We start from the raw sequence: 230,686 nt of genomic DNA on the forward strand, positions 1-230,686 counted from the left end.
GCTGGAATTTTATTTGCATTCGATTTAGTTAATGTCTGAATGGTGAAATCATGAGTGAAATAACCTGTACTAGTAGCTTTTGCTAAGTATTCTTCCTTAGCCTTCGTTAAATAATCTTCTGACTTGATTTTATTATTTAAGTAAAGAACATCATCCATATAAACAACGGAGTCATTTCCTAGACCAATGACACGTCCGACATGCTCTTTTCCCTTCACCTCGTACAACACAAAATCATCTCTTTTGATTTCTTCATTTTTATTGGCAACAACAACATCTTTATCTTGTAAAAAATGATTCGCATCTTTTACAGTAATCCTGTATGGTGTAAAAATAAAAATTCGCAAACAAGCAATGATTACCACAACAATAGATAAAAAAATAACATTCCTAATTAAATCTCTTTTAACCATAGTCTCTCCTCTTCTTCTACTCATTATATCATGTTTTCAGAAAATAAACAAAGGTAGGAAAGTCAACTGTTATCTCTGCTCCCATTTGCAACTAAAAAGCCTATCAATCAGATAATCGTTGGATTGATAGACTAGTTTTTTCTGAATGAGATAGATTACCGTACTGTACGGATACGCATTGTGTTTGTTCCACCAGTTCCGACTGGCACACCAGCTACAATCACAATATTGTCGCCAGATTCTACAAGACCACTTTCAAGAGCAACTTTTTCAGCAACTTCAAACATATCATCAGTAGATGCAGGTTTTTCAGTTACTACTGGAATAACACCCCAGTTCAACATCAATGAACGTTGTGTCAATTCATCGAATGTAATTGCCAAGATATCAGCATCTGGACGATATTTAGAAATCAAACGAGCTGTATTTCCTGATTCAGTCATTGTTACAACCAATTTGATATCCATTGAGTTTGTAGCATCTTTAACAGCTGAAGCCACAACTTCTGTCTTAGAACTACGTGCGTAGTCAACTGATGACAAGCGTCCATACTCGTTCAATAGAGTTTGAGCGTTTTTATCAATTGTAGCCATTGTTGTTACAGATTCAAGTGGGTATTTACCATTTGCAGATTCACCTGAAAGCATTGTCGCATCTGTTCCATCAATAACAGCGTTAAATACGTCTGATACTTCTGAACGAGTCGCACGTGGTTTTTCAGTCATTGTTTCAAGCATGTTTGTTGCTGTGATCGCAATTTTACCAGCTGCATTGACTTTTGTGATAATCATTTTTTGGTAAACTGGAACCATTTCAAATGGTACTTCAATACCCATATCACCACGAGCAATCATGATACCGTCCGCTACTTCAAGGATTTCATCCAAGTTTTCGATACCTTGTTGGTTTTCGATTTTAGCGAACAATTTCACATGTCCATTACCAGTTTCTTCACAGATTGCGCGAACTTCGTTGACGTCTTTTGCAGTACGTACGAATGAAATAGCGATAAAGTTGATTCCTTGTTCAAGACCAAAACGAATATCGTCGTTGTCACGTTCAGCAAGTGCTGGGAAAGGAATCTTTGTATTTGGAATATTAACACCTTTTTGTTTAGCGATAATACCGTCGTTTTCAACTTCTACTTCAAATTCACGTGTAGCAGGATCTTTTGCAATAACGCGAAGACCAAGTTTACCGTCATCAACAAGAACTTGTTTTCCAACTTCAACATCGTCATAGATATCAAGTGCACCAGCAACATTCAATGCGATAACTTCACGAGTTGATTTGATACCTTGTTTAGTTGCAACACGGATTTTTTCACCTGTTTTGTAAGAATATTCTTTAGCATCGCCTTCAAATAATTCTGTACGAATTTCAGGACCTTTAGTGTCAAGAAGGTAACCAACTTTTTGACCAGCAATTTCTTCAGCACGATGAACAGTAGCCATACGGTCACCTTGCTCTGCGTGGTCACCATGTGAGAAGTTGAAACGGAAAGTGTTAGCTCCAGCTTCGATCAATTTAGCGATATTTTGCGCTGAAGCTTCAACGTCAAGTTTTTCGCCCCAATATCCGTCTTCACCGAATCTTTTACCACCACGGATTTCTACCGCAGGACCTAAAGTTGCAACGATTTTTACACGTTTATTCATGATATATGAAAACTCCTTTTTATTTAATGGTCTTTATGACCAGGATAACAAATTAAAATTACATTGAAATGCTACGGTTTAATTTAGCAAGATCAAGATCAGCTTTGTGTGGATTATTAACAATAATCTTGCCGTCTTCAGTTAAACTAAACAAAGCACCTTCTTCTGCTGTACCGAGGATTGGATTTTCAACCATTTGTTCGTTGCGAATACCAACTGCAACACCACCAATGCCCTTTTTAAGAAGGCTGACAGCATGAGCACCCATACGTGAAGCAAGAACACGGTCACGTGCAGTTGGTGAACCACCACGTTGAATATGTCCAAGTTCGGTCACACGAAGATCGCTCACATCACCAGCTTCTTTCAACTTCTTACCAAATTCATCGGCCGACATAACACCTTCTGCCAGAACGATAATGTTATGTTTCTTTCCTTCTTCATAGCCACGTTTGATACTAGCTACGATATCTTCAATCTTGAAGCCTTCTTCGGGAACGATGATTTCATCAGCACCTGTAGCAATACCAGCCCAGAGAGCGATGTCTCCAGCATTGCGTCCCATTACTTCAACAACAAAAGTACGACGGTGACTAGATGATGTGTCACGAATCTTATCAATGGCGTCCATTGCAGTTGTTACAGCAGTATCAAAGCCGATTGTGAAGTCTGTACCAACGATATCATTGTCAATCGTGCCAGGAAGTCCGACAGCTGGGAAGCCATGTTCTGTCAATCGCATAGCACCATGGTAAGAACCGTCACCACCGATAACTACGACTCCTTCAATACCATGTTTTTTAAGTTGCTCAATCCCTTTTAATTGTCCTTCTAATTGGGCAAATTCTGGATAACGAGCTGAGTGAAGGAAAGTACCACCACGTGAAATAATATCTCCAACTGATGCAGCGTCAAGTGGATAGATCTCACCAGCAACCATACCGGCATAACCGTCATAGATACCGTAAACTTCCATTCCTTCTGAAATTGCTTTACGAACAACTGCACGGATAGCAGCATTCATACCAGGGGCATCACCACCACTAGTCAAAACAGCAATACGTTTCATTCATTTGTGCTCCTTTTTCTTTTTACATTCACCCTTGATTATACCACAATCAAAACCAAAATTCTTCTTTTTTCCTAATTTTTTATTGATAAATCGTTTTCATGGTTATTTTTTTCAATTCTTCTTGTAATTTCTCTGATTTTTGAACACGATATTGAGTAATTGCTACTGTTTTTCTTTCATTTTCATATCGAAGAACAACCGGAATATCTCCTCGAAATTGTCGTAAAATAGCGGATATTGCTGCATCGCTTTTATGATCTTCTACTTGTATCCAAAAACGTTCTGTAACAGCTTCCTGCAAATCATTTAAAATCAGCTGCAAACGCTCCTCGCGTTTTTGAACCCGACCGGTCAGATAATAAAAGCCTTTTTCATGCAAACCTTTGCTGAACTGTTTAAAAGCATCTGGAAAGACTGTTACCTCCATTTTTCTTTTAGCATCACTCACTTGTAAGAAGGCCATATTTTCACCCGTTTTGGTACGGATAACACGAATGGACAAAATCTCTACTAAAATCGTTGCATGATTGTTTTCAACCAAGTCTTGAATAGAGGTAAAGGCTTGAGTAGCAGATTTTGCAAGTTTTACCAAGGGATGCTCGCTCAAACCGATACCGATAATTTCTTTTTCTAACTCAAATTTTTCTGCTTCTGTATAATCCTCTGCTTCTGTCCAGCTATAATTTGTATCTGCAAAAAGACTGCCCAGCTCATCTGCAAAGACAAATAAGTTCGGAAGATTTTGTAGGATTTTTTGGCGATTCTTTTCAAATACATCAAATAAACCAACTTGCACTAAAGGAGTTAGTAACTGAACCTTATGATATTGCGTTGGCAACTTCAAAACGAAGTCTTCTACATTTGAAAAAGGACGATTTTCAATAATCCAATAAGCAACATCACGTGGTAAACCTTTGATATTTTTCAGCCCTAAATAAATCTGCTTATCTTGAAACTTATCTCTATAAGGAATGTTATTGATATTTAAAGAAGCAACTTGGAAGTCGAATTCTAGCGCATCTGTGATGTAATCACTGCTTGAATAATTCAGCATAATATCAAAGAAAATATCAGGATAATGTGCCTTAAAATAAGCCAACTGAAAAGCAAGTGCAGAATAGGCATAAGCGTGACTACGGTTGAAGCCATAACCTGCAAACTTTTCCATAACTGCAAATACTTCTTTTGCTTTAGTTTCAGAATGCCCAAGTTCGAGAGCTCCTGTGACAAACTCTGCTTCCATTTTATGCATTTCAACAACATTTTTCTTACCCATAGCACGACGTAAAATGTCAGCTTTTCCGAGTGAAAAGCCCCCAAACCGTTGCGCTACTTGCATTACTTGCTCTTGATAGAGCATAATGCCGTAAGTTGGCGCCAAGATGTCTTCCAAACTTGAGTCCAGCATTTCTATTTTTTCTTGTCCATGCTTTCTTCTGACAAAATTATCTATATAGTCACTAGCTCCTGGACGATTGAGTGAGGTTGTTGCAACCACTTCTTCAAATCGAGCTGGCTGCACTCGCTTCAAAAGGTTAATGGCACCTGCTTGCTCAAATTGAAAAACTCCTTTGGTTCTGCCAGCAGAAAAGAGCTGCAAGGTTGCTGTGTCTTCTAAGTCAATCTTTGCAATATCAATAGCGACACCGTATTTCTCCAAAGCTGCTTCTTTCATTCGTTGGACAAAGGTTAGATTGCGCAAACCAAGGAAGTCCATCTTGAGCAGGCCGTTACTCTCAACACCATGCGCATCGTATTGCGTGATATACATATCTTCCCCATATTTAAGTGGAATGTAATCTGTCAAATCATTGTCACTCATCACGACACCTGCTGCATGGATAGAAGTTTGACGAGGATTTCCTTCGATTTTTTTCGCAATTTCAAAAGCTTTTTGATATTCCAGCTTACTATTGATAATCTGGCGGAAAGACATATTTTTTTCATAAGCAGATGTCAGATTATCACGGAAACTGATTTTACGGGTAATATTGGTCAATTCATACTCTGGAACACCGTAGCGTTTAAAAACATCACGAATCGCTTGCTTAGCTCCAAAGGTCGAATAGGTCACGATTTGAGCTGCATGCATGGTTCCATAGCGATCGCGGACATAGCGGATAAATTCTGGACGATAGACATCAGGAATGTCAATATCAATATCGGGCATAGTATAACGTTCCACATTTAAAAAACGCTCAAAAAGGAGGTTCTTTTCGATAGGATCAATCCCTGTAATCTCTAGCGCATAGGCAACTAGGCTTCCAACGGCAGAACCACGTCCCATGCCCATATAATATCCCTGACTGCGACCAAAGCGTAATAAATCCCAGACAATCAAAAAGTAGTCGTCAAAACCCATTTGGTGGATGACAGACAGCTCTTGCTGCAATCGTTCTTTATAAATCGAACCATTCAGCCCTTTTTTCTCCAAGCCTGCTTCTGCCCGTTCTCGTAGTTCCTTTACCGCTGGTCGTTCTGGATTAAAACGTGGTAATTTCAACTCTGTATTGATTTCGTAATGAATACCTGCAACTAGCTGCTTTAAATTATCCAGACTTTCTGGATAATTTTCTTGAAAGGATTGTGTGAATTGCTCAGGTGATAAGAGATAGTCGTGATTTGGCAAATTTCCAACTTCCCGCAAGCTACTATTTTCACGAATGGCACATAGCATTTGCAAGGTTTCTAAATCCCCTGTATCAAAATAGCGAACTGTCTGCAAAGGCAAGGTTGCATGAGGAAACGTCTGCCTAGGAGTGTCAGGAAATACGCCAATATAAAACTCTCGTCCCAAGTCTAAGGCTTCAATGCCCTCAAACACAGGCACAATAACCGCTATTCCTTCCAATAAATGCTGAAATTCTTCCCACTTGCTTTTTCCTATCATCTTTAAAGTAGAAAGTTTCATTAAATTGCGATAACCTTGACTGTCAAGAGCTAGAAAGCGAAGATTAAGAGGAAGTCCAGCGTAATCCAAGGTCATTTCCACGCCTAAAAGCGGCTGAATTCCTTGCTCGGTCGCCGTTTCCATGAAATGATAAACTCCATAGAGATTGTCAATGTCCATTATCCCTAGAGTTTGATAGCCTAAATTTTTAGCTGTTTCTACATATTTTTTTATAGAAATCAAACTATCCATAAATGTATAAACAGTTTTGGTATCTAATTGAGCAACCACGGCATTCTCCTTTATTTCTTCTCTTTTCTATTATACTAAATTTCTATTTTGCTTGCTGAAGAAAAAATACAGAATTTTTTTCTAAAAACTTGCTATTTTTTTAAAAACATTGTATTATTTAATTAGTACAAAGATACAAAAGAAAGGAGAAATCATGAGTTGGACTTTTGATAATAATCTGCCCATTTATTTACAAATCATGGACAGGATAAAATTACAAATCATCTCCAATCAACTGCAAGCTGGCGAAAGGCTACCTGCCGTCAGAGAATTGGCTGCTGAAGCGGGGGTCAATCCCAATACAATCCAGCGTGCTTTATCTGACTTGGAAAAAGAAGGATTTGTCTATTCTCAACGAACATCAGGACGTTTCGTCACAGATAATCGCGACTTGATTTTAAAAACTCGACAAAAACTTTCTAAGGAGGAAGTGGAGAAATTTGTAAATGGTATGATTCATTTTGGTTATCAGAAAGAAGAATTACCAACAATTGTTGAAGATTATATAAAAGGAGTTTAGGAAATGGTATTACTTGCATTTGAAAATGTCTCAAAATCATACGGCAGCACACCTGCTTTAGAACACATCAATTTTGAAATTGAAGCTGGAAAAATTATCGGCTTACTTGGTCCAAATGGCTCTGGAAAAACAACCATGATAAAACTAATCAATGGACTGCTTCAACCCAATGACGGAAAAATCCTCATCAATGGACTTCAACCGTCTTCAGAAACCAAGAAAATCGTATCTTATTTACCAGATACGACTTACCTAAATGAAAATATGAAAGTCAAAGATGCTTTGCAGTATTTTCAATCTTTCTATGCAGACTTTGAAATAGAGCGTGCACAAGCACTCTTGCAAGATCTTCATATTGACGAAAATCTGGCATTCAAAAAATTATCCAAAGGAAACAAGGAAAAAGTTCAGTTGATTTTGGTCATGAGCCGCCAAGCCAAACTGTATGTTCTGGATGAACCTATTGGAGGGGTTGACCCAGCAGCGCGAGACTACATTCTAAAGACGATTATCAACAATTACTCACCTAGCGCTTCTGTTCTCATTTCAACACATTTGATTTCAGATATTGAACCAATCCTAGATGAAATCATCTTTATTGATAATGGCAAGATTGTTCGACAAGGGAATGTAGATGATATTCGCTATGAGTCTGGTGAATCTATTGACCAGCTCTTCCGCCAAGAATTTAAGGCTTAGAACAAAGGAGATTGACTATGTTTTGGAATTTATTAAAATACGAATTTAAAAATGTGAACAAGTGGTATTTAGGTTTATACGGAATCGTACTGTTTTTATCCGCTAGCATCGGACTTTGTCTTAGACAGTTGGCAAATGGAAGGAACTTTTTCGACCGTTTGCAGTCTTCTACTAATGAAGCAGGGAGTATGACAAGTACTTTCTTCGGTTTTACAATGCTGATTTTCTCAGGTCTCCTTGTGGCACTTGCCATTTCAACACTTTTTCTGATTATTCGTCGCTTTAAAAATAGTGTTTATGAAAGAGAAGGATACTTAACGCTCACTTTACCAGTTAATGAGCATCAAATTATTCTCTCAAAATTGCTCGGTGCTGTTATATGGACGATTCTTAGCACACTTGCATTATTTCTTAGTTTTTTCATCATTGCCCTTATTGTGGGAACTGCTTTTCATACACAATTTGAAATGGGAACATTTGTGCAATTACTCGACAAGCATTTTTGGGAATTTGCTAGTGAACTATTGAAATCATTTGGATACTATCTTGTAGTTCTCATTCCAAATATCCTATTGATTTATCTTTCTATCTCTATCGGTCAACTTTTCCAAGACCACCGCGCTGCTATAGCCTTTCTAGCCTATTTTGGAATTCAATTTGCTCTGATTATTGCTGCTAATCTATATGTTTCAGCCTTCCCATCACTTTCAACTTCTTTAGGTAGTTTGAGCGGAGTCATAACCTCTCTTCTTTTGGGACTTATCTACTATGCCGGAACGTATTACATCCTCAAAAATAAAGTGAATTTGCAGTAGATAACACAAGCTGTAGCAATACTTAGATAAACAATAAAGTCATGAGATTCATCTTACTCATGACTTTTTTATTATGTGACTTTCAGTCCGTCTCGCGGCCTTCGGTGCGAGACAAATAAATAGTTCATCTAAAATTTAGTTTGAAGATTCATCTTTTTCTATCAGATAATCATAAATTTCCTGCACCGTTCCTAGAGCCATAAGCTCCTGCTCCTTGACTGTTTTCTTCAGTTCTTGATAAATATGGCTGTTTTCAATAGCCTTTTTTTCTGCTTTTTTGTTTACTTGCATCACTCCATCTTGAATTGTCACAAAGTCCAGCTCTTCAAATATCTGAATCATCTTGATGAGTAGAATTGGGTCAATCTTGAGATAAGCAGCTAGTTCTTTGAGCTTATAACGAATGTCAAACTCTGGAAATTGATAAATTGTTTTATAGAGTTTTGCAAACTGGTCTCTCGTTCCGAAACCTGTCAGATAATAGGGCTGAGCAATCTCATTTTTAAAGTAAATTGCTTCAAAATGTCCTTGCTGAATGATTACTTTGAGCTGATTTAGGCGTTCAGGCAAGTCATACACCACAACTGCTCTGCTCTTTTCCAAATTAGGAATTTCTTCTGAAAAACGCAGGACGGGCACATTTTCAGGCAAAGGAGCATTTTTACCTCGGATATTAAAGAGCTGAATCCCATTGACCCTAGCATCCACCAGCATAAGCTGGAGACTAGTTTGACCATTCCATTTATTGACCGACAGAGTAACCGCCAGCTCTAAGTTTTTAGTTTGGGAAAATTCTGTTGCAAGATTACCTAGACTAAAAGCTACGACTTCAAAAGCTACATTAGCCTGGGAAATTTTCAGCTTAAGGTGAGTATTTCCCGCCCCCATGGTGCGGGAATTTTCAACCTTAAAATCTTTTAAATAGAAAATAGGCTTTTTATTGTCCATTCCAAAAGGAGCTAACTTTTCAAAGTTTTTGAGAGTCTCTAGTGTCAAATCTGGCAAGGATAATTCCTCATCCAAAAAGAGCTCATTCTTAGTGGACAAATCCACTTGATTATCTTCAATATATGCTACCAAAACCTGACTGAGTGCTTCTAACTTGCTGGCCTCTAGAGTCATCCCAGCTGCCCCTGCATGCCCACCAAAAGCCACAAATAAATCTCGATGAGGGTCTAACGCTTCAAAAATATCAACTGCTTCAATGCTGCGGGCGCTGCCTTTTGCCAAATCATTTTCAATATTCAAGACGATGACCGGCTGGTGTAATTCTTCCAAAAGCCGACCTGCCACAATTCCCAAAACACCTGGATTCCAACCTTCACTAGCTAGAACTTGAACAGGATTATCGGGATCAACCATGGTCTTGGCTTCATCATAAATCTTCTGAACAATCTCTTTGCGCTCTTCATTTTTCTGGTTAATCATAAGGGCAATATCACGTGCTTCTTCCTCATCAAAACCCGTCAAAAGTTCAATAGCAGGATTTGGATCATCAAGTCGACCTAGAGCATTGAGCCTAGGGGCTATCTGAAAACCAACTGTTTCTTCATCCACTTCATTTTCCTGAATACCTGCAATCTTAAAAAGCTCCTGCAAGCCGATTCGTTGAGTGTTTTTGAGGACACTTAGCCCATATTTGACCAGAATACGATTTTCATCCGTTAGGCTGACCATATCTGCGATAGTTCCGATAGCGACTAAATCTAGCAACTCTACTTGCACTTCTTCTAAAAGCGCGGTTGCTAGCTTAAAAGCTACACCGCAGCCAGCTAAATGCTTAAAAGGATATTCAGCTTCCGGATGTTCTGGGTGGACAATTGCATAAGCATCAGGAAGTCCCTCTGGTATAGAATGGTGATCCGTCACAATGACATCCACTCCCATAGACTGAGCTAGTTCGATTGCTTCATGTCCTGCAACTCCATTATCCACTGTAACGATGAGTGAAATTCCCTGATTTTCAATAAAATACTTGTAAACACTCGCGTTAGGACCATAACCGTCTGTAAATCGATTGGGCAAATAGACCTGACACTCTGCTCCAAGTTGTTCTAGTGCTTCTTTAACAATAGAAGCCGAAGTCATGCCATCCGCATCATAATCGCCATAAATCAAGATCTGCTCATAATTTTCAATCGCTTGACGAATGCGCGTCACTGCCTTATCCATATCATGCAGTTCATAAGGATTATGCAGCTGGTCCAAACTAGGCTCTAGAAAATCTCGCAGTGCTTCTTCTGTCTGAATTCCTCTCTGGTAGACCAGATTAGCTACCGAAGCCTCCAAGCCAAGTTTTTTAGCTTTTTTAATAAAACCCTTATCTGAAAAATTTGTGGCAATCTGCCAATCATATTTTGATGTAATCATGCTTTTATCTTTCTGTTACAATATAAAGTCTATTATAACACGAAAAGACTAGCTTTCACTAGCCCAAACCTCCAATTTTATACACAAGCATTTATCTAATAGCTTTTACCTATATAAATTAAACCCGTGCAATTCAAATCCGACAGTTCCCGAAATCCTAAAGAGCGATAAAAGGCTAAATTTTTGTCTGACTGCTCTGTTACTAGCTGAATCTGATAAACATCTGCAAATGTCTCCAGCGTTTGTCGAACCAATTCTCGACCGATACCTTGGCGCTGATAAGACGGGAAAACTAACAAATCCTGAATGAAAACACTAGAAAATCCATCTCCGACTGCTCGAAGGAGACCAACTAACTGTTCCCCATCATAGGCTGATACAGTAAATAGTGAGTGCTGAAATGCTTGTTCTAACATATCTGACCGTTCTGTATAGTTGGTTCAGCTAACAGATTGATAAAGTGGAAGTAAGTCTTCAATTGTAATTTGTCTATTGGCAAAATAACGAATCATTCTTGTCTCCTTTTTGCAGCCAAATGTGCTGAAAAGCCGCAATGTCCCGATAAGGAGACTGTTGACAAACTGCAAGCTCTATCTCCAACATCTTTTCCCGCCAGTCATTAGCAGTCTTCACTGCATTATCTTGCAAGCCATAGAAAATTCGGATTCCTTGATAGTCCTGAACAGTCAGTTCAATGTCAGCTTTTTGTAATAAGTCTGCTATTTCATAATAGGTTGCTTGCCCCATTGTATGTGATTGATAGGACTTACCTGATAATAAATCCAATGCTAAATTTGTATCATTTGCAAACACAACCGTCTGCATAATCCGCCCCACTTCATTATGATTGATGAGAGAAATCTGTCCGCCTTTCTTCAGCAATCTTCTAAATTCAGCTAGGTAAAGAGCTGGTTCATCCACATACTCCAGAACATTGTGACAAATGATAAGGTCAAAACGAGCACTTGGAATTTCCTTCAACAATTCCAGACTGCCTTGTAGTTGATGATAATGAAAATTCTGCTTCCGCTCTGCAACCATCTCGTCATTTGGTTCTATGGCTGTTACCTGATTGTTTTGTGCTAAAAAGTCTGCCACCAAGCCAAAACCACTACCGAAATCCAGCACTTTCTTATTTTTTATATGGGCTAGCTGAGCAAAGAGAATATCATAATAAAGCTTGCCCCAAGGTTGGTTTACAAATTCCTTGTAAGCTATCACATCCATAAATTTCTCCTACTTATAATTAAATATTTTACTAGCTAGTTTGTCACCAATATTTGGAAAAAGTGTGTAAAGTTTGTGGGCTGCTTTCAGCGCAAAAGGCATCGTCAGCTCCCGCTTCTTTTTCCCAAAATTGTCCACAATTTGCTTAGCGACAACATCTGCTTCTAAAATATACTTATCAATTGCCTTAACATAACTACCGTCAGGGTCAGCTTTGTCAAAGAAAGCCGTCTTAATTGGTCCCGGATTAACGGTGGTCACATAGACATTGTATGGCATGAGCTCTAAGCGCAAAGCATTAGAAAAGCCAATTCCAGCAAACTTGGTAGCTGAGTAAAGACTGGATTTGGCACTGGCAATCAGCCCAGCTGTACTAACAAGATTGACAATATGCCCATGACCCGCTTGCTTCATCCGCTCTCCGAAAAGACGAGACAAGTTCATGAGAGCAAATGTATTGACCTCAAACATGGCATGAATATCCTCGTTGCTAATCTTGTCAAATTCCTCAAAAATCCCATAACCAGCATTGTTGACTAGAACATCCACCTGAGCATACTTCTGGTAAATTTCTTCAGTAAAAGCTTCTAAAGCTTTGTAATCCGTAATATCCAACTCAACGAATTCGCAATGCGCATGATTTGAATAAAGTTTTGTTAATTTTTCTTGACTGCGTCCCACTAAAATCAGCTGGTCATTTGGCAACAACTTCACCATTTCCTGAGCCACACCGCTACTAGCTCCTGTAATAACGATTGTTCGCATGTGTTCTCCTTATTTTTCTTCTAAAAAATCCGTTTGATTTTCAACCTCAAAAACAAGCGTTTTTGTATTCAATAGACTAATGCTGCAATGTTTAACGTGGAATAGATTGCTTTTATTCGTCCATTCTATCTGGTTCACTAAATGATAGATAATGTTGATCACTCCACCGTGTGTGACCACAATTTGTGTCTCATCTGAATCGTCATTTTCCTGCAAGAAGCGTTGAAACCAAGTTTTTATCCGTTGATAAAATTCTCTCGGACTTTCTCCATTTGGATAATGCTCGTCCATCGCAAGACTTCTAAAATAAAGACGAGGAAATTTTTGATCAGCTTCACTATTTAACATTCCTGCTAAATCACCATTATTCGTTTCTCGTAAGCTGCTTTCTTTCTCCAACGACAGTTGAAGCGCCTCCACTAAAATTGTTGCAGTTGTCTCAGCTCTTTTTAAATCACTCGTAATAATTTTCGTAAAACGATAGTCTTCTTTGTGTTGGACTAAGTAATCTGCTAACGTTTTTGCTTCTCTTTTCCCATCAGGAAGCAAATCCAGCTGACTCCAGCCACCTCTGTGTTGATCAGAATCTTTCCCATGTCTGACAAATAATATGTTCATGATTTCCTATTTCCTTTAAATTTTAAGAATTATCCTTGCCAAAATTTCATAGTTCTACTTCTTCTAAATCCTTGACCAAGTGAACGTTTTTAAAAATGGAACTGGCATCTTTGCGCATTTGACCAATATCTTTCGACAGAAAGCGTGCGCTAATATGATTGAGAAGGAGGCGCTTGGCACCAGCATCTCTAGCAACTTCTGCTGCCTGCATATTAGTAGAATGCCCGTGATTTTTAGCAATTTTTTCGTCCCCTTTACCATAAGTAGACTCGTGCACCAAAACATCTGCATTAACAGCAAGCCGCACACTGGCATGCGTTTTACGTGTATCTCCCAGAATAGTAATGATCTTGCCAGGTCGCGGAGCTGAAATGTAATCCGCTGCTATAATCTTTGTTCCGTCTTCTAGCACTACATCCTCTCCATTTTTTACCTTACCAAAGAGAGGCCCAAAAGGAAGCCCCGCAGCTTTTAACTTCTCTGCATCCAAGGTTCCCTCTAAGTCTTTCTGCATAATGCGATAACCCACACAAAAAATACTGTGGTCTAGCTTCTCGGCATAAACTGTAAATTTGTCAGTTTCCAAAATTTTCCCTAAACTTTTTTCGTCAAACTCATGAAAATGAATCCGATAAGGCAGGCGAGACCCCGACACACGCAGACTTGTCATGACAAAACTTTTGATGCCAACTGGTCCATAAATCTCCAGATCTGTCTGTTCTTCATTAGCTTGAAATGCTCGACTGGAGAGAAAGCCTGGCAGACCAAAAATATGATCCCCATGCAAATGAGTGATAAAAATTTTTCTAATCTTTCTGGGACGAATCGTTGTCTCTAAAATACGATTCTGAGTTCCTTCGCCACAATCAAACATCCAGATTTCGTTGATTTCATCCAATAATTTCAAAACCAGACTGGATACATTGCGAGCCTTAGACGGCTGACCTGCTCCTGTACCTAAAAATTGTAGTTGCATATTATTCTCTCTATTTTTCCTTAATATAAATCATAGCAGAGCGATTCTGCGAGCGATAGTAAAGCTGACCAGAATAGTCTTGAGCCAACTGGATTAGCTCTTCCTGATTGTACCCTTCCAGTTTCAGGCGACCATCTGCTAGCTTATAAAGATCTGTCAGAGCAGAGAGCGGCTGCTTTTGCACTACTTCTTCAGAAATAGCTGGCATCATCCGAATGACATTTTCTTCTTCATAAACCAGATAGTGAGGAAAAATCTGAGCAATTTCAAAAAGCAGATCAGACTGAATTACCTCTGGACATTCTGGAAAAATCAAACCAATCCCATCTTCGTTTTCAAAGCAGAAACCATAAGACTTACCTGAAAGATTCAGGCGGATAAAAGGTTTTTCCTCATCAAAACTAGGGTGGTCATTAAAAAGGGCTAATTCTTTACTTAATTCTAAAAAATAATCCATTGCAGCTTCCGGACTCTTTTTTTGATAGAGTTCCGAAAAATACGCGTTGATAACACTTGGTGGCGGTGTGATAAAAGTCAACTTTTGCGAATTGGACAGCTTATCTAAAACTTTTTCTAGATAAATACGATCTAAACTCGTAAAGCCACCGTATTTAAGCGCTAAATTGATATAATCAGTCATAAAATTCTTCTAGTCTCCATTTATTTTTTTCTGCTATGTAGCCAGAAATTGTTTCACTTTCTTCCAGATATTCTCGCTTATCAATGATTGCCAGACTTTCCAATTCATGTAACTTATAAGCCTTGCTAGGGCTAACCTTGATCCAAAAAGGGTCAAAAAGCTCTCTCATCTTATTCAACAGAGCCTCCTGCAAAATTGCTCTGCTATCTTCCTCCTTTGCCGAAATCAGGACATAAGGGGTTATCGTTGGAGTAAAGTTCTCTGCCTTATCGGCTTTATTATAGAGGGTCAAACGCGGAATGTCTAGCATATCCAAGTCCTTCATAATCGCCAAGACTGTTTTTTCATGTTCTTCGTGATTAGAGTCACTGGCGTCAATCACATGAACCAAAAGATCCACATTTTTGCTCTCTTCTAGAGTAGAATTGAAGCTAGATACCAATTCCGTCGGCAAATCCTGAATAAAACCAACTGTATCTGTCAATGTCACATTCAGCCTACCAGTCAAATTGACACTTTTAGTTGTCGCATCTAGAGTGGCAAAAAGCTCGTCCGCTTCATATTGACTCTTGTTGGTCAAGGCATTCATAATCGTAGACTTTCCAGCATTAGTGTAACCAATCAGACCGATTTTAAAAACACTAGAATCCAGACGTTTCTCTCGCACAGTTGCGCGGTTTTTCTCTACAATTTTGAGTTGGCGCTCAATATCATGAATCTGATTGCGAACACTACGACGATTGAGTTCCAACTGACTTTCACCAGGACCGCGGGAACCAATTCCCCCAGCCTGACGGCTAAGCATAATCCCCTGCCCGACCAAGCGAGGCAAGAGATATTTGAGTTGAGCCAAGTGAACTTGAAGTTTTCCTTCATGACTTCTAGCTCGCATAGCAAAAATATCCAAAATTAATTGCATGCGATCAATAACCTTGACCCCTAAAATTTCTTCCAAATTGATATTCTGGCGAGGTGTCAGACGATTATTGACAATGACAGTTGAAATCTCATCTGCTTCTACCATATGTTTGATTTCTTCTAATTTTCCAGCACCAACAAAAGTCTTGCTGTCATACTTCTCTCGTTTCTGAGTGTAAGAGGAAACCACCTGAGCGCCAGCAGTCTTGGCTAAACTGGCTAATTCTTCCATAGACATAGAGAAGTTTTCTATTCCCTGCAATTCTACTCCGATGAGGATCACTCGTTCCTGCTGTTTTTCTGTTTCAATCATTCAAAAATTCCTCTATATCCTGCATAATCCGCTCTTTGACATTCGGCTCTGAAACCTGATAAAAAGTAGCATTCATGCGATTTCTGAACCAAGTTAGCTGACGTTTAGCAAAGCGGCGAGTATTTTGTTTAAGTTTATTGATAGCTTCCTCTAAGGTCAACTCCCCAGCAAAGTAGGGGAAAAGTTCCTTGTAGCCAATTCCTTTGCTGGCTTGGACATGTGGATAGTTGTCATAAAGCCACTTCGCCTCTTCTAAAAGTCCAGCCTTTAGCATTAGATCCACTCGCTGATTGATACGCTCATAGAGAACTTCTCGGTCATCGTCCAGACAAATCAGCAGGGCTTCATAGTCAGGCTGTTTGTTTTCAAGTTCATTCCCCAAATGAGCAATTTCCAGCGCTCGCATAGCCCGCCTGCGGTTAATCTGGGGAATTTCCAATCCCAGCTCTGCTATTTTGCCAAATAATTCCTCATCAGCCAAGGTATCTAGTTCAGCTCGATAAGCTAAAATCTCCTCATGAGAAGCTGAACCGCCCAGATGATAGCCCTCCAGCAAGCTTTGAATGTAAAGCCCCGTTCCGCCTGCAATAATCGGCAGTTTCCCTTTTGCTACAATCGTTTTAATAGCAGTTTCTGCCTCCTTTACAAAATCAAAAGCTGAATAAGCTTCACTCACTTCTCGCACATCTATCAAATAATGAGGAATCCCCTCCTGCTCATCTGGAGTGACTTTAGCCGTTCCGATGTTCAGTTTTCTATACACTTGCTGACTATCACCGCTAATAATCTCACCATTTAAACGTTTTGCGAGGTTTATACTGAGAGCCGTTTTTCCGACAGCAGTTGGTCCTACAATTACAATTATCTTGGTTTTCATCTTTTCCCTTGAAAAAAATTTAATTTTTCGTTACTATATATTATAACATAAATAAAGTTCAGAAAAGGAGAAATCTCATGGCTAAAGGATTTGTTAAAGGTGTTGTAACTGGCGTAGCTGGTACTGTTGCTGCTGTTGCAGGTGCAGTTTATACATTCAAGAAAAAAGTGATTGAACCTGAAGAAAAGAAAGCAGCTTTCATCGAAGAAAACCGTAAAAAAGCAGCTCGCAAACGTGTATCACACTAAAAACCATTCATTTCATATAAAAACTCCAATAGATAACTCACTAGAAAAATGAGTATCTGTTGGAGTTTTTTTACACGTTTTTTCTCATACTGCAACGGTCAGTTTTTTATTCATAACGCAAGGATTCGATTGGATCCAATTTAGAAGCCTTATTAGCTGGCAAAATACCGAAAACAATCCCGATAGTTGCAGAAAAGAGCACACTTCCGACAGCAGATACCGTCGTAATGGTTGGAGGAGCTCCGAAAAATGCATCCAAACTATGACCGATAGATGCCACGATAAGAGCTGCTAAAGCAAGCCCAATCAAACCGCCAATCGCTGTCAACACCATTGACTCAATGACAAATTGCATCAAGATATTGCCACGGGTTGCTCCAAGGGCTTTTCGAAGACCGATTTCACGGGTTCGTTCTGTCACTGATACAAGCATAATATTCATAACACCAATACCACCAACGAGAAGTGCTATCCCGGCAATCGCTCCAAAAACCACTTGCACAATGGCAACCTGACTTTGGATAGCAGCCAATTGACTGGCTTGATCAAACATCTGGTACTCGCCTTCTCTCACACCAGACAATTTTGTCATCAAGCGCGCAGCTGCACTTCCGTCTTTCAACACATCATCTAATTTTTTAACATGTACCACGACATTCATAATCTCAGCAACATTGTATTCAGCTGCTAACTGAGTGTTAGCCATTAATAAATTTCCGTTGTTCATATTGGCTAAGCGATTTCGCGTTTCATTCGGATCTTTATAAACCCCAATCACACGGTAATTATTAGATCCCAGCTGGACAATCTGATTGAGCGCCTTATCTGCACCTCCAAAAAGAATATCAGCTAGTTTCGTATCCAGTAATACAACTCTTGCAAATGTTTGATAATCATTTGATTTCAATGTCCGTCCTGCAACGATTTGGTATTTCTTTACCGTAAAGTAAGTGGAATTGATACCCGTTATAGGAATATTATCCGCCTTCTTCTTACCATAATTTACTGTAGCGATTGTGTTATTTGTAACATAATAATTGTCAATTCCGTTAATATCATTAACCGCTTGCTTGACCCAAACTTCTTGGATTTGAGGCTCTTCTTCTGTCGAAACTGTCTCATCACCATTTCCACTTTCAGCATCATCACGCATCTCTTGATACGTCATAACACCGTCACCGTTTTTACTTCTCTTGTGTGAGTAAAATAAGGAAACATCTTGCTGGGCACCACCTAGAACATCTGTGAAAGCATTTGACATACCACTTCCTAGAGCCACAATAACCACAACAGACATAACACCAATGATAATGCCCAACATCGTTAAGAAAGAGCGCATTTTATGCCCCATAATGGAGTTGATTGCAAATTTCCAATTCTGCATCATGCTTCTCCTTTCTTACTGTCTGACGAGATGACACCGTCTCGAATAACGATTTGTCGTTTTGCAAAGGCTGCAATCTCAGGCTCATGAGTGACCATGATAATGGTTTTTCCTTCACGATTTAACTCCGTCAGCAATTCCATAATTTGCTCACCCGTCTTGGTATCCAAGGCTCCCGTCGGCTCATCTGCTAAGATAATGGAGGGATGATTGACCAAGGCACGCGCAATAGCCACTCGTTGCTTTTGACCACCAGAAAGTTCTGACGGCAAATGGTACATCCGCTTTTCCAACTCAACTTTTTTAAGATATTGCTCTGCTAAAGCTTTCCGTTTGGATTGAGAAACCCCTGCATAAATCAAAGGAAGTTCTACATTTTGAAGAGCATTTAATTTTGACAAGAGGAAGAATTGTTGGAAAACGAAGCCAATCTGCTGATTACGCACTTTGGCTAGCTTTTTCTCACTGAGCTTGGCAACTTCTTCACCTTCCAAGTAATATTCGCCACTCGTTGGGCGATCCAACATACCAATAATATTCATCAAGGTTGACTTTCCTGAGCCAGAAGGTCCCATAATCGCAACAAACTCACCTTCTTCAACTTCTAAATGAACATTTTTCAAAACTTGAAGCTCTTGATCTCCGTTGCGGTAACTTTTGCTAACATTTTTTAAATCAATGAGTTTCTTCATACGATTTCACCTCTTGACCGTCTTTCAAGCTATCTGTTGGATTGGTGATAACTTTACTATCTTTTGTCAAACCAGATGAGATTTCTTGATTTTTAGCATCTGCATTTCCCAGTGTTACTTGCACTTTTTTTGCAGTTCCTTTTTCTAATGTCCAAACATAGTTTTTATTATTTTCAGAAACAACACTGCTGACCGGCACTAAAATCCCTCTTGTATTGTTTTTTACTTCAACATTGACGGAAAATCCTTGCTTCAAATCACCAATTTCGCTTGTAATATCTACTGTATAGGGGTATTTTGCTCCTGAATTTGCAGTGCCTGCACCAGCTGCCGCTGCATTTTGACTGTCTTTTGGATAATTTGAGATATAGCTGATTTTCCCAGTCCATTTCTTATCTGGATAGACCTTGGACGTAATCGTCACTTCTTGCCCGACTGAAAGATTTGCCAGATTATACTCTGATAGCTCTCCCTTTACTTGAAGGTTGCCGTTATTGACAATATGAACGAGTGTTTGATTAGTACCTGTCGTAGACTTAGAAACATCACGATTGACTTCTACTACAGTCCCATTATTTGTACTGGTGACAGTCGTTGCATCTAGTAATGCCTGTGCTTTATTGACATTGTCCACAGCATCTGCGCGACTGTCCTGCAAATCGTTTAATTGAGAATCCACCGAACGTTGTGCAGACGCAGTTGTTTTATTATCTGCCGCTTCATCACCCGTCACATCAACAGCTGTTCCATACGTTTTCAAATCATAAATTTGGCGATCAATCTTGTTTAAAGCACGAACAGCAGTATCATATGTAGCTTGTGCTTCAACACTCTTGTATTGAACTAAGGCTTGTCCGGCTGTAACTTGATCTCCAACATTTACAAGAACATTATCCAAATCGCCCTTTGTCCCGTCATAGTAGACATATTGCTCATTGTTAGCCGCAACATTTCCTGACAGCAAAGCAGATGAAGCAACTGACCCTTCTTTTGCTTTCTGCACTTGAATCGTTTCTTCTTTATCTTTATCAGCAGTACTATTACCATTAAACAATAACATCGTACCTATCGCTCCTAAAACGACAACCACAGTTACACCAATCAAGCTGTACAACTGCCACTTTTTCAATTTTTTCATCTCTTTCTCCTCCTGATGAAAACGGTCTATTTTTTATATTATAACACATACGATTAAAAATAAGATAGCATCTATAAGAAATCCTTTACTCTTTTAACATTCATCTACCTTCTTTCTAGTTATTTCATATTGTATTAAATATATAATACAATAATACAATTGAATAATCAAGCCTTTTATCAATTTTTGTAGCAGATTTTTGCAATCATTTTCCAAAAACGTTACAATGATTTCATACTATAGATAAAAGGAGACTCGTATGAGAACATTTGACATCATTGCTATTGGGGGCGGTAGCGGAGGAATTGCAACCATGAATCGTGCTGGAGAACACGGTGCAAAAGCTGCCGTTATTGAAGAAAAGAAATTAGGAGGCACCTGTGTCAACGTCGGCTGTGTTCCTAAAAAAATCATGTGGTATGGTGCCCAAATCGCTGAAGCCATTCAAGATTACGGACCAGACTATGGTTTTACTTCGGATAATCAGCAGTTTGACTTTAAGATGCTTCGGAAAAATCGCGAAGCCTATATTGATCGTGCCCGCAATTCTTACAATAATAGTTTCAATCGAAATGGCGTCGAGCTGATTGAAGGTCGCGCTAAATTCATAGACCGTCATACGGTTGAAGTCAACGGCGAGCTTATCCAAGCCAAGCACATTGTCATCGCAACTGGTGCTCACCCTCATATTCCAGCAGTATCTGGAGCAGAATTCGGCGAAACCTCTGACGATGTTTTTGCATGGGAAGAACTCCCTCAATCCGTTGCCATTCTCGGTGCCGGCTATATCGCAGTTGAACTAGCTGGACTTCTTCATGCTCTGGGTGTAAAAACAGACCTTTTCGTTCGTCGAGATCGTCCTCTCCGCAGCTTTGATTCTTATATCATTGATGGTCTTGTGGAAGAAATGAAGAAATCAGGTCCTACTCTACATACTCACAAAATACCAGAAAAGCTTGAAAAACTTGAAAACGGAGCGATTCGCATTACCTTTGAGGACGGAACGAGCCACACCGCTCAACACGTCATCTGGGCAATTGGGCGAACTGCAAACACCAAAGGGTTGAATTTAGAGGCGGCTGGTATTACCCTAAATTCTCCTGGCTTTATAGCAGTTGACGAATTTCAAAATACAGCAACACCGGGGATTTATGCTCTAGGAGATGTTACAGGCGAAAAAGAATTAACCCCTGTTGCTATCAAAGCAGGTCGTACCTTAGCCGAGCGCTTATTTAATGGAAAAACTGAAGCTAAAATGGATTATTCTAACATTCCAACTGTTGTCTTCTCTCATCCAGCGATTGGAACCGTTGGCTTGACTGAAGAACAGGCAATCCAACAATATGGAGCAGAAAATCTTCATATTTATACCTCTAGTTTCACCTCCATGTATTCAGCTGTCACCCAACACCGACAACAAGCTAAGTTCAAGCTCATTACAACTGGACCAGATGAGAAAGTCATCGGTCTCCACGCTATTGGCTATGGTGTTGATGAAATGATTCAAGGTTTTGCCGTTGCTATTAAAATGGGAGCTACCAAAGCAGATTTTGATGCGACTGTCGCCATTCACCCAACCGGTTCAGAAGAGTTTGTCACCATGCGCTGAGTGTCATAAATGTCTTACTTCCCGAATTTTTCCAACTTTATCTCAATAGTCAGAATTGCAACCATCGCTTCTGACTATTTTAGTTTACACGATAACTTCTTCTCATTCCATAACTTATTCTTTCATTTTATCCGCTAAGAGGCTGGGACAAAAGTCCAACCTCAAATATAAAAAGCGAACAAAACTAGTTTTCTGGTAATCAGAATTCTGCTTTATTCGCTTTTCGCATTTAATTATAGATTTGAAGGGCTTAATAATTAAGATTTTTAAAAATTGAAATCTTTTTGTCCCAAACTCTCCTTTTTCCTGTGATTTTTAGTTGATAAAGAGGTGAATTTTGTTATGATAATCTCAAAGCTATTTTACGAGGAGGTGCTTTTATGCAAAAAACTAAAACAATTCTTGTAACTGTCCTACTTATTTTCTTAAATGTCTTTGGACTAATTGCATTTTTGATATTATTCCTTCGCAGTAAAAATAAAAGAAAAGCAATATCGCGGAAAAAGTAACCACTTTGACAAAAAGGTAAATTCAGTCTTTCACCTTTTTATTTAACCCTTGACATTTTTCTTATTTATTTTATAATAGTTACCATATTACAAAATAAAGGGTTACAATTATGAAAAAATCATTTACACTTATTTTGCCAGCAATTGGCGCAGCTTTGATAGCCGTTTTTGCTCAAATTACCATTCCTATCGGTCCGGTACCTTTTGCTCTGCAAAATATGGCAATTGGCTTAGTGGCTACTATTTTTCATCGAAAAGAAGCTCTATTAGCAGTCGCTCTTTATCTTCTCTTAGGCGCTATCGGTCTGCCTGTCTTTGCAGGAGGAAACGGTGGATTTCAAGCACTTGTTGGTCCAAATGCAGGTTATCTCTGGTTTTATTTGTTCTACGCCCTAGTAACAGCTAGTCTAACTTCCAAAAATAGTAGCTTTTTGACGATATTCTTATCAAATCTACTCGGAGATGCTTTTGTTTTTGTCGGCGGTGTTCTTGGTTTAATGTTATTAGCAAGATTTAGCTTAGATAAAGCTATCACTGTTGGAATTATTCCTTTTATCCTACCAGATTTCATAAAACTCATCGTAATTAGTCTTGTTACTATTCCTATTTTTAAAAATTTAAAAAACCATCCTTACTTTAAGCTAATAAAATAAATATTGTACAAACAGTCTTAAAACTCGCTCATAGCATTATTTTTATATGACTCAAAAACTTTTTGCATTTTGTTCTTAACAAAAATGACTGATAGTCATATAATATTTTATAAAAATGCCCAGCGGTCACAAAAGGAGTTCACTATGCCTATTAGAAAAGCAATCCCAAGCGATATTCCAGTACTCAATCATCTTTTAGAGCAAGTCTTGCTTGTTCATCATAAAGTCCGACCAGATATTTTCAAAGAGAGTGGTCGCAAATTCAACGATGAAGAGTTGAAAACACTGATGTCTCAGGAAAATACACCAATCTTTGTCTTTGAAAATGAAGAAGGAAAAATCTTAGGTCATCTCTTTTGCATCATTAAAGAACCACAAAGTCTCGCACAAACACCTATCAAAACGCTTTTTATTGAAGACCTTTGCGTTGATGAAAATGCTCGTGGTCAAAAAATTGGTGAGCAGCTCTGCCATTTTGCAGAAGAATTTGCCCAAGAAATTGGCTGTTACAACTTAACCCTCGATGTATGGAATGATAATGTCGCTGCCTTGCGCTTTTATGAACGTTTAGATCTAAAGCCCCAACAAACAATCATGGAAAAAATTTTAAAGAAATAGGAAAAGTGCATGAGTAAGAGAGAAAACAACTGCAATACGAAAAACGTGACTAGCCACAACCAAACAATAAGACTGCCCAAAATATTTTTGACTCTTTCTGCAGAAGAAACTACTAAAGGAGCTTTTTATAATGATTTCAAGAAAAATCTACTAAATACAAAAAACGGTTTAAGCCGTTTTTTTATACTCAATTCCAGCCGATTTTATGATAAAATTCCCTCTAAATTTACAATTATTTCTCTTAATTCTTTTTCAAGAATTTCAGGACTAGCAGTGATGCTCATTAGTAGAGTATTTAAAGATTGCTCAAATTGATTAGGAAGAAGGCTTGCATGAGCTTTTGCATACGACATCATTCTCTTTTCGCCGGGGTGGGTCAATTCATTAACTGCAAAAATAATGTCAAAATAGGATTCTAAAAAAGCTGTAACACGGTGATTAACGCTAACAAAGTCTTTTCGTTTTGCTGCTTTTAAAATCTGCGTATCGTAGGACGGCAAATGTCCGGTTAACAAATTAAAATTTCGTGAAATGATGTTGTCTTTTAATTTTTGAGGAAAAGGAACGTCAAACCGTTTTTTCAATTTTCCTAACTCTCCATTGGAATCATAAAGAACCTTGCAGGTTTTTAAATTGTGCCAGAAGCAGGTGGTGTAGCCATTTCCTGCTCGGCACTTTTCGACGACATTTTCAATATCTATCGCAAAATCACGAATGTTCCGATAAAGAATATCAATATCAATGCCATTATTTAAGGTACAGTCGTCTTCCAATTCCCAAAATTGATTGCTTATTTCCATATAAGAACAATATTGGGTCAAAATCAACTTCCGACTGTCTTCATCTGGAATGCTCGTGCAGTAAATATATAAATCATAGTCCGAAGTCTCATCATAAGTTTCTCCGCTACGAGATCCGCCTAAAGCAATCGCTGTCACTTCTGGTAAATTGGAAAATGCTTTCCAAAGTTGTGTAAAAACTGTCATTTTCTCCTCCGATATAAAACTTTTCCTTATTATACATTATATTGCTACAAGAAAAAACTCCTAAACTTCAATTTAGGAGCTTTTCATGTCTTACCGCACTTCTGCACCAATCGTTACTTCAAGAGACTTTTGGATTTTTTCCATATAACGAGCTACTTCCTCATCTTCCAGAGTATCCTCTGGATTTTGGAAAGTTAAGGTGTAAGCCATTGATTTCATGCCGAGTCCCAGTTTTTCACCTGAGAAGACGTCAAATAATTTGATATCTGTCAAGCGTTTCACACCAGCAGCCTCAATAGCTTCAACGACTTCTTTGTGACTGATTTCTGCTTTCAGAAGCAGTGCTATATCACGTGTTACAGCTGGGAATTTGGTAATTTCTACAAATGGTTTTGCTGGTTGAATTACTTGTTCAATCGCTGTCAAGTTGATTTCTGCTACATACGTTTCTGGGATATTATAATCCTTAGCAGTTACTGGATGAACTTGACCAACAAAGCCAATGACTTGTCCGTCCAGCAAAATGGCTGCTGTACGTCCCGGATGCATGCTGGCTAATGCTTGCGTCACTGTGTATTCTACTTTCAGTCCTAGGCGGTCAAACAGTGCTTCCAGAACTCCTTTTGCATAAAAGAAATCAACTGGTACAGCTGGAGTTTGAAAATCCTTTTCAGTAACCAAACCTGTCAAAGCAAAGGCAAAGCTGTTGATTTCAGTTGGCAATTCTTCCTGTGGATTCCCCTTTTGCTCGAAGACTTTTCCGATTTCATATAGAGCTAAGTCCTTATTTTTACGTGCCACATTATAGGCAACGGTATCCAAAATGCCAGCTACCATATTTTGACGAAGGACACTACGATCTACTGTCATAGGCCACATTAACTCTGTCAAGTTACTTGGGTTGGTGCTGAATTGCACAGCTTTTTCAGGAGTGGTCAAAGCATAGGTGATAACTTCTGTCAGACCAGCACCTTCTGCTACTGTGCGAACCTTGCGGCGGAGTTTTTGGGTTTCTGTCAATTCACCAGCTGTTCCGTCATCTTTAGGCAAGGTTGCTGGTAATTTATCATAACCATAGATACGCGCAATCTCCTCATAAAGGTCTGCTTCAATATGAATGTCCCAACGACGGCGTGGTACGCTGACTGTGAATTCCTCTGCATTGCCAGTAAAACCAAAACCAAGACGGCGGAAAACATCTTCAATATCTGTATAAGTTAATTCCGTTCCAAGTACACGATTGACATCTGCCAATGTTGAAACAACTTCAACATCTGATGTGTCCACTTGACCCGCTGAGACGATACCGGCTTGTACCGTTGCACCTGCAAGATCTGCAATCATACTAGCCGCAGCATCTAGAGCTTCTGTTACTGTCGCTAGGTTAATTCCTTTTTCAAAACGAGAAGATGATTCTGAACGAAGATTGAGACGCCCGCTAGTTTTACGAATGGAGGTTCCGTCAAAAACTGCTGCTTCAAGCACTACACGGCTTGATTGAGGAGAAATTTCCGTTGCAGCTCCACCCATGACACCAGCAAGAGCGACTGGCTTATCTGCTACCGCAATCACAAGATCGCTCGTTTCTAATTCGCGCTCTTCATCATCAAGAGTTACTAATTTTTCACCCGCATGCGCTTCGCGCACCACAATTTGATTGCCCTTAAAAGTATCTAAATCAAAGGCGTGCATTGGTTGACCAAAGTAAAGCAAAATATAATTTGTCACATCTACTACATTGTTGATAGGACGAATTCCTGCATTCATCAGCAAATTTTGAAGCCATTGCGGACTTGGAGCAATGGTTACATTTTCCAAAATACGCGCTGCATAAAAAGACGCCTTATCCGTTTCAATCGCAACAGAGAGTTGTTCTGCAGCTTGCTCTTGTGCTTCTAACAACGGAAAATCTTTAAAATGAACTGACTTGTCGTAGATAGCTGCTACCTCATACGCTACTCCACGCATTGAAAGCGCATCTGCACGGTTCGGTGTGATAGAAAGCTCAATAATTTCATCATCTAAGTCAAGGTAAGGAAAAACGGAATCCCCCGGCACAGCTTCTTCTGGCAGGATTTGAATGCCATCGGAAAATTCTTTTGGAACAACCGAGTCCGAAATGCCTAATTCTCCAAGAGAACAAATCATTCCAAGGGATTCTAAACCACGGATTTTTCCTTTTTTAATCTTATAATTATCTGCAATACGAGCTCCTGGAAGAGCTACCATAACCTTGATTCCTGCTCGTATATTTGGAGCACCGCAAACGATTTGTCGAAGCGCTTCTTCTCCAACATTCACTTGACAGACATGGAGATGTGTTTCAGCTACATCTTCACAGCTAATCACTTCACCAACTACAATTTTTGACAATCCCTCAGCAGGAGAGCTGACCCCTTCTACTTCAATCCCTGTCGTTGACATTTTTTCAGCTAATTCTTCACTTAGCACATCAACATCAACTAGTTCTTTTAACCATTTATAACTTACTAGCATAATTCATCTATATGAGTGCATAGAAATCTTTGAGAACTATTGTTTCTGCTCAAAAATTTTGCCTCATATTACTTCCTTTCTTTTTGAGGCTGGGACAAGTGCCCAAGCCAAGTGCTTTTTCGCTTAATTTAATTCTTTCCGAATGAGCCAGTCAATATCAACCGTTTCACCAGTCGCATACTCATGCTCACTAAAACGCTCAAAACCATATTTAAAGTAAAAGTTTTGCGCTTTGAAATTCTTTTCCCAAACACCTAACCAAATCCACGAAAACTTTCGTTTAGTAGCTTCTTGCATGGCAAAATTAAACATTTCCTTGCCAAAGCCCTGTCCTTGATAAGGTTTCAAAACATAAATCCGATGAACCTCAAAAGCATTCTCCATTGAGTGTTTTGATTCTACTGGCTCAGTCTGTGCTTGTCCCCAGTTAAATTTAAGAAAGCCAACAATCTTTTCTTTCTCATCTAGTGCAAAATAGGTCTCCGACTCTACTTGCGCCAAATCCTTCTGAATCTGCTCAAGGGAGAGTTCATGAGTAAAATAATCTTGCATATCTTCCACTTTGATATAAGGGCCGAAAGTTTCTTGATAAGTTTGCACTTCCAGTTCTCGTAGAACTTCAACCTGTCCTTCTTTTACTTTTACTAACATAGCATTTATTTAAATTGTTCTGAAAAACGAACATCACCTTGATAGAAGCCACGAATATCATTGATACCGTAGCGCAGCATAGCCACCCGTTCTTGACCCAGTCCAAAAGCAAAGCCAGAATAAATATCAGCATCAATGCCACTCATTTCAAGGACACGAGGGTGCACCATTCCAGCTCCCATAATTTCAATCCAGCCAGTCTTTTTGCAGACATTGCAGCCTTGCCCACCACATTTAAAGCAAGAAACATCCACCTCAACAGACGGCTCTGTAAATGGGAAATAGGACGGACGCAAACGAATGCTGCGGTCTTCCCCAAACATCTTTTGCACAATGAGCTGCAATGTCCCTTGAAGGTCTGCCATAGAAATATTTTTTCCGACAACCAAACCTTCAATTTGATGAAATTGATGAGAATGCGTCGCATCGTCCGTATCCCGTCGGAACACACGCCCTGGCGAGATCATTTTCAGAGGTCCTTTAGAAAAATCATGTGCATCCATCGCTCGAGCTTGAACTGGGCTGGTATGAGTACGCAGCAAAATTTCTTCTGTAATGTAGAAAGTATCCTGCATATCACGTGCTGGGTGGTCTTTTGGTAAATTCATTCGTTCAAAGTTGTAATAGTCTGTTTCAACTTCAAAACCATCTACGACTTGATAGCCCATCCCGATGAAAATATCTTCAATTTCTTCACTTGTTTGGCTAAGAACATGACGATTCCCAGCAGAAATTTTCCGACCAGGAAGGGTGACGTCTACAGACTCACTCGCCAACTGATTGGCAACTTTTTGTTCTTCCAATAATTTTGCAGATTCTTCAAAAGCAGCAGTCAACACATCTCGCGCTTCATTGACATGTTTCCCGATAATCGGACGCATATCAGCAGAGACGTCTTTCATGCCTTTTAAAATCTCTGTTAAAGAGCCTTTTTTCCCAAGAACAGAAACTCGTAGATTTTGCATTTCTTTTTCATTTTCAGTCGAGATTTTTTTCAACGACGCCAGAGTTTCTTCTCTAAGCTTATTTAATTGTTCTTCAATGGTTGACATAATTCCTCCAAATATAAAAAACCGCTTGTCAGACTCCATAAGCGGAGCGTTGACACGCGGTACCATCCGTTTTCATCTGGTTTTCCAGACCTTAATTCTAAATCCTATTGCAAGTGAATTTACCTAGTTTTCATCTAAAGAACTCTCAGTCTCTGGTTCTTCTCCCTGTCAAACTTCCCCTAAGCTACTAGTCTTGCGGATTCTTATTCAATTAATTGGTATTATACCAAATTTTATAGGACTTGTAAATAGACCTTGTTTAAAAATGCAATCACACTTAACATACATTACAGGCAGCAGTCAATTCTATACTAGCTCGCTCAAGTATTCGTAGCGCTCATATTTCTCCAAAAGTAAATCGTTTTTACCATCCAGCTCTTTTTGAAGTTCAGCGAGTCGACCGAAGTCCGAAGCATATTCCTGCATTTCCCGCTCAATAGCTACAATTTCCTCCTCAAGCTTCTCTATATCTCCCTCAATAGACTCCCACTCCTGTTTTTCAAAGTAGCTTAAGCGCTTCTTTTCCTCTCGCACTTTAGCTACTTTTTCCTTTTCAGGTTGTTGGGAAATGGCAGATCTCTCTAGCTCAAACGCCTTTTCATCCAGATAATCAGTATAATTGCCGAAATATTCTCTGATAATTCCCTCTTCAAAGGCTAAAATCTTATCTGCTACTTTATCAAGGAAATACCGATCGTGACTAACAGTCATAACTGGGCCGGCAAAGCTTTGCAAAAAATTTTCCAGCACCGTTAACGTTGCAATATCTAAGTCATTAGTCGGCTCATCCAACAGCAAAACATTCGGCTTTTCCAACAATAACTTGAGAAGGTAAAGCCGTTTTTTCTCTCCTCCAGACAATTTTTCAATCAAAGTTCCATGAGTGGAGCGAGGAAAGAGAAATTGTTCTAGCAGTTCAGCAATAGATGTCGTCCCCACAGATGTCTTAACTTCTTCTGCGACTTCCTGCAAGAAATTAATAACGCGCTTGGATTCGTCCAACCCTTCAATTTGCTGTGAAAAATAAGCCACACGAACTGTCTCGCCAATCATAAGTTGACCAGATTGAGGTGCTAATTTCCCAGCAATTAGATTGAGCAAGGTAGATTTTCCAACACCATTATCCCCCACAATCCCAATCCGATCTTTATTTTGAACTAACAAATTGAAATGAGAAAGAATCTTCTTATCACCATAAGCAAAGTCCACATCTTTAAATTCAATCACTTTCTTCCCAATCCGACTGGTCTCGAAATTCATTTCTAAGTCTGTCTGAATCGCTTGATCAGATAAATCTTTTTTCAAATCTTGAAAACGATTGATTCGAGCTTGCTGCTTGGTTGCTCTGGCCTGTGGCTGACGGCGCATCCAGGATAATTCCTGCTTATAAAGTTGCTGCTTTTTATGGAGAAGGGCAGCATCTCGCTCGTCTTGTTCTGCCTTCAAACGAACATAATCTTGATAATTTCCTTGATATTCAAGCAAATCTCCGCTGTCCAATTCAAAAATCCGCGTCGAAACATGATCTAGAAAATAGCGGTCATGGGTAATGAAAAGAACCGTTTTTTTGGAATTCTTCAAAAAATTCGTCAGCCATTCGATACTATCAATATCCAAATGATTTGTCGGCTCATCAAGGAGCAATAAGTCATCGTCTCCTAACAAGACTTGCGCCAATTGCACGCGCCGTCGTAAACCACCCGACAGGTCGCCTACCTTAGCAGATAAGTCGTTCAAACCTAGCTTCGACAAAACAGTCTTAACTTGACTTTCAATTTCCCAAGCTTGAAGAGCATCCATTTCAGCCATAATTTTCTCTAAACGAGATTGATTGCTTTCATCATAGTTAGACAGCAATAGCTCATACTCACGAATGAGCTGCATTTCTCGCAGATTGCTAGATAAAACCGTATCTAGTACCGTTTTGTCGTCATCAAAGTGCGGTTCTTGGGTTAAGTAACCAATCTTATAGCCCGATTTAGCAGAAAAAGGATTGACATCCCCGTCAAATCCAGATTTTCCAGACAGGACATTCAAAAGAGTCGTTTTTCCAGTTCCATTGACCCCAATCAAGCCAACCCGATCCAAATCATGAATAATAAAGGAAATATTTTTAAAAACAGTCTTATCTCCCACCGTTTTAGTCAACTTTTCAACAATAAAGTCACTCATCTTCTCTCCTCTACAAAAGCTAAAATAGCCTCCAGACGGTTATCCAAGACACCATTCACAATAGCCGTCTCAATCTCAGTCAAGAGCTGTCCTAAAGCAGGCCCCGGCTTAAAACCAAACTCTTTGATTAACAGGCCACCATTGACGACAATTTCATGTTTATCATGAATCGTTAGTGAATCATAAGTAGAATGAATTTTTTCAAAATCAACCGCTAATCCCTGTGCTTGACGAATTTCTTCTGCTTGTATCATCAGGTCCAGTTCAAAACGATAGCATTCTTCCTTATCCAGAAAATGCCTTTGGCGGATAGTATAAATCGTGACAATTTGCTCTACGCGCTTTTGAAATTCATTTGAAGTTTTCCAATGTTTGAGGAATTTTTTAACATTATTTACTTGAAGAGCCATTAAAAGAGTAGCCCAGGCTTGCTCTGAACTCGTAAATTGAAAATCTACTTTAATATCAAACATTGTTTTCAATTGTGATTGGCTGCTGCGCATGTCAGGTAAATAGTCCGTTGCACCACTGGCAAGCAGACTTTTCAATCCTTTACGCCAATAAGACGCTGTCAGTAGTTTGTCAAATTCAATGAAAGTCCGCTCCACAGAAATTTTTTCTAATAGCGGCGAATACAGTTTCATAGCCTGAAATGTGTCTGTGTCCAAGTCAAAACCTAAAGCTGCCTGAAAACGAAATCCTCGCATAATGCGCAGAGCGTCTTCGTTGAAACGTTCCGAAGGTGTTCCTACAGCACGTAAAATCTGATTTTCTAAATCAGCTAACCCTGCAAATAAATCAATCACATTCCCTGCTTCATCCAAAGCCAAAGCATTGATCGTAAAATCGCGCCGTTTTAAATCTTCTTCGAGAGAACGAACAAATGTGACATGGCTAGGTCTGCGATAGTCTACATAGATATCCTCTGTCCGAAAAGTCGTCACTTCGTATTCATGATTGTCTTCTAAGACTAAAACTGTCCCATGCTCAATTCCGACATCAATCGTTCGCTCAAAAATACGTTTGGTTTCTTCTGGATAACTGGAACTTGCAATATCCACATCATGAATCGGTCGATTCAATAAAGCATCGCGGACCGAACCACCGACAAAATACGCCTCAAAACCGGCATTCTTAATCTTCTTTAATACTGGTAAAGCCTCCTGAAATTCAGAAGGCAGATTTTCTAATCTCATAATAAATATTCCAATCCGTAGACAAGCTCTTTTTTCTTGACCACTTCCTTAATACCTAAATTCACCCCCGTCATGAAAGACTTACGATCGTACGAATCATGACGAAGTGTCAGTCCTTCACCTTGTCCGCCAAAGATGACTTCTTGATGAGCCACCAATCCTGGTAAACGAACCGAATGAATACGCATGCCGTCCATTTCTGCACCACGCGCTCCTTGTAATAACTCTTTTTCGTCCATTGCACCCTGATGTTTTTGGTGGCGCACCTTGCTGATCAATTCAGCTGTTTTAATCGCTGTGCCGCTCGGCGCATCCTTTTTCTGATCATGATGTAATTCAATGATTTCCACATCTGGAAAATATTTAGCTGCTTGCGCTGCAAATTGCATCAAGAGAACCGCTCCCACAGCAAAATTAGGAGCAATCAAGCCTCCCAGATCTTTTTGCCGAGAAAGCTCAACTAACTCTTTGATTTCATCTGATGTAAATCCAGTCGTTCCAACCACAGGAGCAAAGCCATGTTCTAATGCAAAACGAGTATTTTCATACGCTACTTTAGGAGTTGTAAAATCAACCCATACATCCGCTTCTACGCCACTCAAATCTTCTTTCTGATTAAAAACGGGAACACCAGCTACTTCTCTTTCTGGAGTGAACGGATCAAGCAGTCCAACGAGCTCTAAAGCAGGATCTTCTGTCACCATGTTATAAGCAGCTTGTCCCATTTTTCCTTTGAAACCAGCAATAATGACCTTTATACTCATGGAATTCTCCTTAAATAATCGGAATATAAGCTAAGGCAATACTTCCAGCACCCAGGTGAGTTCCAATCACACTACCAAATGTCGCAATTGGAATCTCTCCGGAAACACCATCTTCTAACAACAATTGATGTAAATGTTCTGCTTTTTCCAAAGCATTTCCATGAATAATCACCACTTGGTAATTTCCTTGTGCGGTCTGCTCTTTAACAATCTCAATTAGGCGTTTCGTAGCTTTTTTCTCGGTACGAATCTTTTCATAAACCTCAATGACACCCTCGTCATTAAAGTAAAGAATCGGCTTAATACTGAGCAAATTCCCCAGAATTGCAGCGCCGTTCGACAAACGACCGCCCTTTACCAAATGATTTAAGTCATCTACCATGATAAAAGCGCCAATTCCCTTGATTTGAACGTCAAGATTGCTCAGAATTTGCTCAAACGCTAACCCTTGTTCAGCCCAGTTCAAAATATGCTCCACCATCATTCCAAGCGGCGCACTTGTGATTTTTGAATCTGGAAAAGCAATTTCTAAACTTGGAAATTCATCTTTCAAATACTGAATATTTTGATAAAAGCCAGAAATGCCACTCGATAAAAACAGTCCAATGACATGAGTATAACCTTGCCCTTCTACTAAAGACAGGTTGTTCACTAAGCTAGCGATACTCGGTTGGCTAGTTTTTGGCAATTCACTAGAGGCTGCCATTTTTTGATAAAATTCGCTAGCAGAAAGATTCTTTCCTTCGATGTACTCAACCCCGTCAATACTAACGGGAATATCTAAGACAAATAAATGCTCATTTTCGATGACTTTGCTATCCAAATATGCTGACGAATCAGTAATTACGGCTAATTTCATGCATTAAAACTCCAAATTGATACCTGGTAAATCCAAGGCGATTTCTGTTACTTCATAGGTCAAACGATTTAAGACGGACAAACTTGGACGAGCAAGTTGTTCCACTTCGTCCTGCTCAAATTCACTTGGCTCATTGACAATTTGTCCCATGATATGGTTGACTTGTGAGATTGTTCCACTAATTACAAAAGCATCAAAGACAATCATAAAGCTCACAATTACAACGATAGAAGTTACTTGTCCTTCTTGATCTTGATTTAACAATTGAAAATTGACATCCACTTTTGTTTCTGGGGTTCCGTTTTCTTTTTCCCACTCTAAATTACGTGCGTCATAGTGATATTGACTGACAAATTCTTTTTCGCGTTGTAATTCCATTTCATTTCTCCTCAAAATATGCGTTATTAAAATTATAACATATTTTCCAGCGCCTGACTATTTTAATCAGTATGAAAATCATCTCCTTTCAATCTTTCTTTCAGATTAAAAAAAGGAGCTGGAGAAATTTTTTTCCAACTCCTAGAACGATGAAACTCATCATTACTTATTCAATGGTTTGCGAAGCGCTCCGAATAACACACCACTTACAATTGCGCCAATCAAGATGAAGATGATATAGAGAAGGGCATTTGAAGTAAGTGCAATAACGAAGATACCTCCGTGCGGTGCCATGAGTTTAATACCAGCCATGCCGACAAGTGCGCCTGCTAAAGCTGAACCAACCATAAAGCTTGGAATGGCACGGGCAGGGTCAGCAGCACCAAATGGAATAGCACCTTCCGTGATGAATGAGAGACCCATAACAATGTTTGTTAAACCTGAATTGCGTTCTTCTTCGGTGAATTTATCTTTGAATAGAAGGGTTGCGACAAAGACTGCAAGAGGTGGAACCATACCACCAGCCATAACTGCTGCCATTACAACTGAACCACCTGTTGAAACAGTTGCAGCAAGAGTTCCTGTACCAAAGATATAAGCCGCTTTGTTGAAAGGACCACCCATATCAATAGCCATCATACCACCTACAACGAGTCCAAGGAGGACAGCTGAACTACCAGATAAGCCTTCTAGGAAACTATTCAAGCCAGTATTGATAGCGGCCATTGGAATATTTACCAACAGCATCAAGAAACCAGTTAGCAATGTACCTAAAAGTGGATAAAGTAGAATGGACTTGATACCCTCAAGTGATTTTGGAAGACCACTCAAGGTTTTTTTAAGGAAGTTTACAACGTAACCTGCAAGGAAACCACCCACTAGAGCTCCAAGGAAACCAGAAGGTACACCAGCAAGTGCAAGAGTTGCTTTCCCACCTTCAGCAAATGGAATTTTACCAAAAGCAAGACCTGCTGAAGCCATACTACCTGCTACAAAACCTGGTGCTAAACCTGGCTTTTCAGCGATAGAATAAGCGATATAACCAGCCAGTACAGGAAGCATAAAGCCAAAGGCCAAACCACCAATATTCTTAAACATTGCTGCCAACTCATGATAAGTACCGAGATTTGCTAATTGATCTTTTGGCACTCCCATTGCTTGGTCAATCAAGAATGCCACCGCAATCATGATACCACCACCGATAACGAATGGAAGCATTTGGCTAACACCACTCATCAAGTGTTTGTAGAATCCACCTGCTGCATTTGTTGAAGAGGAGGCAGCTTTTTTATTGGCTGCATGATACACTTCTGCTTTTCCTGATAGTGCTAAGTTAATCAACTCTTCTGTCTTACGAATACCGTCAGCAACTGGGCGGTTAATCAATGGTTTACCGTCAAATCGATCCATTTCTACAGCTTTATCAGCCGCAATAATAACCGCTTTTGCTTTTTGGATATCTTCTGCGGTCAGTTTGTTTCCGATACCACTAGCACCGTTGGTTTCAACCTTGATACCAACTCCCATTTCAGCAGCTACCTTTTGAAGAGCTTCTTGCGCCATATAAGTATGTGCAATTCCTGTTGTACATGCTGTTACCGCAACAAGGAAATCACCATCTTTGGTTGCTGGTGCTACCGTTGCGGGCTCTGCTGCTTTATCAGACGCTTGGTCAAATAACACAATCACTTCGTCTGGTGAAGTCACTTGACGAAGTTTATCTGCAAATCCATCTTTCATCAGATATTGGGACAATTCTGCAAGTGCAGCCAAGTGAGTATCATTCGCTCCTTCTGGTGCAGCAATCATGAAGAACAAATCTGTCGGTTGCCCGTCTAAACTTTCATAATCCACACCCTTGTTTGATTTTGCAAAAAGAACGGTTGCTTCTTTTACTGCGGCATTTTTGCTGTGTGGCATGGCAATTCCGTCCCCTAAGCCTGTTGAGGTTAAAGCTTCACGAGCCAAGATTCCTTCTTTGAATGTTTCAAAATCCGTCACATAACCACGGTCAACTAAACGATGAATCATTTCATCAATAGCAGCTGTTTTTTCAGTTGCTTGTAAATCAAGCAACATCACATCTTTTCTCAGTAAATCCTGAATTTTCATATTTTTTCTACCTCTACTTTTTCATACGTTTCGTTAATAAAAGCGGCTGTCGCTAAGTCATCAGAGAAAGTCGTTGCCGTTCCGCAAGCTACTCCCCATTTGAAGGCTTCAACAGCATTTCCTGAACGAACAAATTCGCCAGTAAAGCCTGCAACCATTGAGTCACCAGCTCCAACAGAATTTTTTACAATTCCCTTGATTGGTTTTGCAAAATAAGCTCCGTCCTTTGTTACCAAAAGCGCTCCATCACCTGCCATAGAAATAATGACATGTTGCGCACCTTTAGCTAGAATTTCACGAGCGTATTTCTCAATCTCATCCAAATTTTCCAGCTTCACTCCGAAAATATCGCCCAGTTCATGATTATTTGGTTTTACCAATAATGGTTGAAACTCTAGTGAATCAATAAGTGTTTGTCCCTCGAAATCACAAACGACTTGTGCTCCAGTTTGTCTCGTCAGGCTAATCAGCTCTTTGTAGACAACATTGCCTAAATTTTTATTGCTTGACCCTGCAAAGACAACTGTATCTTTCTCTGACAGCCCTAAAAGAATATCTTTTAATGCTGTCAATTGCTCTGGTGAGACAGTCGGACCCGTTCCATTGATTTCTGTCTCAGCGTCTGCTTTTATCTTAACGTTGATACGCGTATCCTCTGACACTTGGACAAATTGGGTCGCAATCGCTTCATTTTCCAAGGTGTCAGTAATAAATTTTCCAGTAAAGCCACCAATAAAGCCAGTCGCTGTATTGTCAATTCCCAAACGTTTGAGCACACGACTGACGTTGATGCCTTTGCCACCGGCAAATTTATCATCGCTCTCCATACGATTCACGCTTCCAACATTGACCTTATCCAAACGGACAATATAGTCAATAGAAGGATTAAGCGTAACAGTATAAATCATACTTCAATAACCTCCGTTTTTTCTTTTATCTTTTCCAATTGCTCACTGGCACAAGCACTGGTAATAATACTTGCACGTTTGATAGGTGCGACTTTCACGAAAGAGGTCTGACCGATTTTTGAGGCGTCAGCTAAGATATAAGTCTGTTTGGCGTTTTCAAGAATCGCTCGCTTGACTGCTCCTTCTTCCATATCAGGCGTTGTATAGAAATTTTCATCAATCCCATTCATACCAATAAAAGCTTTATTGAAATTCAACTGACCGATTTGGTTCAAAGCAACACCACCAATACTAGCATCTGTCGAGCTTTTAACCACCCCTCCGATAATAACCGTTGGAATATTTTTCTCAACTAATTTTGTAGCATGGTGAATGGAGTTGGTCACAACCGTCATATGTTTGCTTGAAAGCTCATTGATTAACAATTCATTTGTCGTTCCAGCATCAATAAAAATGACATCCTGTTCTTGTATCAATTCCGCTGCTTTTTGAGCAATTCGTAATTTATCTTGAACGTTTTTGATAGATTTTTCTTGATTGCTTTCTTCCTCTTGAAGAAAATGAATGCTTTCTGCTCCACCGTGAATCCGACGCAGTTTTCTTTCATCTTCCAATTCATCTAAATCTCTGCGCACTGTTGATTCAGACGTATTTAACAAACGAACTAAGCTATCCAGAGAAACAACTTGATGACGATTGATTGCTTCTAAAATCACCTGCTTGCGCTCTGATTTTAAGATATACCTCACCTCTTCCTGCAATCGTTTACAGATTTATTATACACCATTCTATTTCAAAGTCAAGCATTTTCTTTCAAAAACTATCACTTTTTTAATAAAATAGCAAAATGCAATAAGAAAAGGCTGACATTATCATTCAACCTTTTCTCTTTTATACTGTCATACTGCTGCTTTGATTGCTGCTTCAACAGCTGCTTTTTCTTTGTCAATCAAATCAATACGAGCGGAAATTTCTTTGATTCCCATGCTGATGTTACGGCTGATAGCCAAGTCAGACAATTGTGGTTCAAAGAAGGCTTTGTATTCTGCCAAACGTTCATGCGTCTTGAAAGCATTTGCTGGATAAATGACAAATTTATCAAAGCTCATATCTCCACCGAGAGCTGCCTTGATCCAATCCCAGTTTTCACGCGCCCAAGTCCAAATCGTTCCCTGAGTAAAATCATGTTGTAAGAAAGTAAAATACCAACTCATGGCCAAGTCTTGTGGCTTCACAACATCTTTATTTTTCCATTCTTTTAAAAGACGTGTCAATGTTGCTTCACTCTTCGTATAAGACAGAGCCGAAGCCAATTGACGTTGGAAGTTACCATCAACCGTTGCAATGTAGGTTGCTAGATAGTTATCAGTCAATTCTGCTGTCTCATGGTGTTTGATTTGGTTAATCAAAATTTGCAAACGAGTGGCTGCTGGAAGTTTTTCCAAGTTTTCTTGATGTGCTTCAAAAATTTGGCTAGCTTTTTGACTCGCTTTTTCATCATCAGCCGCAATCATATTCGCTACAACAATTTGACGAACCAATTCATCTTCGTCTGTTTCACCGTCTTTCGCTTCAAATCCAAGTCGGTCAAAGTTAGCTTGATTCAGCTTAACGAGTAATTTCTTGAAAGCAACCTCTGTTTCTGTTCCTTCGTCCACAAAAGTCCGCAAGCTATTTAGTACAGCCTTCACAGCAGATACTACAAGATAAGACTTTTCATTGGTCAATTTTTCGATAACTGGGATTAAGTCTGCAAATGAAACAGAACCAGCTTCAGCCAACAGACGACGTTCTTGTACTACTTGTAACTTACTTGTATTATCCAAGTCCGTAATAGTTGCCAAAATATTGTCTAGCAATTCGCCTTGATAATCAGTAATGTAATGCGCTGTATTTTCCGTATTAAGACGAAGTGCTCCTTCATTTTGAGCTGCAAGAGCTGTATAATTTGGAATTTCAAGCGTTTCTGTTTCTAGGGTATCTGGGATACCAGTCCAATTACTATTCAACGGTACAACCCATAGACGACCTTTTTCTTCTTTTTCTCCAATAAAGAATTGTTTTTGAGAAATTTTGAGAGTGTCATTTTCCACAATCGCTGTCAAAACAGGATAGCCTGGTTGTTCTAGCCACGAATCCATGAAAGCTGCCACATCACGCCCTGAAGCTGCACCGAGAGCATTCCATAAATCACGACCAATTGTATTACCATATTGATGTTTGGCAAAATAAGCATTCAAGCCTTTTGCAAAATCTTCATCTCCTAGCCAACGACGAAGCATGTGCATAAGACGACTTCCTTTGGCATAAACAATCGCTGGGTCAAACAAGGTATTGATTTCATCTGGGTGTTTGACTTCCACATGGACAGATTGAACACCGTCAGTTGCATCCCGTTTTAGAGCCAGTGGAACACCTCCTGTTTGGAAGTCCTCAAAAATGTTCCAAGTTGGTTCAATGGCATTCACACAGACATATTCCATCATATTGGCAAAACTTTCATTGAGCCAAAGGTCATCCCACCACTTCATTGTAACCAAGTTACCAAACCATTGGTGAGCCAATTCGTGAGCAATCACAAGAGCTACTTGCTGACGGCTTGTAACAGTTGAGTTTTCATCTACTAAAAGATAAACTTCACGATAAGTGACCAAGCCCCAATTTTCCATAGCTCCTGCAGAAAAGTCTGGCAAAGCTACATGCAGAGATTGAGGAATTGGATACTTCACCCCATAATATTCTTCATAAAAGTCAATAGAGCGAACTGCAATATCTAAGGCAAATTCCAAATTTGAAGCAGGGTGAGCTTTGGTAGAGTACACGCCGACCAAGGTACCATTCTTCGTTTTTGCTGTAACGCCCTGCAAATCACCAGCCGCGAACGCCAAAAGATAAGACGACATGCGAGGAGTTGTTGCAAACTTCCAGATGCCAGTTGCTTTTCGATTTTCTACATCAACTTCTGGCATATTTGAAAGTGCGATTTCTCCTGCTTCTTGGTCAAATTTCAAAGAAAGATCAAACGTAGCTTTTGCTTCTGGCTCATCTACACTTGGAAAGGCTTCACGTGCAAAATGACTTTCAAATTGAGTAGAAAGAACTTCTTTTTTGACTCCATTGACAGTATAGTAAGAAGGATAAATCCCTGTCATATTGTCTGTAATTTTACCCGTATAAGTCAGCGTTACTTCAACAACTCCTGCTTGACCAAGCTCAACGTAAACTGCTTCATTTTCATTATCTACAGAGAAAGGACGAGCTTCGCCAGCTACCTCAACGGATTGGATTGTCAAATCCTTTTGATGAAGAGAGATTTTTTCTCCCTTTGCTTCCCCGCTAATGCTGACCTTACCTGTGAATGTTTTTTGCTCCCGATTCAAATCTAAAAAAATATCATAATGTTCTGGAACAAATGTTTCAATAAAATGTGCAACTGCTTGCATGTATGTCTCCTTAATAATATAATCTGTAACTATTGTAACATAATTCACGTGTCCTAACACAATTTCTCTATCGTTTTCCTCATTTTGTGATAAAATAGAAATACGTTACTATTTTAAGGAGAAATCATGTCTGAAATTTTTGATATTACGATTGTTGGTGGGGGACCTGTGGGTCTTTTTGCTGCTTTTTATGCTCATATGCGTCAAGCAAAAGTAAATTTGATTGATTCGCTGCCTCAGCTCGGTGGACAGCCAGCCATTCTCTATCCTGAAAAGAAAATTCTGGATGTTCCTGGTTTTATCAATCTAACAGGTGAAGAATTGATTGAGCGTTTGATTGATCAAGTAAAAACATTTGAAACAAGCATACATCTCAATGAGACTGTATTAGATATTGAAAAAAACGATGAATTATTTACCTTAACAACTAGCAAAGGAAAACACATCTCAAAAGCCATTTTGATTGCTATGGGAGGTGGTGCTTTTAAACCACGTCCGCTGGAGCTAGAAAATGTAGACCAATTTGAAAACATTCACTATCACGTGTCAAATATCAATCAATACGCTGGGCAAAATATTGTTGTTCTAGGCGGTGGTGACTCTGCTGTTGATTGGGCATTGGCTTTTGATAAGATTGCACCGACCAGCATCATTCACCGCAGGGATAATTTCCGTGCTTTAGAACACAGTGTCAATGAGCTAAAAGCTTCTACTGTCACGATTAAAACACCATTTGTCCCAAGTCAACTTATAGGCGATGGAAACAAACTCACTCATCTTGAGATTACTAAAGTGAAAAGCAATGAAACAGAGCTCTTGCCGCTTGATCAGCTTTTTGTCAATTATGGCTTCAAATCATCTGTTGGAAACTTGAAAAAATGGGGACTAGAACTCAATCGCCACAAGATTATCGTCAATAGCAAACAAGAAACTTCTGTCGCAGGTATCTATGCTGCTGGAGATTGCTGTAGTTACGACGGAAAGATTGATTTGATAGCCACAGGACTAGGCGAAGCTCCTACAGCTATCAACAATGCTATGAACTATATCTATCCCGACCAAAAAATACAGCCAAAACATTCGACCAGTCTTTAAAAAGCAAAAAACTTGAAGTTCTCAAAAGAGCGCTTCAAGTTTTTTATATGTGCTTATTTCACGCTATCCATTTTTTCTCGGCAAGCCCTTTCAATGAGATCGAGTTTTTCAACACTTTCCTTTTCGTCTTTACCAATTGAATAGATGTATAGTTTGATTTTAGGTTCAGTCCCTGACGGTCTGAGTGCATACCATGAACCATCTTTAAAGTAATATTTCAAGCAGTTTTGTTTTGGAAAATCAAGATAGCCATCTTTAAAGTCAATCACTTTTTCAAGTTCCATTGCTCCAACTGTTGTCAACGGATGTTCTCTAAATTCTTCCATCATGCGACCAATTCGCTCTTGACCTTCTACACCTTCTAGCTCAAGCGAAACCTGTCTTTCATTATAAAATCCAAATTCTGTATAGATATCATTTAAAACATCTAACAAAGTCTTACCTTGTTTTTTAAAGTAAGCAGCCATTTCCACAATCATCATAGAAGCACTGACAGCATCTTTGTCTCTGACAAAAGTTCCATAACAGAAGCCAATACTTTCTTCATAACCGAACACATAAGTTTTTTCTTTGGTGCGTTCATATTCATTGGCTTTTCCACAGATATTTTTAAATCCAGTTAAAGTCTCAACTGTTTCAATGCCATATTTCTTTGCTATTGCTCTAGATAAATCACCTGTAACGATAGATTTCACCATGACAGGGTTTTCCGGCAAATTGTTGAGGGCATAACGTTGAGAGAAGATGTAATAAGCAAGCAAAGCACCGATCTTATTTCCGTTTAAAAAGATATAATCGCCATTCGCATCTCTTACTTCGAGAGCAACACGGTCACAATCTGGGTCATTGGCAATCAAAATGTCACAATTATTTTCTTTTCCAAGCTTTTCAGAGTAAGCAAATGCTTTTGGAAATTCTGGATTTGGATAACCAACTGTTGTAAAATCTGGATCAGGAAATTCTTGTTCTTTTACGACGAAAATATTTTCAAATCCTCTTCTCCTCAGAATTTCTCTGACAGGAATATTTCCTGTACCATTCAAAGGCGTATAGCCAACTTTGATAGATTTATCAACATCTTCGTTGATCGTTAAATTGAGAACTTCTTGGTAGTAATCTTCTTCAACAGATGGATCAATATAATTTGCAAGACCGCTTTCCAAGGCTTCTTCAAAAGGAATGGACTTGATGTCTTCAAAATTCACAATTTCATCCATATGACCTGCAATTTGTCCTGCAATGTCATCTAAAATCTGTGAACCTTCTTCCCAATACGCTTTATAGCCATTGTATTCTTGTGGATTATGACTAGCCGTTACCATGACTCCTGCTTTACAGTGCAATTTTCTAATTGCATACGAGCACATTGGTGTAGGATGAATGCCATTGTAAATATAGGTTTTAATTCCATGAGCAGCCATGATAGAGCAAGTCAATTCAGCAAATTCTTTTGATTTATATCTGACATCATAACTGATTGCAACGCCTCTTTTAATCGCTTCTTCACCATGGTCTTTCAAGGTTTCAGCTAATGCTTGGGCTGCTTTTCCTACCATGTATTTATTCATGCGGTTGGTACCAGCACCCAATTTCCCACGAAGACCAGCTGTCCCAAACTCAAGACCCTTGTAGAATCGATCTTCGATCTCAGCTTCATCATCCTGAATAGACAGCAAATCAGCTTTTGTTTCTTCATCGAAAAAATCATTGTTTAGCCATTGTTCATAAACTTCTTTGTAGTTCATATAACGACTCCTTTTAATATATTATTTCTCAATAATTCCATTCTATACTACCTTTTCGTTTTTATCAATCCTTTTTCCGATTTTTCTTTAAAACGCTTGCAGTTTTTTATTTAAAACAGTTACTTATATGTAAACTTCATAGATTTTATCTCTCAGTGGATGATTGTTGATTAGGTAGATTTTAATCAATAAATTGAATATCATTCTCATCTAATACAAGAATATCCTGATAAGCAACATCTAGCTTAGATAATAGATCAACAGACTTAACGTAATGCGCATGTAAAAACAAGACTGCAGAATAAACTTTCTCAAACTCATAGTCTGGTGCCAGCTAAAGCTTGATGTCATGGTAGCAATATTACAGGAGACATATTGGAAACTACTTAGCTTGTGCTAATTTGTCTTGATAATTTTCTTCAATAGCTTTTGCAATAAAATCTTTTTTTATTTTTGTAATAAATCTAATATCGGTAAACAAATGAAAAACTGTTGATATATACCCTCCAATATCTAATTTTTTAATTGCATCTTTCGCCAACTTTTCATTCTCTGTATATACAGCAAACAATTCAATACTACCAATTACGATTGCATTTACCGAAGACGCTATGCTTTCAGAAATCATAATAACCTTTCTTGTTCTCACTTCATGTAAAGTTACATTTTTCTTTAGTGATTGAAGTAACTGATCTTTAGTTATCGTTTCGTTATTCTTTTTATTTTCTTCGCAAATAATCGTAATTCTATGAGCAACAGAAATTATGTAATTAATCATCTCTGCTAATACTGTCTGAACTCCGACTGACCCCAAAAAATTCAATTTCGCATAGTCTATTCCTGATTCACATAATTCCTTGATAATACCCGAATCTACCAACAACTGCAAAAATGGTAAGCTTAATCCTTCTTTCGAATACTCGTCAGATTTAATATGGTAGGCTTGCTTAATAAATGCTAGACCTATTGTTGCCTTTGATTCTTTATATCTTTTTACCGTATATTCAAACATCTTTATCAGATTTGCCTCAGCTATAGCAGCTGGCTTATCCGATGTATCCTTTCCTACATGTAATGTACGAAATGCATTGTCTTTTCCAAGTGACATAGTGTTTGTTAAAATATTACAAGTTCCAAATAAATAACCCAACCAAGGATCATGTCCTAATGTCTTGGCTCTATGATTCGTTCCGCTCAGCTTCACATTAAATTTTTTTGTACCACTCACCACATCGTATGGAACATGATTTATATCTGCTATTTCTTGAACTGAGGCATGATAATATCTTGAGCCCTTTGTTTTGTCGCTCTCCGCCTTATTCTTCATAGTACTTGCTTTGTCTTTATCATATACAGATTTCTTAGCCTCATTAGCTGTGGTATTGTGTGACGGTCTATCCTTCTTATTTTTGAACGCATCAAAATTAACAGAGGGTTGTAAGAATTGACGAATCATTTGTAATACTACTGCAATAAGAATAAAAAGAGCATCAGTTTTATTCAAACCTGTTTGACTTTTGAACTCACTTTCAATATCATCGTATTCTTTCTCAAGTTGAGCCAGCTCCTCCTCAGATAACAAATCTTCCATTCTTAAAATCGTATCATACCCTTGGCTGTTAACATACTCTACTAAAGAGGCATAATTCGATATCTCAGGAAGTATATTAATTGATTCGACAACCGCTTCGCTACCAGTCATCTTCTTATGAGTATCCATAAACTGTTCTGCAAAATCACTAGAATGATCAGCCATAAATTTCATGACCATTATCATCTCTTTTTCTCTATACGAAATCATATTTATGTCTCCTCATTCAAGGCCTTATTGATTACAGATGCTGGACAATTTATAGCATTCAAGAGTTTAACTAAACAATTTATCTGCCTTTCTAACTCTTGTTTTTCAGCATACATTTTATTATATGCATCAAACAAAAAATCTACTTTTTCTTTCATTGTAATACTTATGTTCGAGATACTTCTCGAAGCTGCTAAATTTTTGCAATCTTCCTTCCTCCTCTTATTTTGATTTATCGCTCTGTTCTGCAAACTCCACATACTCGTCTTGAATACTTCTTGGAGCAAGCGGAATATATGTTTTTTCTAAATAGTCATTCAATCTGATATTATGAATGCCTGTTGTTTTGCCTTCATGGATCTTTGTACCTCCCATCCAATAATTTACAAACATAAGCTTAAATACATAGAATGGATTCAAATCAAATATTCCATTTAGGTGTAATTTTGCAGTAAAGTTATTATTCAGATAAGTGTTGTCATCACTCTCAAAATAAACCACTCTACCAACAGGTTTATCGCTTGATCCACCAGATTTTTCAATAAGAATGTCCCCTTTTGATAAAGACTTTTTCTCAACTTTATCAAGAGGAATAATCCTCGTTGCTACATCCGTGAAATCAATAATTCCCTCATCCGTAAAATTAGTTGTCCTTAAGACAGGAACACCAGTATTATCAGGATCATCTTTTCCCCATTCTCCTCCTTGCGGCTTATCAAATACAGAAGCAAGTGGTACAACCTTGTATACTGATTGGTCAGTTAACATATCACCGAACATCTCGATAAATTGCGATTTACCCGTAAAATTTTGATTTATCGCTCTGCTCAGCGAGTTCAACAAATTGGTTTTGAAGTTCAATGTTCGCTAACGGAATTGGTAATTTATGAACTTGGTCTTTGTTAATTGCTTTGAAGGTTGACCCCACACCCATATTTGCTATGGTATCTTCAATAACCCTCATTGCATAGATAATAAACATAGTTGTGGTTTTTTCTTCTATGGGTCTGATTGCCGCCAAACCTCGTCCAATACAGCATTCCTCAGTTGCTATATTTGTACTACCAACAGGGGCTCTTACAGACATCAGTACATCATTCGCTATTGCAATTCTTGAAGGGGCGGTAGTCCATGTAGTAGCTTCACGAATATATAAATCCCCAAACTCCGTTTTGCCCTGATAAAATGCCATTCCATCACCAGTATCATTATACGTTTTCCCATCAGGTGACTGCCCCATGATGATGGTAGCCATATCACTTAGTATGCCTTTTTTGACATCTGTGAACATCTCGATAAATTGCGATTAGTTTACCCTATAAATTTCCTATGTGACTGCTTCACGTTATTTTGGTTAACCATTGCATACTGCAATGTCGTATCAATACTCTGATGCCCTAAAAGCTGTTGCACTTGTTCTATTGGCATTCCTTTATCAATAGCAGTAGTTGCCAATGTTCTACGGAATTTATGTGGATGCACCTTATGCAAGTTCAGTTTTTCTCCTAGATTTCGAAGTCTGATCTCAACACCACTAATAAGCAAACGATTGTAAGGTTTCTGTAGTGATACGAATAACGCTTCATTAGAATCCTCTCTGCTATTCAAATACTTTTGTAGATGTAACTTGGTTCTTGCATCGAAGTATACTCTTCTCTGCTTATTACCTTTTCCTAGAACAACACATTCCCTATTTTCAAAGTCAATATCATCACAGTTAAGCTTCACAAGCTCTCCAACTCTCATTCCAGTAGATGCAAGAAGATCAATCATAGCTAGATCTCGCAATCCATCACATTCGTCTCTCATTATTTCTAAAGCTTCGTCTGTATAAGTCTCCTTTACAGTTTTACAGGTCTTAACCTTATGAATCCTTCTAACCGGGCTCTTGACGATATAATCCTCATCTTCAAGCCAAGCAAAGAAACTGGACAGAATTCTTCGTATATTATCAACTGTAACTTTACTGATATTGTTTTCTTCCTGATATCCATCTAGAAACATTCTCAAATCATCAGTTGTTATTTTCACTACATCTTTATCTATCTTTTCCACAGCATTTCTAATAGTTGATTCATAATAATGTACTGTTTTGTTAGAGCATCCTTCCACTCTTTTTGCTGCAAGAAATAGCTGTATCAAATCAACAGTCTTACTTTCAGATTTTTCTTCAGAAGAAGAAAGACAGTCACATAAAACCTCATGCAACTGTCTCATCTGCTCTTCTCCCAAATACGCTTGCATTTTTTGTTTTATCTTGTTTATTAGTTCATTTGTCATATCGGTAATCTCCTCGTTACCGACATCACTACCCCACTAATATTAAATGCGGATATTAATAGTACTGTTCAATATAGCTGTACGCTTTGTCAAACACGTCCTTATCCTTTATTTTGTATTTAATCCAAACAACACTTCTTAGGGCCTTCTTAACTTCATTCTTTCCAGTTGTTGTTTTCTGCCATCCATCGAATCTAACGATTTTTACGATATCATCGATGTCTGAAACTATTCTTTCTACAATGACAGGTGTCTTATCGTTACGAAGTCCGTTAAATAATTCTGTAAGAGCAGCTTTTCCTCTGTCGATTTCTTCTTCAGGGACAACTTCTTTTTCTGCACGTACTGCTTCTTTAGCAAGCTCTAACAGCAATTTTAGGAACTCAATGCTAGTAACCAATCCTTGCTCATGCTTTTCTCTAAGCTCTTCCAATTTTTCACCAAGCTTCTGGAACTTAGGATTTCGGCTATGCTTTTGAATTTTTGCAACAAGATCGATTTCAACCTTCATTGTAGTTTTCTTGATATCCTTTTGCTTCTCGATAAACTCATCGATTAACGCAGCATCCAATGTAAGAATATCAACATCATCATGAACCTCTCCGACTTCAATATGCTGATAAACAAGTTCAAGTGTTTTCGCTCCAAGGGCCGCCCATACAAGCTGTCCTCTGTTATCAGTCGGTTTCACTGATTCGTATACCTTACTAAGCCATACATAATCGTATTTAAATGGTTCAAGGAACGGATCAGGTGATAGTGCGTTCCATGCACGATTTAAAACTCTATAATCTGCTGCAAACTCATCTTTGATTTTGTTATTTGGCAGGCATTCCTGTGCGGCCAACAATCCTTCCCAGCCTTCTACAGTTCTGTCTACTCCCATAAAATAGCTGAGACATTTTCTCATAATTGCAGGAACTTGCTTCTTAACTTCTTCAATGTTTGTAACAACCTTTTTCATGCCTGCTTCATCGAAGTTCAATGCTTTGGCGACATTATCAAAGATACCTATATAATCAACGATCAAACCGTTAGTTTTACCTTCATCATAAGTACGATTTACTCTGCAGATTGCCTGAAGTAAGTTATGGTCCTTCATAGGCTTATCTAAATACATGACCTGTAAAATTGGAGCATCAAATCCAGTCAAAAGCTTGTTAGTTACAATTACAAACTTTAATGGATTGCTTGGTCCTCTAAACTGATCAAGTACCTTCGCTTCTTCATCACGGCTTCTCTTATATTGTTTGTAACGGCCAGCTTTATCATCACCTGTAGTCATGACAATTGTGGATGCTTCTGGAGGAACCAACTTATTCAATTCTTCCTTATACATCAAACAGCATTCACGATCATAAACAACAATCTGAGCTTTATATCCGTTTGGCTCAATCTTTGTCTTATAATGGTTAACAATATGTTCTACAACCTTTTTGATACGCTTACGGTCATACATGATGGCTTTCATCGTAACATTTTTAGAAAGTTCGCCTTTATCCTCGTCAGATAAACCATCCGTCATTTCATCAAATGCCTGATCAAGCTTTTCTTTATCAACATGTAAATCAATCGGAACTGGTTCAAAGTTAAGTGGTAGTGTGGCATTATCTCTGATGGAATCTGAGAATGAATACTTACTCATGTAACCACTCTTATCTTCAATAGCACCGAATGTTTTAAATGTATTCTTATCGAGTCTATTAATTGGAGTACCAGTTAAACCAAAGAAGAATGCATTAGGTAAAGCTAGACGCATCTTTTCACCGTAGTCACCTTCTTGTGTTCTATGTGCCTCATCGACCATAAGAATGATGTTATCTCTCATGTTAAGAGCTTTTTCAACATCACCAAATCGATAAATTGTAGTAATCGCAATCTTACGCATATCCTGTTCAAAGAAGTTCATCAAATCTTCTTTCGTTGATAAAGACTGTAGGTTTGGAATATCTGCTGCGTTAAAATCGCCCGTAATCTGCGTTTCCAAATCAATACGGTCATCAACAATAACAACTGTAGGATTTTGAAGTTCGGGCATCATTCTAAGTTTCTGAGCAGCAAACACCATAAGTAATGACTTACCAGAGCCCTGAAAATGCCAAATCAATCCCTGCTTTGGATATCCTACTTTGACACGATCAATAATTAAATTTGCTGCTTCATACTGCTGATATCTACAAATAACTTTAATCTTACGATGTTTCTTATCCGTAGAAAATACTGTGAAGAATTGCATGATATCCATCACTTTCTCAGGAGTAATCATATCTGCAACACTAATTTTTACATCAGCAAGACTACCTTCTACTTTATGATCCGGAGTATGCCAAGGTCCCCACTTAGTAAGCGGCATATTTATCGAACCATATCTATAGCATTTTCCTTCTGACGCAAAGTTGAACACATTAGGTACAAACATTTCTGGCACCGATTTTTCATAGTCAGAAATATCCTGAGCACCATCAAGCCATGAAATTGCATTTCTTACTGGTGTTTTAAGTTCACCGATCGCAACGGGCAATCCATTGATAAGAAGCACTATATCAAAGCGTTTGCCATTCTCAATAGTAGGATATACCCACTGGTTAGTAACAACGTACTCGTTTTTATCAAGTTCCGCTTTTGTAAGAGTTCCAAAAAGCTTTATTGGTGTCGGTTTTCCATCCTTACCAAAAGAATATGAATTTTCTTCAAAAACCTTTTTCTTAAAACCTTCATTTTGAGCAACCAAATTATCTGCCGGAAAAGGCTGCAACATAGCACGAAGTTTATAAATAACTTCATCAGCTCTGGATGGTTCCTCTTCAATTTCAGGATTTAATCTTATTAAAGCATTCTTTACCATGGACTCTACCATCACATCAGAAGGTTCTCTATCAAGCTGTTCTGCCGGGATATATTTCCAACCATTCTTCTTGAGAGTCTCTATAAAAAGTTGCTCAACAGTATTATCTTCATTAAACTGTGACATAGTTTACTCCTTCCCAGCTGGAATTAAATTCTCAGCTATAATTTTCTTACTTAAGGCATCCAGATCCTTAATTGCTTCTTGTAGTGCAAATTTTGATTTATCGCTCTGTTCTGCAAATGCAGAAAATCTTATCTGAGCATCCATATTAGGCACTGGAACAATAATGTGTTCTAAATCTTTCGCGTAAACATGCGGTTGTCCAGACCCTCTTTGCATTAAAAATATTTCTTCCTGCATCGTCCTAAGTCTATGATACAAAAATACTTCATCTAGCTTATTTGTATCTTTTGTAAGAACAGTATTGCAATCCGATGCAAAAATAGGCATATTCCAATAATTCACATACCCAGCATTAGCCCCCGAAGCACTTACTGTAATTATTCCTGCCATTCTATTTGATTCGTTATGATAACAACTCGGTTCAATCCCAGCTGCAACAACAGGTACATCTCCTTCCACCACATTATCACGTGTAATTATTTTACCTTTTTCAATGAATGCGCATTCGCCTAATTCAGCGGTATTTTTTTCATTGCCAAACCACTCGATAAATTGCGACTTAACGAGCTCATCAGTGGCTAAAATAAGCTTTTTATACTTATCCTTCATGTCGTAAATAGCCCATAAGACCTCCGCCAATTTACGCTGTTCTTCCAAAGATGGTAACTCAAATTTCAGTTCTTTTAGATCTCTCCAATTTATGGTTGGAGATAAAGATCCAACAGAAATCTTAATCGCTGCATCTAAGAAATAATCTGATTTTATAAACATTGGGAAGAAATCTTTGTCGATTACATCTTCCTTTGGTCTTAGCACCATACCATGTGCAGAGAATATTCCATCAAACGGAGCTATTGCAACTTTCTTCTGATATGCTCTTCTTTTTCCAAAAAGCACATCTCCCTTTTTCATGATTAGCTTGTCACCCTTAGGTGCAACATCAGCTCCGTACCTTGTGATGTAAATACTGTCTGAATCCAAATGTTCTAAACCTAGATATGTGTGCTTATCCTCATCAACAGGCTTCTTCTTTTCAGTACTATTAAATGCGATTCCATCGAACTTAAAAGTTCCCATTATGCACACCTCCTCACATCGAAAATGCGCATATTTTCAGTGCTTCTATGCCCGATAAATTGCGATTCCACTAATTCATCAGTCTTGTTTATTAAATCTTCATACGCATTCTTAGTTTCATTGATTGACCATAATGTTTCAGCTAATTTGCTTTGTTCTGGCATTGATGGAAGCTCTATAGCAAATTCTTTTAAATGTGTCCATTTTACACGAGGTGATAAAGACCCAGCTGATTTTCCTACAGCAAAATCAAAAAGGAAATCATTCTGAATGATAAATGGCAAAAGATCAGGATCAACCTTGTCCTCTATTGCTCTTATAACAGTAATATCTCCTGAGCAAATTCCATCAAATGGTGCTACTGCTGCCTTCTTCAAATAAGCACGTCTTCTACCAAATAAAACATCGCCCTTTGAAAACTCCTTCGTAAACGAATTCTCTGTGTCGTCACTCCAGGATGATAACGTAACATTTGATGGAGTAAGATGCTCTAGTCCAACTATTCTTATTCCGGTTTTATCACCTTTATTTGATGATTTAGCCTCAATTGCAATATCTCCAAGCTTAACTGTCGCCATTACCATCACCTCCGATCATTTTATTTATTGATTCAAAATGTCTTGATGCCATTTCAGCTGCTTCTTTCCAGTCTGAATAACATTCTTGGACAGTTCTATCATCTTCTTGTTCCTCGCTACTTGTCTGAATATACAAAGGAATACTAAGAGAGTAATCATTCTTTGCTATATCCTTTATAGTAACCACTTTAGCGATATCACCATCCGACTCATATTTGTCGTATGCTTTAGCAATCTTTTCAATATGCTTATCTTCAAGGTAACTCTGAGCATTCTTTCGTGTAACTTCATTTAGTGCATTAATAAATAATACTTGTCCTTCACGATTTACAGCTTTTCTAGTCCTGCAAATGATAATACATGCCTCCATTGGAGAGTTGTAGAAAAGATTAGGCCCTAAACCAATTACACATTCTACAAGATCAGACTTAACCAGCTTCTCTCTCATGTCTTTTTCTTCATTTCTGAATAAAACACCGTGAGGAAACAGTATCGCACATCGTCCCGTCTTTTCATCAAGGCTCTTTAATATATGCTGGAAAAATGCATAATCAGCACGCCCCTGCGGTGGTGTTCCTAAAAAGTTACGTCCGTACTTATCTGACTCAAAAGCTGTTCTATCCCACTGGCTTATAGAGTAAGGAGGATTTGCTAAAATCAAATCAAACTGTTGTAATTTTGCATGATCAGTAAACGCCGGTGTTTTTAATGTATCCGCATTTACAATATTGAAGTCCTGTACACCATGAAGAAGAAGATTCATTCTTGCAATCGCTGATGTAAGAGTTACAATTTCTTGTCCGTAGATAGAAAGATTTCTCCATTCAAGTCCTTGTTGTTTCAAATACGCAACCGCAGAAATTAACATACCTGCGCTTCCACATGTAGGATCATAAATTGACTCACTCGGCTTTGGTTTAAGCATTTCTGTCATTAAATTAACTACAGTTCTGTTTGTATAAAATTCCTGTGCTGTATGACCGCTATCATCTGCAAACTGTTTGATAAGATATTCATATCCCTGACCTAATTCGTCAGCAGGACAATTTGCTATAGATAATGTTTTAGTGCTGAAATGTTCCAACATGTCTTTCAAAAGTCTGTCTGGCAAGCGGTTCTTATTAGTCCAGGATGAGTCACCAAAAATACCATGAAGCTTCTCAGGATTTGCCGCTTCAATCTTATGGAAAGCTTCAATAATTGCCTTACCAACATCCTGCGATACATTTCTTACATCATTCCAATGTGCTCCGTCTGGAATTTGGAACTGATGGTTTTCTTCCCAATCAAGTGCCTCTTCTCCAAACTCAGCTCTTACCTTCTCACATTCCTCGTCATAAACATCACTAAGACGTTTGAAAAATAAAAGAGGGAAAATGTATTGTTTGTACGCTCCAGCATCAACATGTGTACGAAGAAGTACTGCTGAACCCCAGAGGTATTTTTCTAATTCATCAATTGTAATCTTACTGCTCATCGACATAACCTCCTTCAATCAACAATGCTTTCATCTTTACTTCTGCTTTCTTAACATTTTCCAATGCTTCGAAATATTGTGCTCTCACTATTTCAGGAGCAACAACCTCTTGTTTTTTCTTTTCAATATAAGTATTTACTGCAAGCGTATTTCCTGCTGCATCTAAATCAGCAATAGATACAATCTTACATTTTTCAATGACATCTTTATACTCCTGATAAAGCTTGAATACTTCATTGATATCATTCTCTTCCATTAAGTTTTGTGCGCGTTTTGGAGTATAGATATTTGTCGCATCAATCAGGCAAACCTTACCTTTATGTTCTGGTCTCTTATGATTATTCAAGAACAGAATACAAGCAGATACGCCAGTTCCATAGAACACACCACCTGCAAGAGCCACTACTGCTTCTATCAAATCACTCTTGATAAGCTGTTCACGGATATCTCCTTCTTTGCCGTTGTGGAATAAAACTCCCTGTGGAAGAACAACTGCAACTTTACCGTCCATCGGTTTCATGGATTTAATCATGTGCTGAAGCCATGCAAAATCTGCATTAGAATCTGAAGGACAGCCCCACATATTACGGCCATACTTATCTGATTCAAAGCTATCAGCTCCCCACTTCTCCTGACCAAATGGCGGATTTGCAAGAACACAATTAAATTTCTGAAGCTGTCCATGTTCAATAAACTTTGGTGTTCTCAAAGTATCACCCTGTGCAACCTTAAAGTCGCTAGCACCATGTAAGAACAAGTTCATTCTTGCAATTGCTGATGTAGACAGATTATTCTCCTGACCATAGATTCTTCCGTAAGTCATTTGCTTATCGCCAATGTGACGAATTGCCTCAATCAGCATACCGCCAGTACCACAAGCCGGATCGTATACAGTGTCTCCTGGCTTAGGATCCATCAGCATAACCATCAATTTTACAATCGTTCTTGGTGTGTAATATTCACCAGCATTTTTCTTAGATAGGTCAGCAAACTTCTTGATGAGGTATTCATATGCATCACCCATTACATCTGCGCTATAGTTTTTATTTCCGACCTTCAGACTAGACATGTGTTCGATCAAATCTTTTAATCTTTCATCTGTAAGCTTTGTTTTGTCGGTCCAAGTAACATCATCAAAACTTGAGAACACTCCGCTAAGAGTTCCTGGATTAGCTCGTTCAATACCATTCATAGCTTTGACGATAATCTTACCCACATCCTGACTTGCATTTCTTAAATCTTTCCAGTGACAGCCTTCTGGAATTACAAAGCTGTGATTTTCATCAAATGCAGCAAATTCCTCGTCGCCACCTGAAAGTTCTAATGCTTCCTGAGTTTCTTCATCATAAACATCGCTTATTCTTTTAAAGAACAAGATCGGTGTTACATAGTCCTTAAACTCATCTTGGTTAATTGGACCTCTCAAAATATTACAAGCTTCATACAGATGAGCAAATAGCTTCTGACTTGTTGTCTCTTCGTTTTCAGGGATAGAATCTTTCAATTCTTGATCCGCTGTCTCTGTCGCTGATTGAATCATAGATTCTCGACCTCCAGTCTTAACTTTTTTATCTTCAGAACGTTTTATTCTAACGCTCATATCATCGTGCATTTTCTCCATCACCGGAGGATATTTGTTTTCAAATAGTATCAATAGCTGCATAAGCTTCTGATCTAAGAATGTCAATGCATGCTTTCTTATATCTGTCGGAATGCCATAATATGCTTCTGCAACTCCACCACAGATGGCTGCAACCGTATCACTGTCTCCACCAATAGATATTGCATTTCTAATTGCATCTTCAAATCCAGTAGACTCGAAGAAGGCCTGTAAAGCTAGTGGTACTGTTTCCTGACAGGTTTCATTAAACTGATATGTATCGCGAATTTCATCCAAAGTGAAGTTCATTGGATAATAATTCTTATCAATGTAATCTCTTATTTCAAAGATATTGCTTCCCGTCTTGGCCATAAAAATCGCAACAGCGGTCGCTTCAGCACCTTTAATTCCTTCTGGATGATTATGACTAACTTCTGTCACTAATCTTGACAGTTTCTTAGCTTCCTCAATACTATTAGCAGCAAAACCAGCTGCACTTACTCGCATTGCAGCTCCATTTCCATAGCTGTTATATGGCTTAGGATCATCAGAAAAAATCCATCCATAAAAGCTTCCACCATATCCGCAGTCGGGATAATTTCTACCAATGTTCTGCATACATTCAACCGCATTTTTCGATAAATCACTATGGTCTTTTTTACTTACCAATATCGCCTGCGCAATTGCTAGACTCATGATACTGTCATCGGTAAGAAAACACTTATAAGTTAAAAACTCAAAATCTTTACTTCTGTGATTATTCCATTCAAAACGAGACCCGACGATATCTCCGATAATCGCTCCTAACATCTAACGACCTCCTTAAATTCTTGCTTGAAGTCTTGATAACGTTGAACTCCATCTATTTTCTGCCTCTTGGATGGCTTTCTTATATGCTTCAAGTTCTTTTGTATATTCCTCGGCTATTGATTTTTGTTCTTCAATAGAAGGAAGTGGAATTTCTATATTATTTAATTCCTTATAGCTGATATTCATTACTGCAGTACCCTGCTGTCTAGTAACTAACATCTTTCTTCCTAGCGGACTATCAAAGAATAGCTTTAAATAAATTGTGGATAAGCTTTCGTCTGTAGCTCTAATAACTATTACATTCGATGAAGCAATACATGGATATGTCTGCTCCTCAAATATAGCTATTCTTATAGCTGTTCCTCTTGCAGGTATTAAAAGGTCACCTGTCTGGAGAATATAGTTTGTAATCTTTCGATCCTCTTCATCTAAATGATCCAAAGAGGAATAATCAATTTCATACTCACCAATATTAGAAATATTAACAACACCAATACTTCCGTTAGGATCTTTTCGATTGATTGCTTTTCCTCTAAAAATAGAAGCAACCGTTCCAAGCTCCTGTTTTTTCACATTTGACTCCTGGAATTTTATCCAATCTTCGTCTTGAGCTTCAAATATTCTATCAACGTTCCAATCTCCCATATCTGTCAGCTCATCTTCGAGTACAAAAGTGTCATCTTGAACTACAAGTTTTTTATTACCTGTTTTACGTGCATTTTCATCCTCAAAAACAAATCTCTTGATGGTAACTTCATCTGTTCTTCCAGTTGTAATAATAAGAAGGAATGTCTTTACTCCTGTATTATCGAAAATCCCTGATGGCAAATCAGATATCTCTTTTAGGCAATACATTGATTGCAAGAACTCTCTTAACTCTTTTACTGTTCCTCCAGCAAATGTAATTTTAGCCGGTAACACAATTGACAAGATACCCTCGCTTTTTAAATGAAGAGCTAAGTTCTCGGCAGCAATCATGTCATACTCTCTGCAAATAAACTCAGAACTTTCATCAGCTTTATCTCTGACACCAAACACCGGAACAGATAAAATCAAATCAAATTTTTCAGATGTAAATTCATACTGATATATATTTATCTGCTTGATATCAACCATGTCATTGTCGTCAAACATCTCATTTAAGACTTTGTAATAAAACGCATCCATTGTTGTCAAAGTAAAATGAGAATCATAATGTGTTTCAACAAGCCTTTCTAAAAATGGTGAAAACTTCTCCGCTTCTGCAATGAGAACTTCTTGAAAACCATCGATGAAATTCTTTTCCATTTCATCAACAACTGACTCAGGAACTCTAAACTTTGATCTGTCATCCCCATATTCTAAAATGTCAGTCCAACTAAGTTCATCGAATCCCTGTAAAGTTCTATAGATATCAACAAATCTTTCTTTCTCTGGAAATGGATTAGGAATCTCAAAATCAGTAGCAACACTTTCCATTAATTGATACAATTCGTCATAATCCATTTCGTTTTGAGCACAGTCCTGAAGGACCATTACTTTTTTCAATACAGCTAAAACACTTTGATATTCATTCGGCGTATTATTCCCTCTTATAGCATTAAAGAAGGAATACACTCTATCGATTCTTTTATCATTCTTTTTCATGAGCAGCTCCTCCTGCTGTTAGATATTCTAAACCTTCTAACGATACTATATCACCATGCAAGTTTGTTGTCAATGTATTTTGGTATTTGTATACCAAAGTTTTCAAATCATTGATTTTTATCTTTATCACCTTATATACAATCGTTATAGGGTGAACTCCAGGGTTCATTTTTTTCTTGCTATCTATCTCCTAATGTCAACCTTGTCTTATGGACCAGTTCCCACACAGCCATTTCCGAGCATAAAAAGAAAGGCTTTCCAGCAGCCAATCGTACTCTTTAACGATAGTTCTCTGAAAAGCCTTTTATTTACTACATTATTTTTACTTCTTAGGGTTCACCTTTGACATCAAGACTACCGTCTCAACTTGTTCATCATTGTCCAAACTTATATTTAGATCCTCATCAATGATAGGTAGCTTAAAAGTAATGGATTTTAGCCATTGCCCATTCGCCTGTTTCTCTTCATAAATTTGAATTTCTGAAATGAGTGCTTCTATTAACTGTCTGCGTTCAACATCATTCATGACTTTATAAAGTTTGTCAAAATAAATCAAAACCTTATATATATTATCGCCAGTAAGTTTCTCAGCTTCTATTGTTTCTTTTTTTGCTTTAGCTTCTATTAACTGACCTTCTAATTCCTCAATTTTATCGTACATACGATAAAGTCTATCATCTAAATCGTTCTTCCTTCTCTTATAGTGTTTATCCTCAACATCTAAATTATCTATTTCTTCAATGAGCTTAAACTTTGTAGAATGACTTTTTCTTAGCTCTTTTTGGTAATTATCTATCTCATTTTCAATCGCTGATGTATCAACTTTCATGTTGATTTTTTCCTGCATCATAGATGCAAATTTAGGATTGCTAACTAACTTGATTATTACTTCAGCAACAGCATCATCTAACAATTCTTCTCTAATTTGTTTGTTATAGGTGCATTTATGTCCTCTATTCATAAGTCTATGCTTACAACCATAGTAATAGAAGTCTTTATACTTCGTCCCATCTTTTTTATATTTTATAGATTTGTTCCCAAACATTCCAGCTCCACATATTGGACACTTTACTATTCCTGATAATAAGTGTGTCCTCATGTTCTTGCCCTTATTCACATGTTCATACTTTTTAGCTTGTGCTTTCAGTTTAACTTGTGCAGCCTGCCACACTTCATCCGGAATTATTGCTTCATGAATACCTTCTGCTATTAAATAATCGTCCTGCTCTACTTGTCTGTATTCATTTCTCGTTCCATGTACTTTTTCTAACGTTCTTCTTCCAAATGCAATTTTCCCATTATATACAGGATTTTTAAGAATCTTCCTTATCAATCCCGCATCGAATAATGGATTTTTCCCGTTTTGCCTTGGAATTTTTCTTATTCCATGATTTTCTAAATATTTTGATAGCCCATTTGCACCAATGGTTGTATTCACATATTGATCAAAAATAGTCCTTATTGCGACTGCTTCTTCCTCATTGATTAACAACTTACCATCGACGAGTTTATATCCATATGGAGCAAAGCCTCCATTCCATTTCCCTTCTCTTGCCTTCTGAATACGACCTTCCATTGTTTGAACACGAATGTTTTCTCTTTCTATTTCAGCAACAGCAGACAAAACAGAAATCATCAATTTCCCTGCATCTTTAGATGAATCAATCCCATCTTCAACACAAATGAGATTAACTCCAAAATCTTGCATTGTTTGTAGAGTTGATAGGACATCAGCAGCATTCCTTGCAAATCTTGATAATTTAAATACCAAAACAAAAGATACTCCATCCTTTCCGGATTTTATATCTTCCATCATACGAGTAAACTGAACTCTACCTTCTATAGATTTTCCAGACTTGCCTGCATCTTCGTATTCGCCAACAATCTCATAATCGTTATAAAGAGCAAAAGCTTTCATTCTTGATTTTTGTGCCTCTAAAGAATAACCATCTATTTGTATTGATGTAGATACTCTTGTGTAGAGGTATACTTTAATTTTTTCTTTTGACATAGCATTAACCTCAATATATTTCTCTATATCTTTATATTTCCAAAAAAGTTTGGACTTATATATCAAGTATATTATATCACTTTTATTTATTTTTATCAATCTGTGTTTTTGCCATATCAAAAATATTTTTATTTTCAATGTTATTATCTACTGGCATTGGATCTGGCAGATTATCCAAATCTAAAACACCAGCATACTTTGTAATTAGATTCGCAAACAAATCAGCCAGTCCATTCCAGTCATTATCCACATGCATCCCCCCTTTTCTTCAAACTCTTATATAATCAATCTATAACTTTCTCATCTAACTAAGTTTCATGACATTGACGGGTGCTTAGGATCAGCAACATTGGAATCTCACCACCGCCCCTGTTAAGATGAGCCGGCTTTCACTAAAGAAGTATCATTATCATTACTTAGGTCATGGCTCACAAAGTTATCCTTGTCCTTTATTTTTTAAAAAATTATTTGTCGCTCGTTTCCTTATATCCTTGTTTTTGACAGTATTCATTTAAACCGAATTTCTTCAGCAGGAAAGTTATGGCGTAAATTTTCTTTCGCTCACTAAGTAATTAAAAGTCCCGTCTTGGTCTATTCAGTTGTCAAAGTACAAATACCAGAAAGGGATCATTCTTTTTATCTTCCAATTTGCTTTAACCGACATTCTTTTCTTCGAGAAAGTAAAAGAGGTCAAACTCCCCTTCACTTTATATAAGGAAAATTTGACCCCTTTGGTTACCGAAATTCTAAATTTCTTCGATAAATTTCTTCAGCTTCGCCAAGATTTTGTTTCTTTTCTTAATCAAAGCCGGGTGTGTTATACTTTTTAGCCTTGCTACCGAGCGTACGGTTTCATCCTGAAAGTATAAACGCTCTATGATGTCCCTTTCTTCTGCATTGAGCCTTTATATAGCATTTCTGACGGTTTCAATCATTATCTGTGTTTCCACAATCTTTTCGACATCAACACTTTCATCAATGATATTATCTGAAAAATGTCCATCCTGATCCAAGGACGAAAAAAAGAGCAAGTGGTTTTTTCTGTCCACCTGCTCTAAATACTTTTCATGTTCTCTTTCCCGCCAGTAGACTTTGTATATATCCTCACTGACTTTGACTTTTTGTCCGCCTACATATAGATAATATTCTTTTTTCATTTCGAAGTCCTCCGTTTCTTTTGACTGACTGTTTTTCAGGCAAAAAAAGGAGGACTTCTACACTTAGGCATACGAAGTCCTCTAAAACAGAAGAATAAGAATACTTCTTTAACTACTCTTGCGTGTTTCAGCTTGCATCTGAAACAATAATCTACTATAGAGATTATAGAAAAGAGGAATGTTTTGTTTCTTTGGTATTTCTAACATTGGATGTTTAGATTCTTCCATATTCGTTTCCTCCATTTTATCAATAATCTAAATAGTCGGTATCTTTATCTTCTTCACACATAATTGATTTTTATTCATTTTTTAAGTTTCTATTCTATCAAATAGTTTTATAATCTCAGAATCCGAAAATCCTAAGGCATATAGTTTTTCAAACAATATTTTTGTTAGCCTGTTAAAATTCTGATTTCTTAACTCAATTATTTTCTTCTCACTTTTGATAACAAAATATCCTTTACTTCCACGACTAACAATCAACCCCTGTTTCTCAAGAACTTTTAATGCTTTTTGGACGGTTGTAGGATTACACTCTTCCCTCTCTGCTAAAGTCCTTATGGGAGGCATCTGTTGCCCCGGTACATACTTACCTCTAAAAACAGTCGCTCTTATCACAGATGCTATTTGTAAATATGGATACATATTTACTTAACCTTTTTATTTTTCCTTCCTCGTATAAATTTCCAATAAGCAGAATACGGAATGACCGTAGCAAACAGAAGATAATATTTATTAGCAAATATATCAGGGGCTCCTTTTGCATTGAAATGAACAGGGATTTTCTCCGGGAGAAATAGGCAAATAATAAATATTACAACAATCATTAACATCAATACCAAGACATCTTTTAACAGTCCAACTTTCATACAATTTTCCCTCCTTAAACTAAATAAAATTTAACTTGCTAACTTTTATATAAACTTCGCTTGAAATAACAAGTAAAGTAACTGATATTATCTGCAAAACCGGTGTTATTGGAAGATTTAAAAACCAATTAAGAAGAATTGGTGTAATGAGTGCAATTATCGCGACAAGCCCAGATACAATAACAGGTATGCTTTGCTTTACAACCATCATCTCGCTTTCCCATTCATAATTTGGATACTTTTTATTTAGGGAAATTCCTATCACTGTTATAAAGATCGAATAGCATATAGGAACAATTATTAGGTTAATAACTTGAATAAAGTTCATATCAAGTTTTAGCGTAAATGCAAATATGGAAATCATATACCCAATCAAATGAAGTGTAAGGTTTACAGCTATCTTGGAATTTAAGATCATTTTTACCTTAACAGGAGAGCTTTGCAAAATCCAAATGTTTTTTCCTTCTAAAGATATCGCTGAAGCTGCCGGGCAACTGAGCGAGAGCATAGATGCAATAAATAATGGAGCAAAATTTGAGAGATATTCATTTATATTTTCTATTCCTGAAGACTCTCCTATTTGTTCTACAGAATTAAAAAGCAAAAATATACTAAAAACACATAAAAGTATTACACCAAGGCCTGCATTCAAGACCGCCATATACGAGCTTAAAAAGCGTCCCATTTCTTTTTTATACAAGGAAAAAAATATTGATTTTCTATTATAATATTTTTTGTTATCACAATATCTTGATGTTGTTTTAGCAAGAGTATTAAGCAATCCATACTTCATCGAAACAATTTTTACAAATATATAAAAAACTACTGTTGAAAAAACAATAAATAATCCAACTCCAATATACATTGGAAAATTTGTGTGTTGCATGAATAACCAGGATATTGGGTACAGTTCGGTAATTTGCTTAGAAAGCATGATCTCAATGCTGTCTTCATTACCTGATTTCATAGCTGACACTGCAATATATCCAATTACACCTATCATTGCAAATGAAAAGATTAGAGCAATAACATTTTTCCTCTTAAAATAAGATGAAACAGCCACAACAATGATTCCCATACACGCTGCTATGCACATAGGTATCAATGGAACAAAAATCATGGAGGTAAAATACAATATAATCTGTAATACATTTAAGCTTCCGTTTAACACCCAAACAATGCCTCCCGGAAGCATAAATATAAATCCTATTAAAAAGTTCAATAAATACATAAACATAAACTTGCTACTTATAATGTCTGAGCTTTTTAAAGGTAGCGATAAAAGCGTTTCCATATCACGACTACCAAATAAAATTCCATTAGAATAAAATATTGTCAAAAATAATATTGAAAAACTTGATACCGCAACCATATAAGCCGGTATCAATTCTTGCTGTCCAACTTGTACCAGTGTTTTGGCTGTCATAATATTATAGACACAGAAAAATACAGCAAGAGTTATTATTCCAAAACTTGCAATAACAACAGAGTTTTGCTTTTTATTTCTCGGCTCTCTAATTTCGTTGATTGGAAAAAAATTTATCAATTGGGCTTTAATTAGTATCCAAATTTTGCTCATTATCTTGTACCTCCATGAAAAAAGTTTCCAAAGTTTTATCACCTTTGACTTCTTCTGTGTTTCCGCTTGCGATTAACTTTCCATTTTTTATAATTGCAATTTTATTACATAATTTTTCTGCAACATCCAAAACATGTGTTGAAAAGAAAATAGCTACTCCATCTGACACGCATTCGTACATTACTTTCTTTAGTAGAAAAGCTGCTTTGGGATCAAGTCCTACAAAAGGTTCATCTAAAATTAGTAACTTTGGAGAATGCACCAGTACAGAAATAATCGCTGTTCGTTGCTTCATACCATGTGAATACGAAGATATCATCCCCGAAAGATGCTTAGTCATCTCAAATAAATCACTATATTTTAGAATTCTTTCTCTGCGTATTTCAGTAGAAATTTCAAATAAATCTGCAATAAAATTGATGTACTGAAATCCCGTCATATGTTCATATAAGTCCGGATTATCCGGAATGTATGCCATCATTTTTTTACAAATAACAGGCTCCTCTTTAATGGAATGCCTATCAATCGTTATACTTCCATTCTCAAAATCATGAATCCCAACTACTGCTTTTATTGTTGTAGTTTTCCCAGCTCCATTTGCACCAATGAATCCATAAATATCTCCAGACTGTACTGAAATGGATAGGTTATCAACAACTTTTTTGTCTCCGTAAAATTTACTAAAATTATTTATCTCTAACATGCTTTTACCCCCCTATTGACAATTTGTCAGTTATTCTTTGAAATAATGCCGATAGCTTGTTTAGTATTAGCTATCGGAACATTATTATTTTTACAAACATTCTATTCTTTTTCAATTGCTAAAGAGTTTTTTTGCATTTAAGCTTTGTTCAAGCATTATCTTAAATGCGTTTAAATACTCATTGGCAGACTCTTTTTTTGAATATCTTATACTTATGTTATTTGAAACAAAAACATAAGCTGTCATAAGAAATTCCGCTGTTTCAGACGGATATTTTACAAAAAGTGTTTTTTCTGATATTCCTTGGTTTATTATCCTTTCAAAATATATTGTCAGTTTTTCAATAATCTTATGAGATAACTTATCTATCATATATCGATTTTCTTCAAGATCAACTGTTTTTTGTAACTCTGTTCCCTCTGCTGAAATATTTTCCGAAGATATAATTGTGGCATCTATAAATGCTCTAATTTTTTCAATGGCGGTTTTATCTTCATCATAGGCAATAACATGAATATCTTTCAATAATTTATCTGAATATTGTTCCACAAGACAATATAAGATATCTTCTTTATTTTTAAAGTGATAGTACAGCAAGCCTCTTGATATATTTACTTTGTCAACAATATCCTGAGTTGTTGTATTAGTATATCCTTGTTCTATAAAGAGTAGCATTGCAGCATCCATAATTTCAGCACGTCGTATTTCCGGTTCTTTCACATCTCGCATTTTATCCCTCCTAATTTAAAGGATATCACACAACTGACAATTTGTCAATTGCGTTTTTTCATTTCTTTTGAATTTTATGGTATAATATATTTACAACTTTAGAAAAATGCTTAATGCTTGCTTAACTTTTGTAGCAAGCACAGTAAGTGTACGGACACTTACGGAAAAATTGATGAAGCAGCCCCTCGGGATCTGCTTCTTTTTTTATCAATTTTTAGCTTGTTAGGGAGACCCCAAGACCCCGAAAATCATACAAAGGAGGAAATACCTATGGCAAACAGAATACGAAATGAACGACTTGAAATTAAATTAACTAAACAAGAAAAAACTCTTTTTGAGGAGAAAAGGAAACTTGCAAAGTGCAGAAATATGAGCCACTTTATCCGCAAATGCGTTTTAGAAAAGGAGATTTATCAGGTAGATTTAGAGCCTTTTCGGGATTTACAAGGCTTACTTTCCAATGCTACAAGCAACATCAATCAGATTGCAAAGCGTGTAAATTCGACAGGTGTAATCTACAAAGAGGACATCAGTGATATAAAAAAAGAGATTGAACATTTCTCAAAAGAGCTGTGGCAAATTCATTCACTACTTCTGAAAAGAACATCTGAAGCGGGAGGTGAATAATAATGGCTATTACAAAAATACACCCAATAAAATCGACTCTTAATCTTGCTATCGACTACATTGTAAATGGAGATAAAACAAACGAGCAGCTATTAGTAAGTACTCATAAATGCCACGAATCAACTGCTCACACTCAGTTTTTAAGGACAAGGGAAAACGCAGGAACAAAAGGAACTGTTCTTGCAAGACACCTTATTCAATCTTTTTTACCCGGAGAAGCAAGTCCTGAAATGGCACATCAAATTGGTCTTGAACTGTGTAAAAAGATATTAAAGGACGAGTACGAATATGTCTTATCTACTCACATAGATAAAGGGCATATCCACAACCATATCATCTTCAATAATGTAAATATGGTAACAGGCAAGTGCTATCAATCCAACAAGAAAAGCTACCACCAAATCAGGTATCAAAGCGATAAGCTATGCAAAGAAAATAACCTTTCTGTTATTGATGAATTCTACGAGAGATATAAGAGAAAGTACAAAACAAATGGTAAGTCATGGTATGAAAATGAGCAATCTAAGAAAGGTACTTCTTGGAAAAGCAGGCTTCAATTTGACATTGACCGCATAATAAAGCAATCACAGGATTGGGACGAATTTCTAAAGAAAATGGCGGAACTTGGTTATGAAATAAAGCGTGGAAAACATATAGCCTTTAAGCCAAAAGATAAACCGAGATTTACAAGAGCGAAGGCAATTGGCGGAGATTATACGGAAGAACGATTAAAAGAACGCATAGCGGAAAGGGAAACAATTAAGGCTCCTGCTGTCAAAAAACGCATCGGAAATGTTATTGATATGAATACCAATGCAAAAGTTAAAGAGAGCAAAGGCTATGAATACTGGGCAACAAAACATAACTTAAATACAATGGCTGAGTCGGTTGTTTTCATCAGAGAACATGGCATTAACTCTGTCAAGCAGCTTGATGAATACATACAAAAATCGACTGATGAAAGACAAATTTTACAGGACAAAATCAAGATCATCGATAAGGAAATGCAGAAACTTTCTGCTACTATGGAGCAAGTTTATACTGTAAAAAAATACAAGTCGTGCTACAAGGAATATAAGGCTAATCCGTCTGATAAAGCATTTTTTGAAGAGTACAAAGCTCAGATTACCCTCTATGAAAACGCCCTTTCAGAACTCAAAAAAAACTATTCCAAGCTCCCAAATTCAAAGGATATTTTAGACAGACTTGATAAATTACAAGAAAAAAAGAATACCCTAATGCAAGAGTATTCTTCCTCAAAATCTACTATGGACGAGCTTTACAAGATACGCAGAAACTATGATATTTATATGGGTAAGGAGATGGAGAGATAAGCTCTTGAGTTTTTATATTATTTCAATAAAAAATTATGAACAGCGTTTAACGTCAGTAAATATGATAAAACTGAAAACAATATTACCAAAAAACTGAGAAAAGAAACCGATTCAAATCTTTTTGTTTTAGATATAAATTTGCGAATTACTTGTATCGGATTTTTCTTTTTTCTATCAATATAGACACTGAATACACGCAACAATAAGGTATAAGATATCATTTGTTGAGTTACTCCTATAAATACACCTAAAATTTTATATACTGATATAAAAAATTTTCTTGTATCAACTATTGACGGACTCATTGTTGCCACCATTTCCTTAATGTTAAATCCATAATACAATGTTAATGTGGAAACAACTATTGAAATAATAATGAATTTAACGGTAACTTTTTGAACTTCCTTGCTTAACGATATAATAAATAAAAATATAATAGAAAAAATTAAAGGTATAAGCCCAAACCACTTTAAGAACAAAGATATATACTCTACATATTCTTTAAAAAATTTAACAATTATAGAAGCAATCAATGCTACTACAAAAATAATTCCCCATACATCATTATCACTCGAATTTTGGTTGTATACATATTTCTTTTTTCTTTTTGAAACATAATTATATTCTGGCGAATCGATAAAAGAAGTATTTGTAGATATTTCTATATTTGTACTAAATATCATTACCATGAAATTTTTAAATTTGGAATTTAAAAATTTAACTTTGTCAACAAGTATCCTTAGAACTAAAATTAAAAAACCTAATATCAGAGTTTTAATAATATCTTCAGGTATTGTTTTTACTAATCCAAATAACCAATTTATAATTGTATCAGGCATACACTACCCTCCTAGTTTTTTGGTATTAAACCACTCAAAAGTAAGACCATCAATTATATTAACTTCAAAAGGTTTACTTTTCCCATAACAAATACCATTTTTTACTAAATATGCCTCAACATAATGTCTGTCTGCATAGCAAGTTTCTTCTGTTCTTATTCTTTTTCCTTGTTCAAGCTTAGAATTATAAAAGTCACCTCTTAAGCAATTTGCATTGATCGCTTCGTAACCAGTATTAGTTATTTGCCAGTATATATCATAGTCTTTTATATTAAGTGTAAGTACATTAACTTCAAATCTAAGTTTTCCTTTTTTATTCAAAGCTTCACCACTTTTTATTCGCTTAAATCTGAAACTATGCCAACTATAATATGCTTTTATCTCTACGTCAGTCTTAGCAATACTTGATATTTTCCATTTAGGTTTTTGATGATGACTTAAAGTATTTAACGAAATTCCAATTTCATTAGTATTTTTGCGCAAACTTCTCTGTATATAAAACAAACTCTCATTTAAAGACAATACTTTATTATCTACGCTAAAGTCAACTTTAAGTTGATCATACCACTTCAAAAAACTTTCAAAATATTTTCTATCCTTATCCCATTTCAAAGATAATTTTTCTTTTCCATTAACCGGATTATAAATACAAGGATTTTCATTATCATATTCAATTTCGCTCAAAAGATTTTTAACTACATTCAATAATAATATTTTGAAATCATCACTAATAATCGTACATTTAGGATAAACTTTTGCAACCAAGGTAGTAATTATAACAGAAGATGGTTTTTGTTCCATATTATCTTCAAACATAACCTCTGCATGTCTTTTTAATAGTTGCACAATTCTTTGTAATGGAGTTTTTATTTTATAATCTGGAATTTCTTCTATCTTTGCATAAAATCGTTTAGCATATGATTCTTTTATCAGTTGAAAATCGCTTTGTTTTTTGAACCAATCGAAATATCCTTTAGGATTACTAACTTCCCAGTCAAATGTTATATTATCATAGTTATCACTTCTTTTATCTGAAATTGCAATATTCCCATCATCCGTATCATTCCAAGGAACAGCAGGTAAAATATCTATATGAAAATTTGATTCATCTACATAATTTAATGTCCAACACCTATTGCTTTCTTTTGGAAAATTTTCCATACTATGCTTTAACGAGTAATTTTTAACTATTTTTCCAAGTTCGTCTTTTAATTCTCTTTGGGTCTGGTGATGTCTTCTTTTTTTAGTCAGATTGCAAACAATATCTATATCATACGCCCCTTCTTCAGTAAGAGGTTTAATTGCTGTTCCTAATTTAATAGAACCTTGTAGGTAAATATCCGGACTATATTCTGCTAGGTCAGATTCTTTTATATAGCTTGCAATTGCCTTATACCTGTTTGATGCTTTTTCGTAATTTGATTCAGAAACATCAATTTCATTAATAAGCTCTTTTATCTCCTTCGACATTTCAAATTTTTTCATTTTATTCCCCTCTCTTCTTAAATAATATATTGCGAATGGGCTCCTATTTTAAATGATTTTCCTCTTATATCAACACATTCCTTTTCAATGTCTTCTCTATCTACAAGCTTAATTAAATCATTCTCTTCTTTTACATATTTATACATCATATCAATATATTCATTTGTTAAATGAATCTCATAAATATCAAACAATAATATTTCATTCTTTTTAAAATGCTTAGAATAAGCCATTTTAGGTTTTATTTGCTTTAAAAATTCTATTCTCATGCTACTTAAAACTTCTATAGGCAATATGTTATTTTTTATAATTTCTTCATAAAACTCTCTATATACCGCTACTTCTCTATTTTCTCTACTATCAAACCAATTTAGAACTTTGCTAATATTTTTTCCTTTGGTACAAAATCTTAAATCTTCTTTTTCATAAAAACCTCGTTTATTTTCAAAAATAATATTCAATTTCCTTTCAATAGTACTAAACGAACTACAAACCTTATATACTCCACCAACAGGTTGCAGTTGTTCTATTTTACTTCCCTTAATTAAAAGATATTTATCATCTATTTTTATTTTATATAAATACGCAATACTAAACCTAATATCTTTGCTCCAATGTATCAATGATTTTACAAACAACCCTATTCTTCTATAATTAGCTGCAAATATACCAATCAAAAAACAAATTCCACTGCTAATCAAATTAATTCCTATATTTTCTAACACTTATATCCCTACACTTTCATTATTACTCCCACTTAATTTCTTCATTCACTTTTTGGTGAATATCCACTCTATTAACAACATCAATTACATTTACTAGCCAACCATTTAATGTACAACTTCTGATAAATTCATCAATTCTATTAACTCCATTCATTTCTTTGAGTGTTACAACAACACCAAACCTAACTCCTACGCCATCTTGGGGAGCTAATCGGTTATTTGTCTTTACTTCCATACCCCAGTTTTTATTTTTATAAGAGTCTTTTGGTATCATTCTTTTTGTAGCACTCTCTGCGATATACTTTACATTATCCCATTTTCTAAACTGCTTTCTGGCTTCACCTTCCAAAAGATAATTTTTTTCTCCATCTAATGTGTCTTCTGTATTCTGTTTATCACCCTTAATATCCTTAATTTTTTTATCATCTCCTATTCGACCAAAATGCAAATTCAATTCTGTATTTGTATAGTCAACACCTTGCAATCTATCACACAATGGAAAATAACACATCGTAGCCTTCGCAATATATGGATACTTATTATCCTTTAGAGGAACTGGAAAATCGTAGTTATAAGTATTCCATTTTTCACTAATATCTGATACCACAAATTTTATTTCATCATCTTTTGTTTGAATAATATCGTTTATATGAATTGGTACAACTCCATGCCCATATAAAGCAACTTCCTCAGGAGTCGGTTTTTCATCCCAACCTCTTGCAGCATCAATAATCATGGCTTTTGCAACTTCTCTATTAAGTCCTAACACATCAATTAAATAAGATAATTTTCTCGCAATCCAAGGTGCAGCATAAGAAGTTCCGGCAACACTCGCAGCCCCTAAAGGTTCACAAACCCTAATGTACTCTTCTTCACTGCCACCATAATAGCTCACATCAGGCTTTGCAAAGAAAGATAATACTAATCCTTTACGAGCATATTTAGTAGACAGACCATTCTTACTAACTGAATTTACAACTATACTATTAACAGAATCCGCCGGAGATCCTATTTTTACTATATCTTCACTCGGTTTATTTGTCCCTGCCACAACAAATATTACATTGTTTTCAAACTGAATTTTATCTAATGTTGCAGCTTCAGCAGAAATAAAGTTGTCATTAATTTCCTGATTACTACCAAGTGAAATATTCCAGACTTTTATATCTGAATTATTTACTACAATACTCTTTATTTTCTTTATTATTGAAAATGAAGAAAATTCAGCACCTACCGCTACTCCAAAATGCCTAACCTTAAACCTTCCACAGCCATCATTCAGCCAAGGATTTAATCTTGCTCCATCAACAATAATGGAAGATACTGCTGTCCCATGATTATAATCTTTTGGATTTTTTGGTATATCTTCTGAGACCATATCATGATATTCGACCCAATCACTAAAATAAACACTTTCATCAAATAAGGTATCTATCACCCCAATTGTTGGTTCAATAGTTGGGGATGGTATAGTTACCATTTTTGTTTGATACTCATTGATGAAATCATCAGGTGATAAACTTGACAAATCAACGGTTGCCATTGAAACAAGATAAGGTGCTTTTGCAAAAAGTAGTGCTACTTGCTTTTCGTCTAAGTAAACAGTTTGATTATCTAAAATTCTGCTACTTAAAATATCTATCCCTAATCTTTCAAATAATACTTTTGTATCTTTTCTTACATCATACAAAGTTATAATACTCTGTTTTACATCTATCGTAGGTAACTCTACTTCAAAAGAATCGATATACGATACATCTGCAATCACCTGTTTAAATGTAGACATACTTACAGAAAGGTTTTTAAAAACCTCTGAATTAACAATACTTTTGTCTTCAAATTTGCTCTTGTTGATATTTCCTTTAAATTTTTGAGATAATATATTTGAAGTATTTACAATTAACTCTATGCTTTTAGTTAAATCATCTTCATTAATAAAATATGTTATTATATGTTTACTCTTGTCTAAATTAAATTTTGCTCCAACAATTGCTTCATTAGAATCCGTCCCTTTAAAAAGTCCAGCAATTCTATTACTTTTCGCAACAATCTTATTGTAATAAACACTAACCAAAATACCTTCAAACGGCTTTGTTTCTTTATCCCAGAATTCTTTAATCTGGATTAGCTGAGATTTTAATCTTAATAAATGTTCTGTACTGACTTCCACTTTTCCATTCATGGCTATACCACCGCCATTACCATTTCTACGTGCTTGTACAAAGCGTTTCCCTTTTAATTCCAAAACATTATTCACTATCTACTTCCTCCTTTTTCAGCTTTCTTGATACAGCACTTTTAGACTCCCCTTTTAATTTTTCTATTTCTCTTACAGTAAAACCTTCTTCATGAAGTTGGCTTACGTCCTTTTGATCCAAGTTTCCTATCAAACTATTGTACAATCTTTTCAAATAATCATACTCAGAACCAACATCACTAAATGCAAGTGATGTTTTTATAACGTTTTTTAATTCTCCGGGATAAGGTATTTTCCTCGCTGTCTTCAATATTTTTTTAAATAATCTTGTATCCTTGGATATTCCTTTAAAATTCTTGATAAATGAAGAAAAATAATATTCAGCAACTTCTATTAAATCCTCATCACTATACCTATTGAAATTAATAACAGCATCAAATCTCCTAATTAATGCTTTATCAAAATTTGAATATAGATTAGTTGTTGCAATAAGTACAATCTCTTTATTAAGGTCTGTCAACCTATCTAATTCTCTTAAAATTGTAGATGTTACTCTTCCCATCTCTCTAATATCATTAGAATTAATTCTATCCAATGCAATAACATCAATTTCATCAAATAAAACAACAACCTTATTTGCATTTGGAAGCATATTTATTTCTTTAAATACTTTTATTATGTTTTTATTAGTCTGCCCCAACTTGCTATCTATCAAGTTTTCAAAATCCACCCTAAAAAGAGATCTATCCAATAATCTTGCAACATTTTTGGCTGCTTCTGTTTTTCCACTTCCCGGCAATCCTTCAAATAAAAATTTATTAATACCAAGATTATGGTTTACAGCATTAATAATACCTTTTATATCTTCTGTTATTTCAAGTGGTAAATTTAAAGCCTCTAAATTTCTTATTTCTACTTGTTTTAAAAACTCACTTTCAAAATCACTACTTTGCGGTGAATATAAATTTGATTCAGATATTAACCCCATAATATATTCGGATAACTGATAATCTCCTATGCTATCAAAATATCTTGCTATTGCTATTGCCTCATTTCTAAAGGAATTTTCATTCCTTTCCACATGGTATTTTATTAAATTCAAAACATTTTGTTTTTTCATATTGCCATACCTCCTATTTTCTTTATTATTATATCACAAATCGGGACAAATTTCTACATTTATGGGACAAATATTTAATTTTTAGTTTCTGCATCAAAGGTTATATTAGCGATCCTTCATGAATTAAAAAAGAGCCGGTGCAGTCCTAAGACCACACCGACCATATATTTATCTCTCAGCTTCTTTGTTTGCTTCTTTCTTTTCTTTCGGCTTTTCCTTATCTTCAGCCTGATATTTTTTGATAGCTCCAAGTACAGATTCTTTCTTTTCTTCTTGTCCTTTTATTTGTTCCTTTGCCTTTAGCAGTTTTGTAGAAAGTATCCTAATATTACTATGCTCCTTGCCATTATTATCAATAGAAGCTCTGACTTGTCCAAAGAGCTTAACAAAATCTCCCTGCTTAAATTCCTTTGGAATATCACTTTTTTCTCCATAAGCAGAACAATTATGATATACCTTATTTCCTTCATCATCTTTGGACACAACAGAGAAATTTGCCACCTTAAAGGATTCTCTGTTCTTATTCTCCCTTTCAATTACATCTACCTTTCCTACAATATTTCCAACGATATTGACAAGGTTATCTTTCTCTTCCTGAACATAAAGCAGATCTTTTATCTGTCCCTGTTCTCTTAAATCCTCAATCATATAATCAAATTCTTCATGCAGCAAATTAACGGTGTCATTGTCCATATAAGCATCATAGAGCTTATCCAAGGCACTTTCATCATTAATTCCTTTTTCCATGCTGATAACCGCTTTTACGAAGTTTTTATGGTTATCATTTACCATATTTTCAATCTTATCTCGCATTGTTTTATAATCCATGTTTTTATCTCCTTTCATGGAAAAAGGGAGGTTGCCCTCCCCTTATCTTAAAATTTCCTGTTCTTTTGTTTTTTGCTTTTCTTCTGTTTTGCTTTCATTTTGATAAGCTCTTATCTGTCCTAAAATAGATGGTTTATCATCTGATTTTTGTGCGGTTTCTTCTTTGCTATGAAGATTGTCCTCCACATCATAAGTGGACTCAAAGTAATCGCTGTCCTTAAAGTCATTGTCATATCTATCCGGAATACCATCATTATCGAGGTCTTTTGCAAGCGGATCATAGAAGTTTCCTTCATCATCAATATCAAGTTCTGTCACTGCTCTTAAATCTTCGGAATCAACATAAACTAAATCGCTAAAAGAGGACATTTCTATTTCATTTTTCATATTCCTTAGAGCTTCATTCTCTCCTTTATTCTCATAATCAAAGCTCTCTGTTTTGATAGGCGTATCATCAATGTACTGTGTCCAAGTTTTATCCTCTAAATCAAGTTCATACTGAATACCATGCCTTTCATCCGGTGTATTGGTATAGGCGATTCCTATATGCTTTAAATCAGGATACAAGATATTAAATTCATCATAGCTATGATTTTCTTCATACTCCCTGTTACAGAAATCAATGATTGCTCTTTTTACATCTTCTACAAGTGGATTATCATTTCTCTTTTCTTCCACTTCTCCCATATCAAGGAGCTTATTCAGTTCTGCCAAGCGAAGTACTTTCATCTTTAACTCATCAGCTTTTTCAAAAGGCTTTTTTAATTCTTCTTTGGCATTTTGAAGTTGTTCCTTTGTGCTGATAAGTTTTTCTTCAAACCTGTTTAATTTCTCAGGCATTTTCTCAAGAGCGTTATCCAATCTTGTAATGTTACCATCAGCACTTGTTCCAAGCTCTCCTGAATGCTTTGCAGCACCCTTTAAAGTAAAGTTGTGCTCATTGGTAAAGAAGTTATAACTTACCTCTAAATCCATATTTCTATACTTGCCAATGACTTTGCTTTCATTGATTTTCACTTTAGAAATAGCTTCAAGCAATCTTTCTCCGGCTAATTTCTTATCGATAATCTTTTCTCCTGCAATTGTAATGGAAGTAAACTTTTCCTCGCCTTCCGCTTTAGGCTCTACACTTGATATATCTTTCTTGACAGCTTCAATTAACTTTTCAGTTCTTGCGATTTCTTCAGGATAGTTTTTCGCCACCTTATCCTCTAATCTGTAACGGTTAGACTTATAGTTTGCTTCAAGCATTTTAAGTTTTGTAACTTGCGTTTCCAAATCCATCTTTTCTTTAATCTTCGGATCACCTGTGGCAAGAGCTTTAATCTCTGCATAGTTAAGGGAGCTTTCGTCCACATCTTCCGCCACTCTGACAGGTGTTTTACTTGTCATAATCTGAGAAATGAACTTCTGCTTATTTTCTATCGTTTGCCACAAATACGCATCAAAGGTGTTCTCTGTAACATAACGATAGATATTCACTTCTTTGTTTTCATTGCCCTGTCTTACAATTCTGCCCGCACGTTGCTCTAAATCCGCAGGACGCCATGGGACATCTAAATCATGAAGTGCAATCAGTTTGTTTTGAACATTCGTGCCAGCTCCCATTTTTTGTGTTGAACCGAGTAATATCCTCACATCTCCCTTTCTTACCTTTGCAAAGAGTTCATCCTTTTGCTTATCTGAATTTGCTTCATGGATAAAGGCAATTTCTTCTTTCGGTATTCCCATTGACACAAGTTTATCTCTAATATTATCGTAGATATTAAACTCTCCATCGCCTTTTGGAGTTGACATATCGGAGAAAAGTAGCTGTGTTGACTTATTCTCTTTTGTCTTATCCCAAATACTAAAGACATTTTTCACGCAAACATTGACCTTACTATCAGGATTATCAGGAAGCAAAGGGTTGATTAAACGCTGGTCTAAGGCAAGTTTCTTACCGTCATTGGTAATCTTCAGCATATTATCTTCATCAGGCTCTACTACTCTATTTCTTACATCATCAGCTCTTTCAGATAAGCTCTTTAAGATTTCCTTTTGTTCTTCACTTGGCAAGGTCTTAATAACCTCATAGTGTGCTTCAGGTGTAGGAAGATTTAGCATATCTGCTGTCTGAATATCGGCTACTTCCTTAAACATACTCATTAGTTCAGGAAGGTTATAGAATTTAGAAAATCTTGTTTTTACTCTGTACCCTGTTCCCTCCGGAGATAATTCAAAAGCTGATTGTGTTTCGCCAAAAGTAGAAGCCCAGCTATCAAAATGTTCCAGATTATTTTTCTTTAAGCTCTCATACTGAAGATAACGCTGCATGGTGTAAAGCTCAGTCATAGAATTTGATACAGGTGTTCCTGTGGCAAAGACAACGCCTTTTCCACCCGTCATTTCATCCATGTATCTGCATTTCATAAACATATCGGATGACTTAAAAGCTTCAGACTGCCCGATACCTGCTATATTTCTCATTTTTGTGTAAAGGTAGAGATTTTTGTAGTTGTGTGCTTCGTCGATAAAGAGCTTATCTACACCTAATTCCTCAAAGGTTATGACATCATCTTTCTTAAAATCATCGTTTAACTTTTCAAGCCTTGTTTCCAGTTTCTTTTTCGTCCTTTCAAGCTGCTTTACCGTAAAGTTCTGATTTCTGTCATGCTTATATTCCTCCACATAGTTTATGATTTCATCAATCTGATCCTGAATATGCTTCTCCTGATATTCCTTACTCATCGGGATTTTTTCAAACTGCGTATGACCGATTACTACCGCATCATATTCTCCTGTGGCAATTCTTCCGATAAATCTTTTTCTGTTTTTCGGCTCAAAGTCTTTCTTATCCGCCACCATAATATTGGCTGACGGATAAAGCTGCATAAACTCTCTTCCGATTTGTCCTGTCAGATGGTTCGGTACTACAAATAAAGACTTACTGCACATTCCAAGTCTTTTTGATTCCATCGAGCTTGCCACCATCTCAAAGGTCTTACCGCTTCCCACCACATGAGCAAGCAAGGTATTTCCTCCGTATAAACATCTTGCAATAGCATTTCGCTGATGAGGTCTTAACTCTATTTCCGTATTCATTCCCTCAAAGGAGAGCTTGCTGCCGTCATATTCTCTGTTACGGATAGAGTTAAAACGCTCATTATACAGTTTTACAAGACGGCTTCTTCTTTCCTGATCACTAAATATCCAGTTCTTAAATTCTTCTTTTAGAAGCTCCTGCTTCTGCCCTGCAAGTAAGGTTTCTTTTTTATTCAGCACAGAAGCTTTCGTTCCGTCAGGATTTACAATCTGATCAAATACCTTTGTTTCTTTAAGGTTTAGGGCATCTTCAATCAGCTTATAGGCATTTACTCTACTTGTACCGTAGGTCATCTCTGCAAGGTCATTTCCTCTATCCCTGCTTTTACCTTCAACATTCCATTCGCTTGTCAGATTTGAAAATTTAACTTTTATATCCCATTTGGCATAACCCGGAGTTTTCAGCGTTTCAAAGATAAATTTTTCAATGTCTTTAATGGGTATCCAAGTAGCACCAAGTCGAACACTTATCTCACTTGCTTCAAGCTCCTTTGGTAATACTTTGGTAAGCTCTGCCTTTTGGTATTCTAATCGACTCATCTCATAGCTTATCAGATCTTTTTCTTTGCCATCTTCCGCATAGCCAAGATGAGGGAGTTCTCTTTCTGTCTGCCTTAACTTTGCAAGGTAACTGTCAACTATGGCAATCTTATCCCTGATATTTCCTGAAAGATATTCATCCTTTGTTACATAGCCGTATTTGTATGAATTGCTGCCGTTAGCACAGGTAAAAGGCAAATCTCCATCTTCGGGGTTAAAGGATAATGGTCTATAAAAGTTTTGCTCTTCTCTAATATTTAGATAAATTTCTCCTCTAAGTTCTTCTATCAAAGTCGGTCTGTCTTTTCCTGTCAGGTTTTTCATGTATTCAAAGTCAACATAACCTTTTTCCGATACCGATAAAACAAGGGCTTCTAAAGAAGTATCCACATGGTCTATGACTTTAGCTTTTGTAATAGTTCTTTTGGAGAAAATATCTCCCTTTGCCTTGAAATTTTCTTCTTCATCAAGGATTTCTATGGAGGAAACAAGCGGGAAGTTGCTATCCTCTTTCAAGGCTCTTGTATTGCTTAAATTATTAACAAATCCATGTTTCTTTGAAAAGTTGTCATATACTTCATTTAGTTTTTCCTGTGAAGTCTTGATTTCTTCTTCGCTAAAATCTTCCTTCTGCTTGTAAATCACATCTTTTAAGGCAGCATTCAGCTCAAGATAATCCTTGATTTTTTCTTTATTCTTGTCTGATACTTCCTTTTTAATAAACAGGGAGTTTTCTCTGTAAAAAACTTCATCATCAATTAAGGTATAAGAGAAGTTTTTTACATCATCTGTTGCAGGGATAGAGGTTATTTCATCATCTAAGAGCTCTATTTCTTCATACTTGGCATCTTTTGAAATTCTTTCTCCTGCAATCTCGATACGATCCTTTAATGAAGCCATGTTGTTTTCTTGCCCTAAAAAAGCTATCGGTTCGCAAGTTAGAGTTTTCCCAAATCTTCCACTTACTTCACGCATAGAACCAAGCACCTGCTCAGGATGATTGACAAAGTATTTGTTATATACAAGCCCGTTTTCATCTTCTGCAAGGTGTATCCAATCTTCATCTCACTCCAATACGCTATCTCTTTTCTTGAGGAGGATAATATCCGAAGTTACTTCTGTGCCGGCAACACCCTTAAAGGTATCGTTTGGAAGTCTGATTGCCCCTAAAAATTCGGCTCTTGCTGCAAGATACCTTCTTACACTTTCGTCTTTTTTATCCATTGTTCCTGAAGATGTAATAAAGGCAATAACACCACCATTTCTTACTTTATCAATGGACTTGGCAAAGAAGTAATCGTGAATAAGAAAGTTATTGCGATTATATTCTCTGTCATTTACCTTGTACTCACCAAAGGGAACATTTCCGATTGCTACATCAAAGAAGTTATTGGAAAAGCCCGTTTCTTCAAACCCCTTTACCTGCACTTCACTTTCCGGATATAGCAGTTTTCCAATGCGACCGCTTACCGAATCAAGCTCTACGCCATAAAATTTTGACTTACTCATTTCATCGGGTACATTCCCTATAAAGTTCCCGATACCCATTGAAGGTTCAAGGATATTTCCCTGTTTAAATCCCATGCCGGAAAGCGTCTTATATATCCCGTCAATGACAGTTTTTGGTGTGTAAAAACTCGTTAGGGTTGATTCTCTTGCTGCTTCATATTCTGATGACGATAGATTTTCCTTTAAGAAGGCTCTTGCCTCTTTCCACTGTCCATCCTTACTTTCATCAAAGACATCGGAAAGTCCTCCCCAGCCGACATATTTTGCTAAAACTTCCTGAACTGTAATATCAAGCTCTCGCTCTCCTCTTTCCACCCTGTTAAGCATAGAGATTGCTTCAAGGTTATTGTTTAACCTCTCACTTGGAGATAACTTTGCAGGGAGCGTTTCTTCTGTAATCTTGAAATTGTGAGCCTCATTTTTCTTTATTTCTACTTCCTCAAAAGTCTTTTCGGGCTTCTCATTGATCAGATTTTCAAAGATTTTATCAAGCTCACTTTCCTTACGATAAGGAATTACATCGGAGCCTGTAATCATACCTCCAAGATATTCGATATTATCCTTAACCGTTACTGTCTTTAGGTTGTTTCCCATATCATCAAATCTTGTGATGGTATAGTCTTTTTCCTTATATCTCACTTCATCACCGATGATAAATTCAGGTCTTTCAAAACTTATTTGTCTTAATAAATCCTCATTATCTGTAAATGCTACAATAGGGATTTGATGATTACCTTTCCTTACAGGATCAAGCCACAAATCATTTCTTCCTGTGATTTGATTTTTAGAAAGATCTCTTACTTTGTACTCCTCATGATTAAAATAGACGGTATCACCTTCTTTAACTGCAAACTCATCTGAAGTGCTGTCCTCTTTTTCGTTAAGCTCTACTTCTTCTTTTTCCTTTAGATAGTCAAATAAGGTAGTCTGAAAAGGTTCTGCTTGTATGCTTTCTTCTGCTTCTTCAGGTGCTTCAAGCTCTGTATTATTCTCCTCAAAACTTAGCTCTCCATTAAAGACATGATGAAGCTCCTGTTCATCCATCTGCTTTTTAAGTTCACTGTCTTTAAGTTCTCTAAAAGTCTTTGGGAAATCTTCTAAAACAAGCCTCTGAGCATTTAGTTCCTTTAGCTCATCAAGGTTAAAATATCCCCATTCAGGCTCTATTCCAAGCACAAGTCCAAAAGCATCTTTACTTTCCCTGTCATATTCTGTCATATACCAAGTCCAGTTACTTCTAAATGGAATAATGTATGCTGCATGAACCTGTTTATCCGCTAAAGCTACATCCTCTTGTGCATAAAGTTCAGGAACTCGCTCAAGCATTTCATCAGTCATTAGATTATATGGATTGTCTTTAGAGTAATAGCTTAGTTCTTTTTGTTCTTCTATCTCTGCCTTACTTTCAATGTCCTTTTCTTCAAGATAAAGATTTTTTGAAAGCAGCTCATCTATATGCTTTGCTATATTTGACCATGTAAGAAAAACATCGTTACAATGATTCTTCTGTAATTTAAGCCCCTTTGCATCATGCCATTCTCCGCTTCCTCTTTCGCCTGATACAGCATGAGATCCTCCGCCGATCCCATATTCATCTTTTAAGAAATTCGCTTTTTCCTGAAGCATATGATTTTCTTTAAAAAACTTAATAATTCGCTCTTTTCCTTTATCGAGTCCACTTCCTCTTGAAATCGTAGCAAGGACTTCATCTTCTGTAATAAAGCCTTGTATCTTTGGAAGTTCAGTAAGGTTAGATGTATATTCCTTTCTTGGAAGTGCAAGCTCCTGTAATCTCTGGTAAAGGCTATCTACTTTGTGATAGTGAAATCTTAGTACATCTTTGTTTTCTTTATATCCTTTCAAAAAGCGACTGTACTCGGAAGTAACATCTTTTAGATAGTCAGGATTTTTAAGAGCTTCCGATAACTGTCTTGTTTCTTTCGGAAAGCCACCACCTCTTTCTATAAAGTCAAAATAGCCCTGTGCTTTCCCTTCTTCGCTTAAATCGTGATATAGATACCATAAGGATTCTGAAACTCTAGCTCTTTCATAGTCCTGTGCTTCTAAAAGCTCTACATTTGTAGCAAACTCTCCATTTTCCAAAAGCTCATTAATTCTTCTTGCAGCATCAATCCAGCTTAAAATTTGCGTCATATCTTCTCTTGCAGAAGTTCCATATGCTAAATGAATGCCTTTATCCGAATACCAGGAAGATACTTCTATTCCATTAAGGAGTAACCTATTTCCACCTTTGAATGTATCTTTAAGGTATTCTCCTAATTCTTCTACTGTTTTTCCTTTGGAAAATTCAGCAACGATAGGAAGTCTTCCACCATCATGGTTTCCACCGTTTACAAGAATACTGTCAATATCATTTTGGGTAAGAGGTATTGTAAGTTTAATCTGTCCTAAGCTGTTTTCAGGCAAAGAAAAAGAAGCCTTGTCAGCTTCTCTTATCTCTTTATCTGTATTTTCTTTTAGATTTCCACTACTTCCTTGATGGTCATTTCTTTGAGGGCTGAAACCATCGCTTTGTACTGCGGATGGCTCTCGTCCTCTATCTTCCAAGCCATCATCAGTTTCGGCTTCTCTGCTCTCATAAACTCTATCGCCTGTTTCTGAGTATCCATCAAGTGCTTGGTTAGCATCTTCTCCTTGTATAGATCCACTAACATCTCGAAGTGGCTCTGCTCCTCGCTGCTTGAAAGATAATCCAGCCTCATCACTGCGTATGTCGGATTCGGATATTCCCTCATAAAGTCTGTCTCTTCCTCCAACTGATTCAGTGTATTCTCTTTGATTTTCTCTACTATCTCGTCCGTACTCTCCATTTCGGAAAATTCGCTCGTTTTCACTAATTCTTTCCTGATCATCTCGTCGAAGTACATTTTCTTCTACCTCCTCTAATTCTTCTTTTATTTTATTATATCCTGCTTCTTTACCTCTTAAAACTTCTTTTTGAAGCTCTAACTCTTTGCTTTTTTGAATGGTTGCATCAATGACTGTTCCACTAATATCCGATACAGTTTCTCCAAGGCTAATTAGAGAAATGCTGTCAAGCATTGCAAAGTTTTCCTTCAACAGCCTCTTATCCATCGGATAGTCTAACTTAAATCTTGAAGCTACTGCATAGCTTGTCGAATCCCTCACAAATTTTGTAAAGGAAATCCTATCTTCATCGGCTATTCTAAGCTCATTCATCAGGCTATCTATTTTTTCATCCCCGTAAAGCCTGCTTAAATAAAAGATATTTTCTAAGGTGCTTTCGCTTTCTTCATAGCCCTCCATTTTTATCATTTTTTTTAATACATCTCTATGAGCTTCTTTATGAAATTTCCAAAGATTCACCTCATTGACATCTCTATTTTTTGAAACAGTCTGACTAATATCAAAGATATAGTCCACCTTTTTGTATGTGCTGTAGTCCTCTAAAATAGGGATACCCTTTTGACCTCGCATGACAGTTCTTCCGAAGCGTTCTCTCCAGTAGTCAAACTTGGCACAAGCTGTCGCTTCAGAATTTTTATCATAAATACTTAACTGACTTCTAAAATCATATTTCTGATTGTTTCCGACAACTTTTAAGAGCTTCAGATACTCTGTTTCACTATGCAGAATATCTTGTTTTACAAGCTCTAAAATGTTATGAAAATCATTTATTCGCATGTTTACCTCCTTCTTTTTTACAAACAGAAAGGCGGTTAGATTTTACTCTAATCGCCTAAAAATAATTTATTTTTGTTTAATATTGAATAAATAATGCTTTTTAATTTATTTTATTCAAATTATTCTCAATATAATTTAACAAATCATTTGCATTATTTATAATTTTTTCAAATATCTCTACATTTGATAATTCTCCAATCTGAAAAGTTTTAACAAATTTATCATAATTTTTACCTTTCTTATGAGCAACGCTTGAAGATCTTAATCCTTGTAGGTTCTTCAAGAAATTTATTACATCTTCATAATCTGTCAATCCGTACTGACTAAATAACTCTTTCAATTTTGAAATACTACCAGATAATTTTTCGGTTTCTGAAGATAACAACATTTCAATGCCTTTTTCATTCAACGAGTCTATAATCAATTTTACGAGAGCTAATATTTGTTGATCAAATTCTGCTTGCGACTCCAATAGTGGAATTCTAAGGCTCTTAAGTATATATTCATCATCATTATGCAGTGGTAGAAATAATGGATAACCAAATTTTTCTTTAAATTCATCATTTAACTTATTATATTTATTTTGAAAAATAAATACAGGAGATTCCGATGAACTAAACGTATTTAAAAAATCCCTCATGAACTTTGAATGACTAAGTTTTCCATCAATTGTAACATTATAATTTTTCCAGTGCGTCTGCTCCTTTTTTGAAAGGTTTCTTCCTAAATCGCCAAGGTAAGCTGAAACGTATTCACTGCTTTCATTGTCAATATATAATGACCATAATGTTCCACATCTTAATAACCCTGATTCAATGGAATACCTATCAGGATTATCATAATATTTTCCCAATACCTCACGTTTAAAATATACTGGAGTAATATAATGCGGTACTCCATTATTGTCTTCAAAATAGTTTGACAACATTGATGGATCAGATGTAAAAAATACATCGTTTCCATCTTCGTCAACACCAATAGCGTAGTCTTCATATTCCTTACTTTCACTATACGGCCAATATTCACATTCCTGAATAGAACAACCATAAATTGCTGTTTTCGCATAAAGCAGCGAGAACGGTTTTCTGCATATCTCACCAAATGATAGTGTGTATATTTTATTGTCCATCACTTCAGTATTAAAAGATTCAGGCAAACTTTGATCCAAGTTAGTTGTAGAATATCTGCTATCACAATGAACAAGCATAACCATATCTTTCACAGAAAGATATCTCTTTAAATATTTTCTGTCTACAGTTACAAAACCATCTTCTATTCTTATTACCGTTTTTTCATTTTTCAAATCGACATATTCATTTTTCGCCCTATCAAAAAACAAGTTATTAAGCAATCTAAACTCTTCAACAATTTCGAGTTCATCTTGTTTACCAAGACCATAATAATCCCTTTCTATAACAAAAGGTTCCATATTAACTTGATTATTGAATCGTGAATAAATGGCTTCCTCATCATCTCCAAATCCAAATTGAGTAAAACCCGGAGTGGTTCCTCCCCAATCATTTGTATCATCTTTCTCTAATTCCTTTTTAGCAGACTCTAACGGAAACAATCTGCATTGAAAATATGCATCAGTACCATATTTTTTTGTTCTACCATGAATTGGAATCATTACATTACCATTGTTGGGAAATTTTTTTATAAAGTCCATCATTTCTCTTTGATAAATTGGATTATCCATAAAATCACCTCATTAAAAATTATTATTTTCTATCACACAATCGTCAAATTGACTACTCAATATCTTCTTCAGCAATCTCTGTATATTCTTTTAATTTTCTTTGTAGTAGATCCTTATCAATAAGCTTTAATGTGTACTCCGATACCATTGTAGGCGAAAGGCTTCTACTAAGTGCAAATTCTACAACCTCATCATCTTTTGAAGCACAAAGAATAACACCGACACTTGGATTTTCAGTTTTCTTTTTTACTTCTCTATCTAATGCTTCTAAATACAAGTTCATTTTACCTATATATTCCGGTTTAAACTCCCCAATCTTTAGTTCAAATGCAACTAAGCAAGATAACCCTCTATGATAGAATAATAAATCTATATAGTAATCATGATTGCCAACCTGTACCCTGTATTCATTTCCTATGAATGAGAAATCTTTACCAATTTCCAATATGAAATTTTTTAGATTTTCAAGAATTGATTTTTGAAAATCTCTTTCACCTCCAATCTTTGGTACATCAAGAAATTCCAACACATAGCTATCCATAAACAAATTATGTGTTTCTTGCTTTGCTTTTTGTATAGCAGGCAGCCTCTCACCATTAGAAAGCATATATCTCTCATAGTAGCCACTATCCATCTGTCTTACTAACTCACGATGTGTTAAATTTTCTTTTACCACTAAGTTGAGATAAAATTCTCTTTCTTCTTTGCTTTTTGAACCAGACATTATTTTTAAGTGATTAGACCAGTTCAATTGTGTCAACAGCGTTGACACTTTTTCATCATCCTTATATAACTCGTAGAATTGCTTCATTCTATAAAGTCCTCTGCGAGTAAACCCTTTTAAGTCAGGATAATTTTCAGAGAAAAAGTCAGCAACATTTTCCACAAAATTTGATCCATAGCTTGCTTCTTTACTTTTCTCGCTTATATACTTTCCCACTTCCTGATACATCAAAATCAGTTCTTCATTGACTCTTCTATAAGCACGATCCTTTGCACCTTCGATAATCTTAACAATATCATCAAACTGATGATTATCTTTTACCACATCTGTATTCTGCAATACCATCTTATCTTTATTCATTATTTATTTACCTCTATAAATATGTTATTTATCAATATTTTCTTCAATAAAAGTCTTGGAGTTTTGAATTTGCACTTTATCTTCATTGACTACAAAAGTAACATAATCTCCATTTTGTAAGTCCAAAAGTTCTCTTATCCTTTTTGGAATGGTAACTTGCCCCTTTGACATAACTTTTGCAGTATCCATAAATGTATCTTTCATACTCGTTTCCTTTCTCCCTACTTTTCCTACAAAAGATTATAGCATTTTTAGGGCATTTTTTCCAGCTTGAAATTAGTGTCATCTTACTTGTTATAAGTTAAAACCACTTCTTTTATCTCATTTTCAATCGCTTCTAAAAATTTTTCCTTTGAGGATTTTCCCTGTGCAATATCCGATAACTCCATTTCCCACTTTGCGGTTGTTTTTGCTGATTTAAAAGTATCTGCTACAATCGTTACAAGGCTTATTCCTTTATGTGTGGCAATAAGATTCTTTTTATCTCTTTCAATAAAACCTTTAAAAATTAAATTTTCAATAATCCCTGCTCTTGTTGCAGGTGTTCCAAGTCCTTTTCTCTCAACTTCTACACCTTTTTCCAATGCGTCATTTCCTGCAAGCTCCATAGCCTTTAGGAGAAGATCTTCCGTAAAATGTTTAGCCGGTGATGTGTATTTTTCTTTTATCTCTTTATCTTTAATATCAAGACTATCACCAATCTTTACATCCGGAAGCACTGTATCTTCATTTTTCTTTTTTGCATATTTGTTTAGGTATTTGGTAAAGCCCTCATCTACAATCGCCTTTCCACTGCTTGTAAATTCAAATCCGTCAAATTCAGCTACAATCTTTGTTGTATTCTCAATTAAAGGATAGCCTACACTTGCATGTAGCTTATTTAAGACAAGTTCATATACCTTCAATTCACTTTCCGGAAGAGAAGCTAAGTCCTCATTCATACTGCTTTCTGTCGGTATAATCGCATGATGATTTGTAACCTTTTTAGAATTAAATACCGTCTTAATACGACCTGTATCAAAATCATACTTTCCAATAATGTTGTTGATTGTACCTGTAATCATATCTTCCGTTAAGCATCTGCTGTCTGTTCTGGGATAGGTAATTAGTTTTTTCTCGTATAAACTTTGTACATAATCTAAGGTCTGCTTTGCACTATATCCAAAATACTTATTGCACTCTCTTTGAAGCGTGGTATGGTCAAATGGCAGCTCAGGCTTTGTTATCTTTTCCTTTTGAATGACATTAGTAATTTCAATGTTGTTTCCTACTAAATGAAGTAATTGCTCCGCAACTGTCTTATCGTCAATTCTATCGGTAGAAAGAGAAAAGCCGTCTAAATGAAGCTCTACTGTAAAATATTTTTCTTTCTTGAAATTTGCTATCTCATCATCTCTTTTTACTATCATTGCAAGAGTAGGTGTCTGAACTCTGCCTACACTGTAATTTTGCTTATATAGGCACGAATACAGCCTACTTAAATTCATTCCAACAAGCCAATCCGCAATCGCTCTTGCTTGTGCAGACTCAAAGAGATTATCGTAAGAACTTCCATCTTTTAGATTATCAAAGCCCTCTTTAATTGCACTATCTTCCATTGATGAAATCCAAAGGCGGTTCATCTTCTTTTTATAATTTGCCTGATTAAATACAAGCCTAAAGATTGCTTCTCCTTCACGCCCTGCATCGCAGGCATTTATTACAATGTCTATGTCCTTATCGTTCATCAGCTTTTTAAGAATCGTAAATTGTTTCTTTGTGGACTTTGCAATTTCATACTTATACTCTCTTGGAATAATCGGTAAATCCGCCATATTCCACTTTGCGTACTTTTCATCATAGCTTTCCGGATTTGCCATTTGAATTAAGTGCCCAACACACCAGCTTACCTTGTATCCGTTTCCCTCATAATATCCATCTTTCTTTTTTGTTGCTCCTATCACTTTTGCAATAGAAATTGCAACACTTGGCTTTTCAGCAATTACAAGTTTCATCTATATTTTTCCTCCTGTTTTCAATAAAAGGGCGAAAGATTTTACTCTCCCGCCCTGTGTTTTGCACCAAATATTATATAGTTTTAGGTGCAAGTTTACTCTAACTCATCATCTTCTTTATCTTCTATTTCTGCTTCATCTGCTTCATTTTCGCTTTCTTCTGTCTCTGAAAAGAAATCCTCATCTTCCTCCTCGAAGCCTTCAAGCTCCTTATCTTCTTTTTTCTTAATAACTTTAAAATAATATCCTGTTCCCAATGCTCCCGCTACTACAAGAATGAGAATTAAGTAGGTTCCTGTATTGCTACTTTCTTCTTTTTGTGGTTCTTCTTTAACAATCTCTTTCTCCGGTGTTTTCTTTTCTACCATATTTAAAAGATCATCTTCAGATACTTCAGTTAGGAGCATGACATTCTCGCTATCCTCATCATGGTTAATGATTAAATGAAAAGTCTTACCATTTTTAGTTGTAAAGGTAACAAACTGTCTTGCATCAGCGGAATATTTATCCATTTCTTTATTATCTTTACTGTCATTATGGTGGATAGGATAATCTTTGTTTGCATTATCCTTATTTTCCGTAACCGTTCCTCTTGCCCTTGATGGTGCTGAAGCAATCCCCTTATTGGTATTTACATTCTTACTTGAACCATCCAACGAAGAATCCTGACTACCATTATTAGCAGGCTGCTTTGGTGTCAGCTTATTTGGATAACGAACTTCCTTTTCTTTCTCCTTTGGTTTATCGCTATTTGTATCTTTTGTATTTGCTCCTTTACTTTCCTGCGTGGCAGAACCTTTACCACTGCTATTTATAGATGTTTGTGGTAATACATTTCCTGTTCCTTGTTTAATCCCGGAGATAGGGCTAATTGGTGTTATAGGAGAATTATGCGTAACATGAGCTTTACCGACCTCATTAGCCTTTTTTTCAAGTTCCTTAATCTTATCAGTTAGCTTGTCTATCTCCTTTTTCACATCTGCCGATAAATCCTTATCGTCTTTGCCCTTTTCAAGTTTTTCCTTCAGCTTATCTATCTTTTCCTCAAGGTCTTTGATTTTTTCTTTTTGCTTATCGCTTAATTTATCCTTGTCTTTAATTTCCTGATTTAACTTATCAAGTTTTTCTTTAAGTTCTTTAGACTCCTTTTCCATTTTTGAAATATCATCTTTGCTAAGCTCTGTTTGAGTCCCCTTATTTTCTGTCTTTGAAGCATTTGATTGGGTGCCTTGCTCAGATTTTGAGCTTTCATTTTCTGTTTGCGTTTCCTTATCCTTAACCTCAACCTTTGCTACTTTACGGATAATTTCATCTTTCCCATCCCCCTTTACCTCATAAAATAGAAATTCATCTATAAATTTCATATCATCAGGCAGCATTGGAAGATCTCCACTATCAAGAAGCTGTCCTTTCTCTGCCTTTATCTTTTCTTCCTTAAAGACTTTTTCATCTTCAAAGATATATTTAACATTAACTTCTACTTCCGTTTGAGCAACGACTTCTATCGGATTTACAAGTGTCGGAAGCAAACTTCCCTGTGCAAATACAATCTTACTACCTGCAAATAAAGAGATTGCTACTCCCACAATCAAAAGCACTGCTCCAAGAGCCACTCCCACAGCCTTTTTATTCTTCTTTTTTTCATTTCCGTTCTCCTTTTTCACTTCTGCTTTTTCTCTGTTTACTTTTGCCATCAAATCACTGATTGTAATGTTGTTCTTTCTGCAAATGGCAATAATTTATTCATTTTCAAGTTCTTCTTCACGAATGAACAAAGGCTCCAATTCTTCATCAATCAGAGCCTTTTTATCTTTTAATTTTTTTATTCTGTTTTTTACTGCTGTCAGTTCTTTTTTCAAATTGAATCCTCCTTATTTATTTACATTTGGCGGGAAGCCGAAGCCAACGGGATGGTGCTTACAGAAAGTTGCTATCCAATCATCTAAAGTTGTTACTCTGATTCGACCGATATTATCTATCACCTTACCATCGCCTATATAAATTCCTACATGGCCATAGGTGAGTCCTGCTGTACTTCCGCTACTACTGCTTTCAACCGCAACAAGCATTCCTACCTTGAGTTTTGATTTATCTGATGTAAAGGTGTAGTTTCGGTACATATCACAGGCATTTCCTCCAATGTATCCAAGTCCTGCATTTTGATAGACCTGCGATACCCACATAGCACACCAGCCTGCACCCGGAGATGGCGTAATGTATGCAGCATTTACAATCTTTTTTTGAACTTCCGTAGAAGCCTCATACTCTTTTCCACCTCCGATACCTCCATTTGAAGCAATCAAATCACTATTGCCAAAGGCTTCTCCCATATTGCCTTGAGCAAGGAATAGGGCTTCATAGTGTTTCAAATTGTCAGGATAGTTTGCAAAGACTTCTCTGATGATACTGTCCATTTCCCTTTTATGAAGGGTTACAATGAGCTTCTTGTACTCATAAGATTCTTCATGACTTTCGGTATATTCGTTTCCATCTTCATCGGTATAGGTTTCTGTAACTGTCCTGTATCTAATTTCAATTTCTTCCTTATACTCAAGGTCATACATGGACTTAAAAAGCTCATCTAATATAGAGCTTACTTCTGATACATTTTTTACTTCTCCACACCTTGATGTAATGTAGGATAAAAGCTCATGGACATTATGACCGATGTACTCTGTGTTATTTAGGATGTACTCGTCATATCCGGGATAGTTTTCTTTGACATTATCAACCTCGCTTTGTAGCTCCTTTTTCATCCCTGAAAAACTCTCATTGATTTCACTTAGGACATTAGGCTTTGATAAATAACTTGTTATAAGAACCGTACTTGTAGAGTTCATAAAGCCCGTCATTCCTGTCCCTGCAAAGTTAATTAAGAAAGTTCCCAAAATAATAAGACCTATGAAAATAATCATAAGTCCCTTTGCTTTTCTTAATATAACTTCCTTTGAACTTTTAAGACTGCCGATAAGCCCTTCCTTAATGCGATCTCTAAGCCTTGACTTATTCTGCCTTTTAATGGAATCTTTCATCTGCTTTCGCTTTTGAAATCGCTTAAAGTTATTTGCTTTTTGATACGCCTCCGTCTTTTTCAGTTCTTCTTTGGCATCTCGAAACTCTAATTTGGATTTTCGCTTTCTGATTTTATAGTCCTTATTTGTAAGGTCATATCCTTTTTTGCTCTTTTCTTATCCGAGTAGTTCTTAATGCCCTGAATGAGCTTTGAGCTTGTATCGGCTATCTTTTCTCCTGACTCTACCCCTTGATTTTCATCACTTCCATGAGATAAATAATCTCTTACGGTTTCACTTCCTTTTGCTAAGCCTGATAAAGCAGATACTTTAGAAGTCTTATTCTCGAAAATTGTTTCCTGTTCTTTAGAAAGCCTGTTTTTCTTTTCTCTATCAAGAATGGCTTCTTTTCCGCTTTTTTTATTATCTACCTTTTCATCTTTGGCTTCTTTGTCCTTTTTTCTGCTATAGAGCTTATCGGAATAGTTTTTTCTCTTATAATTTTTCTTTTGAGACTTTTGGCTTTTTGAAAAGCTATTTCTATCTTCTGCATTATGATGAAGATTATCTTCTACATCATAGGTTGACTCAAAATAGTCGCTATCCCTAAAGTCATTGTCATATCTGTCTATGATTCCATCATTATCAAGGTCTTTTCCTAAAGGATCATAGATTTTAACATCCTTAACCTCAGTACCATAATCAGTTTTTCCGATTTCTTCCTGACTTATACTTCCTGTTTCAGAACTTCTATACCTTGCATTTCTTTTAGAAGTTTTTCCGTTTCGTTCAGTTTCTGCATTTCTCTTACTGACCTTTTCATGAACCTTATCTTGAAATCGGTCTTTGTCATGGACGATTTTCCCTCTGTAATCATCATTATGCTTTAGCTTACTTTCTTCAGGCTCTATGCTGCCATTACTTTGCAGTGTTTCTTTTTCAATCCTTGCCCTTTGCCTTTCCTTAAAGTCCTTTTGCAGTTTCTTTCCCATAAGCCTACCTCACTTCTTCAGGCTTGGTTGTCATCTTCTGATAAAGAATTGTGTCTTTCGGGAACTTATCAAGGAAAGGAACAATGGTGTTTCCAAAGAACAAAAGTCCTTCTCCTGCATTGGAATTGGTTACATATTTTAGCTGTGGCTGTGAGATTTTAAGTTTTCTTGCTAAAATTTCTCTATCACCTGAAGCCTGATTAAGCATTAAAACAAAGTCCGTATTATCAAAGATATTTTCTATCTCTTTACTCATAAGTAGGTCTTTGACATTTTGCGTGATTCCTGTTGGAATACCGCCCCATTTACGAAATCTTTTCCATATTTCTACGGAATACGAAGCTGTCTGCTCATCTTTTAAGAGCAAGTGAAACTCGTCGATATAGTATCTTGTGGCTTTATTCCCTCTGTTTTGCGATACCTTGTTCCACACCTGATCCTGAATAACAAGCATTCCTATTTTCTTTAATTGACTTCCAAGCTCCTTAATATCAAAACACAGGAGCTTCTTATTTAAGTCCACATTTGACCTATGGTTAAAGACATTAAGAGAGCCTGATACATAGATTTCCATCTCCGTTGCCAGCTTCTTACCGACCTTTTCTTCCTGTCCCTTTAACATATCGTATAGGTCTTGAAGTATTGGCATATTGTCAGGAGTAGGATTTTCAAAATACTTTTCATAGATTTTAGGAAGGCACCTATCTATAACCGACTTTTCTTCTGCTGTAAGACCGCTACCGCCAACTACAAGTTCGAGCATAGACATAATAAAGTTTGCTTTATCTTTCAGCGGTGCGTCCCCATCCCCGTAGTTCATATTTATATCAAGGGGATTTAAGTAGTCTTTTGACTTACTGCTGACCTTAATCACTTCTCCCTTAAACTGCCTTACAAGGTTTCCATACTCTCCTTCTGGATCACAGATAATCACATCATCATCTGTTACAAGAATCGCATTTGCCATTTCACGCTTTGCAGAAAATGACTTACCGCTACCCGGTGTTCCGAGAATTAGACCGTTCGGGTTCTTGAGCTTTTTTCTATCTGCCATAATCAGGTTATGGCTTAAGGCATTTAGCCCGTAGTAAAGGCTGTTACTTGAATTAATGAAAAGCTCTTCTGTGGTAAATGGCATAAAGACCGCCGTAGATGAACTTGTCAGACCTCTATCTATTTCAATCTTGTTTACACCAAGTGGCAGCACACTGATAAGTCCCTGTTCCTGCGTATGATCAAGTCTTTTTATCTTACAGTTATGCTTGTTAGCAATGGAGCTGATTTGAGAAATGGTATTATCCAGCTTTTGGATTGTCTTTGCAAAGTTCATAATGATGATGGTTACGACAAACATTCTCTCATCTCTTGTCTGTAAATCTTTTAAAAGACTTTTTACATCTTCTCCATAGGTAATTAAATCACTTGGAAGAATGTCCATATCATAACCTGACCTCACCGCCTTCTTGTTTTCCTCAATCTTCATCTTGTCAATATCGGTGTTTTTTCTTTTGACCATCTTGATGGCTTCCGATTGCTCGATTGCCTTGATATGAAAGGAAATATTGATGTTATCATCTATGTCCAAAAACTCGGCAAGCATACGGTCTGAAAGCTCACTTGCAAGGATTTGAAAATGACTTGCTGCTCCGATAAACTTTCCAAACTTAAAATACCTTGATGGAGTAAAGTTAAATTCATCAGGAGCAATATATGTCTTTGTGCTTTCTCTTTTCTTTAAGTCCTTATATGAAAATTCAAAGGTCTTATTCGGATTTAAAACATCGTGGAGTATCTTTAGTCTTTCTTCTCCGTTAAGGCTTTCCGCTCTTACGCCCATGCTTTTAAGACTCGACAATATATCTATCTCCAGTCTTTCAAGTTTTGAAATAGCCTGTTCTAAATTATCCGCTTCCACTGTAAAGGTTACATACTTTGATTTTTTAAGTCCGTTATTCCCCTTTACAATCTGGCTTTTAAGCATTTCTCGAAATTCAAGTCGTATATCGTCAAAACCGTCTTTTTTATCCGGTATTTGAATTGCCGATTTCATTTCCTCGTTTCTACCAAGCTGATTGATGTAAGAAAACTCAATCGCTATGCTCGGATCAAAGGAATTTAGAAAGTTTGCAAACTGATTGAAAATAAGGTCTCGATCCTCATCCAAAGCGAGCTGATAGTTAATATCCTGAAAGGCTATGCTTTTACTAAAGTGCTTTTCATCAAGCTGGCATACCCCGCTTTTTAAGAGTCTAAGATATGGAATAGTATCTTCTACCGTATAGCGTTTCGGCTCTTTCCTAAAGATAAGGTCAAACAGTCCGCTCTTTTCATTTTTAACTTTTCCATTATTTTGCCTTAAGTCCTGTTTTTCTCTTCTTAGTACTTTTTTGTTTCGCATGAGCTTTATTTCTTGTATTTTTCTTTTGTCTTTCAAGGTAAACCTCCTTTCTCACTCTCTTTTGCGGTTGATAAAACTTATGAAGATAAATGTGCTTAAAGTATTTCTCAAAGCTAAGACCATCCTTTTCAAAGAGAGTGATGAAAAATATGGGAAGCGTTGATACAATGAGAAATATGACAGCTATATCATTTGGAACTACTTTTCGCATAAATAAATAGACCGGTAGTCCGATAAGTCCTGCAAAGGTAAAGCCTATCATCTGTCTTTTCGTCAAATTAAAGGCTACCTTTGTCTTTACCTTCTTTAAGTCTTTAGGGATTGGTACATACGCCATAGCTTACCTCCCATCTTCTTTTTCCTTTGACAGCTCCTCAAAATGCTCATAAATGGAGCCGATTTCTTCTTGAATGCTTCCTATCTGTTCATTCGTACTTCTGTTATATCGTTCCTGCATTAAGCAAAAATCATTATGGCAGCGACCGATGTCCTGTGTTCTTTCTTCCAAGTCATTGACCTTGTTTAAAAGTCTGATTCTGTCAATTACCGCTATAACGCCTGCCCCAATTACTACTGCTGTAAATACTGTTTTTCTTTTGTTCATTCTATCCTTCCTTTCTGTTAGTGTGCATTTAATACGCTTTTTGCCAGTGTCCCGCTCTTTAGCATCATTAACCCCAGCAAAACCGCATACCCAAGTATCGTCATGGTACTTGTGTGTATATCTGTTATCTGTATTGTCTTAACTAATACTGCGTAAATTCCAAGACAAACCATTAAAAAGAGTCCTTGTAATCCAAGTGCAAATAGTCCTTTGATGTAATTTGTTCCAATCTGTCCCCATTCTTTGTTTCCCATTGTGGCAAATGGAATAGCTGAAACCGATGAGTAAACATAAATCTCAAACATTCTTCCGTAAACCACAAGCATGATTACAACAGAGATTACCTGTATAGCAACCTTGATGATGGAAGTTTCAAAGAGAATCATGACAAGCTCTCCAAGTCCCTTTTCTTTTAAGGTATCCATCATTGCCACTATCTGATCTCCGGAAACGGTGGCAGAGGTGTTTATAACCCCTGCCGCCTTATTTACCATATGTTGTGCCACATCAAAGACCGCCATTGAAAATTCAAAGGCATGAGATACTAACCATACGGCAATCCACATTTTTATGATGTACTTGAAAAATTCAAAAGTATCCGTATCGTGCATATTGTTCTTTTGCATTACCATATTAATAAGCTCAATACAAAGGACTGCTGTGATGATTAGTCCTGCTATGGGAATAATGACCGAATCGTTAATGCTCTTGATAAAGGCAAATACATCTCCGTTCCATCCCATAGGAGTTTTTCCTACATCTGTTGCAACTGCACCAACTTTATCGTTGATGTCAAGAAACATGGACTCTAAGTTTGCTTGGATACCGCCCAGTAGAAGTTCCTTAAAAAATTCTTCTATCTTGTCGAATATTCCAAACATCTAAGCTCTCCTTTCCTTCTTACTTGAGTACATTGGCAAGAAGCGGAATCAGCTTAAGTCCGATAAGGACAATACCTCCTCCCGCCATAAGCTGCTTGATTCCCTGCGACTTCGCTCCGGGATTATCATTACCATATCCTTCCATAAGGTTGATAACGCCCCATGCTCCAAGCCCTGCTCCTACAGCCATAACCAAAATCTTTAATACATTGACTGCCTGTGAAAAAAATTCCATAATTTATTCCTCCTCATTTTCTTCTTTCTTCTCAATCTTGTTGTATGACTTAACTACAAAGTTTTTGTAAGTTTTCCCCTCTTTTTCACGCTTCTTAAAGTAGCCAAAGATATGGATCAAATCGCCTTTTTCAAAGGCTTTTGCTTTCTCCGCTTTTTCTCCATAGGCTGCACAATTGATGTACTCCTTGCCTTTTCCGTACTTTTTTACAAGCGTAAAGTTTACAACTTCAACTGCCTCTCCCTCTTTTTCAAAGTTTGAGAAAGTCGGTTCTGCCAATAAGTTGGCATTGATGTTAATCATTTCTTGCTTCATTAAAATTTCTCCTTTTTCATTTCAATAAAAAAAGCGACTGGACTTATTACTTTTCCAATCGCTGATGCTCTTACTATTTAGTTTTCTTTAAGTGGGACTTCTTATCCTTATCATTTTGCCTCCTGATTTTGATATGAAAAAAGCAGCAAATCTATGTTCTTTAGACTTACTGCTTTCTCAGTTTTTAATAACTTAATGATATTATTTTTTTATAACTATATCTTTTGCACCCGATGGCAAAGACTTATAACCAGCAAATCCTGGGTAGCCTGGATAGCCCGGATAACCCGGGTAACCTGGATAACCCGGATAGCCTCTATATGGATGATTTGAAAAATAATAAATTCTATCTTTGTCTACAATAGTTCCTAAATAATCGCCTTCCATAGTAACAACATCATTATCCCCCCATGGTAGCCAGCCAATTATATTTCCATTCGTATCCCAAATAAATTTATTAACTTTAAAGCAAATCCATTCTCCAGATGAATTAAATAAATAATCTACCAATATCTTTCCTCCTCTCTTTTTTACTTTATATATACATATATTATACCCTAAATATTCTTGTATTTGATGTTAATTTTGCTTTCCCTTTTCGCTTCATATAGCTCTCAATATTAAACACATTCTTCTTATCATAATCTTCAAGTAGCTTATAATTCTTGTGCTTTGTAATATCGTATTTATCTGAAAGAAAGGGTCTGACACCTCTAAGCTGAAAGATACATTTACCACCGTCCATTACAGTAATCTCATCTTGACTCATCAGTTCCTTACCAGTCTTTTGGTAATTAAGTCCAAAGCTCTTTTGATTTGACCTTGTTTCCGACGTGTTATATAAATCTATCGTTTCTTTTCCCAGTGTTTCAGATAATTCTTTTAGCGTAGTTTTCTCCTTGCCACCAAGAAACAAGGTACTATCACAGTTACCTACGATTGTATCAGCGTTATCCTTATAGATTGCCTTTAGCTGAGATTGGGCTTGAAGTATGATACTTGCTGAAATCTCTCTTGAACGAATTGTTGCAATTAACTTCTCAAACTTAGGTATTAAACCGATGTTTGCAAATTCATCAAGCAAGCATCTCACATGGACAGGTAATCGTCCGCCATATACATCATCTGCCTTATCACATAAGAGATTAAAAAGTTGTGAGTACATAATGGATACTACAAAGTTAAAGGTATCATCAGTATCAGAGATAATAACAAAGAGTGCCGTTTTTCTATCTCCGAGTGTATCAAGCTCAAGTTCATCTTCACTCATCAAGTCCCTAAGTTCCCTAATATCAAATGGAGCAAGCCTTGCACCACAGCTAATAAGAATAGATTTTGCCGTTTTTCCAGCAGCCAATTTGTACTTTTTATATTGCTTCACCGCAAAGTGTGTCGGTTCTTTCTTTTCCAATGCTTCAAAGAGTCTATCAATCGGATTCATGTAGGTTTCATCATCTTCTCTTACCTCTGAAGCGTCTATCATATCAAGTAGTGTTGCAAAGTTCTTTTCTTCTCTTGGAGCTTCATAGAAGATGTAGCCGATAAGGGCTGTATAGTAGAGCTTTTCAGCTTTGACCCAAAAATCTTCACCTGCTTTTTCGCCCTCTCCTTTCGTATTTGCTATGATTGTCTGCACCAATTTCAGAATGTCTTTCTCAGAACGAATATATGCAAAAGGATTGTATTTCATGGACTTTTTGAAGTTAATGGTATTTAAGATTTTAATCTCATAGCCATTATCCTCAAGCATCTTGCCGCACTCAAGGACTATCGTTCCTTTCGGATCGGTTACGCAATAGCTACTGTGCATCTGCATTAAGTTAGGTTTGACATAAAATCGAGTTTTTCCACTTCCTGAACCACCGATAACAAGCACATTTTTATTTCTCGCATACTTTGGATTAGATGGTCTACCATTCATTGTTAATCGCTCAGTTTGAGTAAGCAAAATATTATTTTGAAACTTTTCATCCATATATGGCTCTATATCTTTTTTAGTTCCCCAGGAAGCGTTTTGTCAAGTACCTTTTTATATTTATGGACGCTTGTCCTATACGGAATTTTAACTTTTAGGGAAAGAAAAACAGTAAACCTTTTTTGATTTACTGTTTTCGTGTTAGCTTTTATTAAATTGTTAGTTTAGCAAGCTGAAAATATCCTACTTGCAATACTCTTTTATTTTATAAGCATATTCAGTCAAAAGATTCTTTGAATAAATTTTTTCATTTCTTGAATTTCTAACTTCTTTCCAAAGAATGGAAGCTACTTTTAATTTATTTGAATAGTTGCAACTATTTTCATCTGCGCAGAAATCCTTTAAAAATTGATTCCATTGACAAACCGAATTGTCATACTTGGCATAATCCGATTTTCCATAATAAACTTTCAGCATATCTTGAATTGTAAAACTCAAATCATTTTCGCTTTTTACTTTTCTCCAAGCAGTAGCCATATCAGCAGTAAATTTAAATGGTGAAACATCTGTTAAAATTGAGAAATATTCTCTAAATTGTGTGTTAAAGGAGAACCCACATTCAAGTAATGGCATATCCAAGGTAATAGTTTCCATTTTTTTCTTTTCATTTTTTATTGATGACTTTTTAATCAAATTACCCTTAAAATACTGCTCAATAATATAATTGAGTTCTTGTTTTATACCTCTATATTCTAATCCTAATGACTTGCATATCTGTGAAAGTTCTTCACGATACCAATAGTAATTACTAAATTCATCAAACGATGTAATTTTATCAAACTTAGGTCTACTTTCTATCAATATTTTATCTCCTCAAAACCAATTTGCTTTTTCATCTCTAAATAAGGGTGTTTCACTCTCTTTATAAGGATTGTAGTTATTGCAATTACAGCCAAACTCTTTTAATGCTTTTATCTTATTATCGACTGTCCAAACAATCAAAGAAATACCGTCGAATTCTTCAACTTTCCCCTCATTCATTTTATTTTTGAAGTGCCATTCTACAATAGTTTGATTATCCTTATGAAAAAATTGCTTTATATCCCATTCAAGCACTATTCCTCTTGTATTCCACTCGTTAAACCAGTGCTTTACTGTTTGACGGTTTTCATACTTAGGACACCAACTCTCAATATAAATTACATCATCAGAAAAAATTTCATCTATCCCTAAGTCTTGTTGTGTAAGCCACATATCAAACCATAAACGAATGATTTTCTCTCTTTCATTCATAAATTTAAGCTCCTCCAAAATCAAATAACTATCTATAATTATACCATTTTTCCGATTGATTTTATAGGTCTAACTCATTCCTCTTTACCTGTGATAGTTGCTTTTTTTGTTCCTGTAACTGCTCTATACAGGTCTTAACTTTTTCTGCTTGTTCTACTTCTTCTCGTATCCCTAATATTTGATTGTATAAGCTCTTTTTCTCTTTCTTCAAATTGGCAACTTCTGATTCCCATTTACTGATGGCTAAGGTCTTACTTTCCCCTAAATGCTCTTTCAGATATTTCTTGGCACTTTCAAATAAAATAAGCTCCGCCGTATGCTCGCTATAAAAATCTTCCTGTTTACTTTTCTTTAATTTTGCATAGACTTTGTAGGTGTCTTTATTCTTCAAATATTTTTCTGATTGGTCTATGAGTTGTATTCTATCATCAATCTTTTTCTCGCTATCTTTTAAGGCTCTTGTGGTCTTATAATTCTTATCTCGTAAATCGGTAATGCTATCTTTTAATTGATTGATACTTGTAATGTTTTTCTCTTTGAGTAGCTGATAACTTTCAATATATTTCTCTAAGTCTGCATTATTCTTATCTGCGTTTTTACGGATAAGATTTTCCAAAACTGATAACAGATTTTCTTTGGTTGGGAGGGTAGACTTTATATTTTCATTTTCTACTTTTTCTTCTTTTCCTATTCCTCTTATCCAACTTAACAAGGCTTTTATTCTTCTTGAGATTTCTCTTAAAATCATATTTTGATGTTTGATTTCTCTATTGATATTTCCTCTGTCTGTGGCTATGCCTTTCTTCTCCATTTGGGTTGCTGACACTCCTAAATGAATGGTCGGTATTTGTTCTATGCCTTGTCTTTGATAAGAGCGATGATCCACTTTGTCCTGTATGCTGTTTTCTTTAAGATATTTGTTTGTAATGTCTGCCCATGCTTTTCGCCATTCTTCTGCTTTATCTTGCTCATTCCAATCGGTTATATTTATCTTTCTTGTTTTGTAATTGCCATTTTTGAGTTTTACTTTTTCTCCGTTTTCATCAAGGATACATTCCTTTTTTGATTTTGCTCCCCATGTCTTATCTTCGTTTAGTGGTCGCATGGTTAGTAGGATATGACAATGTGGGTTTCCATCATTTTTATCATGTAAGACAATATCGGCACACATACCGACTTTTACAAAGTTTTCTTTTACATATTCTCTAATAAGTTCTATTTGTTTTTCTCTATCCAATTCTTTAGGCAATGCAACTTCAATTTCTCTTGCAAGTTGGGAATTTTTACTCTTTTCTATTTTCTCAACACTGTTCCACAATGTCCCTCTATCTAAAAATTCCTGTGGTGCATTTTCTGGTAAAAGAATTTCTGTATGAGCTATTCCGCCTTTTCTTGTAAAGTCATGGACTATGCCGTCATACTCGTTTTTTATCTTTTCGCCACTTCGATAGGCAGAAGCTGCAACTGCACTTTTGCCCTTGCCTCTTGAAATAATCTTTATGCTAAGATGATATATCGCCATAAGAAAAAACCTCCTTTCCATTTTTCGATATGGTTATGGTGGCGATAGATAAGACTTCCTAAAAAAATCGGATAGCTTTTTATCAGATTTCTTTTGGGAAGTACACAAGGGGTAGGAAATTTATTTCTGTAGGGGAGTGTAGCTCCCCTGTATCAGCGTTAGCTGATATGCCCTCTGCAAGAGCCTTCGGAGAACGCACGCACCCTTTAGGGTGTATAAGTGCGCCCTTGTAAACAAGGGACTATTACTCTATCTCCGTTTCTTCATCTTCTTTTTCTGCATTCTCTACTTCTGTTTCTTCTCTGCTTTCTATAATTTTTTGTATTTTGAGATTTGCTTCTTCCTTACGAATTAAAGATGTAATCAACTGATAAAATTCATCTTTGGTTAGATTTTTACTTTCTATAAAGATACTTTCAAAGACTGCTCCTTTTTCATATATCCTTTTATCTCTCTTTTTTCTTTCTTCCTGTTTCTGTTGACTGATGAGTTTTTTTCTTTTATTTTGTAACTGCTTGATTTCTTCATCTGCCATTAAGATTTTTTCTTCAATGTTTTTCATTTTCTCGTTTCCTCTCTTTCTATTTTTAGCAAATAAAAAAACAGTAAACCTTTTTTGATTTACTGTTTTTATACTATTTTTTATTTAATTGATATTACTAAAAATAGGAATTTTACGTGCTTGAGTAGATATTATATTTTCAGTCAATGCTTCATTCTTCATAACACAATCAAATATCTAATATCTCAACAATTTCTCCATTGTGCTGTTTCAATTCAATCTTCCGAATTATTTCTTCTCCCAAATATTTAATAAAATCGCTTAATTCTGATGAAACTTCAAATATAATGTTGTGTTTACTATCATCCTCCGGATTAAATGTTGAATTATAATTTCTTTCGCTTGACCAATAATTCCAATTTACATCTGTTCTTTCGTAATAAACATAATTCTGTTTTTTTGTAACATATACCCTTTTGTTAATCAATACCTTTTCATCTTCAGATTTAAAAATATCAGAATATAATTTTAAGCCCTCAAATTGCTTATATTCTTTAATTTTATTATTTGAAACATTAAGCTTTATTTCTTTATAATCCATAATCTTTTCTCCTTAAACTTGTTGCCTATACAGAAAAATATTATACCGCTTTGATTTACCGTTCATTTTTTCTTTTTAGTTTTTATTGCCGGTAATTCTTTATACATAGAATTGAATAACCCTGTTAAATATTCTTTGTTGTCAACATCATCTACCAATAGCATTTCCTTTGCTCCATCATATGGTAACTCATACTTTGCATTTGGCATATATGCTATTGCAGATTTAACAGGCTTCACTAAAAACCTATCATCATAAATTCCACCAACAATTTTTCCGCGATAATAAACAATATATTCGCCCATCATTGATCTATATGTTATTTCTTCCAACTCGGATAGTTGTTCTAAAATGAAATCTAAATATTTTTACTTGAAGCCATTTTTCTATCTCCCTTAATTACTAAAATTTCAATAGTCCATTTTCATCAAACTTGAAATTTGGACCCCATGCAACTTCCCAATAATATCCATCTAAATCCGAAAAATATGCGTGATATCCACCCCAAAAGGTATCTTGCGGTTCTTTTACAATGGTTCCACCAATATTGCGTACTAAGTCAATTACACTATTAACATCTTCTTTATGTTCAACATTGTAAGCTAATGTAATTCCGAAAAATCCATTTCTTTTTGGCGGATTATTTTCATCAATGTCTTTTGCTAATTGTTCCAAAGGAAATAGTTCGAACTTTGTTCCCGGAGTATCAAAAAAACATACCGCCGGATTATTTTCTTTGCAATCAGTCTTATATCCTAAACCATCTCTATAAAACTTGATTGACTTTTCCATATCTTTAACACCTAAACAAATACAAGTAATTTTGTTCATTGTTACCTCCTTAATTCGTTATTTCTCTCTTAATAGTTATTGATATTATAGCATTTTTTAGGTATTTTTTCTACTGCCAGATTTCCCTACTCACTACTATTTGCCCTTTGAATATATTACTTTGAACAGCTTATCTTGAAATGTCTCTTTACTCTTTTTATCAAAATATATCTCTGTTACAAAGGTTTTTCCATTTATCTTTTTTGTTAGAATACCGTCAGGCTTTAGGTGGAGTGCTTGTTGTTCTGCCTGTATTTCTTTAATATCTGTTTTCTCATTTTCTGCCATTTAGTTCCTCCTTTCGACTTGCACAAAAAAAGATTTCCTGTAATTAGGAAACCTCTTTTGCGATTGGTTGATATTTAGTTTTAGGTTGTTGCCTGTAATTTCTTTTTTGCTCGATATTCTCTTGCTTTTAATTTCTCATACTCTCGACATTTTTCGATGTTTTTGGCTCGATACTCTTTAGAATATGCCCTATGATAAGCTCGTGATTTTTCTCTCTTTGCTTCTTCGATTTCTTCCCTCATCTGTATCATTTCTTGTTCTGTCGGCTCTATCTGTTTTGTAAGTTCATTTTCAAATTTTCCGATATAGTTAAAATAAACCTCTATTCGCTGAACAACATATTTTGCTCTTTTTACATCTCTGTCATGCACTACGATTTTACTGATAAACTCATTGATAATGGTTGGGGTAAGTTCTTCAAAGTTGGAATAGCTTTCTGCAAGTCTGATAAATTTCTTTGCTCTTTGATTTGCATTTTCGCATTCGGATAAGCGTTCTTTGATTTCTTCTTTTTCTGCTTTTAAGGTGTAGTATTCTTCTGCATACTTTCTTGATAACTGTTCATAGCGTTCTGTATCCATATTTCCAAGTGCATTATCTTCATAGAGCTTATTCATCACTCTTTCTATCTGTTCCATTCGGTCTGTGATTTGGGGCATACGCTTTTGATTTTTCTTGACTTCCTCGGTCTGCTCTTTATACAGACTTTCTTTTACAAGTTTTTCAAACTCTGCTTTATTTTCCAAAGAATACTGTGCTATCTTTCGTAAGACTTCTGCGATGTTTTCCATAACTTCATCTACATCAATACGATGTGGGGAGTTGCATTTAGGGTGCTTTGCTTTTCCTTTGGCATATTCACTACAATAGGTTACATGCTGTACTTTTCCGTTTTTGTGTATGGTGCGAATGTGCATTTTTGTTCCGCAATCTTTACAGTACATCAGTCCTGATAATGCGTGAATTTCTCCATCTCCGTTTGGTCTTTTTACAGGTGCGTTTTTTAACATACGCTCTACATTTTCAAAGGTAGTTCTATCTATTATCGGCTCATGGACATTTTCTGTTATTTGCCATTTGCTTTTATTTACATAATGGTTTCTCTTATCTCTGTAATGCTTTTCGGTCTTGAAGTTGACTACATCGCCACAATACTCTTGTCTTTTCAGTATGCGTGTTATGGTTGCTTTGTTCCAGTTATAGCGATTTTCTTCATTGAGAGGTTTGCTTTTGGCTGTTCCTCTGTTTTGCTGTTTCATATAAAAGGTTGGGGTTAGTATTTCTTTTTCTTTCAGATAAACGGCTATCTGATTTCTGTTTTTTCCCTCCATAAATAGCCTAAAAATGAGTTTTACGACTTCAGCAGCTTCTTTATCGACTATCCAATAATCTTTATCCTCAGGGTCTTTTATATAACCGTATGGGGCTTCTGTTGCGACAGGCTTTCCGTCTGCTCCTTTGGTCTTAATTCCTGTTTTTACTTTCTTGCTGATGTCTCTTGCATACCACTCTGACATGATGTTGATAAATGGGGCAAATTCCAATGTGTTTTGGTCAATGCTATCTATGCCGTTGTTGATGGCGATAAAGCGTACATTGTTTCTTCTAAATATCTCCATCGCATTACCGACTTGAAGATAATCTCTTCCCCACCTTGTCATATCTTTCATGATGACAATTCCGATTTTACCTTGTTCTACATCGCTTATCATCTGTGTATAGGCTGAACGGTCAAAGAACCTACCGCTTTCATCATCGTCGATATAGTGGCGAATGTTTATCAGCTTTTTTTCTCTTGCATATCTTTCTAAAAATGCTTTTTGATTGACAATACTATTACTCTCGCCACCGTCTCTATCTTCATCACCAACTGAAAGGCGGGAGTATAGTGCTGTGATTTTGTTATGATATTCTATCATGGCATTATCCTCCTTTTCTCGTGTCTATATATCACTCCTGTTCAGTTAATATTATGCAACCCATCTTGCCGATCCATACTCTTTTCCCTGCCTAAACTTTTTAGCGTTTTTCCCTTTTGTATAGACAATGAATTTGATTAAAGCAGCCACTCCTATACCTATTAAAATATCCGCCGGATGAATACTAGGAAGAAAGCTCATTGTGTTAAGCTCCAATATTCCCTGAAATATTTTATCTATCACATCTCCTCCAACATAGCTTCTTACATGATGGGAAAAGATGTTTCCTAAATAGAAAATGCAAGATAGGGAATGTTTTCCTTTGCAAATTTCGCCTTATCCTGCACCTTAAATAAGCCTTTTATTTCCTTTAATATCTTATCTATCATAGGCTCTGCTCCTTTTGTTTATTCTTGACTTTATCCTTTGAAACAGAGTTCTTTGCCATTTCTTTGAACTTCTCAATATTCTTATGAATGGACTCCTTCCTTTCCGTTTTCTTTTCTGATTCTGAAAGGGCATGCTTAAATGCTTTGTCCATAACCTTCATATCTTTAGCTTGAAAGAATACTGAGTATTTCCCACTTTCCTTATCTTTCATTACTGAAAACTTTACCCCATACCGATTAAGTTCTTTTTTCAGTTCCTTAAGCTCTGCTTCTTCAACCGGGATTTCTTCAAGCTGACCTTTCTTTACCATATCCTTGAGCTTTACTTCATTGCCTTTGCTACTAACGAGCTTTTCAAGTCCTCCGAGTTTCTCTGCCTCTTTCATCAGTTTCTTTAATAAGTTCAGAATTAGTTTTCCTGTTACTTTAGCAGCTCTAACTTCCATATTCAGTGTTTTTCTTGCTATTTCTTCATTGATCAACTTCTCTCACCTCCATTCAGCAGTCTGTCCTTATTTCGATTCAGTTTGTCCTTTTGAATAACCTTTCTAAAATCTTCTCCTACAACCATAACAGGAATACACATCTCTATAATTCGTGAATAAATCCTCTGATACTCCACACTTTCTGTACAATTTACAATTGTGTCGTAGGAAAGGTTAGTGGTAAAGATAGTCGGTTTCTGTTTTAAGTACCTGTTATTCACGATGTTATATACTTGCTCTTTGGCATAGCTTGTATCTCTTTCTATTCCTAAGTCATCCAAGATAAGAACGGAAGTCTTTACAAGGGATTCAATATATGCGTTCTTGTCAAAATCAAATCCTCCCTTTTGCAGCTCATTGATAATCTGTGCAAAATTTCTTATTTTAACGCCTATTTGATACTGTTCAATAAGGCTATTTGCAATGGAGCAGGCAAGATAGGTCTTTCCGCTACCTACTGAGCCATAAAAAAGAAGTCCGATATTTTCTTTTTTCATTTCCTCATAGTCTTTTACAAAGTTCTTTGCAATGATAAGGCTTTGATTTTCTTCTCCCTGATAATTTTCAAATGTGTATGACCACTGAATAATCGAGTTAAAGCAGCTACTCTTTAATCGTTCAATCTCCATCTGCTTTTGTCTTTCTTTTTCTCTTGCCTCTCTATCTCTATCGCATTTGCAAGAAATCTTAAATATCATCTTGTTATCAAAAAACTCCATCACTTTTCCGTCTTTTCTTTCATGGCAAACTTTACAAAATGCGTGTCCGTCCTTGATATATTCTTTTTCAGGATCGTAAGAATACTCTACATCTTCTATCATTACTTTTTCTAATTCTTTCATCATAGGTGTTCTCCTTTATCATATTCTTCCCATGTCGGGATATTTGATGTTTTCACTTCTTTACTTCTTCCCTGATCTTTATAAAACCAAGAAAGGATTGTCGCTTTATGGTCTTTATAGGTCTTTCCGGTGCTTTTGATATATGCTGATAGTCTTTCAATGTAATTATCAAGCTGTGAGTTCATTATGATTTGTAAGTCTGATATATCTTCAGCAGTTAAAAACACATTTTGAAATGTTCCAAGCCCGTTTTCGCTAAAACTATATTCTCTCTTACTATACTTACTCTTATTATTCTCTATATAGTTAGAGTCAAGATTTTGAACTTCCTGAAGTTCATTTTCTTTACTTCTGAGGTTAAAATCTTTTACTTCTGAAGTTAAGTTTTTTGACTTCTGAAAGTCATTTTCTTTTACCGCTAATATGCTCATAAAGTCTTTAACATATATGACATTCGGCTTACCAAGCCCAAGCCTTACTCTTTCAATCAGTCCGATTCCTTTTTTCATATCGAGTTCATCTAATGTTTTTATAGCTGTCGGCTTTGAGATATTTCTTCTTCTCATAATTTCTTCGACTGTGAAATAGATAAATACTCTGCCTTCCTTGTCCACCCAATTATTCTTAAATGACATTCCTGTTCGTTTCAAAAGCATAGAATAAAGGATAATTGCTTCAGCAGACAGTCCCTTAAATTCTTCTCCGTCTACCAATATTTCAGGTACTTTTAGAAAGTTAAATCTTTCTACTTCTCTGTTATAGAAATAGTCAAAGTCCATTGCACTACCTCCCTTCTATCAAAATTTTGAAAAGAAAAAGACGATAGTTTTTCTCTATCGCCTTTAGTAACCTTTTTTATGAATTTATTTATATTGATTTTATTGCTTCGTTTATGCCTTTAAGGAAGGCTATAACTGTTGCCCCAACCATAGGTATTCCGTAAGGACTAACTAAAAATCCGATAATCAATGCCTCTATTCCAATGGTAACTTCTTTTTGTAAAAAAGATGCTATTGCTCCAAATATGCAAAACATCATCAGCAAATACAGTAAGGCTGTTCCGATACCAAGCAGGAATGTCAGAAATGCAGTAAGAACACTAAGCAGCAAGCTGATTGGAAATAAGATTATTTTTATTATCCACCTTATCATTTATTCGTCCTCACTTTCAAAATTATTCTTTGTATCTCCACACACCATATCAATACAAACATAAACATCAATATAATTTTTCAGGACTTTTTTTCGTCCTCCATCGCCATCTTCATTAAAGACATAATGCTTGTAAAACTGCTTAAAATGCAGGATTTTTACTATTTCACTCTTTGTATCAACGCTATGCACTCCACATGATGTGTCATTGGAAATAAATCCACGGGCTGAACTTTTGTGAGTTTATAGCCTAGTTCTTGATAGAGCTTGATGTCACGCGCCATAGTGGCTACATTACAAGATATATAGATGATTTTCTTTGGATTCATGCTGACACTTGATTTGATAAAACTTTCAGTCAAGCCTTTACGTGGCGGATCAACCATGATGACACTAGGTTTTATACCTTGATTTAGCCATTTTTTGATAGCATTCTCTGCTGAATCACAAACATAATGGGCATTGCTAATACTGTTTAGCTCAGCATTCTTTTTGCTATTTTCAACTGCTTGAGGGATAACCTCCACGCCATAGACTTCTTTGATGTGTTTCGCAACTGACAATCCAATGGTGCCAATTCCCGAATAGGCATCCACTACAATATCCTCTGTACTCAACTCAGCGAAATCAATCGCCGTTTGATACAGTTTCTCTGCCATCTCTGTATTGACTTGGTAAAATGCTGGGGCAGCAATTTGAAAGTCATTATCCAGCATGCGGTCAGTAATATAATCTTGTCCATACAGTACATGAAATTCCTTCCCAAAAATCGCATTACTTGGCCGGTCGTTAATATTTTGCATGATAGATTTAATATTCGGAAATCGCACAACTAACTGTTCAATTAACTGATTTACACGGAAAATCTTGGGACGAGTTGTCACTAAAATAACCATTATTTCACCAGAGTAATGTCCACGACGAACCACAATATTACGAATCAGACCAGATTGCTCTTTCTCATCGTAAGGTTTCAGGTCAAAACGACGCAGCAAATCCCGCACTGCCAAAACGACTTGGTCAATGACTGAATCCTGAATATAAAAATCCTCAATTGGCATTAAATCGTGCGAATTTTTTCGGAAAAATCCCGTTTCTAGCTGTCCATTGACACGGCGAACAGGAACCTGCGCTTTGTTTCGATAATGTAGTGGGTGCCCCATACCAAGGGTTGGTGCCACTTCGATATCTGCAATTCCAGCAATCTTGTAAAGACTATCTCTAACTTTCTTGGTTTTAAATTTCAATTGCTCACTATATTTTAGATGCCCAAGGTCAGCAATACCTGTCCTCAGATAAGCCACATCAACATCTTCGTTTCGATAAGGGGATTTCGTCAGATAGGCTTCTACCTTGCCAAAACCAATTTTTTTATTGACTTTCAGTATGCGCATACGGATACGTTCCGTAGGCAGAGCATTCTCTACAAAGAAAACCAGCCCCTCTGCCTTAGCTACTCCTGCACCGTCATGGCTCAAATCCACAATTTCAACTTCTATCACATCATTCTTTTTTAACATATATTTCTCTTTCTATCAGCTCTGCCATTTCCCAAAAAAAGAAAGCGACAGAATCATCACTTTCTATTCTATCATTTATCTGAGTCCAAGTTGTACCAATTTTTCTTTATAGGCTTCAAAATCAACTAACAGTCCTTGACCGCCATACATATCATAGGCATCTATCCAATCTCCATTTTCAGGAATGGTCACCTTTTCAACACCATTACGAGCATTAGTAAGAGAAGACAAGCCGTGCGTTAGTAAAAAACTATACGGAACGTTGGTCGAGGTTAAAGCAAATACTTTGCCAAGCGCTTCAGAGCCTGTAAAAAGCTTCGTTGGGTCTTTGATTTGCTGAATAATCGCGCTCATCACCTCTTGCTGGCGACGTGTACGTCCAAAATCTCCCTCATCATCCTTACGGAAACGCGCATAATTTAAAAGCGTACGACCGTCCATTCGCTGTTTGCCAACCTTAATCGTCTGCTCTGGAACCACGCCGTCTTTCATATTGAGGTCGTCCGGCACCTGTACTTCACTCACTTTTTCACCATTGATAGTTGAAAAATTCGCATTCATTTCAACACCATTTGGGAAAAGAGTATCGATAGCTGTCGCAAAGGTCGAAAAGTCAACCAACGCATAATACTTAATGTCAATATCAAAATTGTCTTTCAGCACTTGACGTACTAATTCAGCGCCTTGATTGTTATTTTGCTCTCCAATGGCATATGCTACATTTAACTTTTGATCATAACCAGAACCTTGACTCACTCCATCAATGTGAACGAGCGTGTCTCTCATGAAACTGACGAGTTTCATTTTTTTATTTTTTCCACCGACATTTAAGACCATAATCGAATCTGTCCGCGTTTCAGAAGAAGATTGTCCAATTCGTCCATCTGTTCCCAAAATGAGAATATTCACACCGTCTTTGGTATCTTTTCCATTAAAGACTTCTGTTTGGGCAGCTTTGGCATTTGGATTGCTTTTTGAAGTGTTCAAGCCTTTTATAAACATGAACAACATGCCCCCTACAATGAGAACCAAAATTAAAGCAAGCCAAGCTAGAATCCGCTTCACACGTATTTTTCTATGCCGTTTTTCCTTTTTAGGCTTGGGTATATTTTCTACAACACTTTCAGCCACATTAGTTGGTATGTGCTCTGATTTAGCTCGTTTATTACGGCGACTTCTCTCTGGATATTGAGGGAGTCCCTGTTCGGTGTAACCAAAATTCTCAGGTACTTGTTGGTCAGAAAAGGTCCCTCTCGATTCACGAGCTAACTCTACTCTTTGGTCTCCTTCTTGCTTTCTCAGAAGATATTGATATTCTTTTTTCTCGCGTTCATTTAAATAATGGATATTTTTGTAAAGATAGTCCAGTCTCAACTGCTCATGGTGGCTGAGATTATCTGATTTTTTACCCATGATTGCTCCAATCTACTGTTCTGAAATAGTATAAATGGTATAATTTCCTAAAATTTTATAAGTAATGCCAATCGCTTCTAACTCTTTCATCGCAAATGACACTAAATCCTTTTTTTCATTATTGATGTCCAGAATGAAAAAATATTCTCCCAAAGCGGTCTTCAACGGGCGACTTTCAATCTTTGTCAAGTCAATTCCCCGCCAAGCAAAAGTTGCAAGAGCTTTGTATAAAGCACCGGGCAAATTGTCTGGCAAAGTCAAAGCAAGCGTTATTTTCTTTTCCTTCGGATACAATGGCAAAACCGGAATCGACTGTCCCAGCAACCAAAAACGGGTGAAATTCTCAGCCATTTCTTGAATATTCTCTGCAATAATCTGCAGACCGTATTCACTAGCTGCACTCCTTGGCGCAATGGCTGCATAATTTTCTTCTGGATGCTGAGCCACAAAACGAGCCGCATAAGCTGTGCTAGCTGTTATTTCGATTTTAGCTTGTGGATAATGTTGGCGAACATATTTTTTCCCCTGCGCAATTGCCTGCGGATGAGAAAAGATTTTTTCTACTGGCTTATCAGCTGCCGTTGCCAATAATTGTTGTTTGATTGGCTGGACGATTTCTGCCACAGCATGAATGGCTGCTTGATGAAAAAGGTAGTCCAATGTTTCATGAACGCTTCCTTCAATTGAATTTTCAACTGGCACTACAGAATAATCCACTTCGCCTGTCTCGTAGGCTTTGACAACTTCCGTGATATTTTCAAAAGCCACCAATGTATCTGTTGGAAATGCTTCTTGCGCCACATGATGAGAAAAAGAACCTTTCGGACCTAAAAATCCAACTTTCATTGCAACACCTCCACGATTTGTTTAGGCGTCAAAGTGGTCACATCAATAATTTTTGTAGCCACTTCTTCATACCAAGCCTGACGTTGATCGAAAAGATTTTTCAAATCAGCTTTGCTATTGTTCAAATAAAGTGGGCGCTGGTGAGCCTGATCCTCTTCAAGACGCTGATAAAGCGTTTCAAAATCTGTTTTTAAATAAATATTTTCAGCGTTCTGCTTTAACAACTCGCGATTTTGAGCATTACTGATGATGCCACCACCGGTTGAGATGACTTGTTCTGACTGTAGCAATTCTTTTAATAATTCACTTTCTTTTTGCCGAAAAGCTGCTTCGCCATACTGCTCAAAATATTCTTTAATCGGCATTTCCAGTTTCTCTGACAAAAGCTCATCCATATCGATAAAATTTTCATCTAGCAAGCTAGCAATCGTTGTTTTCCCAGCCCCCATGAAACCAATCAAAATCTTAGCCATGAAGTAAGTCCTCCAAATCAGCAAAGAAATTGGGATAGCTCGTATTGATAGCTTCGGCGCGCACCAACTCGACTTGACCGTCGTTCACCAAAAGAGCTGCAATAGCCGTCATCATGCCAATTCGGTGGTCACCAAATGTATGAACTTTAGCACCGTGAAGAGACGTTTTCCCTTTGATAATCATGCCGTCTTCTGTCGGAGTAATATCAGCCCCCATGCTATTTAGTGCATCTGCCACAACTTGGATACGGTCTGTTTCTTTTACTTTTAGTTCCTCTGCATCACGAATCACCGTTTGCCCCTTAGATTGAGTAGCCAGAAGTGCAATGATTGGCAATTCATCAATTAAACGTGGAATAATTTCTCCGCCAATTTCTGTGCCAACTAATTCAGACGTCTCTATCGTTATGGTAGCGGACTTAGCAACTCTGTCTATATTGGACAAGTTTATATTTCCACCCATAGCCTTGACAACATCCAAAATGCCAGTCCGTGTTTCATTGATACCAACATTTTCCAAAATAATCTTAGAATTGGGAATGATAAGTCCTGCTACTATCCAGAAAGCCGCACCAGAAATATCTCCTGGCACCAGCACATTCTGTCCAGTAAACTCTTGGCCGCCTTGAATGCGGATTTCCTTTCCATTGACAGAAATCTGACCGCCAAATTGTTTAATCATATCTTCTGTATGATTGCGGGTCATTTCTTTTTCCACAATGACAGACTCGCCTTGAGCTTGTAAAGCCGCAAATATCAAAGCAGATTTAACCTGAGCAGATGCCACAGGCAAGGTATAATGAATGGGCTGTAAGTTCTTATTCCCATGAATGGTGAGCGGCGGCAAATCACGATTGGTTCGTCCAGCGATTTGCACCCCCATTTGACGAAGAGGAATCGTTATGCGATCCATAGGACGTTTAGATAAACTATCATCGCCAAACATTTCCACCGCAAAATCTTGCCCAGCTAATACACCTGAAATCAAGCGAATGGAGGTTCCAGAATTTCCCATATTCAGTTTGTTTGTCGGCGCTTGAAAACCAGCAAAACCCACTCCATGAATCGTTACTACATTGCCGTCATCTTCAATTTGAACACCTAAATCACGAAAAACTTTCATGGTGGATAAGACGTCTTCACCACGCAAAATATCGTGAACCGTTGTCACTCCCTTGGCCAAACTACCAAACATAATCGATCGATGACTAATAGACTTATCACCTGGCACACGAATGCAACCAGCTAACCCCTTTGCATTTGTACGTAACTGCATAGAAAACCTCATACCTGATTCTTTTTACATATTGTACCATAAAAAAAGGAGGGAAACAAAAGAGAGCGGGGAAAAAGCTTCATTTCGTTGAATTCAGCTTTTCCTCACCCTCTTAAAATTATAAACTTTCTGCAAATTTTTGCTTGATGAATTGTGCAGAATACGCTAATTTTTCTTCCTCTTTTTCCGTTAAACTAAGTTTGACTTGCTCAAGAATTCCCTCACGTCCTACAATCGCTGGATAACTCAGGTAGGTGTCTAATGGCTGATAATAATTTGATACTGGCAATTCTTCATGTGAATCTGATACAAGAGCTACTGCTAAACGGATAGCTGCGCTCGCAATACCATAAGATGTGTATTTTTTGCCATAAAAGACGGTATGCCCTCCTTTAAGGGCTTCTAGAGCAATTTCATCCAACTCCTCGACCGAAGCAAATGTAGAAATCGGTTGCCCTTTTATCCGTACTTGGCTCCAAGCTGTAAATTGAGAATTCCCATGTTCTCCAAGATTGTAGCCATAAACACTTCGAGGATCGACACCAAAGCGAACACCAACTGCACGTTTCATACGAGCTGTGTCCAGTAGCGTTCCCGTTCCAATAACACGATCTTTAGGCAGACCAGTATAGTGTTGATAAAGACTAGTAATGACATCTACTGGATTACTAATAACAATGATAATCCCTTTAAATCCAACTTTTTTCAATTGTTCAGCGACAAAAGGAACTTCCTTGGATGTAAAGGGTAATTCAGCAAATCGATCGGCGTTGGGGTTATCTTGTAATTTGATATTGCCCAGTGCTGACACCACCACATCCGCATCTGCCAACGCCTGATAATCATTAACAATAATATTTGCGTGATGATTCAAATTTGCTGCGGCATCCTGAAAGTCAAGTGCATCTGCTTTGACTTTCGCTTCATTTTTATCAATCAACACATAATCATCAAAGGCTCCTTGCGCAATCAGACCATGCGCGACTGCGGCACCAACATTTCCCATACCAATAATCGCAATTTTACGTGACATAAAGCACCTCCATAAAATACACCGTTCAGCTTCACCATTAAACTGAAAATCTGTCTAGTTGATACATTTCATTATACTCAGAAATTAGTAAAAAACAAGTATTTAGTGGAAATATTCAGAAAATTCTCGCTAATTTGTTGAATCCTTTCTTCTCCTATGGATTTCATGCACATAAAAAGCTGACCAAAATCTTGAATCAGCTTGAATCATAACCTTATTTCAACAATTCTTGAACTGGATCAAAAATGATGCGTTCAATATCAGCCAAGTAAATAGACAATTGTTGTTGTTTATTGAAAAATTCAGTCAGGGCAGGATTGCCTTGAATCTTATCCCCAAACGACTTCATCTTGTCTTGCACTTCTTGCGTTGGCATTTGACCTGATTGCGCCATAGCTTGCAGTTCTTGTTGGAAAGCTAGATAGTCCTTTAAAAGGTTCTTTGCTTCACTATCAGCATCTACTGCTTTTTTACTTTCGACAACGGCTTTGTACTCAGGAAGGTCACGCAGAGTACGGCTTAATTCATTCGCTAAATCATAAATATTTGACATAGTTTTCCTCCTTAATCTAAAAAGACTTGATAGTGTGTCTTTTCTCTTATTATTTTAGCAGATTTTTCCAAATCTTCGCGATTTTTAAAGGTGATTTGCAAAATTCCGTTAATATCTTCGCGATTTTCTTCATTGATGTGAATATTGACAATGGATGTTCCCCTTAGAAGTTCCAACACTCCTAAAATAGCATCTTCTTCATCGGGAACATTGATGAAAATGTCATAAAAGCTATCCACACCTGCTCGTTTATGAATTTCCATAGCTTTTCGCACTTGGCGACCATGCTGAAAGAAATTCCAAATCACATCTTCATTTTTATTCTGAATAGCAAGTGAAATAGTATCCAATCGCTTCTTAAAATCTTCAATCCTCTCTAAAATGGCATCTGGATTTGTCAATAAAATCGAAGTCCACATGCTCGGTTCACTTTCTGCAATCCGTGTCATATCACGAAATCCCCCAGCAGCGAAATGCTGCGTCATTTCGTGCTGTTGAATATAAGCAGCGGCTTGATCCATAAGACTAGAAGCGAGAATATGCGGAAAATGACTAATCTGGCTGGTGACCCGGTCATGCTCTTTGGCATCAATCTCAATAAAGCGAGCATGCAGACCAGATAAGAGATTCTTCATTTCTGCTATCGTGCCTTCTTTCGTCAAATGAGACGGAGTAAAAATATAATAGGCGTTTTCAAAGAGATTTATATCTGCTGCACTAGCACCTGACTTATGACTACCAGCCATCGGATGAGCACCTACAAATCGAATAGTTTTTTCCTTTAGAGCTTCTTCAGCAGCAGCTACAATTTCAGCTTTGGTAGAGCCTGCATCTGAGATAATCACATCTTTTTTCAAATCTAGAGTTGCTAATTGCCTGATAAACTCAATGGTTTGCTTGATAGGGACAGCAAGAATAATCACATCTGCCAGAGGAGCAAATTCAGCAAACTGATTGGTCACTTGATCTACCATGCCTTTTTCAAGGGCAATTTTTCGGGATTCTTCTCCACGATTGTAACCTAATATAGTATAGTCTGGATGATCACGTCGAATTCCAAGTGCGATTGAAGAACCAATCAAACCAAGACCCGCAATATAAATAACTTTCTTTACCATGCTTACTCCTTACTTTGGCTCAACGATAAATCCCAGAACAATCGACACTAAAATAATAACCATAACAATCGCTGTGAAAATCGTATACATTTTATCTTTTGTTTTGACAAAAATGATAAATGTTGAAATCACTCGAAAAATCGGTGTCAAAATAAGCATAAAAGCCCCCAGCAACATAAACATTACTGCATTAAAAATGGAATGACTCTTTACATAGGCAACTGGATTAAACTGTTCCAAATTTTTTAAAGAAATGACCTGCTGACCACTAAAAAGGTAAAGAACCAAGCCAATAAACATAAAAAGAATGGAGAGAAAAATCCCTATGCGAAGAATTTTTCCCATGACCAAATCTAGCTGCTCTTTTTCTTCTTGCATTTTATCTGTCATTGCATACCTCGTATAAACATCTGCACACCCAAAGCTAATAAAGCGACTAGAAAAATCCAGCGCAATACTTTTACAGGCACATAAGGCATGATGCGGCTTCCGATGAAAGAACCTGCTAAAACACCTAAGGCGATTGGCGTAACCAATACTGGATTGATTTGCCCTACAAAAAGATAAAAGATAGCTGAAGCCGTTCCTGTCACTCCCATCATAAAGTTAGATGTTGCTGAACTAGCTTTTAAGGGCATTTTCATAACAGTATCCATGGCCAATACTTTGAAAGCACCCGCACCAATTCCTAAAAGCGCCGACATAACACCAGCAAAAAACATGACAACAGAGCCACCAGGGACATGGGTCACCTGGTACTTGATTGTTTGATTGAGACCTTTGTCAAAATATTCACCACCGAGATTTAATTTCTCTGCGATAGCATCATTGTGACTCACACTCTGATTGTCCTTTTTGTCATGAATCTTCTGGTACATATTAAATGCTTGAAAGAGCATGAGAGCGCCATAAAGTAAGAAAAGGACTTGTGAATCTGTTATTACTGATAACATAGCGCCTACAAAAGCTCCTAAAGTTGTGAAAATTTCCAAAAACATGGCAATGCGCAGATTGAGCATGTCATCTTTGAGATAGGCAATCGCAGAACCTGAACTAGTTGCTAAAACCGCAATAATAGAAGCTCCGACTGCATACTTGATGTCCACCCCAAATAAAAGAGTCAGCACAGGCGTAATAACAATTCCACCTCCAAGTCCTAGCAAAGCTCCCAAAATTCCTGCAAAAATTCCGACCAAAGTCATTGTAAAAATATAGGTGAGCATTAAAATCCTTTCACATAATTGCGGTATTGTTGAACGGCTTCTTTTAATTCTTCCAGATTATCCGAAGAGAATTTCTCCAAAACCTCAGTTGCAAGCACTGTTGCAACAACAGCTTCCATAACAACACCAGCAGCTGGAAGAGCTGTCGGATCGCTTCGCTCCACCGTTGCCTTATAAGGCTCATGTGTCTCAATATCAACGCTCATAAGTGGCTTGTAGAGAGTTGGAATCGGCTTCATCACTCCGCGCACTACAATAGGTTCTCCGTTGGTCATACCGCCCTCGAAACCGCCCAAATTGTTGGTGCGACGAGTAAATCCATCCTCTTTAGACCAGATTATTTCATCCATCACTTGACTGCCCTTAAGCCGCCCTGCTTCAAAACCAACTCCAAATTCCACACCTTTAAATGCATTGATAGAAACCACTCCTTGAGCAATTTTAGCATCTAGTTTTCTATCCCATTGAACATAGGAACCAAGCCCAACTGGCACACCACCGACAACGGTTTCAACAATTCCACCAATCGTGTCGCCATCTTTCTTTATCTGATCAATATAGGCTTTGATTTCTTCTTCTTGCTCTGAATTGACAATTGAAACTTCTGACCGACGAGCGCGTTTCTTGATTTCAGAAATGGTCAGATTTTCAGGTATCTCAATGTCAATGCCACCGAAAGTTACGATATGACTAGCCACCTCAACTCCGATTTCTTCTAAGAGACGCTTAGCAACTGCTCCCACCGCCACCCGCATGGTCGTTTCACGCGCAGAAGAGCGCTCCAATGAATTACGCAGATCATCAAAACGATATTTCATACCTCCGACCAAATCTGCATGACCCGGACGAGGTTTGGTAATCTTGCGCAGCTCTTTTTTCTTGTCATCCACATCTGCTACATTCATGATGTCCAACCATTTTTGATGATCTAGATTGGTCACATTGAGTGTAATCGGTCCCCCCATGGTTCGCCCATGCCGAACACCAGAAGTAATTTCCACTTTGTCACTCTCTATTTTCATACGAGCTCCACGACCATATCCGCCCTGACGGCGTTTCAACTCTGCATTGATATAGTCAGCTGTCAAAGGAAGCCCAGCTGGTACTCCTTCAATGATAGCTGTCAAACGCGGTCCATGTGACTCCCCAGCAGTTAAATATCTCATTTAATTACCTCATCTGTTGTTGCTATTTAGCACTTACTTTTCTAAATAATCTTTCATCTCTTCTAAAGGAATCTGATGAATGGCAGTCCTGCCTAATTCTGGAACAATGACTAATTTGATTGTCTTGCCCCGAGCTTTCTTATCATGAAGTAAGGCATGATAGAGCTCTTCTTGTCGCCAAGGTTGATAATCGGTCGGAAGACCAAACTTACAGCACATTTTTTCAATATCTGTGGTAATTCCTTTAGGCATCAGCCCCTTTTTTTCTGCTACGTATGCTACTTGAACCATGCCAATAGCCACGGCTTCTCCGTGCATGACTTTGCCATAACCAGCAGTCGCCTCCACTGCATGACCAATCGTATGTCCAAAATTTAGATAAAGGCGCACACCATTGTCAAGTTCGTCTTCCACTACTAGCTTTCGTTTGACATTGCAAGAATGATAGATGATACTTTCTGCATGCTCCAAAATGGATTCTGGACTACCATCCATGTCAGACAGTTCCTGCCATAGCTCCACGTCCTCAATCAAACCATACTTGATGACCTCTCCCATGCCTTCAATCAATTCACGTTGTCCTAAAGTTTTTAAAACATCTGGGTCAATCAGAACTCCGTCCGGCTGAGTAAAAGTACCCACCATGTTCTTAGCCCACGGCGTATTGACTCCTGTTTTCCCACCAATCGAAGAATCTACCTGAGCCGTCAAACTCGTCGGTATCTGTACAAAATGAACGCCTCGCATATAAGTTGAAGCTGCAAAGCCAGCCAAATCACCGACCACACCGCCACCCAAGGCAACAATACCATCACTGCGGGTCATCCCTACTTTAGCGAGAAATTCATAAACTTTATTGACCGTTGTTAAATTTTTACTAGCTTCCCCTTCCAGAAAATCAAATACAAACACTTCAAAGCCAGCAACTTCTAAGCTGCGTTTAACCGTTTCAGCATACAGACTTGCCACATGATTATCTGTGATGACAACGACCTTTTGAGCTGACCATAAACTTGCCAACCATTCTCCAGCTTTAGCTAAAGTCCCTTTTTCAATGACAATATCGTAAGGATGATTGGGGATATTCACATTTAATTTCATAGGCAACTCCTTATTTGTACTTTTTTTCCAATGTCTGCCAAATTTCTTTAGTTGGCATTTCTTTTCCTGTCCACAATTTGAATGCTTCTGCTGCTTGATACAGCAACATTCCCAAGCCATTCACTACTTCAACTTCTTGTCCTTTTGCCCATTTTAAAAATGGGGTTTCAAACGGCTGGTAAATCACATCTGCCACAAGAAGTGAATGTGGTAAACGAATACTGCTTGGTATCGGTAAAGCCTTACCGTCCATACCTAAACTAGTCCCATTGACCAATAAAGCAGAAATGTTAATTTTTTCTTGCAATAATTCTTGATTTTCTAAAGGTAATATCCAAATCTTCGCTGCAGTCTTCTGCTGAATTTCCTTCATTTTCTGCGAAACGCGTTCAAAAGAAGAATGGCGCGTAAACACAAAAATCTCATCAACACCATCTAAAGCAGCCTGCACAATAATCGCTGTCGCTGCCCCACCAGCTCCAAGCATGACCATTTTCTTACCCTTGACGACAAAAGAAGGCAAGCTCATAAAAAATCCCTTGCCATCTGTGTTATAACCAATCAATTTTCCATTTTGATTCACGACAGTGTTCACCGCCCCAATCATCTGCGCAGCCGGCGTGAGCTCATCTAAAAAAGGAATCACAGCCTGTTTATAAGGCATAGACAAATTGATTCCAAACATATTATAGCGGCAAGTGTTTTCAACAGTTGCTTTCAAGTCATCCTGTGAGATTTCCCAAGCCACATAAACTCCATTAACGCCCGTTTGCTCAAACGCTGCATTATGGATAAAAGGAGAAATACTGTGTTTGATTGGGTTGGCGACAACTGCCGCTAAACGAGTATAGCCGTCAATTTTCATTCAAAATCTCCTGAATTTGCTTCATATTAGTAAGAGAAATTTGACCTGGCGCACTGGATTCATCCAAGCTTGCAAATGACCAACTCGAGCCTGTCAAATCTGCTGTTATCCGCGAAATCTTTCCAATTTGACCCATGGAAATCATTACAAAATCCTGATCTGGATTTAAGGTTTTAAAACCACGCGTATAGTTCATCAAGTCCAACACATCTTGCTCGCTACGTGCCATAACAGAAACTTTCACCACTTTTGGTGTCAAACTGGTCAATTCAGATAAAATTTCCATCATATTTTCAGGCGTTTCTTTAAAATTATGATAGCTCAAAACAAGATTTGGAAAATCCAACATTTCCTCAAATCTATTTTTGTGAGAAAAATATTCAAAATCAATATAGTCTGGCTGATAAATCGTTGAGATTTCCTTAATGGTAGAAATATATTCATCATCCGTCAATTCAATATTTCCACCTTCGCCAATTGTTCTCAAAGTGAAAATCAATTCACGACCAGCAAATTTTTCAAAAATAGCAGGTGCAACGGTAAGAATATCATCTTTTGCTAAAAAATCCGCACGCCATTCAATAATGTCCGCGTCATCATAACGCGAGCTATCAATATTCTGCGCTTCCTCTAAATTTTTCGGCATCACTGATACGACTAATTTCATTTGTTCACCTTAATGGTAAATACCTTGAGGTAATTACTTCTTTCATCTTTTTTATTATAAGTAAAATCTGCTGGTAAACCGTATTCTTTCAAATAACGGTGCTTCATTCCTGCAAAACCTTTTTCAATTTCTTTTTTAAACTTAGTACGCGAAACATTCGCAGCATTTGTACTAGCAATGATAATCCCTTGGGGATTTAAAATTTCTAAAGACTGAGCAATTAATTTATGATAATCCTTCGCCACAGAAAAAGTTTGTTTTTTATTTCTTGCAAAACTCGGCGGATCTAACACAATTACATCATAAGTCAAACCATGTCTCTTAGCATATCTAAAGTAGTCAAATACATCCATCACCAAAAATGTATGATTGCTTAAGTCAAGATTATTCTCTCTAAAATGCGCTTCAGATAACTCCCGACTGCGTTTTGCTAAATCAACAGAGGTCGTCTGACTGGCTCCTCCCATCGCTGCCGCAACCGAAAAAGCTGCCGTGTAGGAAAACATATTTAACAGCGACTTGCCAGCTGCTAGACCGTCTACCAAGCTACCACGCACCTCATGCTGATCAAGGAAAATTCCTGTCATCAATCCATCATTTAAAAATACTTTATAACGAACGCCATTTTCTAAAATCGTGAAAAATGCTGGCGCTTCTTGCCCGTACAAATGAGCGGATTCAACATTCAAACCCTTAAAACGAATTTTCTCATACGCTCCTGTAACTTCTGGAAAAACCTGCTGAAATGCTTGAACAATAGTATCTTTAATCTCGTAAACAAAGAGATTATACCAAGAAAAAACAGCATATTCTTGATACAAATCTATTGTCAACCCACCAAAACCATCTCCTTCTTGATTAAAAAGGCGGTAAGCTGTTGTCTCTTTTGATTGTTGATAAACTTGTCGCTTTTCTTTCGCACACTGAAATAACTGACAGAAAAACGAGACATCAAAAACTACTTTCTTATGTGAGATAAACCAGCCGATACCCTTGTTTTGCGCTGATAAGTATGCGATACCTACAAAATTTCCTTTTGCATTTACCAATTCTACAACTTGATGATGAAAAGAAAGTGAAGGAAAATCTTGTTTTTCTAAAACAAATCGTCCTTTTTTTATGTTTTCTTCAGTATAAGAAGGAATCGTAAGCTGTTTCATAAGCTCTATTATATCAAATGTTATGAATTTTCTCAAAAAAATGTACTACTTATTACAAAATGATTGCAAAAAATGTGTTCATACGTAAAAATTCTATTTATTCTCAATGGATAAAAATCCTTTCTCTGTTTTTTATCTAGCAAAAGAAAATGCAACATTTTAAATTACCAACTTAAATCAAAAATATGTTATACTTAGTAGTGAAAATTTTAGGAAATAAGACAAGGAAGTATATATTTGTGAAAACTATGACTAGGAAGATACTCAACTTCATGAGTACAAGACTAGGTTTTGTCTTGACCTTACTGACCCTTTATTGGCTGAAAACCATGTGGGCTTATTCTGTTGACTTTAATCTTGATATTCAGGGTGCCTATCAAGTCTTTCTTGCGATTCTCAATCCCCTTCCATTGGGATTACTGTTGATTGGACTAGCACTTTATATTAAGCGCACCAAAGTTTTCTATATTCTAGCAGTTGCGCTTTACATTTTATTATTTGTCTGGCTCATTTCAAACTCTATCTATTATCGCGAGTTTAGTGATTTTGTTACTGTAAATACCATGCTCGCTTCAAGTAGTGTCTCAGCTGGTCTAGGAGAGGCTGCGCTTGAATTATTCCGACCTGGAGATTTTATTTACATCATTGATTTTCCAATCTTAGGTTTTCTTTTTTATAAAAAATGGATCCGTTTAGACGATCGGCCATTCAACAAGCGAGCTAGCTTTGCAATTACTGCTCTGTCCAGTATGCTTTTTTCAGCCAATCTCTTTTTAGCAGAAGTTGACCGTCCAGAGTTATTGACACGCGGCTTCTCTAATTATTATGTTGTCCGCGCTTTAGGCTTGCCAGCTTTTCTTGGCTATAGTGCTAATCAGACATATAGCGCCAACAAAGAACGCTCCAAAGCAAGTGCTGAAGATTTGAAACCAGTTGAAGAATACGTCAAGTCACACTATGCCGAGCCAAATAAAGAGTATTACGGAATTGCTAAAGGTAGAAATGTCATCTATCTTCATTTAGAAAGTTTCCAACAATTCCTGATTGATTATAAATTAAAGTCTGATGGCAAAGAATACGAAGTAACACCTTTCCTCAACTCACTATATCATTCCAACTCAACTTTTGCTTTTTCTAATATCTTTAATCAAGTAAAAGCCGGAAAAACATCTGATGCAGAAACCATGCTAGAAACTGGTTTATTTGGTCTCAATCAGGGGTCCTTTATGGTAAACTATGGTGGAACAAACACGCAGCAAGCTGCTCCGTATATTCTCTCAAAAAATGGATATAATTCTAGTGCCGTTTTCCACGGAAATGCTGGTAGTTTCTGGAATCGAAATACCACCTACAAACAATGGGGATATAACTATTTCTTCGATTCTTCTTACTTCTCTAAGCAAGACAAAACAAATTCATTCCAATATGGCTTGAATGATAAGATTATGTTCAAAGATTCTATTAAATATCTTGAACATTTGCAACAACCATTTTATGCAAAATATATCACCGTTTCTAATCACTATCCCTATACAACTAGCTTGATTGGAGACGAGACTGGTTTCCCACTTGCTTCGACTAAGGATGAAACAATCAATGGTTATTTTGCAACGGCCAATTATCTAGATTCTGCCGTTAAATCATTCTTTGACTACTTAAAAGCGTCTGGTCTTTATGAGAATTCAATCATCGTTCTTTATGGTGATCACTACGGTATCTCTAATTCACGGAATCCTTCGCTGGCACCACTACTAGGCAAAAACTCTGAAACTTGGTCTAGCTACGACAATGCCATGCTCCAAAGAGTTCCTTATATGGTTGTTATTCCTGGTATGACAAAAGGAAAAGTCATTAATACCTATGGCGGGCAAGTTGACCTTTTACCTACTCTGGAACATTTGCTCGGTATAGACTCTAAACAATACTTGCAAGTCGGTCAAGATTTGTTATCATCTAAACATCAACAAACCGTTGCCTTCCGTTCATCAAACTATTTCGTAACTCCTAAGTATACTAGCTATAGTGGACGTACTTACTACACAGAAACAGGAGAAGAAATTACCAATCCAGATGAAACAACTAAGGCAGAATTGGAAAAAATCCGCAACACAACTAATGAGCAGTTGAAAATGAGTGACCTGATTCAAACCGGAGACTTGCTTCGCTTCTATACTGGAAATGATTTAGGGAAAGTGAATCCTAAGAACTATTCTTATACCAACTCACTTAAATCATTATTATCTATTGAAAAGAAAAAAGGTGATGAATCTACAAGTCTTTATAGCAAACGAGGTGGTAATTCAACTGTTGATCTGTTTAATTCCCCAAGCTATCGTGCTCTTCACCCTGAACAATTTGAATCAACAAGTAGCGGTTCTTCCTCATCAACAGAAGAATCCAGCTCTTCTTCTAAATAACCAAAAATCCCATACAAGTAAAATGAACTGTATGGGATTTTATAATGAAAGAAAGCACTCAATCTATCAATGTTTTGATGACTTGATTGACTTGATCAAAGAAGAATTGCTCCTCGTCATAAGTAATGCCTGTTGCCTTCGCCAACAAAATCAATATTTCCATAAAAAATTGAGAAGAAAAACCTGTAGTGGAATGCAATTCTTCTTCGTCAAAATGTTTAATTAAATGCGCTAATGGGTTCCGAACGGATTTCTCCAACTTTCGTAGTTCTTTGACCATGATTTTAACTTGCTCTGGTAAATCCAACAGTAAAATCAAGCTAGCCAGACTAGAAGAATGAACTGGACTTTCAGCATGGAAAGTACTCAAAATAGGATGATCTGTATTTTTCATCTTTTCAAAATTCCAACGATCGTAACTCGCTTCTCTGGAATTATGAATGTAGGATTCAATATCAGGAATTTCCAGCTTGATTAAACGCATAAAAATCCGATAAATAGCTGGACTAACAGCACGAATAAAATCAATCACTTGTTCATTCTTCAGTTTTGCTTCTAAATCATAGAGATAATTTGCTAATTGCTCATCTTCCTCAGACTCATGACAAAAAAGTTGAAAATCATTTCTAATTTTCAACTGATATTCCATAGCAGGGCGAATATTTAACTCTCTCCGCTCTGCCATGATATACAAAAGTTCAACTAGCTTTGATTCTGCATCGTTCAGTCTTTGAGCCAATTTATAGGCATGAGCATAATCATAGCGAGAAATAGCATACACTATTTCTTCTTTTATATCTAAATTTCCAAGCATCACTCTGAAATAATCGTTTCTAAGCCGACTTTCATCATATCTGTGAAAGTCGTTTGACGTTCTTCTGCTGTTGTATCTTCGTCAAGATTAACCAAGCTATCTGAAATAGTCATAATGCCAAGTGCTTCGACATTATATTGAGCCGCTAGATAGTAAAGAGCTGCCGCTTCCATTTCCACAGCCAGAACTCCCATTTTACCAAGTTCAATATTTTTTTCACCATAGTTTGAGTAGAAAACATCTGATGATAAGACACTTCCAACGTGCGTAGTCATACCAAAATCCTTGGCAAGGTGATAAGCCTTATCTAAAAGACGAAAACTTGCAATTTGTGGAAAGTCATATTGAGGCCAATCATTACGAATGATATTTGAATTTGTCGCTGCTGCTTGCGCTAATACCAATTCACGTACATGAACGTCTTTATTCAACGAACCAGCCGTTCCTACACGAATTAAACGTTTCACGCCGTAGTTAACAATCAACTCATGCGCATAGATAGAAATAGACGGAATTCCCATTCCAGTTCCCATAACACTAACACGATGCCCCTTATAAGTTCCTGTATAGCCAAACATGTTGCGAACTTCATTGAAGCATATAGCGTCCTCTAAGAAGTTTTCAGCAATAAATTTGGCACGGAGTGGGTCTCCAGGTAGTAAAATTTTATCGGCAATTTCGCCTTGTTTTGCTGCAATATGGATTGACATAAGTAAGATACCAAGTCCGTCAAAAACCTAAACTGAAAAGTACAAGCGCTAAAAAACTTTTCTTAGGAGCTTATTCATCTCAGAAAGGATTGCGTACGGATTTTATTCCTTTCGTTTTTAGTTGAGTTCAGAAAGAGATGTGATTGTAAGCTCAATCTTCGACTCTTTTTACATTTATGTTTTTTATAGTTCTGCAAGGATTGCTTTTACAAGTCCTTTAAAGTTTTCCTTGATACGTTCTGTCACTTCTACGACTTCTTCGTGGTTTAGCTCGCTTTGAAAACCAGCTGCAAAGTTTGTAATAGCTGAAATTCCCAATACTTTCAAACCTGAGTGCGCTGCCACAATTACTTCCGGAACAGTTGACATACCAACAGCACTTGCACCTAATGTTTGGAAAGCACGGATTTCTGCTGGTGTTTCATACGTTGGTCCCGTCACACCCAGATAAACTCCTTCTTTCAATTCAATGCCTAATTTTTCTGCTACGGTGTGGGCTTTTTCACGGTAAGCTTTTGTATAAGCATCAGACATATCTGGGAAGCGTGGACCAAATTCATCCAAATTCGCTCCAATCAAAGGATTCTGCCCCGTCAAATTGATATGGTCTGAAATAGCCATTAACGTCCCTGGACCATATCCAATCCCTCCAGCGGCATTGGTAACAATGACACCTTCACAGCCTAGCGCTTTCATTACACGGACAGGGAAAGTCACTACTTCCATTGGATTGCCTTCGTAAAAATGGAAACGTCCTTGCAAAGCCAGTACTTTCCGACCTGCTAAGTCGCCATAAACCAATTTACCAGCATGCCCCACCACTGTTGAGCGACCCCAATTTGGAATGCCTGCATAGTCAATGCTGACAGCATTTTCAATCTCACCAGCTAATTCTCCCAAACCAGAACCGAGAATCAAACCAAATTCTGGTGCAGTAATTCCTTTATCTTTTAAAAACTGTGCTGTTTCGTTAATTCTATCCATTAAATTCATATCTTTATCCTTTTATATCTTTTTTAATTTTCACTCGAAAAATGCTGAATGACACAATTACATCCCACTCTCAAGAGCATATTCTAATCTTTCTTGTTCTTTTTGAACAGCATTTAGTGCAATACTAATTCGGACCGAATCCATGACAATGACATAAATATAATAACATGTGACATAAAATTCTATTCTCCTTTTGATTTGGTTGATTTTAAAATTTGCACGCCGTTTCTTCCAGCAACAATGACCATATCCACCATTTGATTAAAGAGTCCATGTTCTACCACACCGACTACATGATCTAGCTTTTGCCCAAATTCGACTGGATTTTCAATCACGCCTAAGTCAAGATCGATAATGAAATTCTGCATATCCGTGACATAGCGCTTCCCATTTTTTTCACGAAATGACGGTTTATAGCCTGCATGTTCAAAACGACGGAAAAGCTGTTCTGCTCCGTATTGTACGACTTCTACCGGTAATTTGAAAGCACCTAGTTTACCAACCATTTTACTTTCATCAACTACCCAAATGTAGGTTTTGGTTGGAGTTGCGACAACTTTTTCCATAAGCAGAGCGCCGCCACCGCCTTTGATACCGTTGAAGTCAGTATCCACCTCATCAGCTCCGTCAACGGTCACGTCTACTTCATCTACTTCATCAATTGATTTCAAAGGAATATCTAAACGCCGAGCTTGTTCACTCGTTGTGCTTGAAGTTGTAACTGCTGTTATTTTCAGTCCTTCTTCCTTGATACGCCGTCCAACTTCTTCCACAAAATAATAGGCAGTCGAACCCGTTCCTAAACCAACTACCATACCGTCTTTCACATATTCTGCAGCTTTGATTCCTGCCATTTTTTTGAGGTTTTCCATTTTTGCTCCTTTATTCAATCTGCTTCTAGTATACCATGATTTGCCAACTTTAGCACCCCAAAAATGAAACCACTTTCTTTTTAAATGATCCCTTTTTTACAAACATTCTAAAATCCGAATATTCTATTTTTCTTGATTATAAGACACCAAAAATTCCAAATTTTCTCCGTCATAATTTGATATATCAAACGAATAAGCGAATGATGATTGAACCTTTCTTAAAATTTATTTTATTGTATTAAAGAGAGATGATGAACTTATTTGAACAAAAATAGCATGTAAAAACCTTGCGACTAACCTTGTTTTGCGTTACAATGAATATAGATTGCATAAACACATTATAAGGATTAAATTGATGATAACCAAAGAATTTGATACGATTGCTGCCATTTCCACTCCTCTTGGTGAAGGGGCTATCGGCATTGTTAGACTGAGCGGGACGAATAGCTTTGCCATTGCTCAAAAAATCTTCAAAGGAAAAGATTTAAGTACGGTTGCCAGTCACACACTAAATTATGGGCATATTATTGACCCAGAAAAAAACGAAATTTTAGATGAAGTTATGATTGGAGCTATGCGTTCTCCGAAAACCTTCACACGTGAAGACGTGATTGAGATTAACACCCACGGAGGGATTGCTGTGACCAACGAAATCCTCCAATTAGCTATTCGCGAAGGTGCCAGAATGGCAGAACCTGGTGAATTTACCAAGCGCGCCTTTCTCAATGGACGTGTGGATTTGACGCAAGCAGAGGCTATCATGGACATTATTCGGGCAAAAACGGACAAAGCCATGAATATCGCCGTCAAGCAACTGGACGGTTCTCTGTCCGACCCCATCAACAACACACGTCAGGAAATTCTTAACACACTGGCTCAAGTCGAGGTCAATATTGACTATCCAGAATATGATGACGTTGAGGAAATGACTACCAAACTGTTGCGTGAAAAAACTGCTGAATTTGAAAAACTGCTGACTCAACTTTTAAAAACAGCTCGTCGCGGTAAGATTCTACGCGAAGGAATTTCGACTGCTATTATTGGTCGCCCTAATGTTGGAAAATCTAGTCTCCTTAACAACTTGCTCCGTGAAGATAAGGCTATTGTAACGGACATTGCTGGAACCACTCGCGATGTCATTGAAGAATATGTCAACATCAACGGAGTGCCACTCAAGTTGATTGATACTGCGGGTATTCGTGATACAGATGATATTGTCGAACAAATCGGAGTAGAACGTTCTAAAAAAGCGCTCCAAGACGCTGACCTTGTGCTTCTTGTGCTAAATGCAAGCGAGCCATTGACAGAACAAGACCGCAAACTGTTAGAAATCAGTCAAGACACCAATCGTATCTTGCTGCTCAATAAAACCGACTTAGAAGAAAAGATTGAAGTTGACCAGCTTCCCGATGACTTTATCAAGATTTCTGTTCTCCAAAATCAAAATATTGATAAAATCGAAGAACGAATCAACCAACTTTTCTTTGAAAATGCAGGTATTGTAGAACAAGATGCTACTTATCTCTCTAACGCTCGCCATATTTCTCTGATTGAAAAAGCTGTCGAAAGTCTCCACGCTGTCAATGAGGGACTGGATTTAGGAATGCCTGTTGACTTAGTGCAAGTGGATCTCACCCGAACATGGGAAATCCTTGGTGAAATCACAGGTGACGCCGCTCCTGATGAACTCATTAGCCAACTTTTCAGCCAATTTTGCTTAGGAAAATAATAGTAAACAAATTCGAACAAAAACAAGTAAGCTCTATGATTCCTATAGGAATAACCTTAGAAATCATAGAGCTTTTTACTTCTCATCAAAAAGAGAATAAGACAGAACTAAAAATTTTTGTTTAGTTCGTAGTTTCAGCCTTTCATTACTAAACCGATAAAATGGCAGAAACTTCGTTCTCACAGAGCAGACACAACATTACAATCTAATTGTCATGAACGGAGAACCTTCTGTATTGTCAGTTGGATCCAAACTCCGTACTCTAAATAAATAATCTACTGAATAATAGCCATTATTATTAGCATTATACGGATCCATTACATAAGTCATTCCGTTGTTATAGCCTTTCATGACCAGTTCATGTGTAACAGGATAATTTGCAAATACACTGGTTCCTACTGCACCAAGCACATGGTGTCCCATAGCAAGTGCTTCTCGCACAGCTGCAGTTGACCCTAAAGTCTCTGTTTTTAGACCCCAATGCCGTGCTGCTAATACAATTCCGTGGCTCGTTGTTCCGTAACTTCTCTTATTAAATTCATTCGTAGAATGATAGAGATAATCGGCCACAGTCGTTGGCAAGACAGTCTGTCCTGTAATACCAGAAATTGCCATAGCGACTGTCGTTGGAACGCAGCCTGTTGCAGCAAACGTATAGCCACCATAAGTTCGTCCTGCCCAACGACTATCACGTTGAGAATAATATGGTGTCGGATAAGACGTTTTAGAAACTTGTACTGTTGTACCGCCTACTCCAACCAGCTTACCATTGTTTTGAATGTAATACAAATGAACATTGTATTCGCCGGTTGAGTTCTTATGGTCACTCGCTTTGACAGTTATCTTATAGGTACCATCAGCTCGTTTTGCAGCAGTATACCAAATGATGTCATCTTGACCATTTACACTAGACCAAGTTGGTAGTTTCACTTCACGAACACCATTAGGGCTGGAAACATTAGACACTACCACGTCAAATGTTCCTGTTTTAGGATTATTATTTTGAATCGTGATTTTTCCAGTTGGTTTAAGGTTTTCCGCAGAAATTGTCACATTGGTTGATGTACCGCCTACTCCAATTAATGTTCCATTGTTTTGAACATAGTACAAATGAATATAGTACAAACCGGTTGAATTCTTATGATCACTTGCTTTAATGAATGCCTTATAAGTTCCATTGGTCTGTCTAGTGGCAGTGTACCAGATAATATCGTCCTGACCATTGACATTAGACCAGGTCGGTAATTTCACTTCACGAACACCATCTGGATTAGAAACGTTGGAAACAATTACTTCAAAAGTCCCTTTATTGGCATCTTTATTTTGAATTGTTAATGTACCTTTTGGACGTGCAATTGAAACTTCTGTCGTTGTGCCACCAATCCCAACGATTTTACCATTTCCTTGGATGTAGTAAAGATGAATATGGTACAAACCTGTGCTTCTTTTATGGTCACTCGCTTTGACAGTTGTTTTGTAAGTTCCATTGGCCTGTCTAGTGGCAGTGTACCAGATAATATCGTCCTGACCATTGACATTAGACCAGGTCGGTAATTTCACTTCACGAACGCCGTAAGGGCTAGAAACACCTGAAACAATCACATCAAAGGTTCCTGTGTTAGGATTATTATTCGCAATTGTAATATTGCCTTTTGCTCTTGCTAAAGATACAATTACTTGCGTTCCTGCTACTCCAACGATTTTGCCATTGTCTTGGATATAATACAGATGAACATTATATAGACCTGTTGAATATTTGTGATCACTTACCTTGACAGTTATCTTATACGTTCCATCAGCTTGTTTTTTAGCGGTATACCAGATAATATCATCTTGACCATCTACATTAGACCAGGTCGGTAATTTCACTTCACGAACACCATCTGGACTGGAAACGCCTGAGACAATCACATCAAAAGTTCCTGCGTCTGGATTGTTATTTGTGATAGTCAAAGTACCTTTAGGATGCGCAATCGAAACTGTTGTCGTTGTCCCTGTTACTCCTACCAACTGATTATTTTCTTGGATATAATATACATGAATATTATACTCTCCAGTTGATTTTTTATGATCAGTCGCTTTAACTGTTACTTTGTAAGTTCCATTGGCTTGTTTCTTAGCAGTATACCAGATAATATCATCTTGACCACCGATGCTGGACCAAGTTGGAACTTTCACTTCACGAACGCCATAAGGACTGGAAACATTGGAAATAAGGACATCAAAAGTTCCTGTGTCTGGATTATTATTAGCAATGGTCACTTTCCCTTGAGGTCGTCCAAATGAAAGCTCGGTAGTTGTTCCACCTACGCCAACCAACCTCCCATTATTTTGGATGTAATAAAGGTGAATGTGATAGAGTCCTGTAGAAAATTTGTGATCTACTGCCCTTACTGTTACTTTATAAGTTCCATCAGCCTGTTTAGCAGCTGTATACCAAATAATGTCATCTTGACCATTGACATTAGACCAGGTCGGTACTTTCACTTCACGAACGCCGTAAGGAGCAGAAACGTCCGACACAATCACATCAAAGGTTCCCGTGTTAGGATTCTTGTTTTGAACCGTGATTTTTCCCTTTATTGGCTGATTTACAGCACGATTGCTTGGAGTTGCCTTATTCGTAAATCGTCCAGTATAATCCACGCTTTGGTCAAAAACATGACGACCAAGTAGTAGTTCAGCTTGCGAAGTAAACTGCCAAGCACCTGCTTCACTATTATATTTCAGTGTTTTCGCATCATCTGCACTTAATTTTGAAGTTGGATATTGTGCTACCCAGAAATTCTCCAAGCCAAATTGCTCTGTTTGGATTGGTCCTTTCGTTCTGAGATTATTTCGATCAAGCCAACTTGCACTTGTATAGTACATCAAATTTGAAAAACCCATACGCCGCATTTCATCTGCCCAAGCTTGAGTAGTTGCATTGATATTCGGACGCATATCAGAATCTTCAATATCATTTACCATAACAGTTGAGGAAGGAAGGTTCAATCGTCTTGCTTCCTCTGCAAAATAGCGCGCTTCTGCTCTTGCTTCTGCTTCATTAGTATAATGAGAAAAAGCATAAGCCGACACTTGCATACCTGCCGCTTGTGCATTCTGTGTTTGAGAAGCCGCATAAGGATTTTTATAACTCGTTCCTTCTGTTAATTTGACAACAACCCCATTTACCCCTTTTTCAGCTAAATGTTGATAATCCTCTTTGCTGATATGTCCATTATGACTGCTGACATCCACAAAAGTTGATTTTTTCACTTGTGCATCAGGATTACTTCTAGCTGTTGCTTGATTATTCTGTGCAGCAAAAAAAGTTGACTTGTTGTCTTTTTTAGTCTCAGTTGTAGTTGTCGAATTTTCTTTTACAACATTTTGTTCTTCTAAAACTTTAGCTTCAGTTGAAGCGGTTGATGAAGCAGTTGCTTCATTTTTAGATGAAGAAGATGAAGTTGTTTGATTTATTGGAGCAGTTTGAGTTACTTCTTTTGTTTGGAGTTCAACTGAAGAATGAGCTTCTTGTTTATTGACTTCTACTGTCGGCTGTGGCGTAGAAGTTTTTACAGGTTCATCAGCAAAAACCTGATGTGAACTAGCTGCAATTAAAATAGCTGTGCTTGCTAAATAAAATAAACTTTTCTTTTTCATTTTATTTCTCCATTTTAAAATAAGCCTGCCATAAAATATGGCAAGCTAACTATTTCTTTTAAGAATTATTTTACAAAGTCCAACAATGCAAGGAAACTTTCTGCTTCAAGTGATGCTCCACCAACAAGGGCACCGTCAACATCCGGACATGCCATGTATTCAGCTACATTGTTCGGTTTTACTGAGCCGCCGTATTGTACACGTACTTTGTCAGCCACTTCTTGACCAAAGTCAGCTGCTACAACATCACGAACTGCTTTACACATTTTTTGAGCATCGTCTTGAGTAGCTGATTTACCAGTACCGATAGCCCAGATTGGTTCGTAAGCAATGACAAGAGAAGACACTTGTTCTGCTGTCAATCCTTTAAGGGCTGCAGATACTTGAGCACCTACAAATTCCACTGCTTTACCAGCTTCGTAAGTTTCAAGAGATTCACCACAGCAGATGATTGGAAGAAGACCGTTGCGGAAGATAGCATGAGCTTTCTTGTTGATATCTTCGTCTGTTTCATGGAAATAGTCACGACGTTCAGAGTGACCAATTACAACATAATCAAGACCCATTTCAGAAAGAACTTTGGGACTATTTTCACCAGTAAATGCACCAGCATCTTCAAAATAAGTATTTTGTGCAGCAACTTTAAGATTTGAACCTTTTGCTGCAGCAAGAACTGTCGTCAAATCAAGCGCAGGAGCTGCGATACCTGCTTCAACAAGATCAGATGAAGGAAGTTTACTTGCAACTGCTTCTACAAAAGCTTTAGCTTCTTCTGGATTTTTATTCATTTTCCAGTTACCAGCAATAAATGGTTTACGTGACATTTCACATACCTCTTCTTTTTTTATTTACATCTATTATTTTACCATAATTTAATAGAGAAATAAAGACTGAGTCGAATGAAATCATAAAAAAGAAAGCCCCGCAACAGCGGAGCTCATTTGTCTGACTTTAATTGTTCATCTGGGAACTTAATTGAATTAAGCTTCGATTTCTGTAACCATACCTGAACCTACAGTACGTCCACCTTCACGGATAGAGAATGTAGTTCCTTGTTCTACGGCAATTGGGTGGATCAATTCAACGTCGATTGTTACGTTATCACCAGGCATTACCATTTCAGTACCTGCAGGAAGTTCGATTGAACCTGTAACGTCTGTAGTACGGAAGTAGAATTGAGGACGGTAGTTGTTGAAGAATGGAGTATGACGTCCACCTTCTTCTTTAGTAAGGATGTAAACTTCACCTTTGAATTTAGTGTGTGGATGAATTGAACCTGGTTTAGCAAGAACTTGTCCACGTTCAATTTCGTCACGTTGGATACCACGAAGAAGAACCCCTACGTTATCTCCAGCAAGACCTTCGTCCAATTGTTTACGGAACATTTCAACACCAGTAACAACTGCTTTTTGGATTTCGTCACGGATACCAACGATTTCAACTTCGTCGTTGACTTTAACAGTACCACGGTCGATACGTCCTGAAGCAACAGTACCACGTCCAGTAATTGAGAATACATCTTCTACTGGAAGAAGCAATGGTTTGTCAGTGTCACGTTCTGGTTCTGGAATGTATTCATCAACAGTATCCATCAATTCCATGATGATGTCTTCATATTTTTCATCACCTTCAAGAGCTTTAAGAGCTGAACCTTGGATAACTGGGATTTCATCACCTGGGAAATCGTATTCTGAAAGAAGGTCACGGATTTCCATTTCAACCAATTCAAGCAATTCTTCATCGTCAACCAAGTCAACTTTATTCATGAAGACGATAAGGTATTTAACACCTACTTGGCGTGAAAGAAGGATGTGTTCACGAGTTTGAGGCATTGGTCCGTCAGTTGAAGCTACTACAAGGATAGCTCCGTCCATTTGAGCAGCACCAGTGATCATGTTTTTAACGTAGTCCGCGTGTCCTGGAGCATCGATGTGAGCATAGTGACGTTTAGCAGTTTCGTATTCAACGTGTGCAGTGTTGATAGTGATTCCGCGTTCGCGTTCTTCTGGAGCAGCATCAATAGATGAGTAATCTTTTGGTTGGTTAACTGAACTTGGAAGACGACGTGCAAGTACAGTTGTGATAGCTGCAGTTAGGGTAGTTTTACCATGGTCAACGTGTCCGATTGTACCGATGTTAACGTGTGGTTTACTACGATCGTATTTTTCTTTTGCCATTTGAGTAAAAGCCTCCAATAAAATATATTTTATAGATAGACAGTAGGCAATACAGTCTAACTTTCCTTACTATTTTATCAAATTTTCTTCAAATTGCAAGCATTTTACGCCTTTTTTATCAATTTATTCTTTGTCCAACTTGTAGTATGGTTGATTTGGTATAGAAGCTCCAATGCTTGATGCATAAATCCACTCCTTACCTTCCAGCTGTGCAAAATTTTCAGCTTTTCCTGTTAGGATAACGCCTGAGAATTCTAATTTTTCTAGGTCTTCTTTCTTAGACAAGTCTAGCTTACCAAATTTTTTCAAGTAGGTTTTAATGTCATCTGACGGAGTTGCATTATTGTAGCTACTTTTTCCAAATCCACTTTTAATATATTTCTTCAGATTAGCCAAGAATCCATCTACATCCTTCATTTCGGAAAGTCTGTCATTCAGTTTCTCTCCTTCTTTGAGATTTTTAATAGCTTCTTCTGCTTCCTTTTTGTGAACATATTCTTTTTTCGTTAGATAATCTGGACTCGTGCCGTATAGATTGCTTGGTTGCCACCAGCTTGGATCGCTTGTTGAATTTGTACCAATCCAATACCAATTGGTCTTGAGGTTCTTAGGTATCATTGCCCGAATTTCTTTTAAACTATATGGTTTATCAAAGGTCAGAGCCACTTCTACCAGTTGATTTTTCATTTCTTTGATATAAGGAAATTCTTGGGTTGGTTCATGGACAGGTTCTCCTTTCTCTTCTTTAGCTTTTTTATTGTAGAATTGTGGCACTTTTTGATTGTTTTCTATTTGAATAGTTGCCCCGGATTCTGTATATCTGCCAGAATTTGCATGAAAAAGAGTTCCTCGATCGATATTAAAAATTCCAAAATCTGTCTTGTATTCACCATAGTCTAGTGGAATCCCATAAATATCTTTGGCTTGTCTACCTTTAATACCACCGTGGAACATATCCCCACCATTAGCAGACCATGTATACGTTTCAATATTAGGAAAGGCGACGCTTTCAACTAATTGTACCTCATTGACCACCTTCCAAGCTTGGTCGCTGATGAGTTTTCCTGTAATCATACGAGCAGCAATATATATTCCAAAAAATACTACCACTACTGTTGTTGACCAGAGGATAATCCGCTTGATATTTCTCTTTTTGTTTTTCTTCGCAACGATTTCAAATGTTTCCATGATGATATCCTTTCTTTTCCAAAACCTGTCGAAGTTTCTTTCGACTGCGCATGAGCTGAACCTTGACTTTGCTCTTAGAATAATGGAGCACTTCTGCTATTTCACCTGTTGAAAATCCTTGAAAATAATAAAGATCCAACATGATTTTATCCTGTGTTGGCAACTTTTCTACCTCCTCCATGAGAAAGTCATAATCTGCTCCTTCAACAATCAATTGATTTTCCTTTGTAAAAAAATCTCGTCGCAGGATTTCCATATAATGCTTATCACGCCGGTATTTGTCAATATAACGGCGAATAGACACACGATACATCCAAGCTCGCATTTTTTGAGCAGGGATGACAAAATCAGACTCTAGCATTTTGATAAAAACATCCTGAACAACATCTTCTGCTTGCTCTTTTGGAACGCCTGAGCCTTGCAGATAATAGACGATTTCTTTCGCAAAGGTAATCAAGACTTTTTCATAATCATCTAGTTTGATATTCTCATCCCCCTTCCTTCACTAGTATAACGAATTGAAAGCGTTTTTGGTTACAAAGATATAAAAAAATCGGACTATTCCGATTTTTTTATTCTTCATCAGCCTGAGTTTCTCAGTCCTGTCGCAATTCCGTTGATTGTGATATGAATCAATCGTTCTTCATCCGAGGATAATTCTCCACGGCGTTGGCGCTTGATGAGTTCTAGCTGAATATAATTCAAAATGTTAAAGTAACGCATGCGGTAGTCTAAACTGTCTCGCAAGTAGGGATTTTCTTCTAACAGGTCGTCATAATCTTCAATGGCAAGAATAACATTCTTGGTTAATTGCCACTCATCCAAAATTGTATAATAAATTTCTTGTACTTCTTTATCTTCACACAATTGAGCATATTCAAAGGCGATATTCATATTCGACTTTGATAACACCATGTCTACATTGGACAAAAGCGATTGGAAGAAAGGCCAATTTTTATACATCTCTCTCAAAAAAGCTAGATTTTCTTCTGGATTTTCATCAATAAATTCTTTAAAGCTGGATCCAACACCATACCAACCAGGGAACATCACCCGACTTTGTGACCATGAAAAGACCCACGGAATGGCACGCAAGCCACCGATTTCAGTAATGGTTTTACGCGCAGCCGGTCGCGAACCAATATTAAAGCTGGAAATAGCTTTGATCGGGCTTGATTCAAAGAAATAATCATAAAAATGCTCATTGCCAAAAACCAAATCACGATAAATTTGATAGCTTCGTTCCACTATCTGATCCATAATGCGCTCGTAGCGGTTAGACGTGTTGGTATCACTTTTTTTCTTAGTAATCATACGGTTAATCGTTGCCGACACTAGCATTTCTAAATTGTAATACGCTGCGTCTTTATTTCCGTATTTATTGCCAATGACTTCTCCTTGCTCTGTCAGGCGAATCCGATCATTGATACTGCGGAGAGGCTGAGAGGTAATGGCCTCATAAGTAGGTCCGCCACCACGACCAACCGTTCCACCACGACCGTGGAAGAAGGTGATTTTCACACCAAATTCATCTCCGATAGCGGTCAGTTGCTGTTGAGCTTTATAAAGAGTCCAGCAGGATGATAAGTAGCCACCGTCTTTATTGCTGTCCGAATAGCCCAACATGATTTCTTGATAATTGTTATTAGAGGCAATCCATTTCTGGGCAATTGGAAGAGATAAGTATTTCTTCATCGTGTCATAGGAATTATCCAAGTCTTCAATGGTTTCAAAGAGTGGCACAATCTGTACACGCGCAAATTCTTTATCAATGAGACCAACTTCCTTGTGCATAACAGCCAACTCTAAAAGGTCAGACACGCTCGTAGCATGAGAAATAATGGTTTGCTTAATGACAGCATCTCCTAGCTTATCTTTCAACTCACGAGCCGTTTGAAAAATCTCTAATTCTTTTTGCAAAAGGGCAGATTTTTTAGCATGTGTAGCAGAAAGAATCCGCGGATCATAGAGAAGTTCATTTAGCAGAACGTGACATTTTTCGTCTTCAGAAAGCTCGCTATAATGCTCCACAATTCCTGCGCTCGCTAATAACTCCGCAACGCAGGCTTCATGAACACTAGAATCTTGTCGCATATCAATGGAAGCAAGGTAAAAACCGAATACTTCCACTGCTTGAAGCAACTCAGTAAACTCACCAGAAATCATTGCTTCGCCTTTATTTTCAAGAAGAGACTGCTTGATAGCTAGTAAATCATGTTTAAATTCTTCAATTTTGTGGTAATGTGGCTCTGTTTTGATTTGGCTAATAAAGTAAGTCTTTGTATTTTTCAGTTTTGTTCGAATATAGTAAAAGGCTCGACGATATAATTCTTTTTCGCGGTAAATAGAATTATCTTCTGACAGATAAGCCATTTCCTGCACCGCTTCACTAACTTTTACGATACCTGTTGACAAAGAAAATTCACGGTACAAATTAGCAACTTTCGTATCGTAATAGTTCATAATCACTTCACATTGGGTCAAAGCGGATTTTTTCAATGTTTCAGCTGTAACATAAGGATTTCCATCTCGGTCGCCACCAATCCACATTCCCATTGTAATAGGGGTTGGATTTTTTAAGTCAATTCCATGTTTTTTGGCTAGGCGCTTGTATTCTTCTGTTAAATTAGTCACCGCCTGCAAGAAAGAGCTATTGTAGTATTCCATCACATTGGTGATTTCATTGGTCACTTTTAATTTCTTCTCACGAATCATATCTGTCCGCATGATAATTTCGATATACCGACGAAGATTATTGTGCCATTTTTGCTCATTGAGCAAGCCCATTCGCACATCGCGGTATTTACGCAACAAAACGTGAATATGATTGGTCAAATCCAGCATAGTCGTTCGTTGCACTTGAGTTGGATGAGCTGTTAAAACAGGGACCACATTCAAATGCTCCAAAATTTCAGCAGCGTTTTCCTTTTCAGCAACCAAATCAATCGTTGTGGATAATTTCCCAAGATAATCTTGACCCACATTATTTTGATAGTTAATCTCAAAAGCCAAATCCACATCTTCTGAAATATTGATTAAAAGAGGCAGGATTGAAAAATAACGAGAAATATAGGACATTTCCTTGTTCGATAGACTTTGAACAATCTCATTTAACCCTTCATAATTTCCAACTGCTGCTAATTCTTTTAAAGCAATGATTTTTTCAAAGGTTTCAGGACTCAGCATATTTTTTGTAACTTCTTCTAATAAGTCCGTCAGAATCGTAACTTCTTCTTTGATAACTTCTTTATTGTTGTAATTTTCTAATTTTTGAAGTGACATAATCTACACCTTTCAATAAGCTTTTGCTTAATCTAACGTTAGCGAATAATTCTTAAACCGTGATTGGTTTCTTCGATTTCTCTATACAAACTTTCTCGTTTTTCATTGGCATCAATGTTTAACACAAAAGCAATCGCTACGGATAATACCAACAAACTATTTCCACCTTGTGATAAGAAGGGGAAGGTGACACCCGTCGAAGGAATCAAACCGGAAATTCCTCCAATATTGACAAATGTCTGTGTCAGTAGCATTCCACCGACACCAAGAGCCATCATAGAATTAAATGGATCTTTCGCTCGAATTCCCACAAGAATAATCCGCAAAATAAGGAAAAATAAGAGGGCTAAAATCAAGCTGGCACCGATAAATCCAAATTCTTCAATAACAATGGAAAAGACGAAGTCTGTCTGTGCTTCTGGCAAATAACCACGTTTTTCGATAGAATTTCCTAATCCTAAGCCAAACCAACCGCCATTGCTCATGGCATAATAGGAATTAGCTAGCTGGTGACCTGCGCCTGATAAATCTTTAAAGGGATTAAAAAAGGCACTAAATCGTTTTGCTACATAGCCAAACACAGGAACCTGAGCAACTTTTTCCACACCAATCAACCAGATGCCTGCTAAAACCGCTGTGGAAAGAGTGACCAATATCCCAAGAAGAGTTGAAAACCAGCGATAACCAATCCCACTAACCGTTACCATGATTAAGGTCGTCAGCAAAAGAATGGTCGCATTCCCCAAGTCAGGCAGCACTGCCACAATCCCAATGAGCACCACGACCAGGATTCGCCAATCGTTCAGTGCACGCGGAATCAATTGATTTCGTGTTAAAGCCTGATAATCATACGTTGCGATTTCATCTTGTTGATGAGAAAACCGCTGTGCTAAAAACCAAATCAGAATAATTTTTAAATACTCAGCCGGCTGGAGACTAATCGGACCAAATCGTAACCAACCATGTGCACCATTGATTCGGGCACCAAGGAAGCGAGATAAAATTAAAAGCAAGATTTCCACAAAAATAACAATGACAATCAGTCGATTGTCTTTTAAGAAATCTAACTTTATTTTGTAAATTAAAGCAATGGCAAGTAAGCTGATTACCCAGAAAATTCCTTGATTTAAAACAGATCTGAGCGAATTTGCTCCTACCTGTACTAAAGTGGCACTTGACGTTGAATAAACAACTATCAATCCCAAAATAGATAAAATCAAATAAGGAATCAAAATGGAATAATTCAGCAGGTGGCGTTTATCAATTTTCATAGTTCACCTAATATTATTAAATTTTCACCGAACATTATACCACTTTTTAGGGTAAAAAAAAAGTATTTGACGAACGGTATTTTTTAAATCCTTGCAGTATCTAGGCTAAACTTTAACTAAAAAAAGAACAATAAGCTGAGTTTATGAATAGGATTTATAAGCATTCTTCACCATTATGTCCAATAAACCGCTTTCTTTAATATTTCAATTTGATGACAAATACTTATTTTCTACTAGTTTATTTTGCTTTTTATCTGACTTTACGTTAAAATGAAATTATATGAGAAAGAGGATTAAACCGCTTGTTGTCTTTGTTTTCTTTGTTAGCTTCATTGCGATTATTTTAGGAGCGAAGCATTATTCAGAAAACAAGGAAACTAAACAGCAAAAGGACGCTATTACACAAACATCAGCTGCTTCTCAGTCAACTGATACTTCAGATTCCGATGATGCAGCCAAAGCCTATAAACCAATCATTGACTTGTCCGGCTGGCAATTGCCAAGTGATATTAACTATGACGTACTAGCAAAAAATGTTTCTGGCGCCATTATACGCGTGCATAGCGGAGCACAAGCAAAAAAAGAAAATGCAGCTACACACTTAAACGGAATTGATAAATCCTATCAACGCCACATAGAAGAATTTCAAAAACGAAATATTCCTGTCGCTGTCTATGCTTATGTGGCAGGTAGCAACAAGAAAGAAATGCAAAAAGCTGCCGAAAGTTTTTATAAAGCCGCTTCAAAATACAAACCTACCTACTACTGGCTAGATGTTGAAGAAAAAACTATGGATGACATGAATGCTGGTGTCGAAGCTTTTCGCGCTAAGTTAGCATCATTGGGTGCTAAGAACATCGGGATTTATGTCGGAACCTATTTCCTTGAAGAACACAGTATCTCAACTAAGAAATTCACAGCTATTTGGATTCCAACTTACGGCTATAATGACGGTTATTACAACGCTGCCCCTAAGACAGACTTAAAATACGATTTACATCAATACACATCACAAGGCTCAATTGGTGGTTTTGCACATGATGTCGATCTTAATCAGCTATCTCCTTTAAAAAATCAGACAAAAACATTTAAAAAATTATTTGGTAATGGAAAATAATAACTCTGTAATAGTTTGAATCGAAAACTTTGCAGAGTTTTTCTTTTCTTCTCGTCCAGTTATCACTACTTTCTTGTTTCTAAATATGTTATAATGACTAACAAAGAAAAGTTTAGGGAGTAATGAATGATTTCTTGGTTAATCAGAATTTTTAAGGGAATTGTCATCGCGCTAGGATTTATTCTCCCTGGGGTATCTGGTGGAGTTTTAGCCACTATTTCGGGGATTTACGAGCGGATGATTTATTTTTTAGCGCATATAAAAGAGAATTTTCGTGAAAATGTACTTTATTTTTTACCTGTTGGTATTGGAATGGTTTTAGGGATTGCACTATTTTCCCTGCCAGTTGAATATCTCTTAGAGCATTATAAAATCATTGTTTTATGGGGATTTGCAGGAGCGATTATCGGTACGATTCCAAGCTTGCTAAAGGAATCTATCAGAGAATCTGATCGCGACCGAACTGATGTTATTTGGTTCGTAGCCACTTTTTTCATTTCTGGGATTTGCCTTTATTTCCTCAATAGTTTCGTTGGAACGTTACCTGCAAATTTCTTGACTTTTATTTTAGCTGGTGCCCTTATCGCACTGGGAATTCTCGTTCCAGGTTTAAGTCCTTCAAATTTGCTCTTGATTTTGGGACTGTATTCCCCGATGCTAATCGGTTTTAAATCTTTAGATATTTTGGGGACCTTTTTACCAATCGGAATTGGCGGTCTCCTCGCACTTGTGATTTTTTCAAAATCCATGAATTATGCTTTGGAAAATTATCATTCTCAAGTGTACCATTTTATCATTGGGATTGTCTTATCTAGTACTGTTCTCATCTTGGTACCAAACCCTGGAAATAGCGAAAGTATTCATTATGCTAATACTTCTATCATCACCTTCGTTACTGCTGCGTTCTTCTTTGGATTAGGAACTTGGCTGGGCGCTTGGATGAGCCAATTGGAGGAAAAGTATAAATAATGGCTAAAAAAACAAAAATTAAGAAAACTCTTGTAGAACAAATTTTGACAAAATCAAAAATCCCTCACAAAGGCCTTCAAATCAATGCTTTAGAAGGACAATTGCCCAAAGGAATAGAGCGCTCACAGATTTACAAAACATTGGCTCTAACAGGTGATAAAACAGGAACAGTCATTGGAATTGTGCCCATAACAAAACACCTTGCAGAAAAAAAACTAGCTAAAATATCTGGCAACAAAAAAGTCAGCATGATTCCGCAAAAGGAGTTGGAAAAAACAACGGGTTATATCCATGGCGCAAATAATCCTGTCGGCATTCGGCAAAAACACCACTTTCCTATTTACATTGACAATTCAGCTTTAACACGCGAGACTATTATTGTCTCAGCTGGAGAATTAGGACACAGTATTGAAATAAACGCAAAGGAATTAGCAAATTTTGTCGAGGCAACCTTTGCAGACATAAAAGAGGATTCAAAATAGAAAGGGAACTGTATGAAACTCTACTTCGTTCGACACGGAAAAACTCAATGGAATTTAGAAGGACGCTTTCAAGGAGCCAATGGTGATTCACCGCTGCTTGAGACTTCTATTGAAGAATTGCACTTGCTTGGAAAACACATGGCTCACATTAAATTTGACAAGATTTTTTCAAGTGATTTACCACGCGCAATGGTAACTGCACAGATTATCTGTAGTGAAAATCAATATTCATCAGTTGTTGAACCACATACAGAGCTACGCGAATGGCAACTTGGCTCCCTAGAAGGACAGAAAATCTCTACAATTACCGCCATCTATCCTCATCAGATGCAAGCTTTTCGTCATAATTTGGCAAAATTCAACAACTCTATTTTTGGTGCAGAATCGGTCTATAATACTACACGACGTACAATAGACTTCATCAAATCACAAAATAGGCCTTCTTATGAGAATCTTCTTTTTGTTGGTCATGGAGCGAATTTAACGGCTTCTTTACGCTTGTTATTAGGGTATGACTTTGCTCAACTGCGTCAGCAGGGAGGCCTTGCCAATGGAAGTGTCACCATTCTTGAAACACAAGATTTTGAACATTTTACACTTCTTGATTGGAACAATCTTGACCACTTAGAAACAATTGAAACTGTGAGCGTATAAAATCACGGTTTTTCTTTATTTATAGGTGAATTTCTGCCTTATTTATGATAGAATGAGGAAGGTAAACTTTAGGAGGAAGAATATGACTACTGAACATATTGAAGAATTAAATGACCAGCAACTGATTCGTCGTGAAAAAATGACCGCTTTAGCAGAACAAGGTATTGACCCATTTGGTAAACGTTTTGAACGTACCGCAGATTCTGCCCAATTAAAAGAAAAATATAGTGATAAAACAAAAGAAGAGCTACATGAATTAGCTGAAACTGCTACAATTGCTGGCCGCCTTATGACCAAGCGTGGTAAAGGAAAAGTCGGTTTTGCTCATATCCAAGATCGCGAAGGTCAAATTCAAATCTACGTCAGAAAAGATACTGTCGGCGAAGAGAATTATCAAATTTTCAAAAAAGCAGATATTGGTGACTTCCTTGGTATTGAAGGTGAGGTTATGCGTACAGATATGGGAGAGCTTTCGCTTAAAGCAACTCACATTACACACCTCTCTAAAGCACTTCGTCCATTGCCAGAAAAATTCCACGGACTGACAGACGTTGAAACGATTTATCGTAAACGGTATTTGGATTTGATTTCCAATCGTGAAAGCTTTGAGCGTTTCGTGACTCGTAGCCGCATCGTTTCTGAAATCCGCCGTTATCTTGACAATCAAGGATTCCTTGAGGTTGAAACGCCTGTGCTACATAACGAAGCTGGTGGTGCTGCTGCTCGTCCGTTTATCACCCATCACAATGCACAAAATATTGACATGGTACTTCGTATCGCAACCGAATTGCACTTAAAACGCCTAATTGTCGGTGGTATGGAGCGTGTCTATGAAATGGGACGCATTTTCCGTAATGAAGGAATGGACGCTACTCATAATCCTGAGTTCACTACAATCGAGGCTTATCAGGCTTACGCAGACTTTGAAGATATCATGGACTTGACGGAAGGAATTATCCAAAGTGCGGTGAAAGCTGTCACAGATGCTGAAAGTGTCCCTTATCAAGGTACTGAAATCTTTATCGGTCGCAAATTTGCACGCAAGCATATGCTAGAAGCTATTAAAGAACAAACTGGCATTGATTTCTGGAAAGATATAACTCTCGAAGAAGCGACTGAGCTGGCTAAAGAACATCATGTAACAGTTGAAAAACACTTTACGGTTGGTCACATTATCAATGCTTTCTTTGAAGACTTCGTTGAAGATACCTTAATTCAGCCTACATTTATCTATGGTCATCCGGTAGAAGTATCTCCACTAGCTAAGAAAAATGCAAATGATCCACGCTTTACCGACCGCTTTGAACTCTTTATCGTTGGGCGCGAATTTGCCAATGCCTTTACAGAGTTGAACGACCCAATCGACCAATTATCGCGTTTTGAAGCACAAGCCAAAGCTAAGGAACTCGGAGATGACGAAGCAACTGGCATTGACTACGATTACGTAGAAGCTCTTGAATACGGCATGCCACCAACTGGAGGTCTCGGAATTGGAATCGACCGTTTGATTATGCTGTTGACAGATGTCACTTCTATCCGTGATGTATTACTGTTCCCTACAATGAAATAAATCAACAAAAACGAGCGACCCTTCTCGAACCGCTAGCTGTCAAATAGACGTTAAAAAATAAAAGAAACACAACGAGCTTGCCTCTCTTAAAATGAGAAACAGGATTGCTGTGTTTTTTCTTTTACAGTTTAATTTCAAAATTATCTTGAAAAGGGGGCAGTTGGGTTAAATCATAAAATTCTCCCTTTGCATGCTTAAAACGAAAGACTTCTAGAAAGGAACGCCCTTCTTCTGTTGGATAAATGTCATACATGTAGGGTTTCGCTGCAAGAAGGTCCTCCAGCTTTTCTTTGCCTATATGCTCTACCTGGCCTGTCAAAGTAATGGACTTGCGCTCCCTGGTACCATTCCCCTGCGTCATACCAGTCACCGACGCACGTCCATCATCTTTCAAACGTTTAAACAATGACTTAAAGGAGGCTGTCAAGAAATAAACAGTCTGTCCATCTTCAAGCATCATATCCATAACAGAAGTATGAGGATTTCCTGCCTCATCAACTGTTGCCATCACAACCGAGTGAATCTCTTGAACCAAAGTTTTAAGGTAATCCATTATATTCCTCCTACTTGACCTTGCGCACCAAAAAAGCAATCCCATTTTGGTCGGTAACAAGGAGTTCTGACGAAGACAACCACTCACATCTTCCGCCCTTAGTTTGAGCTTGTTCATGGATAGCAATCAATTGCTCCTTATCAGTTACTTCTGCGGTAAAATAGGCCAGACCCAGCTGGTCAGGTTGACGCTGTTCTAAATTAGGTCCTCCCCATTCATTAACGGCTAAATGGTGATGATAAACACCAGAAGCAAGCCAACTGGCTGAAGGAAGACTAAATTTTTCAGATAAGCCCAAAACTGCTTGATAAAATTGACTAGCAGACCTGCTATTGTTCACCGACAGGTGAATATGACCCATGCGAGTTCCTGCAGCGATCGTGAAAGGCTCTAGCTCCCGACCCAGTTCATAAATGGCTTGAGCATCCAGCTCTTCGGTCACTCCGATAATCCGACCATCTTCACGAATATCCCACTCGGACATTGGCTTGTCCCAATAAAGTTCGATGCCATTTCCTTCTAAATCTTCCAGATAAATAGCTTCACTGTAACCATGATCTGCTCCTCCTACCAAAGGAATCTGATATTCTAGCAAATGTTTTAGAATATCAGCCAAGTCCTGACGAGAAGGCAAGAGAAGCGCCATGTGATAAAGACCGTAAAGCTGACGAATCGGAGTTTTATCTTGAACTTCCCTCAAATGTACTAAAGCTTTTTCGCCACAACCAAGAATGACTTCTTGTTCTGTCTGGAGCAAAATTTCCAGACCTAGTATCTGATGATAAAAAGTTGTTTGTCGTTCAAGATTTTGAACATTGAGTACAACTTCAGCTAAATAAATATGACTTTTATATGGATAATTCATTATATTCCTCCCAAATGAGTACAGAGCACTTCATCTGTTTTCTATTTTCCTAAAACTGAAATCCGTTCTTGAATATGTTTTCCAAATTCGATTTCATCGACAAAGGCAATAGCGTAATCCGCATAAGAAATCTTGCTTTCTCCTGCTTCATTAACTGTAAAGAAATCGCCTGCTAAGATATATTCACCCGTATGAGCACCATCTGGTATAAATTCTGCTGCTGGGCTGACAAAAGTCCAATTCAAATCTTTCTTTGTACGAAGCAAGTCCAATTCATCGGCTTGAGCACTAGCAAGTGGTTTATACTCTGCAGGAAATTCTGCTGTATCTACCAAGCGGACTTTCTTTTCCTTATCAACATAAAGACTACCAGCACCACCCACAACTAGGAAACGCGTATTTGTGCCTGCCAACAAATCATTGAAATGCTCAATAGATTTGCTGTGAAGTGGCAACGTTTCTGCTGTCCATGCACCAAAAGCTGTAGCGACCACATCATAACCTACCAAATCTTCTTTTGTCAAATCAAATAAGTCCTTTTTAAGTAGGTGCTGTGCTTGTGTTTTATTTTCAGAACGAACAATAGCTGTTACATCGTGTCCACGTTTTACAGCTTCTTCAACGATGAGTTGCCCTGCTTTTCCATTTGCTGCTACGACTGCAATTTTCATAGTGATTTCCTCCGAAATTGTTTGTTATTTTTAGTTGTAACTTTTTTTATTACAATCATAGTATAACACATTTAGTTGTAATGTCAACAGTTACAACTAAAAGAGACCTCAATTTTTATCAGAGGTCTCTTCATTTAATAGTAAAAATCATTTTAGCCTAAATCACTAACATATTGATCTACAGCCAAAATAGCCTGTGCAACATCTGAAGCAGAAATTTCAAAAGGCATTTGATGAATCGTTTCACCGTCAATAGTTACCTGTTTTCCGACTTTTAGCAGTTCTTCGTAAGAAGCATTTTCTAAGTGCATATCCTTTAAGGTAGTAGGTAAATTTAATGCCTGATAGAAGTGAATATACTTATCAATTTCTTCTTTAGGACGGTTTTCTAAGAATAGCTGTGTCAATGTTCCATAGGCAACTTTCTCACCGTGAGTCAGATGATGAATCTCTCCAGTTAGTGCTGTAAATCCGTTGTGCACAGCATGAGCAACAGCTAGACCACCGCTTTCAAAACCAACACCGCTGAGAAGCGTATTAGCCTCAATGATATGCTCAAGAGCTGGTGTTACCACTTGTGCCTCACAAGCAGCCAGCGCCTGCAAACCATCCGCAAAAAGTGTTTCTTCACATTTTTTAGCAATGGCAATAGCTGCTAGGCTCTGTCTTTGTCCCAGCATTGTTAATCCATTTGACTGCATAACAGCTCGCGCTTCAACCCATGTCGCTAAACCATCTGCGATTCCTGAAGCTAACAAGCGTCTCGGAGCCTGTGCAATAACTTTTGAATCTACTAAGACGAGCTCTGGATTCTTACTGTAGAAGATATATTTTTCAAATGCACCTTCCTCAGTATAAATTACAGAAAGGGCTGAAGTCGGTGCACCTGTTGAAGCAATAGTCGGTGCAATGACAACAGACACTTCTAATAAATCAGCAATCGCCTTGACGCTGTCAATGGTTTTTCCTCCACCAAGCCCAATTACCAAATCTGCTCCATCTTTTTCAGCTAAAGTAGCTACCCGATTGATTTCATTATCCGAAGCTTCACCATTAAAACTGACATGCAATACATGAAGTCCATAACGAGTAAGATAGGATTGGAACTTCTTTCCTACAATTTGATAAACAGTGTTGTCACAAAGCAAAACTGGATGGTTTCCTAAGTTCAAAATCTGTTTTGCATTTTCAAATAAAGCATCTTCACCTTGAATATAGCGAGAAGGGCTTGCAAAAACTCTCATCAGCAACCTCTTTCTACCTAAAAATGGAGATTAGATATACTTTTGACCATGAATGAATGACCAATCTGCTGCAAAATCATCTACTGCTTTGGAGATGGATGGCATGGCAAAAGCTGCTTCAAAGACATCCGCACCTGCTGTGATAGCTTGAGCACCATTTGCAAATGCTTGATTGACTTGACCTACATTCTTAAAGGAAGCTGCTAAGATTTTACTATACGAACCTTCTAATGCAATCGCCGTTGCTAACTGCTCAATGACTGCATCTGCATCAATGTTCAAGTTTTCCATTCGATTATAGTAAGGTGCTAAATAATCCGCACCAGCTTGAATGGCTAACAAACCTTGAAATGTTGTATAAATAGCCGTAGCTGTAATCTTATAACCATCTTCTTTTAAAGTCTTTATTGCAGCCAGACCAGCTTCTGTCACAGGGACTTTGATATAAATATTTTCACCGCAATTTATTCGAATTTTTTCGGCGTCTTTGATAATTCCTTCGTAATCTTTAGCAACGACTTGAACGTGGATAGAGGGGACAGGACCAATCATTTCTCTGACCGTCTTTATCCTTTCAAAGAAATCAATCTCCCCTTCTTTCTTAGCAATCGTTGGATTAGAAGTGACACCAGCTAATGGTAAAATCTGCGACCATTTCCTGATTTCTTCTATATTTAAAGTATCAAGCATGAATTCCATATATAAATCCTCTTCTATAATGTATGTTCTGTACGTCCGATAATATCATCCTGAGTCGCCTTGGAAAGTACATTGAAGAATGCTGAATATCCTGCAACACGCACAATCAAATCACGGTGTTTTTCAGGATGTTTTTGCGCATCAATCAAGGTTTCTCTAGAAACAACATTGTATTGAATATGATAACCGTGCAAACGGTTAAAGAACGTACGAAGTAAAGCAATCAATTTAATTTTATCTTCTTCCTTAGACAGGGTCTGAGGATTCACTTTTTGATTGAGCAGAACTCCCCCAACGATTTCATCTGTCGGCAATTTAGAAACAGATTTCAATACAGAGGTCGGACCATTCTTGTCCATATTGTGAGATGGAGAACAGCCTTCAGCGAGCGGTGTTCCTGCATTGCGACCATCTGGTGTTGCCAAAGTACCGCGACCTTGACCAACATTGGCTGAAATAGAAGATGTTCCTGAATAGCGGATACCGCCAATTGGACCGCGTCCATAACGGGTATTTGGATATTTAGCAATTTCATCCACATAAATATCATAAGCATCAGTCACCAGCTTATCAGCGTAATCATCATCATTACCATATTTCGGTGCATCATAAATCAACATCTCTTGAATTTCCTTGCCGCGCTCACCTGCATAGTTCGTTTCAAGCGCATGCCAGAGTTCAGCTGGAGTCAGTTTGCCTTCTTCAAAGACTAACTTCTTGATTGCTGCTAGTGAGTCTGATAGATTGGCAATTCCAACTTGCAAACCGGAAATATAGTCATAGACAGCTCCGCCTTCTTTCAAATGCTTTCCACGACCGATACAATCATCCGTAAGTGCCGAGCAGAGGATATCTGGTACTTCTCTTTCCAGAGAAAGGTCAATCGCATTTTCAACAATAACACTCATTCGAGTTAGATAACGTAAGGTCTTGTCCCAAGCCGTTTGCAGCTCAGCAAAGCTCTTCATGTCTTTAAAATGACCGAAGCTTGGTGCAAAACGCTTGCCAGATGCGGGATCAATTCCATCGTTCATAGTGATGAGAAGCACCTTAGGAAAATTCATATAGCTCATTCCCGTGCAACGATAACCCCATTTACCTGGCACAGCTGTCTCCACACAGCCGATAGCACTGTAGTCGTATGCATCTTCTTCCAAAACGCCTTTAGCAATAAAGGACGGAATAATAATCTCGTCATTATTGAAAGCAGGCATTCCAAAACCTAGTTTCATAACTTCTATGCATTCGTTCATAAAACGAGCATCTAGACCAGCATGGTAGCGAACTGTTAAGTTTGGCTGTGGCAAATGCGTCTGTGCAACAGATCTCAAAACCAGATATGAAAGGGGATTTACAGCATCTTTCTTATCACGTGTTTGTCCACCAATTGTCACATTTTGATACAAAGGACTACCAGCAGATGAGAAAGTATGAGCCTGACTGCGTACTTTATTGATCGTAATCGTCTTAATCCAAAGATTGGTTAAGCGTTCGACAATGCTTTCTTCCGTCTCGCGACCAGCTTCCAAGTCCGACTTAACATAAGGATACATGTATTGGTCAAAGCGCCCATAAGAGAGGGAGTGACCATTAGACTCAATCTGTAAAATACACTGGATAAACCAGACAGACTGAATAGCTTCAGCAAACGTTTCCGCTGGTTCGTAAGGCACTTTGGAGCAAATTCGAGCAATTTCCAATAATTCCTGACGGCGCTCTGGGCTTGCAGACTCTGCCATATCTTGAGCTAATTTGACAAAACGATCCGCATAAGCTTTCACAGCATCCACTACAATGAAAATTGAATCATAGAAATGATATTTATCAATACTAGCCGGATCTGTCAAATCCAAGGCCTCCTTAGCTGCCCGAGCTTTTTCTTCAAAACCTTTCAAACCATATTGAAGCAATTTTTGATAGTTGACTGCCAAGTGAGCATCACCAGAGTTCATCTTTCCTTCCATGCCAAAGAAGCCAGTTTCCATATAAACCTGAACTTCTTCTGGAAGTAAAGCCCCAGCTCTAGCACGGAGGTTATTGTTTTCCCAGAAAGGAGCGATGCCGCGGAGCTGTTCTTTAGTTTCCTCTGTAATATAGAAAACATCACCGTCGCGCTTTTCAAAAAGATCTAATTCATTGAGTACAAATTCTAAAGTATACTCTGGGAAAATAGGTGCGTCTTTATTAGATGAAGCCTGATTTCCAACAATCATGGTCTCATCTTCAATATAAAGCGTCATATTTTCCAAAATTTCCTTAAGCATATAAGCACGCTTCAGAACATTTGGCTTTTCTTTATGCTCTTGATAAGCTCTTGTTGCAAGAACAGCACGTTCAGCATCAATATAAGGTTTCTTGTCCAGCACATCTTCCCGATACTTGTTCATTCGGTCCGTTAAACTACCAAAATAATTCGTTTGTATCGTCGTTTTTTCTATTTCTTTTACATTAGCCATCACAGCACAACCTTTCTTATGAAATTATTTTTATTTCTTTCGTAACTATTGTAGCATGCAAGATGCAAAAATTCAATCATTTATAATCAATTATCGAATTAAAGATTTTTTGCACATTTGTGCTCAATCAACGTTAAAATAATTTCTTTACAGTGATACAATGTGGTTTATCCTTCCGCTTTCAGTTCATTACTGTAAGCAAGATTGTCTTGGAATTTAAAGAATGGGAAATAGATGAGAGTTGACATAGCTAAAATGACAACTTGGATGAGAGCACCTTGCCATCCTGCCACTAAGAAACCAGAAATAATAGCTGGTGTACTCCATGGCAAGGTCACCCCTGAAAATGGCTGCATAAAGCCAATTGCTATAGAACCATAAACAATTACAGCCGCTAAAACAGGTACAAGAATAAAAGGCAAGAACATAACGGGATTCATAACAATTGGAAACCCAAACACAACTGGTTCATTGACATTAAAGATTGCTGGAAAAGCAGCAACTTTTCCTAGTGCTTTGTATTGCTTGGACTTAGCTGCAAAGAGCATGGCTACCACCAAACCAAAAGTAATACCAGAACCAGACAAAATAAGGAAACTATCCAAGAATTGCTGAGTGACAATGTGAGCACCTTTTCCAACAGATAACTTTCCAGCAGCAAGCAAGGCTTTATTAGCATCCAGATTTGAAAGTAAGAGAGCGGTCACTACACCATTGACAACAGATTGTCCGTGTACACCAAACCACCATAGGAAAGAGATGAAAAAGGCAATACCGATTGCACCGTAAAGGGAACCAGTCAATCCTTGTAGCGGTACTTGAATCACACCGTAAATCATTTCGATAAAAGTACCACCCTTTGTCAGCATTTTAGCAAGAATATAGACTACCATGGAAAGGAAGAATATCACAAAAGCTGGAATCATAGCCTCAAATTGCTTGGCGATCGCTTGAGGAACTTGCTCTGGCATCTTAATAACAATATGTTTTTGAATAAACATGGTATAGATACTACCGACAACCAAACCAATAATAATGGCTCCAATAATCCCCTGACCGCCAAACCAAATCTTGGCAATTGCGTCTGTAATTGCTTCACCTTTTTCTGGAATATAAGAAGATTTTAAAAGAATGAAGAAAGAAGACACAGATAACACACCTGCCGGCAACGGCTCTACACCACTATTTTTAGCATAAGAATATCCTATGGAGAAACAGGAAATCAAACCCATAATCGCAAAAGTTCCTGAGTAAACCTGCATAAACGGCTCGGTCCAATTTTTTCCAAAAATGCCTGCAATCGCCTGATTGAGACCTTCAAATGGTAACTGTCCTACAATCAGAAAGATACTTCCAACAACTGTCAAGGGCAGAATTGCCAACATACCATCCTTTAAGGCAATTATACCGCGCATATTAACAAATTTCATAATCGGTGCAATAATTTTTTGAGTATCTATTTTAGCCATAACTAAGCTCCTTGTTTTTGTTCCAAAAGCCCCAAAGCGAGATTCAATACTTTTTTACCATCTAGCATGCCATAATCCGCCATTGGAATGACCGCAATTGGAATATGGTTCTCTTCGCAAATGGCAGCTGACTTATCCAAAGTATAAGCTACTTGTGGTCCTAACAAAGCAACATCCAAGTTTGGTGCATAATCTGCTAACTTGGCCTGAGAATAAGCATCAATCTCAACCTCTAAACCAGCTTCTTTCGCAGCTATTTTCATATTATTGACCAACATTCCTGTTGAAAAACCTGCTGCACAAAACAACCCAATTTTAATCATATCTTCATCCTCCTGATGATTTATTTTTTCACTTGTAATTCTTTTCTCAAGTCAATGATTTCCTTGATAAGATTAATTTCTGTAATACTGGTCATCAAATGATCCTGAGAGTGGACAAACAAAGCTGTAATTTCTGTCTTTGTTCCCCCCGCTTCCTGTGCCAAAAACTCCGTTTGAAGATTATGAGCTTCTAATAATGCCTGATCTGCCAATTCTAGATACTCATTACACTTTTCAAACTCACCATTTTTTGCTAATGACAAAGCTTGGTAAATATGCTGTTTGGCATCCCCAGCATGCAAGATTAACCCCATAATGATTTGATCAGCTACAATCACTTCCATATTTAACGTTACTCCTATTTTTATTTACAAAATATATCTTTCTTTTATTTGAAAGCGTTTTATTTTTGTTTGTAACTCAAATTTATCATCTTTCTCTTATTCCGTCAATATATCACTGAACAAATTCTCTTTTTTTATATTTATCGCACATTTGTGCTTATAGAGTAAAATAAAAAGGGTCAGAATCATTATTCTTGACCTTTTGAAAATAAAATAATGAGGAAAAGGAGAATTGCTATAAACTACTAATTAATTAACTGCACTATTATCCAATTCCAACACTTTTAAAATAGTTGCTTCATCTGTAACTAAATGGTTGACATACCCAGCACGTAAAACCGCCAAAATAGCGGCAGCTTTTTGACGACCATAGGCGAAAGCCAGACTGTGAGGAACTGTTTTTAAATAATCTAAAGAAATAGCAACTGTTCGATTTTGCAACTGTTCATCAACCAACTCACCATTTTCATCAAAAAAGCGGCAACAAATTTCTCCGACAGCTCCTTCATTTTCCACTGTACGAAAATCTTCAGCCGTCAGCATATCCAACCACTGCCGATTCTTTTCATCCACTTGTCCGCCAATACCAACAACAACCACATCTAGTTCTTGCCAACTTCTTTTTAAGTCCTCAAAATATTTAGAAGATAAAATTCCTTTTGCTAAGATCTCGTCTTCCTGTATAATCGTCGCATTCATAAAGCGACAATCCCCATGGTATTTATTAGCCATACTGTAAATGAGGGTATTAACATGATAACGAGCATGAATATGGCTAGGTCCGCCAGCCAATGGAAAAAAATGCACATTATTCAAGTGCCGACTGCCCGAGTGTTCTACCAAGAGACTAAGACTCTTTCCCCATGAAAATCCAACTTTAGCATTGTCATCAATCATCCCCCGAAGCATTCCTGCCGCTGATTGAGCTAACCGCTGCTCCAAATCAGAAGGTGAATCATCCACTTGATTTGCTACGATTTCAAGTCCTTTTAACCCATACTTCTCTTTCACTACATTTTCTAAATGAAACAAACGCGTATCAAAGGCTTCAATCTCGATTTTGACAATGCCTTCCTTTTTAGCTTCAGCCAGCATACGACTCACAGTTGTCCGATAAATCCCTGTCTCTGCTGCAATTTCTGCCTGACTTTTCTCCTCTACATAATAAAGATAAGCAATCTTAGCTAATAGCCTTTTTCTTTCACTTTTCATCTTATCTCCCTCTACTTATCAGACTAGAGTCAATTTGATATTGGCTGCTTTTAGGCGTTGAACCGCGGCTGTCGGAATAGCTTGATCGGTTACCACCTGCGAAACCTGTTTCAAACCAAAGCGCTTGACAGTCCCTCTTTTATCAAATTTACTCGAATCTGTTAACACAATCATTTTATCAGATGCTTCCGACATATATTGCACCACTTCGCTACGCATTAAATCCTTACCTGTAAAACCAAGCTCTTCATCATAGCCATCAGTCCCTACAAAAGCATGTTCTACATGGAAAAATTGAATCATTTCCTTAAGCAAAGGACCGACCGTAACTTGCGAATCGTTCTGAAATTCACCGCCTAGCAAGATAATCTTGCAAGAATCTACTTTTCTCACATAGTCTGCGATAAAATAAGAATTTGTAATAATTTTCACATTCTTCTTAGTACGACAGATTTCTTCAGCTAACAGAGCACAAGTTGAACCAGATTCAATGATAATCGTTTCATTGTCTGCAACAATTTTTGCCGCTTCTTGTGCTATCTTTCGCTTGGTATCATAATGAAAAGAAAGCCGGACATTCAGGTCATCACCACTATTTAAGACCGCATAACCGTGCTCCCGATGAAGTAAGCCTTTCATTTCCAGCTTATCCAAGTCTTTCCGAATCGTAACTTTAGAGACTTTTAATTTATCAGATAAAGTATTAACATCAATTTTTTCAAACTCTGAAACGAGCTTAACGATTTCATCTAAACGTTCCATTTTATTCACCTCATTCTTTATTTTAACAGAATTTAAGGAATAAATAAAATAAAAAATAGTTTCATTCGTAATTGTTTTTCTTTCGTTTGTTTGATATAATAAAAGAAAATAAGCAAGAAAAGAGTGTACATCATGAGTGCAGAAAAAGGAATCATTTTTAATATTCAACATTTTAGTATTCACGACGGACCAGGAATTCGGACAACTGTTTTTCTAAAAGGCTGTCCCTTACGCTGTCCTTGGTGTGCCAATCCAGAATCTCAGAAATTTAAACCTGAGCCCATGTTAGACGCTTCTAGCAAAAAGACTATCACCATGGGAGAGGAAAAAAGCGTTGAAGAGATTATCAAAGAAGTTCTCAAAGATAGAGAATTTTATGAAGAATCAGGTGGAGGCCTGACCTTGTCTGGCGGAGAAATCTTTGCCCAATTTGAATTTGCCAAAGCAATCCTTAAAGCTGCCAAAGAAAAAGGTATCCATACAGCGATTGAAACGACAGCCTTTGTAGATCATAACAAATTCGTTGATTTGCTCCAGTATGTAGATTTTATCTATACTGACTTAAAACATTACAACACCATCAATCACCGCAAAGTCACAGGGGTCAAAAATGAACTAATTATCAAAAATATTCATTATGCTTTTTCTCAACAAAAAACCATTGTCCTGCGTATTCCTGTTATCCCTAGCTTTAATGACTCTCTAGAAGATGCCGAACAATTTGCTATTTTATTTAAAAAATTATCTATTGACCAAGTACAACTCTTACCTTTTCATCAATTCGGTGAAAATAAATATAAATTACTAAAACGTTCTTATGAAATGGAAAATGTGCAAGCTCTACATCCGGAAGACCTCTATGATTATCAGCAAGTTTTTCTTGATTATGAAATCAACTGTTATTTTTAGCTCCTCTTTTTCTCCAAAAAACAATCCATTTCTTACGAAATGGATTGTTTTTTTATCTTTTCTTGGGCAGATGCAACGACATCTGCAAGGCTGGTTTTACTCAGTTCTTTTTCCATTGCTACTTGAATTTCTGATAATTTATCATCTAAAACGAAATGAATATTTCTGCCAATGGGACAAGACGGATTGGGATGCTCATGAAAGCTAAAGAGTTGTCCCGATTTGCCTAGGCATTCTACTGCTTGATAGACATCCAAGAGGGTAATGTCTTTTAAATCTTTCATAATGACAGCTCCGCCCGTTCCACGCGCAACGGAAATCAAGCCTGCGCTTTTCAACTGTGATAATGTCTTGCGAATAATGACAGGATTTACTCCAACGCTATCAGCTAAAAAATCACTAGTTACCTTATGTTCTTGACATTCTAGTGCTATAACAGTCAACATGTGCGTAGCAATGGTAAAACGACTCGAAATTTGCATGTAAAACTCCTTTCATTTGCTGATTCTATTACTAGTATACTTCATTTACGTTGTAACTTCAAGTGTTACTTCTCAAAAAACTCCTTGAGATGTGCAACATAATCTTCTCGCTCACTAATTGCCCGAAGTAAATCATGGTTATGCGTATGATGAATTCCATTGACCAGACTTTCGTAATACACTTCATAATAAGGCAACTTCAATGTTCTCGCCAGTTCCAATTCTTTGTTTACGTCATAAGCGACTCGCCTAAAGTCAACATCTGCTAAGCCTTGTTCATCAATTTTTAAAATAGCATACTGAGCTCGCAGATCCTTTCGCAAACAAGCATCTAGAAAGAAAGGCTGACCGATAGAGCCTGGATTGATAATCATCTGTCCACCCGTCGCATAACGAAGAAATTGTTGATGAATATGACCATAAATGGCAATTGCACAATGATTTCCTTCAAACAGGCGATCAAAGTTCTCTTGTTGACCAATGTGAATCAACTCTCGGCCCCAATTTTTATCTGGCAAATGATGAGTCACAGCGATTTCTAAATCGCCAACTTTTGTCAAAAGCTGCAAAGGCAATTCATGCAGTCGGTTCAGTTCTTCAGGCGTGACTTCTTCCAAAAGATACTGGCACAAACAAATCATATAGAGATGACTAGGGCGACTGATATCTAATTTCCCATGAAGGGCATTCCAAATGCTATCCTCCCAATTTCCCCGCACTTGGAGACTGATTGGCAAAGTAGCCATTAAGTCAAGAATCTTCCTTCGCCCCGTTCCCGGCGCCAACAAATCTCCCAAAAACCAGTAATCGGTCACCTGTTCCTTTTTGGCATCTGCTAACACAGCTTCTAAAGCTGTCGTATTCCCATGAATATCTGATAATAAAGCAATTTTTCGTTTCATTGTATCGTTTCGTCTGTCCTTTATAAAAATATTATAACAAACCAAGAAAAAACTTCCACTCCCAAGTTTGAGTGAAAGTTTTACTGCCTCATCAATCTACTGATTTCAATGCTTCCAACATGTCAATGCGTCTCAATATTGCATTGACCATAAAGCCTAAGACAATCAAAATCATGATGATAGAAAAGACTGGCACAAGATATACAAACACCGATACGGTCGGATTGAGGAGAAAGGCATCTGGAGCAATCGTCTCTAAAAGGGAGCGATGTAAGATATTCCCCAAAAACAAGCCTACGATAATACCAATAACAGACAAAAGAATGGTCTCTCGATAAATATAAAGCGTGACTTCTTTATTATGAAATCCCAATACTTTAATCGTTGATAATTCTCGAATCCGCTCTGCAACATTGATATTCATCAAGTTATAAAGAATCACAATGGCTAGTAAAATAGAGGCAAAGGTTAAAATCTGCATTACAAAGCCAAGAGATTTGACAATGACATCAATTTGTTCCAAAATGCCTGTATTTTGTACGACTGCTCGCACACCTGTTAATTTCATGAAGGCTGCTGCGGTATCCTGTATATTTTTACTAGAGGAATCTTTCAATTTTATCAGATAAGCATTTTCTTGGAATTTGCGAGCAAATACCGTTTGATAATAGTCCTGATTCATAAATATAAAATGCCCTGCATACATTTCAGCGATACCAGAAACTTTGATTTTATAGCGTTTTCCTTCGTCGGATTTCAGCTCAAAGGCATCTCCAACAGAGACATGCATAATGGTTGCTAATTTCTGAGAAATGACTGCTCCATGCGAAGACAAGTTCAAGCTCGCTTTGCTTTGACTATCATATAACTCTATGAAATGATGAAAATCCTTGCCTGTTGTCACAAATAATGCGAGAGATTGTTCATCTTTTGCTCCTTTAATTTTTTTGGTAAATGTTTCTTGATAAATACCGTGCTTTTTAGCTATTTTTTTATCTGCTAATAAATGATTGATTGCTGCTTGCTCGTCTGATTTGAGATGCTGTTTTTGCGAAATAACAGCATCATATTTGATAATTTCTCCATACTGCCGATTTCCTATACCTTCCATGGAAGAAGACATCCCCAGACCGGCAAATAAGAGAGCGACGGAGCCTGCCACACCAAAAATGGTCATCAACATTCTTTGCTTGTAACGAAAGATATTTCGAGCTGTCACTTTTTGCGTAAAGCTGAGTCGACGCCAAATGAAGTCAATCCGCTCTAGCAAGATTTTTGAGCCTTTGGTAGGTGCCTTAGGCAACAATAATTGAGATGGTTTTTCTTTCAACTCTTTGTGAGCAATATAAAGGGCTGGTACAACACCACACAAGACCGAGCACACGAAAGCAATGAGACTAATTCCCCAATAAAAGTCTAACCGCAATGCTGGATAAGTGGAGGTTTTAAAAATCGTTTTCCCTAAGATGTAGGGTAAGAAATAAGTACCTAACAAACTTCCTATTACTGTACCTAGCAAGCTTGAAACCAAGCCATAGATGACAAATTTCTTAACGACATCTTGGTTCCGATAACCCAAAGCTTTTAAAACACCTGCATTTGTGCGTTCTTCGCTGACAAAACGTGTCATTGTCGTTACCGTTACAAGGGCAGCTACCAGATATAGTACAATCGGGAAAGCATTCCCTACAGCTGAGATTCCATAAGCACGATTCCCCGTTGTTGTGTACTCGTCAGCTCCTGGAAATGTCCGACGTGTATACACGCGGTAGGTTGGTACAGACAAGCCAGCTACTTCATCTTTTGCCTTTTGAATGTCTGCTTGCCCATTTTTTATTTTTGTTTCAGCATCTTTCTTTTGCTTTTCGTATTCAGTTTTTTTATCGTTCAATGTTGCCTGAACTTGGTTCAATTGCGTCTGACCATCTGCGATTTGTTGTTTTGCTTGCGCCAATTGGGTTTGACCTGCTTGGTATTCGACTTGTTTATTTCTTAAGGTTGCCTGACCACTTTGATATTGAGCCAAGCCTGCATCATATTCAGCTTGTTTCGCATTCAATGCCTCAGCTGTAGATTGGTATTGGGCAAGTCCTGCTTGATAAAGCGCTTCTTGGCTTTTGTACTGTTCCAGTCCAGTTTGAAATTCAGCCTGCTTTTTCTCCAGTTCTGCACGATCAAGATTTAATTTTGCTTCTTCTTGTGCTAGTTGAGTTTGTACTGCCACAATTTCAGGCACTGTTGCTGGATCAATTCCTTGCGCTTGCAACGCAGCTATCTTTACCTGCAAATCAGCTTTTGCAGCCGCAAGTTGCGTTTGACCTTTTTCTAATTCGGCCTGTGCTGCAGCCAATGTAGCTTGAGCATTTGTTCCATTTTCTTTTGCAGCAGACAATTGACTAGCTGCCTGATCTAATTGGGTTTTCGTTTGGTTCAATTGTGCCCAACCTGAAGACAGTTGAGCGGCGGCTGTATCTAATTTTTCTTTCGAGCTTGCTAAAGTTTGTTCAGCCTGTGCAATTTGAGCAGCTCCTTGCGCAAGTAAGCTTTCTTTTTCAGTTATCTGACCTTGAGCAAGCTCTAAATCTGCTCTTTTTTGATCAATTCGATCCTGCGCAACCGTTAGTTGCTGCCTGGCATCTGTCAATGCTTGTTGAGAAGTTCGAATGTTTGCTTCTCCGTCCGCAATTTTTGTCTGCGCTTGATTTTTTATCTCTGATAAACGATTTTTTCCATTATCAGCCAGTAGCTTTTCTAACTCATTTTCATGTTGCTTTATCTTTTTCCGATAGGAATCTCCAAAAGAATTGAGTGTTTTTAAATCATCATACCTCAAACGAGCAACTGTATAGACTGAACTTTGAAATGTTTTTGGCGTCACTACTGCATAAGCAGACAAGGTACCACTCCCTGAGTTAGAATTCCCAAGAGAAATGGTTGACGCCAATTCACTTGAATTGACGAACCCTGTCACCGTAAAGGTATGTTGCTTCAAAGCATAATCATTGGTTCCTTCCTCGTTTAAAGTAATGCTATCACCAATCTTGTATTTTCCTTGATAAAAACTAGCCAAAGCCACTTGATTTTCCTTGCTTGGAAAATAACCCGAAACAAGCTTGAACTTAGAAATATTAGTTGTCTTAGAAAAAACTCGAACAGAAGTTGAGCTATCCCCAATCACCGTATCTGTAAAATAACCATATTCTACATGTGCATTTGAGATGGTATTCAGTTCTTTTTGGTCAGCTTTGCTGATACCATAGTCTGACATCACTGCCAAATCCATCATTTTCATCTGTGAAAGATAACGATTGGCTGAGTTTTCAATATCTGGACTGGCTGCTTTCAGTCCCACTAGCGTAAAAGAACCTAACATCATCAAAAACATAATGGACAGAAAGCGTCCTTTGGATTGATGAAAAGAGAGCCAGATGTCCTTATTTAGAATGGATTTTTTCATATCACCACTCCTTGCTAATACTCTAGACTTGCAATGTCTTGAGGATGTTCATTCAAAGTGACGGACTGAATCCGTGCATCGTGCATGCGAATCACGCGGTCTGCGATTGGAGCCAATGCACCATTATGAGTTACAATAATCACTGTTGCTCCCTGTTTGCGTGACATATCTTGAAGAATTTGCAGCACTTGCTTACCTGTTTTATAGTCCAGCGCGCCTGTTGGTTCATCACAAAGCAAAATTTTGGGATTTTTTGCCACGGCACGCGCAATGGAAACCCGTTGCTGCTCGCCACCAGACAATTGAGCAGGAAAATTATGCAGCCGATTTCCCAAACCAACTGCTGCTAGTGCCTCTGCTGCATCCTGTGCATCTTGAACAATTTCTGAAGCTAGCTCAACATTTTCTAACGCCGTCAGATTGGGAACTAAATTATAAAATTGAAAGACGAAACCAACATCATTTCTCCGATAGTCCGTCAACTGGTGAGCGTTGTAATGTGCTATATTTTGCCCATCAATCAGGACATCTCCCTCGTCATTGCTGTCCATTCCACCAAGAATATTCAGAATCGTTGATTTTCCAGCACCAGAAGCTCCAAGAATGATGACCAATTCTCCTTTTTCGATGTCAAAAGAGATATCATTGTTGGCAATAATTTCTGTGTCTCCCATTTGATATCGTTTGTAACTATGCTTCATTTCAATATAAGCCATCGTCTTTTCCTCTTTCAGTTTCCATGTCCAATTAAATAAACAAGCTGTTGATTAGATCCTATCTTTATTATAAAATAGACTTAACATAAAGGCAATCATCAATTATCAACAGAGTGTTCATTTAAGGAGTGTTATGGTACAAAATCGACAAACAGCAACCAAGCAGCATATCAGAGAAGCCCTCATTCAGCTCTTGTTAGAAGAAAAATTTGAAACAATTTCCGTTAGTAAACTCTGTCAACGAGCAGGTATCAACCGTGGAACTTTTTATCTTCACTATCTTGATAAATTCGACCTAATTGAAACACTAAAAGAAGAAATTATTACCCAATTACGTAAAAATTTTGAAGAAACGACAAACACGCGCGACCTACTCATTGCCAATCTAAGCTATCTCCAACAAAACCATGACCTGATTTATGCCGTTTCTCAAAGTCATTACCTCAATTTCCGTGAAACAATCCGTGAATTTATGCTTAGTATTTTAACGAATGATCAGCACAAACTTCAAACCGAACACTTTTTAAAAGAAAATTTCCCCATTTCTGAAAAATATGCACTTGAAGTTTTTCTATCTAGCATAGAGGGCATTATCTCACTCTGGATTTCAAGCGGTACTAAAGAAACGCCTGAAGAAATGACGAATATGATTTTACAAACCTTTGATTACGATGCTTGGCGATTGTAAACTAAAAAACTCTATTTCTATAAAAGGGATTTCCTCAATTAGAAATAGAGTTTTTGATATACATTTTTTCTAAAGCTCAAAAATTGAAAGGTTGTAAAATGAGACGACAGCATACAGGATATGATGTTCTATTGCATATCTTTATAACCAGTCATGTCATCATTGCAACCTATCATCTACTTTTTAGCTTAGTTGTCCTTATCATCTATGCGTGATTTTCTAGCAATATCAGCCAAAATATGGTCTACAAATTCTGCAATTGTTTCTGTATGAGTTTGTTTGCTGCCATAACGACGGACATTCACCGTACCATCTGCTTGTTCCTTGTCCCCTACAATCAATTGATAAGGAACTTTATGTGTTTGACTTTGACGAATCTTGTATTGCATTTTTTCATTGCGTTCATCGACATCCACACGGACACCACGATTGCGCAGTTCTTTCGCTACTTTCCAAGCGTAATCAGCATGCGCTTCATTAGAAATTGGAATGACCGTCACTTGATGAGGTGCCAACCAAGTTGGGAACGCACCTTTGTAAGTTTCAATCAAGTAAGCAATAAAGCGTTCCATCGTAGACACAATACCACGGTGAATCATGACTGGACGATGCTCTTCACCGTCTGCTCCGATATAATGAAGATCAAAACGTTCTGGTAGCAAGAAGTCCAATTGAATAGTGGAAAGAGTTTCTTCATTTCCAAGAGCTGTTTTTACTTGAACATCCAACTTAGGACCGTAGAAAGCAGCTTCGCCTTCTGCCTCAAAATAGTCCAAACCTAAATCATCCATTGCTCCTTTTAGCATGCGTTGAGCATTTTCCCACATTTCATCATTATCAAAATATTTATGCTTGTCATTCGGGTCACGATAAGACAGACGGAAACGATAATCTGTGATATTAAAGTCTTTGTAAACATCAATCATCAAATCCAGCACATGTTTAAATTCTTCTTGAATTTGCTCTGGCATGACAAATAAGTGAGAATCATTCAGCGTCATTTCACGAACACGTTGGAGTCCTGAGAGCGCACCTGATTTTTCAAAACGGTGCATCATACCAAGTTCTGCAATACGAATTGGCAGCTCACGATAAGAATGCACATGGTTTTTATAGACCTCAATATGGTGTGGGCAATTCATTGGACGAAGAACAAATTGTTCACCGTCTCCCATATCCATTGGCGGGAACATATCTTCTTGGTAATGTTCCCAGTGACCAGAAGTTTTGTATAAATCCACACTTGCAAGCGGTGGCGTATACACGTGTTGGTAGCCGTCATTGACCTCACGGTCTGTAATATAGCGCTCTACGATACGACGAATAGTCGCACCATCTGGAAGCCAGAATGGAAGACCTTGCCCAACCTCAGGAGAAATCATGAAAAGATCCAACTCTTTACCGAGCTTACGGTGATCACGTTCCTTGGCTTCTTCACGCATTTGAAGATAGTTTTTTAGGTCTTTCTTATCAAACCAAGCTGTTCCATAAATCCGTTGCATCATAGCATTGTCACTGTTCCCACGCCAGTAAGCACCCGCTACATTTAACAAATGGAAAATTTGAATACGTCCAGTTGACGGGACATGAGGTCCACGACAGAGATCCACATATTCACCTTGACGGTAGATTGTCAAACCACCTTCATCTTCTGAATGCTCCTCAATCAATTCCAACTTGTAAGGATCATTCTTGAAAATTTCTCGTGCTTGATCTTTTGTCACTTCTTCGCGAATTGACGGGAAATTCTCCTTGACAATCTTCTTCATTTCTTCTTCGATACGAGGCAAGTCTTCGTTGGAAATTTGTCCTGCGGTATTGTCTGTATCATAGTAAAATCCGTCCTGAATAGCTGGACCGACACCCAAGTGAATGTCTGGGAAGAGACGACGAGCAGCTTGGGCAAAGAGATGAGCAGCCGAATGGCGCAAGATAGGCAGGGCGTCTTCATGGTCAGGTGTGACAATTTCGATGCTACCATCTTCTGTGATAGGGCGAGTGGTATCTATGAGTTTGCCGTTGAATTTACCAGCCAAGGCTTTCTTTGCCAAGGAATTGCTGATAGATTGGGCAATGTCAAAAGTCGTGCTGCCTGATTCATATTCACGAACAGCGCCATCTGGGAAAGTAATCTTAATCATAGTTTTCTCCTTTAATATCTATTTTATTTGTATTGGGCAATTTTAAGAGCCGAGCAATCTCTTCAGCGGTCTCCTTTTCCGATCGACTTCCGTCTGTCATGAGGCTAGGATAGCCTAATTTTTTTGCTTCCTTCCGCACCATTTGGGCAAAAAGAATGTCCCGCTGCATCCAGTTTTCAAAAGCTTGCTCAGGATTGGATGTGTCCTCTAAAACATAGGGAACCCATTCTCTCTGCCGATAATGCTTTGTCTGAAAATCAGCTGTCGGAGTCAAGCATAGATAGGAAACCGCTGGTTCTTCAAGACTTTTTACCAGGTGAGGCAGAAGCCCTGCTCCCTCCAGTAAGAGTGGTTTATCTTGATTATTTAGCAAGTAAGATGTCACATAAGGAAAAATCTCCTCATAAAAACACCATTCTTCACCTGCCATCTCCTCTGGATGTCTCAGCCAGATTTGATCCGGACTTCTGTCCTGTCTCAGAAGGGAAATCGGCTTTGCGTTCGCTCTTGCTTGATCCATCATCTGGTCTGTCAAATCATCTAACTTGATATGAAGCAGCCCATACTGCTGAGTAAGAAGGGAGGCAATTGTTGACTTCCCACTGCAAGGCGATCCACCAATCATATAGAGCATAACTCTTCCTCCTTCCGACAAAATAAAAAGCGGCAATCCTAAAAGGACGTCGCAACGTGGTTCCACCTTCATTCATGTACAACAAAAAAGTTTGTTGACACCTCTGATTGGCTCTAACGTAGCCACCGTTTTATGTTTGCATAAAAATAAATCGAGTAGTCCCAGCTACATCCTCTGCGTGATTCCCAGCTCCACACGCTCTCTGAAAGATTTCCTGTAGGTGATATGTCTCTAAAAAGTATTATAACACGATTGGAAAAATTTGCAAGCCCTATGATTAAAATGTATTGTGTTTTGGAACCATTCGAAACAGCACAGCTCTAAAACCTTGACTGTCAGTCGAATCGCTCCTTTGAAGTTTTGGAACCATTCGAAACAGCACAGCTCTAAAACTCATCTACAGATAGACCTTCCAGTGGTAAGGTTTTGGAACCATTCGAAACAGCACAGCTCTAAAACGATAAGGGTCTAGAGCTGTTCCGACATCACGTTTTGGAACCATTCGAAACAGCACAGCTCTAAAACATAATTTGTAAATTTAGCGACTGTCTCAAAGTTTTGGAACCATTCGAAACAGCACAGCTCTAAAACCTTGAAGTCCTTGATTTAATTGAAAGTTTCGTTTTGGAACCATTCGAAACAGCACAGCTCTAAAACACAATTTTTAGATAGGCGTCTGCAAAATAGGTTTTGGAACCATTCGAAACAGCACAGCTCTAAAACGTCTAGTTGCTCGAAATATGAGTATATAGCGTTTTGGAACCATTCGAAACAGCACAGCTCTAAAACATTCTAGTCGTTATTATTCCAAGCTATTTTGTTTTGGAACCATTCGAAACAGCACAGCTCTAAAACTCCGAAAGAGGAATCAGCAGACATTTTCGTGTTTTGGAACCATTCGAAACAGCACAGCTCTAAAACTTCATTCACCTTCATCACTTCTAAAAAAGTGGTTTTGGAACCATTCGAAACAGCACAGCTCTAAAACTATTCTTAGCTAGCAACAAGTCTAACTGTAGTTTTGGAACCATTCGAAACAGCACAGCTCTAAAACACGTTGAGTGACAAGAGCTTGCCTGTCGCTGTTTTGGAACCATTCGAAACAGCACAGCTCTAAAACAACCTATGTGGTGGCTTTAAAAACAGGTGAGTTTTGGAACCATTCGAAACAGCACAGCTCTAAAACATCTAAAAATTGTCGGCGTGGAACTTAAAGGTTTTGGAACCATTCGAAACAGCACAGCTCTAAAACTACCAGAAATAGGTGACTTTATCCCCTTGCGTTTTGGAACCATTCGAAACAGCACAGCTCTAAAACCTTTACTCGTTCGGAACTTGAAGAATTGAAGTTTTGGAACCATTCGAAACAGCACAGCTCTAAAACTCAGGAAGCATTTCTTTGCCATCCACCAGTGTTTTGGAACCATTCGAAACAGCACAGCTCTAAAACTTACCATCTAACGGATTAAAACGAATCCACGTTTTGGAACCATTCGAAACAGCACAGCTCTAAAACTCGCTACCTTGACGATTTAACAACTCAAGAGTTTTGGAACCATTCGAAACAGCACAGCTCTAAAACCCAATTGTTCTCAATTCTAAGTGAACCTGCGTTTTGGAACCATTCGAAACAGCACAGCTCTAAAACACTATTTTTAAATTTAACAGTATTGAAAATGTTTTGGAACCATTCGAAACAGCACAGCTCTAAAACTATGAATGAATTTCAGCTGGAAATCGCTAAGTTTTGGAACCATTCGAAACAGCACAGCTCTAAAACTGTTATTTCCTTTTCTATATCAATCAAAATGTTTTGGAACCATTCGAAACAGCACAGCTCTAAAACGATTCATGCTCTAAGTCGTCAGAATTTCCAGTTTTGGAACCATTCGAAACAGCACAGCTCTAAAACAATAGACCTTTTTGCGTCATATATATTCCTGTTTTGGAACCATTCGAAACAGCACAGCTCTAAAACGTCATTCCGCAGTTTGTGGCGGAGTGGATAGTTTTGGAACCATTCGAAACAGCACAGCTCTAAAACTTCTTGATTTTATCAATAATCAATTCTTTCGTTTTGGAACCATTCGAAACAGCACAGCTCTAAAACCTTGTTGAGTTAGCAGCTTAAGCAAGTGAGGTTTTGGAACCATTCGAAACAGCACAGCTCTAAAACTAACGTGCCTTCTAAGAGGCGTTTTGCAATGTTTTGGAACCATTCGAAACAGCACAGCTCTAAAACAACATTGCCAGAGAATTTGAAAATATTGACGTTTTGGAACCATTCGAAACAGCACAGCTCTAAAACTACCCCTCAACAATCAAACGAATTTCATTTGTTTTGGAACCATTCGAAACAGCACAGCTCTAAAACTGAAAAGGGGCTACACAAACCAACATGAAAGTTTTGGAACCATTCGAAACAGCACAGCTCTAAAACTTTGTTCGTGATCCATATCCCTCAACAATCGTTTTGGAACCATTCGAAACAGCACAGCTCTAAAACTCGGCATGGCCGTCTTCGCCAACTTCGACGGTTTTGGAACCATTCGAAACAGCACAGCTCTAAAACTAGCTTTTTTGATTCAAAAGAGTGAGAAAAGTTTTGGAACCATTCGAAACAGCACAGCTCTAAAACATGGGCGATATATTTGACAAACGTTTTATTGTTTTGGAACCATTCGAAACAGCACAGCTCTAAAACATTACCTTTTTCTAGGAGGGCTACGAGATCGTTTTGGAACCATTCGAAACAGCACAGCTCTAAAACCTCGTGGACCAATTTTTGTCTCGAAATTTCGTAATCGCGCCATTCGTCCCAGCTAGACTTCAGCTCAAATGATTCCTTATATTTACTAATATTATATCATATTCTCACAAGATAAGAAATAGTCCTCATCCACTACATATTGAGGGAAGTCGTATACTTTTCTTGGTTCAACAAACAGTACATTTATATTATGAAGTTGAATATATTCTACCAATTTAGCTAGTTCATGTTCAGACAGATAACATGATACATTCACAAAGACAAGCAGTTTCTTTTTAGAAAGATATTTAAACACCTGAACAATCTCTAAACTTTTCTCAAAAACAGTGTCACTTAGTGTTTCAATTTTTACACCTAAAGCATCAATCAATTCCAAAATTGTTATTTCATCATACTCTAAATCCAGCTCGTTTTCTAAACATTCAAAAGCAATTAGTTCTGTAATAGTTGCAACTAATTTTTCTAACATAGATTTCACTTCAGGCTTTTCATTCAACTGTTTTTCCAAATCCGCACGAATCAATTTTAACATTGCCGGCGAATTAATATTATAACCTAAAACATCTGTAATAAGCAATAACTCGGATTCTTTCAAGGATTTCATCTTGTTATCAAATAATTTTAGCTCATCTTCTTCCGAATAGTGATATAGGTGTTTGACAACATCGGAAAATATCAGCTGTTCCTCTAAAATAAGGAAAGTAGCCTGTTTAATTTCAATCGGTTCGTCCAGAATCGGAAAATTAATTTTCATCTGTAAAATCCTCTCCTAGAAATACCAACCTTGCATCTGAATTAGCAATACTGGTATCCCTTTCTCCATTCAAGTAGATCATGCGAGAAAATTGCTTTTCTGTTACCGTTAAAAGGGTGATACTTCCCTTCTTAGGATTATTAACTTTTAACCGCTCAAGCATGGCATTGTTGGCAGAGCTATTCAAAAGCAGCTTACTGTATACTGAAAACTGGTGCATAATGAAACCTTCTTTAATCAAGAATTTCCTAAATTTTCGATAAGCTTTACGCTCCTCTGCAGTTTCAACCGGCATATCAAACATTAAAATCATTCGCATATATCGATAACTCATATCCTAAATTCAGGAACTCCTTTCCCAGTTTGATTCAATGTCTTTATCACTTTTTTAGTGTAATCACTGACAATGTTAGATAAATACATTTCTTTCCCATTATAGAGAAAAGTATCAGAAAAAATAGTAAACAACTCTCTCTTAATTTTCACAAAGTCATTGTTCCTGTTTTCGTAAACAATCCTATCAATAATTGGGCGAAACGGCTCCATTACATCACTTGCCAGATTAAATTGATTAAACTGATTGGCATGTTTCAGCCCAAACTGAGTCATACATCCACAAACCACTACTTCCCGAGCAAACATACTTAGTATCAAGGTGTATCCGTAATCAAGAGCAGCATTAATATCATTATCTTGTTCCCTTGAAAAATCATTTCCAAATAATGTATTAAAGTAGATCCGAGCCGCGTGTCCTTCACGGTTACTAGGATCAAACAGCTCCAACCCATTATATAAATCAATAATAGACTGTGATTTCTCAAAGAAACCACAATCTCCAAGGTACATCGCTTGATTCAGAATCTTCTGTGCAATGATTGTCGTCCAGACTTCTGCCTTGACATCTTCTGACCAAGTGATTTGATTACTCAGCTGCAAACTGGAATCGTGACGTGCATAGTAGGGCATCAGCATGGCTGTTGGCAAACGCTTATCATCACAAAAAATAACTAAAATATTCTCATCAACCAGCCGCTTAATCAGCATGGTTGACAGCACAATATCAGTTGTCTCCAACAACAAGATATCCACCTCGGACAGATGAATCAATTCTGTCCGAGAGGCATCCTTGAAGATCAAGTGATTATTCTTGTAGGAAAGTTTTGAATGTGTATTTACAACAACTGTTCTCCACCCCATCAATCTTCTCCTAACTTGCTCAAGTCAATCCGTGTTTCATAAAGACCCGTGATGGATTGGTGGATGAGGGTAGAATCCTTTAATAGCGATGAGGGAGTGTAATCTCTATATCTAGGAATTTTTACACCAAGAAATTCAAAATCTGAGGCACTTCCTAATGAGGTTAACTCAAATAAGCCTGCATTCTTACTATTAACGGCTCCTAAAAAGCTAGTACAAATTTCTTCATTGCTTTTGCTGTCAAAATCCGCCACCGCTTCTTTTAAACGCTCTCCATTTTTAGTAGCCCCCACATATTTTTCATTAAATTCTAATACATAGTTGAGCAACTCTTTAAAATCATCTCTATGCTTCTTAACATATTCTATATGATCTTTGTTGATTGGATTGTTAATTCGTTTGGCATGATATAGCAGAGTTGTGAACTTTTGTGGAACAAACAATTCATTTCCTTTATGAATTTCTCCACGTTTATTATTTGTTGAAAGAATGCTAGCTAACATGCGACGGGATCCATCTTTCAATTCAAACAAGCTGTATTTAGGTAGCTCAATGATTTTTTTAATATCTTTGTATCCTTTTCCTAACAAGAAAGCTCTTTTATCTTTTTCAAAAGTAATTCGGTCTAAAATGGAAATTCCCTGAAATTCTAGTACCATCGTTTCTTTTTTCTTGACTCCTTTTTCAATAATCGCTTTAACCAATACAGCATAAGAATTTGAAATACCTGCATAACCACCATATTTCTTAGGGTCAAGATTTCTCTTTACCCCCACTAAATTTTCACTACTATCTGGTTTAGGTTTAGGAGAAGGATTAGCATTAAAAAGTCCCCTTGGCTTCCCTCTATCTAGACCATGAGTCTGTACCTCAGTCTTCTTCACAATATTAACCTGCGGATAGGAGAGAACCTTGCGAACAATTTTAAAGTCGGTTTGTTTATTCCAAGCTATTTCGCCATCCTCGCTTGTTTCAATATCAGGCCTCTCAACTACTGTACCGTCTGCAAATTTAACCTCTTTTTTAAAGAAGTTCATCAAATTTGAATAAAAGAAATATTTTGCTGTAGCTTTTCCAATTTCCTTATCAGATTTCGCAATAAATTTACGGACATCATATTTTTTGAATTCACCATATACAAATTCTGATGCAAGTTTGGGATATTTTTTCAACAAAGCTGTTCCAATAACTGCATTGAGATAAGCGTCATGTGCATGGTGATAATCATTAATTTCACGTACTTTGTAAAACTTAAAGTCCTTTCGAAATTGTGAAACTAGATTAGATTTCAAAGTAATGATTTTAACATCTCGAATCACTTTTTTATTCTCATCATGCTTTGCATTAAAACGAGCATCTAAAACCTGCGCAACATGCTTAGTAATTTGTCTTGTCTCAACTAACTGACGTTTAATAAAACCTGCTTTATCATTTTCGGTCAGACCGCCACGTTCTGCCTTGGTTAAATTATCAAACTTACGTTGAGAAATTAGACCAGCTTTACGCAATCGCATCCAATCCGCTTTCCTAGCACGAACTACTTCTATGCTGGGAACATTATCAGACTTGCCACGATTTTCGGAAGAACTCGTTAAAACTCGATTATCAAAAGAATCGTCTTTAATATAGGCTTGCGGAATAATGTGATCTATATCATATTGACTTAGATTGTTAATATCTAAAGTTTCTCCTGTATACATATCTTTGCCATTTTGGATATAGTACAAGAATAATCGATCATTTTGAAGTTGCTGATTTTCCACATTCTTAATATTTACAGGATTGTCCAAATTCTTCAATGAATCTTGTAATAATTTAAGACGTTGCTGTGAATTTCTACGTCCCTTATCTGTCGTCTGATTTTCCCGTGCCATCTCTATGATAATATTAGCAGGGTTATGCCCCATGACTTTGACTAATTCATCAACGATTTTGACACTTTGTAAAATCCCTTTCTTGATAGCAGGACTTCCAGGTAAGTCATGCACTACATTTGCAATATCATCAACATCACCAATGATTTGTGCCCTAGCAATTTCTTCTTTAAAAGAAAGAGCATCATCATTAATCAACTGCATAAAATTACGATTAGCATAACCATCATCGATTAGATAGTCTAATATTGTTTTCTTATTCTCTTTATTTCGGATACCATTGATCAACTTGTATGACAAGCGTCCCCAACCAGTGTAATGACGGCGTTCCAATTTTTTCAATTGAGCCTTAGTAAAGATATCACTATATTTTTGAAGGCGCTGGCGAATCATCTCTCTATCTTCAAATAGAGTTAGTGTTTGAATGATATCCTCAATTATCTGTTCATTTTCTTTGTTATCTAAGAATGATTTATCTAAAATCTTACGCAAATCATGGTAGGTTCCAAGACTGGAATTAAAGACTTTATTTTCCTTATCCAATCCAGTTAAGTTAACAATTCTAAATTCTTCAAACTCTTTATTCAAATAATTTAACAGTTTATCTTTCGTAACTTTCCGATTTTCTTTAAAGACATGGTCAAAAATCTCTTGCTTCATATTTGCATCAAAGAATTTAGCTTCACCCTGTTCATTAACATACTTAACTTTGGTCAACTCGTTGTAAACGGTAAAGGTTTCGTATAGAAGACTGTGTTTGGGTAAGACTTTTTCTTCAGGTAAATACAAATCATTTAAAGTCATGCGTGTGATGAATTTTTCTGCTGATTTTTCTTTATCAAGAATATCATCAAAATTCCATGGTGTTATTTTTTCATCAGCCTTGTATTCTGCCCAGGCAAAGCGACTACCTTTTCGTGCCAAAGGACCAACGTAGTAAGGTATTCTAAACGTTAAGATTTTTTCAATTTTATCTTGATTTTCTTTCAAGAATGGATAGTGTTCACCTTGGCGTCGTAAAATAGCATGCATTTCTTGTAAATGAATTTGATGCGGAATCGAACCATTATCAAATGTTCTTTGTTTTCTTAAAAAATCTTCACGTTCAATTTTATCTAGAAAATAATCACTTCCATCGATTTTAGAAAGGGTATTTTTTAAATATTTATAGAATTCATCTTGTTTGACGCCATTTTCAATATAACCTGCATAACCATTTTTAGTTTCATCTTTAAAAATGTCATCATATTGAGCAGGGGCATTCACTTTAATAAAATCTTTCAATTTTTTAAGATCTTTTTGATGTTCCTCATAGCGTTTAATCATTGAAGCAGACAACAGCGCTTTAGTTGAATTATCGTCAACAGCTAAAATGCCTGAAAGTAAGATTGTGTCATAAAGATTTTTAGCTGAAGTAAATAAATCTGCATAATCGTCTCCAATTTTCCCAAGCAACTCCTCTAAATCTTCTTCATAGGTATCTTTAGAAAACTGCAACTTAGCATCTTCAGATAATTGGAAATTCGTTTTGAAGTTTGGTTGTAGCCCTAAAGATAAAGCAATAAGATTCCCGAATAGAGTATTTTTCTTCTCAGTTGGATAGCATTTAACAAGATTTTCTAAACGACGAGATTTGCTAACTTTTTCTGTTAGGATACTCAATGCATCGACTGTTATTTCTGCTAAATGACTTTCTTCAATTGTCTTATCATATACTTCTACAAAATCATTAAATAATGTTTGAACATCTGTGTTTTCAGCTTTTAGCTGACCTTCAATGAGAAAATGTCCACGGAATTTAATCATATGCGCTAAAGCCAAATAAACTAAACGCAAATCAGCCTTTCCAGTTGAATCTGCTAATCTTTTCCTTAAATGGTAAATCGTTTCAAATTCTTTATAATACTCTTTTTCTTCTTTTAAAGTTCCAAAAATAGGATACTTACTTCCTCGCTTATCTTCCGTAACAAGAAAAGAATCATCCAAGCGTTGAAAGAAATTTTCATCTACCTTATTCATTTCCTCAATAAAAATTTCTTGCAAATAACGCAGACGATTTTTTCTGCGAGTATAACGGCGTCTAGCTGTCCGTTTCAAGCGTGTCGCTTTTGCCGTTTCTCCACTATCAAATAAAAGCGCACCTAGTAAATTTTTTTTGATATATTGTTTATTAGTATTTCCTAAGATTTTCATCTTTTTAGCAGGAATCTTGTAGTCATCTGTTACAATAGCCCACCCCACGCTATTTGTGCCGATATCCAAGCCGATAGAGTATTTTTGTGTCATCATTTTTCCTCCTGATGTAAAAATTAAAATTTTTATATAAAAACAACTATAGAGAACGGGAGCCTCTAAAAATTAAAATGTTAATTTACCACAGTTGCTGAAAAGGTTATTTATCAAAAAATAAAAATCTTTAGAAGCCACTTATAAAATTATGAAACGAAAACCTTAACTATATCAACAAGAACCTTCATAAGTTTTAACAATTCCGTTATAATAACAAGTTCGTCCTTTTTTAATCTAATTTTCTTCAAAATCAACTCCTTAAGATACAACTTTTGTCATTTATGATTTGATTATATCACATATTTTTAAATTTTCAACAAAAATAATGATGAATTTCTATAAAAATGTGATAGAATTAATAGAAAGTTGTATCTTAGTTTTAGAGCTGTGTTGTTTCGAATGCTTCCAAAACTACATCAAATCTCTTAGATTTCCACAGAACTATATATTTTAAACAGATCGTTCACACTAAGTTTTCTCATATAACAATATAATTTCCTCAGTATATTAATATTTTATCAGAAAAACGTTTACATTTAAAGAAAATTATTGTATAATAATTATGTTGGAATCATTCGAAACAACACAGCAAGTTAAAATAAGGCTTTGTCCGTACTCAACTTAAAAAGTGCGCACCGATTCGGTGCTTTTTTATTTCTTTTATTTCAATCAGGAACACAAAAAAACAGCCTCACGACTGTTTTTACTTTTATCCTACTGAGCCTTCCATACTCATGTTAATGAGTTGGTTGAGCTCAACTGCGTACTCCATTGGGAGTTCTTTGGTAATTGGCTCCATAAAGCCATTGATAATCATGGCGGTTGCTTCTTCTTCGCTAATGCCACGGCTCATGAGATAATAAAGCTGATCCTCCGAAACCTTAGAAACCTTAGCTTCGTGTTCCAGTGCAACATTCGAATTGTGAATTTCATTAAATGGAATCGTATCTGAGCTGGATTCACCATCCATAAGAATCGTATCACACTCAATGTGAGACTTTGAACCAGCACTGTTCTTGCCAAAACGGACTTGACCGCGGTAATCCGTCTTACCACCGTCTTTGGCAACAGACTTGGAAATCAATGTACTGGAAGTCTTTGGCGCATTGTGGAACACCTTACAACCCGCATCCAAATGCTGACCATAATTAGCAAAGGACATGGAAAGAACAGAAGTTCTTGCATTCCGGCCATTCAAAATGCTACAAGGGTATTTCATATTGACCTTGCTGCCCAGATTTCCGTCAATCCATTCCAAAGTACCGCCTTCTTCAACCGTTCCACGCTCTGTTACCAGATTATAAACATTGTCTGACCAGTTTTGAATGGTTGTATAGCGGAAAAAAGCATCTTTTTTGACAATAATTTCCACATTTGCAGCATGAAGACTATTGGTCGTATAAGTCGGCGCTGTACAGCCCTCAATGTATTGAATAGAGCCACCCTCTTCTACGATAATGAGCGAGCGTTCAAACTGACCGGCATTCTCTCCATTGATACGGAAATAGGTCTGAACTGGCACCTGACATTGAACATTTTTAGGAACATAGATAAATGTGCCACCTGACCAAACAGCACTGTTCAAAGCAGAAAACTTGTGCTCTGCATTAGAAATGACTGTTCCAAAGTACTTTTTGACCAAATCTGGATATTCTTGTACTGCCGTGTCGGTATCGGTAAAGATAATGCCTTGCTTGGCAAATTCTTCTTTCATGTTGTGATAGACTACTTCAGATTCATACTGAGCAACTGCTCCTGACAAAAATTGACTTTCCGCTTCAGGAATACCCAGACGCTCAAAGGTTTTCTTTATTTCATCTGGCACTTCATCCCAACTTCTAGCCCGATCCCCACTTAATTTTTGATAATAGACAATATCATCAAATCGTATGCCGGATAAATCTGGCCCAAAATCAGGCATGGGCAATTTATGGAACAATTCTAAAGAACGCAAGCGATAATCCAACATCCATTGCGGCTCATTTTTAATTTCAGAAATTTCACGAACAACCTCTTCTGTCAAGCCCTTACCAGTAGAAAATAACGGTTTTACATCATCGTGAAATCCAAAAGCATAATCTCGTTCTTTCGTCATCTCATTCCTCCCATTGATACAATTTCTCTTCTCTTATTATACTATTCTATATTAGAAATGTCAGAATATATGCCTAAAATCGAATAAATTAAGCTAAAAAAGGCTAGGAAAATTTCCCAGCCTTCTTACATGATTACCGTACTTTTTCGGCTAATGCTTCAGCGAATTTCTCCAGATTTTCAATATCTTCATCTTCTGCTGACAGATCGACTTTGACATTTTCAGCGCCTTTTTCAGCACCTGTCGCTACAAAAGCGCGGTCAAAATCATCTACTGCCTTACAAAATTCATCATAAAATGTATCGCCTGATCCAACAACACCGTAAATCTTTCCAGTCAAGTCAAGACTAGCTAAATCTTCATAAAAATCAACAATTTCATCAGGCAACTCGCCGTCACCGTATGTATAAGAAGCAACGATTGCGATATCTGCTTCTAGAAATTCCTCTGCATCAACCGTTGTGCATTCATCAATATCTACTTCTAAACCAAGTTCTTTTAATTTATCAGCTACAATATCTGCGATTTCTTCTGTATTTCCTGTCATACTCGCAAATACAATTTTTGCTAAAGCCATAATTTCCTCCAAAAAATTCTATCAGTTTATTATAACACATTGAACAAATTGTTGCACTTCAAATCTCTTAAAGTTCCCTACTTTTCCCTTTTACTTTTTAAAATAATCATCTTATGATACAATGAATAAAAGGTAGAGCGGAGGTTATCATATGGAAATTTTCAAGCAAATTTTACATAAAATTAAAGAATATGATACAATCATCATCCATCGTCACATGCGACCCGATCCTGATGCATTAGGAAGTCAAGTCGGTTTGAAAAAATTACTTCAAGTCAATTTCCCTGAGAAAAAGATTAAAGTAGCAGGAAAAACTGAACCTACTCTTTCTTGGCTGGCTAAAATGGATGATGTTTCAGATGATGATTACAAGAATGCTTTAGTTATTGTTTGTGATACAGCAAATACTGCTCGGATTGATGACGAACGGTACAGCAAAGGAGATTTTCTCATCAAAATCGATCATCATCCAAACGATGACATTTACGGGGATATTTCTTGGGTAGATACTAGCTCTAGTAGTGCTAGTGAGCTAATTGCTCTCTTTGCATTAGAAAATAAACTGAAACTAGATGATTATTCTGCTAAGTTACTTTATGCTGGAATCGTTGGTGATACTGGGCGTTTCCTATATCCTGCCACAACCGCCCGAACTATGGCTATCGCCAGCAAACTTCGCGAATATCCTTTTGACTTTGCTGCTTTAGCGCGGAAAATGGACTCTTTCAGCTATCAAATCGCTAAACTTCAAGGCTATGTTTATGACCATTTAGAAGTCGATGGAAATGGTGCAGCTCGTGTCATTTTAACTCAGGAACTTCTCAAAGCCAATCATTTAACAGATGCCGACACTTCTGCTATCGTTTCAGCTCCAGGGCGTATTGACAGCGTTGAATTATGGGGAATTTTTGTTGAGCAAGAAAATGGCAATTATCGCGTTCGGTTGCGGAGTAAATTTATCCCGATTAATGAAGTAGCTAAAAAACACGACGGAGGCGGTCATCCTCTTGCCAGTGGTGCCAATGCTTACTCCAAAGAAGAAATCGAAGAAGTTTATCAAGAATTGAAAGAATTGGCAAAAAGGAAATAATTTGGTAGAAAAGACTTGTCAAATCCGCTAGAATTTGGTAAACTATCAAAGTAACGAATCTATGGCTCGCAGAGAGACCATGGCAGAAAGGAAATTTTTAAAAATGAGAAAAGATATTCATCCTGAATACCGTCCTGTTGTCTTTATGGATACTTCAACTGGCTACAAATTCCTTAGTGGTTCTACTAAGTATTCTAGCGAAACTATTGAATGGGAAGATGGAAACACTTATCCTTTGATCCGTGTGGAAATTTCATCAGACTCACATCCATTCTACACTGGACGTCAAAAATTCACTCAAGCAGATGGACGTGTGGATCGTTTCAACAAAAAATACGGTCTCAAATAAAGATCATATTTACATTACAAAGAATGTTGATAATAAGCCTTTTCCAATTTTGGGAAAGGTTTTTTATATAATCAACAAAACTTGGAATCTACGACAGTATGACTTCCAAGTTTTTACCTTTTTTTACATTCAGTATTTTAATTGTTGAATAACCAATACATGGCTATCTTTTACACCATATAAACTATGAAGTTCATTTGGTTCCATGGTTAAAAAACTTCCGGGAACAAGTTGAACTGTTTGACCAGATGATGTAAAATCAACCTTTCCTTCTAGACAGACAACAGTCACCAAAGCATCAGCCTTATGTTCAGGAATTATTTTTCCTTCTCCTAAGTGAAGGTGACGGATGATGCGGCTAGTTTCTTCAACAGGTGTTTCCACGACATCAATAGTAGGGTTCATTGTGTAAATTTTCATGTGTATTGTCTCCTTGTGTTCAACTTTAATCCTTATAATCTCCCCCGGAAAAGCCGAAATACTCTTCTAAAGATAGTCCTGAATCCGCAATCTCTTTTGCTTCTTTCCCAACATAACGAAGATGCCATTGCTCTGGCATATATCCAGTTTTGTCTTCTTTACCATTTAGATAGCGCACGACAAATCCATATTCAGCTGCATGTTTCAAAAGCCATCGACTTGCCTTTTCTTCTGTTACTAGATTTCCATCTGTGCCAATCAAGTCAAATGCCAAGCCTGTTTGGTGTTCACTATAGCCAGGTCGGGCAGAATAACGATCTGCTGCTTCTTTCCCGTCTTGATTGATATAATTTTGATAAAGAGTAACCTGCGTTTGATAACTACGGAAACCGCTATATTGATGACTGATAGGATAGCCTTCACTTTGCATGGCCGCAATCAACTCCAGCAATTTTGCTTTAGCAGTAGGATTTTCACCGGGATTGTAATCTGAAGATAATGGATAATGTTTATTTGCGATGACAATTTCATCGTATTTTCCTTTTACACTATAGTAAGAACCATTATAATGAACTTTTGCTTTTTTCTTTGCTTGCTCAGAGGACGCAACTTTTGCAGACGTTGCTTTTCCTTCTTGTTTCGTTTCCACATTCGTTTTCTTTCCCCCACAAGCTGTCAAAAGAAATAAACTCGCTACTAATAAAATCCCAATCCTTTTTTTCATCTGTATCGCCTCATTTATAGAATTTTCTAATTTTCATTATAGGCGTAGATATACTGTATGTCAATTCAAAAAAGCATGCATTTGCACACTTTTCATTTTTTCTAGTTAATCATTTAAGACGACCACTTTCCCAAATCCCGCTTGACTTTCGATATAAGAATGGGCTGCTGGGATTTGCTCTAACGAAAAGATTCGTTGAGGAGATACATTTATCTGGTAAGTATCAATATAGCTAAAAAGTTCATCAATAAGCTGCTGGCTCACATTTCCTGAATAAAAGCTCGTCAAAAAACTATTATTTTTTATTTCTACGATTGGGTCAAACTCCTCTACATACCATTTGCCACCTAATTGACCAGTGTTACAGATAATTCCTGCACTTTGAATATGGTCAAATGAATTTTTTAGAGTAGCCAGACCGACTAATTCAAGGATTTTATCAAACTTTTCCTCAGTTTGCAAAACTCCTTTTTCATCTAAAATAATCTCATCAAAGCCTAGATATTGAAGCAAATCTTTTTTAGCGAGAGAACGAACTGCGCCAACTACACGATTCTGTGGGAATTGCGCCTTTACCAATTTTAAGAAAGCTAATCCAACACCACTTGTCACAGCTCGGACTAAGATTGAGTCTCCTTCTTTTATCTGCAGATTTTTGAAGGAGCCAGAAGCGGTATAATAGGTCTCTGGTACTGCTGCTAACTTCAGACCAAGACAATTGGCTATCTACGGGATAAATCTGCTCATTTGGAAGTAGAGCATATTCAGCATAAGAACCGTTATACGCACGTCACATTTCGCCCATAATAGAAACAATTTTTTGCCCTTCTTGCAAATCTCTCCTTGTCGTTTCAACTACTTGTCCTACACACTCAATCCCCAAAGTTCGAGGAAATTGAACATCTGGAGATAGACCTTTCCGAGTAAAAATTTCTGAATGATTGATCCCAAAACCTTTAATCTTGACTAGAGTCCAGCCTTCTTTTACATTCGGGATTTCTCGTTCTTCTAGAACAAATTTTTCTGGACCACCAGGCTCATAAATTACCATGGCTTTCATTTTTTGATTCATAGAACTTCTCTTTAGCTTGCTAATTCTAGTAGTTTTCGTACAAAGTCATTTGCAGGCTGCATTTTTATTTCCTGTGGCGTGCCATATTGCTGGATTTCTCCCTTATCTAAAACGAGGATTTTCGTGCCTAGTTTCAAGGCTTCTGTTATATCGTGTGTGATAAACACAACTGTAATGCCAGTTTCTTCATGCAGTAATTTTAATTCACGCTGTAACTGATAGCGCGTAATAGCATCCACTGCTCCAAAAGGCTCATCCATTAGCAAAATATCAGGCGTCGCAGCGAGTGCACGGGCAATCCCCACTCGTTGCGCCTGTCCGCCCGAAAGAGCTGCTGGATAGCGATTTTTTAGCTGAATATCTAAACCAAGCATAGCTAACTTTTCATCTACAACTTTCTCTATTTCCGCTTGATTTTTCTTTTGCAAATTCAAGACATAAGCGATATTCTCAGCAACTGTCAAATGCGGAAAAAGCCCATTTCCTTGAATCGAATAACCGATGTTTCGTCGCAATTCAATCAAATCCGTGTCCTGCACATCTTGACCATTGATAAGGATTTGTCCTTGATTCGGCTTGACCAAACCATTTATCATCTTTAACAATGTCGTTTTGCCTGAGCCAGAAGTCCCCACAACTGTCAGAAAAGTGCCATCTTCAATCTTTAGATTTAAATTTTTAATAATGTCTTGATTTCCATAAGATTTGCTAATTTCTTTGTATTCAATCATTTTTTCAAAATTCCTTTCTCTACAAGATAGTCATGAGCGACTTTAGCAGGCTCTTCTTTGTCATTTTCTACTTTATGATTTAGTTCTGCCATTTTACTATCCGTTAAAATACCATCTAATTTTGCCAATGCTTTTTTCAATTGTGGGTATTTTTTAAGAGTGGCTTCTCGAACAACTGTTCCTGCCCGATAAGAAGGATAGATTTTTTTATCATCTTTCAAGACCACTAGATTAGCACCATAAAGTTGTCCATCTGTGGTGAAAATATCAATTGTATCCACTCTGCCAGATTTAACTGCCTGATATTTCAATCCGCTATCCATATCCACTTGAGATTTGAACTTCATACCATAGGTAGATTGTAAACGTGCAAAACCGTCTTCACGACCAAAGAAATCATACTCCGCACCAAAAGTTAAATTAGGACTAGCTTTAGCAAGATCGCTAAAGGTTTTAATATTGTATTTTTCTGCTACATCCTTGCGAACGGCTAAGCCATATGTATTATTAAAGCCAAATGTATTTACCCAAGCAAGTTGATATTTCTTGCGGTATTGACTTTCAAGCGTCTTAAATTGACTTTCATCATAAGAACCTGACTTTTTGAGAATAACTTCCCAGATCGTACCGGTGTATTCGGCATAAATATCAAATTCACCTTTAACCATCGCTGGATGGATATTGGCAGTCCCACCACCGACACCTTTAGTCATTTTGACCTTCAGATTGGTGTATTCTTCAATGACTTGTTTTTGCATTTCTCCTAAGATATAGTTTTCTGTCTGTGGCTTGGTCGCAATCTTGACCGTTCCACCCATTGGATTCATTTGCAAAAATGCGATGATTCCTGCCATCAAAAGAACTATAGAGCTGAAAACAGCTAACCATTTTTTAGATACTTTTTTATGACGTAAGATTGATTTTTCAACCAAAGAAAGGAGAAAATCAAAGACCAATGCCAACAAAGCTACTAAAATACTTCCGACCAAGGTCAAGGTTTGATTATTAGTGGTAATCCCACGGTAGATTGCAACCCCCAGACCGCCAGCACCGACGAAAGAGGCAATCCCAGCTAGCGCAATGGTCATCGTCACCATATTGCGAAAACCAGACATCATGACCGGAAAGGCAAGTGGCAATTGCACTTTGGTTAAAATCTGCTTGCGAGTAGAACCCATTCCTTCTGCTGCTTCAACGAGAAGCGGATCAACACCTGTAATCCCTGTATAAGTGCTCCGTACCATGGGTAAAAGTGCATACAAGATTAGAGCTACAATTGCTGTTTTGTTCCCAATTCCTGTAATTGAAATCAAAATCCCTAAAAGGGCAATAGAGGGAATTGTATAAAGAATATTCACTATTCCGATAACGACACCAGCCCAGCTTTTTTTGAAACTGATGAAAATTCCAAGCCCAACTCCCAAAATTAAAGCAAGCAAGATAGACAAGCCCGATATCCAGATATGATCCCAGACAAGACTTAAAAGAAAATCCCATTGGTTGGTTACTAATTTAATGAACTCGTTCATGCTTCATCCTTTCTTGGCTTGGTTAAATTTGCCACGATACGCTCCAAATAAGTCTCAAATTCATCAATTTCTAGATCAGAAAATCCGCTGTAAAAGATTTCAATTATTTCATCAGAAATTGCATCATATTCTGCTTTTAATCCTTTTGCATAATCTGTCAGACAAATCATCTTTTTCCGCTTATCTTTTTCATGAGAACACCGTTCCACAAGTTTCATGCTAATCATTCGGTCAATCATTTTAGTAAGAGTGTTCAGTGTCAAGCCGGTCTGCTCTGACAGTTCCGTTTGACTTTGATAATCTTTTTGCCAAAGCGCGTGTAAAATACGTCCCTGTTCTCCATTAAAAGCTTGAATCCCGTGTTCTAACAAAATGTGATTCATCAGTCGATTGGACAAACGATGAATTTTCCCAATGTAAAACCCACCATTGATTACTTTTTTACTCATTTTTCTTCTTTCTAAAATATACTATATAGAAATTTGTGCTTATTCTACTATATAGAACATTTTTTGTCAAAGATTTTGTTTAAAAAAAGAAGCTGGGAAAAAGTGCCTAGCTTCTATTATTTATACGTTATGCATGCAAAGCGCAGCGGTTTGGAGAAATTCATTAGGCGCTTCCGTACTAATGAACCACTGTGGAGCAACAAAATCAAAAACTTTTAAATGATTAACTTTTGTTCCACACTATGAAATAATCTTTTGTACCCGTTCCCTTAAATCAGGAATTACGGTTTCTGCAAACCAAGGATTCTTAGCCATCCAAATTTGATTTCGTGGTGAGGGGTGGACAAGCGGGAAAAATTCTGGCAAGTAGTCTTGATAATGTTTTACCGTATCAGTTAGTTTTACAGTTCCTTTTTGATGAAGGTAGTATTTTTGAGCATACTGACCAATGAGAATCGTCAATTCAAGATCCGGCAACAACTCTAAAATCGGCTGATGCCATTTTTCAGCAAAGTCCTTGCGAGGCGGTAAATCGCCTGATTTTCCATGACCTGGGAAATAAAAGTCCATTGGAATCGCAGCAAAATAACCTGAATGATAAAAAGTATCATAATCGACACCCATCCATTCACGCAAGCGATCACCACTCTTATCATTCCAGTACAGGCGTGTTTCCTGCGCTTTGATGCCCGGCGCTTGACCGACAATGTTAATACGTGCCGTTTTAGGCGCTGCAAAAAGTGGCTCAATTCCTCGCTCGGTATATGCTTGATTTTGTGAATCAGCCATAATAGCTTTCTTAATATCTTCTAGCGTTTCCATTTCTTGCCTCTATTTTTGATAATTTTTCATCATGTAACTTTTCAAATCAGTTGCTTGCCGTCCTGTGATTGTCCGAAAATCATCTGTCACAATGTCCAGGCAGCCTTGACTTCCAGCTTGATAAAGGGAAGCCAGCACAACTCCAAATCCTTTGGGCTGATCATAAAAGGCAGCAAATTCCTCAACTGTCACCGGCTGATAGCTAATCTCGTGACCAGAAACCTCGGACAAAAGATTAGCCAGCTCCAACATTGTGTAATTGCGTTCTTGAGTCAAAACATACGTCTTTCCCTGTAGGACAGGCGACATAGCCAGTTTGACAATAGCTTCTGCACTATCTTCTCGCGAAATAAAGCTCATTTTGGCATTTTCCATTGGATAGATGACCGCCTTGCGCTCTATTAACTCAGGTAAATAAGGTACCAATGGATCAGCATACATAGCATTTTTGATAATGCTGTAAGAAAATCCAGCTGATGCTAGACGAGTATTGGCATAAGCAAAGAAAGCCGCCATGTGAAAAGGGCTATTAACTTGATCGGCGAAAAATCCAACAAAGATAAAGTGCTTAACTCCAGCTCTTTCTGCCGCAATAACTGAATTTTCAAACTCGGGTACACGCACAATACTTGGATGAGAAATACTTGGAATGTAAATCAAAACATCCGTTCCACGCCAAGCCTCGACCATAGAATCCACATCTAAATAATCAGCCATTCTGACATCAATCCCTGCTGTTGCATATTGACTTGCTTTTTTGGGACTTCGAACAGATAGCCGAATGTCATTAGTGTCTAACTGTTTCTGTGCTTCAGCAACGACCTTTTGCCCCAATTGACCTGTCGCACTTGTAATTGTATAAATCATAATGGTCCTCTTTCTTTGAAAGAAACTCAACTATTTCTAGCTGAGTTTACGTCCTTTATTTAATCAATTCATAGATTGCCTCAGCATAAATAGCTGCTGCACGAAAAAGATCTTCTACATCTATAAATTCATTTGCTTGGTGCATGGTATCTGTATAGCCTGGGAACATAGCACCATAAGCAACACCGCGTTTCAAGAGACGACCAAACGTTCCTCCACCAATGATTTGCTCATAACCTTTCAGACCTGTTTGTTTTTCATACACGTCCAAAAGCGTTGTCACAAGTGGATCTTCCATTGGAACATAGTGAGGAACATGCTCGTGCTCGGACAATGTCACTTTCTCTACAGGCAAGTTTTCCAATTTAGATTTGATTACTTCTGGATTGGTTCCTAGTGGATAGCGGAAATTAAGGGCAATGGTGTTGTCATCACTTGCCTCATCAAAGCGGAAGACTCCTGCATTCATAGAAAGAGCACCCATTTTTTCATCTACATAATCTACTTTCAGAGCTTTTCCTGCATGGTCTTCTAAAAGAATGTTCCCAGCCACTTCAAGATAATCCTTAGCAGAACCTGCAAAGTCAAACTGGGTCAAGAATTTCGCCAAATAAGTCGCGCCATTGACACCAGATTGTGGAGAAGCTCCGTGGGCGGATTTCCCAACAATCGTAACTGTTAATTGACCACTCGGTAATTCTTGGTATTCAAATCGAAGTTCGTGTTCCTTTGCAAATTCGTCCAATTTATCTACAAGATTTGGCACATTTCCTGATACCACTGCTGTTGCAGATTCAGGAACCATATTTTCACGAAGTCCGCCAGTAAAGCTATGCAAGCGCGCAGCTCCGCTATTTTCCCCTGCAAAATGAAGATATTCGGTGATATTTCCTTTTTCACCATTGATAATTGGAAATTCTGCGTCTGGTGAAAAACCAAAATCTGGCTCTGGCAAACCAACGTGTTTGAAATAATAGTCCATATCAGCCCATCCAGATTCTTCATCTGTACCAACTACAAAACGAACCTTCTTAGATGTCGGCAAACCTAATTCTTTGATAATCTTCAGTCCATAATAGCAAGCCATCGTTGGCCCTTTGTCATCACTCGCACCACGCGCAAATAATTTACCATCCTTGATAGTTGGTGTATACGGATCCGTATCCCAGCCGCTTCCAGCCGGCACAACATCCATATGCGCAAAAATTCCAAGCACTTCTTTTCCTTCGCCATATTCAAAATGCCCTGCATAATTGTCCACATTCTTTGTTGGATAACCATCACGCGCAGCTAGTTCTAAGAATTTTTCCAAAGCCTTAACAGGTCCAGGCCCAAAAGGATGTTTTTTATCTGCTTTCATGTCATCTCGCTCGGAGTTAATTTCCAAAAGGCTAAACAAGTCAGCCAATAGAGCATCGCGACGTTTTTCAACTTCTGCTTTAAAATCAATCGTCATAAAATCAGATTCCTTTCTATCAACGTTTTTCAATAATCTCATCCACTGGCAAACGATAACTTGGCTCCAGTTTGTCGTCTGTGTAACCAACGGTAATTAAAAGTTCTGGACGGAAGCGTTCATCAATATCTAGCACTTGATTGGCTTTTGATTTATCAAATCCAAGGATAATATTAGAACCAATTCCTTGGTCGGTCAAAGCCAAAACAAGATTCATTGCCACCAGACCAGCATTTAAAGCCAAATAATCGCTTTTTTGCTGCTCAGAATAATGCCCATATTCAACTGGTAAATTTTGCATATAATATTGCAACAATTCGTCGGACATATTATTGACCCCAGCCACACGAGCAATTTTCCGAGCGCGTTTAACTAAGTCTGTATCTGTAAAAAGAGCAATCGTCACAGGTGCTTCTGTGATTTGGTCTTTGTTTGCACCGAAAGCAATCTCAGCCAACTCTGCATTTTTCTCACGAACAACTACAAATTTCCAAGGCTGGCTATTGTGAGCACTTGGCGCTAAAGTTGCAATTTCAATCGCCGTCCGCACATCTTTCGGATCAACTGCTTTATCATTGAAATGCTTCGTTGCATGACGCTTTTTATTTAATTCAAGAAATTTCATAAGGACTTTCCTTTTCTTATTATACTAATTTCATTTTACCATAAATTGGAAGAGCTTGCAGAGGTTTTTCACGAGAAATAGTCTGATGAACTTGCTTCCCTAAAATCTAGGAGTTGGTTATCTTTTTATCTGTAGATTTGCTCAATTTCTCCTGCACGGCCTCTGCCACTTTTCGCGGTACACCCACTTCGACAATTTCATCCACGCTGGCTTTCTTGATGTTGGTCAAAGATTTAAAATGTCGCATCAAATTTTGCTTGCGTTTGGGCCCCAGTCCTTCAATGCCATCTAGTTGTGATGAGAAGGAATTCTTAGACCGGAGCTGGCGATGGAAGGTAATGGCAAAGCGGTGGACTTCATCTTGGATGCGTTGCAAAAGGAAAAATTCCTGTGAATTGCGAGATAATTCGACCACTTTCAAAGGATCGCCAAAGAGCAATTCATGAGTCTGATGCTTGTCGTTCTTTTGCAAACCAGCGATAGGAATATCTAACCCTAATTGATTTTGAATGACGTCTTTAGCAATGTTGACTTGACCCTGACCACCATCAATGACAATAAGATCAGGCGGTATTAAACCATCTCGCATGACTCGGCTATAGCGGCGCTTAATCACTTCTCGCATACTAGCATAGTCATCTGGACCGACAACTGTCTTAATCTTATACTTGCGATAATCCTTTTTGCTGGGTTTCCCATTGATAAAGACCACCATAGCTGAAACAGGACTGGTTCCCATAATATTGGAATTATCAAAGGACTCAATCCGAACTGGGGTGGGAATATTGAGCAACTGACCTAGATTTTCAATAGCTCCTTGCGTTTTTTCAACAGATTTCTCCAACAAATCAAACTTCTGCTGCAAACTAACTTGCGCATTTTTAATAGCCAAATTAACCAACTGTTTCTTCTCTCCTCGCTGAGGTTTGAGAATCTTCGTATCTACCACAGCCTGAACAGCTACATCATCAATATCAGACGGAATCAAAATTTCATTGGGAATCAGATGAGATTTTTCCTGATAAAATTGACCAATATAGGTCAGAAAATCCTCATCGGGATCATTGTAGTAAGGAAACATATTCACGTCTCGCTCAATGAGTTTTCCTTGACGGACAAAGAACACCTGCACACATATCCAGCCTTTGTCTACATAATAACCAAAGACATCCCGATTCTGCAAATCCTTCGCCATGACTCGTTGTTTAGTGCGAAGCGTCGCAATGCTTTGAAGCAAGTCGCGGTACTCAGCCGCTTTTTCAAACTCCATTTTCTCAGCCGCACTAGTCATTTTCCTTTTCAGCTCATCAATAATCTTATCATCATGCCCTTTGAGAAAGTCTGATACTTCTTGAGCCATATCTTGAAAAAAATGTGGTTCATTATGGCAGATAGTGTGAGCTCGGCACTGCCCGATGTGGTAGTAGAAACAAACCTTCTCAGGCGGATTAGTGCATTTGCGAAAAGGGAAAATTCGATCCAGCAGGCGCTTAATTTCATTGGCAGCACCTACATCAGGATAAGGACCAAAGTAGAGCCCCCCATCCTTTTTGACCTGACGCGTAATAATTAGACGCGGATATGTCTCATTGGTAATTTTGATAAAAGGGTAGGACTTATCATCCTTGAGCATGATATTGTACTTAGGCTGATTTTCCTTGATGAGATTGATTTCAAGCAGCAAAGCTTCAATGTTAGACTCCGTGACAATAAACTCAAAATCCTCAATCTCAGATACCAGCGCTTCGGTCTTAGTATCATGGCTCCCACGAAAATAAGAGCGCACCCGATTGCGCAAATTCTTAGCCTTACCTACGTAAATAATGGTACCATTTTTATCTTTGTGAATATAGCAACCTGGACTGGTTGGCAGCAATTCTAATTTTGATTTAATCAAGTTATTCATAATTATCATTATAGCAAAAATGAGCAAAAGGAAGTAAAAAGGAACACAGAAAGCCTAAATGATTTGCAATATAAAGAAAGAGGACAACAACGCCCTCTTTCAATAACTGAGATTCCAATTGTCTTAATTGACAATGGTCTTCGTTTCGATATTATTCAAAATCAAGATATTCTTTTTCAAGTTCAAGAACTTCTTCCATCGTTGCACATTCTGTAAGAGCACGTTGAGCGAGTTCTTGCATCTTCTTCGTATCCAATTTCTTCATCAAGCTACGTGTACGAAGAACAGATGTTGCACTCATTGAGAACTCATCCAGACCGATACCAACTAGAAGCGGAACAGCAGTTTGATCGCCTGCCATTTCACCACACATACCAGCCCACTTACCTTCAGCGTGAGCAGCTTTGACCACTCGATCCACTAAGCGAAGGATAGAAGGGTTGTATGGTTGGTACAAGTAAGAAACTTGTTCATTCATACGGTCAGCAGCCATTGTGTATTGAATCAAGTCATTGGTACCAATTGAGAAGAAGTCAACTTCTTTTGCAAATTGGTCAGCAAGCATTGCTGCCGCTGGAATTTCAATCATGATACCAACTTGAATATTGTCCGCAACTGCCACACCCTCTGCAAGCAATTTAGCTTTTTCTTCTTCCAAAATGCCTTTTGCAGCACGGAATTCAGTCAACAAAGCAACCATTGGGAACATGATACGCAATTGTCCATGCACAGATGCACGCAAAAGTGCACGTAATTGTGTGCGGAACATTGCATTTCCTGTTTCAGAAATAGAAATACGAAGAGCACGGAATCCAAGGAACGGATTCATTTCTTTTGGCAAATCAAAGTAAGGAAGTTCTTTGTCTCCACCGATGTCCATTGTACGGACAACAACTGGTTTGCCATTCATTCCTTCCAAGACAGCCTTATAAGCTTCATACTGCTCATCTTCTGTTGGGAAATCTTGCGAATCCATATAAAGAAACTCAGTACGGTAAAGCCCGACAGCTTCTGCGCCATTTGCATTCACACCTTCGACATCTTTAGGTGTACCGATATTTGCAGCCAGTTCAAAATGTTTTCCGTCAGCTGTTACTGTTTCAGCATCTTTCAGCAAATCCCATTCAGCTTTTTGCTTTGCATAGGCTTCACCCGCTGCTTTAAAGGTTGCAACTTGTTCTTCTGTTGGATTGATAATAACCTCACCAGTAATTCCATTCACGGCAACTGTATCACCGTCTTTTACTAATTCGGTAATGTTATTTGTTCCAAGAACCGCAGCAATTTCAAGAGTACGAGCCATAATAGCTGAGTGACTTGTACGTCCACCAATGTTGGTTACAAAAGCTTTAACAAAGTTTTTATCTAATTGAGCGGTATCAGAAGGAGTCAAGTCATGGGCAATCACAACTACTTCTTCATTAATCATAGCAGGGTTTGGCAAGCGTACACCAAGCAAGTGAGCCAACACACGTTTGGTCACGTCGCGAATATCTGCCGCACGTTCTTGCATGTATGGATTATCTTCCATATTTTCAAAGAGAGTGATGAACATATCTGTTACTTCTTTCAGACCTGCTTCAGCATTCACTTTTTTTGCACGAATTGTTTCTTTAATCTGACCAATCATTTCTGGGTCAGAAAGTACCATTAAATGAGCATCAAATACTTGAGCTGCTTCTTCTCCAAGGCTTTCTACTGCTTTCTCACGGATAACAGAAAGCTCGTTCTGTGAAGCTTCAAGAGCTACATCCAAACGAGCCTCTTCTGCATTTGTATCTTCGACTGAAGCAGTCTCAAATGATAAATCCGGTTGAACGAGTAGATATGCCTTAGCAACAGCAACACCGTCAGATGCTGCAATTCCTTTTAGCATTTCTGTCATGTTAAGCCAATCCTTCTTTTGTCATTGTTTCTGCGATTGCTACAATTGCATCATCAGCGTCTGCACCTTCTGCAGTAATTGTTACATCAGCCCCTTGACCAACACCAAGGCTCATAACACCCATGATTGATTTAAGGTTTACTGATTTACCTTTGTATTCAAGAGTAATATCTGAAGCAAATTTGCTAGCAGTTTGAACTAACAAAGTTGCTGGACGTGCGTGAATACCTGTTTCTGCCACAATGTGGAAATCTTTAGAAGCCATAGTTTGACTCTCCTTTAATGTAATCTTTTTGGGGTCTCATGTGATAACCCTTACAATTCTAGATTATAACATCTTTGTAAAATTTTTTCAAGAATTTTATGTGTATTCAGCAAGTCTTTTTTATGAGAATTACTGAAATTTCATTAAAACGAGATTTTCACTATCCAATTGATTGATACATTTTCAATCCACTATTCGCCAAGGAAAACTTAATCTAATGATGCCAAAAATAGGACTTCATTCTGTCTTTTTCCTTTTTCAAGAAAACACTATATCTAGTATCATGGTATTTAAAACCCCAAAACAAAACACAATATTTAGAACATAATAGTTGACAAAATTCCCTGCTTTGGATATACTAATTCCATACTGAATTTAAAGAAATTAGGAGTTCATTATGGTAACTATTTACTCAAAAAACAATTGCGTGCAGTGCAAAATGACAAAACGCTTCTTAGACACTAACCATGTGGAATATCGTGAAATCAATTTGGACGAACAGACTGAATACATCGATCATGTGAAAAGCTTAGGCTTTAATGCTGCTCCAGTCGTTCAAACTCCAACGGAAGCATTTTCCGGTTTTCAACCTGGTAAATTAAAAAAATTATCATAATTTATGACATGTACCTAATGGGAGAAATGGTTAAAACTGCGATAACTAGACAAGACCTTCTCCGTTCACTTTTTATACTCGGAAGAGTACCTTTGATGAAAACTTTGTTTTCTTCGTTCACCACCTCAACACTTTTCAAAACTGTTGAGTAACTTTGTGGGGTGAGACTACGAACTAAAATTTTCAATTTTTAGTTCTTGCCCACCCCTCTTTCTTTTGCCAATAGCAAATCTAGTATTTAGAAAAGGAACACTATGGGACTCAAACAATTAGAAGATGTGACGTATTTCCGTCTCAATAATGAAATCAACCGTCCAATCAACGGACAGATTATGCTTCACAAAGATAAGGAAGCCTTGGAAGCATTCTTTAAAGAAAATGTTGAACCAAATACGAAAAAATTCTCTTCTATCACAGAAAAAATTCACTATTTAATTCAAGAAAACTATTTAGAAAAAGAATTCATCCAGCTTTATTCACCTGAATACATCGAAGAGCTAGCCAGCTTCATTCATGAACAAGATTTTCATTTTAAATCTTTCATGGCAGCTTATAAATTCTATAATCAATATGCTCTCAAAACAAATGATGGTGAATATTACCTTGAAAGCATGGAAGACCGCGTTCTTTTCAATGCGCTCTATTTTGCCGACGGTGATGAAGCAATTGCCAAAGATATTGCCAATGAAATCATTCATCAACGGTATCAACCAGCAACTCCAAGTTTCTTGAATGCCGGACGTGCTAGGCGTGGTGAATTAGTTTCTTGTTTCTTGATTCAAGTCACTGATGATATGAATTCAATCGGTCGTTCTATCAATTCAGCTCTGCAATTATCTCGGATTGGCGGTGGCGTTGGGATTTCCCTCAGTAACCTGCGGGAAGCGGGTGCCCCTATCAAAGGTTATGAAGGAGCTGCTTCTGGTGTGGTACCAGTTATGAAGCTCTTCGAAGACAGTTTTTCGTACTCTAATCAATTAGGTCAACGTCAGGGAGCCGGTGTTGTTTATCTCAACGTTTTTCACCCAGATATTATCGCTTTTCTTTCAACTAAGAAAGAGAATGCCGATGAAAAAGTACGAGTAAAAACCCTTTCTTTAGGTGTTGTCATTCCAGATAAATTTTATGAATTAGCTCGCAAGAATGAAGAAATGTACCTTTTCAGTCCGTATTCTATCGAACGGGAGTATGGCATTCCATTTGCCTACATTGACATTACCGAAAAATATGACGAATTGGTTGCCAATCCTAAGATTAGTAAAACGAAGATTAAAGCTCGTGATTTAGAAACTGAAATTTCCAAGTTGCAGCAGGAATCTGGCTATCCTTATGTAGTTAATATCGATACTGCTAATCGTGCGAATCCAGTAGACGGCAAGATTATCATGAGCAATCTTTGCTCCGAAATCCTGCAAGTCCAAGAACCAAGCCTCTTGAATGACGCTCAAGAATTCGTTCGTTTAGGAACAGATGTTTCTTGCAATCTCGGCTCTACCAATGTGGTTAATATGATGACTTCGCCAGATTTTGGTAAGTCTATCCGTACCATGACGCGGGCGCTGACATTTGTTACAGACAGTTCTCACATCAAAGCTGTTCCGACTATTGATCATGGCAATAGCTTAGCTCACACTTTTGGGCTAGGTGCCATGGGCTTGCACAGTTATCTGGCTCAACAATTGATTGAATACGGATCAGCTGAATCTGTTGAGTTTACCAGCATTTACTTTATGCTCATGAATTATTGGACACTTGTTGAGTCCAATAATATTGCCCGCGAGCGCGGGGTGGTTTTCCATAACTTTGAAAAGTCTGATTATGCAAATGGTTCATACTTCGACAAATATGTAACTGGTGAATTTGTACCTAAATCTGACCGAGTTAAAAAACTCTTTGAAAATATCTTTATCCCTTCTGCTAAAGACTGGGCAGACTTGAGAGATAAGGTCATGACGGACGGCCTTTATCACCAGAATCGCTTAGCTGTTGCACCGAATGGCTCTATCAGCTATATCAATGATGTCTCTGCTTCTATCCACCCTATTACGCAACGCATCGAAGAACGACAAGAAAAGAAAATCGGAAAAATCTACTATCCAGCAGCTGGTCTATCAACTGAGACGATTCCTTACTACACCAGCGCTTATGATATGGATATGCGTAAAGTCATTGACGTTTATGCAGCAGCTACTGAGCACGTAGATCAAGGATTATCTCTGACCCTCTTTATGCGCAGCGACATTCCACAAGGACTCTACGAATGGAAAACTGAAAGCAAACAAACCACGCGCGACCTGTCTATCCTGCGCAACTATGCCTTTAACAAGGGCATCAAATCAATCTATTATGTCCGTACCTTTACAGATGACGGCGGTGAAGTCGGAGCCAACCAGTGCGAGAGCTGCGTGATTTAACGAGATTTAAAATTTCTAAAAGCCTTTCAGAACAAATTTAAACTATCTGTAAACAATAAGAATCAACTGGAATAAAAGAAAGTAATCAACATGAAAACCTATTATAAAGCCATAAACTGGAATGCCATTGAAGATGTCATTGACAAATCTACTTGGGAAAAACTGACCGAGCAGTTCTGGCTCGATACACGAATCCCCCTCTCCAACGATTTGGACGACTGGAGAAAATTATCACCTGAAGAAAAAGACCTTGTTGGTAAGGTCTTCGGCGGATTAACATTATTGGATACGATGCAATCCCAATCAGGTGTCGAAGCTATCCGAGGAGATATTCGCACACCTCATGAAGAGGCTGTGTTGAATAACATCCAATTCATGGAGTCTGTTCACGCTAAGTCGTATTCATCTATTTTCTCAACCCTTAACACGAAATCAGAAATTGACGAAATTTTTGAATGGACCAATACAAATCCTTATTTGCAAAAGAAAGCAGAAATTATCAACGAGATTTACCTTAATGGAAATGCTCTTGAAAAGAAGGTTGCTAGTGTCTTTTTAGAAACCTTCCTCTTCTACTCTGGTTTCTTTACTCCGCTCTACTATCTTGGAAATAACAAATTAGCCAATGTAGCTGAAATCATCAAATTGATTATCCGCGATGAATCTGTCCACGGAACGTATATTGGCTATAAATTCCAATTAGGCTTTAACGAATTACCAGAAGAAGAGCAAGAAACATTCCAAGAGTGGATGTACGACCTGCTCTACACCCTCTATGAAAATGAGGAAGGCTACACAGAAACCTTATATGACGGTGTCGGCTGGACAGAAGAAGTCAAAACTTTCCTTCGTTATAATGCTAATAAAGCTCTCATGAATCTTGGTCAAGACCCACTTTTCCCTGACACGGCTGATGACGTCAATCCGATTGTCATGAATGGTATTTCAACCGGAACTTCTAACCACGACTTCTTTTCTCAAGTCGGAAACGGTTATCTTCTTGGTGAAGTTGAAGCCATGCAAGATGATGATTACAATTACGGGTTATAAAATATCAATTAACAAAAATAACATCTAATAACACAAAAACACGAATGAAGCAAGACCAGCAAGTAGCTGAAACTAAAATCGTTCGTGTTTTTATTATATTATTGTAAATGATTGTACTATTTTTACATCGCTATCGAAACATCGCAAACAGCATAACGAGAGCTGCTGGTGTGTTGTTTAAAATATGCACAGCTATTGAATCTTTCAGATTTCCTCGACGTGCAAAGGCAGCATAAAGCACTAATCCCATGGCAAAATAAAGTGGAAACTCTGTCCATTTTGAAATATGAGGAAGTGCAAAAATGATAGATGTTATGATGGCTGCTGATATTTTTTGATCTTTCTCAAAGAAAAAGATTGTCGCGAAACCACGGAATACTAATTCTTCAATCACCGGAGCTATTATTGCAACAGTTACTACATATAACAGAGCAAAAAAGATATGATTAACAGACATAATTTTTCCTAGACTTTGTAAAGCACTATCGTTACTGGTCGTACTTTGCCCTGTTAAAAAGATGTTTAGATAAGTTCCTAAAACCGCTACTACTCTTGCTGCTAAAAAGAACAACAATGCGTTCCCAAAATCTCCCCAAGAAAATGACAGGACTTTGATATCCTCTGAGACATGTGTCTGGTATCTCCTCCATAAAGTGCGGATAGCAAAAAACATGAGCACAAGGTAGGCTAACACCAGTAAAATTTCTATATACACGGGCAAATCTTGCCCTCTAGCTAGAAACAACATAGGAATGCCATTGATAGCCATGACTAACACAATTAGTCCCAATAATTTTACAATTCCAAGTCCAATATGGGCTATTTTTTTCATTAAAATTCTCCTCGTATAACTAGTTATGTTTCATAAGATTGGGACAGAACTTATCTTGAAAAATTTAAGTTCGTAGTCCCACTCCCGCAAGGTTGAAGCTGAGACAAAAGTGCTCGGCTTCCTTTGTTTATTAAAACGCAGTGGTTGAGTGGACTCTAATACGTTGATAAATCAACTTTTACAGTCCTACTCAACCGTGCGGAGGTGGGACGATGAAATCAAGTTTCTACGAAACTACTGATTTCTGTCCCACTCTCAATCACCTACCATGTCATTCACTTATCACTAAATGGGATAGAGGCAGAGATACTTTTTGACTAGCCTTATTTAAAGTATTTCTTTATCATAGAAATATTTACTACATTGATGTAAAGGTGGATAAAGACCACGATTGCAATAGGAAGGTATTGAACTTCACGTAACAGAAGCGAAATAGTGAACAGGAGGATGTAAAGCGCTGGCAAAATGAATTGATTCAATTGAAAAAGAATCTTAAAGCTCTGCTCATAATGTGCTTCTCTTTCTGCTTCATCATAGATCTTCATCAAGGCTAAAACATCTTCGGGAAATGTAACGATTGGCAATTTAAAATGGCGAACCTGCTCAATTGTATTTTGGAGACAATATTGTCCATATAGGATAAAAGCAAGTGCTACATAAGGAAATAAACTGCCTGTAATCAAAACACTATTTTTAGTAATGAATACATTAAATGATGTTAGTATATCAAAAATCGTCAAGATTGTCACAACGTCTAATAAAATAGTACCATATTCCAGATTTTTGAATATCTTCTGATAAAGTTGTTCATTTAATTCATCTCCATTTGTTGACTGCTTTTGAATTGTTCGACTAGACTGTAGTAAATAAATCGTCATACAGAATAAAAGCAGATTGAGCACACGAATAATCCAACCCCAAAGTATGCTATTTAAAAAGATTGGAAAATGGAAATTTCCGAGCCAACTACTTGCTACAAAAATTCCTAGCAAAACACTCACTACTAGTAAACTATTAATTTTCATCTATTTTGTCATCGCTATTCTCCTTTAGATAAAATATATTTTCTACGTTTTCACCAAAAATATGTGCAATCTTTAAGGCAATGATGACAGACGGAGCATACTCTCCCCGCTCAATCAAACTGACGGTTTGTCGAGAAACTCCTGCTTTTTTAGCCAACTCTGTTTGATTCAACCTATCTCGCGCTCGAAATTCTTTTAATCGATTTTCCAGCTTCATATGCTCCTCTCCTTTCATCTCTATTGTAATTCATCTACGTCATTTTGACAACTATTATTGTCAAAAAAATAACATTATCATTGTCAATTTAATGTAGGAATTTATCCAATTCATATAAAAATCCCCCAAAATTAGTTTGTGCCTAACTTTGAGGGAATTCTTCAAACTGATGCTGATTTTCTTGCTTCAACTAGTCATCATTCTTTTTTGAACGTTTTGCTAAGATAAAGATGACAACTCCTAAAATGACAATTCCTACTAAACCAAGGAAGGTTACTTTTTCACCAGTTGACGGAAGGAAGCCACGTTTATTTTGTTTTGGTGCTTCTTTGACAACTTTGTAATTTACTTTGTAAGTAGAGAAGTGTGTTGTTTTAAAGCTAATCGTTTGATCTTTGTTGAGAACAAAATCAAATTTTTCTGCTTGCTTGCCGTCTTTCATAGCATAAACAGATTCCACCGTAGCACCTTGCTTCACTGGCACTGTCACTACTGTTGAACTGACTTGTGATACTGTTTCGCCTTTTGGATTGGTCAAGGTAATGTCATAGCTGTCTGCGTTTTCTTCAATCGTCTTTTTAACTGCTAATTTGAGATTAGCTTTCACCAAATCTGCATTTTGCAAGCGAACACCCGTGGCTGTATCCACTAAGGTATCAGAAGTTTCGCTTGGGTTAGGTTTTTCAGTATCCGATGAACTAGATGTAGACGTTTCATTTGTACTTGACGAAGATTGAGATTGAGATGTAGACGAAGTGGAAGATGTGGTTGAAGATGACTCACTTGTACTTGAAGATGGTTCTGAGCTAGAGCTTGGTGGCGTTTGCTCATTTTTAATCTTTTCTTCCATTTCAGCTTCTAGAGCTTTCATTTCTTTAAAGACTTCCTCTGCACGCGCCATACTAGACGCAGTCACTTCTTCTGACGAAGCTCCACCTGCAGCTGCGTATTGTTCATCTAATTTGGCTTGTTCTTCAATCAATCGTGCTTCCAAAGCTTTCCATTTTTCTTGAATGCTATTGCCAAATAATTTTTGATGCTTGGCTGCCATATCGTAAATGTGTGACGCAACCCAGTACCAAGAATCTTTGTCATATTTCGTTGTATCAACTTGATAAGCAGCATAAGTATTGTTGATATTTCCATAGTATGGCAAGTATGGTGCAAATCGAGGACTACCAACAGAAAGCCACATTGTGCCACCACCCATGCTAGCAGGGATATTATCTTTCAATTGGAAAATGTGTGCTTCCATTACGTTTGGGTTGCCAAGCGGATATTTATAGACTGGATCTACTTTTCCACGTTGAGGAATGCCTTTACCGTCTAATTCCATTTGATCAAGGGGCTTAAATGGCGTTCCTTCAAAACGGTTCCGCTGCATCCGCATCACATCTGCAACGCTGATTTTTTTATTGCTAGATTGCAACAAATCAAAATATTTATCATCATAATTGACTGGTGCGTCTGGGTTCAAAGCCTTAATACCAGCCCAAGCCCGTGAACGATCAGCTTCTGCCATTGGCGGATTGTAAGATTGGGAAATATGGAATTTACCATCGATTTCCTTATAAGAATTAGCATCACGCGCTACTTTTTCCACATTTTCTGAAGCAATGACATTTTCCTTGTCATTAAAATCAACACTTCCTAAGAAGAAGGTATTAGGGAAAATACTGTATTTATCATCTGGATATTTAATGGCAACATATTGATGACCAGACAAGATTTCCATGTACCAGACACCTGTCTTATCTGCAATTGTCACAATGTTCCCTTCAGCAGCTCCTTGCTTTCTGACAATTTCTGCGATGAGCTCCACACCTTCACGAGCTGTTTTGACATGTGGCAAGACAACCGTTGTCATAATGGATTCTGCTAAACCTTTTTCCACATAAGGATCAACTTTCTGGATAGCTTTATTCGCCTTAGCTGATACTGTAGCAGAAATGGAAACTCCATGCTCATTAAAACCAACTTCGTCAAAAATACCTTCTTTTGGTGTAACATCCGAAACAGAAGTATATTTATAGCTATGTGCGGGTAATTGCCATTCAAAGCCATTGGCTTCATCAATCAGCTTTTCTCCCGCTTGGTTGTCCTTGGCTGGATGAACTTTAAAGATTTTGTTATGATTAGGCTCCAAATCCTCTGTACGACCATACAAAGTAGAGCCGTCTGCCGTCAAGTTCTTCCCGACAATGAAACCTGTACAGGCTTCTACTGCTTGAAAAGGAAAGAGCATAAGAGCAGATAACAGAATTGTTAAGCGAAAAATCAATTTTTTCATATATTTCTCCTTTTATGATTGCATGTTGAATACATCAACTTTTAAGAGTGAGCATCACTCTTATCACCTTTTTAAACCGTATACCTTAAATTTAGTATACTATTTTAAGTCTATTTTAGCAAGCGCTTTCATGTATGTTTTGTGTGTTTAGGTTCTTTTTATCTCAAAATTCATAGTAAAAAAACCAGAAAATCATTTCTGGAATTTTTGTTCATATCGTAAAATTTCTTGCAGTATTTCTTGATAATCAGCTGTCTCTAAATGATACGTTAACTCTTCGGGAGTGTAGGAATTTTTTCTCAAAAAGAAATCGCTCGGCACTTCTAATCCTAAAGCATCCAAAACGGTCTGAGAAAATTCTACATAAGTAAACCCAATGGCTGTAATAACATTCTTATCTTTTACAACAGGCTGATGGAGAAAATTTTCTTTTTCCAAAAAAGAAAAATACTCTACCAACTCCATATACAGACCACCTGTGTAATACCGGCTTCTCAACAAACCAGCTTTTCCTAAAAACATAGGAGATGAGGAAATAGCCGCTACTATCGTCCGCTTTGTGTCTACCCTCTTCAAAAAAGAGATTAGTCTGAAATCATAAAGGCTAACAAATGGCTCTAGTGTGCCTGGCAATATGATACAATCATACTTTACATTTTGTACTTCTGCAAAAGTAAAATCTGGAATAACTTGCAATCCTTCTTCACTCGTATATACTTTCTTTTCTGAAGCAAGATAATCCAAAGATTGTCCAAAAGAAAGACAAAGCGTTGATGTCAAAGTTGTGATTTCCTGCAATGAACATGCTGGATACAGCAAAACTGCTATTTTCATAGATGCTCCTTCTAGAAAAGGTGCGACATGCTTCTTTTACAAGATTTTTATTTCCTATGTTTATCAGGATCCCAAACGAAACTTGCGATGAAACTGAAAGCAAATGTTAGTAAGCCAACAACAATTGACAGTAGCAGAGCGATCAAACGGGGGAGTAGCAATAATATATTTGGATTTTTTTTCACTTGAAGTGCAGCTACTTCGGCATCTAAGCGATCAAATTCTGTCTGAATACGACGGGCGACTTCTTCCACACCCTCGTCATTCATCTTTTTGATATCTGAAATATCAATAGGTTGTCCAAAATCCATGTCTACACGTTCGCCTTTTGCTAAACCTTTCAGACTCATCGGTCCTACATAAACAACTGGAAGAATGCGCACCTTTGCCATTTTAGCAATCAGTGCAACGCCACCTTTCACATCTGTCGAATGTCGGCTTCCACTTGGAAACATAATCAAAGACCGATTGCTTGATTTCAACATCTTGACGGGGTATTTAATAGCAGATGCTCCTGGATTTTCACGGTCAATTGGAAATGCGCCACACATGCGAATCCACCAGCCGAAAACGCGATTTGTGAACAGTTCTTTCTTTGCCATAAAGATAAATTGCTTGGGTCTTGTCGCAAAAGCCATGTAAACAGGATCCCACCAAGTACGGTGTGGAGCCACTAAAATATAATTTTCCTCTTGATCTGGAATGTTCTCCAAATGGTGGTAGTGAGCATTACCATTTAAAGCCCATAAAATCAACATCACCAATCTTCTTAAATATCTATAAAACATAGGCTCTCCCTTCTTATCCTTTTCATTATACCTTATCCAATGCCTACTCGCAAACTTTTTTTGCTTTAAAACTGTTACAGCTGAATGGATTCTATTAGAAATTTTACTAAAAAAATGGTATGATTAACCTCATGAACATGAAAGAATTTACGGGATTAACCCACCAGCAAGTCCAAGAAAAAAATTCACAAGGACTCACCAATGATTTTACAGCCAATACAAGTACCAGCACCTGGCAAATCATCAAGCGTAATGTTTTTACGCTATTTAATGCGTTAAACTTTGCCATTGCCGTAGCACTCGTTATTGTACAAGCCTGGAGCAATCTGGTCTTCTTTGCCGTTATCTGCTTCAATGCTTTCTCTGGTATTGTCACAGAGTTACGCGCCAAGCACATGGTTGATAAGCTCAATCTCTTAAATAAAGAAAAGATTAGTGTTATCCGTAATGGGCAAACCACATCTATTAATCCAGAAGAATTGGTTCTAGGTGATATGATTCGTTTGAACGCAGGTGAGCAAATTCCAAGCGATGCAACTGTTTTAGACGGTTTTGCAGAAGTAAACGAAGCTATGCTGACAGGAGAAAGCGACCTCGTCCAAAAGGAGATTGGGGATCAACTGCTCTCAGGAAGTTTTCTTGTCAGTGGTCATGTAATAGCTGAAATTACTCATGTTGGAGCTGACAATTACGCCTCTAAGCTCATGCTAGAGGCTAAAACCGTTAAACCAATCAATTCTCGCATCATGAAATCCATGGACAAGATTGCAGGTTTCACAGGGAAAATCATTATTCCTTTTGGAATTGCACTCTTTCTAGAAGCCCTTTTGGTAAAATACTTACCTGTCAAAGATTCGGTTGTCAATACTTCGACTGCTCTTCTGGGAATGTTGCCAAAAGGAATTGCACTTTTAACAATTACCTCGCTTTTAACAGCGGTCATCAAGCTGGGCTTGCGAAAAGTCCTCGTACAGGAAATGTACTCCGTCGAAACGCTGGCTCGTGTTGATATGCTCTGCCTTGATAAAACAGGTACCATTACACAAGGAAAAATGCATGTTGAAACAGTCATCCCGCTCACAGAAGATTTTTCAGAACAAGTAATCTCTGAAATTCTTAGTGCTTATATTGCTGCAAGTGACGATAATAATCCGACCGCCCAAGCAATCCGCAAACGATTTACAAACCCTTCTAATTACCAAACGAGCAATGCTATTCCCTTTTCTAGTGACCGCAAATGGGGTGCTATGGAAATGTCGGACTTGGGTACAGTCTTTCTCGGTGCGCCTGAAATGCTCTTTAACAAAGAGATTGAGGTTGCCCAAGCAGCCCAACAGCGTGGTTCGCGCGTACTCGCTTTAGCCATTAGTCCTGAACGCATTGACCATAAATACATTCACTTACCAAGTAGCATTCAACCCATTGCCATTTTAGAAATCACAGATCCGATTCGTGACGGAGCAGCTGATACTTTGGAATACTTACGCTCACAAGAAGTTGGCTTAAAAATCATCTCAGGTGACAATCCAATTACTGTATCAAACATTGCTGCAAAGGCAGGATTTGCAAACTACCAAAGTTATGTTGATTGCTCAAAAGTAACGGATCAAGAGTTGATTGAGCTGGCAGAAACGACTGCTATCTTTGGTCGTGTTTCTCCTCATCAAAAGAAACTTATCATTCAAACCCTGAAAAAAGCAGGGCACACCACAGCTATGACCGGTGACGGGGTCAATGATATTCTGGCCTTGCGTGAAGCAGACTGCTCCATTGCTATGGCTGAAGGAGATCCCGCAACCCGACAAGTTGCCAATCTCGTCTTGCTTAATTCTGATTTTAATGATGTCCCTGAAATTCTCTTTGAAGGACGCCGCGTTGTTAATAACATCGCCCGCATTGCACCGATTTTCCTCATTAAAACAACCTATTCGTTCATTTTAACCATCATTTGTATTTCTAGTATTCTGTTGGGACGAGCAGAATGGCTCTTAGTCTTTCCATTTATCCCCATTCAAATCACCTTAATTGACCAATTTGTTGAAGGTTTACCACCTTTTGTCCTCACCTTTGAGCGCAATATCAAGCCAGTTGAACCCGACTTTCTTAAAAAAGCTATTTTTAAGGCTCTACCAAGTGGTTTAATGGTCGTCTTTAGCGTTTTATTTGTCAATATTTTTGGTGGACTGCATGGCTGGTCACAGGTGGAAATCTCAACTTTACTTTATTATTTATTAGGCTCTATCGGCTTTCTATCTGTTGTTCGTGCCTGCCTGCCACTTAATCTCTGGCGGATTCTGCTGATCCTCTGGTCCCTCGTAGGCTTCTTTGGAACAGCTATTCTTCTACAAAAATACATTGAAATCGCTACTCTAACCAGCAATAGCTTCCCTATCTACATTATTCTAATGATTCTCTTTACAATTACTTTTATTGTCGTGACACACATACAGAACAAACGGGAGCAAAGTTTATAAATCTTAAGAATAATACCTACAGGCAGTAAGAAAAACCGTACATTTTTGTCTTACTGCTTATTTTTGTTACTTCTTTTCCTCTACATCATGATATAATGAGGGTATATGGCAAAAATTCTTTTAAAAGACGGTGAGCGAGTCAATCAGCTCTTTTCTACTGACGTCAAAATTATTCAAAATCGAGAGGTCTTTAGCTACTCAGTAGATAGTGTACTCCTCTCCCGTTTCCCAAACTTACCTAAGCGCGGTCTTATCGTGGACCTTTGTGCTGGAAATGGTGCTGTTGGACTTTTTGCAAGCACCCGAACCAAGGCTCAAATCATAGCGGTTGAAATTCAAGAGAGACTGGCAGATATGGCAGAGCGCTCTATTGAGCTAAATGGTCTAACCCACCAAATGCAGGTCATTCAGGATGATTTGAAATATCTCACCCACTATATAAATGGGAGCAAAGTGGACATGATTTTATGCAATCCACCCTATTTTAAAGTAGATGAACATTCTAATCTCAACGCAAGCCGACACTATCTGCTTGCGCGGCATGAAATTGCGACCAATCTGGAAGAAATCTGTCGAATCTCCCAACGAGTTTTAAAGTCCAACGGACGTTTAGCAATGGTGCATCGTCCTGAACGATTCCTTGATATTATTGACACCATGATAGCGCATAATCTAGCTCCAAAACGTATTCAGTTTGTTTACCCAAAAGCAAATCGAAAAGCCAATATGCTCCTCATTGAAGCTATCAAAGATGGTTCCCGTGACGGGTTAAAAATCCTGCCACCGCTTTTCATTCATAATGAAGATGGCAGCTACACTCCAGAAATTCATGAGATTTACTATGGAAACTAAAGCCTACATGTACGTTCTGGAATGCGCCGATGGCTCTCTCTACACAGGGTACACGACCGATGTCAAAAAACGACTTTATACGCATAATACTGGAAAAGGCGCCAAATACACGCGTACACGATTACCCGTTACTCTTTTGTATCAAGAAGAATTTCCCGACAAACCTTCTGCCATGTCAGCCGAAGCCCTCTTTAAAAGAAAAACACGACAACAAAAATTAGAATATATTGCAGATAAGAAAAAGTAGAAAGCGGGAGGTCTTTCTACTTTTTTCAATGATTTATTGGTTATTTTTCTTAGAAATGACAGCAACAAAGACACTCAGAAAAACAACACCGATACCAGCTAAATATGACATGCTAGTCCCTGTACTTGGTAATAATTCTTTGGTTTTAGCTAATTTTTTGTCACTTGTAGTAGGCAAAGTTTCCTTGTTCCTATTCGTTTGAGAAGACTTTCCATTTTTATTAGACGAATCAGAATCTGTCAACCCAGCATGGGAGTTTTCTCCTTTTTGTCCTTTGTTATTAGAATTTTCCTTTGTTTTTTTGGTATCTTCATGCTGAACATTAGATGAAGATTGATTTTCTAGTGGTACAAGGGCTTGAATAGCAGTCTGTAATGCTTCACATTCTGCATCAATCTCTTCTTGTGTCGCATCATCTTTTTGTAAAATAGCTTGTGCTTCTTCTACTTGTTCTTTTAAGTTCGCAAGTGAATCCTTTGTATAATGCATAGTTTCCGCTAATTTTTCTTTTGCCGAAGAAAGAGCGGTTCCCAACTTTGTCTTATCTACTCCTTCTCTGGTTAAAAGCAAATCGTCAATTGTTCCCCATGAACCTTTATTTGCTTTAACAAATACTCCCAGTGTCACTTCTGTCTCTTTTGTTAATGTAAAGCTCAATTTAGCTGTCTGCCAATTTGACCAACCAGCTAGTTTGGCTTTTTCACTTTGAACATTTACTGCCTCAGCACGAGCAAAAGCATAAATATCTTCAGAGCCATTCGTATCACCACCTTGAATTTGAGCAGAAAATTGATAAGTTCCTGCTGGAAGTGTTATCTTTCTTTCAATGCCAGTTGTGTAATCGTTTGCGCCATTGTAGAAATTCATGGCATACTTGCCTGTTTTAGGCGTGTCTTGTCTACGCTTGATAAAATCGTTAAAAGTATAATCTGAAAGATCTTCTTCCTCAAAACTAGAATTGGATAACAAACTCTCTTGCAGCTCTGTTTCTTCATTCTTATCATATTCTAGATTTGTATTCAACCCAGTATAAACATATTTAAATGTCGCAAGTGATGGCAAAGCTTTTCCTGTAAAATCAAACAATGCTTGATTATCCCATTCAGAGCCACCGTAATTTTCCTGATTAACATTTGGATCATACCCAATGGCGGCACTAGAAGCCCATCCCGAACCGTATTTTTCCCAAATAGGTGTATTTACTTCTTTTCCTTTGGAACTAACCGGTGTCCAAGCTGGTTCCCAATAAAAGATGCCTAATGCACTTGCTTTATTGGCTGCATCAATGACATCTCGTAAGGCATGCGATTGCCCTTGAATAGAGGCAGGATAGCCACCTACCAGCATTTGATTTTGTGTTCGGATAACATTTTGTTGACCATCTCCATCTTCTAATGTATAGGCATAAGAAGTCTCTGCTACAAGTGTCTTTTTCCCATACTTTTCGGTCACTGTCTTTAAAACTGAAGTCAGATTATCTAAATTACCATGCCAAAAACTATAATAACTAGTAGCAAACACATCATAATCAATATGGTGATCTGATAAACCTTTTGCGTAATTCAGTATCGTTTCCGTTTTATCTGGGTTGGTAAAATGAAAAGCTATCAATATAGTTGCATCCACTTCTCGCACTGCTTTGGCGCCTGCTGCAAACAACTGATAGCGTTCCTCTCCTGCTTCACCTGCTATCCCACTACTCGTTGTTTCATTACCAACTTGAACCATTCCTACATTTACACCAGCTGCTTTTATTTTTTCAAGACTAGCTTTGGTGTATTGATATAAAGCCTCTGATTTTTCAGACACATTCATATTTGTCCAATCTTTTGGTGGAACTTGACGTCCTGGATCAGCCCAAAAATCTGAATAATGAAAGTCCACTAGTAGCCGCATACCATGTGCTGTAGCTCGTTTTCCAATCTCAATCGCCTTTTCTATATCGCTATTTCCAGCGCCATAACCATGTCCGTTATGATCATAAGGACTATTCCATACTCTGACGCGAATGTAATTCACACCATTTTCTTTCAAAATATCAAAGATATCTTTGACATTCCCATTTTCATCTTTGTACTTTACACCACTTTGTTCTTGAGCAATTACTGTTGAAATATCCGTCCCCATGATGAAATCAGATGATAAATTTTCTACTTTATCAACACGTATTTTAGTATTTTCATTAGCTTTAATAGGAATGACTCCTCCAAGCAAACAAAGACTAGTAGCAAAAACAAGCGACAATCTTAATCCTATTTTCATACAGTTTCCCTATTTCTTTTTAGTTTAATATTTTAGTGTTCGCTTTAAAAAACTGATAAAACAAGAAATAGGTTTTATCAGTTTTTAAACGAACATTTTATAAGAAGGCTAGTTATTCAAAATGCGAAAGAACGAATTGCACAGCGCCTTTAGGATCACGTGTCAATTTGATATATTCAGCACCTTTTGTCGCAACAAGTTTGATGCCCAATTTATCCGTATCTTTCTTAATATCTTCATAGTAAGAATTGACTTGTGGAGCTAGCACAATCATGTCAAAATCTTTCATAATATCGTAGTGCGAACCATAAGCACCAGCTGTTGAACTGAGGTCTATGCCTAACTCTGCTGCGCCTTCTGTTAGTGCATTTGCTAGCATGGCGCTTGTCCCTGCACCGGCACATAGAACCAAAATATTATGATGCTTTCCATCTGCAACCGCTTGAATTTGATCGTCTATTTCAGCTTCTGCTGCTTCTTCAAGCTCAATCACTTCTGCCTTTTTCGCTTCTTCTTCTACTAATGAATCATCGTACGCTTTAATAAATGGAAGGTAGATGAGAGAATCAACTACAATCAACAGCAGCATCAAGACAATAGATAAGATTCCTGCACCCGTACCTAAAATCAAGCCAATCGGTGCTGGCGTTGCCCAAGGAAGGACATACATAAAACTGTTCATACCTAACACATCAACAAAGAACTTGAAAGCACAAACATTGATCATTGGAGTGATTAAAAATGGAATAAAGAAATAAGGATTTAAAATAATCGGTGTTGCAAACAACAATGGTTCATTGACTGCAAAGCAAACTGGAACAAAGGAAGCTTTTCCGACAGCTTTTAATTGCTTAGATTTTGCAAAGAGCATGAAGAGGAATGGAACAACCAATGTTGCACCTGTACCACCCATTGTGCCAACAAAGTTTCCAAGTCCAACTGTCAACACGTTTGAAGCATGGTGACCTGCTTTTACCAACTGTAAATTCGTTTCCACATTTGCATAAATAATCGCGACAATAGCTGGTTCTACAATTGAAGGACCATGCACACCAACAAACCAGAAGAGTGCCATTGCTCCCCAAATAATCGAAATTCCTAAATAGCCATCAGCTGCGGTAAATAAAGGTTGGAGAAGTGTGATAACGGCTTCTGCAAACGAATGCCCAAAGAAATAACGCACGATTGTATCAATCAAAACAGCAGCAAATACTGCAAATGAAAATGGAAAGACGTCACGGAAAGTTTGAGAAATTGTTCCAGGGACTTCTTTTGGCATCTTAATAGTAATGTCTTTCAATACACAGAATTTATAAACATTCACCGTGATAAAAGCTGCTAAAAAGGCTGCTAAAATTCCTTTTGTTCCCATGTAGCCATTGGCTAAACCGTTTTCAATTTGATCCACACTTAAAAGGAGGAAACTCACAATGGAAGCTAGCATAACAGAAATCGAATTGATAGTCTTGTTGGTCGGCATATTCCGGTTCATTGACTCTGATAGACAACGAGCAGTCGTAGCAGAAACAAGAATGGCTACCACCCCCATAGAATAACCATATACTTTCCAAAGCCAAGTAGAAACGTCATTTGGTAATTTAAATCCAAAAATTTCTGGAATTGCTGCTAGTAAGATAAAAATACTTGAAAATAAAATGGCGGGCATGGCGGCTAAAAAGCCGTCACGAATAGCACCAAGATAAATATTGCGTGATATTTTTTCAAAGAAAGGTTTTCCTTTCTCAATTTGTTTGATAATTCCGTTCATGGAATTAGTCCTCCTTGTATTGATTTTTATATAATTCAATAAAATCTACGATCAATTCTTTTAACAATAATGTCGTCATCAAATGATCTTGACCGTGAATAAAGATAAATCCTAAATCTAAATCTTCCCCAGCTGCCTCTTGTGCTAAAATCTGCGTTTGTGAATTGTGGGCTAAATTTAAATTTTCATCTGCTTCTTTTAAAGCAGCATCTACATTTGTAAAATTCCCTTGACGAACCTCTTTCAGCAAATTCAGTAAACAACTACGTGCATCTCCCGAATAAGCTACGATTTCAAATCCCAACATTTGTAATTCGTTTTTATTCATTTCATCTCCCCCTTAAATCACAATTTTTGTTTCGCTAATATGCTTGTACCAATAAGCGGATTCCTTAGGGTAACGCTTTTGAGTTTCAAAATCAACGTAAAACAAGCCATAGCGTTTATTGTAGCCATTTGACCACGAGAAAACATCCATTAAAGACCAAAGAAAATACCCTTTTACCACAACACCAGCATCAATAGCTTTGCTTAAAGATTGCAAATACACTTTCAAATAATCAATCCGCGGCTTGTCCATAATGATGCCATTGTCAAACTCGTCTTTATAGCCCATTCCATTTTCAGTGATATAAATCTTTTGATAATGTGGGTAGTCTTTTTTAATTCTCAATAAAAGGTCATACAAACCTTCTGGGTAAATAATCCAATCCCAGTCTGTTCGTTCAATCCCTTCCTTATAAATCCGTTCTCCAATGCCTTTCACTTTATAAACTGAAGTGCCTTTATCACCCGTTCCATTATGATGAATGGTTGATTCGCCCTGATAAGCCTTAACAAAATGACATTGATAATGGTTGATTCCAAGATAATCATTTCGATGACTAGCTTTTTTCATTTCTTCAAAATCGCTCTCAAGGAATTCATAACTAGCATTGTTAGTTGCGCAAATTTCCTTAAGAGCTTCCATTGTTTCCTCAGAATAATATCCCAGATAAGTAGCATCTAGCAAGAAACGAATAGAAAGCGCATCATCCAGAAAAGCTGCATGCTTATCTCCTTTGCTGTCTGTTGCTGGGTATTTTGTTTCCAAAGAATGCACCACTCCAATTTCACCAAGGTAACCTTTCTCCTTGAAAAGATTTACTACACGCGCATGCGCATACATCATATTGTGAAGACATTGAATCACCTTACTCAAATCATACTGAATCCCCGGAGGAAAGACACCAAGCAAGTATTGATTGGTCGCAACAGGATAAATTTCGTTAAAAGTGCTCCAATGATGAACCTCTGGAAATTCTTGAAAACAAAATTCAGCATATTCCACAAACGCTTCAATTGTATCTCGATTAAGAAAATCACCTTGATCAAACAAAACTTTCGGAGTATCAAAGTGATGCAGTGTAACAAATGGCAGGACATGGTGTTTCGCACATTCAGCAAATACACGGTGATAAAACTCTACTCCTTCTTGGTTGACCTTGCCACATCCCTCTGGAAAAATACGGCTCCAAGCAATAGACAAGCGCAAGCCATTGACGCCAAACTTCTCACACAACTCAATATCTTTTGAATATTGATGATAGAAATCACTAGCTGGATCTGCCAAAAAACGTCCTTGTTTTTCTAAAAATTCATCCCAAGCGACCGGACCTTTTCCACCTTCTTTTGTAGCTCCTTCTACTTGATAAGCAGCTGTTGCACCGCCAAAAATAAAATCTTCTGGTAATTGAAACATGTCTTCTCCTTTACAATAATCTTTGAATATGAATCACCAAATATACCTTTTCATTTGGATGAAGTCCTCCACCCAAATGCTGACGAATGACTTCATAAATATCTTCGCCAATTTGATAGGCTTCTGGATAATCCTTTTTGATATGTTCTTCTAAATTCTTCATGGAGGCTTTTAAATCACTGTCATCCTGATCCAAACGCTCAATAAAGTATGTCAAATGAATCATCAAACGGTCGTAAAAATTACTATTCTTTTTTGTCCGCTTAATACCATGTTTTAAAAGTTCCTCTTGCACCAAAGCAATCATTTGTCGGGTCAGTGTTTGTTCATCTTTACTAATCACGACATCTTCGCCTTTCGCATTGATAAACTGTAAGGCTAACCGCCCAATCTCATCTTTTGGAAAATCCACATCCAATTTTTCTTTTAAAATCACCAAAGCGTGCTCAGCAATTTTGTACTCCGTCGGATATTGCTCCGACATATCCGGCAAGTGATTACTTTTATAAGTATTTCTTTGCAGCGCTTGATAGCTACAATAAATATGATCTGTCAAAGTTACATAGATGTACTCTTGAACTGGAAATTGGAACTGTTGAATACCATAATCAATAATTTCATAACTAGTCGTGATAAAGTCCAAGGGAACATCTTTTAACAAAGCAGAAAAGTTTTCGCGCGATTCTTCACTTTTCAGTTGAAAGACTTTTTCTACTCGTTCTTCTGCCAACAAATCCCCTTTTTTCTTTTTAAAAATGATACCGAGCCCCATGACAACAGCCTGTTCACCACTTTCATTTTTGACCACCGCAACATTATTATTTAGTGGCTGGACGATTCGAAACATTCATGTCCTCCTTCCTAACAATCTTTTTGTAAAACATAAAAAAACCATAAACAAACCAAGATTTTTTACTTGGGTCATTTATGGTCTCGCCTAATTTCTTAGTTACAATCCATGTTTTATTTAACTTTATGAATAGAGTTTAACACATTTTCAAACTTTTGTAAACCCTTTCTTGCTTTATTTTTTTAAAATTTATACAAAATGGATAATTTGTGTAAATTTAAAATCTTTCATTCTATACTTTAAAAAATAGCTTACTTCTGTGCAATACCATTTGGGATAATGACTTCTTTGAGTAATTTCTCTTCTTCCTTGATGCGATTATACAAAACTACCGCATATAGAGGAAATAGAATACAAAATGAAATTAGTGCATGACAAAGTAATGCTAAACCAATCAACTCTGGAACGATGTTCAAGAAATAATTGGGATGTTTCACATAGCGGAAAAGCCAGTGATCAACAAATTTATGATTCTTAACCAGCATCAATTTTACAGTCCAAATTTCACCTAAGAGCTGTGTCACAACAGAGAGCATAAACATTGAAAATAGCAACATTCCAAATCCTATAGCACTAAGCGCGTCAAACCGAACCTGACGTATCGTAGCTTCAGCAAAGCAAGAAAGGTAAAATAAAATGTGAAGAATAGTGATATACTTGGTATTTTGCACGCCATATTCGCGCCCACCATTTGCCAATATCGCTTTCTCATTCTTCATCGATATTTTTAGAAATACCAACCGAAATACAAATACCGCTAAAACAATAAGTCCTGATAAAGTCATACGACCTCCTTATAATAAAATAATCTATTTTATTATATAAAGAGGGGATTTTCTAAGTCAATACATTCAAAAAATATCATATAAACTGTAGAAAGAATTTACAAAGTTGTTAGTTCGATTTCGTCTACAATTCGTTTTACATCGGCTGGATCTACTTTGGGAGTCCATTGCAGGCAGTTAGCTGTTGCATAAGCACAGGCACGAATGACAGTTTCTCTATCAACTCTCCCCCTACTTTCTAAAGCATGGCAGAGACTTCCAAGGAAAAAGTCGCCTGATGCAATAGGATTTTTGACATGAATTGCTGGAAACGTCAGTTGGAAAATATCATCCTGCAGGCGTGCTACGACTCCTTTTCCTCCCATTGTCACAATGAAATAAGGAATTTTAGTATATTCTTTGAGAAGTTTTGCTGCTTCTTCTGCAGTTTCAACTGGACATCCTGTTAATTCTGCTAATTCTTCATCGTTAATTTTTACAATGTCAAGCTGTGCTGTGAAAGCTGCTTTTAGTGCGGCACCACTTGTATCTACTACTAAATTCACATCTTCTGGCAAAAGACGACCAATTTGTGCAATATAATCATCTGGCATCCCTTTCATCAAAGAGCCAGAAAACACAACGCTATCGCCAGGTTGAATGTGCTTTATAAGATTTGTGGTGAATTGTTCTAATAAATCCTTATTCAGCTCAAATCCAGCTTCATACACAAGATAGGTCTTTCCTAATTCTGTATCAATCATAATTGTACAAGTGCGTGTATTTTTATCAACTTCTGTCACAACGAGCGGAATACCATCTTCTTCATTTAATTGTTGAATATATTCGCCCATTTTACCACCTAACATTGTATGAATGCAAAAATTTCCTTGCTCTTCACCTTTCTCGCGGTTTAAGACATAAGCAACATTAAAACTCTTTCCGCCAGCATTCTCATGCACTTGATTTGGTCTGTTGACCACATCTTCTTTAAAATGACTAAGTAAAACTGTCCGATCCAAAGCTGGATTTGGACAAACTAAATGAATCATGTTTCTTCCTTTCTTTTTTTCAATCAAAAGCCAGACTATTTCAAAAGGAATAGTCTAGCTTATTGTTATCTTATTATTCTATTTTGCATTTGTAGCGTATTCTTCATTTCGCTTAATCATTTGTTTTCTATACCAAGCAAAGATACCAATATAGAACACTAGAAAGACAATAACACCAAAGATAGCTTTGATATCGCCTGTTGTAGCATTTCCGATTGTCCAACCAAATAATTTTTCAATTGGACCTTCAAGAGTAGAGTGGGTAATCAATTGTGTGCTAGCTACCCCTTTAGGAAATGCATCTACGCCTTTCGCTAAGTCCGTAACAAATGGCGCAATAAGGGTTCCAGATAGAAGGAAGAGCGGAAGCAATAGAGTTCCAAATACAATCATCCGAATGAGTTTACCACGTGTAACAACCAGAAGCGCTGGAGTAACCCCCATTGCAATAATACCAGCAAGTGGCAAAATACCATTTCCGACTTTGGAAAGAAGAACTGCTTCTACCAGCATAATTGGTGCTAAAACATTGGCACATGCCCAGATTTCTGCACGACCTGCGATAAATGGCCAGTCAAGTCCAATATTGAATTTACGTCCTTGAAGACGTTTTGTTGCAACATTTGTAATTCCTTGTGAAAGAGGTTCTACTGCCGCGATGAACCAAGAACCAATAAGTGAGAACAATTCCAAGCAGACACCAGCTGTCAAACCAAGAGACAACCAACCTTTGATAACAAGTGACCATTTTGCTGCTTCGGCAATGCCAGATACTGGATGTGGCGTTCCCATAATCCCTATCACAATCCCAAGGATAAATCCAATAAAGAATTTAGAGCCCCAGAAACCAATTTTCTTATTCAATTTTGCAGCGTCAAAGTCATATTTATCCAACCAAGGGAAGAATTTATCAAAAATCTTATCCAAAACCATGATAACTGGATTCATCATGTAGTTCATGTGAGTAGAGGTCATTGGCGAGGAGCTAGGCGCATTAAGCAAGTCATCAAATGTTGGTTTCATTAAGTCAGAGTTAATAATTTTCATTACTCCGACAAGTACGACTGCAAGCGTTGCTACAAAGAGCGACACACCTTGGCTAACACCATTATTATCCGCATACCACTTAATCAATAGACCTGTAATTGATAAATGCCAAATATCAAAAATATCAACATCTAAGGTATCCGTTTTTTTCGTAATTAACATCACGACATTAACGATGAGCATAATGAGTAAGAAGTAAAGCGTCCAAGCAGAACCCCATGTAATCGTCGCCAATGGTGCCCAACCAACATCTGTAATATTAAGTTGAATTCCTGTGTTTTCAACGAATTTCGCAAGTGAAGCCGAGAAAGCACCATTTAACATACCGATAATAGCACCAATCCCCGTAAGAGCTATGGCAAGTTTAATACCGCCTTCTAAAGCTTTGGAAAACTTCACTCCAAAGCATAAAGCAAGCACCGTTAAGACTATCAACATGATAATTGGTGCCCCCATATCTAAAATGGGTTTAAAGAAGCGATTGGCTAAGTCAATAATGACATTCATAAAAAATCCTCCCGATTTTATTTTTTGAATGATAGTGAACGAAAAGTGAACTAACTATTTCAGTAGATAAAAATTGTTTTTATCTAGCGTTTCAATTTTTCATTTTTTTATTTTTTCCAATGAATTACTTTAACTAAGTCCATGTTCCTTAATAGCTGCTTCAATATTGTCATATACTGGTGCACTCATGGCTGGAATACGGAATAAAATTGGTCCTGCTTCAATAACAGGAATCCCCGGTTCAAATCCCAAATCCGTGGCTGCTATTGGGGTGAAAATATCATAACCTTTTATCAAGTCTTCATTCACATCTTTGACCATTACCGCATCGCATTGGACATCATAGCCGCGATTTGAAAGTTCTTCTTCAAGAGCATTTTTGATTTGGTGGCTTGAGTTTACCCCTGCTCCACAGGCTGCTAAAATTTTAATCATTGTAAAATCCTCCATTTTTATTTTTAATGATTTATTGTTTCCGATATATAATGAAATAGTTTATCTTCCTCTTCCAACTTGGATAAGGACTCTAGGTTGCCGTCAGCAGTAAAGAAGTCCATCAATTGAGCCAAGATATTCGTTTGACTGGCATTAGAATTATTGATAATGAAGAACAAAAGCGATACTTGTACTTCATTTGACGGAACAATCATATTATGAAAAGTCACCGGCTGATCCAAGCGGACTACAACCACTTTTTCTGCTAAATTATGAACAATATCCGTATGCGGAATTGCTACATTCGGCAAATCTTTCCCTAAAAATTCCATGTCCAGCCCCGTAGGAAAGGACTTCTCTCGTTCAATTAAGGCATTCTTATAAGAAGACGTTACAATGTGTCTATCTTCAAGAAGGTCAGCAACTTGATTAAAAAGGTCTTCCTGACTGTCGGCTTGCAGACAAAAGACTAAATCTTTATCAAATAACTGATAAAGTTCCATCATATCCCCCCTTCTATTTTGTTTTATTTTGTTTATAAACAAAGTATATCATTATATGCAAACGGTGTCAATAGTTTATTTTGTTTTTTTATGTTATTTTTTGTTTGACAATATTTGTGTGAGATGTTATGATGTTGTTGTGAAATAAAAAAAGGAGGTATAACAATGAAAGTTATACTAGGTACAGACCGTGATGGTTTTGAGTTAAAAAATAAAGTAAAAACTCATTTACTCCAACTTGGTTATGACATTAAAGATCTCAACGAACAAGAAGGTGCTGCTGATTTTGTCGACTCGACAGACGCTCTTGTTGAAGAATTACGAAAAGATGATACTACCCGTGGTATTTTGTTTGACCGTTTTGCAGTTGGTTCTTATATGGTTGCGAATAAACACCGTGGGATCATTTGTGCTGCTGTTTCAGATGAGCATTCTGCCATGATGACCATTCGCCACAATTCTACACGCATTATCACTCTCGGTACAGCTATTCTCGGTGAAGAATTGGCAAATGCCTGTGCAGAAGCTTATTTAAAAGCTGACTATGATGCTGGGCGTCACCAAGTTCGCATTGATATGCTTAATAAATTATGTTAAAGGGTAGGAGGAAAAATTATGAAAATCGCTCTCGGCTGTGACCATATCGTAACAGATACAAAAATGAAAATTTCTGAACATTTAAAAGACCTCGGTCATGAAGTCATTGATGTCGGAACCTATGACTTTCACCGGACTCATTACCCAATCTTTGGTCGTCTGATTGCAGAAAATGTTGTTTCAGGAAAAGCTGATCTTGGAATTGCCCTTTGCGGTACAGGAGTCGGTATTTCTGCTTCTGCTGACAAAGTTCCCGGTACTCGTGTAGCTCTTGTTGGTGACGTTCTAACCGCACACTATGCAAAGAAAGAACTCAATGCAAATATCATCGCTTTTGGTGGACGTATTCTTGGTCAAAATCTTATTCACAATATCGTTGATGTCTTTCTTGAAACAGAGTATGAACCAACAGAAGCCAACAAACAATTGATTGAAAAAATCGATAATAGCATTGAAGTTAGCCCTGAAATCGCTAAAAATGACCATATTTTCGATGAAGAAAATGCTAAATGGGCTCGCGGTGAATACCACGACTAAAAACTCAATACTCAGAAAATCAGGCTCAGTCTAATATGGACGAGGCCTGTTTTTTAATAGGATGTATCAATACCGCACGAAAGATACAAAACAAAAATCACCTGCTCCTATATGAACAGGTGATAAAAATATTAACTATAAAACATTTGTATATGATTTATACTTTTCCTTGACCTTTGGTGAGATATGATCATCTGTGATTACTGCATCCAAACCATCCAACTGATAGAAACAATAGAAAGAATAGCTGTCAAATTTGCTATTATCTGCCACAATGTACTTTTCAATCGCATTGTTCAAGATAATGGCATTGCCATTTCCTTCTTCTTCATTGGCAGTCGTGACATTATGACCGTCAATTCCATTGACACCAATAAATGCTTTAGAAACTTTGATTTCTTTCAATAATTTATTAGCAAATTGTCCGACAAACGTTTGTGTTTTCACCCGATAACGACCGCCAATCAGAATAATGTCACAATTGGGATTATCTTTTAATTTTTCAAAAATAGGAAGCGAATTTGTCACAATACTCACACTTTTATCAGCCAAATAATCTCCGATAAAATCCGTCGTTGTTCCCGAACCGATAAAAACTGTATCACCAGAAAAAATCAAATTGGCACATTTTTGAGCAATTGTTCGTTTTTCTTCAATATTTAACATTGTTTTTTCAGTATGGGAGGCTTCGTTCAAGCCATTTTTTACTTTTTTATGAGCTCCTCCATGAACACGAGTCAACAAACCTTGCTTTTCCAAGTCAATCAAATCACGACGTATTGTCATATCTGTTACATCTAGTAACTCTTTTAATTTCTTGACAGAAACCACTCCTTGCTGATCCAATTCTTGGAGAATCACTCTATGCCGTCCTTCTTTCATTTTGTCTCCTCTCTAGTTTTATATAATTTTATTCCTCAAATATATTATACAACAATTTATTCATTTTGAAAAATTAATAACAATATTTTTTTGATTTTTGTAAAATATTGTTTGACTTTGTTTTATTTGTGTTCTATAATTAAACTATACAAAACAAAAGGAGTCTAAAGATGACAACAAAACAAGAAAAATTAAAACGTTTATGTGATAAAAACAGAATTATCGGCGCTTTGGCTATTGACCAACGAGGGGCTTTGCGTCGTATGCTTGGTGAAGACACTCCAGTTGAGCAATTGGAAACCTTTAAAGTGCTAGTTTCGAAATACTTAACAAAATACGCTTCTTCTATCCTTCTTGATCCAGAGTTAGGTTGGAAAGCGGCGGAAGCTCGTGATAAAAACGCTGGATTATTAGTTGCCTATGAAAAAACAGGTTATGACAAAACTGTTCCCGGTCGCTATCCTGACCTCGTAGAAAATGTCTCCGTCCAACGTCTCAAAGCAAACGGTGCTGATGCTGTGAAAGTCTTACTCTATATAGATATTGACGAAGATAGAGCAGTCAATGACGTCAAAGAAGCCTTTATTGAGCGAATAGCTTCTGAATGCAAAGCAGAAGACATACCTTTTTTCCTTGAGTTAGTTTCTTACGATGCCAAGGTGACGGATGAAAAAGAATATGCTAAACTCAAACCTCGCAAAGTCATTGAAGCAATGAAGCTTTACTCACAAGAACGATTTGGTGTAGATGTTCTCAAAGTTGAAGTTCCAGTCAATATGAAATATGTTGAAGGATTCGCAGAAAATGAAGTTCTTTACACCAAAGAAGAAGCTGCTGCCTTCTACAAAGAACAAAGTGATGCCACTTCTCTTCCATTTATTTTCTTATCTGCTGGAGTATCCGCACAGCTTTTCCAAGATACACTTCGCTTTGCTAAGGAATCCGGCTCAACTTTCAACGGTGTCCTTTGCGGTCGTGCAACTTGGGCTGGTGCTACCAAAGCCTATCAAGAAGGTGGCGAAGCTGCTACAATTAAATGGCTTGAAACAATAGGTAAACAAAATATCGTTGAATTAGATGCAGTTCTCCAAGAGACTGCTACGCCTATTGTATTTAAATAACTTTGTATCTCCTTATAAAAACATAAAAAGACGAACTTCTATTCGCCTTTTTATTATTGTATAATTACTTATCACCTTTATTACGGATGACAAATCCTGTTTTCTTCTCACTTGAAGTATTACGAGGTTTTTTGTGGTCTTTGCGGTAACGCTTTTCTTTGTCAAAGCGATCGTGGCGACCACCCTTTTTGTAATTGTCACGCCCATTAGTACGGTCACGACGATCATTACTACGACGCCCATTTTTGCTGTTACGATTGCCTTTATTAGCTCCCGAAACATACTTAAATGGTAATGGCTTTTCACGCGCAATTTCTACTTCTGGTAGAGTGTCTGGATCTTGTACGGTTAAGGTCAATATATATAAAGCCAATTCCTCCGGTGTAAATTCAGCTGCCAGCTTGCGAGCATCTTTGCCAAACTTTTCAAATTGGTTGCGAATACTTTCATCTGCAAAATCTCGCTCAATCTTTTTGAGTGCAACTTTTTTCTTAGCTTGAAAGGCTTCTTGCGCTGTAGCGGGTTTCATGCCTTTCATGCGTTTTTTAGTGAGCCTTTCAATAATTTGAAGATAGCCCATTTCATTGGGAGCCACAAAAGTGATTGACTGACCGTGCTTACCAGCACGACCTGTACGACCAATGCGATGAACATAACTTTCAGGGTCTTGCGGAATATCATAGTTATAAACATGAGTGACGCCCGAAATATCGAGACCACGAGCCGCCACATCTGTCGCGACCAAAATGTCAAGGTTATCATTTTTAAAATCCCGAAGAACACGCAGACGTTTCCCTTGATCGAGATCCCCATGAATCCCTTCCGCACGATAGCCACGCAGTTTTAATCCTCTTGTTAACTCATCAACACGGCGCTTAGTACGCCCAAAAACGATAGAAAGTTCTGGTTGTTCCATATCCATGAGACGTGTCATGGTATCAAATTTTTCATTTTCTTTTACACGGATATAATATTGATCCACCAGTTCTGTTGTCAATTCTTTTGCTGCAATTTTGACATGTGTTGGCTCTTTCATAAACTTCACGCCAATCCGCTTGATAGCATCTGGCATAGTAGCTGAAAAGAGAAGGGTCTGACGCTCTTCCGGCACGCGTGAGATGATTGCTTCAATGTCTTCTAAGAAACCCATATTGAGCATTTCATCCGCTTCGTCTAAAATAAGCGTTTCTACATGATTGAGTTTCAGTGCTTTGCGCTTAATGAGGTCTAATAAACGTCCTGGAGTTCCAACGACAATGTGCGCGCCTGAACGGAGAGCCTTGATTTGCTTTTCAATGCTAGATCCACCATAAACCGAGCGAACTTTCACTCCTTTGCTTCGACCAAAGCGGAAGAGTTCCTCTTGACTTTGAACAGCCAATTCACGAGTTGGTGCAATGACTAAAGCCTGAACAACAGGATTTTCTGTGTTAATTTTTTCGAGAGTTGGAAAACCAAAAGCAGCTGTCTTTCCTGTACCAGTCTGAGCTTGTCCAATCACATCTTTTCCTGCCATAGCAAGCGGGATTGTTTGTTCTTGGATTGGACTGGCTTCAACAAAGCCTGCTTTTTCAATTTCTGCTAACAATTCAGCAGACAAATGTAATTCATTAAATTTCAATTTTTTCTTCTTTCTAAAAAGGTAGTGCGAAGCTACCTTATAAAACATATTTTGCTTTCTCATTCAGTAAATTTGATACCAGTATTCCAATAGAAAAGACTTTATCTTAATTACTTGCCAAAAGCAACTGAGAAAGCTGACTATTTTGTAACTTATCTAGTATAACACAAAGAATGATAAAAAGATAGGATTTCTGCTAACTTTCTTTTTTTATATAAGATTTAACTTGAAAATGTACTATTTTCTTTTATAATGAAAAAAATAAAAAAGAGTCGCTATGAATAAGTTTTTACGCTTTGCCTTTATCCTACTGATTGTAGCCATGCTAAGGGCTGCTGTTATTCAAATTTTCCAACCCCAACTTTTGGGTTCTGACTCAGCTTACGGTCTTTCCGTCTACTGGCAGCGAGAAATCGACTTTTGGAACTTAGCCCTTCTGCCTCTGCTGATTGGTGTTCTCATTAAATATGACTGGTTTTATCTGCGTCTAGTACTCTTAGCACTAATTCTTGGCGGGCTAGGCTTTGGAACCAACCATCTGCTAGGCTACCTACAACTGCCTAATAATGCCAACCTTCTAGGCTGGCTAGAAAACTATTTTTTGGTTCTGCTCCGGCTGCTGGGCTGGTATTTGGAAAGCAAAAAAAGAAATAAAAGTGATGAAGCTAGGTCCTAAATTGGGGTAAGGCTACATCATTTTTATTTTTTATTAGCCAACCATTTCAAAGCTTTGGTCAATACAATCCAAAGAATAAGACTGATAATAACTATATAAATCCAAGCATTTTTATCATTAGACAACGGAAGTGGCACATTCATACCAAAGAATCCCGTGATAACTGCTAGGACTGCTAGGAGAACTGAAATGATTGTTAAAACAGTCAAATTATCATTCAGATTGTTGTTCAAAATATTGTTGTAAGAACCTGACAATTGACTGAGAACCTGAGAAATCAAGTCTGTCATTGCTACTAATTGGCGAGCTTCAATCATGACATCGTCAAACTGCTCTTTCTCAATTTCATCTAAATGACGATAAAGTGCATGTCCTTTAATGTGCTCTAACAGCATACGATTTTGCTTTGCAGCTGCTACCAAGTAGACTATGGAAGTTTCCAAGTCTGCTAAAGCAAAGAGATTTTTCTTAGTGGTTGTTTTGTGCAATAGACTATTGATGTTATCCTTTGTTTCATCCATTTTTTCAATTACAGGATAATAAGAATTACACACTAATTCTAAACTAGCAAATAGAAATTTATAAACTGTTACAGGCTCATGGTGTTCGACATAATTTTTCATCATATCTACAACATAAGTATTTGCTTTATTGCTAACTGTTAAGAGTTTATCTTTCTGTACAATAAAGGTCATAGGAATAGTTTCATAATAATCCTTATCCCTTTTTAAGTTTAATACGTTGAAAATAAAAACGACTGTTCCTGTTTCACGATTGTAGTCCATGTGGGCGCGTTCATTTTTATCCAGTGCATACTCAATGGTTTCTTCATCAATATTGTATTCCTTATAAGAATCTGGATGTTGACTTAAAATATCTGCATCTAAGTTTATCCAAGACATTCCATCTTTTAATTCTTTTTCAATAAACACCCTTTTCTCCTTTATTGACTTTTAATATAAAGAATTGAAAAAGATGCTCAATTCTTCACCAATCGTTATTACACTTCTTTATCTATCTAAACGCTTAAGATTCTAACAAACAAACTCACTTAAAACCCAGTTCTGTTTCAAAAATTATTATGAGAAAGCTCGAATAATAGCGTAATTTTCAAACTTTGCTCATATGCCGTGCAAGTCTCACATTTTCTTTAACTGAGTTCAAACTAAATCCTCGGAAAATAGATAAATCCTCCTAGAAGCAATCGCTTCTTCGTCAGATTTCCTAATTTTCTGTCGGATTTTTAACGCTCTCACATCTTCTCTTCCAACTTGACATCTGGATATTTATCGGCAAACCAGCGCAAGGCAAAGTCATTTTCAAAGAGAAAGACAGGCTGGTCAAAGCGGTCCTTGGCTAAAATATTGCGGCTGGAGGACATACGCTCGTCCAGATCATCTGGTGAAATCCAGCGAACAGTCTTTTTACCCATGGGTGTCATGACTACTTCGGCATTGTATTCATTTTCCATGCGGTGCTTGAAGACTTCAAACTGAAGCTGGCCGACAGCTCCCAACATGTACTCACCAGTCTGGTAGTTGGTGTAGAGCTGGATGGCTCCTTCCTGAACTAGCTGCTCGATTCCCTTATGGAAGGACTTCTGCTTCATGACATTTTTAGCTGCAACCTTCATGAAAATTTCTGGGGTAAAAGTTGGAAGCGGTTCAAACTCAAATTTGTTTTTACCGACAGTCAAGGTATCGCCAACTTGGTAAGTGCCGGTATCGTAAACCCCAATGATATCTCCAGCCACCGCATTTTCTACATTTTCACGTGACTCAGCCATAAACTGGGTGACATTTGAGAGTTTGACAACTTTTTTGATACGGGTCAGATTCACACTCATGCCGCGCTCAAATTCACCCGATACGATGCGGACAAAAGCGATGCGGTCACGGTGTCTTGGATCCATATTGGCTTGGATTTTAAAGACAAATCCTGAAAAATCCTTATCCAGCGGGCTGATTTCCTGATTGTCTGTGGTTTTGTGTCCGTGAGGTTCTGGTGCAAACTCCAAGAAAGTGTCAAGAAAAGTCTGCACTCCAAAGTTGGTCAGGGCTGAACCAAAGAAGACAGGGGTTAATTCCCCATTAAAAATAGCTTCCTGTGAAAATTCATTTCCCGCTTCCCGTAGGAGTTCAATATCCTCTAAAACCTGAGCATAAAATGGGTTGTTGCCAAATATTTTTTCTCCCTCTTCGATGCTGGCAAAGCGCTCATCACCCTTATAAAGCTCCAGTCGCTGATTGTGCAAATCATAGAGACCTTCAAAGGATTTCCCCATCCCAATTGGCCAATTCATCGGATAGCTGGCAATGCCAAGTACTTCTTCTAATTCTTCCAGCAAATCAAGGGGTTCACGCCCGTCGCGGTCCAGTTTATTGATAAACGTAAAGACTGGGATATTGCGGTGTTTGACAACTTCAAAGAGCTTTTTAGTCTGAGCCTCAATCCCTTTGGCAGAGTCCACCACCATGACTGCGGCATCCACGGCCATGAGGGTGCGGTAGGTATCTTCTGAAAAATCTTCGTGCCCAGGTGTATCAAGAATATTGACCCGTTTTCCGGCATAGTCAAACTGCATGACAGAAGAGGTCACTGAAATCCCCCGCTGCTTCTCAATATCCATCCAGTCAGATTTTGCAAAGTTCCCGGTCTTCTTACCCTTGACCGTACCCGCTTCACGAATCTCACCCCCAAAATAGAGCAATTGCTCTGTGATAGTTGTTTTACCGGCATCTGGGTGAGAGATAATTGCAAAAGTTCGGCGTTTTTTTATTTCATCTTGAATCGTCATTATATCCTCTTTTTCTTTTTTATACTTTTTCTTTCGATTTCTGTGAAAATTCTTATTACATTGGACTGCTCCTAACTTGTTTTAACTTACCTATTATAGCGGATTTAAAGGATTTTTTCAATTGCTTAGAACATATAAAAAATCGCTCTGTTTGAACTGCACCCCAAAAGTTAGATTTTTTCTGTCTAACTTTTGGGGTGCGGTTCAGTTCGAGCGATTTTCTGTTTCTTAATATAAGAAACTATATTTTAGAATCTCACAATCACACTAGCAAAGAGAAAAATTACTAATATCATGATTAAAACCAGTAAATAGATAATCCGTTGTTTCCTCATTTGAAGTTCTTCTTTTTCTTCTGATGTCATGGAAAAAATAGCCTTGTTTCGTTTTAATAAGTACAAAATCAATCCTTCTCCCCCTCGACCGCCAGTTGCCAAGAATCCCCAGAATTTAGGATGTTTCATCCCGCGAACCACAGCGTCTAATTCAACTAGTTTAAACAATTGATACACAAACAGCCCATTTGCTACGATGAGCAAACCAATCAAGGTCAATAGATACCAAGTCATGGTAGAACCTCCTATATTTTACGAATAATCTGCACCAGAATATACCCACTTGTCCCGGTTACCAGCGCCACTGCCAACAAGGTCAGTAGATAACTATTAGAGATTGGAGTGATAAAAATAAAGAAAAGAAACAGTAAACAAATATTACATATAAAGGCCAGCAAAATCTTTTTGTTGCTCTTTACAACGTTTGTCGAATCCTCTAAGTGCTGAATCATGCGCTCATATCCTTTCAGCAATTCATCCAAACTAACCTGATACAAATCACTTAACTGCAAAACATACAAAATATCCGGATAAAATTTTTCTGTTCCCCAATTTGAGATGGTTTGTCTAGATACATTTAATTTTTCTGCGACATTTTCTTGTGTCAAACCACTCATCTGACGTGCTTCTTTTAATTTTTTCCCAATTTCCATTATCCCACTCCTATCTTTCTACCTTTATTTTACTATTTTCGTTTATAAAATCTAGCAAAATTTTTTTACATTTAGAAAAAATCCTGCCAAATAAACTTGACAGAAGATGTAATGCTTAAAGCTTTAAACTAATTTTGATTGCTTTTTCCATCGCCTTTTAAAATATTCATCAAAAAGGAGCAAAGTGGTAGCCAGAACCAGTGAGACAAGTACGTAGTTCACCCAGATTCGGTCTCCTTTTATAAGCGGGGGATGAGTCATCAATCCATAATTTCCACCAGTTACGGCATTGACACCAACTAAAAACAAATCCAAAGCAAATGTGTAGCCCACAATCTCATACTTCTTCAACAGCTGCTTGTCATAGTGGTTGATAAGATAAACCAGCGAATTAACCAAGAGACAGTAATGCCCCAGAAGAAAAGAAAAGCTGGTGATATGCGGAAAATCATAGGGGTCAAAAACTGGATAACCAATGGCAAAAATCGCCCCGCTGACACCTAAAAGTGCAAAATACTGCTTGCTTCGGCATTTATCTGGCAGCAGCAACATGGCAAACATGGCTAAGCGGCAATGATAAAAAGGCAGATTATTTACAAATGAAATATGGAAACCAAAATACCAAGAATAAAGTATAACTAATTGAAAAGCTTGTAAATATTTAAAAGTTTTTTGATACAATGGGTTTTGCGCATAGTGAACTGAAATGTAAATGAGGAACAAGAGAATTCCTATCATCGTCACATAGCTCATAGCAGAAATGGGAGGTGGTGCTGTCTTTTGAGTTGTTAAAAAATTAGGGAACTATATACCAGTTTACACCAAACAGAATATGTAGAAATTTCGGTAATAAATATTATTCCCAATTGTCAAGTCAAGTGCATTATTTAACAGTGCATGTATATATGCTTTTCCTTTATTTTGCAACTCGGTTTCAAATCTATCCATATTGTCATCTAATATATGGTCTAAATTTTTAATCAACTCTCTATTGGGGTCAAAATAAATATCAGCAGGATTACTAAAAAAATGAGGAACTTTTGGGGTTACTTCAAAATGGTTCAAAAAATCCCAATCAGAAACTTTTCTAAAACCGTATAAATGCCAATAATACTCTTCGCTACTATCAAAAGTGTTAAAAAGACATATAATATCCTCTCCATTTTCTGTTAACAATCCTGTATTAAAAGAAGCATAAGATTCATCCTTATTTACAACAACATATTCCTCTCCTAATTCAAATGCTCTACTAAATGTATGTATCACATAACTGTATAAGATATTGTTCTCTTTAATTGAATTAGCTGAAGTCCAGTTCTCGCTTTCTGCTAACTCGCTTAATTCTTGAAGTTTGGAGTTTAAACTTTCTGGTCTTCCTAAAAATGCAAAATTCCAAATCATTTCGTCCGAATTTTTATCTTTAGCCAAATAATCTTTAAGTGCTTTCATATAGTTTACTTCCTTCATTTTAATATATCTCTATTATATCTATATCAAAATTTTTAGATTTCGTGTAGTAGAACTTTACATTTTTATTGACAAACATTCCTGTTTTCGGTATAATACAATCAAGAAGTAAGGAGTACCAGTAATGAAGTTTGAATTTAAGTCACTATTTGATTTACAATCAGCTTTTCCTGATGAACAGTCATGCATAGACCATTTAGAAAATATGATTTGGGGCGATGTGATTATCAGCCCTTTTGATGCTACTTCAAAGGTTTATAAGTGCAAAGGAAATAAATACCGTTGTAAAAATACTGGCAAATACTTCAATATCAAGACTGGCACTCTTTTTGACAATACCAAAATTGAACTGCGTAAATGGTTCATGGCGATTTGGCTTGTAACCTCCCACAAAAAAGGGATTTCTTCAGTGCAACTATCAAAAGATATTGGTGTTACTCAAAAAACGGCATGGTTTATGTTAGAACGTATTCGCAAATGTTTTGGTACTGAAAATAACAATAGCCTTGATGATGTTGTAGAAGTTGATGAAACCTATATTGGCGGTAAAAACAAGAACCGTCATAACTCAAAGAAAGTCAAAAATGCACAAGGACGTTTGCTGAAGGACAAATCCGCAGTAGTTGGTATGGTACAACACCAAGGGAAAGTCAACACTCATCATGTGCCAGATACAAAAACGAAAACATTGACTGAGCAAATCGTCAAATATGTCAAAGAGACTGCACAACTTTACACGGACGAATGGCTAGGTTATAATAAAGTGGCTAAGATGTATCAACATGACTTTGTAAATCACGGTGCTCGTGAGTATGTACAAAGCGATGTCTATACTAACACGATTGAAGGCTTTTGGGCTGTATTGAAACGTGGCGTATTAGGGATTTATCACTCATGGTCTAAAAAATATCTTCAGGACTATGTAGATGAGTTTGTTTTCCGTTATAACACTCGTGATTATTCGGATAGTCAGCGTTTTAATCTTTTACTTTCAAATGTCTGTGTCCGTACTAAATATAGGGAGCTGATTTATGGCTACTAATACACTAAGCGATTTACATTTTGAGTTAGAAAGGTCTATCGCACGAAGAGTTGATAGCAAGCTGATTGGCTATCAAGTTAGTCTTTCTGATAGATTTTATGACAAGTATACAAAATTCTGGGATAAAAAGTATAGTTTTGATTTTGTTACTAACCATCGCTCTTTTTATGCTCAGCTAACGAAAACTTGTGTTTATGATGCGTTGAAAGAAAGCATCAAAAAAGTGGATAGAAAAGCAATTGCTAGACACATAGCGGAGCTGGAAGCTTTGATTGATGTCGCCGAAAGCAAAGAGGAATTTCAGAACTTTTTCAAGAAAAAGTATCGTCTGAAATTCCCTGATTTGAGTGACTGTGTTTATCCAAAGAAAAAAGAACTATCTGATTTTGATAAGAAACTCTGGATAGCCATGCACTATAACCCTAGAGATAACAAGGGGGAACAATAATGATAACATGGTATGATTATATGGTAAGAGCCAGCGAACATGCTGGAAGTGACGGCGACTTATGGTTTCGTTACCTCTACAAAGTTATTCAAGATGACGAAACAAAACTGACTGATGAGGATGTGGAACAACTATTGAAAAATCCTAGTCTAACTCCTTTCCAAAAAATAACTCTTCAGGATGCTTTGACAGAAGGCACTCATACTAGAAAGCATGTCTTGCAAGCAAACCGTAAAAGTCAGCCCAAAGATATTCTAAAGCTGTTTAGAGAGGGGAATTATGGATAAGAAAGTTTTATTTGAAGCCCTCAATACAGAACTAGCCAAGGAAAATATTGACCTAGAAATTATCTGTGTTGGTGGGTTTGTTCTGGAGTATTACAATCTCCGAGGGACACAAGATGTCGATGCCTTTTATCAAGAAGATGCCAAAATCAGAAGCATTATTGAGAAAGTTGGTAATGATTTCGGAGTAAATGAACCTGATGAGTTATGGCTGAACAACAATGTTGCAAATATGAATAAACTACCGCCACGGTCTATCTGTGAGAAGGCATTTAGCTATTCAAATCTAACTATTCTTGTACCACCACTATCTTACATTCTCGGAATGAAACTAGACAGCGGACGAGATAGAGATAGGCAGGATGCTGGGGAAATTATTAAACTAGTGAAAATTCGTTCTATAAAAGATGTTATCACTAAACTAAAAGAATATGGATTTCAACCCGATATTTCGATGGTTTTAGAAGTCTTTGAAATCGCCTATGGTATGGAGTGGTTGGCAGAGTATATGAGAGAATACTCTGAAGAGTTTAGACATTATTAAAAGACGATTTCCGTTTGGAAGTCGCCTTTTTTTGATAGTCTTGAATACTATATGTTGTACCTAGTGTAAACTGGTATATAGTTCCCAAAAATTATTCAGCACAGCTTAATTTTCCTGTCTTACTGTTTCTTCTTGTTCTTGTCTAATTTGTTTAAAAATCAAAGAAACCACGAAAATTGCTAAAATCAAGGTCAATGAAACAAAAATATAATTAGCAATCATTCCATGACTTCCAACTAAAGGTGGTACTTTCAAAAAACCATAATTTCCGCCACTCACCAGATTTACAAATATCAATAAAAGATTCATACTAAAGCTAATCTCTACAATTCGCCGTAAATTCAACTGCTCACTATCATAATGATTCAGCAAATATGTGAGAGAATTTCCCAAAAGAGCATAGTGACCAATCAAATAGGAGGCTAAAGTGATGTGAGGAAAAGCAAATGGGTCAAATAAAGGATAGACAAATGCACAAATAGGTCCAAACACTCCTAAAAGCGCAAAATACTGTTTATAGGTTGAAGAATCAGGCAGAAACAAAATAGCAAACATCGCCAATCTGCAATGATAAAAAGGAAGTGATTCAGAAA

200 protein-coding genes, 10 pseudogenes and 1 CRISPR repeat array (2 of these 211 only partly in view) are annotated in these 230,686 nt (G+C 37.4%); of the genes and pseudogenes, 35 read left to right on the plus strand and 175 right to left on the minus strand.

The window, feature by feature from the left end:
- From lepB to EL087_RS05260, 4 genes are all read right to left on the minus strand, one after another.
- Positions 1-413 carry the 5' portion of a signal peptidase I gene (gene lepB / locus EL087_RS05245; RefSeq protein ID WP_003042836.1) on the minus strand. 145 nt of this gene lie to the left of the window's left edge, so the window shows 413 of its 558 coding nt (coding positions 1-413); the start codon lies at positions 411-413; its stop codon lies beyond the left edge, outside the window.
- 155 nt (positions 414-568) lie between these two features.
- Positions 569-2,071 carry a pyruvate kinase gene (pyk, locus tag EL087_RS05250; protein ID WP_003024114.1) on the minus strand — a complete coding sequence of 501 codons (1,503 nt, stop codon included), beginning with the start codon at positions 2,069-2,071 and terminating at the stop codon, positions 569-571.
- Between the two features lie 58 nt (positions 2,072-2,129).
- On the minus strand, positions 2,130-3,140 hold the full coding sequence (pfkA, locus tag EL087_RS05255; protein WP_049512150.1) for a 6-phosphofructokinase: 1,011 nt from the start codon (positions 3,138-3,140) through the stop codon (positions 2,130-2,132).
- An 82-nt stretch (positions 3,141-3,222) separates the two neighbouring features.
- The gene (locus tag EL087_RS05260) at positions 3,223-6,324 is read right to left on the minus strand and encodes a DNA polymerase III subunit alpha (protein WP_126407251.1); all 3,102 of its coding nucleotides are present in this window, start codon (positions 6,322-6,324) and stop codon (positions 3,223-3,225) included.
- Between the two features lie 154 nt (positions 6,325-6,478).
- On the opposite strand from EL087_RS05260, the gene EL087_RS05265 reads away from it, so the two are divergent.
- The 3 genes from EL087_RS05265 to EL087_RS05275 are packed head-to-tail and all read left to right on the plus strand — an operon-like array spanning position 6,479 to position 8,358.
- The gene (locus EL087_RS05265) at positions 6,479-6,844 is read left to right on the plus strand and encodes a GntR family transcriptional regulator (protein ID WP_049512147.1); all 366 of its coding nucleotides are present in this window, start codon (positions 6,479-6,481) and stop codon (positions 6,842-6,844) included.
- 3 nt (positions 6,845-6,847) lie between these two features.
- Positions 6,848-7,543 (plus strand): ABC transporter ATP-binding protein, encoded by a 696-nt coding sequence (locus tag EL087_RS05270; RefSeq protein WP_003042057.1) that lies wholly within the window; start codon positions 6,848-6,850, stop codon positions 7,541-7,543.
- Positions 7,544-7,560: 17 nt separating this feature from the next.
- Entirely contained in the window at positions 7,561-8,358 is a 798-nt protein-coding gene (locus tag EL087_RS05275) for an ABC transporter ATP-binding protein (protein WP_126407253.1), read from the plus strand.
- A 135-nt stretch (positions 8,359-8,493) separates the two neighbouring features.
- On the opposite strand, the gene recJ is transcribed toward EL087_RS05275, so the two are convergent.
- The 9 genes and pseudogenes from recJ to miaA form a co-directional block, all read right to left on the minus strand.
- On the minus strand, positions 8,494-10,728 hold the full coding sequence (gene recJ, locus EL087_RS05280) for a single-stranded-DNA-specific exonuclease RecJ (RefSeq protein WP_126407255.1): 2,235 nt from the start codon (positions 10,726-10,728) through the stop codon (positions 8,494-8,496).
- 95 nt (positions 10,729-10,823) lie between these two features.
- Positions 10,824-11,240: pseudogene (locus tag EL087_RS05285) on the minus strand (GNAT family N-acetyltransferase).
- Complete coding sequence (locus EL087_RS05290) at positions 11,218-11,955, minus strand: class I SAM-dependent methyltransferase (protein ID WP_126407257.1); 738 nt, start codon at positions 11,953-11,955, stop codon at positions 11,218-11,220. The pseudogene EL087_RS05285 and the gene EL087_RS05290 overlap by 23 nt, the downstream one beginning before the upstream one ends.
- Before the next feature lie 9 nt (positions 11,956-11,964).
- Positions 11,965-12,720 (minus strand): SDR family NAD(P)-dependent oxidoreductase, encoded by a 756-nt coding sequence (locus EL087_RS05295; protein ID WP_126407259.1) that lies wholly within the window; start codon positions 12,718-12,720, stop codon positions 11,965-11,967.
- Between the two features lie 9 nt (positions 12,721-12,729).
- Positions 12,730-13,338: a histidine phosphatase family protein gene (locus EL087_RS05300; RefSeq protein WP_126407261.1), complete on the minus strand. Its 609-nt coding sequence runs from the start codon at positions 13,336-13,338 to the stop codon at positions 12,730-12,732.
- Positions 13,339-13,384: 46 nt separating this feature from the next.
- Positions 13,385-14,314 (minus strand): ribonuclease Z, encoded by a 930-nt coding sequence (gene rnz, locus EL087_RS05305; RefSeq protein WP_126407263.1) that lies wholly within the window; start codon positions 14,312-14,314, stop codon positions 13,385-13,387.
- Between the two features lie 10 nt (positions 14,315-14,324).
- Entirely contained in the window at positions 14,325-14,954 is a 630-nt protein-coding gene (locus EL087_RS05310) for a cystathionine beta-lyase (protein WP_126407265.1), read from the minus strand.
- Positions 14,947-16,185 carry a GTPase HflX gene (gene hflX / locus EL087_RS05315; RefSeq protein ID WP_126407268.1) on the minus strand — a complete coding sequence of 413 codons (1,239 nt, stop codon included), beginning with the start codon at positions 16,183-16,185 and terminating at the stop codon, positions 14,947-14,949. Before hflX ends, EL087_RS05310 begins: the two co-directional genes overlap by 8 nt.
- Positions 16,178-17,062 (minus strand): tRNA (adenosine(37)-N6)-dimethylallyltransferase MiaA, encoded by an 885-nt coding sequence (miaA, locus tag EL087_RS05320; RefSeq protein WP_106388397.1) that lies wholly within the window; start codon positions 17,060-17,062, stop codon positions 16,178-16,180. Before miaA ends, hflX begins: the two co-directional genes overlap by 8 nt.
- A 77-nt stretch (positions 17,063-17,139) precedes the next feature.
- Between miaA and EL087_RS05325 the strand changes: the two genes are divergently transcribed.
- Entirely contained in the window at positions 17,140-17,310 is a 171-nt protein-coding gene (locus EL087_RS05325) for a DUF3042 family protein (protein ID WP_003024081.1), read from the plus strand.
- 106 nt (positions 17,311-17,416) lie between these two features.
- On the opposite strand, the gene EL087_RS05330 is transcribed toward EL087_RS05325, so the two are convergent.
- The 3 genes from EL087_RS05330 to EL087_RS05340 are packed head-to-tail and all read right to left on the minus strand — an operon-like array spanning position 17,417 to position 20,524.
- Complete coding sequence (locus EL087_RS05330; RefSeq protein WP_126407270.1) at positions 17,417-18,694, minus strand: ABC transporter permease; 1,278 nt, start codon at positions 18,692-18,694, stop codon at positions 17,417-17,419.
- On the minus strand, positions 18,694-19,386 hold the full coding sequence (locus EL087_RS05335; RefSeq protein ID WP_126407272.1) for an ABC transporter ATP-binding protein: 693 nt from the start codon (positions 19,384-19,386) through the stop codon (positions 18,694-18,696). Before EL087_RS05335 ends, EL087_RS05330 begins: the two co-directional genes overlap by 1 nt.
- Complete coding sequence (locus EL087_RS05340; protein WP_126407274.1) at positions 19,370-20,524, minus strand: efflux RND transporter periplasmic adaptor subunit; 1,155 nt, start codon at positions 20,522-20,524, stop codon at positions 19,370-19,372. Before EL087_RS05340 ends, EL087_RS05335 begins: the two co-directional genes overlap by 17 nt.
- A gap of 259 nt (positions 20,525-20,783) precedes the next feature.
- Here EL087_RS05340 and gorA point away from each other — a divergent pair, with 259 nt between their 5' ends.
- From gorA to EL087_RS05355, 3 genes are all read left to right on the plus strand, one after another.
- Positions 20,784-22,133 (plus strand): glutathione-disulfide reductase, encoded by a 1,350-nt coding sequence (gorA, locus tag EL087_RS05345; protein WP_126407277.1) that lies wholly within the window; start codon positions 20,784-20,786, stop codon positions 22,131-22,133.
- 619 nt (positions 22,134-22,752) lie between these two features.
- A complete protein-coding gene (locus EL087_RS05350) occupies positions 22,753-23,295 on the plus strand; it encodes a biotin transporter BioY (protein WP_126407279.1) in 543 nt (180 codons plus the stop codon).
- 144 nt (positions 23,296-23,439) lie between these two features.
- Positions 23,440-23,913, plus strand: a complete 474-nt coding sequence (locus EL087_RS05355; RefSeq protein ID WP_126407281.1) for a GNAT family N-acetyltransferase — start codon at positions 23,440-23,442, stop codon at positions 23,911-23,913.
- A gap of 203 nt (positions 23,914-24,116) precedes the next feature.
- Here the strand turns inward: EL087_RS05355 and EL087_RS05360 are convergent, their stop codons facing one another.
- The 13 genes from EL087_RS05360 to EL087_RS05420 all read right to left on the minus strand — a co-directional run bounded on the left by EL087_RS05360 (position 24,117) and on the right by EL087_RS05420 (position 40,930).
- Entirely contained in the window at positions 24,117-24,899 is a 783-nt protein-coding gene (locus EL087_RS05360) for a nucleotidyltransferase domain-containing protein (RefSeq protein ID WP_126407283.1), read from the minus strand.
- Positions 24,900-24,989: 90 nt separating this feature from the next.
- On the minus strand, positions 24,990-27,395 hold the full coding sequence (pheT, locus tag EL087_RS05365) for a phenylalanine--tRNA ligase subunit beta (RefSeq protein WP_126407285.1): 2,406 nt from the start codon (positions 27,393-27,395) through the stop codon (positions 24,990-24,992).
- 123 nt (positions 27,396-27,518) lie between these two features.
- Entirely contained in the window at positions 27,519-28,046 is a 528-nt protein-coding gene (locus EL087_RS05370) for a GNAT family N-acetyltransferase (protein WP_126407287.1), read from the minus strand.
- Positions 28,047-28,051: 5 nt separating this feature from the next.
- Positions 28,052-29,098 (minus strand): phenylalanine--tRNA ligase subunit alpha, encoded by a 1,047-nt coding sequence (gene pheS / locus EL087_RS05375; protein WP_126407289.1) that lies wholly within the window; start codon positions 29,096-29,098, stop codon positions 28,052-28,054.
- Between the two features lie 306 nt (positions 29,099-29,404).
- A complete protein-coding gene (locus EL087_RS05380; RefSeq protein WP_126407291.1) occupies positions 29,405-31,270 on the minus strand; it encodes an ABC-F family ATP-binding cassette domain-containing protein in 1,866 nt (621 codons plus the stop codon).
- Positions 31,267-32,466 (minus strand): CCA tRNA nucleotidyltransferase, encoded by a 1,200-nt coding sequence (locus EL087_RS05385; RefSeq protein WP_126407293.1) that lies wholly within the window; start codon positions 32,464-32,466, stop codon positions 31,267-31,269. Before EL087_RS05385 ends, EL087_RS05380 begins: the two co-directional genes overlap by 4 nt.
- The gene (gene dapB, locus EL087_RS05390) at positions 32,463-33,230 is read right to left on the minus strand and encodes a 4-hydroxy-tetrahydrodipicolinate reductase (RefSeq protein ID WP_003042347.1); all 768 of its coding nucleotides are present in this window, start codon (positions 33,228-33,230) and stop codon (positions 32,463-32,465) included. Before dapB ends, EL087_RS05385 begins: the two co-directional genes overlap by 4 nt.
- 10 nt (positions 33,231-33,240) lie before the next feature.
- A complete protein-coding gene (locus tag EL087_RS05395; protein ID WP_126407295.1) occupies positions 33,241-34,089 on the minus strand; it encodes a DegV family protein in 849 nt (282 codons plus the stop codon).
- 3 nt (positions 34,090-34,092) lie between these two features.
- Positions 34,093-34,467 carry a DUF1149 family protein gene (locus EL087_RS05400; RefSeq protein WP_003024043.1) on the minus strand — a complete coding sequence of 125 codons (375 nt, stop codon included), beginning with the start codon at positions 34,465-34,467 and terminating at the stop codon, positions 34,093-34,095.
- Positions 34,468-34,629: 162 nt separating this feature from the next.
- On the minus strand, positions 34,630-36,579 hold the full coding sequence (locus tag EL087_RS05405; RefSeq protein ID WP_126407297.1) for a fructose-specific PTS transporter subunit EIIC: 1,950 nt from the start codon (positions 36,577-36,579) through the stop codon (positions 34,630-34,632).
- Complete coding sequence (gene pfkB / locus EL087_RS05410) at positions 36,576-37,487, minus strand: 1-phosphofructokinase (protein WP_126407299.1); 912 nt, start codon at positions 37,485-37,487, stop codon at positions 36,576-36,578. The genes EL087_RS05405 and pfkB overlap by 4 nt, the downstream gene beginning before the upstream one ends.
- The gene (locus EL087_RS05415) at positions 37,484-38,227 is read right to left on the minus strand and encodes a DeoR/GlpR family DNA-binding transcription regulator (RefSeq protein ID WP_126408151.1); all 744 of its coding nucleotides are present in this window, start codon (positions 38,225-38,227) and stop codon (positions 37,484-37,486) included. Before EL087_RS05415 ends, pfkB begins: the two co-directional genes overlap by 4 nt.
- A gap of 159 nt (positions 38,228-38,386) precedes the next feature.
- The gene (locus EL087_RS05420) at positions 38,387-40,930 is read right to left on the minus strand and encodes a M1 family metallopeptidase (RefSeq protein ID WP_126407301.1); all 2,544 of its coding nucleotides are present in this window, start codon (positions 40,928-40,930) and stop codon (positions 38,387-38,389) included.
- Between the two features lie 126 nt (positions 40,931-41,056).
- On the opposite strand from EL087_RS05420, the gene EL087_RS05425 reads away from it, so the two are divergent.
- Positions 41,057-42,025, plus strand: a complete 969-nt coding sequence (locus tag EL087_RS05425; RefSeq protein ID WP_003029201.1) for an NAD(P)/FAD-dependent oxidoreductase — start codon at positions 41,057-41,059, stop codon at positions 42,023-42,025.
- Between the two features lie 53 nt (positions 42,026-42,078).
- On the opposite strand, the gene EL087_RS05430 is transcribed toward EL087_RS05425, so the two are convergent.
- From EL087_RS05430 to EL087_RS05530, 22 genes and pseudogenes are all read right to left on the minus strand, one after another.
- Positions 42,079-43,770 (minus strand): phospho-sugar mutase, encoded by a 1,692-nt coding sequence (locus EL087_RS05430; protein ID WP_126407303.1) that lies wholly within the window; start codon positions 43,768-43,770, stop codon positions 42,079-42,081.
- Positions 43,771-44,152: 382 nt separating this feature from the next.
- The gene (locus tag EL087_RS09375; RefSeq protein WP_232008235.1) at positions 44,153-45,571 is read right to left on the minus strand and encodes a hypothetical protein; all 1,419 of its coding nucleotides are present in this window, start codon (positions 45,569-45,571) and stop codon (positions 44,153-44,155) included.
- 2 nt (positions 45,572-45,573) lie between these two features.
- The gene (locus EL087_RS09245) at positions 45,574-45,729 is read right to left on the minus strand and encodes a hypothetical protein (RefSeq protein WP_003029192.1); all 156 of its coding nucleotides are present in this window, start codon (positions 45,727-45,729) and stop codon (positions 45,574-45,576) included.
- Positions 45,730-45,793: 64 nt separating this feature from the next.
- A complete protein-coding gene (locus EL087_RS05445) occupies positions 45,794-46,339 on the minus strand; it encodes a restriction endonuclease subunit S (protein WP_051415233.1) in 546 nt (181 codons plus the stop codon).
- Between the two features lie 28 nt (positions 46,340-46,367).
- Entirely contained in the window at positions 46,368-46,862 is a 495-nt protein-coding gene (locus tag EL087_RS05450; protein ID WP_052463800.1) for a restriction endonuclease subunit S, read from the minus strand.
- A gap of 20 nt (positions 46,863-46,882) precedes the next feature.
- Positions 46,883-47,851, minus strand: coding sequence for a site-specific tyrosine recombinase/integron integrase (xerA, locus tag EL087_RS05455; protein WP_022525010.1), 969 nt, complete (start codon positions 47,849-47,851; stop codon positions 46,883-46,885).
- A 55-nt stretch (positions 47,852-47,906) separates the two neighbouring features.
- Positions 47,907-50,822: a type I restriction endonuclease subunit R gene (locus EL087_RS05460; RefSeq protein ID WP_126407307.1), complete on the minus strand. Its 2,916-nt coding sequence runs from the start codon at positions 50,820-50,822 to the stop codon at positions 47,907-47,909.
- 3 nt (positions 50,823-50,825) lie between these two features.
- Positions 50,826-51,899, minus strand: a complete 1,074-nt coding sequence (locus EL087_RS05465) for a restriction endonuclease subunit S (RefSeq protein ID WP_126407309.1) — start codon at positions 51,897-51,899, stop codon at positions 50,826-50,828.
- Entirely contained in the window at positions 51,899-52,477 is a 579-nt protein-coding gene (locus EL087_RS05470) for a restriction endonuclease subunit S (RefSeq protein ID WP_126407311.1), read from the minus strand. The genes EL087_RS05465 and EL087_RS05470 overlap by 1 nt, the downstream gene beginning before the upstream one ends.
- Positions 52,464-53,954 carry a type I restriction-modification system subunit M gene (locus EL087_RS05475; protein ID WP_126407313.1) on the minus strand — a complete coding sequence of 497 codons (1,491 nt, stop codon included), beginning with the start codon at positions 53,952-53,954 and terminating at the stop codon, positions 52,464-52,466. Before EL087_RS05475 ends, EL087_RS05470 begins: the two co-directional genes overlap by 14 nt.
- Positions 53,944-55,575 carry a type I restriction-modification system subunit M gene (locus EL087_RS09380; protein WP_306302049.1) on the minus strand — a complete coding sequence of 544 codons (1,632 nt, stop codon included), beginning with the start codon at positions 55,573-55,575 and terminating at the stop codon, positions 53,944-53,946. The genes EL087_RS05475 and EL087_RS09380 overlap by 11 nt, the downstream gene beginning before the upstream one ends.
- A 9-nt stretch (positions 55,576-55,584) precedes the next feature.
- Positions 55,585-56,364, minus strand: a pseudogene (locus EL087_RS09385) (ADP-ribosylglycohydrolase family protein); the annotation flags it as partial.
- A 12-nt stretch (positions 56,365-56,376) separates the two neighbouring features.
- Positions 56,377-57,990, minus strand: coding sequence for a restriction endonuclease subunit S (locus EL087_RS05485; protein WP_003029099.1), 1,614 nt, complete (start codon positions 57,988-57,990; stop codon positions 56,377-56,379).
- Positions 57,977-58,159, minus strand: coding sequence for a hypothetical protein (locus EL087_RS05490; protein ID WP_003029097.1), 183 nt, complete (start codon positions 58,157-58,159; stop codon positions 57,977-57,979). The genes EL087_RS05485 and EL087_RS05490 overlap by 14 nt, the downstream gene beginning before the upstream one ends.
- Positions 58,160-58,312: 153 nt before the next feature.
- The gene (locus tag EL087_RS05495; protein ID WP_126407315.1) at positions 58,313-60,001 is read right to left on the minus strand and encodes a recombinase family protein; all 1,689 of its coding nucleotides are present in this window, start codon (positions 59,999-60,001) and stop codon (positions 58,313-58,315) included.
- Between the two features lie 82 nt (positions 60,002-60,083).
- Positions 60,084-60,251 carry a hypothetical protein gene (locus EL087_RS09250; protein ID WP_164558134.1) on the minus strand — a complete coding sequence of 56 codons (168 nt, stop codon included), beginning with the start codon at positions 60,249-60,251 and terminating at the stop codon, positions 60,084-60,086.
- 496 nt (positions 60,252-60,747) lie between these two features.
- A pseudogene (locus EL087_RS05505) lies at positions 60,748-61,158 on the minus strand (sigma-70 family RNA polymerase sigma factor).
- 309 nt (positions 61,159-61,467) lie between these two features.
- Entirely contained in the window at positions 61,468-61,803 is a 336-nt protein-coding gene (locus EL087_RS05510; RefSeq protein WP_126407317.1) for a GntR family transcriptional regulator, read from the minus strand.
- 2 nt (positions 61,804-61,805) lie between these two features.
- Entirely contained in the window at positions 61,806-62,027 is a 222-nt protein-coding gene (locus EL087_RS05515; protein ID WP_126407319.1) for a DUF1648 domain-containing protein, read from the minus strand.
- 19 nt (positions 62,028-62,046) lie between these two features.
- Positions 62,047-63,606 carry a hypothetical protein gene (locus tag EL087_RS05520; protein WP_126407321.1) on the minus strand — a complete coding sequence of 520 codons (1,560 nt, stop codon included), beginning with the start codon at positions 63,604-63,606 and terminating at the stop codon, positions 62,047-62,049.
- Positions 63,581-64,309 carry an ABC transporter ATP-binding protein gene (locus tag EL087_RS05525; protein ID WP_126407323.1) on the minus strand — a complete coding sequence of 243 codons (729 nt, stop codon included), beginning with the start codon at positions 64,307-64,309 and terminating at the stop codon, positions 63,581-63,583. Before EL087_RS05525 ends, EL087_RS05520 begins: the two co-directional genes overlap by 26 nt.
- A gap of 111 nt (positions 64,310-64,420) precedes the next feature.
- Entirely contained in the window at positions 64,421-65,038 is a 618-nt protein-coding gene (locus EL087_RS05530; RefSeq protein ID WP_126407325.1) for a TetR/AcrR family transcriptional regulator, read from the minus strand.
- Positions 65,039-65,308: 270 nt separating this feature from the next.
- On the opposite strand from EL087_RS05530, the gene EL087_RS05535 reads away from it, so the two are divergent.
- Together EL087_RS05535 and EL087_RS05540 are read left to right on the plus strand one after the other, a co-directional pair.
- Positions 65,309-65,665: a plasmid mobilization protein gene (locus EL087_RS05535; RefSeq protein WP_126407327.1), complete on the plus strand. Its 357-nt coding sequence runs from the start codon at positions 65,309-65,311 to the stop codon at positions 65,663-65,665.
- A gap of 2 nt (positions 65,666-65,667) precedes the next feature.
- Positions 65,668-66,999 (plus strand): relaxase/mobilization nuclease domain-containing protein, encoded by a 1,332-nt coding sequence (locus EL087_RS05540; RefSeq protein WP_126407329.1) that lies wholly within the window; start codon positions 65,668-65,670, stop codon positions 66,997-66,999.
- Positions 67,000-67,016: 17 nt separating this feature from the next.
- Here EL087_RS05540 and EL087_RS05545 read toward each other — a convergent pair whose 3' ends face one another.
- From EL087_RS05545 to EL087_RS05800, 52 genes and pseudogenes are all read right to left on the minus strand, one after another.
- The gene (locus tag EL087_RS05545) at positions 67,017-67,838 is read right to left on the minus strand and encodes a hypothetical protein (RefSeq protein ID WP_126407331.1); all 822 of its coding nucleotides are present in this window, start codon (positions 67,836-67,838) and stop codon (positions 67,017-67,019) included.
- 3 nt (positions 67,839-67,841) lie between these two features.
- Positions 67,842-69,323: a nucleotidyltransferase gene (locus tag EL087_RS05550; protein WP_126407333.1), complete on the minus strand. Its 1,482-nt coding sequence runs from the start codon at positions 69,321-69,323 to the stop codon at positions 67,842-67,844.
- Positions 69,324-69,340: 17 nt separating this feature from the next.
- Positions 69,341-70,048 (minus strand): HU-CCDC81 and SPOR domain-containing protein, encoded by a 708-nt coding sequence (locus EL087_RS05555; RefSeq protein ID WP_126407335.1) that lies wholly within the window; start codon positions 70,046-70,048, stop codon positions 69,341-69,343.
- A 22-nt stretch (positions 70,049-70,070) separates the two neighbouring features.
- Positions 70,071-72,305: a S8 family peptidase gene (locus EL087_RS05560; RefSeq protein ID WP_126407337.1), complete on the minus strand. Its 2,235-nt coding sequence runs from the start codon at positions 72,303-72,305 to the stop codon at positions 70,071-70,073.
- Positions 72,298-73,365 carry an ATP-binding protein gene (locus EL087_RS05565; RefSeq protein WP_126407339.1) on the minus strand — a complete coding sequence of 356 codons (1,068 nt, stop codon included), beginning with the start codon at positions 73,363-73,365 and terminating at the stop codon, positions 72,298-72,300. The genes EL087_RS05560 and EL087_RS05565 overlap by 8 nt, the downstream gene beginning before the upstream one ends.
- 168 nt (positions 73,366-73,533) lie before the next feature.
- Positions 73,534-74,193 (minus strand): DNA-binding protein, encoded by a 660-nt coding sequence (locus EL087_RS05570; protein ID WP_126407341.1) that lies wholly within the window; start codon positions 74,191-74,193, stop codon positions 73,534-73,536.
- A gap of 42 nt (positions 74,194-74,235) precedes the next feature.
- A pseudogene (locus EL087_RS05575) lies at positions 74,236-82,992 on the minus strand (helicase-related protein).
- Between the two features lie 100 nt (positions 82,993-83,092).
- Positions 83,093-84,691 (minus strand): hypothetical protein, encoded by a 1,599-nt coding sequence (locus EL087_RS05580; RefSeq protein ID WP_126407343.1) that lies wholly within the window; start codon positions 84,689-84,691, stop codon positions 83,093-83,095.
- A gap of 52 nt (positions 84,692-84,743) precedes the next feature.
- Positions 84,744-85,775, minus strand: coding sequence for a PDDEXK nuclease domain-containing protein (locus tag EL087_RS05585; RefSeq protein WP_126407345.1), 1,032 nt, complete (start codon positions 85,773-85,775; stop codon positions 84,744-84,746).
- Between the two features lie 24 nt (positions 85,776-85,799).
- Positions 85,800-85,979, minus strand: a complete 180-nt coding sequence (locus tag EL087_RS05590) for an AbrB/MazE/SpoVT family DNA-binding domain-containing protein (RefSeq protein ID WP_126407347.1) — start codon at positions 85,977-85,979, stop codon at positions 85,800-85,802.
- A gap of 83 nt (positions 85,980-86,062) precedes the next feature.
- Positions 86,063-87,769 carry a DNA topoisomerase 3 gene (locus EL087_RS05595; RefSeq protein ID WP_126407349.1) on the minus strand — a complete coding sequence of 569 codons (1,707 nt, stop codon included), beginning with the start codon at positions 87,767-87,769 and terminating at the stop codon, positions 86,063-86,065.
- 95 nt (positions 87,770-87,864) lie between these two features.
- Positions 87,865-89,388: a CD1107 family mobile element protein gene (locus EL087_RS05600; RefSeq protein ID WP_232008268.1), complete on the minus strand. Its 1,524-nt coding sequence runs from the start codon at positions 89,386-89,388 to the stop codon at positions 87,865-87,867.
- Positions 89,389-89,391: 3 nt separating this feature from the next.
- A pseudogene (locus EL087_RS09255) lies at positions 89,392-89,628 on the minus strand (hypothetical protein); the annotation flags it as partial.
- A gap of 12 nt (positions 89,629-89,640) precedes the next feature.
- A pseudogene (locus tag EL087_RS05605) lies at positions 89,641-91,772 on the minus strand (CHAP domain-containing protein).
- A 4-nt stretch (positions 91,773-91,776) separates the two neighbouring features.
- Entirely contained in the window at positions 91,777-94,206 is a 2,430-nt protein-coding gene (locus EL087_RS05610; protein ID WP_126407351.1) for a VirB4-like conjugal transfer ATPase, CD1110 family, read from the minus strand.
- Positions 94,118-94,507 carry a PrgI family protein gene (locus tag EL087_RS05615; RefSeq protein WP_126407353.1) on the minus strand — a complete coding sequence of 130 codons (390 nt, stop codon included), beginning with the start codon at positions 94,505-94,507 and terminating at the stop codon, positions 94,118-94,120. The genes EL087_RS05610 and EL087_RS05615 overlap by 89 nt, the downstream gene beginning before the upstream one ends.
- Before the next feature lie 3 nt (positions 94,508-94,510).
- Positions 94,511-94,774, minus strand: a complete 264-nt coding sequence (locus EL087_RS05620) for a conjugal transfer protein (protein ID WP_126407355.1) — start codon at positions 94,772-94,774, stop codon at positions 94,511-94,513.
- Between the two features lie 17 nt (positions 94,775-94,791).
- On the minus strand, positions 94,792-95,655 hold the full coding sequence (locus tag EL087_RS05625; protein ID WP_126407357.1) for a VirB6/TrbL-like conjugal transfer protein, CD1112 family: 864 nt from the start codon (positions 95,653-95,655) through the stop codon (positions 94,792-94,794).
- A 19-nt stretch (positions 95,656-95,674) separates the two neighbouring features.
- Positions 95,675-95,890 (minus strand): Maff2 family mobile element protein, encoded by a 216-nt coding sequence (locus EL087_RS05630; RefSeq protein ID WP_126407359.1) that lies wholly within the window; start codon positions 95,888-95,890, stop codon positions 95,675-95,677.
- Between the two features lie 3 nt (positions 95,891-95,893).
- Positions 95,894-96,205 (minus strand): single-stranded DNA-binding protein, encoded by a 312-nt coding sequence (locus tag EL087_RS05635; RefSeq protein ID WP_126407361.1) that lies wholly within the window; start codon positions 96,203-96,205, stop codon positions 95,894-95,896.
- 201 nt (positions 96,206-96,406) lie between these two features.
- Positions 96,407-96,715, minus strand: coding sequence for a hypothetical protein (locus tag EL087_RS05645; protein ID WP_018543541.1), 309 nt, complete (start codon positions 96,713-96,715; stop codon positions 96,407-96,409).
- Positions 96,716-96,755: 40 nt separating this feature from the next.
- Positions 96,756-98,219 (minus strand): annotated as a pseudogene (locus EL087_RS05650) (VirD4-like conjugal transfer protein, CD1115 family); the annotation flags it as partial.
- Between the two features lie 144 nt (positions 98,220-98,363).
- Positions 98,364-98,981: an SAP domain-containing protein gene (locus EL087_RS05655; RefSeq protein WP_126407363.1), complete on the minus strand. Its 618-nt coding sequence runs from the start codon at positions 98,979-98,981 to the stop codon at positions 98,364-98,366.
- 12 nt (positions 98,982-98,993) lie between these two features.
- Positions 98,994-99,413 carry a nuclear transport factor 2 family protein gene (locus EL087_RS05660; protein ID WP_126407365.1) on the minus strand — a complete coding sequence of 140 codons (420 nt, stop codon included), beginning with the start codon at positions 99,411-99,413 and terminating at the stop codon, positions 98,994-98,996.
- Between the two features lie 61 nt (positions 99,414-99,474).
- Entirely contained in the window at positions 99,475-100,935 is a 1,461-nt protein-coding gene (gene mobQ / locus EL087_RS05665; RefSeq protein ID WP_126407367.1) for a MobQ family relaxase, read from the minus strand.
- A gap of 244 nt (positions 100,936-101,179) precedes the next feature.
- Positions 101,180-101,497, minus strand: coding sequence for a DUF3847 domain-containing protein (locus tag EL087_RS05670; RefSeq protein WP_004804145.1), 318 nt, complete (start codon positions 101,495-101,497; stop codon positions 101,180-101,182).
- Between the two features lie 169 nt (positions 101,498-101,666).
- Positions 101,667-102,038, minus strand: a complete 372-nt coding sequence (locus EL087_RS05675) for an EXLDI protein (protein ID WP_126407369.1) — start codon at positions 102,036-102,038, stop codon at positions 101,667-101,669.
- Positions 102,039-102,100: 62 nt separating this feature from the next.
- A pseudogene (locus tag EL087_RS05680) lies at positions 102,101-102,420 on the minus strand (TfoX/Sxy family protein).
- Positions 102,421-102,440: 20 nt separating this feature from the next.
- Complete coding sequence (locus EL087_RS05685) at positions 102,441-102,869, minus strand: VOC family protein (RefSeq protein ID WP_005541856.1); 429 nt, start codon at positions 102,867-102,869, stop codon at positions 102,441-102,443.
- Between the two features lie 96 nt (positions 102,870-102,965).
- Complete coding sequence (locus tag EL087_RS05690; protein WP_005541858.1) at positions 102,966-103,157, minus strand: transposon-encoded TnpW family protein; 192 nt, start codon at positions 103,155-103,157, stop codon at positions 102,966-102,968.
- A gap of 80 nt (positions 103,158-103,237) precedes the next feature.
- Positions 103,238-105,076 (minus strand): recombinase family protein, encoded by a 1,839-nt coding sequence (locus EL087_RS05695; protein ID WP_126407373.1) that lies wholly within the window; start codon positions 105,074-105,076, stop codon positions 103,238-103,240.
- Positions 105,077-105,136: 60 nt separating this feature from the next.
- Positions 105,137-105,465: pseudogene (locus tag EL087_RS05700) on the minus strand (type IV secretory system conjugative DNA transfer family protein); the annotation flags it as partial.
- On the minus strand, positions 105,462-105,947 hold the full coding sequence (locus EL087_RS05705) for a PcfB family protein (protein WP_126407375.1): 486 nt from the start codon (positions 105,945-105,947) through the stop codon (positions 105,462-105,464). The gene EL087_RS05705 and the pseudogene EL087_RS05700, both read right to left, overlap by 4 nt.
- The gene (locus EL087_RS05710; RefSeq protein ID WP_126407377.1) at positions 105,944-106,795 is read right to left on the minus strand and encodes an ATP-binding protein; all 852 of its coding nucleotides are present in this window, start codon (positions 106,793-106,795) and stop codon (positions 105,944-105,946) included. The genes EL087_RS05705 and EL087_RS05710 overlap by 4 nt, the downstream gene beginning before the upstream one ends.
- Positions 106,792-107,571: a replication initiator protein A gene (locus EL087_RS05715; protein ID WP_126407379.1), complete on the minus strand. Its 780-nt coding sequence runs from the start codon at positions 107,569-107,571 to the stop codon at positions 106,792-106,794. The genes EL087_RS05710 and EL087_RS05715 overlap by 4 nt, the downstream gene beginning before the upstream one ends.
- 88 nt (positions 107,572-107,659) lie before the next feature.
- Positions 107,660-107,941: a CD1845 family protein gene (locus EL087_RS05720; protein WP_197716131.1), complete on the minus strand. Its 282-nt coding sequence runs from the start codon at positions 107,939-107,941 to the stop codon at positions 107,660-107,662.
- A gap of 3 nt (positions 107,942-107,944) precedes the next feature.
- The gene (locus EL087_RS09480) at positions 107,945-108,136 is read right to left on the minus strand and encodes a hypothetical protein (RefSeq protein ID WP_026624728.1); all 192 of its coding nucleotides are present in this window, start codon (positions 108,134-108,136) and stop codon (positions 107,945-107,947) included.
- Positions 108,106-109,464: a 23S rRNA (uracil(1939)-C(5))-methyltransferase RlmD gene (gene rlmD / locus EL087_RS05730; protein ID WP_126407381.1), complete on the minus strand. Its 1,359-nt coding sequence runs from the start codon at positions 109,462-109,464 to the stop codon at positions 108,106-108,108. The genes EL087_RS09480 and rlmD overlap by 31 nt, the downstream gene beginning before the upstream one ends.
- Positions 109,465-109,539: 75 nt before the next feature.
- Complete coding sequence (locus EL087_RS05735) at positions 109,540-110,877, minus strand: LCP family protein (protein WP_126407384.1); 1,338 nt, start codon at positions 110,875-110,877, stop codon at positions 109,540-109,542.
- Between the two features lie 12 nt (positions 110,878-110,889).
- Positions 110,890-111,723: a prephenate dehydratase gene (gene pheA, locus EL087_RS05740; protein WP_126407386.1), complete on the minus strand. Its 834-nt coding sequence runs from the start codon at positions 111,721-111,723 to the stop codon at positions 110,890-110,892.
- Entirely contained in the window at positions 111,720-112,196 is a 477-nt protein-coding gene (locus tag EL087_RS05745) for a shikimate kinase (protein ID WP_003043064.1), read from the minus strand. Before EL087_RS05745 ends, pheA begins: the two co-directional genes overlap by 4 nt.
- On the minus strand, positions 112,189-113,472 hold the full coding sequence (gene aroA / locus EL087_RS05750; protein ID WP_126407389.1) for a 3-phosphoshikimate 1-carboxyvinyltransferase: 1,284 nt from the start codon (positions 113,470-113,472) through the stop codon (positions 112,189-112,191). Before aroA ends, EL087_RS05745 begins: the two co-directional genes overlap by 8 nt.
- Before the next feature lie 118 nt (positions 113,473-113,590).
- Positions 113,591-114,505, minus strand: coding sequence for an L-lactate dehydrogenase (locus EL087_RS05755; protein ID WP_126407391.1), 915 nt, complete (start codon positions 114,503-114,505; stop codon positions 113,591-113,593).
- Between the two features lie 214 nt (positions 114,506-114,719).
- Complete coding sequence (locus EL087_RS05760; protein ID WP_003029032.1) at positions 114,720-115,058, minus strand: YlbF/YmcA family competence regulator; 339 nt, start codon at positions 115,056-115,058, stop codon at positions 114,720-114,722.
- An 11-nt stretch (positions 115,059-115,069) separates the two neighbouring features.
- Positions 115,070-116,176 (minus strand): prephenate dehydrogenase, encoded by a 1,107-nt coding sequence (locus tag EL087_RS05765; RefSeq protein ID WP_126407393.1) that lies wholly within the window; start codon positions 116,174-116,176, stop codon positions 115,070-115,072.
- A gap of 9 nt (positions 116,177-116,185) precedes the next feature.
- Positions 116,186-116,566 (minus strand): DUF1634 domain-containing protein, encoded by a 381-nt coding sequence (locus EL087_RS05770; RefSeq protein ID WP_126407395.1) that lies wholly within the window; start codon positions 116,564-116,566, stop codon positions 116,186-116,188.
- Complete coding sequence (locus EL087_RS05775) at positions 116,563-117,399, minus strand: sulfite exporter TauE/SafE family protein (protein ID WP_126407397.1); 837 nt, start codon at positions 117,397-117,399, stop codon at positions 116,563-116,565. The genes EL087_RS05770 and EL087_RS05775 overlap by 4 nt, the downstream gene beginning before the upstream one ends.
- Positions 117,399-118,565, minus strand: coding sequence for a chorismate synthase (gene aroC / locus EL087_RS05780; RefSeq protein WP_126407399.1), 1,167 nt, complete (start codon positions 118,563-118,565; stop codon positions 117,399-117,401). The genes EL087_RS05775 and aroC overlap by 1 nt, the downstream gene beginning before the upstream one ends.
- 33 nt (positions 118,566-118,598) lie before the next feature.
- Positions 118,599-119,666, minus strand: a complete 1,068-nt coding sequence (aroB, locus tag EL087_RS05785) for a 3-dehydroquinate synthase (RefSeq protein ID WP_126407401.1) — start codon at positions 119,664-119,666, stop codon at positions 118,599-118,601.
- Positions 119,667-119,676: 10 nt separating this feature from the next.
- Entirely contained in the window at positions 119,677-120,531 is an 855-nt protein-coding gene (locus tag EL087_RS05790; protein WP_126407403.1) for a shikimate dehydrogenase, read from the minus strand.
- A complete protein-coding gene (aroD, locus tag EL087_RS05795; protein ID WP_126407405.1) occupies positions 120,521-121,198 on the minus strand; it encodes a type I 3-dehydroquinate dehydratase in 678 nt (225 codons plus the stop codon). The genes EL087_RS05790 and aroD overlap by 11 nt, the downstream gene beginning before the upstream one ends.
- Positions 121,195-122,358 carry a class I SAM-dependent rRNA methyltransferase gene (locus tag EL087_RS05800; RefSeq protein WP_126407407.1) on the minus strand — a complete coding sequence of 388 codons (1,164 nt, stop codon included), beginning with the start codon at positions 122,356-122,358 and terminating at the stop codon, positions 121,195-121,197. Before EL087_RS05800 ends, aroD begins: the two co-directional genes overlap by 4 nt.
- 248 nt (positions 122,359-122,606) lie before the next feature.
- On the opposite strand from EL087_RS05800, the gene EL087_RS05805 reads away from it, so the two are divergent.
- Complete coding sequence (locus EL087_RS05805; protein ID WP_390614111.1) at positions 122,607-124,775, plus strand: LTA synthase family protein; 2,169 nt, start codon at positions 122,607-122,609, stop codon at positions 124,773-124,775.
- Positions 124,776-124,833: 58 nt separating this feature from the next.
- Here EL087_RS05805 and EL087_RS05810 read toward each other — a convergent pair whose 3' ends face one another.
- The 4 genes from EL087_RS05810 to rpiA form a co-directional block, all read right to left on the minus strand.
- The gene (locus EL087_RS05810) at positions 124,834-125,589 is read right to left on the minus strand and encodes a hypothetical protein (RefSeq protein WP_126407411.1); all 756 of its coding nucleotides are present in this window, start codon (positions 125,587-125,589) and stop codon (positions 124,834-124,836) included.
- Positions 125,589-126,299, minus strand: a complete 711-nt coding sequence (gene deoD, locus EL087_RS05815) for a purine-nucleoside phosphorylase (protein ID WP_049534371.1) — start codon at positions 126,297-126,299, stop codon at positions 125,589-125,591. The genes EL087_RS05810 and deoD overlap by 1 nt, the downstream gene beginning before the upstream one ends.
- A gap of 183 nt (positions 126,300-126,482) precedes the next feature.
- Positions 126,483-127,292, minus strand: coding sequence for a purine-nucleoside phosphorylase (locus EL087_RS05820; protein ID WP_126407413.1), 810 nt, complete (start codon positions 127,290-127,292; stop codon positions 126,483-126,485).
- A 182-nt stretch (positions 127,293-127,474) separates the two neighbouring features.
- Positions 127,475-128,164 (minus strand): ribose-5-phosphate isomerase RpiA, encoded by a 690-nt coding sequence (gene rpiA, locus EL087_RS05825; protein WP_059220878.1) that lies wholly within the window; start codon positions 128,162-128,164, stop codon positions 127,475-127,477.
- 355 nt (positions 128,165-128,519) lie between these two features.
- Here rpiA and mnmE point away from each other — a divergent pair, with 355 nt between their 5' ends.
- Positions 128,520-129,893 carry a tRNA uridine-5-carboxymethylaminomethyl(34) synthesis GTPase MnmE gene (gene mnmE / locus EL087_RS05830; RefSeq protein WP_126407415.1) on the plus strand — a complete coding sequence of 458 codons (1,374 nt, stop codon included), beginning with the start codon at positions 128,520-128,522 and terminating at the stop codon, positions 129,891-129,893.
- Positions 129,894-130,091: 198 nt separating this feature from the next.
- On the opposite strand, the gene EL087_RS05835 is transcribed toward mnmE, so the two are convergent.
- From EL087_RS05835 to ftsW, 7 genes are all read right to left on the minus strand, one after another.
- Complete coding sequence (locus tag EL087_RS05835) at positions 130,092-133,538, minus strand: GBS Bsp-like repeat-containing protein (RefSeq protein WP_126407417.1); 3,447 nt, start codon at positions 133,536-133,538, stop codon at positions 130,092-130,094.
- A 65-nt stretch (positions 133,539-133,603) separates the two neighbouring features.
- Positions 133,604-134,362 carry a triose-phosphate isomerase gene (tpiA, locus tag EL087_RS05840; RefSeq protein ID WP_003023935.1) on the minus strand — a complete coding sequence of 253 codons (759 nt, stop codon included), beginning with the start codon at positions 134,360-134,362 and terminating at the stop codon, positions 133,604-133,606.
- A 156-nt stretch (positions 134,363-134,518) separates the two neighbouring features.
- A complete protein-coding gene (tuf, locus tag EL087_RS05845; RefSeq protein WP_003023932.1) occupies positions 134,519-135,715 on the minus strand; it encodes an elongation factor Tu in 1,197 nt (398 codons plus the stop codon).
- A gap of 123 nt (positions 135,716-135,838) precedes the next feature.
- Positions 135,839-136,903, minus strand: coding sequence for an anti sigma factor C-terminal domain-containing protein (locus EL087_RS05850; protein ID WP_126407419.1), 1,065 nt, complete (start codon positions 136,901-136,903; stop codon positions 135,839-135,841).
- Positions 136,890-137,360 carry an RNA polymerase sigma factor gene (locus EL087_RS05855; protein WP_070671059.1) on the minus strand — a complete coding sequence of 157 codons (471 nt, stop codon included), beginning with the start codon at positions 137,358-137,360 and terminating at the stop codon, positions 136,890-136,892. The genes EL087_RS05850 and EL087_RS05855 overlap by 14 nt, the downstream gene beginning before the upstream one ends.
- A gap of 125 nt (positions 137,361-137,485) precedes the next feature.
- A complete protein-coding gene (ppc, locus tag EL087_RS05860) occupies positions 137,486-140,185 on the minus strand; it encodes a phosphoenolpyruvate carboxylase (RefSeq protein WP_126407421.1) in 2,700 nt (899 codons plus the stop codon).
- Positions 140,186-140,223: 38 nt separating this feature from the next.
- Positions 140,224-141,456, minus strand: coding sequence for a cell division peptidoglycan polymerase FtsW (gene ftsW / locus EL087_RS05865; protein WP_126407424.1), 1,233 nt, complete (start codon positions 141,454-141,456; stop codon positions 140,224-140,226).
- Positions 141,457-141,736: 280 nt separating this feature from the next.
- On the opposite strand from ftsW, the gene EL087_RS05870 reads away from it, so the two are divergent.
- From EL087_RS05870 to lysS, 5 genes are all read left to right on the plus strand, one after another.
- The gene (locus tag EL087_RS05870; protein ID WP_126407426.1) at positions 141,737-142,573 is read left to right on the plus strand and encodes a glycoside hydrolase family 25 protein; all 837 of its coding nucleotides are present in this window, start codon (positions 141,737-141,739) and stop codon (positions 142,571-142,573) included.
- 126 nt (positions 142,574-142,699) lie between these two features.
- Complete coding sequence (locus tag EL087_RS05875) at positions 142,700-143,542, plus strand: DUF368 domain-containing protein (protein WP_126407428.1); 843 nt, start codon at positions 142,700-142,702, stop codon at positions 143,540-143,542.
- Positions 143,542-144,024 (plus strand): aminoacyl-tRNA deacylase, encoded by a 483-nt coding sequence (locus tag EL087_RS05880; protein ID WP_126407430.1) that lies wholly within the window; start codon positions 143,542-143,544, stop codon positions 144,022-144,024. The genes EL087_RS05875 and EL087_RS05880 overlap by 1 nt, the downstream gene beginning before the upstream one ends.
- Positions 144,025-144,036: 12 nt before the next feature.
- The gene (locus tag EL087_RS05885) at positions 144,037-144,678 is read left to right on the plus strand and encodes a histidine phosphatase family protein (RefSeq protein WP_126407432.1); all 642 of its coding nucleotides are present in this window, start codon (positions 144,037-144,039) and stop codon (positions 144,676-144,678) included.
- A gap of 82 nt (positions 144,679-144,760) precedes the next feature.
- Positions 144,761-146,248, plus strand: coding sequence for a lysine--tRNA ligase (gene lysS / locus EL087_RS05890; RefSeq protein ID WP_126407434.1), 1,488 nt, complete (start codon positions 144,761-144,763; stop codon positions 146,246-146,248).
- A gap of 121 nt (positions 146,249-146,369) precedes the next feature.
- Here lysS and EL087_RS05895 read toward each other — a convergent pair whose 3' ends face one another.
- From EL087_RS05895 to EL087_RS05945, 11 genes are all read right to left on the minus strand, one after another.
- Positions 146,370-146,801, minus strand: a complete 432-nt coding sequence (locus EL087_RS05895; protein WP_126407436.1) for a pyridoxamine 5'-phosphate oxidase family protein — start codon at positions 146,799-146,801, stop codon at positions 146,370-146,372.
- A gap of 10 nt (positions 146,802-146,811) precedes the next feature.
- On the minus strand, positions 146,812-147,666 hold the full coding sequence (locus EL087_RS05900; protein ID WP_126407438.1) for a VOC family protein: 855 nt from the start codon (positions 147,664-147,666) through the stop codon (positions 146,812-146,814).
- A 41-nt stretch (positions 147,667-147,707) separates the two neighbouring features.
- Positions 147,708-148,337: an NAD(P)-dependent oxidoreductase gene (locus EL087_RS05905; RefSeq protein ID WP_126407439.1), complete on the minus strand. Its 630-nt coding sequence runs from the start codon at positions 148,335-148,337 to the stop codon at positions 147,708-147,710.
- Between the two features lie 152 nt (positions 148,338-148,489).
- Entirely contained in the window at positions 148,490-149,581 is a 1,092-nt protein-coding gene (locus tag EL087_RS05910; RefSeq protein WP_126407441.1) for a glycerol dehydrogenase, read from the minus strand.
- 30 nt (positions 149,582-149,611) lie between these two features.
- Entirely contained in the window at positions 149,612-150,280 is a 669-nt protein-coding gene (locus EL087_RS05915) for a fructose-6-phosphate aldolase (protein WP_126407443.1), read from the minus strand.
- Positions 150,281-150,294: 14 nt separating this feature from the next.
- A complete protein-coding gene (locus EL087_RS05920) occupies positions 150,295-152,736 on the minus strand; it encodes a glycyl radical protein (RefSeq protein ID WP_126407445.1) in 2,442 nt (813 codons plus the stop codon).
- Between the two features lie 167 nt (positions 152,737-152,903).
- Positions 152,904-154,205 carry a PTS sugar transporter subunit IIC gene (locus EL087_RS05925; protein WP_003068490.1) on the minus strand — a complete coding sequence of 434 codons (1,302 nt, stop codon included), beginning with the start codon at positions 154,203-154,205 and terminating at the stop codon, positions 152,904-152,906.
- 2 nt (positions 154,206-154,207) lie between these two features.
- Positions 154,208-154,528 (minus strand): PTS sugar transporter subunit IIB, encoded by a 321-nt coding sequence (locus EL087_RS05930; protein WP_003023895.1) that lies wholly within the window; start codon positions 154,526-154,528, stop codon positions 154,208-154,210.
- 20 nt (positions 154,529-154,548) lie between these two features.
- Complete coding sequence (locus EL087_RS05935) at positions 154,549-154,872, minus strand: PTS lactose/cellobiose transporter subunit IIA (RefSeq protein ID WP_003023891.1); 324 nt, start codon at positions 154,870-154,872, stop codon at positions 154,549-154,551.
- Positions 154,873-155,121: 249 nt separating this feature from the next.
- Positions 155,122-156,084: a sugar-binding transcriptional regulator gene (locus EL087_RS05940; protein ID WP_003041417.1), complete on the minus strand. Its 963-nt coding sequence runs from the start codon at positions 156,082-156,084 to the stop codon at positions 155,122-155,124.
- Positions 156,085-156,102: 18 nt separating this feature from the next.
- Positions 156,103-156,846, minus strand: coding sequence for a DeoR/GlpR family DNA-binding transcription regulator (locus EL087_RS05945; RefSeq protein WP_003028982.1), 744 nt, complete (start codon positions 156,844-156,846; stop codon positions 156,103-156,105).
- 132 nt (positions 156,847-156,978) lie between these two features.
- On the opposite strand from EL087_RS05945, the gene EL087_RS05950 reads away from it, so the two are divergent.
- Positions 156,979-157,755, plus strand: coding sequence for a glycyl-radical enzyme activating protein (locus tag EL087_RS05950; RefSeq protein WP_003023885.1), 777 nt, complete (start codon positions 156,979-156,981; stop codon positions 157,753-157,755).
- 32 nt (positions 157,756-157,787) lie between these two features.
- Here EL087_RS05950 and EL087_RS05955 read toward each other — a convergent pair whose 3' ends face one another.
- The 4 genes from EL087_RS05955 to EL087_RS05970 form a co-directional block, all read right to left on the minus strand.
- On the minus strand, positions 157,788-158,237 hold the full coding sequence (locus EL087_RS05955) for an Rrf2 family transcriptional regulator (protein ID WP_126407447.1): 450 nt from the start codon (positions 158,235-158,237) through the stop codon (positions 157,788-157,790).
- Positions 158,238-158,302: 65 nt separating this feature from the next.
- On the minus strand, positions 158,303-159,139 hold the full coding sequence (locus EL087_RS05960; RefSeq protein ID WP_126407449.1) for a metallophosphoesterase family protein: 837 nt from the start codon (positions 159,137-159,139) through the stop codon (positions 158,303-158,305).
- A gap of 91 nt (positions 159,140-159,230) precedes the next feature.
- The gene (locus EL087_RS05965; protein ID WP_126407451.1) at positions 159,231-162,596 is read right to left on the minus strand and encodes an ABC transporter permease; all 3,366 of its coding nucleotides are present in this window, start codon (positions 162,594-162,596) and stop codon (positions 159,231-159,233) included.
- Positions 162,597-162,610: 14 nt separating this feature from the next.
- Positions 162,611-163,312, minus strand: coding sequence for an ABC transporter ATP-binding protein (locus EL087_RS05970; protein WP_049507924.1), 702 nt, complete (start codon positions 163,310-163,312; stop codon positions 162,611-162,613).
- Between the two features lie 133 nt (positions 163,313-163,445).
- Between EL087_RS05970 and EL087_RS05975 the strand changes: the two genes are divergently transcribed.
- On the plus strand, positions 163,446-164,000 hold the full coding sequence (locus EL087_RS05975; RefSeq protein ID WP_022526291.1) for a TetR/AcrR family transcriptional regulator: 555 nt from the start codon (positions 163,446-163,448) through the stop codon (positions 163,998-164,000).
- Positions 164,001-164,188: 188 nt separating this feature from the next.
- Here EL087_RS05975 and thrS read toward each other — a convergent pair whose 3' ends face one another.
- From thrS to EL087_RS06015, 8 genes are all read right to left on the minus strand, one after another.
- Positions 164,189-166,141, minus strand: coding sequence for a threonine--tRNA ligase (gene thrS, locus EL087_RS05980; protein ID WP_126407453.1), 1,953 nt, complete (start codon positions 166,139-166,141; stop codon positions 164,189-164,191).
- Entirely contained in the window at positions 166,134-166,775 is a 642-nt protein-coding gene (locus tag EL087_RS05985) for a hypothetical protein (RefSeq protein WP_003032482.1), read from the minus strand. The genes thrS and EL087_RS05985 overlap by 8 nt, the downstream gene beginning before the upstream one ends.
- A 291-nt stretch (positions 166,776-167,066) precedes the next feature.
- Positions 167,067-169,545: a CRISPR direct-repeat array (repeat unit 36 nt; unit sequence GTTTTGGAACCATTCGAAACAGCACAGCTCTAAAAC).
- A gap of 91 nt (positions 169,546-169,636) precedes the next feature.
- Positions 169,637-170,299, minus strand: coding sequence for a type II-A CRISPR-associated protein Csn2 (csn2, locus tag EL087_RS05990; RefSeq protein WP_126407455.1), 663 nt, complete (start codon positions 170,297-170,299; stop codon positions 169,637-169,639).
- Complete coding sequence (cas2, locus tag EL087_RS05995) at positions 170,289-170,633, minus strand: CRISPR-associated endonuclease Cas2 (RefSeq protein ID WP_049533111.1); 345 nt, start codon at positions 170,631-170,633, stop codon at positions 170,289-170,291. Before cas2 ends, csn2 begins: the two co-directional genes overlap by 11 nt.
- The gene (cas1, locus tag EL087_RS06000; protein WP_126407457.1) at positions 170,630-171,496 is read right to left on the minus strand and encodes a type II CRISPR-associated endonuclease Cas1; all 867 of its coding nucleotides are present in this window, start codon (positions 171,494-171,496) and stop codon (positions 170,630-170,632) included. Before cas1 ends, cas2 begins: the two co-directional genes overlap by 4 nt.
- Complete coding sequence (gene cas9, locus EL087_RS06005; protein WP_126408155.1) at positions 171,496-175,656, minus strand: type II CRISPR RNA-guided endonuclease Cas9; 4,161 nt, start codon at positions 175,654-175,656, stop codon at positions 171,496-171,498. The genes cas1 and cas9 overlap by 1 nt, the downstream gene beginning before the upstream one ends.
- A gap of 712 nt (positions 175,657-176,368) precedes the next feature.
- Positions 176,369-177,754: a Fe-S cluster assembly protein SufB gene (sufB, locus tag EL087_RS06010; protein WP_126407459.1), complete on the minus strand. Its 1,386-nt coding sequence runs from the start codon at positions 177,752-177,754 to the stop codon at positions 176,369-176,371.
- Between the two features lie 133 nt (positions 177,755-177,887).
- The gene (locus EL087_RS06015; protein ID WP_126407461.1) at positions 177,888-178,331 is read right to left on the minus strand and encodes a flavodoxin; all 444 of its coding nucleotides are present in this window, start codon (positions 178,329-178,331) and stop codon (positions 177,888-177,890) included.
- Positions 178,332-178,482: 151 nt separating this feature from the next.
- Between EL087_RS06015 and EL087_RS06020 the strand changes: the two genes are divergently transcribed.
- Together EL087_RS06020 and EL087_RS06025 are read left to right on the plus strand one after the other, a co-directional pair.
- Positions 178,483-179,421: a DHH family phosphoesterase gene (locus EL087_RS06020; protein ID WP_126407463.1), complete on the plus strand. Its 939-nt coding sequence runs from the start codon at positions 178,483-178,485 to the stop codon at positions 179,419-179,421.
- A 103-nt stretch (positions 179,422-179,524) separates the two neighbouring features.
- Positions 179,525-179,770, plus strand: coding sequence for a type B 50S ribosomal protein L31 (locus EL087_RS06025; protein WP_003041527.1), 246 nt, complete (start codon positions 179,525-179,527; stop codon positions 179,768-179,770).
- Between the two features lie 129 nt (positions 179,771-179,899).
- On the opposite strand, the gene EL087_RS06030 is transcribed toward EL087_RS06025, so the two are convergent.
- From EL087_RS06030 to EL087_RS06095, 13 genes and pseudogenes are all read right to left on the minus strand, one after another.
- Positions 179,900-180,190, minus strand: a complete 291-nt coding sequence (locus tag EL087_RS06030; protein ID WP_003030010.1) for an AraC family ligand binding domain-containing protein — start codon at positions 180,188-180,190, stop codon at positions 179,900-179,902.
- Positions 180,191-180,215: 25 nt separating this feature from the next.
- Positions 180,216-180,914, minus strand: a complete 699-nt coding sequence (gene ldcB, locus EL087_RS06035) for an LD-carboxypeptidase LdcB/DacB (protein WP_126407465.1) — start codon at positions 180,912-180,914, stop codon at positions 180,216-180,218.
- A gap of 105 nt (positions 180,915-181,019) precedes the next feature.
- A pseudogene (locus EL087_RS09305) lies at positions 181,020-181,986 on the minus strand (zinc-binding dehydrogenase).
- 11 nt (positions 181,987-181,997) lie between these two features.
- Entirely contained in the window at positions 181,998-182,717 is a 720-nt protein-coding gene (locus tag EL087_RS06050; protein WP_126407471.1) for an ABC transporter ATP-binding protein, read from the minus strand.
- Positions 182,714-184,246, minus strand: a complete 1,533-nt coding sequence (locus tag EL087_RS06055; RefSeq protein WP_126407473.1) for a glycine betaine ABC transporter substrate-binding protein — start codon at positions 184,244-184,246, stop codon at positions 182,714-182,716. The genes EL087_RS06050 and EL087_RS06055 overlap by 4 nt, the downstream gene beginning before the upstream one ends.
- Positions 184,243-184,695 carry a MarR family transcriptional regulator gene (locus EL087_RS06060; RefSeq protein ID WP_126407475.1) on the minus strand — a complete coding sequence of 151 codons (453 nt, stop codon included), beginning with the start codon at positions 184,693-184,695 and terminating at the stop codon, positions 184,243-184,245. The genes EL087_RS06055 and EL087_RS06060 overlap by 4 nt, the downstream gene beginning before the upstream one ends.
- 240 nt (positions 184,696-184,935) lie before the next feature.
- Positions 184,936-185,517, minus strand: coding sequence for a uracil-DNA glycosylase family protein (locus EL087_RS06065; RefSeq protein WP_049533118.1), 582 nt, complete (start codon positions 185,515-185,517; stop codon positions 184,936-184,938).
- 9 nt (positions 185,518-185,526) lie between these two features.
- Positions 185,527-186,384: an SDR family oxidoreductase gene (locus EL087_RS06070; RefSeq protein ID WP_126407477.1), complete on the minus strand. Its 858-nt coding sequence runs from the start codon at positions 186,382-186,384 to the stop codon at positions 185,527-185,529.
- Positions 186,385-186,439: 55 nt separating this feature from the next.
- Positions 186,440-187,840: a dipeptidase PepV gene (gene pepV / locus EL087_RS06075; RefSeq protein WP_126407479.1), complete on the minus strand. Its 1,401-nt coding sequence runs from the start codon at positions 187,838-187,840 to the stop codon at positions 186,440-186,442.
- Positions 187,841-187,859: 19 nt separating this feature from the next.
- Complete coding sequence (locus EL087_RS06080) at positions 187,860-188,465, minus strand: nitroreductase family protein (RefSeq protein WP_126407481.1); 606 nt, start codon at positions 188,463-188,465, stop codon at positions 187,860-187,862.
- 106 nt (positions 188,466-188,571) lie between these two features.
- Complete coding sequence (uvrC, locus tag EL087_RS06085; protein ID WP_126407483.1) at positions 188,572-190,371, minus strand: excinuclease ABC subunit UvrC; 1,800 nt, start codon at positions 190,369-190,371, stop codon at positions 188,572-188,574.
- Positions 190,372-190,522: 151 nt separating this feature from the next.
- A complete protein-coding gene (gene ptsP, locus EL087_RS06090) occupies positions 190,523-192,256 on the minus strand; it encodes a phosphoenolpyruvate--protein phosphotransferase (RefSeq protein WP_003036105.1) in 1,734 nt (577 codons plus the stop codon).
- A gap of 1 nt (position 192,257) precedes the next feature.
- Positions 192,258-192,521, minus strand: coding sequence for a phosphocarrier protein HPr (locus EL087_RS06095; RefSeq protein ID WP_003023815.1), 264 nt, complete (start codon positions 192,519-192,521; stop codon positions 192,258-192,260).
- Positions 192,522-192,918: 397 nt separating this feature from the next.
- Here EL087_RS06095 and nrdH point away from each other — a divergent pair, with 397 nt between their 5' ends.
- From nrdH to nrdF, 3 genes are all read left to right on the plus strand, one after another.
- A complete protein-coding gene (gene nrdH / locus EL087_RS06100; protein ID WP_126407485.1) occupies positions 192,919-193,137 on the plus strand; it encodes a glutaredoxin-like protein NrdH in 219 nt (72 codons plus the stop codon).
- A 254-nt stretch (positions 193,138-193,391) separates the two neighbouring features.
- Complete coding sequence (gene nrdE / locus EL087_RS06105; RefSeq protein ID WP_126407487.1) at positions 193,392-195,551, plus strand: class 1b ribonucleoside-diphosphate reductase subunit alpha; 2,160 nt, start codon at positions 193,392-193,394, stop codon at positions 195,549-195,551.
- A gap of 90 nt (positions 195,552-195,641) precedes the next feature.
- A complete protein-coding gene (gene nrdF, locus EL087_RS06110) occupies positions 195,642-196,601 on the plus strand; it encodes a class 1b ribonucleoside-diphosphate reductase subunit beta (RefSeq protein WP_126407490.1) in 960 nt (319 codons plus the stop codon).
- 130 nt (positions 196,602-196,731) lie between these two features.
- Here the strand turns inward: nrdF and EL087_RS06115 are convergent, their stop codons facing one another.
- The 6 genes from EL087_RS06115 to EL087_RS06140 all read right to left on the minus strand — a co-directional run bounded on the left by EL087_RS06115 (position 196,732) and on the right by EL087_RS06140 (position 202,587).
- Complete coding sequence (locus EL087_RS06115; RefSeq protein ID WP_126407492.1) at positions 196,732-197,433, minus strand: CPBP family intramembrane glutamic endopeptidase; 702 nt, start codon at positions 197,431-197,433, stop codon at positions 196,732-196,734.
- 323 nt (positions 197,434-197,756) lie between these two features.
- Positions 197,757-198,458 carry a DUF3169 family protein gene (locus EL087_RS06120; RefSeq protein WP_126407494.1) on the minus strand — a complete coding sequence of 234 codons (702 nt, stop codon included), beginning with the start codon at positions 198,456-198,458 and terminating at the stop codon, positions 197,757-197,759.
- Positions 198,448-198,675, minus strand: a complete 228-nt coding sequence (locus EL087_RS06125; protein WP_126407496.1) for a helix-turn-helix transcriptional regulator — start codon at positions 198,673-198,675, stop codon at positions 198,448-198,450. The genes EL087_RS06120 and EL087_RS06125 overlap by 11 nt, the downstream gene beginning before the upstream one ends.
- 190 nt (positions 198,676-198,865) lie before the next feature.
- Positions 198,866-200,965 carry a C69 family dipeptidase gene (locus tag EL087_RS06130; protein ID WP_126407498.1) on the minus strand — a complete coding sequence of 700 codons (2,100 nt, stop codon included), beginning with the start codon at positions 200,963-200,965 and terminating at the stop codon, positions 198,866-198,868.
- Between the two features lie 192 nt (positions 200,966-201,157).
- Positions 201,158-201,799, minus strand: coding sequence for a DJ-1/PfpI family protein (locus tag EL087_RS06135; RefSeq protein WP_126407500.1), 642 nt, complete (start codon positions 201,797-201,799; stop codon positions 201,158-201,160).
- A gap of 47 nt (positions 201,800-201,846) precedes the next feature.
- Positions 201,847-202,587 carry a lysophospholipid acyltransferase family protein gene (locus EL087_RS06140; protein WP_126407502.1) on the minus strand — a complete coding sequence of 247 codons (741 nt, stop codon included), beginning with the start codon at positions 202,585-202,587 and terminating at the stop codon, positions 201,847-201,849.
- Between the two features lie 119 nt (positions 202,588-202,706).
- On the opposite strand from EL087_RS06140, the gene EL087_RS06145 reads away from it, so the two are divergent.
- The 3 genes from EL087_RS06145 to EL087_RS06155 all read left to right on the plus strand — a co-directional run bounded on the left by EL087_RS06145 (position 202,707) and on the right by EL087_RS06155 (position 206,160).
- The gene (locus EL087_RS06145; protein ID WP_126407504.1) at positions 202,707-205,061 is read left to right on the plus strand and encodes a cation-translocating P-type ATPase; all 2,355 of its coding nucleotides are present in this window, start codon (positions 202,707-202,709) and stop codon (positions 205,059-205,061) included.
- Positions 205,062-205,166: 105 nt separating this feature from the next.
- Entirely contained in the window at positions 205,167-205,913 is a 747-nt protein-coding gene (locus EL087_RS06150) for a tRNA1(Val) (adenine(37)-N6)-methyltransferase (RefSeq protein WP_126407506.1), read from the plus strand.
- A complete protein-coding gene (locus tag EL087_RS06155) occupies positions 205,903-206,160 on the plus strand; it encodes a GIY-YIG nuclease family protein (RefSeq protein ID WP_003030037.1) in 258 nt (85 codons plus the stop codon). Before EL087_RS06150 ends, EL087_RS06155 begins: the two co-directional genes overlap by 11 nt.
- A gap of 33 nt (positions 206,161-206,193) precedes the next feature.
- On the opposite strand, the gene EL087_RS06160 is transcribed toward EL087_RS06155, so the two are convergent.
- The 10 genes from EL087_RS06160 to EL087_RS06205 form a co-directional block, all read right to left on the minus strand.
- Positions 206,194-208,422 (minus strand): glycosyl hydrolase 53 family protein, encoded by a 2,229-nt coding sequence (locus EL087_RS06160; protein ID WP_126407508.1) that lies wholly within the window; start codon positions 208,420-208,422, stop codon positions 206,194-206,196.
- A 112-nt stretch (positions 208,423-208,534) separates the two neighbouring features.
- Entirely contained in the window at positions 208,535-210,190 is a 1,656-nt protein-coding gene (locus EL087_RS06165) for a PTS lactose transporter subunit IIBC (RefSeq protein WP_126407511.1), read from the minus strand.
- A 4-nt stretch (positions 210,191-210,194) separates the two neighbouring features.
- A complete protein-coding gene (locus EL087_RS06170; protein WP_003030041.1) occupies positions 210,195-210,518 on the minus strand; it encodes a PTS lactose/cellobiose transporter subunit IIA in 324 nt (107 codons plus the stop codon).
- Positions 210,519-210,530: 12 nt separating this feature from the next.
- Positions 210,531-211,931 (minus strand): 6-phospho-beta-galactosidase, encoded by a 1,401-nt coding sequence (gene lacG, locus EL087_RS06175; RefSeq protein ID WP_126407513.1) that lies wholly within the window; start codon positions 211,929-211,931, stop codon positions 210,531-210,533.
- 10 nt (positions 211,932-211,941) lie between these two features.
- Entirely contained in the window at positions 211,942-212,778 is an 837-nt protein-coding gene (locus tag EL087_RS06180; protein ID WP_126407515.1) for a PRD domain-containing protein, read from the minus strand.
- A 254-nt stretch (positions 212,779-213,032) separates the two neighbouring features.
- A complete protein-coding gene (locus EL087_RS06185; RefSeq protein WP_126407517.1) occupies positions 213,033-213,566 on the minus strand; it encodes an isoprenylcysteine carboxyl methyltransferase family protein in 534 nt (177 codons plus the stop codon).
- 98 nt (positions 213,567-213,664) lie between these two features.
- Positions 213,665-214,597 carry a 1-phosphofructokinase family hexose kinase gene (locus EL087_RS06190; RefSeq protein WP_126407519.1) on the minus strand — a complete coding sequence of 311 codons (933 nt, stop codon included), beginning with the start codon at positions 214,595-214,597 and terminating at the stop codon, positions 213,665-213,667.
- Between the two features lie 78 nt (positions 214,598-214,675).
- Positions 214,676-216,151: a PTS galactitol transporter subunit IIC gene (locus EL087_RS06195; protein WP_126407521.1), complete on the minus strand. Its 1,476-nt coding sequence runs from the start codon at positions 216,149-216,151 to the stop codon at positions 214,676-214,678.
- A gap of 129 nt (positions 216,152-216,280) precedes the next feature.
- Positions 216,281-216,586 (minus strand): PTS sugar transporter subunit IIB, encoded by a 306-nt coding sequence (locus EL087_RS06200; RefSeq protein ID WP_003023769.1) that lies wholly within the window; start codon positions 216,584-216,586, stop codon positions 216,281-216,283.
- A 23-nt stretch (positions 216,587-216,609) separates the two neighbouring features.
- On the minus strand, positions 216,610-217,089 hold the full coding sequence (locus tag EL087_RS06205) for a PTS sugar transporter subunit IIA (RefSeq protein ID WP_003041351.1): 480 nt from the start codon (positions 217,087-217,089) through the stop codon (positions 216,610-216,612).
- Between the two features lie 165 nt (positions 217,090-217,254).
- Here EL087_RS06205 and lacA point away from each other — a divergent pair, with 165 nt between their 5' ends.
- Together lacA and lacB are read left to right on the plus strand one after the other, a co-directional pair.
- A complete protein-coding gene (gene lacA / locus EL087_RS06210) occupies positions 217,255-217,686 on the plus strand; it encodes a galactose-6-phosphate isomerase subunit LacA (RefSeq protein ID WP_126407524.1) in 432 nt (143 codons plus the stop codon).
- Positions 217,687-217,704: 18 nt separating this feature from the next.
- Positions 217,705-218,223 carry a galactose-6-phosphate isomerase subunit LacB gene (gene lacB, locus EL087_RS06215; RefSeq protein WP_059220966.1) on the plus strand — a complete coding sequence of 173 codons (519 nt, stop codon included), beginning with the start codon at positions 217,705-217,707 and terminating at the stop codon, positions 218,221-218,223.
- A 135-nt stretch (positions 218,224-218,358) separates the two neighbouring features.
- Here lacB and EL087_RS06220 read toward each other — a convergent pair whose 3' ends face one another.
- A complete protein-coding gene (locus EL087_RS06220; RefSeq protein WP_003030054.1) occupies positions 218,359-219,105 on the minus strand; it encodes a DeoR/GlpR family DNA-binding transcription regulator in 747 nt (248 codons plus the stop codon).
- Between the two features lie 170 nt (positions 219,106-219,275).
- Here EL087_RS06220 and lacD point away from each other — a divergent pair, with 170 nt between their 5' ends.
- Positions 219,276-220,226 carry a tagatose-bisphosphate aldolase gene (gene lacD, locus EL087_RS06225; protein ID WP_003030055.1) on the plus strand — a complete coding sequence of 317 codons (951 nt, stop codon included), beginning with the start codon at positions 219,276-219,278 and terminating at the stop codon, positions 220,224-220,226.
- Positions 220,227-220,290: 64 nt separating this feature from the next.
- On the opposite strand, the gene EL087_RS06230 is transcribed toward lacD, so the two are convergent.
- Positions 220,291-221,847, minus strand: a complete 1,557-nt coding sequence (locus EL087_RS06230; RefSeq protein WP_126408157.1) for a DEAD/DEAH box helicase — start codon at positions 221,845-221,847, stop codon at positions 220,291-220,293.
- Positions 221,848-222,124: 277 nt separating this feature from the next.
- On the opposite strand from EL087_RS06230, the gene EL087_RS06235 reads away from it, so the two are divergent.
- On the plus strand, positions 222,125-222,523 hold the full coding sequence (locus tag EL087_RS06235; RefSeq protein ID WP_126407526.1) for a hypothetical protein: 399 nt from the start codon (positions 222,125-222,127) through the stop codon (positions 222,521-222,523).
- A 23-nt stretch (positions 222,524-222,546) separates the two neighbouring features.
- On the opposite strand, the gene EL087_RS06240 is transcribed toward EL087_RS06235, so the two are convergent.
- The 6 genes from EL087_RS06240 to EL087_RS06265 all read right to left on the minus strand — a co-directional run bounded on the left by EL087_RS06240 (position 222,547) and on the right by EL087_RS06265 (position 227,757).
- Positions 222,547-223,455 carry a magnesium transporter CorA family protein gene (locus EL087_RS06240; RefSeq protein ID WP_003030058.1) on the minus strand — a complete coding sequence of 303 codons (909 nt, stop codon included), beginning with the start codon at positions 223,453-223,455 and terminating at the stop codon, positions 222,547-222,549.
- A 320-nt stretch (positions 223,456-223,775) separates the two neighbouring features.
- On the minus strand, positions 223,776-225,320 hold the full coding sequence (locus EL087_RS06245) for a peptide chain release factor 3 (RefSeq protein WP_003030060.1): 1,545 nt from the start codon (positions 225,318-225,320) through the stop codon (positions 223,776-223,778).
- A gap of 248 nt (positions 225,321-225,568) precedes the next feature.
- Entirely contained in the window at positions 225,569-225,889 is a 321-nt protein-coding gene (locus EL087_RS06250) for a hypothetical protein (RefSeq protein WP_003030061.1), read from the minus strand.
- 11 nt (positions 225,890-225,900) lie between these two features.
- Positions 225,901-226,308: a helix-turn-helix domain-containing protein gene (locus EL087_RS06255; protein ID WP_126407528.1), complete on the minus strand. Its 408-nt coding sequence runs from the start codon at positions 226,306-226,308 to the stop codon at positions 225,901-225,903.
- A 123-nt stretch (positions 226,309-226,431) separates the two neighbouring features.
- A complete protein-coding gene (locus EL087_RS06260; protein WP_126407530.1) occupies positions 226,432-227,061 on the minus strand; it encodes a TIGR02206 family membrane protein in 630 nt (209 codons plus the stop codon).
- Between the two features lie 63 nt (positions 227,062-227,124).
- Positions 227,125-227,757 carry a DUF3825 domain-containing protein gene (locus EL087_RS06265; protein WP_003041353.1) on the minus strand — a complete coding sequence of 211 codons (633 nt, stop codon included), beginning with the start codon at positions 227,755-227,757 and terminating at the stop codon, positions 227,125-227,127.
- Between the two features lie 142 nt (positions 227,758-227,899).
- Between EL087_RS06265 and EL087_RS06270 the strand changes: the two genes are divergently transcribed.
- Genes EL087_RS06270 through EL087_RS06285 form a run of 4 tightly spaced genes read left to right on the plus strand, consistent with a single transcriptional unit; the run spans position 227,900 to position 230,093 of the window.
- Positions 227,900-228,817, plus strand: a complete 918-nt coding sequence (locus EL087_RS06270; RefSeq protein ID WP_003030066.1) for an IS1595 family transposase — start codon at positions 227,900-227,902, stop codon at positions 228,815-228,817.
- Positions 228,807-229,265: a hypothetical protein gene (locus tag EL087_RS06275; RefSeq protein ID WP_003030068.1), complete on the plus strand. Its 459-nt coding sequence runs from the start codon at positions 228,807-228,809 to the stop codon at positions 229,263-229,265. Before EL087_RS06270 ends, EL087_RS06275 begins: the two co-directional genes overlap by 11 nt.
- On the plus strand, positions 229,265-229,552 hold the full coding sequence (locus EL087_RS06280) for a hypothetical protein (protein WP_003030069.1): 288 nt from the start codon (positions 229,265-229,267) through the stop codon (positions 229,550-229,552). Before EL087_RS06275 ends, EL087_RS06280 begins: the two co-directional genes overlap by 1 nt.
- On the plus strand, positions 229,545-230,093 hold the full coding sequence (locus tag EL087_RS06285) for a DUF6036 family nucleotidyltransferase (RefSeq protein ID WP_003030070.1): 549 nt from the start codon (positions 229,545-229,547) through the stop codon (positions 230,091-230,093). The genes EL087_RS06280 and EL087_RS06285 overlap by 8 nt, the downstream gene beginning before the upstream one ends.
- Before the next feature lie 105 nt (positions 230,094-230,198).
- On the opposite strand, the gene EL087_RS06290 is transcribed toward EL087_RS06285, so the two are convergent.
- On the minus strand, positions 230,199-230,686 hold the 3' portion of the coding sequence (locus tag EL087_RS06290; protein ID WP_003041305.1) for a TIGR02206 family membrane protein. 211 nt of this gene lie beyond the right edge of the window; 488 of the gene's 699 nt are visible here — the last part of the coding sequence; its start codon lies beyond the right edge, outside the window; the stop codon is at positions 230,199-230,201.

It is taken from the genome of Streptococcus milleri (genome assembly GCF_900636525.1).
Lineage (GTDB): Bacteria > Bacillota > Bacilli > Lactobacillales > Streptococcaceae > Streptococcus > Streptococcus hominis.

What these genes read in the sequence shown, in the direction of transcription:
- EL087_RS05895 (WP_126407436.1), bottom strand. Translation starts at nt 146,801, where the DNA reads ATGGATTACCTTAAAACTTTGGTTCAAGAGATTCACTCGGTTGTGATG.
- deoD (WP_049534371.1), bottom strand. Translation starts at nt 126,299, where the DNA reads ATGTCAATCCATATTGCAGCAAAACAAGGCGAAATTGCCGATAAAATT.
- EL087_RS05265 (WP_049512147.1), top strand. Translation starts at nt 6,479, where the DNA reads ATGAGTTGGACTTTTGATAATAATCTGCCCATTTATTTACAAATCATG.
- EL087_RS06060 (WP_126407475.1), bottom strand. Translation starts at nt 184,695, where the DNA reads ATGAGTAAAAAAGTAATCAATGGTGGGTTTTACATTGGGAAAATTCAT.
- tuf (WP_003023932.1), bottom strand. Translation starts at nt 135,715, where the DNA reads ATGGCAAAAGAAAAATACGATCGTAGTAAACCACACGTTAACATCGGT.
- mobQ (WP_126407367.1), bottom strand. Translation starts at nt 100,935, where the DNA reads ATGGCGATATATCATCTTAGCATAAAGATTATTTCAAGAGGCAAGGGC.
- EL087_RS05570 (WP_126407341.1), bottom strand. Translation starts at nt 74,193, where the DNA reads ATGGATTATAAAACAATGCGAGATAAGATTGAAAATATGGTAAATGAT.
- EL087_RS05870 (WP_126407426.1), top strand. Translation starts at nt 141,737, where the DNA reads ATGAGAAAGAGGATTAAACCGCTTGTTGTCTTTGTTTTCTTTGTTAGC.
- lysS (WP_126407434.1), top strand. Translation starts at nt 144,761, where the DNA reads ATGACTACTGAACATATTGAAGAATTAAATGACCAGCAACTGATTCGT.
- pheT (WP_126407285.1), bottom strand. Translation starts at nt 27,395, where the DNA reads ATGCTAGTAAGTTATAAATGGTTAAAAGAACTAGTTGATGTTGATGTG.
- EL087_RS06095 (WP_003023815.1), bottom strand. Translation starts at nt 192,521, where the DNA reads ATGGCTTCTAAAGATTTCCACATTGTGGCAGAAACAGGTATTCACGCA.
- ppc (WP_126407421.1), bottom strand. Translation starts at nt 140,185, where the DNA reads ATGTCACTTCAAAAATTAGAAAATTACAACAATAAAGAAGTTATCAAA.
- EL087_RS05395 (WP_126407295.1), bottom strand. Translation starts at nt 34,089, where the DNA reads ATGAAATTAGCCGTAATTACTGATTCGTCAGCATATTTGGATAGCAAA.
- EL087_RS05805 (WP_390614111.1), top strand. Translation starts at nt 122,607, where the DNA reads ATGACTAGGAAGATACTCAACTTCATGAGTACAAGACTAGGTTTTGTC.
- EL087_RS05685 (WP_005541856.1), bottom strand. Translation starts at nt 102,869, where the DNA reads ATGAACAAAATTACTTGTATTTGTTTAGGTGTTAAAGATATGGAAAAG.
- EL087_RS05745 (WP_003043064.1), bottom strand. Translation starts at nt 112,196, where the DNA reads ATGGCTAAGATTTTGATTGGTTTCATGGGGGCTGGGAAAACAACGATT.
- EL087_RS06125 (WP_126407496.1), bottom strand. Translation starts at nt 198,675, where the DNA reads ATGAAGCTGGAAAATCGATTAAAAGAATTTCGAGCGCGAGATAGGTTG.
- EL087_RS05295 (WP_126407259.1), bottom strand. Translation starts at nt 12,720, where the DNA reads ATGCGAACAATCGTTATTACAGGAGCTAGTAGCGGTGTGGCTCAGGAA.
- EL087_RS06170 (WP_003030041.1), bottom strand. Translation starts at nt 210,518, where the DNA reads ATGAATAAAAACGAATTACAAATGTTGGGATTTGAAATCGTAGCTTAT.
- EL087_RS05755 (WP_126407391.1), bottom strand. Translation starts at nt 114,505, where the DNA reads ATGTCACGTAAAATTGCGATTATTGGTATGGGAAATGTTGGTGCCGCA.
- EL087_RS05355 (WP_126407281.1), top strand. Translation starts at nt 23,440, where the DNA reads ATGCCTATTAGAAAAGCAATCCCAAGCGATATTCCAGTACTCAATCAT.
- EL087_RS06120 (WP_126407494.1), bottom strand. Translation starts at nt 198,458, where the DNA reads ATGAAAATTAATAGTTTACTAGTAGTGAGTGTTTTGCTAGGAATTTTT.
- EL087_RS05470 (WP_126407311.1), bottom strand. Translation starts at nt 52,477, where the DNA reads ATGGCGACAGTTAAGCTTGGAGATATTGCAATTGAGGCTAAATCATCA.
- EL087_RS05310 (WP_126407265.1), bottom strand. Translation starts at nt 14,954, where the DNA reads ATGACTGATTATATCAATTTAGCGCTTAAATACGGTGGCTTTACGAGT.
- EL087_RS06275 (WP_003030068.1), top strand. Translation starts at nt 228,807, where the DNA reads ATGGCTACTAATACACTAAGCGATTTACATTTTGAGTTAGAAAGGTCT.
- EL087_RS05770 (WP_126407395.1), bottom strand. Translation starts at nt 116,566, where the DNA reads ATGACAGATAAAATGCAAGAAGAAAAAGAGCAGCTAGATTTGGTCATG.
- nrdE (WP_126407487.1), top strand. Translation starts at nt 193,392, where the DNA reads ATGGGACTCAAACAATTAGAAGATGTGACGTATTTCCGTCTCAATAAT.
- EL087_RS05620 (WP_126407355.1), bottom strand. Translation starts at nt 94,774, where the DNA reads ATGAACAAAAGAAAAACAGTATTTACAGCAGTAGTAATTGGGGCAGGC.
- rpiA (WP_059220878.1), bottom strand. Translation starts at nt 128,164, where the DNA reads ATGGAAAACCTCAAAAAAATGGCAGGAATCAAAGCTGCAGAATATGTG.
- rlmD (WP_126407381.1), bottom strand. Translation starts at nt 109,464, where the DNA reads ATGTTAAAAAAGAATGATGTGATAGAAGTTGAAATTGTGGATTTGAGC.
- EL087_RS06115 (WP_126407492.1), bottom strand. Translation starts at nt 197,433, where the DNA reads ATGAAAAAAATAGCCCATATTGGACTTGGAATTGTAAAATTATTGGGA.
- EL087_RS06190 (WP_126407519.1), bottom strand. Translation starts at nt 214,597, where the DNA reads ATGATTCATTTAGTTTGTCCAAATCCAGCTTTGGATCGGACAGTTTTA.
- thrS (WP_126407453.1), bottom strand. Translation starts at nt 166,141, where the DNA reads ATGATTAAGATTACTTTCCCAGATGGCGCTGTTCGTGAATATGAATCA.
- aroD (WP_126407405.1), bottom strand. Translation starts at nt 121,198, where the DNA reads ATGAAATTAGTCGTATCAGTGATGCCGAAAAATTTAGAGGAAGCGCAG.
- EL087_RS06050 (WP_126407471.1), bottom strand. Translation starts at nt 182,717, where the DNA reads ATGATTGAATACAAAGAAATTAGCAAATCTTATGGAAATCAAGACATT.
- EL087_RS06160 (WP_126407508.1), bottom strand. Translation starts at nt 208,422, where the DNA reads ATGAAAATAGGATTAAGATTGTCGCTTGTTTTTGCTACTAGTCTTTGT.
- mnmE (WP_126407415.1), top strand. Translation starts at nt 128,520, where the DNA reads ATGATAACCAAAGAATTTGATACGATTGCTGCCATTTCCACTCCTCTT.
- EL087_RS09380 (WP_306302049.1), bottom strand. Translation starts at nt 55,575, where the DNA reads ATGGAGAAAATGCACGATGATATGAGCGTTAGAATAAAACGTTCTGAA.
- EL087_RS05675 (WP_126407369.1), bottom strand. Translation starts at nt 102,038, where the DNA reads ATGGATTATAAAGAAATAAAGCTTAATGTTTCAAATAATAAAATTAAA.
- EL087_RS05535 (WP_126407327.1), top strand. Translation starts at nt 65,309, where the DNA reads ATGGCAAACAGAATACGAAATGAACGACTTGAAATTAAATTAACTAAA.
- EL087_RS05625 (WP_126407357.1), bottom strand. Translation starts at nt 95,655, where the DNA reads ATGTTTGGAATATTCGACAAGATAGAAGAATTTTTTAAGGAACTTCTA.
- aroB (WP_126407401.1), bottom strand. Translation starts at nt 119,666, where the DNA reads ATGAAATTAAATGTGAATATCCCCAATCATCCTTACGATATTGTCATT.
- EL087_RS05975 (WP_022526291.1), top strand. Translation starts at nt 163,446, where the DNA reads ATGGTACAAAATCGACAAACAGCAACCAAGCAGCATATCAGAGAAGCC.
- EL087_RS05540 (WP_126407329.1), top strand. Translation starts at nt 65,668, where the DNA reads ATGGCTATTACAAAAATACACCCAATAAAATCGACTCTTAATCTTGCT.
- EL087_RS05965 (WP_126407451.1), bottom strand. Translation starts at nt 162,596, where the DNA reads ATGAAAAAATCCATTCTAAATAAGGACATCTGGCTCTCTTTTCATCAA.
- EL087_RS05875 (WP_126407428.1), top strand. Translation starts at nt 142,700, where the DNA reads ATGATTTCTTGGTTAATCAGAATTTTTAAGGGAATTGTCATCGCGCTA.
- EL087_RS06070 (WP_126407477.1), bottom strand. Translation starts at nt 186,384, where the DNA reads ATGATTTATACAATTACAAGTGCGACAGGTCAATTGGGGCAAAAGGTC.
- EL087_RS05910 (WP_126407441.1), bottom strand. Translation starts at nt 149,581, where the DNA reads ATGAGAGTTTTTGCAAGCCCTTCTCGCTATATTCAAGGTGAAGATGCT.
- EL087_RS05565 (WP_126407339.1), bottom strand. Translation starts at nt 73,365, where the DNA reads ATGAAAAAACAAAATGTTTTGAATTTAATAAAATACCATGTGGAAAGG.
- EL087_RS06155 (WP_003030037.1), top strand. Translation starts at nt 205,903, where the DNA reads ATGGAAACTAAAGCCTACATGTACGTTCTGGAATGCGCCGATGGCTCT.
- EL087_RS06025 (WP_003041527.1), top strand. Translation starts at nt 179,525, where the DNA reads ATGAGAAAAGATATTCATCCTGAATACCGTCCTGTTGTCTTTATGGAT.
- pheS (WP_126407289.1), bottom strand. Translation starts at nt 29,098, where the DNA reads ATGTCAACCATTGAAGAACAATTAAATAAGCTTAGAGAAGAAACTCTG.
- EL087_RS05630 (WP_126407359.1), bottom strand. Translation starts at nt 95,890, where the DNA reads ATGGAATTTTTTTCACAGGCAGTCAATGTATTAAAGATTTTGGTTATG.
- EL087_RS05515 (WP_126407319.1), bottom strand. Translation starts at nt 62,027, where the DNA reads ATGAAAGTTGGACTGTTAAAAGATGTCTTGGTATTGATGTTAATGATT.
- EL087_RS06015 (WP_126407461.1), bottom strand. Translation starts at nt 178,331, where the DNA reads ATGGCTTTAGCAAAAATTGTATTTGCGAGTATGACAGGAAATACAGAA.
- EL087_RS05475 (WP_126407313.1), bottom strand. Translation starts at nt 53,954, where the DNA reads ATGAGCAGTAAGATTACAATTGATGAATTAGAAAAATACCTCTGGGGT.
- EL087_RS05985 (WP_003032482.1), bottom strand. Translation starts at nt 166,775, where the DNA reads ATGCTCTATATGATTGGTGGATCGCCTTGCAGTGGGAAGTCAACAATT.
- ftsW (WP_126407424.1), bottom strand. Translation starts at nt 141,456, where the DNA reads ATGAAAATTGATAAACGCCACCTGCTGAATTATTCCATTTTGATTCCT.
- EL087_RS05525 (WP_126407323.1), bottom strand. Translation starts at nt 64,309, where the DNA reads ATGTTAGAGATAAATAATTTTAGTAAATTTTACGGAGACAAAAAAGTT.
- pfkB (WP_126407299.1), bottom strand. Translation starts at nt 37,487, where the DNA reads ATGATTTATACTGTTACGCTTAATCCTTCTATTGACTATATTGTCCGT.
- EL087_RS06220 (WP_003030054.1), bottom strand. Translation starts at nt 219,105, where the DNA reads ATGAAAGAAGGACGGCATAGAGTGATTCTCCAAGAATTGGATCAGCAA.
- tpiA (WP_003023935.1), bottom strand. Translation starts at nt 134,362, where the DNA reads ATGTCACGTAAACCATTTATTGCTGGTAACTGGAAAATGAATAAAAAT.
- EL087_RS05690 (WP_005541858.1), bottom strand. Translation starts at nt 103,157, where the DNA reads ATGGCAGAAAATGAGAAAACAGATATTAAAGAAATACAGGCAGAACAA.
- EL087_RS06270 (WP_003030066.1), top strand. Translation starts at nt 227,900, where the DNA reads ATGAAGTTTGAATTTAAGTCACTATTTGATTTACAATCAGCTTTTCCT.
- EL087_RS05510 (WP_126407317.1), bottom strand. Translation starts at nt 61,803, where the DNA reads ATGTATCCATATTTACAAATAGCATCTGTGATAAGAGCGACTGTTTTT.
- EL087_RS05880 (WP_126407430.1), top strand. Translation starts at nt 143,542, where the DNA reads ATGGCTAAAAAAACAAAAATTAAGAAAACTCTTGTAGAACAAATTTTG.
- EL087_RS06080 (WP_126407481.1), bottom strand. Translation starts at nt 188,465, where the DNA reads ATGAAATTTCTTGAATTAAATAAAAAGCGTCATGCAACGAAGCATTTC.
- nrdF (WP_126407490.1), top strand. Translation starts at nt 195,642, where the DNA reads ATGAAAACCTATTATAAAGCCATAAACTGGAATGCCATTGAAGATGTC.
- EL087_RS05400 (WP_003024043.1), bottom strand. Translation starts at nt 34,467, where the DNA reads ATGGAATTACAACGCGAAAAAGAATTTGTCAGTCAATATCACTATGAC.
- csn2 (WP_126407455.1), bottom strand. Translation starts at nt 170,299, where the DNA reads ATGAAAATTAATTTTCCGATTCTGGACGAACCGATTGAAATTAAACAG.
- EL087_RS05930 (WP_003023895.1), bottom strand. Translation starts at nt 154,528, where the DNA reads ATGATTAAAATTGGGTTGTTTTGTGCAGCAGGTTTTTCAACAGGAATG.
- lacG (WP_126407513.1), bottom strand. Translation starts at nt 211,931, where the DNA reads ATGTTTCAATTACCAGAAGATTTTATTTTTGGCGGTGCAACAGCTGCT.
- EL087_RS05735 (WP_126407384.1), bottom strand. Translation starts at nt 110,877, where the DNA reads ATGGGTAAAAAATCAGATAATCTCAGCCACCATGAGCAGTTGAGACTG.
- EL087_RS05380 (WP_126407291.1), bottom strand. Translation starts at nt 31,270, where the DNA reads ATGAGTGACTTTATTGTTGAAAAGTTGACTAAAACGGTGGGAGATAAG.
- EL087_RS05430 (WP_126407303.1), bottom strand. Translation starts at nt 43,770, where the DNA reads ATGAACTACAAAGAAGTTTATGAACAATGGCTAAACAATGATTTTTTC.
- EL087_RS06285 (WP_003030070.1), top strand. Translation starts at nt 229,545, where the DNA reads ATGGATAAGAAAGTTTTATTTGAAGCCCTCAATACAGAACTAGCCAAG.
- EL087_RS05290 (WP_126407257.1), bottom strand. Translation starts at nt 11,955, where the DNA reads ATGGATGTGATAGCTTACAAGGAATTTGTAAACCAACCTTGGGGCAAG.
- lacD (WP_003030055.1), top strand. Translation starts at nt 219,276, where the DNA reads ATGACAACAAAACAAGAAAAATTAAAACGTTTATGTGATAAAAACAGA.
- EL087_RS06130 (WP_126407498.1), bottom strand. Translation starts at nt 200,965, where the DNA reads ATGAAAAAATTGATTTTTCGCTTAACAATTCTGTTATCTGCTCTTATG.
- EL087_RS06055 (WP_126407473.1), bottom strand. Translation starts at nt 184,246, where the DNA reads ATGAACGAGTTCATTAAATTAGTAACCAACCAATGGGATTTTCTTTTA.
- EL087_RS05585 (WP_126407345.1), bottom strand. Translation starts at nt 85,775, where the DNA reads ATGAATAAAGATAAGATGGTATTGCAGAATACAGATGTGGTAAAAGAT.
- cas9 (WP_126408155.1), bottom strand. Translation starts at nt 175,656, where the DNA reads ATGACACAAAAATACTCTATCGGCTTGGATATCGGCACAAATAGCGTG.
- EL087_RS05275 (WP_126407253.1), top strand. Translation starts at nt 7,561, where the DNA reads ATGTTTTGGAATTTATTAAAATACGAATTTAAAAATGTGAACAAGTGG.
- EL087_RS06205 (WP_003041351.1), bottom strand. Translation starts at nt 217,089, where the DNA reads ATGGAACTTTATCAGTTATTTGATAAAGATTTAGTCTTTTGTCTGCAA.
- EL087_RS06185 (WP_126407517.1), bottom strand. Translation starts at nt 213,566, where the DNA reads ATGACTTTATCAGGACTTATTGTTTTAGCGGTATTTGTATTTCGGTTG.
- EL087_RS06235 (WP_126407526.1), top strand. Translation starts at nt 222,125, where the DNA reads ATGAATAAGTTTTTACGCTTTGCCTTTATCCTACTGATTGTAGCCATG.
- pepV (WP_126407479.1), bottom strand. Translation starts at nt 187,840, where the DNA reads ATGACGATTGATTTTAAAGCAGAAGTTGAAAAACGTCGCGATGCTCTA.
- EL087_RS05775 (WP_126407397.1), bottom strand. Translation starts at nt 117,399, where the DNA reads ATGCTCACCTATATTTTTACAATGACTTTGGTCGGAATTTTTGCAGGA.
- EL087_RS05545 (WP_126407331.1), bottom strand. Translation starts at nt 67,838, where the DNA reads ATGCCTGATACAATTATAAATTGGTTATTTGGATTAGTAAAAACAATA.
- nrdH (WP_126407485.1), top strand. Translation starts at nt 192,919, where the DNA reads ATGGTAACTATTTACTCAAAAAACAATTGCGTGCAGTGCAAAATGACA.
- EL087_RS05900 (WP_126407438.1), bottom strand. Translation starts at nt 147,666, where the DNA reads ATGAATTATCCATATAAAAGTCATATTTATTTAGCTGAAGTTGTACTC.
- EL087_RS06260 (WP_126407530.1), bottom strand. Translation starts at nt 227,061, where the DNA reads ATGAGCTATGTGACGATGATAGGAATTCTCTTGTTCCTCATTTACATT.
- lacA (WP_126407524.1), top strand. Translation starts at nt 217,255, where the DNA reads ATGAAAGTTATACTAGGTACAGACCGTGATGGTTTTGAGTTAAAAAAT.
- EL087_RS05715 (WP_126407379.1), bottom strand. Translation starts at nt 107,571, where the DNA reads ATGGACTTTGACTATTTCTATAACAGAGAAGTAGAAAGATTTAACTTT.
- EL087_RS05325 (WP_003024081.1), top strand. Translation starts at nt 17,140, where the DNA reads ATGGCTAAAGGATTTGTTAAAGGTGTTGTAACTGGCGTAGCTGGTACT.
- EL087_RS05920 (WP_126407445.1), bottom strand. Translation starts at nt 152,736, where the DNA reads ATGGCTAATGTAAAAGAAATAGAAAAAACGACGATACAAACGAATTAT.
- EL087_RS06165 (WP_126407511.1), bottom strand. Translation starts at nt 210,190, where the DNA reads ATGAACGGAATTATCAAACAAATTGAGAAAGGAAAACCTTTCTTTGAA.
- EL087_RS05615 (WP_126407353.1), bottom strand. Translation starts at nt 94,507, where the DNA reads ATGGCGTATGTACCAATCCCTAAAGACTTAAAGAAGGTAAAGACAAAG.
- EL087_RS05495 (WP_126407315.1), bottom strand. Translation starts at nt 60,001, where the DNA reads ATGTCAAAAGAAAAAATTAAAGTATACCTCTACACAAGAGTATCTACA.
- EL087_RS05925 (WP_003068490.1), bottom strand. Translation starts at nt 154,205, where the DNA reads ATGGCTAAAATAGATACTCAAAAAATTATTGCACCGATTATGAAATTT.
- pyk (WP_003024114.1), bottom strand. Translation starts at nt 2,071, where the DNA reads ATGAATAAACGTGTAAAAATCGTTGCAACTTTAGGTCCTGCGGTAGAA.
- EL087_RS06030 (WP_003030010.1), bottom strand. Translation starts at nt 180,190, where the DNA reads ATGAAAATTTACACAATGAACCCTACTATTGATGTCGTGGAAACACCT.
- EL087_RS05460 (WP_126407307.1), bottom strand. Translation starts at nt 50,822, where the DNA reads ATGTCACAGTTTAATGAAGATAATACTGTTGAGCAACTTTTTATAGAG.
- EL087_RS05340 (WP_126407274.1), bottom strand. Translation starts at nt 20,524, where the DNA reads ATGAAAAAATTGAAAAAGTGGCAGTTGTACAGCTTGATTGGTGTAACT.
- EL087_RS06180 (WP_126407515.1), bottom strand. Translation starts at nt 212,778, where the DNA reads ATGTTTCGAATCGTCCAGCCACTAAATAATAATGTTGCGGTGGTCAAA.
- ldcB (WP_126407465.1), bottom strand. Translation starts at nt 180,914, where the DNA reads ATGAAAAAAAGGATTGGGATTTTATTAGTAGCGAGTTTATTTCTTTTG.
- EL087_RS05520 (WP_126407321.1), bottom strand. Translation starts at nt 63,606, where the DNA reads ATGAGCAAAATTTGGATACTAATTAAAGCCCAATTGATAAATTTTTTT.
- EL087_RS05485 (WP_003029099.1), bottom strand. Translation starts at nt 57,990, where the DNA reads ATGAAAAAGAATGATAAAAGAATCGATAGAGTGTATTCCTTCTTTAAT.
- cas1 (WP_126407457.1), bottom strand. Translation starts at nt 171,496, where the DNA reads ATGGGGTGGAGAACAGTTGTTGTAAATACACATTCAAAACTTTCCTAC.
- miaA (WP_106388397.1), bottom strand. Translation starts at nt 17,062, where the DNA reads ATGAAAACCAAGATAATTGTAATTGTAGGACCAACTGCTGTCGGAAAA.
- EL087_RS05350 (WP_126407279.1), top strand. Translation starts at nt 22,753, where the DNA reads ATGAAAAAATCATTTACACTTATTTTGCCAGCAATTGGCGCAGCTTTG.
- EL087_RS05945 (WP_003028982.1), bottom strand. Translation starts at nt 156,846, where the DNA reads ATGGAACGTTTAGATGAAATCGTTAAGCTCGTTTCAGAGTTTGAAAAA.
- EL087_RS05905 (WP_126407439.1), bottom strand. Translation starts at nt 148,337, where the DNA reads ATGAAAATTGCAGTCGTAGCAGCAAATGGAAAAGCAGGGCAACTCATC.
- recJ (WP_126407255.1), bottom strand. Translation starts at nt 10,728, where the DNA reads ATGATTACATCAAAATATGATTGGCAGATTGCCACAAATTTTTCAGAT.
- EL087_RS05970 (WP_049507924.1), bottom strand. Translation starts at nt 163,312, where the DNA reads ATGGCTTATATTGAAATGAAGCATAGTTACAAACGATATCAAATGGGA.
- EL087_RS05960 (WP_126407449.1), bottom strand. Translation starts at nt 159,139, where the DNA reads ATGAAACGAAAAATTGCTTTATTATCAGATATTCATGGGAATACGACA.
- EL087_RS05550 (WP_126407333.1), bottom strand. Translation starts at nt 69,323, where the DNA reads ATGAAAAAATTTGAAATGTCGAAGGAGATAAAAGAGCTTATTAATGAA.
- gorA (WP_126407277.1), top strand. Translation starts at nt 20,784, where the DNA reads ATGAGAACATTTGACATCATTGCTATTGGGGGCGGTAGCGGAGGAATT.
- EL087_RS06065 (WP_049533118.1), bottom strand. Translation starts at nt 185,517, where the DNA reads ATGGAAACGCTAGAAGATATTAAGAAAGCTATTATGGCTGATTCACAA.
- EL087_RS05450 (WP_052463800.1), bottom strand. Translation starts at nt 46,862, where the DNA reads ATGTTCACAGATGTCAAAAAAGGCATACTAAGTGATATGGCTACCATC.
- sufB (WP_126407459.1), bottom strand. Translation starts at nt 177,754, where the DNA reads ATGACGAAAGAACGAGATTATGCTTTTGGATTTCACGATGATGTAAAA.
- EL087_RS05850 (WP_126407419.1), bottom strand. Translation starts at nt 136,903, where the DNA reads ATGGAAACATTTGAAATCGTTGCGAAGAAAAACAAAAAGAGAAATATC.
- EL087_RS05635 (WP_126407361.1), bottom strand. Translation starts at nt 96,205, where the DNA reads ATGAAGCAAGAAATGATTAACATCAATGCCAACTTATTGGCAGAACCG.
- lacB (WP_059220966.1), top strand. Translation starts at nt 217,705, where the DNA reads ATGAAAATCGCTCTCGGCTGTGACCATATCGTAACAGATACAAAAATG.
- EL087_RS05590 (WP_126407347.1), bottom strand. Translation starts at nt 85,979, where the DNA reads ATGAAAGATACATTTATGGATACTGCAAAAGTTATGTCAAAGGGGCAA.
- EL087_RS05330 (WP_126407270.1), bottom strand. Translation starts at nt 18,694, where the DNA reads ATGCAGAATTGGAAATTTGCAATCAACTCCATTATGGGGCATAAAATG.
- aroA (WP_126407389.1), bottom strand. Translation starts at nt 113,472, where the DNA reads ATGCAGTTACGTACAAATGCAAAGGGGTTAGCTGGTTGCATTCGTGTG.
- EL087_RS05405 (WP_126407297.1), bottom strand. Translation starts at nt 36,579, where the DNA reads ATGAAAATTCAGGATTTACTGAGAAAAGATGTGATGTTGCTTGATTTA.
- EL087_RS05270 (WP_003042057.1), top strand. Translation starts at nt 6,848, where the DNA reads ATGGTATTACTTGCATTTGAAAATGTCTCAAAATCATACGGCAGCACA.
- EL087_RS05800 (WP_126407407.1), bottom strand. Translation starts at nt 122,358, where the DNA reads ATGAAACAGCTTACGATTCCTTCTTATACTGAAGAAAACATAAAAAAA.
- EL087_RS05950 (WP_003023885.1), top strand. Translation starts at nt 156,979, where the DNA reads ATGAGTGCAGAAAAAGGAATCATTTTTAATATTCAACATTTTAGTATT.
- EL087_RS05935 (WP_003023891.1), bottom strand. Translation starts at nt 154,872, where the DNA reads ATGGAAGTGATTGTAGCTGATCAAATCATTATGGGGTTAATCTTGCAT.
- EL087_RS05790 (WP_126407403.1), bottom strand. Translation starts at nt 120,531, where the DNA reads ATGAAAATTGACGGCTATACTCGTTTAGCGGCAGTTGTCGCCAACCCA.
- EL087_RS05885 (WP_126407432.1), top strand. Translation starts at nt 144,037, where the DNA reads ATGAAACTCTACTTCGTTCGACACGGAAAAACTCAATGGAATTTAGAA.
- uvrC (WP_126407483.1), bottom strand. Translation starts at nt 190,371, where the DNA reads ATGAATAACTTGATTAAATCAAAATTAGAATTGCTGCCAACCAGTCCA.
- pfkA (WP_049512150.1), bottom strand. Translation starts at nt 3,140, where the DNA reads ATGAAACGTATTGCTGTTTTGACTAGTGGTGGTGATGCCCCTGGTATG.
- EL087_RS05660 (WP_126407365.1), bottom strand. Translation starts at nt 99,413, where the DNA reads ATGAATGAAAGAGAGAAAATCATTCGTTTATGGTTTGATATGTGGCTT.
- EL087_RS06135 (WP_126407500.1), bottom strand. Translation starts at nt 201,799, where the DNA reads ATGAAAATAGCAGTTTTGCTGTATCCAGCATGTTCATTGCAGGAAATC.
- EL087_RS05370 (WP_126407287.1), bottom strand. Translation starts at nt 28,046, where the DNA reads ATGTTAGTAAAAGTAAAAGAAGGACAGGTTGAAGTTCTACGAGAACTG.
- EL087_RS05335 (WP_126407272.1), bottom strand. Translation starts at nt 19,386, where the DNA reads ATGAAGAAACTCATTGATTTAAAAAATGTTAGCAAAAGTTACCGCAAC.
- EL087_RS06140 (WP_126407502.1), bottom strand. Translation starts at nt 202,587, where the DNA reads ATGTTTTATAGATATTTAAGAAGATTGGTGATGTTGATTTTATGGGCT.
- EL087_RS05580 (WP_126407343.1), bottom strand. Translation starts at nt 84,691, where the DNA reads ATGGATAATCCAATTTATCAAAGAGAAATGATGGACTTTATAAAAAAA.
- hflX (WP_126407268.1), bottom strand. Translation starts at nt 16,185, where the DNA reads ATGATTGAAACAGAAAAACAGCAGGAACGAGTGATCCTCATCGGAGTA.
- EL087_RS05490 (WP_003029097.1), bottom strand. Translation starts at nt 58,159, where the DNA reads ATGAACCCTGGAGTTCACCCTATAACGATTGTATATAAGGTGATAAAG.
- EL087_RS06250 (WP_003030061.1), bottom strand. Translation starts at nt 225,889, where the DNA reads ATGACTTGGTATCTATTGACCTTGATTGGTTTGCTCATCGTAGCAAAT.
- EL087_RS06200 (WP_003023769.1), bottom strand. Translation starts at nt 216,586, where the DNA reads ATGATTAAAATTTTAGCAGCCTGTGGAGCAGGGGTAAACTCAAGCCAC.
- EL087_RS05765 (WP_126407393.1), bottom strand. Translation starts at nt 116,176, where the DNA reads ATGGTAAAGAAAGTTATTTATATTGCGGGTCTTGGTTTGATTGGTTCT.
- EL087_RS06245 (WP_003030060.1), bottom strand. Translation starts at nt 225,320, where the DNA reads ATGACGATTCAAGATGAAATAAAAAAACGCCGAACTTTTGCAATTATC.
- EL087_RS05835 (WP_126407417.1), bottom strand. Translation starts at nt 133,538, where the DNA reads ATGAAAAAGAAAAGTTTATTTTATTTAGCAAGCACAGCTATTTTAATT.
- cas2 (WP_049533111.1), bottom strand. Translation starts at nt 170,633, where the DNA reads ATGAGTTATCGATATATGCGAATGATTTTAATGTTTGATATGCCGGTT.
- EL087_RS05940 (WP_003041417.1), bottom strand. Translation starts at nt 156,084, where the DNA reads ATGAAAAGTGAAAGAAAAAGGCTATTAGCTAAGATTGCTTATCTTTAT.
- EL087_RS05955 (WP_126407447.1), bottom strand. Translation starts at nt 158,237, where the DNA reads ATGCAAATTTCGAGTCGTTTTACCATTGCTACGCACATGTTGACTGTT.
- EL087_RS05465 (WP_126407309.1), bottom strand. Translation starts at nt 51,899, where the DNA reads ATGGGAACTTTTAAGTTCGATGGAATCGCATTTAATAGTACTGAAAAG.
- pheA (WP_126407386.1), bottom strand. Translation starts at nt 111,723, where the DNA reads ATGAAAGTTGGATTTTTAGGTCCGAAAGGTTCTTTTTCTCATCATGTG.
- EL087_RS06255 (WP_126407528.1), bottom strand. Translation starts at nt 226,308, where the DNA reads ATGGAAATTGGGAAAAAATTAAAAGAAGCACGTCAGATGAGTGGTTTG.
- EL087_RS06150 (WP_126407506.1), top strand. Translation starts at nt 205,167, where the DNA reads ATGGCAAAAATTCTTTTAAAAGACGGTGAGCGAGTCAATCAGCTCTTT.
- EL087_RS05820 (WP_126407413.1), bottom strand. Translation starts at nt 127,292, where the DNA reads ATGAATTTAATGGATAGAATTAACGAAACAGCACAGTTTTTAAAAGAT.
- EL087_RS09245 (WP_003029192.1), bottom strand. Translation starts at nt 45,729, where the DNA reads ATGAAAGAAAAAGTAGATTTTTTGTTTGATGCATATAATAAAATGTAT.
- EL087_RS05360 (WP_126407283.1), bottom strand. Translation starts at nt 24,899, where the DNA reads ATGACAGTTTTTACACAACTTTGGAAAGCATTTTCCAATTTACCAGAA.
- EL087_RS06195 (WP_126407521.1), bottom strand. Translation starts at nt 216,151, where the DNA reads ATGAATGTCATTATTGACTTAGCCAATCGCTTCTTTAAACCCATTTTA.
- EL087_RS06020 (WP_126407463.1), top strand. Translation starts at nt 178,483, where the DNA reads ATGGAAATTTTCAAGCAAATTTTACATAAAATTAAAGAATATGATACA.
- EL087_RS05425 (WP_003029201.1), top strand. Translation starts at nt 41,057, where the DNA reads ATGTCTGAAATTTTTGATATTACGATTGTTGGTGGGGGACCTGTGGGT.
- EL087_RS05670 (WP_004804145.1), bottom strand. Translation starts at nt 101,497, where the DNA reads ATGAAAAACATTGAAGAAAAAATCTTAATGGCAGATGAAGAAATCAAG.
- aroC (WP_126407399.1), bottom strand. Translation starts at nt 118,565, where the DNA reads ATGAGATATTTAACTGCTGGGGAGTCACATGGACCGCGTTTGACAGCT.
- EL087_RS05810 (WP_126407411.1), bottom strand. Translation starts at nt 125,589, where the DNA reads ATGCTTGGAAATTTAGATATAAAAGAAGAAATAGTGTATGCTATTTCT.
- EL087_RS06280 (WP_003030069.1), top strand. Translation starts at nt 229,265, where the DNA reads ATGATAACATGGTATGATTATATGGTAAGAGCCAGCGAACATGCTGGA.
- EL087_RS06265 (WP_003041353.1), bottom strand. Translation starts at nt 227,757, where the DNA reads ATGAAAGCACTTAAAGATTATTTGGCTAAAGATAAAAATTCGGACGAA.
- EL087_RS05710 (WP_126407377.1), bottom strand. Translation starts at nt 106,795, where the DNA reads ATGATGAAAGAATTAGAAAAAGTAATGATAGAAGATGTAGAGTATTCT.
- EL087_RS05300 (WP_126407261.1), bottom strand. Translation starts at nt 13,338, where the DNA reads ATGAACATATTATTTGTCAGACATGGGAAAGATTCTGATCAACACAGA.
- EL087_RS05385 (WP_126407293.1), bottom strand. Translation starts at nt 32,466, where the DNA reads ATGAGATTAGAAAATCTGCCTTCTGAATTTCAGGAGGCTTTACCAGTA.
- EL087_RS05915 (WP_126407443.1), bottom strand. Translation starts at nt 150,280, where the DNA reads ATGGAATTCATGCTTGATACTTTAAATATAGAAGAAATCAGGAAATGG.
- EL087_RS06145 (WP_126407504.1), top strand. Translation starts at nt 202,707, where the DNA reads ATGATTAACCTCATGAACATGAAAGAATTTACGGGATTAACCCACCAG.
- EL087_RS09375 (WP_232008235.1), bottom strand. Translation starts at nt 45,571, where the DNA reads ATGATTTCGTATAGAGAAAAAGAGATGATAATGGTCATGAAATTTATG.
- dapB (WP_003042347.1), bottom strand. Translation starts at nt 33,230, where the DNA reads ATGAGTATAAAGGTCATTATTGCTGGTTTCAAAGGAAAAATGGGACAA.
- EL087_RS05595 (WP_126407349.1), bottom strand. Translation starts at nt 87,769, where the DNA reads ATGAAACTTGTAATTGCTGAAAAGCCAAGTGTTGCAATTTCTATTGCA.
- EL087_RS05445 (WP_051415233.1), bottom strand. Translation starts at nt 46,339, where the DNA reads ATGTTAACTGACCAATCAGTATACAAGGTTGTACCACTTGCTTCTGTA.
- EL087_RS05760 (WP_003029032.1), bottom strand. Translation starts at nt 115,058, where the DNA reads ATGTCAAATATTTATGATTTAGCGAATGAATTAAGCCGTACTCTGCGT.
- xerA (WP_022525010.1), bottom strand. Translation starts at nt 47,851, where the DNA reads ATGACAAATGAACTAATAAACAAGATAAAACAAAAAATGCAAGCGTAT.
- rnz (WP_126407263.1), bottom strand. Translation starts at nt 14,314, where the DNA reads ATGCAACTACAATTTTTAGGTACAGGAGCAGGTCAGCCGTCTAAGGCT.
- EL087_RS05420 (WP_126407301.1), bottom strand. Translation starts at nt 40,930, where the DNA reads ATGCAAGCAGTTGCACATTTTATTGAAACATTTGTTCCAGAACATTAT.
- ptsP (WP_003036105.1), bottom strand. Translation starts at nt 192,256, where the DNA reads ATGACAGAAATGCTAAAAGGAATTGCAGCATCTGACGGTGTTGCTGTT.
- EL087_RS05530 (WP_126407325.1), bottom strand. Translation starts at nt 65,038, where the DNA reads ATGCGAGATGTGAAAGAACCGGAAATACGACGTGCTGAAATTATGGAT.
- EL087_RS05695 (WP_126407373.1), bottom strand. Translation starts at nt 105,076, where the DNA reads ATGATAGAATATCATAACAAAATCACAGCACTATACTCCCGCCTTTCA.